Below are 202,051 nucleotides of genomic sequence, written 5' to 3'. Positions count from 1 at the left end.
CGCTGCATCCGTTCAGAGATGATTTGAATCATCTCTTGCAGCACAATTTGTTGGCTATGATGCGGAAGGACAAGTTCGGTGAGCCAGCGTAAATGCTTTTTAGACCAATTATCTTTCACGATAGTATTGATGTTGTTGCGGAGAAAGAAGCCTTTTAGTTGAAGCTTGGCATCTTTTAAATCTTTCATTGCGGTTTCATCCCGATTATCTTTTAAAAGTGCGACTTGAGTGAAGGATTTATGGGTATCTAATCCAATAAAAAGAGTGGTATCGTTATTTATGCTAGCCTCCTAATTTAGTTCTTTAGTAAACTAATTATGGCTCTGGCTTCGCTAACCCACGAAACTGGAGGCTAGCACCTTCGTGGGAGTCATTATGTCTATGTGAATAATGCTACTTCAGTTGAGGTTTGGACAGTAATGGCGTATATTTGTGCTATGCAAGCAATTAGCTTGAATGTAGAGGTAGGTTATGCAGGAGGTTCTTATGAGATCTCAAACTAGTCAAAAAAGGAAAACTCGTGAAATTCCTTTTACTTACGACCTAAAACAAATGGAAAAAGCTGTTCACAGCAAGCGCACAAAAGTACCAAAAATGAAATCATTTGAGGACTTTGAGAAGTGGTTGGAGAGCTAGGGTATTAATGTCTGAAAATATTTTAGAAACGTCAGAAGTACTCAAGGACAAAGTCAAAAAGCTAGGTAAGTACGAAAAAGGGAAAGTGTTTGAGTTTTTTCAGACTTTCCAACAAGGTGGTTTTGCTGCAATTGATAACTATTTTGTTCAGGGTCACAGAGTCCGTAACAAAGCTTCAGATGATGTTGACACAGATGACCCTGATTTTATCGCAAAGGTTAAGTTTGCTCAGCAACATTCCCTCTGGCATTTTCATGTTGGCTTCTATGACTTTGGTTATGATATTAAAGGTTATGAAGTGTCTAAAAATGGTGAGCTGACCTCCCAATGGGTAATTCATTACCAAAAGTTTGCAGATAATCATATTAACGTAGCAGACCTCACGCCTCACCCCCCTTTTGAACTTCCCCCAAAAGAAGCCTTAAAATAAATGCACATAACAAGCATTTAAGAGTGATTCGCAACGCTTGGCGTTTTCGCTTCGCTCAAGTATAGCCAAGCGCCGCTCACACCTTAATGCGGCGTTAGGGCTACTCGGGGAATGAGGACAAAATGATACTTTATCAAAACTATGCCAAAGAGATTATGAGTAAACTAGGTCGCTTAAATGAACTAGTAAAACATGCTCCGTCCGTTGGAACATATCATGAGAATTTGATAACAAACTACTTATCAAATTTTCTTTCCAAGCGCTTTTCGGTGAAAACTGGTTTTGTCTACAATCCCAAAACTCAGGAAGTTAGCCCACAAATAGATATCTTGATCATTGATGAAAATGTACCTTCAGCTTATCTGTTTCAAGATGGGAACTTTGCCGTTGTCGTGCCAAACGCTGTAGTAAGCGCTATCGAAGTTAAAACGGTGCTGAATAAATCATCATTTGATGACATCGTTAAAAAATCAATTCAGTATCGAAAATCAAATCCCCAAGGTTTTAACCTATTTGCTCTTTGTTTTCGTAGCAGCACAAAAAATATGGATACAGTTGCTGGTTGGTGTAAATCTTACGAAATGAATGATAATTTTTTAAACTATCCTCATAAAATATTGGCGCTTGATAGTTTTATCCTTGATTTACTGCTCGAGCCTGTAGCCAAACCATTCGGGCTTTATGTTACAACGTGTAATGACTGCGTTGAATCTAAGGAAGAAGCAATACTCACTCAATTCCTATTTTGTATTATGAAACAGTGTGAGCTGAAAGCCGGTATACATACTGCCGATACGATCAATACCATATTCGCAGGCGATTTCGACAAGCTTTATTTCTTACATCACCAAGCCTTTAAGTTGGGTGTCGGAAAAGTTCCAATGCTGGAACTTAATCATGTTAATGGCAAAAACATCTTTAGGAGATCAGAGGTAACGTAGCCCATACAAGCAATTTAAGTGGAACTAAAACAGTTGTCTAAGTTTCGCTTCGCTGCACATTTTAGACAACTGTTTTAGTCCACTTAATGTGGGCGTTAACTGTTACTGGAGTTCTGAAAATGGAAATTATCAAAGCATCAATTGAAGATGCTGAACAAATCTTACAGCTTCAGCTTGTTGCATATGAATCTGAAGCAATGTTAAATAATGATTTTAAAATACCACCTTTAACTCAAAGTCTAGATGGGCTCAAAGCTGATTTTGAGCATAAAACTATTCTTAAGATTGTCGAAGACGGTAAATTACTTGCAAGTGGACAGGCTCATTATAATTCTGGAACTTGTCATATTGGTAGAATGGCAGTTTGGCCTGAGTTACAGGGTAAAGGCATAGGTTCAAAACTATTATCCGCCTTAGAATCTATCTTTCCAGACACTTCACACGTAGAATTGTTTACAGGCGCTAATAGTATTAGCAATTTAGCTATGTATAAACGTCGTGGCTATATTGAATATAATCGGGAAAAATTAGGTAATACGGAAGTAGTCTACTTAAGGCGCGTCGTTAAAATCAGCTAACAAGGCCATGCAATCCGACTCCGTTTATTGCTGTTTTTTAGCTATTCGTTTCGCGAATTCTAGCCTAAAACCCATCAACAAACTCTACGGTTGATGGCAGGCGTTGGTATGACTCCCACTGTCAAGTAGAGCGCAAAAATTCTACCCATTTATTTTGGGCATTCTTTATTTAAAAAAGAGATAGTGTTAACGCATTGCTCAAGCAAGCACTTTCGTCGGTTATCATGCTGTGTAATCGAAAGTAATGAGGCTTTTATGGCGAATAAATATCGAGGTTCATGCCTTTGTGGTAGTGTGAAGTATGAGCTTTTAGGTGAGTTCCAGTCTTTCTTTTTATGTCATTGTACTCGTTGTCAAAAGGGTACAGGCTCGGCTCATGGTGCCAATTTGTTTGCTAAAGCTGGCACCTTAACTTGGTTAAATGGTGAAAGCGATGTCAGAACGTATAAGCATCCAAATTCATTCCATGCAAAAAGCTTTTGTTCAAAATGCGGGTCTGCACTCCCAACGTTTGCAGACAGTATTAACAGCGTAATGGTTCCGGCAGGCAGCCTTGATAGTCCAGTGCCAATTTTGCCTACTGCTAACATCTTTGTTGGTAGTAGCGCTAAATGGTCTATGAAATTGTGCGATGTACCTAGCTACGAAAAGCTTCCAGAATAAGCTAAGAGCTAAACACATAACAAATAAAGATAGGTGCCGCGTAGCCGACATCTTATCTGGGTGTTGAACAAGCCCGAAGCTGCTTATTGTAAATAGGTCGATATTAGTTTTCGGTAAGTATTCGATTCTTTTTTCTTGCAGCGAGTTTAACCCTGACAAAGTAAAAACCAAATATTATCAAATGGTTAACTTTAATTTCATTTCTTTCTTTGGTTAACCCTCCGTTCGTATATTGAAATTTGAATTTGATGAAAACAAAACTAGGTCAAACTTTGAAAAACATGGAATTGATTTATATTACACTTATTTAATAGCAGCCCATTCCTACAGTGTGATGAATGTGACATAACAGAGTAGGTAAGGCTCTGATTGTATGTAATACATAACAAAATACTCTTGGCTTTCAAGGTTTGGTGTTTTTTTGTTTTATAGTCGATATTTGACTACGGTTTAGCTTTAACTTTAGGTATAGATACTTGGGATATTTGGATATAGTGATTTATATAGTGACAGGATTGATTGTTGGGGCGACGCTGCTTCCTATATCCCGTCATCCACATTGGATTGTGAGAGGGATGGACTTTCCTCGGATGCAGTTCGCAATCTGTGCCGCGTTACTGATCTTGTTACAACTGAGTATTCTTAACCTTTCTGAGCCTCAAACTTGGTTTATTGTTATCCCGACAACCCTATGTTTGGTTTGGCAGCTTTGGTGGATTTTGCCTTATACCAAATTATGGCGAGTTGAAGTGCGTGCAAGCCAAGACGTCGATGAGACTCGTCAACTGAGTATCTTAACCGCCAATGTGCTGACTCCGAATCGAGATGCTCATAAACTGATTGAGTTGGTTAATCAATATCAGCCAGATGTACTAGTGACGCTTGAATCGGATCAATGGTGGGAAAACCAATTAGAATGCCTTGAAGTGGATATGCCGGAAACCATGAAGTGTCCGTTAGATAATCTTTATGGCATGCATGTGTATTCTCGACTGCCGTTGCATGAAAAAGAAATGGCTTACCTAGTTGAAGATGATATTCCATCTATGCATACACTTGTCGAGTTGCCGACTGGTGACTTGGTGCGAATGCATTTTCTACATCCTGCGCCGCCAAGCCCTACAGAAAACCCAGAATCAGCCGAACGTGATGCCGAATTAATCATCGTCGCGCGAAGTGTAGGAGAGAGCGATCAGCCAATCATCGTTACCGGTGACTTAAATGATGTCGCATGGTCTCGAACTACTCGTTTATTTCGTAAATTGAGTGGTTTACTGGATCCTAGGGTAGGTAGAGGGATGTTTAATACCTTCCATGTAGACTATCCGTTACTTCGCTGGCCGCTAGATCACCTTTTTCACAGTGAGCACTTTACCGTCCAGAGTATCCAACGATTACCATCCATTGGTTCAGATCACTTTCCACTACTTTCTCGTTTGGCCTTCACACCCATAAAAGGAAAAGGGCAAGATGGCTTGGTTCCCGATCAAGATGATAAAGCGTTCGCGACTTCTGTTACTCGCTCTCAGAATGTTAGTAAAGAAGACGTGCCTACACCCAAAATGGCATTAAAGTAGGGGTGTGTACAGTTCATTTAGTGTTCAAAAACGGAAATTATTCTCTTTGAATAGTAGACTAATATTATTTCCGCATAAATGTGCGAGGTAAGCGTGAAGTACGAATTATTAGTTTTAGCTGCAATGACTCGATTGGAGTCTCCAAATACCCAAGATATCGTTGCTGCCACTGGGATTTCTGAACGAAAAGTACAATCCGTAGTTAACTCATTAGTTGAAGATTTAGGGTTAAATATTCAAAGAGAGCGCCAAGGTCGAACCTTCCGTTTTTCTATTAATAGTTGGGGTGTTTTTGAATCAGGGAAAGCGATTCAATCTCAACTTAATGACATTGATTTAGTTATGCCAAGTAATTCAAAGCTTTCTTCTTACGAAGACAAACATGCCTATTTCGAGCAAGTTAAAATGGATAACTTTAAAGAAAGTATGCGTTTAGAGGGGCATGATGTTGCTAGTGATTTCGATTTATCACTCGACAGAGAGCAACAACGTCAAATTTTGTTAAATAAATACTCAAACGCTAATTCATAGAGGCGCTCAGTGGCTGATAAATATGGCACAACACAAGATCCTTATACTTACGAAAATAGCACGGTTTTTGTTAATAAGCTCAATATCAGAAATGAAGCTGTATTAGAGGCTGCTGAACGTGATTTAACAACGTTGGCAGCAATGTATGTGGAATTTCAATTACCTCCTTACAATGAAAGAGCTATTTTCTGTTTGTGTCACTAAAGCTGAAAAGCGCAGTTAATCATCGTATTAACACGATTTTCCACATTGGGTTGTGAGAGTTCTTCACGCTAAACCCTTTTCTTTGTACTAAACTGCTTTCTTTGTGCTAAATAGCAAGGTGGGTAGAACCGTTAGGCTGTAAACCAGCAAGAAGCATCCAAATCTTTAGGCAATAAAAAACGCTGACATCAGTCAGCGTTATTTTTATTCATTTACTTATACTGGGATGCTTGGCTCTAGCGGCGATTAAGCTTGCTCTGCAAAGATTTCCATAAAGTCTTTTTTCAAAATAGGGTCACGGCGTGCTTTTTTAAGTTGCTTAACCATATCTTTTACGCAGTTTTGTAGCACTTTGTCTAGTAGGCTTGCGCGGTATTCTTGTTGTTCTTCTTCACTCATATCATCACGCATTTTTAATGTTTCGAACTCCTGCATGAAATCGATAGCGGCAAAAGTTTGCCCTACTGAGATCAAAGCATGGAATTGTTCGAAGTTATCTAAAATATTCTGCGCACTGCCTGGTAGATCATCCCACACATCACGAACCGCTTCTTCTGAAACGTCATGAATTGAAGTAACCATAGGTACCGCTTGCTCTGGTACTTGTTCGAACTCGATAAGGTGACGAAGTTCTGGCGAATAAGTGCTTAGATCAATGGCTTCCACTGACTCTTCTGTAACATTTACTTCTTGTTGTTCTGACATAAGGAAACCTCATTTAATTCTGCCTAAGGTCGGCATTATGGATAAGCTTGCTATGAAGAGCAACTGATCTCAAGTTCATGTGCCCAAGAAGGCGGCAGATTTGAATATTGATCATACTCTGGCTGCTCATCATAAGGGTTTTGTAGCAAGGTAAATAATGTTTCTACTTCAGAGTAGTCTCCATCTTCTGCTTTATCGATAGCGATTTGAGCAAGATGATTACGTAGAATGTATTTAGGGTTGTGAGATCTCATTGCTTCGCAGCGTTCAGCATCGCTTTGTGTTTCGAAAGTGAGTCGTTGTTGATATTGTTCTAACCAGATTTTCGCCGCTTCACGATCTAAGATTAAATCGATCACTGGCTGAATGCCTTGGCTATCGAGCATTGAAAGCTGACGGAAAAAGCGAGTGTAGTCGACTTTATTTTTGGCTAGTAGAGCAAACATCTCACCAAATAACTCAGGATCTTGCTCTTGCTTGGTTTGCAATCCAACTTTCTGACGCATCAAACGACTGAATTCACGATTGAGTTCAGGTTCGTAGAGTGCGAGGGCGTCATCTAAATCACTGCGCTCAATTAAAGGTGACAGAGAGTGAGCGAGGGCGGTTAAGTTCCATAAGCCAATATTCGGTTGATTGGCGAAGGAGTAACGGCCTTGGTAATCAGAATGGTTGCAGATAAAACTTGGATCGTAGTTATCTAAAAAGCCAAATGGCCCGAAATCGAAGGTTTGTCCTAGTATCGACATGTTATCAGTATTGAGAACTCCGTGAGCAAAACCAAAGGCGTTCCATTTGGCAAATAATTGAGCGGTAGAAATGACCACTTGCTGTAGCATGGCTGCGTAAGGTTTTTCTTGTTGTTGGCACTCAGGGAAGTGATTGCTTAAGGTATGTTCAACAAGTTCTTTAAGTTGTTCGTGTTGACCTGTATAAAAGCAGTGCTCGAAATGGCCAAAGCGGATATGACTTTCCGCTAGTCGAATACAAATTGCACCAGTTTCGGTTTTTTCACGATAAACGGGAGTTTCGCTATTAATTAACCCTAATGCACGGGTAGTAGGAATGCCTAAGTGGTGTAAGGCTTCAGAACATAGATATTCACGGATACTAGAACGTAATACAGCACGTCCATCGCCTTGGCGAGAAAAGGGGGTTAAACCTGCACCTTTGACATGAATATCATAACGTCGTCCATCGTTTGCTTTGATTTCTGCCATCAATAAGCCACGACCGTCACCTAAATCGGGATTGTAATAACCAAACTGGTGACCAGCGTATTTCATGGCGATAGGTTTAAATTCTTCAGGAAGAGTCATTCCGGAAAAAGCGTGGAGTATTTCTGTATTATGTTCTTTAGGGAGTTGGAGCGATTCAGCAAATTCATGGTTCCAATGAACCCAATGAGGGTGGCTTAGTGGTGACGGTGTCACACCTTGATAGAAGGATTCAGATAATCCATGAAAATGATAGCTAAATTTTGCGTTAGACCAAGATGACATAACGGAATCCCCTTTATTTTGTCTAGATAAATTAGCATACTAAAACAACTTAAAGTACCTAGAGAAATTAAGGTTAAAAAGTACTTTCCACTTCATTACCCATTTTTATTGAAATGGGAGTCATTAATTTATTATAAGGGTTGTCTGTGACGTCAGTTTTATCGGCATGGTTCGTTGGTTGTATAGTCTATTTTGCCGTGATTTTATCCGCTATAGCTGATGAGGAAATCCAATCTCGATCACGAAAGAACTTCGCAACCGCTGTGGTGTTAACCGATAGCGATGCGATTCAATTTGGTATACAAGATTTTAACCCTAACTCGATTGCACCATTTGATAACGATGATTTAGGTGATGACAATTCATTAGATTTAAGAAATAGAGTTTCGGTTACTTCTGTTCCTTATTCATGGGAACTCAATAGTCCCAGCCCTCAAATTAAGCATGAAATAACGATACGTGCTGCTTATGTTCATTTTCAAAATACTATCTCTTTAGATAGCCGAACTGATTTACCCGCAGATACTGATAGTAATGAAGTTTATGATGCTTTTTTTGAATATCGCCTTATCTACCATATTAGTGATTCTTGGAATATTAAGTACGGGCTAGGCAACCATCTGATGTATTTCAAAAATAAGCATTCTTATAACAGCCGAGAAAGTGAGCAGTTAAAACCCTATTTGGATAACTATGCTTATAATACATCGAGCCGTTCTTATATTGTTGAGCCTAACATTGAACTGAATTATGAACTGAAACGTAATTGGGGATATTGGAAGTACACATCATCCTTTAACTATTTTTATGGAAAAGTTTGGGATAAAAAGCGTGAGTATGATTTTGGTAATCTGAAAGGTTGGTACATGGTTAACGGCTTAAAGGCCAATTACAACTTAACCAATTGGGATGGATACATACCATCGGCTTATACCAGCTTTAAGCGTATCGATTTAAAAGGAGATCCTGAGGCTTCGTTTGGTACGGATAACTATTATGAATTTTCGGTTGGATTACTGCTTACGCCGCCAATTTTTAAAGACTACATCGATAATGTCGGAATAGGCATTAATATGAATTATGGTAGTGCGCTGAAAGGCGGGAGCTTAGTTATATTCTTTAATGAGTAAGAAACGTATACCAAGTAAGTTTGAATTATACCATCTAATCGCTTAGCGTGACGGTAGTAAGAATGTTAAAACTAATATACCCAAAGGAATTGAAGTTGCAGTGAGGCGACAAGTGAATGAAGCCTAATGAGCATAGTTTGCTTATATGATTGAGGTGAATGAGCGCAGTCAACAATGCGTAGCTTCAAGTACGAAGAGTATATTGGATAGAGAATTATAAAGAGGATAGAGCATTGGGATTTTTATCGAAGTTATTTGGTGGCAGCAAAACACAAGCAAAAAAAGAAGTAGAGCCAATTGAGTACAATGGCTTTCTAATTTATCCAGAACCTATCGCAGAAGGTGGTCAATTTCGAATCGCTGGACAAATAACCAAAGAGATTGATGGTGAAGTTAAGAGTCATCGTTTTATACGTTCAGATGTATTGTCTTCTGAATCAGATGCTTGTGATTTAATGATTAAGAAATCAAAGCTGTTTATTGACCAGTCATCGGATAATATTTTTTAATCTAATTGAATGTTTAATAAGCATTTTATGACGTATCACAAGAAATTTTTTTAGACAAATGTATGGCGTGCATATCAGGTATGACCTGTTATTGTGATCAATCTGTTGTTTTTTTACGTCATAAGAGTGAGAATCGTCAAACTTAGAGTTATATGTCATATAAAAATGTTTTTTTATTACATTGAACTTACGGTTACTATCTTTAACTGTTATCTCTTAGATTAAGTTGATCTTAATTAAAGGGTTATGCCCAGAGATGAGTTTAAAATAGTGGACTACAAACTTATTGTGCCAATGTTCAAGGAATAGCTATGCAGATTGGTGTACCAAAAGAAATACTCGCAGGTGAAGCGCGAGTTGCTGCCACACCTAAAACGGTAGAGCAGCTTTTAAAACTAGGCTTTACAGTCGCCGTTGAGTCAGGAGCGGGTGCTCTTGCCAGCTTTGACGATGAAGCCTTCGAAGCCGCAGGTGCTTCAATTGTTAATACTGAAGAAGTGTGGAAATCAGGCTTGATCTTGAAAGTAAACGCGCCTCGTATTAACGATGAAACAGGTGTGGATGAGTTTGAGCTTATTCAAGAAGGAGCGAGCTTAGTTAGCTTTATCTGGCCTGCTCAAAACGAAGAATTGCTTAATAAACTGGCAACCAAAAATATTAATGTTATGGCGATGGATTCTGTGCCGCGTATTTCTCGCGCGCAATCGCTAGATGCATTGAGTTCAATGGCAAACATCGCGGGTTACCGTGCGGTCGTTGAAGCTGCGCATCAGTTTGGTCGCTTCTTTACTGGCCAAATTACCGCTGCAGGTAAAGTGCCACCAGCAAAAGTATTAGTTGCAGGGGCGGGTGTTGCCGGTCTTGCTGCAATCGGTGCTGCCGGTAGCCTAGGTGCTATCGTTCGTGCATTTGATGTTCGTCCTGAAGTAAAAGAGCAAGTTCAATCAATGGGCGCAGAATTCTTAGAAGTTGATTTCAAAGAAGAATCTGGCTCTGGTGATGGTTACGCGAAAGAAATGTCTGAAGCATTCAACAAAAAAGCTGAAGAGCTTTATGCTGAACAAGCTAAAGATGTTGATATCATCATCACAACCGCATTGATCCCAGGCCGCCCAGCGCCGAAACTTATCACCAAAGAAATGGTTGATAGCATGAAAGCAGGTAGCGTGATTGTTGACCTTGCTGCTGCGAATGGCGGTAACTGTGCATATACTGAAGCCGATAAAGTGATTACGACACCAAATGGTGTAACGGTTATTGGTTATACTGACATGGTAGGTCGTTTGCCGACGCAATCTTCTCAGTTGTACGGTACAAACCTTGTAAACCTCCTTAAACTGCTTTGCAAAGAGAAAGATGGCAACATCAATATCAATTTTGATGATGTAGTACTTCGTGGCGTAACAGTAGTAAAAGAAGGCGAAGTAACATGGCCTGCGCCACCTATTAAGGTATCAGCGCAACCTCAAGCTGCAGCAAAACCTCAAGCGGCACCAGAACCTCCTAAAGTTGAAGAACCTAAATCACCCGTTAAGAAAGTGGCTGGTATGGTTGTCGCTGCCGGTGCGTTTGCTTGGATTGCAAGTGTTGCTCCAGCTGCATTCCTTTCACACTTTACTGTGTTTGTATTGGCATGTGTGGTCGGTTACTACGTAGTTTGGAATGTTTCACATTCACTGCATACTCCATTGATGTCGGTAACTAATGCGATTTCTGGCATTATCGTTGTCGGTGCATTGTTGCAAATTGGACAAGGAAATACTTTGGTATCTGTTTTGTCTTTCATCGCTGTATTAATTGCGAGCATTAACATTTTTGGTGGCTTTACCGTGACCAAACGTATGCTTGAAATGTTCCGTAAGAAATAGGAGTAACATATGTCTGCAGGATTAGTACAAGCGGCATACATTGTTGCTGCCGTTCTTTTTATCATGAGCCTTGCTGGTCTATCTAAGCAAGATTCTGCGCGTGCTGGTAACTACTACGGTATTACTGGTATGGCGATCGCGTTGATCGCAACGATCTTTGGCCCTGAAACTGGTGGTATTACTTGGATTATCCTTGCGATGCTAATTGGTGGTGCGATTGGTATTTTCTATGCTAAGAAAGTAGAAATGACCGAAATGCCTGAGTTAGTGGCGATGCTACATAGCTTTGTTGGTATGGCGGCTGTGTTAGTCGGCTACAATAGCTATCTAGACATGGGCACTATGACTTTAAACCATGCTGAACATGTGATTCACCTAGTTGAGGTATTCATAGGTGTCTTTATTGGTACAGTAACCTTTAGTGGCTCGATTGTTGCTTTTTGTAAACTACGTGGTTTGGTTTCATCTTCTGCAATGAACATTCCTCATAAGCACAAGTGGAACCTATTAGCTTTAGTGACTTCAACTTTGTTGATGATCTACTTCGTGAACAACGATGGCAGCATGTTAGCGCTAATGGTTATGACAGCGATTGCATTGGTATTTGGTTATCACCTTGTATCATCAATTGGTGGCGCGGATATGCCAGTTGTTGTGTCAATGTTGAACTCATACTCAGGTTGGGCAGCGGCAGCGGCAGGTTTCATGCTAGCAAATGATTTACTTATCGTAACCGGTGCTCTAGTAGGTTCTTCTGGTGCGATTCTATCTTACATTATGTGTAAAGCCATGAACCGTTCTTTTATCAGTGTTATTGCTGGTGGCTTCGGTGCAGCACCAACTTCTACATCAAGCGATGAAGAACAAGGTGAGCACCGTGAAACCACGGCTGAAGATGTGGCTGAAATGTTGAAAGATTCTAAGTCTGTGATCATCACTCCGGGATACGGAATGGCGGTGGCACAAGCTCAGTACCCAGTTTACGAAATCACTGAAAAGCTACGTGCACAAGGTGTTGACGTTCGCTTTGGTATTCACCCTGTAGCAGGTCGTCTACCAGGTCATATGAACGTATTACTCGCTGAAGCGAAAGTACCGTACGATATCGTATTAGAAATGGATGAGATCAACGACGATTTCTCTGAAACAGATACGGTTCTGGTTATCGGTGCTAACGATACGGTTAACCCAGCCGCTCAAGAAGATCCAAACAGCCCAATCGCCGGTATGCCGGTACTGGAAGTTTGGAATGCGAAAAACGTGATTGTCTTTAAACGTTCAATGAATACAGGTTATGCTGGTGTACAAAACCCATTGTTCTTTAAAGAAAATACGCAAATGTTGTTTGGTGATGCTAAAGCCAGCGTAGATGCGATTGCGAAAGCGCTGTAATTAACAGTATTCGTTAATTAGCAAGCTTCACAATAAAAACCAGTTGCTGAAAAAGTGACTGGTTTTTTTTATGTCTGAAACCTATTCATCAATATACATATTTACAACTTGAGCCTTAAAAAGGTAACGGGTGCAAGGCTTATCACAAAATCAGATCGTCGAATCTCTAGAACACGGTAATTGTTAATAAAAAGTGGTATTTTCGTTGTCATCTTTTGGTTGTAGTCGTGTCCTGTCTTAAATAAGGTTGGTGCCGTGATCCAGTGGAATACTCTTAATTTTCGTCGACGCTTATTAGTGATTATGACGGTATCAGGATTATTTGAGTTATTGATACTGACTGCCGCAGGTTTTAGCTATATTAAACATACTCAGCAAACTGATTTGGCCGAAAAAGCCAAAGAAGTGTCAGTTTTTCTTTCTCGTTCTCCAGAAGTAATTCAATTAATTCAGACTCGTCAAGCGGGTGAGCTACAGCAAGAAATGCGAGATCTCACAAGATTAATTGGTGCGGCTTATATTGTGGTGGGTGATAAAAACAGTATACGCCTTATCCACCCATACGATGATCGATTAGGTAAACACATGGTTGGGGGGGATAACCAAAAAGCACTCCAACAAGGTTTAAGTTATATTTCTTATGCGAAAGGATCGCTTGGTCACGCTGTACGCGGTAAATCTGCAGTGCTTGATAGTAGTGGTAATATCATTGGCATAGTCTCGGTTGGGTATTTATTAGATAACTTGCAAAACCGTATTGAGCCTTACCTTGTTTTTTTGCTTATTACGGCACTATTAGTCTTAACGTTAAATATCACACTTGCTAATTATGCATCGAGACGCTTTCAAAAAGCTATTTTGGGATTTGAGCCTGAAGAAATCTCGCGTTTATACGTTGAATTAGATGTCACGCTGAGCACAATTAAAGAAGGAGTTCTGAGTATTGATGCTCAGGGGATTTTACGCTCTATCAACCGCAGTGCTTGCGATATTCTAAAATTGAACCGAGATGAGGTTTTGGATAAGCCTTTTTCAGCGGTGATGCCCGATAGTGATTTAGGACGTTTATTGGTACAGCCAAAACCAGATCATAATATTAATTTGTTTTTGAATGGTCAGCGGATTATCGCTAACCGTAATCCAATATATATCGATGACCAAGTGGTGGGTGCGGTATCGAGTTTCCGTCGGCGTGATGAAATTGCCGATTTGACAGAGAAACTTTCGCAAACTCGAGAATATGCTGATTTACTTCGCTCTCAAACGCATGAACATCGCAATAAGCTCAATACTATTAGTGGTTTATTACAGCTTAATGAAATTGAAAAAGTGCAAAATATGATTGGTAGAGAAACTGAGCATTACCAGCAGCTTATTGAGTTTTTACGTCAAGCGATTGCCGATCCTCTGATTGCGGGGTTGTTGCTCGGTAAAACTGAACGAGCAAGAGAACTAGGGATCCGCTTACACATCGAAGAAGGCTGTCATTTAGAGGCGTTACCGGTAGAAATTAATGCTGAAGATCTTGTCACTATTCTCGGTAATTTAATTGATAACGCGTTTGATTCGGTACTTGCAGCAAAAGAAGCTAAACAATGTAGTGAGCCTGCAGTTGTCGTTTCGATAAGTGATTATGGCACCGAAGTGATTTTAGAAGTTGAAGATAACGGCCTCGGTTTACCAGATAAATATCGACCAGAAGAGTTATTTGAAAAGGGGGTTTCAAGTAAAGCGAAAAACAATCGCGGTGTTGGATTGTATTTAGTGAATACCATTACCAAAACCTATCATGGCCAGTTCGATATTATTAATGGGTTGCAAGGCGGCGCACGTGTGACGATTTATTTGCCCAAAGATCAGCATCTTTATCGTAATGGTATGAACTCAGGCAAGATTTAATAGGAAGAAAAAATGACTCAAGAAAGCATTCGAGTGTTGATCATTGAAGATGACATTGCTATTGCTGAAGTGAACCATAAATACTTGAGCCAAATCGATGGTTTTGAAGTAGTAGGTATTGCGACTAGCCAACATGAAGCGGAGATTCAAGTCGATATTCTTAAACCACAACTGGTATTGCTTGATGTGTATTTACCTGACGGTAACGGATTAGATATTTTGCGTTATTTACGTCAACAACAACACCAATGTGATGTGATTTTGATTACCGCTGCTCGTGATGTTGATACTTTACAACAAGCAATGCGTGGTGGTGTAGTCGACTATTTATTGAAGCCGGTGATTTTTTCTCGTTTGGAGTCAGCTTTAAATAAATATAAACATAGGTTAACGGGTTTTGAGCAAGCGTCTAGCCTAGATCAAGGACTAGTAGATAAGATGTTTCAGACGTCTTCATCTGATAGCGAAGGAAATCAACATACATTACGTCTACCTAAAGGTATTGATGGAGTGACGTTAGATAAAATCCGTTGTTTATTTAAGCAAGAAACTGGTCAATTAACTGCAGATGAAGCTGGAGAAAAAATTGGCGCGAGCCGAACCACTGCACGCCGTTATTTAGAGTATCTGATCACAACAGGTGAACTTGTGGCTGATTTACGCTATGGAACGGTAGGTCGACCAGAGAGAAGCTATAAAAAAGTAATTCGTTGATATAAGAACCCAATAAATTGAATAATATAAAGCCACCAGTGACGGTGGCTTTGTTTTATCTATCAACTCGTTTCGTTATATCCGTTGATTATTGAGGCGCTTCACTAGACGATGCACCCAGTTTACGGCTTTTAAAGTATTTCCATGTCATTGTTAATATTGGCGCAAAAAGAACCAGTGCAGCGATGGAAGTAAAGACTAGGGTAATCGGGCGCTCCCATAGGAAATTCAATTGCCCGTCACTGATCATTAACGCTCGTCGCAAGTTTTCTTCCATCATTCCCCCGAGTATAAACCCGAGTAGTAGTGGGGCGAGCGGGAAGTTAGCTAAACGTAGTGCAATGGCGACCATCGCAATCATGATCATGATGTACACATCCATGGTATTAAACGAAACCAGATATACACCTGTGATTGAGAAGAACAAAATCATTGGCAACAATACTGTTCGTGGCACCATTAGAAGCTTGGAAATATACGGGATCAATGGCAAGTTCAAAATTACTAACACGATATTACCGAAGTACATCGAAATGATCACAGACCAAAAGATATCTGGGTTGTCGACAAATAAACGTGGACCAGGTTGAATGCCATAAGAAATTAACGCACCAAGCATGATTGCAGTTGTGCCAGAGCCGGGAATACCAAGTGTTAATAACGGTACAAAGGAACCACTTGATGCCGCATTATTGGCAGATTCTGGTGCAACTAAACCACGAATACTGCCATTACCAAATTCTTCTTTTTTATCTTTTGGGGCGAGATTACGCTCCATACCATAACTTAAAAATGCTGCAATGGTTGCGCCTGCTCCAGGTAATACACCAGTAAAGAAACCAAGAATAGAAGAACGAATCGAAACCGGAGCCGCTTCTTTAAATTCTTCTTTAGAGATCTTCATACTACCTAGTTCATGCATTTTTTGGCTTTCTTGTTGGCTCGTGTCTTTTGAAGGTTTCAAGATCCCCATTAAGGTTTCACCTAGTGCAAAAGTTGCCATCGCTAATAATAAGAAGCTAAAACCGTCGATTAAGTCAGTTGAGCCGAAAGTAAAGCGCTCGACACCAATACCTTTGTCGATACCTACGGTAGACAACATTAAACCGAAGATAGTCATCATCCACGCTTTTATGACTTGTCCTTTACCAGCAAAGGCCGCGACCGCCGATAAACCTAGTAACATTAATGCGAAATAATCGGATGATTGGAAACTAAGTGACACAGACGCTAACGCTGGAGCGGCAACCAATAACATGATGGCTGATAAAGTACCGCCAGTAAAAGAAGAGTAGGCGGCCAGCGCTAGAGCTTTACCTGCTTGGCCTTTTTTCGCCATTGGGTAGCCATCAAAAGCGGTTACAACCGTAGAAGAACAACCCGGTGCATTAATTAATATTGAAGAGGTCGATCCGCCAAACACCGCGCCATAATAAACCCCTGCCATTAAAATTAGGCCTGAGGAAGGATCTAATCCATAACTGATTGGGATCATCAAGGCAATCGCTGAAATTGGACCAAGGCCAGGTAGCATGCCGATAAAGGTACCGACAAAACAGCCCACGATAACCATGAAGATATTCATTGGCATAACGGCCGTGGATAAACCGATCAAAATTCCATCTAACATGATTTCTATCCTAGAAAAGGTTGAAGATGTACCCAGATTCTAGATAAATATCTAAACCTTGAGTAAGTAATAAATAAAACGCAAAAGCGAATGGGAACGATGCACCAAATAAAATTGACTTTTTACGTTCACCGAGTAGGTAAAAACCGCCAAATAAGAAACCACCAGTGGCAATAACAAAACCTAACCAAGTTAAGCCAAACCCATAAAGTGCCATTAAAATTAAAAATGAAATGAGCAACTTCCAATCAAAGTGACTAGCAAGCCCGCTTTTTTCATCAGGTTGAGCTGTTACGAGTAATAATAAAGATAAAATTGAACCGATTATTGCTAATGCAAAAGGTAGGGTTCTCGCAGTAAAGGGTTCATATTCATCACCTGGGAAAAGCATAATTTCGGTTGTTTGATAGCCATATCCTAGGCAAAACAAGAGAAATAATAGGGCGCTAATTCGATCGGTCGAGATAAATTTGGAGAACATAACTCTGCTCCAATAGTGAAAGGAAATAAGAAAGCCGCATTCAACAAGTTAACTACCTACGTTAGTAGCGATGCATAATAGTCATCTGTTAGTTAACCAAAGTGTACAAAGGAGAACGTTTTAAAAAATCAAATGCGGCAAATTATGATTGTGCTGTTATAGCGACAATATTATTTTAAAAAGCCTAACTCGCGCATAAGATCTCCGATCTGTTGTTCTTGCTGTTCAAGAAAGGCGGTAAATTCAGGACCAGCTTTGTACTCATCAATCCAACCGTTACGGTCACGAATTTCTTGCCATTCTTTAGTTGAGTACATCTTGGTTAAGGCGGCGTTCCATTGTTCTACTTTTTCTTTACTAATACCTGGAGAAGCAAAGAAACCGCGCCAGTTAGCAAATACGGTAGGGTTCCCCATTTCTTTGAGTGTAGGAATATCCGGTGCGGTATCTAGGCGTTTAGGTGCAGTGATTGCAACGATACGAACTTGACCACTTTTAGATAACTCAAGCACTTCACCTAAGCCGGTCGAAAGCATTTGAGTCTCACCAGAAAGTAGTGCAGCCATAGCTTTGCCACCGGCATCATAAGCAATGTAACGAACTTTACGAGGGTCTTGGTTTTCCCCTTTAAAGGCAGCGGCTGCAACAAGGTGATCCATACTACCTCGTGCAGATCCTCCTGCGATTTTTAATGAACGTGGATCTTTCTTAAACATCTCTACTGCCTGTTCCCACGTTTGGATGTCAGAATCAGAGGCAACCACGAAAGCCGCATAATCGGCAATAGTTTCAGCGACAGGAGTCAGATCTCGGAAAGATTGAGGGAAAATGCCGGATAAAGAGCGCACCACAATAGGAGTTGAGTTAACCATTAATGTGTCTTGTTGGCGATCTGCAGTTTCAATCATATAAGCAATGGCTTTACCACCACCGCCACCAGATAGGTTTTGGTATGAAACATTTTCAATAATACCTGACTTTCTCAGTGCATCGCCAGTACTGCGGGCGGTCATATCCCAACCGCCGCCTGCGCCACCAGGAACGACAAAATGAATTTCTTTTATATCATTGGCAAACGCAGATGTTGCAAATGCAGCGGATAGTAATGTCACTGTAATTGAAGTGGTGAATTTTTTCATGTTTCACATCCTTATGTTCTTATAGTTATCTATTTTTATAATTGATTACCCAGTAGTGTCGGGTTATTGGATCACATGAATGAATTTAGAATGTAGAAGCGCATTTTCCTATAATGAAGACTTAAAAAGGATATTGTTACTTGTGTCCATTTTGTTCATAAAAATCACAGCATCGCCTTTTGACTAAGCAGGCTCTGCTTAGCTGTGAGGTAACATTTAATCAAAGGTTACATAAACGTTAATAATGACTTAAAAATGACATGGCGGGTGGTTAGAACTGATTTTTTGTGTAGTATGATACGCCCAGATATTTGTCAGATAGGATAATTACCCTTTGAAATTAACGCGATTTTTAATCTTGTCGATAACGGTGATAGCGGGAACAGCAAATGCTAATACGCTACCTGATCGTATCGAGCAATTTAAAACATCGTTTGATAATGACAAAGCGGCTGCTGTTTATGATTTACGAGTGATTCAAACAGACTATCCCACTAGTCTATTATCACCAGACTCGCTGATTCCACAGACTGCAAAATATCCTCTGAAAGATATGCAACGTTTATACAAGTTGGCGACGACATGTAAGGGAAAGTACCCATTAAGCCCCTTAGTGACCGAACCTTTAGTTTTTTCTCGAGCCTTGTGTAATGGTACTAACCTACCAATTAAATGGTTTGTACGTTCTGGAATGATCCACCCAGGTGGGGGGACTTATGCAGCACGCTATGCGGAAGCTCATCCTGAGAGATATAAACAGCTATTACCTTTTATGCATATCAAAGAAAGGCCACTAACAGATGAGAATACTTTATTAGGTCGTTTACAAAGAATGCCTTATGATTCTATTTCTGCATTGATTTCAGGATCGGAAACCATTATCTCGGGAAATGAATTTTGGTTACGAAAAGGCATGCAATATTATGTATTCGATCAACAGACGTTAGATACTAGGTTACAAGAAGCAGAATTAATCGCGACTCCGATAAGCCAAAGTGAACATTGTTACGTAAAAAGTGGCAATGTGTGTTGGGATATAAAAAATAACTCAGATACCTTATTTTACAGTATCTTAGCTTTAGGTATCGTCAATGTTATTCTAATCTGTGGTTGGGGTTACTCTCGTTGGCTCAATAAACGTAAAGAATTACGTAGCCGGATGTTAGTGCTACAAATTTTAACACATGAGCTTAGAACGCCCATTGCAAGTTTGTCGCTTACAGTGGAAGGGTTTCGGCGTGAGTTCGAGCATTTACCGGATACCGTATACGATGAGTTTCGCCGCTTGTGCGAAGATACTCGCCGATTAAGACAATTAGCTGAAGCGAGCAAAGATTATTTGCAATCAGACACACAACCATTAGCAACCGAATGGATACCATCGGTAGAGGAGTGGCTGGAATATCGATATAGACAAGGTGAGTTTGATATCGCGATTGAACTGAATCAGGACCAAGCCGTCAAAGCTAATATCTATTGGCTAGGAACCTGTGTTGATAACTTAGTAAGAAATGCATGTAAGTATGGTGTTGACCCTGTGGTATTAAAGGCTACAACATATTCAAATAAATTGGTTCTTGAGATAATTGACCAAGGACAGTTGACTAAAAAGGACTGGGCAAAATTACGTAAACCATTCGTGAGCAAAAGCGGACTAGGCTTAGGATTAACTATCGTTGAATCGATGGTTGCACGAATGGGAGGCTCTTTGAGCTTAAGTGGCCCGCCGACAACATTTAAATTGGAGATTCCCTGTGAAACAGACACTGCTACTCGTTGAAGATGATCGCAATCTTGCTGATGGCCTATTGGTTAGTTTAGAGCAAGCTGGTTATGAGTGTTTGCATGTTGAGCGTGCAGCCGATGTTGCATCCGTATGGGGTAAAGCAGACTTAGTGATTTTAGACCGTCAATTACCCGACGGTGATTCTGTTACTTTCCTAAATGATTGGAAGGATATTAAATCTGTACCCGTTATTTTATTAACGGCGTTAGTTTCGGTTAAAGATAAAGTATCAGGACTTGATGCTGGTGCAAATGACTACCTGACAAAGCCATTTGCTGAAGCGGAACTATTTGCGCGAATTCGTGCGCAATTGCGTTCACCCGATACAGAAGAAGATGGTAACACGATTACGGTAGGTGACATCTTTATTGATAAAACGACTCGCGATGTTAAATTTGGCGAAGAAATGATAGTGATGACTCGCACAGAGTTTGATCTGCTTGTTTTTCTTGCAAGTAATTTAGGTCGTGTGTTTACACGAGACGAATTATTAGATCATGTTTGGGGCTATAACCATTTCCCAACAACTCGTACCGTGGATACACATATTTTACAGCTACGTCAGAAGATACCTAGTATAAAAATAGAAACCCTGCGTGGTGTTGGCTACAAGATGAAATCTTAACAGTTTACTGAAGAATCATTTTGAAGTTAAAATACTCATTAATTACACTGTCACTTTTTGCCGCTCCAATTTGGGCGGCGAATGACTGGTTTCTAGAACAAACTTCGTTAACCAATGCTCATAAGTTTTTATTGGAAGGCCATCTTGAAGAAAGTTTTGATGCTATGATTCAGGCTTGGCAAAAAGAACCACAAGAGAACATTGAGAATCACCTCGATCAACTGTTATTAAAAGCACTTGATAAAGACTGTGGCCGTTCTTTTGATAATTCAAAACTGCCAACATGGTTGAATAAACTTGCTATCCAACGGCAAGTGAAACAAAGCCCTGGACGTTTAAGCTATCGGTTAGAAATTGATGCTCAAACGGATAGAGAGCTCGATCAAATCCTTTTTGTTAAATGGCCCGAACAGGTATTGATGTCTAACGTTGATACACCCGAAAAAATTGATGATGAATATTGGCAATATCATCAACAGGCGGATTTAAATGCACAATTAGATACCGGACTTTATAAAGTCAAAATTAAAACTAGCTTAGGGGAAGAGTGGGAAAGTTGGATTTTACTCACTCATCCTAATAATAAACAAACAGTGAGATGGAATTCTAAGGAATCTTGGGTTGTCGATAAAACCGCCTTGTTGAATCGATATTGTCCATTACCGGTTATGGATGTTGCGCTTTATGGCGATGTAGATGGTGACTATACTCAGGTTTGGAATAAACAATATGAATCTGATTATCCTAGCCAAGTTCCTAAAACTAAGCTGCCGATTGACAGGTATTTGCTTGGAGTCTCGATTACCCACAAACGTTGGCAAGGTGCGATAGTCATTGAAGATAAACAAGTTATCAATAAAGCCTATGATATTTCTGAATAAAGCAAAATCTAACTTACTCTAAAAGAGAACTAATATGTTTGATGATTTACCAACGCTTAGCCATGCAGAGCAACAAGCTGCAGTAGAAGATATACAAAAGTTGATGGAGCAAGGGATAAGTACCGCTGAAGCAATTAAGATTGTTGCCCAGCGAATCCGTAGTGAAAAGAAAGCAGAATCTGAGTAATATCGACTCACTCTAATGCACTATAACTAAATAAGTTGGGAAAATATAAGAGGGCATAATTGCCCTCGATTTCATTACAAATTAGTACAAACGGTCTTCTAAATCCTCAGATCGTGGGTGATGCTTATCTCTATGAGATTTTCGCTTTGATTTACTTTTTTCAATCAACTCACCGTCATAATCATCGAAATCTCGTCTATTTTTCTTACCAGATAAACGAGAATTATCATTTTTTAACCACTTATCCCAGTTGCTCATGTTCCTATCCAACTATCTAATGTCTTAAAGTATTTTCAGACAACTTTAGAGATTATGTAATAACAATATGACAGTAAAACGAAGTTTTTTTGATGTCAGCATGAAAGTTATTAATCGTCGGAAGGTGTTCTTAGTTCGAATGGAACTTTAGCTAATTGATTAATTAAATTCACTTTTTCATTATCTTCATTCCAGCATAAATACAAAGACTGCTCCATAACTGGAGAATCTTCCACGATAAATAATTTTCCAGTATCAATATGCTTAGATACGACCGGTTCTGGTAAATAAGCCATACCTGTATTGGCGCTTAAAAACTTAACAATGACGTTACTAGAGGCAGCATGTAACAATGGCGTTCTTTGTAACTCAGCAATTCTCGCATGCTCAATTGAAAAACGAGTACTCCAATCTAAATAAGCTAATGGAATGGAAGGCAGTTGATTGAAGTTTACATCTGGTTGCGTTGACACTAACTTAAATTCGAAGTTAGCAACTTGTTTCAGTTTAAAGCCTTCTACTTTAGGTGGATCGCCTAATAGTGCCATATCGATACTTTTTTCTAATAAAGCTCGTACGATATCTTGACGACTGACAGACTCCATCCTGAATGCGATTTCTGGCAAAGCCTGGTGAGATTCGTTAATCCAATCTGAAATACCACCAAGCTCCCAAACACTTGAAGAAGCGCCTAAGGAGATCTGTTCCATGTAGTTATCACTCAGAGAAACATCCTGTCTGGCACGTCCCCAAGTTTGTAAAATAGATTCAGCGTAGGGTAATAACCTTTCTCCAGCAGGAGTGAGGTGAACATTACCTCGTTGACGTGAAAAGAGCGGGCTGCCAAGTTGTGACTCTAGTTGACGGATGCGAAAGCTCACCGCTGATTGAGTTAGATACAAACTCTCTGCTGCACGACCAAAGTGACGCGTCTTTCCTACTTCTAAAAATGTCCTTAATAGTTCTGTATCCAAAGTTCACCTCAAAGGATTTGAAAAAAGTTTGATTCTTTGACTAATATAAAGACAAGAATATCGCAAAATGATAAAAAAATTTTATTAAATTGAACAAAATCTTTTGTTGTACAGTTAGACAATAAACACCTATTTTCGCTGAAATACAAGTAACACAGTAAAAGAGTTGAAATATGAGAAATCTAGGAAAGTTTTTTGATAATAAACACTTTGCACGCGGCTTTAGTCGCTCTGGTGAATTTACTATTAATGAAGCACAAATCCTCGAAAATTACGGTCGAACAATGCAGGGACTATTTGAAGGTAACTTAATTCCTGAAGATGATGATGAGAAAGCGTTTATCACCGCTTTTCAACAAGAAGGAGGTGAGGGGATGGTTAATAAATATGTTCAGTGCTGGAAGAAGTATTTAAGTAAAACCCAGCGTAAACGAACATATACACTCTGCAGCACGGTAAAAGGTAGTGCCTCATCCTATGACGATGATGATAGTGATTCGGACGATCTATTGCTAGATGATTAAAGTCGACAAAAACTAAATTGAATTTTCCGATGAGCCCACCAAATGGTGGGCTTTTTTTGTACTATTTATATGCATCAGAATGCAACACCGTAACAAACTAGACAATTGTAACCTATTTCCAAGTTGTTAATTTAAAAGAATATTAATTACTATTATTTGTTGGTAAGTCCAGTCACGAAACGTTAATAACACCTTATCCACAATATGAAAGCAAACAACATAAGTAAAGGTCGAGAAATTTTGGTGTGTTATTTTATTACAAGCAAGGGGAGTGTGTTTATGAAGAGAATGATAGGAGAATTAATTAGTTACCCTGTAGCGTATACTTCAGGGTTGTTGTGAATTATAATTACAGTGTAACTTTTGTGGTGTGAAAAAATAGCGAATCTGTTAAATTCGCTATATCAAACTAGATGATTTGGATGGCACTTTATTTAGATAAGGTTTTTATTGCATTCGTTAATGATGCAACATCAGCACCATTGATCACGTAGATATTATCAGAGGTCGCGCCATCAGTTGGCATTACAATTAAAGCTGGTGTGCCTTTAAAGCCAAGTTGAGAAAATAATTGTAAGTTCTTTTGATAGCTTTCCGTTGGTTTAAACTTATCTAATGAGACCCCTGCATTTTTAGCTTGAGTCTCCACAACTGCTTTTGTTAATTTACCTTCGTTTAAACCACTGGCATAAATTCCATTATGGTATTGCTCATATGCTTTAGAGCCTTTTTGAGAGAAAACTTCTAATCCCATTTGTGCCGCGTATTTTGATGGTTCCCAACGGTTACCAAAGATAGGCGTTTCTTTAAAGATGAAACGCACATCCGGATATTGTTTCTGCAAAGATTCAATTGTTGAAGAAATTCTATAACAATAGACACACTGATAATCAAAGAATTCGATAACATTCACTTTTGCATCTTTAGGACCAGTAAAAGGGGTTGTATTGTCATTAATTAAAATATTCTTATTTGCTATCACAGCCGATTTTTGAGCACTTGCTTGTTCTTCTAATTGTTTCTGTTGTAGTTTTTGGCTGGCTTTAATTAAAAACTCTGGGTGCTCGGAAAGGTATTGTGCGGCTATTTCACCAATTCTTGCTTCTTGCTCTGGCGTGAATGTTGCCGTGTTAGCTGCTGTAGCGCTATTTGTCACTGCGGCGATTACAAGAGGTAAAATAAGCTTTTTCATAAAATTTCCAATTTAAAAATAAGTGTTAATCTTTTTAGAGCCTTGATTTAAGAACAAGTTCCATAATATGAAGGTTTCTCGCAATTACTTTTGTGAAATGAAATCGTTTCTTAAATATGAGGTTAGCATAACTAACTATTCAAGTAGACTTGATGAGGTTATTGAAACAGTGAAAACTTTGATTTTGTTAATCAATCAAGGTGTTAGTCGGATGAAATTACTGGTTATATTATTTTGTATACTTATCATTAGCCCATCAGTCTTTAGTTATGATGATAGCCAACGATATAAAGTTGCGAAATTTTACAAGAAGAAAGCACAGAGAGCGGTAGATGGTTCAGCCAAGATCTTAAAAGGTGAATGTAGGCTCATGTTATCAATGAATCATCTAGATCAAAAGTATGCCAAATTAAAACGCGTGAGAACTAATGGGAACAGCCAAGTATGCAAGCTTGCAAAGAAAGAGTTGAAGAAATATCGAAACAAAAAAATAACCTATGATACGCCTGAAAAGTTATTGCGTTTGACCATCACCACAACAGGTCATAACTGATGCCTGAAAGGCTTAATAGGAATTCTGCTGATAAGGGAATTCAAAAAAGTCACTTACTTACAATATCTTACATATCTTATAATGGGTGCTTATGAAGCTTGTTAACTAAGTAACTCAAGTGCGCATTACGTATATTATGTTAAATAACATGTGCATATACGTAGAATTTGTTTTGGTTGTTCAATGAAATGCCCTGTTTTGTATTTTTTAGAAGCCATCGATAAGTGGCTTCTTTTGTATCTTATTACTCATCCATCTTGAAGCTTCCGTTTATTGCCTGTGTTCTTTCACTACAATGACAATGCATTAGCAACTTAAATCAATTCTGAGTGTTTAACGTTATCCAGTGCATATTTCCAGTTGGTGTTGAAATCAACCAACGCGAGTTATCTATGTTTGATACTGTTTTTATGTTGATCGGTGGTTCTAGTTGATGGTTTTTACTATCAAGTATGGCTGAAGAAATTAAAGTCAGTTCCCGTAATTTGATTTTATTTTTACGATCAAGCGGTTGGGCCAAAATCGTAAGCGAATTATCGGTTTCCCTTTCAAAGAGTATTGAAAGCTCTATATCATCGACTTTTATTGTACAATTTTGATTTATTTGGCACACGGTATCAGTGTTTTGTTGTGGTTGGTGTTGAAATGTTCTCCACGTAAATGCTGTGACTAATATGCTGAATATGATGAGTATTTGTACAAGTCTTGCTTTGGTGAGTTTCTCTGCTGCCATTACACTTTTATCCTATGCAACTTACTTCAAATTTTTACTAATTAACCTATATAACCTGTTCGCATGTCAGGTATAGTAGGCAACGAAAATGTTACTTTTATTGAAAACCATTGTTATCGACTTATTTTTAATCAGTTGATTATGTGTGTTTGGGTGACATTACAACACTATTTTTGTGTTGATGCTATGTAGTTAATTATAATATTGGAAGCATTCAAGATGAGCCAAGAACATCAGCTTGAGCATAATTATAACTACACAGTCGTACGTCAATTCACCCTGGTTACCATACTTTGGGGTATTGTTGGTATGAGTGTGGGTGTATTAATTGCCGCTCAATTAGTTTGGCCACAGCTTAACTTTGATACGCCGTGGTTGACGTACAGCCGTTTACGTCCATTACATACAAATGCGGTAATATTTGCGTTTGGCACAAGTGCCCTATTCGCTTCATCATATTACGTTGTTCAGAGAACCTGTAAGACCCGCTTATTTGGTGGTTTATTAGTTCCGTTTACATTTTGGGGTTGGCAAGCCATAATTTTGGCTGCAATAATCTCACTACCTTTGGGCTATACAACCAGTAAAGAATATGCGGAGCTAGAGTGGCCTATTGATATCGCGATTGCGATCGTTTGGGTTGCTTATGCGATTGTTTTCTTTGGTACTTTAGTCAAAAGAAAGACATCTCATATTTATGTTGCTAACTGGTTCTTTGGTGGTTTTATACTAACTGTTGCGGTATTACATATCGTAAATAGTATGGCTATCCCAGTTTCATTAGGTAAGTCTTATTCGATTTATTCTGGTGCTGTCGATGCCATGGTTCAATGGTGGTATGGACATAATGCGGTTGGTTTCTTATTAACTGCAGGCTTCTTAGGTATGATGTATTACTTTGTACCAAAACAAGCTGAACGCCCTGTTTATTCTTACCGTTTATCGATTGTGCACTTTTGGGGGCTAATTTCTCTTTACATTTGGGCTGGTCCACACCACCTTCACTACACTGCTTTACCTGACTGGACCCAGTCATTAGGCATGGTGATGTCTTTGATCTTATTCGTTCCTTCTTGGGGGGGGATGATCAACGGTATTATGACGCTATCTGGTGCTTGGCATAAACTTCGCTACGATCCGATTCTACGTTTTTTGATTGTTTCTCTATCTTTCTACGGTATGTCTACCTTTGAAGGTCCAATGATGGCAATTAAGACGGTTAATGCACTATCTCATTACACTGACTGGACAATTGGTCATGTGCATTCTGGTGCATTAGGTTGGGTTGCAATGGTTACCATTGGTTCTCTATACCACTTGATTCCTAAGTTATTTGGTCAAGAGCGTATGTACTCTATTAAATTGATCAATGTTCACTTCTGGCTTGCGACTATCGGCACCGTGCTGTATATCGTTGCTATGTGGATTTCAGGCGTTATGCAGGGTTTGATGTGGCGTGCAGTTAACGCTGATGGCACATTAACTTATAGCTTTGTCGAGACGGTCGAAGCTTCTCACCCATTCTATCTAATTCGCTTTATTGGTGGTGTGATTATCGTGTCTGGTATGTTGTTGATGGCTTATAACACATATAAAACTATTTCTGCGCCAAAGGAAAGCTTGAAAGCTATTCCTCAACCGGCTTTATAGGAGGCTATGAATATGAGTTCGAATAAGAATCGCCATTCAATAGTCGAGAAGAACGTCGGTCTATTGGCAATTTTGATGGTTTTTGCTATTAGCTTAGGGGCATTAGTGGAGATCACTCCTCTAATTTTCCAAAAGCAAACGACTGAACCTGTCGAAGATTTAAAACCTTATACTGCTCTCGAAATGGAAGGCAGAGACATTTATGTTAAAGAAGGTTGTCATGTATGCCACAGCCAAATGATTCGTCCATTTCGTTCGGAAACAGAGCGTTATGGTCACTACTCTGTTTCTGGTGAATCAGTATGGGAACATCCTTTCTTATGGGGTTCTAAGCGTACTGGCCCTGACCTTGCTCGTGTAGGTGGACGTTATTCTGATGAATGGCATCGTGTTCATTTACTCGATCCTCGTGAAGTCGTGCCAGAATCTATTATGCCTGGCTATCCGTGGTTGGCGGAAAACACACTAACAGGCGAATACACTCAACAAAAACTTGAGTTATTCCGTGATGATTTCGGCGTGCCGTACACTGATGAGCAAATTGCTAATGCGAAAAAAGATGTTGAAGGCAAAACTGAGCTAGATGCTTTAGTTGCTTATCTTCAATCGCTTGGCCACTCAATGAAATAAGGAGAGAGATATGGATATTGTAACCGTTCATAGTATCTGGACCCTTGTTTTATTCATCGGTTTTTGTGGTGTTGTATGGTGGGCTTATGGAAGCAAAAGTCGCCAGTCTCGTTTTGATGAAGCTGCGAATCTTATCTTTGATGATGAACCAGCTAAATCAGATAAAAAACAGGGAGGAATGCAGTAATGACTACATTCTGGAGTGTTTGGATTACCGTAATTACATTAGGTACAATTTTTGGTATTGCGGCCATTTTAATCTGGTGTCTTAAAGACAAAATGGGCGTAGAAGAAGGTTCAGATATGGGGCATGAATATGATGGTATTCGTGAACTTAATAACCCACTTCCTAAATGGTGGACCTACTTATTCTTCTCCACATTTTTATTTTCAGCTATTTATCTTGCACTATATCCTGGTTTAGGTAACTTTCCAGGTCTATTAAATTGGACAAGTTCTCCTCAACAAGTTAAGTCTGTAGAGGAAATGAATGCTGCAATTAAAAATGCTCAAGAAAATAAACAATTGGACGAATATTCAAAAGAGTTAGATGATGCCGATAAGTTTTATGGTGAGTCGTTTAAGCAGTTAGCTTATAACTCGGAAGGTACTGCATATCGTACATTACCTGAAATTGCTGCAGATCCAGATGCCTTACACGTAGGACAAAATTTATTTTTGCAAAACTGTTCTCAATGTCATGGCTCTGATGCTCGTGGTTTTAAAGGTTTTCCGAACTTAACTGACGATGCTTGGTTATACGGTGGTGAACCTGAAGCTATCTTGACGACTATTCGTCATGGTCGTGTAGGTGCGATGCCTGCATGGGGGGAAACATTTGGCGATGATGGTGTTCGTGAAGTGGTAAGTTATGTCTTGAGTTTATCTGGACGTAAAGTTAACTCACGTGAAGCCGCTGCTGGTAAAGTGCGCTTTGCAGCATGTGCGGCCTGTCATGGTACTGATGGTAAAGGTAACCCTGCATTTGGAGCACCAGATCTTACCGATAATGATTGGTTATTTGGCGATTCTCGCGCTGATGTGACTGAATCTGTTCAGTATGGTCGTCAAGGCGTTATGCCTACTTGGATCAATATCTTAGGTGATGATAAGGTTCATCTTGTTGGTGCTTATGTCTGGAGTTTGAGTAACCAGCCTCAACCAGAACCTGCCCAATAATATATTAAGTGGTTTAACAGCCCCATAATGGGGCTGTTTTTTCTTGTATCTATTTTGTTTTATTTGTGAGAATACTATGCAACAGCCCTGGTACAAACAATTCTGGCCTTGGTTTTTAATTTTTCTCCCTATGTGCGCAGTCACCGGTAGTTTCGTTACGCTTGGTCTATTTACGAAAAATAGTGTCGATTTGGTTTCTGAAAATTACTATAAAGAAGGTAAAGGCATTAATGTTGATCTAACTAGAATACATGTTGCAAAAGGCTTCAAACTTAATGCTAGTGTTATTTCAACTCCTAGAGGCGTGAGTTTTAAGTTAGACAAAGGTAAACTCGATCTTTACCCTGCTTTAAAAGTCTCATTTACTCACCGAACTCTCCCTGATCGTGATTTCGAACGTACTCTTAGTTCTGATGCTCATGGTAATTATCGACTTAACTTATCTACACCATTACAAGGCCCTTGGTTCATTAAACTAGAACCACATAACAAAGAATGGATTATCCAAGGGAAAATTGAATTTCCTACCAAAACATCAACCGTTTTACTGGATTAAGGCGTAAAAATGTCTGCTCGTTCGACGCATAAAGTGTGTTATCACTGTCATGATGATGTACCTGCTAATACTAATTTTAACGTTGAAATACTTGGGCAGATTCGCCCTATGTGTTGCCCGGGATGTCAATCAGTTGCACAAACTATCGTAGAGAGTGGTTTAGTTTCTTATTATCAATATCGCACCACTTCTGCTGAGAAAGTAGAGATGGTCCCTGAGCAACTGAAAAAGCTCATCCATTATGATAATGAAGATGTTCAGAAAGAGTTTGTTCGAAACACTGAAAACATATCTGAGGTTACCCTGTCACTAGACGGTGTGTCTTGTGCTGCTTGTGCCTGGCTTATCGAAAAGCAGTTAATGTCTGACTCTAGCGTTGTTTTAATTCGAGTTAATATCACCACTAACCGAGCCATATTACGTTGGGATAATTCTAAAATTCATTTAAGTGAGTTATTAAAAAATATTCATCAATTGGGATATAAAGCTGCACCGTTTGAGCCTAATCATCATGAAGAAAGCTACCACCAAATGATGAAACAGTATCTTTATCGCTTGGGTGTTGCAGGTTTAGCAACAATGCAAGTTATGATGCTCGCTATTGCACTTTATTTTGAAGTATTCTCTGATCTTGATGGTGAGTTTAAACAGTTTTTAAGAGTTGTCAGTTTGATCTTCGCAACACCTGTACTGCTCTATTCAGCTCAGCCTTTCTATATTAATGCTTGGCGTAGTTTAAAGGCCAAGACGCTAGGCATGGATGTTCCCGTATCTATTGCACTTATCTTTGCTTATGTTTCAAGTTTATGGGCTACCGTGGCGGGCAAAGGTGAGGTATTTTTTGAATCGATCTCCATGTTTACCTTCTTTTTATTGGTAGGTCGTTTTTTAGAAATGCGCGCACGTCGTAAAGCAGCCACCGCCAGCGCAAATTTATTGAAACTAGTGCCAGCGATGGCAAGGAAGTTAGACGGAAGTCAGATCCCGGTTCGAAGTTTAACCATTGGTGATGTTATTCGAGTATTACCAGGGGAACATATTCCTGCCGATGGGCAGATTGTCGTCGGTACCACACAAATTGATGAATCCATGCTTACGGGAGAATCTATTCCCGTGTTAAAGCAACACCATGATTTTGTTTATGCTGGTACCATGAATGTTGGCGAATCTTTTGAGTTGGAAGTGACTTGTCACAAAGCTGATTCTGTCATTTCCAATATTGTAAGACTGCAAGATGAGGCTCAGTTATCAAAGCCTAAAATTGCAGAAATTGCCGATCATATTGCTAAGTATTTTGTTGCGGTCATTTTGGTGCTCGCTGGCGCAACTTGGCTTTATTGGCATCAACATCAACCAGATGAAGCATTTTGGATTATGTTGTCGGTACTCGTGGCAACTTGTCCATGTGCTTTATCTCTTGCTACCCCTACAGCAGTGACTTGCTCAACCTCAAAGCTGGGAAGCCTAGGTATTTTATTGCGTAAAGGTCATGTGTTTGAAACCCTATGCCAAGTAAATCATATCGTATTGGATAAAACCGGCACCCTGACGGAAGGTAATATTGAGATTAGTGATACCGAACTTTTAGACTCTCAGTATACTAATTCTCAAGTGCTAGCGATTGCTGCTGCGTTAGAGCAGCATGCTAACCACCCAATCTCAAAGGCGTTCCAGAAATATTCATCCGAAAAAGTCACGATAGAAAATGTTTCTAACGTTATTGGTTCTGGTGTCTCTGGACTGTATTTAAATGATGTTTGGCATATTGGAACCTTATCTTTTGCCTTAAATATAGATGGACGAGAGTTAGAACAGTCACAAGCATCTTCGGTTTATTTATCTTGTAATCACCGTTTGGTTGCACGTTTTGAGTATACTGACCCTATACGTAAAGAAAGCCTAAGTTTTATTAAGCAATTACAAAATGCCAATATTGATATTACTCTATTGACGGGAGACTCAAAGCTAAATACTCAAAAAGTCGCTTCAGCATTGGGTATCACTCAATATCAATGCTCAGCTAAACCTGAAGACAAATTAGCTTATCTACAGTCTCTTCATAAGCATAGTGTTACCTTAATGATTGGTGATGGTATTAATGATGCGCCCACCCTAGCAGGTGCTCACCTTTCTGTCGCCATGGGTAGTGGTTCAGATGTGGCAAAATCATCAGCAGATATGGTTCTACTCGGCGATAGGTTGGATAAAGTACTTGAAGCTAGAGAGCTAGCCATTCAAACTCGTGGTATTATCCGACAAAATTTAGCTTGGGCACTAGGTTATAATGCCTTAATTCTTCCATTGGCTATTATGGGGTTCATTGCTCCTTATTTTGCCGTTATTGGTATGTCTGCAAGTTCCATTATTGTAGTGACCAACTCACTTAGATTGTTGAAGTAATAAGGTTCTTGAAATGGCCAGTTTGTACTTGTTAATTCCAATTGCCATCATATTTGTTTGTATCGCAGTGGCTTTGTTTGTATGGGCAGTAAAAACGGATCAATTTGATGATCTCGATCGTCAAGGGCATAGTATCTTATTTGATGATAACGATGACCTTGATGATAAAATCGTAAAGCCTACTGAAAAGAAAGAGAAAGTAAAATGAGTTCGGATTGGTTAGCGGCTTTTCTAATCGGTTTATTAGGCGCTGGTCATTGCATGGGGATGTGTGGTGGTATCGCTTCTTTAATGAACTTAGGGCAAGTTTCAACAAAGAGGCAGTGGCTGAACCCCCTTTTTTATAATATTGGACGTTTATCTAGTTATGCTTTAATAGGAGCGATAATTGGAGGCTCTATTTCAACCATTTCGTCTTACTCTGGAATCAACGCTCCTCTCAATTGGTTACGTCTTTTATCTGCCGTGTTCATGTTACTACTGGCTTTATATATTGGGCAATGGTGGAATGGTCTGATATGGGTAGAAAAAGTAGGTCAAAGACTTTGGAAGTATATTGCACCATTCGGTCAAAAGCTACTTCCTATTAAACACCCTATTTATGCACTTCCCTTTGGTTTCATTTGGGGATGGCTTCCATGTGGCTTAGTCTATTCTATGTTGACTTGGTCTGCTGCAGCTGGGAATTCAATAAATGGTGCTTTGATCATGCTGGCATTCGGTTTGGGAACACTACCATTGATGCTTGCGGTTGGTGTGAGTGCGACTCAGTTCAATCAGCTAATAAAATCCTTACTATTTAGACGCCTTGGGGCCACGGTTTTATTGGCTTACGCCTTATTTCAGTTGTATCAAGGAGTTATCCGTCTACTGTAATATCTGATGATTTTATGCTGTCCTTTAGTAGTATGAGATGCTAAAATATTGATGTATATCAATTAAAACTGCTCGGTATTTTATGATTTCAGATAACGCAAAAACGAAACGGGTCCAATCTGGTGGTTGTGCTATTCATTGCCAGGACTGCAGTATCAGCCAATTATGTATTCCATATTCATTAAATGATGATGAACTGGATCAACTTGATGAAATTATCGAGCGAAAAAAGCCGGTCCAAAAAGGACAAGAAATTTTTAAAGCAGGTGATGAACTAAAATCACTTTATGCAATTCGTTCTGGCACGATAAAAAGTTACACTATCACGGAACAAGGTGATGAACAAATCACGGCTTTCCACCTTGCTGGTGATTTAGTTGGCTTTGATGCGATTAATAATAATGCTCATCCAAGTTTTGCTCAAGCATTAGAGACCTCAATGGTTTGTGAAATCCCCTATGAAACGTTAGATGAACTTTCAGGTCAAATGCCAAAGTTGCGCCAACAAATTATGCGTTTAATGAGTAATGAAATTAAAGGCGATCAAGATATGATCTTGCTATTGTCTAAGAAGAATGCTGAAGAACGTTTAGCGGCATTCTTATATAATTTATCAACTCGATTCTCGCAACGTGGTTTCTCTCCTCGTGAATTCCGATTAACCATGACTCGTGGTGATATTGGTAACTACCTAGGATTAACCGTTGAAACGATTAGTCGCTTACTCGGCCGTTTCCAAAAGAGCGATATTTTAAGTGTTAAAGGTAAGTATATTACGATTATCAATCATGACGTACTGCAAAAACTTGCTGGTTTTGCTGAAGAATAAAAATTAGATATTTAATTTATGATTAAGCCGCTAAGTTTCATATTTAGCGGCTTTTTTCTTTCTAAAATCAAGCTTATGTCACTAATAATTATCTGCAAATTCAGCTAAAGTTAAACTAATACCAATGGATTTCTTTTGCTGAAAGAATCAAAATCTAGGCATGTTGTACCCTTGGTATACTTTGATCTATCGTTAGATCAAATGAGTTAAGGAAGGGAGAGCTTATTATGAATTCATACAAAAACATTTTGGTGGTCGCTGATGTTAATAATGTTGAACAATCAGCATTAGCGCGTGCATTTCAAATTGTTCGAGATTTACCGAACCCCGCTCCAATCACATTTTTTCTATCTATTTATGATTTTTCATATGACATGACATCTATGCTCTCTTCTGAAGAGCGTGATGCAATGAGACGCGGTGTTATTCAACAACGTGAAGGTTGGATGAAAGAAGTTGCGCAACCTTATTTGAAAGCTGGTGTTGAACTTAATATTAAAGTGGTTTGGCATCACCGCCCATATGAAGCCATTATTGGTGAAGTGTTCTCTGGTGGTTATGATATTGTTTTGAAAACCACACGTCAGCACGATGTTCTTGAATCGGTATTCTTTACACCAACAGATTGGCATTTATTACGTAAGTGTCCATGCCCTGTACTACTCGTTAAAAATCATGATTGGCCAGTCAATGGCAACATTATTGCATCAGTTCATGTCGGTTCGGAAAACACTACCCATACCGTACTTAATGAAAGCATGGTAGAGCAAGGTTTCAAATTTTCGAAGCAACTGAATGCCGAACTATTCCTTGTTAACTCATACCCTGTGACACCAGCAAATATTACAGTGGAGTTACCTGAGTTTGATCCGACATCTTATACTGACGCAGTGCGTGGTTTTCATTTAACGGCAATGAAAGCGTTGCGCCAAAAGTATGGTATTGATGAAGAGCATACTAGGGTGAATGAAGGCTTGCCAGAAGATGTTATTCCAAAAGCGGCCAAAGAGCTTGATGTTGGTTTGGTTATTTTAGGAACCACAGGTAGAACCGGTCTATCCGCTGTGTTTATTGGTAATACAGCAGAGAACGTCATTGATAAGATAAACTGTGATGTGTTGGCACTGAAACCAGAAGGCTTTATTAGTCCACTCGATCCCAATTAAGAGTCAATAATACACCATTAAATTGGATATCAGACGGCAAGAGCAACCCTTTCGAGTGTTGCTCTTTTGTCATTTGTGAGTATGATACGGCCTTTATTTATGCAGCACCTATCAGCTTTAAAAACTCTATGCTTTTTAAAAGCGCCATGATTTTTTAAAATAATAGGTACTTGGCAACACCATCAAGCAACGCTTGAGACCAGTAAAGGCAAAGCACCATGAATTCAGATCAAAATACTGTTGAAGAACTTGAGAAAACAGCGAAAAAGAAAGCTGAGCAGTATAATTTTAATAAGTTACAGAAGCGTATTCGTCGTAATACAGGTCAAGCTATTGCTGACTTTAATATGATTGAAGATGGCGATCGTATCATGGTGTGCCTCTCTGGCGGTAAAGATAGTTTCACTATGTTAGATATTTTGATGAGCCTACAAAAAAGTGCGCCCGTTAATTTTGAGCTTGTAGCGGTGAACCTAGATCAAAAGCAACCTGGATTTCCTGATCATATTTTACCAGCATATCTTAAATCTCTAGGTATCGAATACAAGATAGTTGAAGAAGATACTTATTCAATCGTTCAAGATAAGATCCCTGAAGGTAAAACGACCTGCTCACTTTGTTCTCGTCTACGTCGTGGTATTTTATATCGTACCGCTAATGAAATTGGTGCGACTAAAATTGCACTAGGTCATCACCGTGACGATATCTTGGAAACGTTATTTTTAAACATGTTCCATGGCGGAAAAATGAAAGCAATGCCACCTAAATTGGTATCGGATAATGGTGAACATGTGGTGATCCGCCCTCTTGCTTACTGCCGTGAAAAAGACATCATTAAGTTTTCAGCGATGCGTGACTACCCAATTATTCCTTGTAATTTATGTGGCTCACAACCTAACTTGCAGCGCCAAAATATTAAGCAAATGCTTAACGAATGGGATAAGCGTTTCCCTGGCCGTATCGAGACAATGTTCAAAGCGGTGCAAAATGTGGTACCTAGCCACTTAGCCGATCACAATTTGTTTGATTTTAAATCGATTGACCGTGATTCAGGTGTAATCAATGGTGGTGATATTGGGTTTGATAAAGAAGCATTACCTGAAAACTCAGTATCGTCAGAAGATGCTATTGAGTTTGATCCTAGCTTACAGCTTGATGTCACGAATATTTAATCTCGACCATACTTAGCCTAAGCTACCGGTAACTAAAAAAAGAGCCAAACAATTCGATATTGTTTAGCTCTTTTTTTATCTTATAAACTACTCTACTGGTTACTTTTCGAGTAAAGGTAATGCCCTAAAAGTAGCTTGTGGCAGTAATAACGATTCATCTTCAGATAGTTTAGCTAAACTTACTTTCGCTTTTCCGTCATCGATTGGGAATGTATTGCCTTTAGAGGTTTGAATGACGCCTTGTTTTAGCCCACCAAACTCTAATGTTAATCCAATCACTTTTGGTGCAAACCAACTTGAAAACATTCCACCTAGATCATCGAGCATCTTGCTCATTTGTGGCAATAGTTGCTCAATATCTTGATAAGAAACTTCACCGGAAAGTGGCTGTTTAGTCATCACTACCATAGAGAAGTCACAGGTCTTGCCTTGCTCTGCATTGACATAGATTAAAGGACCAACCTGTCGCAAGTTGTTATCAAGTGGCACGATAAGCTCTTGAGATGGTGGAATAACAAACTCTTCATAATGTTTGTCTTTTTCCATCCAAGCTTTATCAATGTTACATAAACGAGAAGTTTGATGTTCTTGAAAAAAGAACGCGACTTTTACATCGGGATGCCCTTCTTCAAGGTTATTCTTCATTTGTGTATAGAGCTTAGAATAATTAAAACGATACTGCTCAGCATGCACAGGTAACGCTAAAATGGAAGCGTATAAAGCGACAACTATTCCAATATGACGAATGTTAATCATTATTTATCCGTCCAAAACTCAGAATTATGTTTAATCATAGATTGCAGGTCATCAACATAATCTGGTCCACGCTCAGAGTAATTCAACAAGCCATTCGTTAACTCTAATGCTGTTGCTTGAGATTTTAAATCTTGTTCATCACTGGCTAATTTCGCTCTGATATCACGAAGTTCTTTATATGCGTTATTACGGTTCACATTCATAAAGTACGCGTGGATAGATTGTTGTGGAGAATCGAATTTAGCTACCTCATGAGTCGCTCCTTCAACACGATGTAAAGGCACTAATCCACAACCTTTAACATAGCACCATTGCCCAAAAAAGTTGTTGCCTTCTTTAGCAAATCTTGAGGTTCCCCATGCAGATTCATTCGCTGCTTGAGTTAATACTAGTGACTGCGGTAAAACATTAACGCGATTAAGCATTGTGTCCAACCAAGTTTCATCAATACCCGCTTCAGGGATAGCTAATTCATAATCTCCAGCCAATTGTTTTGCTTTTGATGGTACTGACGTGAAATCGCCATCTTCAAATTGTTTTTTAATATCCAATAGAGCATGACGTTCTTCCATAATACGAGCATTTTCTTTTGCAATCCCAGGACGAAGCTCGTCAAAGAATTTTTTCTTTTTAAGGTGAGTATCGTCGACCGGCATTGGCGCTTTGGGTTTAGTCGCGCTCTCAGTTGCCTGCTCCCTGTTGGTATCAGGTTGTTGATTATAATGATTTTGAAAAAAGTAAACCGCCCAAAACGACAGGATCGCTAAGGTCATAATGATTTTTTTCTTCATGCGTCAAATACCTGTGATTGTTTATTATTGCTAGGAGGCGTGCCGTTGCCCCCTGAGTTGATTATTTTCATTTTAATTCCAAACATATCGCGATAGATGATGCCTTTAACATGAAAGAAAAATGGTAGAACAAGGATAAAGCCGATCCCATAGAATAGTGCTGCGGCAAAAAACATAATGAGAATCAAAGCATACACTGCCGAAACAGTCAGAATTTTCTTATTAACGGCTCGGAAAGACAACAATAACGACCGAATAGGTGTCATTCTTTTTTCACACACCAGAAAAACAGAGTTACTAAAAGTCATTGAAATGTATAAAGATAAGAAAGGTAAAACCGCCCCTGCTAAACCTTGAAGAATTAACCCCATCAGCGTGACAAGCATCACCGGGATAGTAAAGTGTAATCCTTTAAAGATATGGTTTGTTTTGGTTTTAAAGCCCGTAGCATGACTCATCGCCATTAAACACACGCCGGCATACAATGGCGCACTGATAATTTCATAGCTAAAATTGGCGATGATGACAGATTGAATGATGTTTTCGATTTGGGTCGAGTCTGCACTACCATCAAGTAAAGTAAAGAGGATGCTGGTATCCCCTAACTGTAATTTTAAAGCAATCATAAAAATCGCTATTTGCAAAATAATTAAAACCACAATTGTTGGTGAAAATGACAAGAAGTTCTTTATTGTCAGTTGCCAGGCTTCTTTAATAATATTGGTTGCTTTTAGTTCATATTGTCCTGATAGCGCGGTCTCTATATTGCCACCGATATTAAACACTTTGTCTACTTTATCATTCATAAAATGGGGATCCAGGATCTCTTACTAGCATAATTGTGGCTCATTATACTCAAGACATCTTAATATGCGAGTTTGTGTCTATTTCATTTTGTAAAAGCATAAATTAATCAACTACTATTACCTTGTCGTGATTCTTTTTTGTATATCAGATATGAATAGATGATAATTAATAACGCTATGGCAAAAAATGCTATGAATTACACTTAATGGCGACTATGATTCGCCCTCAAATTTTTGTGTCTAACATCGCTGTTCTTTCTTGGGAGAAATACAGAAATTGAAAGTTGAATCTACTCAAACTCCTACCGTTATCCAACTGACTGGTATCAGCAAAAGTTTTGATGGTAAATCCATCATTGAAAATTTAGATCTTAATGTTAATCATGGTGAGTTCTTAACTATTTTAGGTCCTTCTGGTTGTGGTAAAACAACGGTATTAAGAATGATTGCAGGTTTTGAAATGGTTGATTCCGGCAAGATTCTACTGGCAAATGAAAATGTGACCGAACAGCCACCAGAACAAAGACACGTTAATACTGTATTCCAAAGTTACGCACTTTTTCCTCACATGACCGTTTTTGAAAATGTTGCTTTTGGTTTGCGTATGCAAAAAGTAGCACAAACGGAAATTGATTCTCGAGTTGAAGAAGCCCTCAAAATGGTTCGATTAGAATCCATGGCGCAACGCAAACCTCACCAACTTTCTGGTGGTCAACAGCAGCGCATTGCGATTGCGCGTGCAGTGGTGAATAAGCCTAAAGTACTGCTGCTCGATGAATCATTATCTGCTTTAGATTACAAACTTCGTAAGCAAATGCAGTTAGAACTAAAACAACTGCAGCGTCAGCTTGGTATTACCTTTATTTTTGTTACTCACGATCAAGAAGAAGCGCTCTCAATGTCTGATCGTATTATTGTTATGCGTGATGGTGTGATTGAACAAGATGGCTCACCACGTGAAATTTATGAAGAGCCAAAAAACCTATTTGTCGCAAGCTTTATTGGTGAGATTAATACCTTTGAAGCCAAAGTAGTGAAGCGCAATGATGAGAAGACAATAACTGCTTTAATCGAAGGTATTGAATGCTCGGTACACTACAACCACCCTGTCCAACCTGGTCAAAATCTGAATGTTCTTCTTCGTCCCGAAGATATACGCATTGAAGAGATAAAAGAATCTGAAGATATTGGTATTGTTGGGCATGTAAAAGAACGTACTTATAAAGGGATGACTTTAGATTCCGTGGTTGAACTTGAATCAGGAATGCGTGTGATGGTCAGTGAATTTTTTAACGAAGATGATCCTGATGTGGATCACTCGATTGGCCAGAAAGTGTCGATTACTTGGGTAGAAAGTTGGGAAGTTGTTTTACCACAAGATGGCGATTCTCATACTAACCATGAAGAAACAGAGTAATGCAAATGAAGAAATTAAATCTTCAAAACAGTATAGTACTTGTTATTGTTTCATGGCTGATGCTGTTTGTTTTCATTCCAAATTTGATGATTATCATTACCAGTTTTTTAACGCGTGATGAAGCTAATTTAATCGAGTTAACCTTTACGTTAAGTAACTATACCCGTTTGCTTGATCCGCTTTATGCCAAAGTCATGTTGCATTCATTGTACATGGCAGTTGTCGCAACGGGTTTGTGTTTACTGATTGGTTACCCTTTTGCTTATATTGTCGCAAAAATGCCGGTCAAAATTCGTCCATTTATGTTGTTTATGGTCATAGTACCATTTTGGACCAATTCACTCATTCGTACTTACGGCTTAAAAATTGTGCTAGGTACTCAAGGTATTGTGAATAAAAGCTTAATAGCGATAGGTTTGATTGAGCATCCAATACGTATTATGTATACCGAAACAGCAGTAATGATAGGTCTAGTCTACATCCTACTTCCTTTCATGATTTTGCCTTTGTATTCAGCGATTGAAAAACTAGATCACACTTACATTGAAGCGGCAAGAGATCTCGGAGCTAATAAGGTACAAACTCTATTAAAGGTCGTCTTACCCCTTACTATGCCTGGTATTATTGGAGGTTGTTTATTAGTACTACTTCCTGCTTTAGGTATGTTCTACGTTTCGGACCTACTAGGTGGTGCGAAAAACTTATTGATTGGTAATGTAATTAAGAGTCAAGTGCTCAATGCTCGTGATTGGCCATTTGGTGCTGCCACGAGTATCGCATTAACCCTAGTGATGGCATTGATGCTTTATGCCTATTATCGTGCGGGTAAACTATTGAATAAAAAAGTGGAGTTAGACTGATGAAAAAGTCTGTTGGTGGAACGGTTGCCAAGTCTAGCTTTATGAGTTTGGTCTACCTGTTTTTATATCTACCTATTATTGTTTTGATTGTAAATTCATTTAATGCCAGTAAATTTGGTATTAAATGGGGCGGCTTTACGACTAAGTGGTATAGCGATTTAATGAATAATGACAGCTTAATTCAAGCGGCTGGTCATTCAATCACGGTGGCAGTATTTTCTGCGACAGCGGCAACCATTATTGGTAGCTTAACGGCTGTCGCGCTGTTTCGATATCAATTTAAAGGGAAAGGTGCGGTTAACGGCCTACTGTTTGTGGTCATGATGTCGCCAGATATTGTAATGGCGATTTCACTGCTTGCTTTGTTCTTGGTAGTAGGTTTCCAACTGGGGTTAATTACCCTGCTTATTTCACACATTACCTTTTGTTTACCATTTGTTGTGGTGACAGTTTATAGTCGATTAAAAGGTTTTGATGTGAAGATGCTCGAAGCAGCAAAAGACTTAGGTGCCAGTGAATGGATTATTCTAAAACGTATCATTTTGCCTTTGGCTAAACCTGCGGTTGCTGCTGGTTGGTTGTTGAGTTTTACTTTATCGCTTGATGACGTGATTATCAGCTCTTTTGTGACGGGACCAAGCTATGAAATTCTACCATTGAAAATTTACTCTATGGTTAAAGTCGGTATTTCTCCAGAAGTTAATGCTCTTGCAACCGTGATGCTAGTCGTCTCTTTAATGTTAGTTATGTGCTCACAGGCTTTAGCTCGAGATAAAGTAAAGTAAAACTAACAGATGTGATCAAATAAATAGCCTGCTTAGTTGCAGGCTTTTTTTAATGAGTAAGTAGTGAATAATACTTTAAAAAACAATTTATATGACTATACTCACACTATTTTGAAGCTAATGACGATTCTGTAAAAGATGAGCATCAGCTAACGTGTTAAATCAATAAAAATTCCATACTGGGGGAATCAATGAAGACATGGTCTAAGTTTTTTGTCGGTGCAGCACTAGCAGCTACATTTACCACAGGTTATGCACATGCTGAAGATAAAGAGCTTTATTTTTATAACTGGTCTGAGTATATCCCAAATGAAGTTTTACAAGACTTCACCAAAGAAACTGGAATTAAAGTCATTTACTCTACTTATGAATCCAATGAGTCAATGTACGCCAAGTTAAAAACACAAGGTAAAGGTTATGATTTGGTCGTGCCTTCCACTTACTTTGTATCTAAAATGCGTAAAGAAGGCATGTTGATGACAATTGACCACGCCAAGCTTTCTCACTTTTCTGACTTAGATCCTAACTATCTAAACAAACCTTTTGATCCAGGTAACGACTACTCTATCCCTTACGTTTGGGGGGCGACAGGTATCGGTATCAACACTGATATGTTAGATAAATCATCAATCAAAAAATGGGGTGATTTATGGGATCCGAAATGGGTTGGTCAATTAATGATGATGGATGACCCTCGTGAGCTATTCCAAATTGCCTTAACTAAATTAGGCTACTCTGGCAATACCACCGATCCAGAACAGATTAAGCAAGCTTACCTTGAGTTGAAAAAGCTAATGCCAAATGTATTAGTATTTAACTCAGACTTCCCCGCTAACCCTTATTTAGCAGGTGAAACATCACTAGGTATGTTGTGGAATGGTTCGGCTTACATGGCTCGTCAAGAAGGTGCGCCAATTCATATTATTTGGCCAGAAAAAGGAACTATCTTTTGGATGGATAGTTTAGCTATTCCTTCTGGTGCGAAAAATATTGAAGCGGCTTACAAAATGATTAACTTCTTACTGCGTCCAGAAAATGCTGCAAAAATCTCGATGGAAATTGGCTACCCTACACCGGTTAAAACAGCTTACCCATTATTGCCGAAAGAATTTGCTAATGATGAGAATGTCTTCCCACCACAGAAAGTCTTAGATTCTGGCGAATGGCAAGATGATGTTGGTGATGCTAACGTGCTATATGAAGAGTATTTCCAAAAGCTTAAAGTAGAAATGAATTAAGTTTCTTTCACTAAAGACTATAAGTGATAAATGCAAACCGCTGAGATTGAATAGTCTCAGCGGTTTTTTACATTAACTGAAACAGAAATAACATGCGCTGGATTAGAGTTTTAGTAGCTCATCAACAAGCTTTGGTACTTCAATACTTGCTTTACCGTAGCGTTTCTCTGCAAATTCGCTTTCTACCGCACTCGGTTCTAGGTTAATTTCGATAGTATGTGCACCATGCATTTTAGCATCGTGAACAAAACCTGCTGCAGGATAGACGACACCAGACGTACCAATAGAGATAAATAAATCGGCCTCTTCAATGGCGGCATAGATTTCCGCCATTTGTAGCGGCATTTCTCCAAACCATACGATGTGTGGTCTGAGTGGATTTGGAATTTGGCAGCAGTGACATAAATCATGTGTACCGAGATCATTAAAACATTCAATTACTTGGTTGGACTCCGGACAGCGAACTTTAAATAGCTCACCATGCATATGTATAATATTGTTACTTCCCCCTCTTTCGTGCAGGTTGTCGATATTTTGAGTCACAATTGTTACTTTACCATCGAGTTTGCTCTCAAGATCAGCTAAGGCTATATGAGCGAGATTCGGCTCGATATGGTTATCTTGCAACCCTTTACGGCGTTGATTATAAAAATTTTGTACTAATTCAGGGTTATAGTTATAACCTTCTGGAGTCGCGACATCTTCAATTCTATGATTTTCCCATAATCCATCTTGAGATCGGAAAGTTTGAATGCCAGATTCTGCTGATATTCCAGCCCCTGTCAGGATAACAATGTTTTTATATGGGAAGTTCATATGAATCCTTTTGAGGTAATGGTTTGTTGATTTGTATTTAACCTTTATACCCAAGTAACTGCAAGGTGCGAGTTTCAGCAAGAATAAACAAGCTTTAGGCAAGACAAATTGAATATGAGCATAGTCATTCTATCTCTGTTTAATTTAATGCAGCATAAAGCTTGTTTTAACTTGCCCTTCGGGAGCTTCATTCAAACCTCTTCTTTTTATAAGAGATAGGCCGCGTCAGATTGGTTTGAAAGGTGTCTACATTCCTTCGCCAATCTTCCTTGCCTAAAGGTTTGGATGATAGCTCTGAATTCTGCATCTTAAAGCCACTTGGGTATATAGGGATAATTTATCTTGTCTATTCATGTAATAGCAACGCCAAGATAAAAGTTTTGTGCTAGATCCCTATTTAATAATAATTATATCCAAGTGAATGATATAAAATATCGCTATTTCTTTGCCGAAGAACAAGCACTTAATGACAATAACTCATAGAATAAGTTATGATTTGTGCCGCTATTGTTCTATCTTTAGTAAGATATACCTAAGTCACTTTAAGATGCGAATTTCAGTGCTTTGAAGTCGCTTGGGTGTATGACCTATCAACTATTTATAAGTGATATCTATGGGTAAAATTTACCAATTCTGTTTAGCCCTCTTGTTTTTTTTCTCATTAAATGCACATGCAGAATGGGAACCAATACAACAATCACAAGTCGCAAAAATTACGCCACAAGCACAAAGTATATCGGATAAAGTTTCTAAACTACCTGATCCTTTATTTATGACGGATGCCGATCATGCAATAGTCGATGAACTACTTTCTACTACCCTTTATCAAATCGACAACACAACCAAAGACTTTAATGCGTCATTAAAAGAATACCGAAGCCAAGGTGGTCAAAAAGCATGGCTTTCAGCACAAGAAGATTATTTATCACTTCATAGTTTTAATCGTTCAAAGCAAGATTTACTCAAATTGGTCAATAACCGAGTTTATAATAACTTAACTGGTTTTGGCCCTTTTGGGGTAACTCAATTTAAAAATGAAATACATATTACCCAGCTTAATGCACAATATTTGATTTTCTTTCAAATTCAGAGTTTTAAGCAATTTATCAAAGACCTAGCAATCTCCCCAGTCCCGGTTATTGTCACTGTTATTAAAATACTCCTTGTTTATCTAATTTTGAATTGGTGGCTTCGCAATAGCCCTGATATGATCAAGCAATTCCGAAAAGCGAAATTAGATTCGTCGACAAGTTCTCCATCAATATGGGTTCGTTTATTGTGGTATATCAGCAAAGCCAATAAGCCAATTGCATGGTTAATTGCCATTACGATTTCCTTAGATGTCCTTTCAGGCTTACAAAGCCTAAAACACGTCAAATTTTTAGATATTTTCACTTGGTGGATTTTGGGTGGCTCTATCGCGGTCAAATTCATCTTAGAATTTGTCTATCGCAATAGTCGTAGTACTTCAAAAGATATCATTGCAATTCGATTATCCACCATTCGTTATTATGTTTGGAGTGTGATTGGTGCAGGAGTTTTATTACAAATCACGAAGACGACTGTCGGCGAAGGCACCATTTATCATTGGATGTCTAGTTTGATGTTTCTATGGTTTATTTTAACCACCATTGTGGTACTAAGAAAATGGAAGCCATATGTATTTAGTGACAATCACGTTGATTTAGACCACCCCATTTGGGCGCAATGGGCGATTAATCATAAGGATAGTTTTACGCTAGCAACCATTGCTACCGCGATAATGACATTTTGGATTTTTACTCGTCATTTAAAGCAATTCGTTATTTCAAACTTATCGCAATATGCCTTTTTCAGCCAAGCACTTGCTTACTTGTTCCGTATTGAAGTAGCTAAACAAAGTGATAATGATGGTCAAAATAACAACCTACATCCTCTTTCTGGTGATGAAGTTTTCCAATATGTTTTACCAGGACGAGAAGATAGTGAATTAATTAGCTATGCTTCTGATGAAATTAAGCAACTCTCACGTTATGTATTAACCAATAGCCCTGCAATGTGTGTTGTTACAGGTGAACGCGGTATAGGCACCACCACATTCCTAAAACAGATTTTGTACCGTGTTAATAATGCTGAACCTATTTATTTGAATTGTCCTAATGCAGGTTATTCAGAATTAGTGGCTAATTTAGCGGAACAAATCGGGTTAAGCCGAGAATCGACTGATATTCAACTGTTAGCTCATTTACGTAAAAGTGACACTTGCTATTTATTGGCTGTCGATAATGCTCAAAGACTCGTTAAACCTATGGTTGGTGGTCTATCTGGGCTTATGAAATTTGCGAATTTAATGCGCCGTTCTAAGAAAAATCACCGCGTATTATTAGCGATTGAAAAATCAAGCTGGCGCTTTGTCGACCGCGCAAGAGGCGAACGTTTATTATTCGATTTAGTAACATTTATGCCTCGTTGGTCTGAATCACAAATCACTAATTTGCTCGACTCTCGCTTAAATCAAGAATTAGAAAACCCTGTATCATTTGACGATTTAAATCTACCTAAACAGTGGGATCAGGATGATATTTCGGAAGAAGAACGTGTGCGTCAAGGTTTCTACCGTATCTTGTGGCATTATGCAGATGGTAACCCTACCGTCGCTCTGCGTTTCTTTCGTTTATCGTTACGTAAAGAACAAACCACAGAAAAAATCGTAGTGCGCCTCTTCCAAGCACCACAATCTGAAGAGTTGGAAAAAATGCCGAAACCTATGCTGGCTATTTTGCGCTCAATTGTGCAGCTTGAAATATCGACCCCAGAAGAGCTTTCAGAATGTACTCAACTCACTATTCCTGAAGTTATTGGCACATTACGCTACTTTGAAAGCCGCAATTATATTGAATGGTCAGATGATAAAGCGAAGATTTCCGATCATTGGTATCGATACATTACCAACGCTTTGCACCGTCAACATTTATTGGTGAAGTAATATGAAAAAGTTTCTTAGTTTAATCGTTTTATTGATGATGAGTTTACCTGTCTTCGCTACAGATGAAACAACTGAACATTTAGACAATATAGTGCAATTTACTAGCTTAATTCGTTGGGGAGGAGTATTTTTCTCTTTCTTTGTTATTTTGGCATCTTGGATATTATTACGATTTACCAATAGCTTAGTGGAAACCTTTAGTACCCAATTCGTACAATATCGAATGGTGCTACAAAAATTACAGTCTTTCTTCCAGTTTTTCGTTTATATGACAGCAGGTTTAGTTGTCTTTATGATTAGCTTTCGGATAAATGACCAAATCCTTACTTTGATTGGTGGTACGTTAGCGGTTTCCATTGGTTTTGCATTGAAAGATCTGGCTGCATCCTTCATTGCCGGTTTAACCGTTATGATTGATAGACCTTTCCAAGTTGGTGACCGAGTGACATTTGAAGGTAACTATGGTGATATCATCACGATTGGTTTACGTTCAGTACGTATGCGAACATTGACCGATGACATCATCACCATACCAAATAACAAGTTTTTAAGTGAAGTCACCATGAGTGGTAACTACGGCGCATTAGATATGCAATGTGTGATACCTTTTTATATTGGAATGGACCAAGATATCAATTTAGCCCGTGACTTGATTCAAGAAGCAGCGTCATCGAGCCGCTATATTCACTTACCTAAGCCGGTTGTCGTATTAGTTAACCAAGAAATTGCTGATAACTACATGGCAATAAAACTTACCTGTAAGGCGTATGTGGTTGATATTGTGTATGAAAAGTTATTCGAAACCGATATTACGTTACGTGTGATGAAAGAGTTTAAGCACCATAATATTCAACCGCCAATGATTGCGGTCCGCTCAACGGTACAGTAGTCATTGATTTAATGCCCCACCTCCCTATACGGTGAGTTGGGGTATATACTTGAAGTCACTTAGGTATATAATCCACATAATTAATTTTGAGCAGTAATTTCGGTTACTGCTTTTTCATTTAAGGCGTTTTATGTCTCGTACAATTTTATACACATACAAAAATGAAGAAAAAACCTTAGCATTTAGCTACCGTGATTTTCACTCGATCCATGAAGCGGTTGCTAATCATGAAGAGATTGATATTCGTGAGTATCTAAAAATGGAGCAATCGATTGAAGCGGTGTCGGATACTAAGACTGTTCGTAATTATCGCGATGCACATTTTAAAAAGCTTGGTTTTGGTAAAATCACCTTAATGCCGAAAGAAAATATAGGTATTGGGCAGAAAAAGAAAGAGAAGTAACCTCTCACTCTACTGCTGACTATTCCTCATATAAGAAAGGCTCGATGAAACACCATCGAGCCTTTTTGTTTTAGTTGATTTCGGGGGCTATTGAATATTTAAAAATGCAGCACCACGTACACCACCTGAATCACCATGTTTGGCTTTTAAGATATGAGGCACTTTACCGATAGAAAGTAAGTGAGGCTGGATACGCTTTGGCATTTCTTCGTAAATGGCTTCAAAGTTTGATAAGCCACCACCGAGTACCACGACATCTGGATCAAAAGCAGTGAAAATATTGCCTAAACAAATAGCTAGTAATTCCATAAAGCGCTCAACATGTTCAACCGCTTTTGCCTCTTTTTGCTGATACTGTTTGATGATATCGATAGCCTTCACTTGTTCATCATAGTAGTGATGGTAAAGTTGCTCAAAACCACGGCCAGATAAGTAGTTATCGATACAGCCTTTTTTATCACAGCCACAACCAAATAATGGTGCATCTTTGTCTTTAGCACTATCGTTCAAGTAGAACCAAGCATCTATTGGCATGCGGGTATGACCTATCTCACCAGCAACATGACTACCGCCAGAAACCACATGGCCGTTAACGACGATTCCTCCGCCAAAACCAGTCCCCAGTATTAAACCTAAAACGCTTTCTTTGCCTTGATGCTCTTCATCCCAAGCTTCTGATAGTGCAAAGCAGTTTGCATCATTTGCTACTTTTACTGGGCGATCTACCAAAGCTTCAAGATCTTTACGTAAGAATTTACCTTTCGCGGCCGGGACATTTGAAGTTAGCACAGCGCCATCTTCGACACTTTCCATTCCCGGAATTCCGATACCAATTGAACCTTTTAGGTCAAACTGCTCATCATATTTAGCCACTAAACTGGTAAGCGTCTCTAATAATGCTTGATAGTCTTCTCCAGGTGTTGGCACTCTTTCCGATGCGACTCTTTCTAACTTATCGTTAAAAGCACCAAATTCAATTTTTGTGCCACCGACATCAAAACCGTAATACATTAATTCTCTCCATAAATTAAAATATAAAATTAAAAACAAATAAAATTAGGTTTATTATCCATAAACTTGTTGTACAAACTGTGATGGTTACGCAAGTTAGGCTTCTACTGAATTTAAGTGCGCATTTTTCCGACATGTTTTGTCAATACTGTTACCTATTAATTGGCGTGCATTTACTCATTACCCGTTATCCGATAGCATCGTATTAATCCACAAATTTTAAGCGTGTAGAAATGAAGAAAGCACTGACTATTTCATTGTTGAGTATCCTATTGTTGTCTGGCTGTGCTTCGAGCACACCACCAGTCCCACCTCTGCCTTCTACCCCTGTAGAGAAAATTGAGTTCCAACACTTATACAAATCATGGTCAGGTGTTCCTTATCAATTCGGCGGTAGTACCAAACGAGGGATAGATTGTTCCGCTTTTATGCAAGTCACCATGTCGACAATTTATCAACTGCACCTTCCGCGTACCACTGAATTACAAAGCCAACAAGGCGACTTTATTCCAGAAAATGAAGCGGCTTTTGGTGATCTTGTTTTCTTTAAAACCGGTTGGAACCAACGTCATGTTGGGATGTACATTGGTAACAATCAATTTATGCATGCTTCAACCTCCAAAGGAGTGATTATTTCACGTTTGGATAATCCTTATTGGGCAAGTAAGTTTTGGCAGTTTAGGCGATTTAGTCCCAATTAAATGCGTTGTTTTCCTAAGTCATTTGGGTATAAACAACATCTCGAATAACGTCAGTAAATTAAACAAATTTTTGCGAATCAGCTCTCTAATTTAAATGTTCAACTAAGCTAATGTCATAGATTGATAACTTTCAGGTTCTGGAGGCAACTATGTGGCATGGTATTGCACAACAGCTATCACAAGTACTGGCGTTTGAATTTACCATTCAAGAGCGAGAAAGGCTGCAAGGGGGTGACTGTAATCAGTGTTATATGATATCTGACGGTCAACAACGTTACTTTGTTAAAATTAATGATCGGGAATACCTACCTAAATTTGAATCTGAAATAGATAACCTATCAAGCCTTCTTCGTACTGGCACACTATCGGTTCCTCAACCGGTTACTTGTGGCGTAGTCAAAGAACATGCCTTTTTAATCTTAAACTACCTACCAACCAAACCTCTCACCGCACCAACGGACCAATATCATTTAGGGCAACAACTAGCTCAACTCCATTTGTGGGGAGAACAAAAAGAATATGGGTATGATGCAGATACCTATGTTGGCTTAAACTTACAACCGAATGCTTGGCATAAAAAATGGGGAACCTTTTTCTCTGAATGTCGTATTGGCTGGCAATTACAGTTATTAAAAGAAAAAGGGATTAAATTTGGTGATATTGAAGAAATCGTAGCGTTAGTGAAACAAAAAATAGGGTCTCATAACCCGAAACCTTCCCTTTTACATGGCAATTTAAGTGATAGTAACTACGCGTTATCCGTCAATGGCACAATCTGTTACGACCCTTCCAGTTATTGGGGAGATTCAGAGTGTGATCTGGCGATCATTGAAGAATTTAGTTTGCTCGGTCCTGAGTTTTTTGCCGGTTATGAAGATATTTTATCGATCGACGATGGTTACTATAAGCGACGTGAACTCTACCAATTCTATTATCTTCTTTGTCGATGTAATCAATATGGCGGTGAATATCTCGATCAATGTGTATCAAAGATTCAACTTATATCCAGGTAACTTATTGTTAATTCAGTAACTTAATTAACAAATAACAAAAGAGAGATATGCGTCGTAATAAAATGTCACTCATAGACTAGACTTACAATTATCTTCGACATAGTCGATTTTCTGCCATATGGTAGATTTTAAAAATACAATTGCACGATGAATATAAGGATAAATCAGACTGTTTTCGTTCATTACTTTGCACTAATTCAATCTTTTCGCTTTTTTTCAATCATGAACTAACTTAAAGCGCTAATATTGAATTAAACCAAATTAACCACTTGATTTATTTGTAGTTCATTCAGCTTAGCACAAAGACGTAGTAGTGAGGAAAGCAATGATAAAATACACAGAAAAAAGAGTACCCTGCCCACATTGCGGACATCAAATCGGTATAACTGTAGATTCATCGAGAGGTGATCAAGATTTTTATGATGACTGTCCTTCATGTAATCATGCTATTCACCTAGAACTTAAAGTTGATAATGCCAAAGTTCATCTCACTGTAGGGGTTGAAGACCATTCGATCTTCTAATATTTACAATAGGTTATAAGTATACCCAAGTAATTTGGGTATATCACTATTCCGATAATTAGTCCCAAATTGTTCTGGATTTTTTTATTGCCTTTTTGTTAATTTTTTATCGCTAATTGTATACAACTAGATATAATTCTTTTCCGCCTTTTCACGCAGTTAGGAATATATATGCACCGTTATCGTAAAGAAGGGTCGATCCTTGTTAAATTAGCAACACCCGTGCTATTGGCTTCTGTTGCCCAAACTGGTATGGGATTTATTGATACTGTAATGGCAGGTGGCGTAAGTGCAACTGATATGGCTGCAGTTGCGGTTGCTTCTAGCATCTGGCTCCCTTCTATACTATTCGGTATTGGCCTGTTATTAGCCTTAGTTCCAGTTGTCGCTCAACTTAATGGCTCTGGCCGACAAATAAGAATTGCCCATGAAATTCAACAAGGTTTCTATTTGTCGTTTTTGGTCGCGATTCCTATTATTTTCGTCTTATCGCAAACCAAGCATATTCTTGACATCATGCATATTGAACCTGTGATGGCACAGAAAACCAATGGTTATATGTTTGCCATGATTTTTGCGGTTCCTGCTTTTTTACTCTTCCAAACATTGCGTAGCCTGTCTGATGGTTTATCGCTAACTAAACCAGCGATGATTCTCGGCTTCTTAGGTCTTGCTATAAATATCCCATTAAACTGGATTTTTGTTTATGGAAAGTTTGGTATGCCAGCACTCGGTGCAGTAGGTTGTGGCGTGGCTACCGCCATTGTTTACTGGATTATGTTTTTGTTGATGCTTACTTATGTACTGGTGGCACAACGCTTTAAGAACATTCATATTTTCAGCGAATTTCATAAGCCGAATCTGCACTCTTTAAAACGCTTATTCCGCTTAGGGTTCCCTATCGCGGCTTCACTATTTTTTGAAGTCACCCTATTTGCAGTGATTGCTTTACTTATTGCTCCACTTGGTCCTATTGTGGTTGCTGCACACCAAGTTGCGATTAACTTTTCAACGTTAATATTTATGTTACCGATGAGTATTAGTGCTGCTGTTAGTATTCGTGTTGGTCACCAACTAGGTGAAAAAAGTGTCGAAGGCGCTAAAATCTCAACGCATGTCGGGTTGTTATTTGGATTTTTGACAGCGCTTATAACCGCTTTATTAACGGTAGTATTTCGCCATCAAATAATTGATTTATATACAGACAACCCAGAAGTAACCATTATCGCATTACACCTTTTGATCATGGCAGCGATTTATCAATGTAGTGATGCTATTCAAGTTGTTGCCGCCGGTGCACTACGTGGTTATAAAGATACCAGTTCCATCTTTAGCCGCACTCTCATTTCTTATTGGGGAATCGGCATGCCGGTTGGTTATATTTTAGGAATGACCGATTGGATAACCTCAGAACCAATGGGGGTAACTGGCTTTTGGGTTGGTATCATTATTGGGTTAACTACCGCGGCCATTTTATTATCACTTCGCTTATTATGGTTACATAAACAAGAAGATGATGTGCAGTTAGAGTTTGCTGGTCGTTAGATTTAATAAAGGCTCGATTACTGTCGAGCCTTTATCCTCAAGTCACTTGGGTATATATGCCCTATTACGCGCCTTCATTTCTCACATAAACAAAGCGTGCAAAGCGTGGTAATCCGTTTTGTGTGTAACCATTAAATCGAAAAGTAATTTTAGCTCCTAAAGCCGGTGGGTTTTCTCTTAATTCATCAGTCAGTCCGCTACCAACATAGAAACGCTTCCCATCTTTCCATTCAACGTACAAGGAGCCCGTTTTTAATGCATGTCGTCCTTTTCCAGGTTTATAACCAATCACAACCGCTTCATCATCTTGGTAGGATTTAAGCTTTAAAAGATCTTCACTACGACCATGTTGATAAAGACTGCTGAATTTCCTTAGCATTAAGCCTTCACCATTTTGCCTTTCAATTTGTTCTAGTTTCTCAAATAACGCGTCACGGGATAGAATAGCTTCATACTCTACTCGGTCTAAATATGGTGACTTAGCCTTATAAACGGCATGAGTTAGCCATTCGCTTCTAGAGGTAAATGGAGCTTCCTCGTCAATCATATCAAATGCTACATAGCGAATATGCATCCAACCTTCATCATTAGGAATATCATCAAGAACGGTTCGTTGAACTTTAGAAAATTCCCCTCTACCCGCCCATAATTCACCATCTAATTTGGTGTTTGGGAAATTTTTAGTAAACCATTTCGGTGCATGAATGGGGTGTCCATTTCGTGTATAGAATTGCTCACCATCCCAAAATGCTCGTATGCCGTCCAACTTTTCACTCATGTAGTAATCTTGAAGATTAATATCATCGTCATACTCATTAGCGAGCATTAGTTGCACCTTGTCATTCTCTTTCGTATTAACCTCCGCATTGGTTACAAATGCCGTTGGTAAGCACGAGATTGTCAGCATAAAAGATAGTGGTGTGAAATATTGATTATTAGCCATAAGTCCTCCTCAATTCAGTGTAAACAGAGTGCTGGATTCAAGGCTTTTTAAAACGAAAAAATGCGATTGGCAGGAAACAAAAAAATAAGTGAGCATCATATAAGTTACAAATAATAATGATAAACTCATGCACTACATTTAATAGATGAGAATTTGCAATGATTAAAGCAGCTGTGTTTGATATGGATGGTCTTATGATCGACTCGGAACCTTTTTGGCGACAAGCCCAATTGGAAGTGTTTCCAACCCTTGGGGTAAAGATCAGCTTACAAGATACCATTGATACTACTGGTATTCGTATTGACCAAATTGTTGAGCAATATTTTCGTCAACAGCCATGGGAAACTCACAGCTGTGATGATGTCTGCACTATGATTTTAAATCGCGTAATTGCGTTAGTGGAAGAACACAAACCATTGATGCCAGGGTTATTTCATGCGCTTGAAACATGTCAACAACTAGACTTAAAAATTGCACTTGCTTCATCTTCACCTATGGTTCTGATTCAAGCGACATTACATGCGTTAGAGCTAGATGATGTGTTTGAAGTGGTATTATCTGCAGAACGCCTACCTTATGGTAAGCCTCACCCTGAAGTATATTTGAATTCCGCTAACGAATTAGGCGTGTCGCCATTAGAATGTGTTGCGTTAGAAGATTCTTTTACCGGTTTATTAGCAGCTAAAGCCGCACAAATGAAAACAATTGTGATTCCAGACGACCAGCATGCAAATCAACCAGAATTTGTGATTGCTGATTATAAACTCAGCTCACTTGAAGAAATTACACCAGAGTTACTAGAAGCTTTGTAATAAATCATTAAATAAAATTTTCAATATTCGATAATAACAAAGCAGCTAAAAACTAGCTGCTTTGATTACTAAGACTGGAAATGGTTAGACTTTGGGGTCTTCCACTTTGCCTTGAGCTTTCATTTCTTCATACCACAAATCATGATGCTCTTTAGCCCACGTCTCATCTACTTTACCTTTCACCATGCCTTCTAGAGCGCCTTCCATACCGAATAAACCGATATAAATATGGAAGATAAAGCCACAGATCAGGATCAAGGCTGAGATCATGTGCGCTAAGTTAGATAGTTCCATATCTCTACGTCCTTGACCAAACATCGGGAAATCTAAGATAAATCCGGTGATTGCTGCCACAACCCCCATGAAGATTAGCATCCAGAAGATCAGTTTTTCTCCCGCATTGGAAAATTCAGCCGATGGATGAGATCCCTTATGTTTACCAACCATACCACCTAACTTCAAACACCAATCAAGATCGATTTTCTTAAAGGTACTTTTACGCCACCACTTAATTAGTACCGTAATCAGTAAAATAAAGAAAATAGGACCGATGTAGTTATGGTATTGCTTGGCAAAGTAGATGATATCTCCCCATGCTGCAGTTGAAATAAAAGGCTTGAGGATGTGTTTTCCCCATACCAATGTCATTCCTGAAAACGCGAGGCTAAGGAAAGTAAATGCCATTGACCAGTGCAGCGCACGATCAAAGCGTGACCAACGTTTAATGGTACGTCCTGTTCTTGGTTTACTTAGTTTTAGTGGGCCGACGATAAAGTACGCCAGTGTTACTATCGTCAAACTACCTAGTACTGCAATCGCACCTAATGGTGACATCCACTTTTCTTTTAATTTATACCATGCCTCATTTGCGGTGCTGACTAAAATGCCATGCTCCATCGATTGAGAAGTGGTATAGCCTTCCTGCCCATCTTTCACTTTCTGAAAAAACTCATCACCCGCTAGGCGAGTCATTTCTTTTTCAGCCGTCGTAGCAGGTGCAACACCGGTTTGTTTATTGTCGTTGTCGTTAGCCAAAGTGCTCAAACTCAGGCACAACATCATCACTGCCACCAAAGAAACAGCAAAAGTTTTGAATGATTTCATAAACATGCCTAGCTCCTTATTTGTGACTACTTGATTGTGATGCATCATGTGTAAGAGAGTCATCATAAATAACCCCGGTAACTTTGCTGCGATCGTCTATACCTCCACGATCATGTACTCGTTTTGCCATAATTTGAGCGATTTTATCTGCAGGACCAGCCATTAATGCCTTAGTCGAGCAAAGAGACGCACACATTGGCAGCTTGCCTTCCGCGATACGGTTAGCGCCATACTTTTCACGTTCTTCTTGTGAGCCCGCTTCTGTTTCAGGACCACCGGCACAGAAAGTACATTTATCCATTTTGCCACGTTCCGCAAAGGCACCATGTTGAATAAATTGTGGTGCGCCAAATGGACAGGCAAATAAGCAGTAACCACAACCAATACATAAGTCTTTATTGTGTAGAACAATATTGTCTTCTGTACGGTGGAAGCAGTCAGCAGGACACACCGCCATACAAGGCGCATCGTCACAATGCATACAAGCCACCGAGATAGACGCTTCGCCGACTTCACCATCCTTAATGGTTACAACACGGCGACGTTGAATACCCCATTCGAGAGCATCATCGTTTTCGTTTTTACAGGCAGTGACACAACCATTACATTCAATGCAGCGTTCCGAGTCACATAAAAACTTCATTTTTGATTTTTTATCTTTCGTAGACATAACCTACCCCTTACGCGTTTGAAGTGCTGGTGGCTTTGCTAATTTTACAAAGCGTCACTTTGGTTTCTTGCATTTGAGTCACAGGGTCATAACCATAAGTCGTTGCCGTGTTTGCTGACTCGCCAATAACGTAAGGATCAGTACCTTCTGGATACTTCTCGGTTAAATCCTTGCCTTGGAACTTACCGCCAAAGTGGAATGGGATAAATGCCAGTCCAGGTAGAACACGATTCGTCACCATGGCTTTCACCTTAATGCGACCTTGTTCTGCACCTTCCACCCAAACATCATCACCATCGTTGATGCCATTGGCTTGTGCTTCTTGTGGGTTAATTTCCACAAACATTTCTTGTTGAAGCTCAGCCAACCAAGGGTTAGAACGGGTTTCTTCACCACCACCTTCGTACTCAACCAAACGGCCAGAGGTCAGAATAATTGGGTACTCTTTCGAATGGTCTTGATCTTGTATTGATTTATACAAAGTCGGTAGACGATAAATTGCATCGTTATCTTCCCACGTTGGATAGTCGGCAATCAGATCACGACGTGGTGTATACAGTGGTTCACGGTGCAATGGCACGCGATCGGGGAACTGCCATACGATAGTACGCGCTTTACCGTTACCAAATGGAATACAACCATGCTTAATTGCAATACGTTGAATGCCGCCCGATAGATCCGTCTTCCAGTTTTTACCTTCAGCCGCGGCTTTTTCTTCAGCGGTTAACTCATCCCACCAACCAAGTTGCTTGAGTAGCTTGTCTGTAAATTCAGGGAAACCATCTTCAATTTCACAATCTTTTGAGAAACTACCATCCGCCAACAGGCTCTTGCCTTCAAATTCGACACCAAAACGCGTACGGAAGTTACCACCACCGTTCACAACGCTTTTCGATGTATCATAAAGAATGTGAGTCCCCGGATGTTTCAGCTCAGGCGTTCCCCAGCATGGCCAAGGTAGACCATAGGTTTCACCTTTGATTTCACCGGATTCCGCTTCAAGATTTTCGTGACTGAACAAGTGCCAGTTTTGTTGATGGAACTTCAATCGCTCTGGGCTTTGGCCTGTGTAACCAATTGTCCACATGCCGCGGTTAAATTCACGGGTGATGTCTTCAATAACTGGCTGATTATTCTTGATTTCTACATTTCTAAATAACTCATCGGCAATGCCAAGCTTTTTAGAGAGTAGATACATGATTTCATGATCAGGCTTTGATTCGAATAAAGGATCAATTATTTGATCACGCCATTGAACCGAACGGTTTGAAGCCGTCACCGAACCATAGGTTTCAAACTGAGTCGTTGCCGGTAGTAGGTAAACACCGTCAGTACGATCATTAATCACCGCTGCAACGGTTGGATATGGATCGACAATCACCATCATATCCAGCTTTTGCATCGCTTTTGGCATTTCATGTCCACGGGTTTGCGAGTTCACCGCATGGCCCCAGTAGAACATGGCACGAATATTATCGTTTTGCTCAATGCGAGACTTATCTTCTAGAACACCATCTACCCAACGAGAAACAGGAATACCCATATTATTCATTGGTAGCTTGCCGTTGTATTTGCGTTGATCAAAACGGCCTTGTAGCCAGTTGTAATCAATGCCCCATACTTTTGACCAATGCTGCCATGCGCCTTCAGATAAACCGTAGTAGCCCGGTAAATCGTGAGATAATACGCCAAAGTCGGTTGCACCTTGTACGTTATCGTGACCACGGAAGATATTTGCACCGCCGCCAGACTTACCCATGTTGCCAAGCGCCAGTTCAAACACACAGTAAGCACGAGTATTGTTATTACCCGTCGTATGTTGAGTACCGCCCATACACCAAACCACACAACCTGGTTTATGATGAGATAAAGTCTTCGCCGCTTGGTAAACTTCCGCTTCAGGAATGCCCGTTACACGCTCAACTTCAGACGGGCTCCACTTCGTGACTTCTTCACGAATTTCATCCATACCGAATACGCGTTGGTGGATAAATTTTTTGTCTTCCCAACCATTATTAAAGACATGCCACAACATACCCCAAATAAAGGCAACGTCAGTACCTGGTCGCAAAGGAACGTGCTGATCGGCTTTTGCTACCGTGCGGGTTTTACGAGGATCGGCAACGACGATCTTGCAACCACGTTCTTTAGCGATAAGAATGTGCTGCATCGCAACCGGATGCGCTTCCGCAGGGTTTGAACCAATAAATAGAATCGACTTACAGTTATGCATGTCGTTAAATGAGTTGGTCATTGCGCCGTAGCCCCAAGTGTTAGCAACACCGGCTACTGTGGTCGAGTGACAAATACGCGCTTGGTGATCAACGTTATTGGTGCCCCACATCGAGGCCATTTTACGGAAGGTATAAGCTTGTTCGTTGCTATGCTTAGCGGAACCTAAAAAATACACCGAATCAGGGCCAGATTCTTGACGAATTTTTAATGCTTGGTTACCGATTTCTTCAATCGCGGTATCCCATGAAATCCGTTTCCATTTGCCGCCCTCTAACTTCATTGGATATTTTAAGCGACGTTCGCCATGACCGTGTTCACGTAAGGCTGCACCTTTGGCACAATGGCCACCGGCATTAAATGGGTGATCAAAAGCAGGCTCTTGACCTGTCCACACGCCATTTTGCACTTCTGCATAAATGCCACAACCTACCGAACAGTGAGAACAAATGGTTCTTTTCACTTCAGTTGGTGCGGATCGGTCCACTTCTTGAGCTTTGGCTTTTTTCATAATGCTAGGGGCAAACATAGATGCGCCCACAACTGCACCACCGGCAACGATACCGGTATTTTTCATGAAATTACGACGACTTAAACCTAGTTGGCTCTCGCTTTTCGAGACGCTATCAGAGCGCTTTGTCAGTTTCATTATCGCTACTCCTATAGAGAATCGAAATAATCACGAATGTGTTGTGTTTCGTGATAGCCCTTTTTTAATTTTGGCTGCTCATTATTTTGAGGCTTTTCTGCAGCAGATACTTGCGTTGAAATACCGGTTGCCACTACACCACCTACAACCGCGGCAGTCGTGATTCCCTTGAGTAAATCTCGTCGACTTTTGTTGACGCTCTCTTTATCTAGAGATGTTGTCGTTTTCATACATTGCTCCTTACAATACCAACCGCATGAATTCGCTGATCATTCTTGCTTGCTAAAACTCTCGATAACTGCGTTATAAATTTTGATTGTAGGGAAACTACTTATCGAAAATTGATGCCTTGTTCTCAAGATTTTTTCTACGCAATTTCTGCTCATCTAACTCATTTGATTGGTATAACCGTGTATCCGGTTATCGGAAACCATTGTTAAATAAGCAATTTGATGAATAGATTCACCGAATCGCTTATGGCGCAGATTTAAATTGCTTGCAATAGCAATTAAGGTCCATGGTTGAACCTGAAAACTCCCCCAAGCCTTTCTTCTTGAGGGAACTTTATTCTTATTGCAGATGAGTTATTTCGCTTGACGATGATTTTTCGCTATATCGTACCTGTTCAATTAAGCCAAAGTGGCGTAGTACCCGTGAAACCGGTAAGTAAAACTGAGCCGATTTAGCCTTCTCAATTTCATTACAAAATGAAATAAACCACGGGCGAATATGAGCATTAAAAAACTGTTGCTGAGAATCGAATTCCTCAAACTGCATCATAGACATCACTTCTAACAGCGCCGAAATACTGTCTTCTGGCTCGCGAATATCTTCTTGTCTTTCAAAGCCAAAACGTTTGAGATCTTGGCGAATCGCAACCAATGGTTTTTCCATTAAGGTGCCCGCAATGTGCCATGAACTAAATGGCACTACTTCACCGCAGCCAATACCAATAAATAAGTCTTGGTACTCCTCAGCAACCTGTTGTGTTGTCGTTACCATGGCGGTTTCTTTTAACTTAAACCAAGCGTTAGTCATTGCGTGCTGTTCACAAGGTTCAACTTCTAGTTCACTTAACCATTGCAGAACTTCTGATGATGGCGCTTCACGGAATAAGCACGCCAGTAAGCCATAAATTTCCGCCGTCACCTGTTCTTGTTCATCAATAAGGTCTTGCTGAGCAATATTTTTATTCGACTGTGACATAGTTAAATATCCAATTGTTTTACAGGGTTAGCGGTAAGATCTGAGAACAAATCACGCACGCGGCAATCTTCACACATCGCAATACGGCGCAGTTTCTCTTCACTAGCAAAATGAGAGTGACCGCGTAACTTATCTTGCAGCATTTCGATCATTGAAGCGGGAGCAAATGGTTTACCACAACTTAAACAATGCGCCGCTGGCTCTTGATGCAGTGTCATATCTTGTGTGCGCTGCTGCTTATTCCAGTTAAATCTAGGCTCTAAGCTAATGACTTTTTCTGGGCAGGCGCTTTCACATAATCCACATTGAACACAGTTTTGCTCGGTAAATAACAACGCCGGACTATCACCTTTGGCATGTAAGGCTCGCGTTGGACAAACCGACACACAGCTCATACATAAAGTGCAGTTATCAGAATCACAACTCACGCTACCAAAAGGCGCACCATTCGGTACTGGCGCAATATTATTGGTCACAAGGTTGGTATCTGGAGTGTAGTGTTCGGCGAGTAAATCTAAAGCATTGAACAAACGATCACGCTTCATGCCTGATTGAATATTGCTTGTGGTAATTGCCAGCGGTTGCTGAATTAATGTCGAGGCGCTGTGGCGTAAATCTTCCATGTAAAGAATATCGATACGTTGCTTTTCTAGCCCTAGTTGAACCAGTAAGGTTTGCGCAATTTCAACCTCGGTTTCTAATACACGAATAATGGTCGCGGGCATGTGTCTACTCGCCGCAAACATCACCTGACAGGCACCATGAACCAGCGCACTAAACCAAGTATCAATTCCGACACTTGGCAACTCATCTAAAGTAATCGGAATGACGTTGTCAGGTAGCGTACCTAGCATCATTAGGTTGTATTTCTCATGACGTTCACTGCAAAACATCACGATTGGCGTTTCCCCACCTTCTGCAAAGTACTTGGCTAGCACGCGCTCAATAAAGGTTTGAGTTTCTGTCGGCTCCGGCAGTGCGTAACTGATGGCTTCAGTGGGGCAAGATGTCGCACAAGTACCAACGCCTTGACACAAATAAGGATTAATTTCGATTTTATGGCCAGTTTGTTCGCTACCTTGGCTGGTTAATGCTCCAGCTGGACAAGCATCAATACAACGAGTACACCCTTTCACACCTCGTGAACTATGAGCGCATAATTCAGTGTTCAAACGAAAAAATTTCGGCTTATCAAAGGTGCCGATAAGATCTGGAATGGTTTCTAGCGATTCATCAAGTGTTGGGTAACCACGACCGCTTGGGTAGTAACCCGGAACCGGCACTTCTTCCGTCATGATGCCATCAGAGGTGAGATCTAAAACCACATCGAAATGATCTTCACCAGTCACAACCCGCGCTAAATTATGCGACGAACCAGAGCGAGTAATACGAACGTCAAAGTGACCAAGAAAACCAGAAATCGTCACTTGTTGAGAATAGAAACACTGAGTAGAAGGAATGACTGTTGAGGTTTGAGTTTCAGCACCAACCATTAAAGCCGTCACCGAGTTCATCGCATCAAAATGACCAAATACCGCTTCCACTTCTTGCAGTTTTCCAACAATCAGTAGATTGCCACGAGACTCGTAGCTCACGGTGGGTGGGATCAAGTTTTTTAGCTCGATTGTATTTAACAACGCGAATGAACGAGCTTTACCGTTAGCGCTCGATTGTTGCCCTAAAAATGATGTTAACATTGCTCTTCTTCTTATTTTGAAGTTCTAATTTTTTGTAGTATTTCAAATCGATTTAATCATCGAGCGCTAGTGTCACTGATAATAACCTTTTTAAAGATATGGTTAAGTTATAATGTGATGAAAACGCTAAATTTTTGAATTAGAGCCCTTTTTAATGACTGGAAGGAGAATCGATATTAATATGGGAGCACAAATATTAACTAAATAAAGACTTATTCCAGTGTGGGTATTATAAGTCTTATCATCCTGACTTTTGATTACCCTCATCTATCGCCACTTTAGCTCGCACGCTTTCTTCTGTTTCAAAAGAATCTTGATCATCTTGTTTTAATTCTGGTTTTTCAGCTTCAACGTGAGTGACTTCTAATTCTTCATCTTCTTCGAACACTTCTTCGACACGCTTGTGCCAACTGCGCAAAGTATCTGCGACATCTTTAGGTAGGCTTTTTACTTTGGTGTAATCCATGTTGTAGCTATCAAGCGGATCGATGCCGGAAAACTCATCAGAATGAAATAGCGCGCGAAGTTTCTGCTGTTTTTCTTGTTTTGAAAAACCATCAGCAAAGACATGACCGATAGTCGTCAGTGGTAACTCTTGAGTAGCTTGTTCTTCACTTTCAGCATTTTTAGAAGCCAGCTCTTTTGGCTGCTGATTAGTGGCGTTCAAATTTGCATCGGTCGAATTTAGTGCATCATCTGACTGCGCTGTGAGTGGCGCGTCTAGCTGCTGTCTTTCTTCCAAGGTTTCTTCTAAGCTTTCATTCTTTTTGGTTAACCAACGCTGAAATCGATTAGTTGCCATTTGAACGCCCCGCGCCTTGACGCTTTTTCTTACGAACTTCTAATAACTCACCGTGTCTACCGATAAAGGCTTCCATCCAAGCTTGAATCGGTAATGGCATATCAATGGATAACACCAAGTAATCGGTATCCATGTAACAAGCAATTGCCGCCTGTGAGGCGGTTAAGTGTGAAATTTTAGGTGCAGAATTGGTGTCTAAAAATGCTAATGCAAGAAACAGTTTCGGTTGCTTTGAGCTAAGGTTAAAACGGTAATCAGTACGCTCATCTTTATACAATTCGAGTAGTTGTAAGTACGGATGAGGCTCAGTAGTATCAGGCGTTAGATCGATGCCTTGCCATTGCCAAGATTCCGTTTCCCAGCGACCAACATGTTTGATTTGCTTTTCTAATAGACAGAGAACTGGCCAGCTGTGAGTTGTTTTTTTCATCAAAATTGAAACCCTTTTTCTACGTGCACGGATTTTGTTCTACGATAACGTAACAATGTTTGACATAAATCATTAAACTTACTAATAATAGGGTAATTCACCCATTTATGGGTAGTCGCTAAGCGAATTAATTGGTTTATTATTGATTTTAAGCGTATTTTTTGCTGCCAGAATTCCCCCATTCCAGTAAGAAGAGCCTCAAACTCTCAAGGAGCTCATGTGTCTGAATACCCAAGTATCATCAAAAGCGGTTCTACACCTGTTCAAACGGAAACCGTAGAAGTATTCGATGAGTATGGCGAAAGACTCACTAAAGAAATCGCCTGTGAGCGTCCTCTTACTGTGTTATTAAATTGGAAAGAAATCGTCACCTTGATGACATTAGGTTCTCGTCCTGAATCCTTGGTACTCGGGTATTTAAAAAACCAAGGTTTCCTGCATGATCCAAAAGCAATTGAATCCGTTATTATCGATTGGGAAACGCAAAGTGCTGCGATTGTCACCAATGAAAATACCGACCATTTAGATAAAGCATTAGAGAAAAAGACCGTTACGTCTGGCTGCGGTCAAGGCACCATGTATGGCAACGTAATGGCGCAACTAGAAAACTATCAAGTCCCACAAGTTGTCCTTAAACAATCTGATATTTACACCACACTTGAAGCGTTAACTCATTTTAATGAAACCTACAAAAAAGCCGGAGCCGTTCATGGTTGTGCGGTATGTCGTGGCAGCGAAATCTTATCCTTTGTGGAAGATGTTGGTCGCCATAATGCGGTGGATACTTTGGCCGGCGAAATGTGGCTAAAACAAGAAGCAGGTGACGATAAGATCTTCTACACCACGGGTCGCTTAACCTCTGAAATGGTGATTAAAGTCGCGCAAATGGGCATTCCTACATTGTTGTCTCGCTCTGGTGTGACTCAAATGGGGCTCGACCTTGCTAAACAATTTGGTATTACCACAATTGCTCGCGCTAAAGGGTTACGCTTTCAAGTGTTTTCTGGAGCAGACAAAATTGAATTTGATGTCAAAGGAAACCAGTCGGACTAATTAATCTACTCAGCTTTCCTTTGGTTCAAACAAATGGCCTTTTATTGGGCCGTCATTAATAAAATTGGTCTAACCATTAACAATAAGATGGAATTTCTATGAAAATGCGCTTTTGGGCAACTGCCCTGCTTTGCTTAGCTACTCTCGTTCCAACCGCTAATGCACAAGATGCAAAAACGATTCGTCTGGCAACGACAACCAGTACCTACCATTCAGGTCTTTTAGACTACCTACTGCCTAAATTTAAAAGTGAAACTGGTTACACCATTGATGTGATTGCAGTGGGTACAGGTAAAGCTTTAAAAATGGGCGAAAATGGTGACGTTGATTTGGTAATGACTCACGCGCCGGGCGCAGAAGCAGAATTCATCAATAAAGGTTTTGGTGTCGAACCTCATCACTTAATGTATAACGACTTTATGATTGTTGGTCCTAAAAACGATCCTGCGGGCATCAAAGATGAAAAGTCAGCCGCTAAAGCATTAAAAACGCTAGCTGACAAAAACATTACTTTTGTTTCTCGTGGTGATGATTCAGGTACCGATAAAAAAGAAAAAGCAATCTGGAAACAAGATAACATTCAACCTAGCTTCTCTGCTTACCGTTCCGTCGGTCAAGGTATGGGCCCAACATTGAACATGGCATCTGAGCTTCAAGGTTATACGCTAACTGACCGTGGAACTTGGATTGCTTATGAAAGTAAACTTGATCTAGAAATCATGGTAGAAGATGATAAAGCGCTATTCAACCCATATCAAGTTATCTTGGTGAATCCTGATCGCTATAACGGATTAAACACTAAAGGTGCGCGTGATTTCAGTAACTGGTTAATCTCTAAACATGGTCAACAACTGATTAATAATTACCAGTTACAAGGTCAGAAATTATTTACCGCAAGTTACGACGGTAAATAAGCCAGTTAAATTGTTGAGAGAAAAGAATGCAGATCTGGCAAACGACACTTGATGCACTTCAGTTATTAGTCAGCTTTGATGCCGACTTATGGAAAGTCGTGTCTGTGTCTTTTTCGGTTTCAATTAGTGCCATCCTATTGGTTTTAATACCAGCATTACTATGCGCGTTTATTTTGGCCTATTGTGAATTCCCCGGGCGCTGGATGCTGCTTTCTTTTGTTCATACATTACAAGCCGTTCCAACGGTTGTGATCGGCTTACTTTTGTATATGACGTTATCGCGCGCAGGCCCATTAGGGGATTGGCAAATGCTATTTACCCAAAAGGCGATGATCTTAGGGCAGATATTGATTAGCTTCCCTATCCTAGTTTCGTTGATGTATGGCGCATTTCAAAACAGCGATAAACGCTCAATTGAAACCTCTTATACGCTAGGAGTTAGTCGTGTACGTATTTTAATGACTTTGCTGTGGGAAACACGCTTTCCTTTATTTGCTGCGGTTGTGGCGGGTTTTTCTCGGATCATCACCGAAGTCGGTTGTTCTATGATGGTGGGTGGTAATATTCTCAATTCAACTCGCAACATTCCGACGGCAATTGCGCTAGAGAGCCAGAAAGGCGCGTTTGCTCAAGGGGTCGCACTAGGCATGGTTCTTTTGTTACTTGCCTTAGTGATGAACTTTATTTTAACGTCTGCCAAGGGTCAGGGGCATTTACGGGTTTAGTTTTCTAAACTTTTCCTCGTAAGCACTATACACAATGGAATAAGCCATGCTGTCACTACACGTGTCTAATCTATCAATGCAATTTAAGGATAAGGTTCTATTCCATATCCCTAAGCTGCAACTTGCTCCCAATGAAGCAGTGTATTTATGTGGCGATAATGGCGTAGGCAAAACCACATTATTAAAAATATTATCCGGTCTTATCGAACCCACTTCCGGCAATTTAAGTCATTCCCAGTCTTGGTTATCACGTTGGTTTAACCCGAATAAACACGGCATTGTGTATTTACATCAGTCTCCTTACCTATTTGATGATACTGTTTATCAGAATGTTTTATATGCCATCAAATTTGCCAAACTGTCTCGCCAAGAAAAACGAACTCAAGTGATCACTGCATTACGAAAAGTGGGTCTTGAAACCCTTGCCAATGAACATGTATCGGTATTATCTGGCGGAGAAAAACAACGCATAGCCATGGCTCGAGCCTGGATCACTAAACCGGCTATTCTTTTAATGGATGAACCCAGTTCTAGTCTTGATCTTGAATCTATTTCACGCCTAACCTTGTTAGCCAAAGAGCTATTAGAAATTGGTTCAAGTTTAGTTATTACTAGCCATCAACAAAATGAACTGACTCAACTATGTTCAAAGCAATGGTGGATAAAAAATCATACTTTGGTTGAATCGCCGTTATTACAAATAATTCAAGATTCAGCCAAACCTGAACAACGACATCAAACCACGGTGCGATAGAAAATGATGCTAAAACCTCAACAAATCGATTGGGTGATCCTCGCTGGAGGCCAAGGCTCTCGCATGGGAGGCATGGACAAAGGGTTAGTTGAACTCAATGGTAAGCCACTGATTGAATATGTGATTGAAGCATTGCAACCCCAAATGTCGAGTATCACGATTAACGCTAATCGTAGTCATGATATTTATCAGCAATACGCTCCTGTAATCGCTGATCGCTTCACTGACTTCCCTGGCCCACTAGGTGGTATTCATGCTGGGCTTAGTCGCCTAGGTGAAAATCAACAAGGTGAAAACCTATGGGTCGGTTTTGTGCCTTGCGATAGTCCGAATATTCCTAACAATCTCGCGCAAACTTTTTGTGATGCGTGGCATGAAGATGCAGATATTTTAGTGGCTCATGATGGCGAATTTTATCAACCGGTATTTACCCTATTTCACCGTCGCGTCGTTGAAAAACTGCATGCTTTTTTAGAACGTGGTGAACGTAAAATCATTCTATTTTATGATGAGTGCAATACGGTCAAGGTTGATTTTTCGAATGCAAAAGACACATTCATCAACTTAAATACGCCAGAACAGCTCAAGACGTTTTCTCAACGCTAATTTATACCCAAGTGAATTCTGCATCTTGAAGTTACTTGGGTATATCTCATCAAATCAAATATAACGAGAAGGTTTTTCTATGACTTCATTTCCGATTCCAGTGCTTGGCTTTGCGGCATACAGCGGCACAGGCAAAACTACCCTACTTGAAGCCTTGCTACCTAAGCTCACTGCAAAAGGTTTACGAATTGGTGTATTCAAACATGCTCACCATGATTTTGATATTGACCAACCGGGAAAAGACAGCCATAGATTAAGAAAAGCTGGCGCAACACAAATGTTGATTGCTTCACGTAACCGCCATGCCTTAATGACAGAGACACCAGAAAAAGAAGCCAATTTTTTCAAATTACTTGAACAGTTTGATCTCGAAAGTCTCGATTTTATCCTAGTCGAAGGCTGTAAAAATCTATCTTTCCCTAAAATAGAGCTACACCGGGAAGTCGTCGGTAAACCTTGGCTACATCCTCATGATGACAACATTTTTGCTATCGCTTCCGATAGTGTTGAGATTCAAACTTCCCTACCACATGTTGATATCAACGATCTCGATGCGATTTGTGAATTAGTAGAAAACTTTGTACTCGATAACAACCTAACCAAACCTTCAACTGCCGCTTCTTGCGATACATTATCCCCTGCTTTTTTGTCGGTTGAACAAGGTTTAGATAAGATTTTAAGTATCCTAAAGCAACCTAAAACCACAGAACAACAGTCTCTATTCAAAGCTCGTTTAAATGTAATAGGCGAAGATATAATTTCACCAATTAATGTCCCGGCTTATTGCAACTCGGCGATGGATGGTTACGCGCTACGTGGACAGGATATTCTCGATGGCATGACTTCTTTTGACGTTGTTACTGAGATTTTAGCTGGAAGTGGCTACGCCAATAAAATTCAAACTGGCCAAGCCGCCAAGATCATGACAGGTGCACCAATGCCACAAGGTGCTGATACAGTGATCATGCGTGAGCAAAGTCAGTTAAGCGAAAACAGTACACCAAAAATTGTAAAATTTACCGTCGATAATAATGAATTTAAAGTCGGTCAAAATGTACGTCAAGCCGGTGAAGATCTTGCTCAAAATAGCGTTGTCTTTAACCAAGGCACACGTATTACTTCTCCAGAACTTGGCATGTTAGCGTCTTTAGGGATTAATCATATTCCTGTCTACCCTCAACTAAAAGTCGCGGTATTTTCAACTGGCGATGAAGTGCAAGCGCCGGGAGAGACATTAAACGATCACTGCATTTATGATTCGAACCGCTTTACCGTTATAGCGCAACTTGAACGACTAGGTTGTGATGTGATTGATTTAGGCATCATTGAAGATAACGAATCTGCGCTAGAATCCACCTTACTCGAAGCCTCTATACAAGCCGATGCGATCATTTCATCCGGTGGGGTTTCAGTTGGGGATGCCGACTTTATCAAAACCGTACTCGATAAAATCGGTCAGATTAATTTCTGGCGAATCAATATGCGCCCAGGCCGCCCTTTAGCTTTTGGTCAGATAAATGAGACGCCATTTTTTGGCCTACCGGGCAATCCGGTTGCGGTTATGGTGTCATTTTTAGCCTTTGTTGAGCCAGCTCTTCGCCTTATGCAAGGTGAGCAAAATTGGCAGCCTATGAAGTTAAAAGCAGAGACCGAAAGCAAAGTATTTTCACGCTTAGGTAGAACCGAATTTACCCGTGGAATTTACCATTTAGATGACTTCGGGCAACTAAAAGTGCGCACCACCGGTAAACAAGGCTCTGGCATTTTACGTTCAATGAGTGAAGCTAATTGCATCATTGAAATCCCACCACATGTAGAGTTTGCTAAAGAAGGTGAAATGGTCACTATTTTGCCTTTAGAGGGACGTTTATAAGCTCAATATAGACCTAATAATTCCTCAAGAGTCAGAACTCTATTACTGTCTCTTGAGGTTATCTTTAATACGATATGACTAAAAAAACGACACTCAGCCCATAAAGTCGTCAAACAGTCACAAAGCATTGATTTTCTGCTTGCAACCACCACATTGCATGGTTAATATCTCCTGCGTTCAAGACTGAATCAAACATGATTCCAGTAAGAATATTTTGAAATGTGCGTCCGTAGCTCAGTTGGTTAGAGTACCGCCTTGACATGGCGGGGGTCGGTGATTCGAGTTCACTCGGACGCACCATCTCAAAGTGTTTTCACACTGATATATTTGGGTCCGTAGCTCAGTTGGTTAGAGTACTACCTTGACATGGTAGGGGTCGGCGATTCGAGTTCGCCCGGACCCACCAAATATAAACAAAGCCTGCTTATAATGAGCAGGCTTTGTTGTTTCTAGCATAACTACATCCCTTACTATCCACTCTATTTCTACCTTTTGTTCATTCTTCATTATGAGCGCGAATAATTTCATCACTTACCCACTGTAATAGTTGCTTAATCGCTTTCGACAAAACCTGATTCTGACGTACTACATACCCTAAACTAGTGGTTGGGAAATCAGGCAGCGGTGTCACGATAGATTTAAGATTCGTTTTTGATGACACAGAAAACGCTGGCACAATCGCCACTCCAAAACCCGCTTCTGCCCAATCAATTTGAGCATCAACACTCCCTACTTCCATTATTCGGTAATTTGAAAGCTTTAATGTAGGTAGAGCTTCGTCAATCAAATCTCGTGTTCGGGTATCATGGCCTAAAAGAATGAGGGTCGGCTCATTATCAACTACATTTGACGATTCTGCTTTAGATAATTGAGCCTTCTGCTGCCACTGTTGAAGGTTATGCCCTAGTGCACACCATTCTATCTGCTGCAATTCAGTAAAATGTAATGGTTGACTTTGCTTTTGAGCAATCACAAACCCAAGATCTGCTTCGGCATTCTTAACCAATTCTGAAGCTTGTGATGAAGTGGTGTTTAACAAAGTAAAATCAATTCCTGGATATTCTGTTTTAAACAATTGAAATGGCTCAATCAACAATAATCGCGAAATAATATCACTGGCAGCAATGGTCAAGGTTCCGCGATGTAAATCATTAATCGCATTTAGATCCGCTTGACAGATTTGTAACTCTAATAAGGTACGTTGACTACTGTCGAGTAACCGTTGCCCTGCTTGGGTTAAATGAAATGGGTTGCGATCGATTAGCTTAACATTTGTGGCTTGTTCTAATTGCTTTAAATGCAAACTGACATTCGGTTGAGTCATATGCAATGCTGTTGCAGCCTTACCAAAGTGCTTATATTCTGCCAAAGTAACAAAAGTTTTTAACCAATTAATGTCTAACATAATCTCATCCCGTTTTTGCCACTTCAGCCAATACTATATGAATTTCTTATCAAGACAATAATTATAATTAATTTCTCTTATTTGGTCGGTGGGCATAGCATGATGCCTTAACCAATTAGGAGAACATTATTATGCCGTCTATTGTTGTTGTGGGTGCAAACTGGGGTGATGAAGGTAAAGGCCGCATCGTTGATTTTTTAGCAGATGAAGCCGCTGCCAGCATTCGTTTTCAAGGTGGAAATAATGCCGGTCATACCGTGGTAAACGATCATGGCACCTTTAAGTTACACCAGCTACCAAGCGGTATATTTAATCCTAGTTGTATTGCGGTATTAGGTCCTGGCATGGTGATTAGTCCTGCTGCGCTAAGTGAAGAAATTTCTGAAGTTAAAGCAGCAGGCGTAGAAGTGAAACTGTGTATTTCAGATCGTGCGACCTTATGTTTACCTTTACACGCATTGGAAGACACCTTAGAAGAACAGCGCTTAGGTGATGCGGCTTATGGTTCCACTCGCCAAGGTATTGCGCCAGCTTATGGCGACCGCGTAATGAAAAAAGGCATTCTAGTAGGATGGTTGAATCAACCTGAAGTTTTGCAAGAGCGCATTCAATTCATGTTGGATTGGAAAATGCCACAACTTAAAGCGCTTTATCCTAGTTGTGACTTTTCTCAAACCGCCAGTGAAATGACTGAATGGTTACTTGAGGTTACTGCGTCATGGCGTCCATTTATTTGCAACGTCACCGAACCGCTTAAAGCGCTACAAGCTAAAGATGCCAACCTATTGTTTGAAGCACAACTTGGTGCAGGCCGTGATTTAGTTTATGGCGAATACCCATACACGACTTCATCAAATGTTACCGCAGCTTATGCTGGTATTGGTAGTGGCTTGCCTGCACTGCGTCCTGAGCGTGTTATTGCAGTGGCTAAATCATTCAGCTCATCGGTAGGTACTGGTACTCTGGTAACGGCAATGGAAGAGCAAGATAATTTCCGCGAAAGTGCCAATGAATATGGCGCAGTCACCGGTCGTCCACGTGATATGGGTTACTTTGATGCCGTCGCCACACGCAACGGTGTTGAACTGCAAGCGGCGACTGAGATAGCCCTAACCAAGATTGATTGTCTATCAGGCATGCAGGATCTTAAAATCTGTGTCGCCTACGCCGGTGACTACTCTGAAAATCCGATCTGGCCGCAAACGGCTGCATTAAGCCCTGTGTATGAAAATATGCAAGGTTGGAATGAGGACATCACAGGTTGTCGCAGCTTTGCTGACTTACCAAAAGCCGCACAAGATTATGTTATTCGAATTGAAGAACTGATGGGTGTACCAGTGAGTATGGTTTCCGTTGGTCCAGAGCGAAATCAAATGATAATCCGTGGTTAACCTACAAATTCACCTTCTAACGCAAACGCCAAGAACTTGGCGTTTGCGTCATTTTCATAAATAATTATTTTATCTCTAAGTTTCATCCACAAATAAATAATTGCTTTTTCCTGAATGCTTAACTTTGTACATAGCTTGATCGGCCTGTATAACCAGTTCTTTCGAATCATGGCTACTATCTGGATACAGAGAAATACCGATACTTGCCGTAACCGTTAATAAATTGTTATTCACATCCACTGGCTCAGCTATTGTATCAATCATTCTTTGAGCAACCATTGAAATAACTTCCTGATTAACCGCATCTCTAATTAAGATTAAAAATTCATCCCCTCCAATTCTCGATACTATGTCTTTATCTCGTACGCAGTCACTTAAACGAGTTGATATTACCTTTAATAGTTCATCTCCAGCATCATGACCAAAAGAATCATTAACCGCCTTAAACCCATCAAGATCGATAAATAACACCGCAACTATACCACCGCTTTGTTTAGAATATTTGATGGCATCATTCAAGCATTCCATAACCTTGGTTCGGGTTGGTAGCCCGGTCAGAGCATCGTGATTGGCTATATAATGGATACGTTGTTTCGCTTTTTTAATATCAGTAATATCTTCCTTAACAGCAACATAATGAGTCACGTTGCCGGTTGCTTTTACCATTGGAGCAATTGAAACCAGCTCCCAGAATTGCTCACCATTTTTCTTTTTACTGTATAACTGTCCACGCCAGGTTTGCCCACCTTCTAAACATTGTAAAACTTCAGGAATATCAGAGACCCAAACCTCTTTAGAATGTAGAAGATCAATACTCTCGCCGACAAGCTCTTCTTTGTTATAGCCGGTTTTTTTTAGTAATTCAGGGTTAACATATTCAATAATCCATTCACTATTAACAATCATTATCGAAGAAGCCGACTTCTCGACTGCTAATAAGTAAGATTGAAGTCTAGATTCCAAGATAAAATACGTTTGCAAAACCAGAGTAATAGCAAGGCCACTAATAATAAAAATACTACTCAGATACAATAATGTTTCCGCTGTACCCCCTTCTAGTGGCGCTTTACCATTAGGCGCGAGCATTTCCATTACGCCACGCATAATATGAAAAAATGCAAACAATCCGAAGAGAATGGCAATTGGGTAGCTAGATTTTCTTCTGATCTTGTTCTGATCAGTTAATAATGTAATTACAATAGCAACTGAAATCATTCCAACAAAAAAGGAATATAATATAGTTCGAATTGTTAAGTTCGGGTCAATATAAAAGAAGTAATAAAATAAAGATGCCGTTAAACATGTGATAGCAACATCATAAAATATAAAGGATTTTCTCTCAGTAAAAATACGTAATCCATGAAAAATTAGCTGCATACCTAACACAATAATCGTATTAACCACGACCACTGAAAAAAAAATGTCAATATATCCACGTAAAACTGATGATATACACCCGACGCCAATCAACAGTATACCCAAAGCCCAATGTCCAACTCCGGTGGATTTAGGTCTTAGCCACCATAAAATCGTTAACACAATAGCAGCGCCAATTGTGATCAAACTGACAGCAACAAGTAGGGTTCTATTATCTAAAAGTGTCATAGTGATCCCATATACAAGAAGGTTAAGCTGGATATTTTAAGGGCGCTATCTTACCTGCTTTCAATCATTTCAAAAACAAATTAATTTCAACTCACCCATTAGAATGAATAATGTGTCCTTTGTGAAACCTACAACGTAACACTCTGAAAAATAAAACTTTAATCATCCCATTATAATAGAGGGAGTATATTATTTTTTACATCTTCCGTAATAATCCTCCACTTATTTCTCATATATCTAAATATATTTAGTTATAAAACCTCTCAATCAATCAGTAAAAACCTTTTAATTTAAAATAGTTTAACGCTATATAATATCCATATATAAGTTGTAAAGGCTGCAATGAAAGCTAGTAATAGTATTAATTATTAAAATATCGTCTTTTATTAGAATATTGAACAGCTAGCATATTTACTTTACATATACAAAAACAACACTAAGTGTGATCATTGTCACGCAACAAGATCGTTTTTTGTTACATTTTAGGAGGATCTTTACAAAGTTCTGCTAATCTCCGATTCACTTTGCAAGTTGTACAAAGTATTCATATGGAGATCAGTTCATGACGAACGACAACAACAAAACAAAACGCTCACTTACGAGCAAAATTCTATTCGGCATGTTTGCCGGTATTCTATGTGGATTTTTAATTCGCACATTCCTATCTGGCAATGAATTCATTGATGCATATATCGTCAATGGTCTATTCGATGTCGGTGGGAAAATCTTTATTGCTAGCTTAAAAATGCTAGTTATTCCTCTTGTCTTTGTTTCTCTAGTTTGTGGTACGAGTTCATTAAAAGACATCACTACTCTAGGTCGCCTAGGTGGTAAGACTCTTGCTTTTTATATTACGACAACCGCAGTGGCAATTACGCTAGCATTAATAATGGGTATCTTCTTCCAACCAGGCTCTGGTGCTGATCTAACCTCAGCGGCATCATTTAGTACTGCAGAAGCACCATCATTAGGTCAAGTGATTGTTAACATGTTCCCGAGTAACCCAATGGCGGCAATGTCTCAAGGTAATACTCTACAAGTTATCGTATTTGCTGTGTTATTCGGTATTGCGATTAGCCTTGCTGGTGAAGCCGGCCAACGCGTAAGTAACTTCTTCAACGACGTTAATGCCGTCATCATGAAGCTAGTCACTATTTTGATGGAAGTTGCCCCTTACGGTATTTTCTTCTTAATGGGAAAACTGTTTACAGGACTTGGTTTAGAAGCGATAGGTAACCTAGCCGCTTACTTCTTAGTTCTAGTTGGTGCTTTACTTATTCACGCATTTGTTACTTATAGCGTGCTGCTGAAAGTGCTTTCTGGTCTAAACCCAGTTGTATTTTGGAAGAAGATGAAAGATGCAATTATGTTTGCATTCTCAACCGCCTCTTCTAATGCAACGATTCCAGTGACCATGGAAACGGCAACACATCGTTTAGGCGTAAGCAATAAAATCGCTTCGTTCACGGTCCCTCTTGGTGCGACCATCAATATGGATGGTACTGCGATCATGCAAGGTGTAGCGACCGCCTTTATTGCACAAGCATTTAATGTGGATTTAACCCTTGGTGATTATGTCACTGTTATCTTAACGGCAACGTTAGCTTCAGTGGGTACAGCAGGTGTTCCGGGTGTTGGTCTGATCATGCTAGCAATGGTTCTAAATCAAGTTGGTTTACCACTAGAAGGTATTGCACTTATCATGGGTGTTGACCGCTTACTTGACATGATCCGTACTGCAGTTAACATTACTGGTGATAGTGTTGTAACTTGTATCGTTGCTAAATCTGAAAATGAAATGAACGTTGATACGTTCAACGATCCTAAAGCTGGTGAAATTGAACTAGGTTTACGAACTAAAGCTTAATCTTTCATCTGATTAATAACCCTTAACCGTTATCATGTAGATAAACTCGGTTAAGGGTTTTTTCATTTTAAAGTTCCACATTACCAACAGATTCGCGTATCGAGTGATGCTAATCTGATCACTTGCCCTCTATCACGGTATGTTCTTAATGACTCAAGAATCAAAAGCAACCATCATTTTAATTTTGACCACCATATTTGCCGGACTCGGTTGGATCTTTTCCAAGCAAGCGATTATGGGTCTTCCTCCCTTTGCTTTCATTGGAACTCGATTTGTCTGTGCCTCTATATTTTTACTGCCTTTTTGTTATAAGCAACTTATCGCTTTAACACGAGCACAATTAATCAATGCTACCAGTGTCGGAATATTAATGTCCTGCGCATTGCTTACGTGGGTAACCGCTATTTCTGTTACTGATACCTTGGCAGAAGGTGCCTTCATTTCAAGCCTTGCCATGTTATTTGCACCACTTGTGGGCTGGGCTCTTTTTAAACAAAAACCCATCCGCATGTTTTGGATTTCTTTGCCATTCGCGGTGTTAGGATTAGGCTTTTTATCTTTGTCTAACGGTTATCAACATTCCCCTAGCCAAATTTGGTTTTTAATATCTGCTGTCTTATTGGCCTTTCACTTCAATTTTAATGCTAAATACGCCCAAAGCGTTCCAAGTTTGGCGTTAGCTTGTATTCAACTTTTTGTAGTCGGCACAGTGGGAACCATCGCTTCACTTTTACTAGAGCAATGGCCAGATCAAATCACCAATGAAACATGGATGTGGGTAGTATTAAGTACCGTTCTCGCCACCAGCTTACGTTATGTAATGCAAACCATGGGACAAAAACTCACCACATCAGGCAATGCAGCCATCATTATGATTTTAGAACCAGTATGGGCGAGTTCATTAAGTGTGGTGTTTTATGGCGATGATATGCCAGTAGGAAAAGTGATTGGTTGCGCGCTGATTCTATGGTCGCTATTCGTTTACCGCGGTGGCGCTAAATTATTAGAAAGACGACAACAAACGCTGCCGCCTGAATCCAATAAAGAATAGTGACTGTATCTAGGGTCTGTTGACCTTTCGTGGCTAAATTTTGTTCGAGATAAAAGCGTTTTAGGCGAGGCAAGTCGATTGTAACCTAGTCTTTAATTATTTAATCGCTTGGGCATAAAAATGGTGGACGGGACCTGCTCCTTTCCCCACATTAAGCTCATCTGCATGAGTCAATGCATTCGATAAATACTGCTTCGCATGCCCAATCGCTTCTGTTAGGTCAAAGCCTTGCGCTAAATAGGAAGCAATCGCAGAAGAAAGTGTACACCCTGTTCCGTGAGTATTTTTTGTCGCAATGCGCTGATGCGTGTAGACCGCGGTTTGATTTCGTTGAATAAGCCAATCTCGGCTTTCCTCACCTTTCAAGTGCCCACCTTTTAATAAAATATCGACCTTATGCAATTCTGAGTGAGCTTTTAACTTCTCTATAAAACCTTCAATTTCACTCTCTGATTTTGGTTCAGGCTCCCCAATCAATAACCCAGCTTCAGGCAAATTTGGGGTGATTAAGTCTACTAACGGAATGAGCTTTTTTTTCAGTGTTTGAATTGCAACTGGTTGGATTAATGGGTCTCCACTAGTGGCTACCATGACGGGATCTAACACTACATTCTTTAAGTTATAGTGCGTTAGTTTTTCAGCGATTACTTCAATCACATCACTATCATTAAGCATACCGATCTTTACCGCAGAGACATTAATATCTGAAAAAATAGAATCTAATTGCTGACCAATAAATTCAGCTGAAACCGGAAAGATGGCATCTACGCCTTGAGTATTTTGCGCAGTGAGTGCAGTAATAACGGAACAAGCAAAACACCCTGTTGCAGAAATCGCTTTAATATCAGCTTGAATACCGGCTCCACCACCAGAGTCAGATCCTGCGATAGTCAATACATTAGAAATACACGAAGTGTTTGGCGATGGGAAAGTTGATTGAGGCATATATTACTTCCTTTTAGCGCACAGAAGTAATACACATGTAGAGATGAAATTAGAATGCTCGACACGTTGGTATTAGTTCCCTACGCTGATGTTAATCAGATCAGGTTCAACGGGTCTCACTTAAGTGATCTCAGCCTACTGGCTCCCCGACTAATATGCTTAGAGCATGGCGGTTTATCGTTTAAACTATCCATACACTAAAGATTGGCTTCAATGTAGAGTTAACTCATCAAATTGTAAAGCTATTCACTCAAAACTAGTGATCTTGTTCTTATATGAAATTTTACTTACATAGATACTGTCTAATGATACATAGCTAACATATTAATCACTGTAACCCCACGAGACCAAACCATGTCGGAACTATTGATGTCACAACAATCACTGATTCGTATTAGCGTATTTACTCTAGTGTTGGTGACCATGGCGGTTTGGGAAATCAAACGGCCGAAAAAATACCTCAGCCAACCTAAGCTCTACCGTTGGGCCAATAACTTAGGTTTGGTGTTTTTTAATAGCTTTCTACTACCTTTCACTCTGCCATTTCTCGCAGTCGGTTTTGCCTACCTAATGCAGAACAACCACGTAGGCTTGTTTCATTGGCTCAATATTCCTGCATGGTTAAACCTAGTATGCGGGTTGCTCTTGTTAGATATGGTGATTTATTGGCAGCATCGTCTATTTCATAAGATCCCGCTGCTTTGGCGTTTACATCGTGTCCATCATGCCGATCAAGATATCGATGTCACTACCGGCTCACGCTTTCATTTCATCGAGATTTGGCTTTCAATGCTGATTAAACTCGCGACGATTGCCGCACTTGGGATTTCGCCTCTAGCTGTATTTATATTCGAAGTACTACTGAACGCCAGTGCGATGTTCAACCACAGCAATATCGCCTTATCTCATCGCATTGATGATCGATTAAGAAAGTGGATTGTCACACCAGATATGCACCGTGTTCACCATTCTATTCATCGCAATGAAACCGATAGCAACTACGGGTTTTGTTTATCCGTTTGGGATCGTTGGTTTGATAGTTATATTATCCAACCGAAAGATGGCCATGAAAAAATGACAATTGGGATTAACCTATTCCGCTCAGCTAAGGAGCAGTCACTACTCAAAATGTTGTCACAACCGTTTAGAAATAAATAACGCAGGCGACTGAACCTGCGTTAATGACTCGCTGAAGGTTTGGAAACTAAAAGAACTTCAGCCAGCGCAACAAGATAAATTCCAATACAAACGTCACACCTAGCCCTGCGCAAAAAATAAAGAATGACAATGGATTATCAACACCGGGGATCCCACCAACATTGATGCCTAATAAACCGGTTAAGAAACTGACCGGTAGAAATATCGCAGCAATCACAGTAAACAAGTAGGTATTACGGTTCATCTTCTCGGCTTGTTCTTGCTCGATGTCCGCTTTGATCAACTGAATCTGTTCAATATAAAAATCAATCGATTCATTAATTCGAATCACGGTATCCAATGCGTTACGCATTTTCAGTTCGACCTCTTCCATTTCTGGGTGGCCAACTTCTAAGAAATCATCGTGGGCGTAACGTTGAGGTTTCATAAAGCGACGAAGCTTTAATAGACGTTTATGAATAACATGTAGGTCACTGTTTGTACCGTCACCTTCTTCAATTTCAAATAACTGCTCTTCTACCTCATTCAAGAAGCCGGCGATGTTTTGATTTAAACCTTCGATAATCGATAATAATAAACGAGCGGTACTTTTCGGCCCTTTTTGTTCACCTAGTGCATTGCGAATACTGGTAATAGCTTTAGAAGATATTTTACGGGTTGAGATTAACGTGCCTTTATGCCAAAGAATGCGCACACTCAGCATGTCATCTGGCATTGCGCCTTCATTTAAATTCACACCACGCATGATAAGTAGAAACGATTGATCGTCGAAAAGCTCAAAGCGTGGGCGCGTGTCATCAGCAAGCAGGCTATCTACCACACCCGATTCAAACTCATTGTCTAGCAACCATTCACGTAATGCTCCGGCTTCACGCTGACAATGATACCAATGGTTCTCTTGCAGCATATCTATCGGCTCTTTAGGTTCAACCAATTGCGCTGGCTGGGTAGAAAAATCCCACTGTTCAATCAAAAAGCTATGTGACATATTGCCTGCTCTCACTTTTCTATTTATTTCATGTTATTAACGCAGAGGTTACATTAGGCTGCAAGAACTAGATATGCTTAATGCTGGTTAGGTGTGAAATTATCACAACCCATAGAGTAAACGTGTAAGAGATTTATTAATGAAGAAACTGATTATTCGCAAAATAAAAATAGGCATGTTGTTTGTGATCCCTTTAGTGATCGCCAGCTGGGTCGTTAACGCAGTGGTTCGCTTTATGGATAAAACTGCTGGCTACTTTTTACCAGAACAACTGCATGAAAAGTTAAGTGACATTTGGGGATTTGGACTGTTTGCTGCTTTAATTTTGATGTTTATTTTCGGCATTATTTTTGATGGTAATTTACAGCAGCGTTTTTACACTTGGTTATCAGAAAAAACTATTAACCGTATTCCTGGCTTCGGCATCATTCATAACTCTACCAAGCAAATTATGGAAGCGTTAACCTCAGAAGAATCGCCTTTCAAAAAGCCTGCGTTCAGCCGCTCTTGGTCTGGTCCCAATTCAAAAGAAATCGTATTTGATCTTGGTCCAACCTGGATGATCCCAAATCAAAGTGGTGAGATGTTTTTAGGCCCAGATGGCAAATTCTACCCAGTGCCAGAAGAAGGGTACCGTGTGGTATTCGTACCTCAAGCGATTAACTTGTCGAATGGTTATGTGCGGTTTGAAAAAGAAGAAGATTTGATTTACGTACCTCACCTTGCCGTTGAGCAATTAACCGCAACATTGGTTTCATGTGGCTTAACCTTGCCGAAAAAGCCCGATAATGCACTAGGGAAAGTTTTAAAAAATGAACAAGAAATGCAACAAGCATTAAAGGAATGGAAAGAGAAGCAAGCTCAGAGTCCAGTGAAGTGAGTTAATCATAAAAGCAATAGTGCACGCCTTTAACTTAGACGTGCACTATTTAATCAATAAACTGCTTATTGAAATGCAGGACGCTCCGATACCTTACTGTACCAAGCTTTAATATTCGGATAGCTATCAAGCACTTTGATCTCCAACGCTTTCTCGCACACAAAACCAACGAAAAGAAACCCTGTGATATCCACAATGCTAAAACGCTCACCCGCAATATATGGATTCTTAGATAACTGCATATCTAATTTAGGTAGAAACTCTTCTACGCGTAACTTTGCCTCATTACCCCAGGCTTCAATGCAACGTTCACGGTCACCATAAACACCAGATAAATTACGGAAGGCTTGAAAGCCCATATGTAAGCCATCAAGTTCTACAATACGCTGCCACATTTCCACCAAGCCCTTTTCAGCCGGAGTGGTGCCAAACAATGAAGTATCATTTTGATGTTCAGCAAAAAAACGACAAATTGCGATGGTTTCACTGATACAAGTACCGTCATCAAGCTCCAACATTGGCACTTTGCCATTGACACTTTTTTCTTGATATTCCGGCGTTAAATTCTCTCCTTCACGAACATTAAGTTGAACACGGTCAACCTCTACTCCTAATTCCTTCAAGAAGATCCCAACACGGCGTGAGCTTGGATTGGCAGCAAATTCATATATTTTCATTATTAACTTCCTTTTCTGAACGTTCGTTTAGTTATAACTTAGCGAATAACTAAACGAACAGTCAACAATTTCTTTAACGTCGTTTAGATTCTTGCTACATTCGTAACTATCTTAGGCATTAAATAAGCGAGTCGCTTCGTGGCAAGAAGAAGTAATTTTGATAAAAACGAGAAATTGATAGAGGCTATGCAACTATTTTGGCAGCAAGGTTACGCCAATACCTCTATATCGGATCTTGTCGAACACCTAGCCATCAATCGTTTTAGTCTCTATAACACTTTTGGTGATAAGCACGCTTTATATATCAATGCCCTTAACTACTACTTTGAAAACATTTCAAAGCCGGCAGCTAAACCACTTTTTGACTCTAATGCTAACTTAGAAACCTTAACGGATTTTTTACTGAAATTTTCCAATCTTCAAAAAAGCCAACAATTCGGGTGCTTCATTCAAAATGCCCTGCTTGAGCACGCTAATCGAGATCAAGATGTTCAACTGACAGGAAGGTGTTTATTTACTCATTTAAGTGACGGGGTCACAAGCTGCTTGAACCATGCTAAAGCACAAGGACAATTGAGTGAAAGTATGGATATATCGAGTTTGACCGATTTAATCCTCACTCAAATACAAGGCATGCGGGTATTAGGAAAAGCCAAGCAATATGATCGCTTAGATAATGCAACCAAGATGCTGATTCGTATTCTAAACGCAAACAAAAAAGGCAGATAAAACAGAGCGATTATTGCTCTATCTCATCTACCTTTTATTTCATCATTTGGTTAGATTTTATAGTGAATTACCACATCAAATCATCAGGAACGACGAAGTCTGCGTATGGATCATCTTCATCTTGCTCTTCTTGAGTCAGGACATTATTCAATACAATGCTTTCTTCATCACGTTGGAAGATTTTGTCTGCCACACTTGCCGGAATAATCGCGTAACCCTCTAGGTAACGAGCAATCGCTAAACGACCTTTGGTTAATTGATCTTGTGTTGGCTTATCAACATAAAGCTTTTTCACTAATGAGCCGTCGGTAAAGTTATAACCGATATCACCGTCGGATATTTCAATACGGTTCATTTCTATCAATTGCTTCACTTGTGCTTTCAATTCTTTGGTTAATTGCTGTTTTTTCTGCTCAGCATTTAACGCTTTGTCACGCTCAAGTTGTGCTTTTTTATTCGCTTCAACCGCTTCTCTAGCTTCACGAGCCTGAACGCGAGATTTTTTCGATGACTTCTTCGCTTTCTCTAATTTTTTATTACTTACCAAGCCTGCTTTAAGCATTTGCTCTTGTAGTGTCAATTTTGCCATGATGCTCTCTTTACGACGTAATCTTTGCGGTGATTATACCTTTAAAAAGATCCAATTTGCGAGACAGTTATATGTTAGAATCCGCCCTCATTTCTAATCTTATACCAATCAAAATAAGTAAATGGTCTGAATTAGCTTTTTAACAAGCTAACGTGAACAGTTGCTTATTACGATTGGTATGCTAATAACTGGTGTGAAAATTCCAATGTCAGCTCCCTCTTCGTCTCTTCCTAGCCATCAAGAAATTAAATCACAAGTTGAACAATGGTTACTTGATGTGGTGATCGGTTTGAACTTATGCCCTTTTGCAGCCAAGCCGCAACGCAATAAGCAAATTAAGATCATAGTTTCGAAAGCCGAAGTTGAAGAAGCATTATTGGAAGATGTTTTTCAAGAATTCACCACGCTCGTTAATACGCCAGTTTCCGAGCTAGAAACCACATTAGTTGTCATTCCTCACATGCTACAAGATTTTGACGACTATAATTTCTTCCTAGATTGGATCGACGCACTGATTAAGCAAGAACAATGGGAAGGCACATTCCAGGTGGCCACCTTCCACCCTGATTATTGTTTCGCGGGTGCCGTTCCTGATGATGCTGAAAACTTAACTAACCGCGCTCCCTATCCTGTACTTCACCTTATTCGTGAAGAAAGCATGGAAAAAGCGGTAAAACATTATCCAAACCCAGAAGCGATTCCAGATACCAATATCGCTCGGGTAGAAGGATTAACGAAAGAAGAAAGGCAGCAGCTTTTCCCTTATCTGTTTAAAGCCAAGTAGCCTTTTTGGTTACAAGTAGCATTTTCGGTTATATAAGCCGATAACGACACAAATTTAATAACAGTATAAAAAGATAATCACTATGAAACGAGTAGTCTTATATGTGGGTGACAAATGCCCACACTGTAAAGCCGCTAAAATGTATTTAGATTCAAAAGGCATTAAGTACCGTTTGTGTAATGCCAAGATGCAACGCGGACGTAAAGAACTTGAAGCGATGGGCGCACGTGGCGTACCCGTTTTGAAGATCGGCGACCGCATGATGGCAGGATGGAACGCCGCCAACTTCGACAAAATTTATAACAGCTAAACCCTATCCCTCGAAAACTGAAGCCGTCACTTCAACGACCATTGCTTCATATACTAGGGTAAACAATTTTATAGAGTAAGCCGAAGATGCGCTTGCTCTTCCTTTAAGGAAACCATTTTGACTACAGATTCTCCTACAAACAAAGCACCTGCAAATACTGCTTTTTCTAGCCTTGCATTAGATCCTGCACTCATCGAAAACTTAACCTCACTAGGTTATGAATCCATGACGCCGATTCAAGCCGATAGCCTACCATTGATGATTGCCGGCAAAGATGTGATTGGCCAAGGTAAAACAGGCTCAGGTAAAACTGCGGCATTTGGCTTAGGCTTATTAGCCAACTTGAACGTGAAGCGTTTTCGTGTGCAATCTTTAGTGCTTTGCCCAACTCGTGAACTGGCAGACCAAGTGGCAAAAGAAATCCGCAAACTGGCTCGCAGCATTCACAACATTAAAGTACTCACACTTTGTGGCGGCATGCCATTTGGCCCGCAGATTGGTTCATTAGAACACGGCGCGCACATTTTAGTGGGTACGCCGGGTCGTATTCTTGATCACCTAGATAAAGGCCGTATTGATTTATCAGAACTGAATACCCTAGTACTTGATGAAGCCGACCGCATGCTAGACATGGGCTTTCAAGACGCATTAGATGCCATCATTGAACAAGCGCCAAGCGAGCGTCAAACTTTGCTATTTAGCGCCACTTTCCCACCGGAAATTAAAAAGATCGCGAACCGCATTATGCGTCACCCTGAGCTTGTAAAGGTAGAAAGCCAACACACCAACTCAAGCATTTCTCAGTTCTTTTATAAAACCAATTCATTTGAAGACCGTTTGAAAGCGACTCAGATTTTATTGTTACAACACAAACCTGAGTCATCCGTGATCTTCTGTAACACTAAGCGTGAAACGCAAGAAGTGGCCGATGAACTGCATTACAAAGGTTTTGATGTTATTGCCCTACACGGTGATTTAGAACAACGCGATCGTGACCAAGCCCTACTACGTTTTGCGAACAAGAGTGCGTCTATTCTGGTTGCGACCGATGTAGCTGCGCGTGGTCTTGATGTTGAAAACCTAGATGCGGTCATCAACTTCCAATTAGCACGTGATGCTGAAGTTCACGTACACCGTATTGGTCGTACTGGTCGCGCCGGTAGTAAAGGCATGGCGTTTAGCTTATTTGCTGAAAAAGAAATGTTTAAAGTCGCTCAAATTGATGAGTACATGGACATTGAGATTTCACCATCGACCCTACCTTCAGACAGCGTGCTAACTGACACTCCGTTTGAATCTAAAATGGCGACCATTCAAATTGATGGCGGCAAAAAACAGAAAGTCCGTGCTGGTGACATTCTAGGCGCACTCACTGGCGGCGATAACGGCGTAGACGGCAAACGCGTTGGTAAGATCCACTTATTCGATATGCGCGCTTATGTTGCGGTTGAAAAAGGCATCGCTAAACAAGCCTTGAAAAAGATTTCAAACGGCAAAATGAAAGGAAAAACTTTCCGCGCTCGTATTATCTAGTAGCTGTTAGCTCTAAAATGATAAAGCCTTGCCCTGGAGAGATTTGGGGCAAGGTTTTTTGTTGGGGTTGATAAACTTAAGTCTGCGGTATGTGTAAGTGATTCGAAGTAACGCTAACCGACTATCTTACTAACCTACCAACTTACGAACCCACCAATGAATCACGCTTAGAGGCTTGGGCTTTACCACATGTAACTACACACTTTAGGAGATCCTGAACTGCGTTCCTACGTCGCTTTTCAGGATGACTGGATCGTTTGTTGGGGTTCGAGTTTTCTAATTTGAATCACTATTCTGCTCTACAAAAATCAATTCACTCACATCAAAGCCTTTCTGTTGGCTCATTTGAATGAATTGTTGTTTAACGGAATCATCGATGGTTGGGGTTCGGGATAGTAGCCAAAGGTAATCGTGATCAGGGCCGGAAATAAAGGCGTATTGGCCAGCGGGATCGAGGTAGAAGATCACGTATGAGCCGTAGAAAGGGCCAAAGAACGAGACTTTTAAGTAGCCTTCATTGGGCGCATTAACAAAATACGCTTTGCCTTCCGCTTGTTGCCACTCGCCCTCTGCGGCTGAGTAACCACGGTTAATCACTTTAACGCCGCCGTCTTCTTTTAATGAGTACTCAGCGGTAACTTGTGTTAAACCGCGTTCAAAGGAGTGATCGAGACGAGCGATTTCATACCATGTGCCTAGATATTGGTTTAGATCAAACTCTTGAATGGGAGTCACGGATTTCGGCATGCCTAAGCAGCCAGTCAGGAGTAGCGCAGTGAAAAACGGGAGTACTCTAGAAATGCATTTGGATAATGTCATACAACATCCTTGTTTTAGATTCATCCATGACTCTACGAAGTTGGCTTAGGAAAAGATCAAATTAATGCCCACCAACTTTAGAAAAAACATTAATTACCAGTACACCTAATAATATAAGCCCCATACCAAGCATAGCGGCTAGATCGAGTTTCTGACCATAAATAATCCAACCAACGGCAGCGATTAGTACAATCCCAAGTCCAGCCCATATCGCGTAAGCAATACCAACTGGTATCGTTTTTAGTGTTAACGATAGAAAATAAAAAGCCGCGACATAACCGACTGCCACAATAAGAGAAGGAATTAATCGAGTGAAACCTTCACTGGATTTCATCGCCGAAGTAGCAATCACTTCAGAGACAATTGCGACACCTAAAAACAACCATTGCTTCATAAAATAGCCCTTAGCCAATGCTTGATTCAATAACAATCTAAATCATTAAATAAAAAAGAATTTTAACTCATAAACATCAGCAACTACAATCAGAAGCCTCTTGGGGCTAGTGAACTTTATAGATGAATTTTGTTCCAGATAAAAATACCTATAAAAACAGTGCCCACCCAAGCGATTAACCCAAGTTCACTTTTAGTTTCTTATTCTTGCATAAAAATCAGATCTAAATCTCACTTTAACACCTTGTAATATTAAATAATTTTTATGCTACAAATTCATAACATTTACAAAATAAAAAACTGGAAGTTTGAAAACTTCAAAGCACCATTCTCCTAATTTTGCAATAAACTTGGATTTATTCATTGTTGTTTTTACTTAAGGAAGATCATGAAAGTAGCAATTTTAGGTGGTGGTGTACTTGGTGTCACAACAGCTTGGTATTTGGCGAAATCCGGCCATGAAGTGACGGTAATTGATAGACAAAACCATGTTGCAGAAGAAACGAGCCACGGTAATGCTGGTATGATATCTCCAGGTTACAGTTCCCCGTGGGCAGCGCCGGGTGTACCTTTCAAAGCGATTGGTTGGATGATGCAAGATCTATCACCATTTATGATTAACATGAAAGAGCTTGATGGTTACACCCTTTCATGGATGTGTAAAATGCTGGCTAACTGCAACACTAAAAGCTACCAAACCAACAAAGCTCGCATGCTACGTGTCGCTGAATATAGTCGCGATTGCTTTGTTGATCTTCGTAAAGAGCTCAACCTTAACTACGATGGACGCCAAAAAGGCACATTACAATTGTTCCGTAAGCAAAAACAAGTTGATGCGCTGCAAAAAGATATCGCGGTTCTTGAGCAATTGGGGATTCCTCATCAAGCTTTAGATATACAAGGTTGCATCGAACATGAACCTGCTCTTGCGAATGTAAAAGATAAGTTTGTCGGTGGCCTACGTCTACCTGGTGATGAAACCGGCGATTGTTATAAGTTTACCACCGAGCTTGCTAAACAATGTGAAGCGATTGGTGTGACGTTTATGCTCAATACCAATATTGAACACTTAGTAGAATCGAACGGTAAAATCGTTAGTGTCAAAACCGATAAAGGTGTCGTTAAGGCCGATACGTTTGTCTGTGCACTAGGGAGTTACTCGCCTAAATTAATGAAGCCGTTGGGTATCGATTTACCTATTTATCCAATCAAAGGTTATTCACTTACCTTACCGATAGAAGATGAATCACGCGCGCCTCAATCGACCATTATGGATGAGACGTATAAAGTGGCGGTCACACGTTTTGAAGATCGCATTCGAGTAGGCGGAACCGCAGAAATTGCATCGTTTAACTTAGAGCGCCCATTGAAGCGCCGAGCCAGTATAGATTTTGTGATTCAAGATATGTTCCCTGGTGCAGCAGATGTCGCCAAAGCGGAATTTTGGTGTGGTTTACGTCCAATGACACCTGACAGCACCCCCATACTCGGTGGCACTAAGTACTCCAATTTATATATGAACACTGGCCACGGTACTTTAGGTTGGACAATGTCACTCGGCTCTGCCAAATTCGTTGCAGATATTATCAACAACAAACAGCCGGATATTGATCCTGAAGGCTTATCTATCGAGCGCTACTATGACTAGACCAACCAAAGCAAGTATTGATCTTGCTGCATTTCAACATAACTACCGCGTGGCAAAAGCGCAATCGCCTAACTCACAAGCCGTGGCGATCATTAAAGCCGATGCTTATGGTCATGGCGCTGTGAAATTGGCCCACGCTCTACAAGAAGCCGATGCCTTTGGTGTTGCCTGTATTGAAGAAGCAATAGAGTTACGAGAATCGGGCATCAAACAACCTATTCTTTTGTTAGAAGGTTTTTTTGAAGAATCTGAACTTGAGCTTATCCAACAATATAACTTCTGGACAGCGGTGCATAACCAAGCACAAATTGAAGCGATTGAACGCCAACCTCAATCTTCTCAATTTACGATTTGGCTAAAATTCGATAGCGGCATGCATCGTTTAGGATTCTCATCACAAGACTACCCTGCGGCTTTTGAGGAATTAAACGCGTTACCGCAAGTCGAAAGTATCGTTCACATGACTCACTTTGCTTGTGCCGATGAACTCGATAAATCGATGACACAAAGCCAGTTAGAGCTTTGTATATCAACTCTAGAAAAATTAGATTCTAAAACGAGCAGTTTTGCCAATAGCGCGGCGACGTTAGCTCACCCTTCAACTCATAGCGAGCAATTTAAGGGTTACACGCGTCCGGGTATTTTATTGTATGGTGCAGACCCACTTTCACACCCAAATTCCGCTTCAGAACAACTGATTCCAGTGATGACGCTAACCTCAAAAGTCATCGCAATACGTGAAGTTAAAATGAACGAATCCGTTGGTTATGGTGAAAGGTATCGATGTGAACGTAATATGAAGATAGGTACTGTAGCTATTGGTTATGCTGATGGTTATCCAAGGCATGCGAAAGATGGTACGCCAGTGATGGTCAATGGCGTTCGTACACAAGTTGTAGGACGTGTTTCAATGGATATGTTGACGGTAGACTTAACGGATATTCCAAATGCTGAAATCGGCTCTACCGTCGAGTTATGGGGGAAGAACGTAAAGGCTGCTGACGTTGCAAATTATTGCGATACGATTCCCTACACCTTGTTTACCGGTATTACTCGTCGAGTACATAAAGAATATATCGACTAGACTGATACCCATCGTACTTGAAGCTGCAGCTTTGTTGACGGCGTTCATTCGCTTGTCGCCTCACTGCAACTCCAACTACTTCGGGTATTATATACCGATTACTTTTCTCGGCCTATCGCGGCGGGTAAAGCTTGCTTGGTGAATTCCATAAAGGCTTTATCCGCTACAGATAAATATCCTGTTTTACGCCAAGCCATGCCTATTTTAAGTATGATTGGTTGATCAAATGGAATACCTACCACACCTCTCTCTTGTTCAGTCACTAGTTTCAATAATGCCCCAACCGCAAAATCTTTCTGTACCACTTTTAAAATCATCGGGATCAAATTGGTTTCAATAGAAATGTTGGGTTCAAACCCATGTTCAATACACAATTTGTCGACCATTTCTCGATGAAAATACCCTTTCTTAAACATGATTAATTCTTGAGAAAAGAATTCGATTATTGAAATCGAACGCTTAGTGGCAAACTCATGTTCAGGACTCACTACCATTAACATTTCATCTTCTACTAATGGTTCAATGGCTAGAGAATCCGGTACATTTTCATTAAGAATCACACCGAGATCCAGCTCTCCATCGAGCAGCATTTTCCGAATCGATTGTGTGCCTGCATCAATGATAGTCATTTTTAAATCTGGATATTGTTGTTTAAATGCCATCAAAATATCAGGAAAGAAATAAGATCCCATCATGCTAGGTACACCGAGTCTCACTTCGCCTTTAACTAACCCTTTTAGCTCTTGCATTTCAAGCGCTGCATCATCAAGTTTCTGAAGAATTTCTTTCGCATGTTTATATAAACGCAAACCTTCATCAGTTAATTGCACACCCTTTTCATGTCGATGTAATACTGTTAAACCTATTGATAATTCGAGTTTTTTAATTGAAACACTTAAGGCCGACTGCGCAACATGCAAAACCTCAGAAGCTCGGCTAAAACTTTTCATTTCTACGATGGTGACAAAGTACTTTAATGCTTTGGTATTCATAAATTTCGTATGCATTGCTTTCCTGATTCTATAATGACGTTGATGAACGTAACACTTAAACAAGTTAGATCAAAAACAGATAGAGACTATTAATTTAATATATTTTATATATATCATGGCTATTGATAAAATTCTGTTATTACGTTCAATTGAGTACCGTTAATGTCGACGACTTCCCTCCAACAGCATACAGACTTATCAAAGAATGATTCGAGGCAGCACGAGCCACTAGATAATGACAACCCAAAGGATCTAAAAAAAGTGACCTTTGGGCTCTTCATTGGCTCTTTTATTTCGTTCTGCAATTTGTATTTATTTCAACCTTTATTACCTTTGATTGCTGAACATTATCAAGTCACTGCAGCGCATGTTAACTGGGTTTTAGCCGCCGCAACATTAACATTAGCTTTGTCACTATTACCTTGGGCAATTTATTCTGAGAAGATTGGACGACGTAAAATCATGTTGTTCAGTTTGTATGCCTCACCTGTTGTTGGTTTATGTATTTTATTTTCCGATCAACTCGGGCTACTGATTGCTTCACGGGCTTTAATGGGAGTTGCCTTGGCGGGTTATATTTCTGTTGCCGTGGCCTACATGGCAGAAGAGTTTAGCCCTAAAGTATTTTTGCTCGCGGTAGGTTCGTATATTGGTGCCAATTCATTAGGCGGAATCACTGGCAGAATTTATGGCGGCGTCGTTGGTGAATGGTTAGGTTGGCAAACTGCGGTAATTGGCATGGCGTTGTTTAGTCTTGCCATCGCAATATTGGTGACGCTTTGGGTGCCCGCGCAGAAAAACTTTGTCGCCAAACAAACATCATTGTCTAGTCATTTAAAAGATGCTATCCATCACTTACAAACCCCTAGACTATGGTTTGCGATGTTAATTGGCGGGTTAAACTTTGCCTTGTTTGTTAACCTTTATACCGTAATGGGCTTTCGCTTGGTCGGTGAACCTTTCTCACTTCCTGTGAGCTTGGTATCGCTTATCTTTCTTTGTTATTTAACTGGCACCTTAACCTCCAAACTTAGTGGCCAATGGAGCCTACGCTTTAATTCCACCAGCGGCATTGTAATAGGCACGGTAGTCAGTTTAATCGGGATGCTCATAGCACTGATTCCAAATTTATATGCGATGTTTATTGCGCTTATCTTAATTAGTAGTGGCGCTTTCTTTACTCACTCATTGGCGTATGGTTGGGTTAGCTCGAAAGCACAACAAGCAAAAGCCAGTGCGACGGCTTTATATCTTGTTCACTATTATGTTGGTGGTAGCCTCGGTGGGTTTTATTTAATCTATTGCTGGCAACACGGTGGCTGGAACATAGTCGCATTAGGCGGCAGTGTGTTATATATCGCCATTCTCGTGCTTACCTACAAGCTTAACCGCGCGGAAAAATTGAATTGATCATGACCGAAATAGGCATTGTTTGTTATCATCTGCCGCAACTTTTATTCAAGAGGCAATGACATGCAATTTATCCTACTTTCAACGGAACTTTACCAACACTTATATCGTGATATTACGGAATTCCGTTCAACTTTTGATCTCCCTGTCGCAGACCTAGCCTCTCTCGATGACAAAGCCGATACTTTGCACACTTCTCTTGCGATTGAAGAACTAACTGAACTTGCCGAAGCGGATTGTAAAACCGAACAAGCTGATGCAATTGTTGATACGGTTTACGTTCTTATGGGGCGTTTAGTTCATCGTGGTGACGAGCAAGTAGACAGTAATGTCGGTATTAGCTACATCATCGAATTATTACTGCATGTGGCGAAAAACCGTGGCATTGAATTCCTACCCTGTTGGGATGAAGTGCATTCAAGCAATATGAGTAAAGTATGCCGCAACGAACAAGAATTCACGGAAACTCAAGCTTTCTACGCTAAACAAGGTGTTGAACTTGAAGGCGTGCAAAAAGGCGAATACATCATTGCCAAATGCGCTAAAGATGTAGAGATGCAAGGCAAAACGGTTCGTAAAGGAAAAGTATTGAAATCGGTTTACTACCGCCCTGCGGATTTAGAAAAACTGACTAACTAGTCCTGAGTTTCAACGGTTTGTTTCAAAGATAGATTTCACAGATAAAAAAAAGCCTGTCTCAGATGAGGCAGGCATGTGTGTTAAATGCATGACTTTTAGTAAAAAGCTATCTCTGTTAACACAAGGTAGGACGAGAATGTATCCCTTTCACTAATGCCATTTATGTGCCAACTTTTCATCACTTCCCAATAAAACTCTAACCTATTGTTTTATTGATATATTTACGTTCAGTTTTGTTTTTATCACTTTCTATATTTTATATAATACTTTGTGGGTAGATTCTATTGCACAGATTTGGCGTGCTTTGCTCTATAAACGATCATGTGACCGTAAGTCGCTTTATCAATATCGAACCACTAGCCTGTTTTAACTCACATGGGATCTGACACATCAATGATTAACCTTAGCCAAATCGTATAGTTGGCCCGCGGATATAATGGCTCACGATTGACTTAAATGAATAGCTCCGGCCTTGTCATCCCGCACATGAGCCTAAGCGAAGAAGATGCGGGATCTCGCTTTCACGTAAGTTTCATTTAGACAAAGCCGAGTCACTGGCTTTGCTAAATTAGCATTTAACGGATTAGTTGATATATGGGAAAGTAACGCCGCATTAAGTGGTGAGCAACGCAGACCACAGAGCTAAAAGTATTGTGCCGTAAACACTTAACTGGAAGCAAACCGAAAATGCCGAGCATTGTGAATCCGTCTTAAATGCTTTGTTATGTAACATATTAATGCTGTAGCATAGAGGTAAAAATTAAAACACATATCGAAGGTGAGTAATGATAGATGATTTTGAGATCCCAGAATTACCTGAAGAAAAAAGTTGGCCAACAGCAGAAGAATATTGGCAGCAGAACCCTAATAAGCCTACAGCTTGGATCAATTATGCAGAGAACTTAGCAAACCGCGGCGACATAGAAAAAGCACACTCAATTTTCCTTAAAGCATTCGCTTCCAATGCCTTTGATAGAAAGGTTAAATTGTCCGAGCACTATGCACTATTTGTATCGGAACATCTTGATTATTCTGAAGGCGTGGCAATTTTTGAGCAACTAATATCGGTAAAACATACTTCAAAAATGGTCAATCACCGTATTAAAGACTGCTACATTAATTTCCTAATTAAAAATGAACAATTAGATGAAGCTAAACGGTTGCTCATTAGCCAAGCTGAAGAAGTCGGTACAACAAAGACCATGTTTAAGCTGGCAGATATTTATGAAGCTCAAGGAGACTTCAACAAGTCGATACCGATATATGAAGAATTAGTAAAGCGCAGCAAAACGAATTCTGAAGCGTGGCGGAAACTACGCTACGCAGAAAAAGCGATACAAGCTAATGAACAGAAAGATCGGATAGTTAAATCTATTTCTTTTGCTCCAGAACACCATGTAGCAGGCCTATCTATACTTCAAAACTTCGGAAACGTCCTTAGTAAAAAATACCCCAATGGAGGGGTAGCATTTTCGATACAACAGATCGGAACAAAAATCGTCATGACGATCGAACACCCTGAAGGAGACAAAGAAATTGTCGAGGAGTATTTGACTAATTATGGTTTAGTTGTTTTCGAGAAAATCACACCGGAACAATATACCCATGACCCAGTAGAAATAATGGATCTCAAACGTCAAATAATACAATACAAAGGCGAACTTGAATGGGCAAACGAAAAGAAAATGATGATTGAAGGTATTGTTGCTAGGCAGGATTCTATTATCGTAAAACAAGAGCAGGATCTAGCTTATTTCAAGGAGAAATTTAGCGAGATACTTCATACAAACAATCAATTAACCATACAAAACAAAGACTACTTTACTGAACTTACGAGTATGCTAAAAGATCAGGATAGCAATATACAAACTCTTATCAGTCACTTAGTTTCATCTGCAGAAAATAAAAATACCGAGAAAGTCGAAGAATTTACAAATAAGATTCTAGATGAAAAACCAAGTGTAATATCAAAGCTAAAGGAATTTGTCTTTGTCACAGCAGCTTCCGCAAGTGGAAACGCACCAGCATGGGTTGAATTTCTATTTAAAACACTGCCATAAATTCTCCTCCCCCCTTCATTACCACAAACTTCAGGGGGGAATATGTTACATAACAGTATATTAGCAAGAAACACGGATAAACCCGCAGATTATTTCAACACGTTCACTGCTAACCAATTCATTTATTGCCATAAGATACTCTAATGAGCGCTTTATTAAAGCATTTAGCCGATTTTATGCGATGGAGAAAGCGAGAATTGGGTTTAGCGAGATAGTTGTGACAGGGATGCATTTTCAATTTTTACATATTATTTTTAATTAACAATACCTTACAATTAATCCTGATAGCTAACATATAGGTATAAGTTCTCGCTTTCACACAAAACCGTTTAAGACCCCAAAAATTAAATTATAACTGTATAAACACACAGAACGTGAAAGGGAGCGAGTAATTTTTAAACACTTATTGTTTAGTTAAACGCATCTAAAGAAAGCACACTCAAACTTCTAATATACGCTTGTGGTAAATAGATTCCTGCTCTCGCCTAGGCTCGGCTGGAATGACAACTTTAAAGCTCCCGAAGTTGTATGATTAAGTTAGAATAGACATCAATACCAGACCATTAATCAAACAATAAGTGCGCTTGTCCATCATGCTCAATTCGCGTGACTTGGGTATTAAATATCTCTGTCAGTAATTGACTAGTTAATAGCGACTTTGTTTCGCCTACTGCTTTTAATACACCTTCTTTAAGAATCAACACTTTATCCGAATGTCTCAAGGTTCGATTCAAATCATGATTTGCCATCACTACGGTTAAGCCTTTGCTCGCCATCACTTCTATCATTTGGTACAGCAAGCTTTCTTGACCAACATCTAAAGGGGCTGCGGGTTCATCGAGCAGCAATACTTTCGCATCTGGGTTTAATGTTGGCCACACTTGCAGGCATACTCCGGCAAGTCGTACTCTTTGCCATTCACCACCGGATAAATGATGAATGCTTTTGCCTAGCTTGTCGGTAATGCAAAGCTGCGTGATAATTTCACTCACCGCTTTTTCTACTACATCATGGTGGATGTCTTTGTTGATAGAGAGCGATAAATATTGAAAGACCGACATATTAAACGCTGGTCGATCTGACTGACATAAATAGGCGCGGATCGTTGCCAGTTCTTTCAAATCATATTGAGCGATTGATTCACCACTAAAAGTGACGGTTCCTTGATGCGCAAGTAAGCCAGATAACACTTCAAGCAAGGTACTTTTGCCACTCCCATTTGGACCAATTACATGTAGGATTTCCCCAGGGTTGACTTGAAAGCTCATTGGCATCAAACGATTTGATACGCTGAGATCTTTTATATCGAGCATAGGCGTTATTTTATTCATAATTAATTCTGATCATGCCCACGTAGTAACATCCAAATGAACACTGGCGCACCAATTGTCGTTGTCATTACACCTAAAGGCAGTTCTGCGCTGGTCAGTGATACTCTGGCAAGTAAGTCAGCCAGTACCAATAAACTTGCGCCACACAGTGCAGACATCGGTAACAGGTAACGGTTTTCACTGCCAAAAATCAAACGAATGAGATGCGGAACCACTAAACCTATAAAACTGATCACTCCGCCAATCGCCACTGAACAGCCGACCAATATCGACACATAAATAATCAACTTCCAACGTAGAGCAAACACATCCAACCCAAGTTGTTTGGCATGTTGTTCACCTGCCATCAATAAATCTAAATCTCGACCTTTGAAACACAACCAAACGATACAGGGTAACATTATGATCCCTAGTGCCACTTGAGCCCAAGACACTCCGCTAATACTCCCCATTAGCCAATACATTAGAATTCTGAGGTTAAAGTCATCACTGAAATAAAATGCCCACGTCACAACGGCGCTAGATAAAATCCCTAACGCTACCCCAATCAGTAACAAGCGGCCTGTGGTTAAACGCATCGCTTTGGCAAGTGACACAATTAAAAGCGTAAAAACTAACGAACCCAATATCGCGACGACCATTGAACCTAGTGGCGACATTAAGACAGGAAAAAAGAACAAGGCGATCACCATCGCTAGACTTGCCCCGCCTGAAATACCAATAATACCGGGCTCTGCCAGCGGATTGCCTAATAAGACCTGTAAAGTTGCACCAGCCACCGCAAGTGAAGCGCCTAATAATATGGCAGCAAGCAACCTAGGTAGTCGAAGGTTGACGATCACTTGTTGCTGTAAATCAGACATAGGATGGAAAAAAGACAGGGATAAATCACCAACTGATAAATAGATAGCACTCACGCTGACTAAAAAGATCGTGATTAAAATGAATGGCAGTTTCCAGCTCTGGTGTTTGGTGTGAATTAACTGATTGAATTGCATATGATCATAGTCACTTATGTATACTCAAAATCATTGGAGTTGCAGTGAGGCGACAAGTGAATGAAGCCCCATGAGCATAGCTCGTCTATGTGATTGGGGTGAATGAACGCCGTCAACAAAGCTGCAGCTTCAAGTACGAAGAGTATAAGCTTGCGGTGTTTTCGATACCATACCAATTACGCATCAATTGAAAAGTAAACTCATAATATATTTATCTTTAGCGAATTCTTTCGACCAATAATGCCGCTCTCTGACCGATATCCACCTTATCATTAGCAAACACTAAAGCGTAACCACCAGATTCACAGATCATCGGAACGCCGCCTTGTATTCCGTATTCTTGATTTAAGTACAGTGGCTCAAAATTGATTAGTGCTTGTTGTGCTGTAAAGGCTAAATCTGGATGTTGCTTACGGATCTCATCAACCACATCATAAACTGCAATATCTTGATTCATGCAATTCACATCATCTAACTTTCCATTTCGATTGAGCAATAAATGCATACCCGATAAAAACGATGTAAACACGGAAAGATCATTTTCACCTAATGATCTAAGTTGCCCAAGTTCGATGGTTAAACTCTTCGCTTGGAAATACTCACCGGTATACCAACTAAACGCATAACTAGGATGATGACATAACAAAACAGCCTGAACATCTGCGTGCTGAGCAAAGTATTTTAATTCTTGGTCGGTGATGTCAGATTGATGTCTGGTAGCCGGACGGATAGCAAAAACAGGATATTGAGAAGGGCGAGAGGAACAATGAAGATCAAGGTGCCAGCGTTTCTTTCCAGAAGAACGTTCAAAAAACAATTCGACGACATCTTTTATTTTAGCGGCAATTTCACTTTCAATTCCTCGTACTTTCCTATTGGATATTTCAAAAAGTTGATTGAGGTTTTGTTCTATAAAACGCTGTTTCTTTATGGTGGCATCGGGATGAGCAAAAATAAACAAACACGGATGGCTGATGGTCACCTCACCAGATAGTACTTGCGAAACCAATTTATCGACCAGCTCGATCGGCCCAGTTTCATCACCATGAATTCCAGCCGATATTACCGTAGCACTGTCCCCTTTGTAGTGAGCAGGCGTTATGCCTAACATGCCGCGGTGATAAAACCTTAGCACTAGGCCGCTATCTACCGTTAAGGTTTGTTGCGGCCACGATAAGTGATACAAAGTGGTATAAATAAACCCTTTGGTCACGAGATCGTTAACTAAAGGGTTATCTTTTTGATGATGTTGGTGATCCATAATCACCTCCACGAAGCCTACTCTTTAAAGTTTAGACTAAGTTGATGGTTTATTCAGCAATTCTAATTAACTTGTCATTGCCCATCAAGAGCTTCATCTCTGAAGCAATTGGATCATTAGCCGTGAAAACACAGACTCTTAATTTATCCGCTTTAGCTTTCTCGATTAACCCGGCTAAATGGTGTGTATCTTGGTATTCTTCTCTGTCTGCATCACGACGGCATAAATCCACAAATTCAAATGGACAATTCGTTGGATACAAAACCAATTCAGATTCTTGCATTAAACGTAGTGCTTTAATCGAAAGGTTTTCGACATCATGATTAAACTGAATCCAATGCAAAACTGACGTCACTTCCACTTTATCTTGTAAGGTATCGAGATATAGAGATTCCAATTGTTCACGCTTGGTAATGGTTGGAATTTTTGCTGAAGAAAAGAAACGCTCCCAAAACTTACGTCTTTCATCTACCGTGGCTAATGATTCTTTAATGCTATTACGTTTAGATGCGCCAAAATCTGCCAATAGTGATAAGTTCTGTGGCAACATAGATTCTAACTTTTCACGTAAATAACGAATTAATACTGGTGACGCCCCACCACTGGATACCGCTATTTGAATACGACCACGGTTGATCATAGACGGTGTAATAAAGTCACAATAAGGTTTGTCATCAACAACATTAACCATAATGTTTTTTTGCTTAGCATCATGGTGAACTTGATGATTCAACTGGGAGTTATCGGTCGTAGCCCAGACCTGAATATAGTCTTGCAACATCTCAGATTGGTAAAACGCCTTCACCCAAAGCAGTGATTGTTGCTCTGCTAGAGAAAGTAAATAAGGATGAATATTCGGTGAGACTACCGTTACATTTGCCCCTGCTCTAATAAGCATATCTACTTTACGGCAAGCCACTTCACCACCGCCGACAACCAGAACTGCTTTCTTGTTTAGATCTAAAAAAACTGGGAAATAACGCATTTAATTCCTTTTTGTGATGTGTCACTCATACTTGATACTACCAAATTTGTGCACAGAGGAAACATAAGATCTTTATCACAAACAATTTTACTTTGAATTTACCCCCCTCACTTATTGATTAATCCATTAGTAACTACTTTATTGATAATTATATAACGCCCTTACTCAACTATTCAGAATAAAAGGTTAGATGTGACATCGTGGTGCATCATTGCACTATTTACATTGCTATGACATTTATACATCCTAAATTTAATGAAAGATTTGTGATGCAACTCAATCACATAATGGATGTAGTGATTTGTGTATTTCAAATTCTTTCCTACTCTTTAAGAGTAAAACAGGTACGAAACCTCACTTAAATATGAAGGTGTACCGAACAAATATTCTAATTAAAACAACATTAGTTTAATCAATCACAGACAAATTCGTTTTCAGTTCAACCTGATTTCAATGGACGTATACAGGAAGGATACACATGCAAAAATCAATTAAACTTCTCGCTTCAGCAGTCGCAGTTTCTGCTGCAATGATGGCTAATACAGCGTTTGCCGGCACACTGCAAGATGTACAAAAAGCGAATGAACTAAAATGTGGTGTAAGTACTGGCCTTGCTGGCTTTTCAAACCCCAACTCAAAAGGCCAATGGGAAGGCCTTGATGTTGAATATTGTCAAGCGGTTGCTGCTGCAGTATTAGGTGATAAATCTAAAGTAAAATACGTTCCACTAAACGCAAAAGAACGTTTTACTGCCTTACAATCTGGTGAGGTAGATGTTCTATCTCGTAACACAACTTGGACACTTCAACGTGATGGTTCACTAGGTCTTAACTTTGTTGGAACGACTTACTACGATGGTCAAGGTTTCATGGTTAAGAAAGACCTTGGCGTTAAAAGCGCAACTGAGCTTGATGGCGCATCTGTTTGCGTTCAATCAGGTACTACGACTGAACTTAACCTTGCAGACTACTTCCGATTAAAAGGTATGGAATACAAACCAGTTGTCTTTGACACAATGGACCAAACCTCTAAAGGTTTCGATTCCGGCCGATGTGATGTTTTGACTTCAGACCAATCTCAACTTTACGGACTACGTTTGAACTTAAAAGATCCAAGTTCTGCAACCGTTTTACCTGAAATCATTTCTAAAGAACCATTAGGCCCTGTCGTACGTCAAGGTGATGACCAATGGTTTAACGTTGCTAAGTGGACATTATTTGCCATGATCAATGCCGAAGAATATGGCATAACTCAAGCAAATGTCGATGAGATGAAAAAATCTAATGATCCAAACGTGAAACGTATTTTAGGTCTTGATGGTCCAAAAGGCGAAGGTCTAGGACTAAAAGATGACTGGGCTTACCAAATCGTTAAGCAAGTGGGTAACTACGGTGAAATGTTTGAACGTACTGTCGGTCAAGGTTCACCACTTAAAGTGGACCGTGGTGTAAATAAACTTTGGAACGCAGGTGGCTTCCAATACGCGCCACCAATTCGTTAATACACATAACTTCATAATACTCTGGACTAGGGCGGTTTCTGCCGCCCTTTTTTTTCAATGATTTTGAGGTTACGCAGTATGAAACCTAATGAATCTGAGAAAGCAGTCAATCAGTCAGCATCTGGTAGCTCCCTTTCTCACCTTATTTATAACCCAAGATTCCGCTCGATTGCTTTTCAGCTTATAACCGTGCTAGTTCTTGGTTACTTTTTCTATATCATCATCAATAATACTATCGATAACTTGAATAACCGTGGTATTTCCACAGGTTTTAGTTTCCTCGATCGTGAGGCTGGCTTTGGTATCAGCCTAGCGTTAATTGAATATGATGAAACCTATACCTTTGGTCGCACCTTTATCGTCGGCCTACTCAATACTGTTTTAGTATCTTTTCTCGGTATCATCCTAGCAACTATTCTTGGTTTTACTGTCGGTATAGCGCGTTTGTCGTCCAACTGGATGGTCAATCGTCTTGCTGCGGTATACATAGAAATTGTTCGTAATGTCCCCCCTCTACTGCAGATACTATTCTGGTATTTTGCGGTTCTACAAGCCCTACCTTCCGCAAGACAAAGTCTCAGCTTAGGCGAAGCTATATTTCTCAACATACGTGGTTTGTATGTACCAAAACCGATCTTTGAATCTGGTAGTTGGCTAATCGGCGCTGCGGTTATTCTTGCGGTTGTGCTCAGCATTGGTGTGTATATCTGGGCTAAAAACAGACAGAAAGTGACAGGGTTACAAACGCCAGTTACTAGAATTGTTTTAAGCTTATGTATCGGCTTACCACTTGTCGCTTATTTCATTATGGGAATGCCAATTTCGGCAGATTACCCTGAATTAAAAGGCTTCAATTTCAAAGGTGGCATTACCGTATTGCCTGAATTGTTCGCTTTATGGCTTGCTCTAGGCATATTCACTTCAGCCTTTATCGCTGAAATTGTTCGCTCAGGCATTGAAGCTGTCAGTCATGGTCAAACAGAAGCCGCAACCGCTTTAGGCTTATCGCAATCAAAAACACTAAAATTAGTTGTTATTCCACAAGCGATGCGAATCATCGTTCCTCCCCTTACTAGTGAGTATTTGAATTTAACCAAAAACTCCTCATTAGCAATGGCAATTGGCTACCCCGATCTTGTCTCGGTTTTTGCTGGCACAACGCTCAACCAAACCGGCCAGGCTATTGAGATCATCTTTATGACGATGGGAGTTTACTTAGGATTAAGTTTATTAACGTCATGGCTCATGAACATCTATAACCGCAAAGTTGCGTTAGTAGAAAGATAACAAGCGGAGAATTTAGATGAAACAGCACCAATTTTTACCTGACCTCCCGCCACCGGCTAATACTGTCGGGCTTATCGGTTGGTTACGCAAAAACTTGTTTAGTACACCTCTTAATAGTCTTTTGACCCTAGTGATGGCTTATATTGCCGTGACAACAATTTGGTCAATTGTAGATTGGGGAATCATCAACGCAGATTGGATAGGCACAACTCGAGATGCATGTAGTAGTACCGGTGCATGTTGGGTGTTTATCAGCGTCCGCTGGGATCAGTTCATGTTCGGCTTTTATCCAGCAGCAGAACTGTGGAGACCTAAGCTATTTTACTGGACACTTGCCATTCTTGTTGTCTTGATGGCTTACGAAAAAACGCCGAAACGGACTTGGATCTTTATCTTTTTTGGTAGTGCCTACCCTATTTTAATGGCGGGTCTACTTGAAGGTTCGATGTTTGGTTTGCCAGTGGTTGATACTCACCAATGGGGTGGCCTACTGGTTACGTTAATCCTTTCAACCATAGGTATCGTTCTTTCGTTACCGATTGGTGTGGTTCTAGCATTAGGACGACGTTCTAAAATGCCAATTATCAGTAAGCTGAGTATTGCTTATATTGAAGTTTGGCGTGGCGTTCCACTGATTACTGTTTTATTTATGGCTTCAGTCATGTTGCCACTCTTTTTCGCTGATGGTGTTCAAACCGATAAACTCATTCGAGCCTTAATCGGGGTGGTGATGTTCTATTCAGCGTATATGGCAGAAGTTGTACGAGGTGGTTTACAAGCGATCCCTAAAGGCCAGTACGAAGCAGCCGATTCACTTGGGCTGTCATATTGGCAAAAAATGGGATTAATTGTGTTACCACAAGCATTAAAAATCACCATTCCATCTATTGTAAATAACTTCTTATCACTACTGAAAGATACCAGTCTTGTTCTCATCATTGGTATGTATGACGTACTAGGTATCGGCCAGGCTGCGAATAACGACCCGGACTGGTTAGGTTATTCAACTGAGAGTTATGTGTTTGTTGGGTTAGTGTTCTGGGTATTTTGTTTCGGGATTTCCCGCTACTCCATTTATTTAGAAAACAAACTCCATACTGGCCATAAGAGATAATTAATGTAATTGGTATTAATACAATTGGTATAGATCTCTTGGAAGATAGAAGCATTCAAGGAAGTAATTATGACTCAACAACAAGACTACATGATCCAAATTGATGATATGAATAAATGGTATGGTGAATTCCACGTACTGAAAAATATCAATTTGAAAGTAACAAAAGGCGAAAAAATCGTTATCTGTGGCCCTTCAGGTTCTGGCAAATCAACCATGATTCGCTGTATTAACCATTTGGAAGAGCATCAAAAAGGAAGCATTAATGTAGGTGGTACCGAGCTAACTGACGATCTGAAGAATATTGAAGCCATCCGTAAACAAGTTGGGATGTGTTTTCAGCACTTTAACTTATTCCCACATTTAACGGTGTTAGAAAACTGCACCCTAGCGCCTATTTGGGTAAAGAAAATGCCAAAAGCGGAAGCAGAGAAAGTTGCCATGAAATATTTAGAACGGGTAAAAATCCCAGACCAAGCCGATAAATACCCTGGGCAACTTTCTGGTGGTCAGCAACAACGTGTGGCGATTGCTCGTTCATTATGTATGAATCCACAAATAATGTTATTTGATGAGCCTACTTCTGCGCTCGATCCTGAAATGGTACGTGAAGTACTTGACGTAATGGTTGAATTGGCGGGCGAAGGCATGACGATGCTATGTGTAACCCATGAAATGGGCTTTGCTAAAGAAGTTGCAGACCGTGTCATATTCATGGATGCTGGAGAAATTATTGAAGAAAACAACCCGAAAGAGTTTTTCGAAAACCCTCAATCAGACCGTACCATTAATTTCTTAAGCCAAATACTGCATCATTAATCTCATCGTTTAAACGCTACTATATTTGAAACAAAGCCTTAGCAATTCACACTGCTAAGGCTTTTTAGTTTATCTATCTCTTAACTCATTATTCTAATCAACTAGAGGCATTGAATTTCATCCCAAAACCAATTTGATTGTATTGGTGATTCCCAAACTCCCGGGCCATTTTTGGCAATAAAACACTTATCTTGATAACTCACTTTTTCACCGTTAGCTATTTGAGTCACACCTGGTTGCCAAACAATATAATCCTCAATCGGAGTCGGATCTGGTATTGGCTCAGGATCAGGGGTTGGTTCAGGATTAGGTTCGACATCCCCACCGTCATTCACCTCACCATTCATTAATGACCAAGGCCCGCCACTGGTTGGTGTATCTCCTTGCGTCCACCATGCTGCTTGATATATCGCCCCCTGATAGCTCACTTGGTCGCCGCCAGTATAAACCTTACTCGCGTCCCATGAATCTACACCATCAACTGGGGGGTCAACCGGATCGGGTGAGACTGGCTCAAGCTCATCAACGACTCTTACTTCTGGCCAACCTGCATGAGAGCCATAGAAGTTAGTGACACATTTTTCATAATCTCCCGGAACCAGTGCCGAATAAGCAGTTTGGAAACCAACCAACTCACATTCAAATGAATAACCGCCTGGACGATCAGAATAGTATTTCCAATTACCATCCCAGTTTGTGTACAGCACATCCGTCGTACCATTTAAATTCAAGCTTCCATAAGGCGTCTGTTGCCAACAAGTATTGGTTTCATCACTTTCAATAGGAATTTGAAAATGTGCCACCAAGCCTTCCCAATAACGGATACGATTTACTGGCTGACCTTTCTCTTTATTTTGCTCACCACATTCAATCCCACCATTAATAATGTTAATAGTAGTACCAAAACCATATCCAATACCCGCATCGAGTTCTCGCTGAGATGGCTTCCAAGTTCGATCAATAACATGCAACATCGCAGGCTTTGGCGCTTGTGGCGTTAAGAAAAACCAAATAGCAGAAGCAAGGTTAAGCCATGAATCCGCAACTAGTCCCGGGTTATTCAGTAATACCGTCGCATCCCCGTCGAACATTACTTCAGAAAAAGCGCCATAATTAAAATGATAAGAAAGTTGCTTGGCACCTCGACCAAAATAGCCTTCACCGGCTGCACATGGCCAACGCTTATTTTGCCAATCATCTTGCCCACAACCTGTGGTATACCCTGCTTGACCTTCAGACCAGCCCATTTCTCTAACATGCACCAGTGCTTGCTGCCACTCTTCTAGCGCAAGTGGATTATCGGAAATATTATCTTTGGAAATATGACCGCCAGTTTCTTGTGAAAAGTGAGCAAATGCCGTAATAATCGACTTCTTACAAATTGCGTCAGAGTCACGCCCATCGGTGTACTCGCCACAAAATGCAGGGAACTTGCCTATCGCCCGCAAAAAACGCGTGTAGGTATATTCTGGCGCTGCCATTTGAGTTAAGAAATCCCAGTCAGATTGAGGGAAAACACGCTCAACTCTCTTAACATTTTCTGGGTTAGAACTCGCACCCGGTTCAATAGCCTCAACAATAGCATTATCTCTGGTTTCTAACGCCTTAGACCAAATAGCATACATAGGATCTGACGTTTTTTGTTGCTCCATTGCTTGTATTTCAGTGCGATCGACTATATAGCCTGTCGGATTTTCAGGATCCGGTTGAATATTCATACTGGCGTAACTTGGCAAGGTATATAACGCGCCAAGCACTATGATAAATGATTTCCGTTTTAACATAGATGCATTCCTTATTTGTTGATAATCATCTAGAGGTTAGTTCTGAAACATGAAACAAAAACAGCATTAAAAATATGGATACATTCCTTTTGCGACGCAACTAAAAAATCAGATGTCGAGTATTGAATATGAAAAGAAGTAATTGTGATATACCCAATCAGACTCAAGTGGGGGTAAGCAACCGATGTAATTGATAAATTAGATATTTCAAACTGCGTCTCAAAAAAGTACCAAGATGTCATAGGTGTATAGCCGTCACATTTTAGGCTGATTAAAATGCAAATCACTTTACCGATAGAGATAGGCCTAAAGCAGTATGAGTTTACAGACCCAACGCGCCAAATTACTTTTAAACGTCACATCTATTAAACACGATGGTTTTATTCAATATTTACTATCCTCAAAGTGCTATGACTTAGAAACAGGTTTCTTCTCTGTCACTTGCGACATAGCTAACCTACCGAGTCACTGGTATGAGGACATTGATACAAATATTGAGTGGTTAATACCAAAGGGTATGAAGAAGTATGGACTCGCGCTGTTAAACGACAAAGAATCTCGTCATATTACCGCGCAAGATTTTATTTTTTGCTCACCAGAGTTGAAGTTAGAAGATAATATTGTCGCGATTTTGCAGTCTATTCCAGCCGCTTTAGATGAATCACTATTATTTGAATACCTAGGAATAAACACTGCTACGCCACACTATCAAGCTTCATTTTGGCAATCGACTCTAGGCGCACTAGTCGATGGCTCGAAAGGAAAATATGAAGTTGAGCTATATGGGTTGCCCCTCAACAAGCAATCTAAAATAGCCTCTCGCTTTAATAGTGCATCATGGCTAAAAGCAAGTATAGAAACATTATCTGAGCGAAAAGAAAGCCAACTATGCTATGCCGTTTCTCGTAATCAAAATGACAAAACTCAATATCTCGCTTTTGATACCGACGAAACCAACAAACTGATTAATTTGCAGTGGAAAGAGTGCATCAGTAAAGCATTTTTATTTGCCAAGATCCCACATTCCCAAGTGCAAGAAGTGACCTCTGCCTACCAAGATGAACAACAAGTTAATAAGGTATTAAGAGAATACTGCCATTGTCAATCTCAATTAGCGGCTCTAGAAGATATGCTACCTTTCTTACAAAGCATGGACGATTCTATCAAATTAGACTGGGTAACATTAAAAGAGGCGTAAACAGCACTTTTATTTTCATATCATGTTACAACTTCACCTGACAGATATAAGGAAATTCCCGTAGAATAAATACAAAGGTTATTAAATAAAAACCTTGAAAAAGTGAACTTTAAGCACCATTAATGTACTTAAAGATACTTAGTCTATTTTTAAGTAATCCGATAGCAGTAACCCTGCAATCAAATAATGGTTATGCTATCGGTATCAAGTGTATTAACGAGGGAAACTATGAACAGTCCACTAACATCACGCACCGCAAGAAGCGAAAGCGTTGTACAAACCAACCGAGTGTTACGTAACACTTACTTTTTATTGTCTATGACACTACTTTGGTCTGCAGTGGTAGCGGGTGTATCTATGGCGCTAAACTTACCTCGCCCAGGTATCATTCTAATGTTAGTTGGTTTCTATGGTTTGCTTTTCTTAACAGAGAAAAACCGTAACTCTAGCTTAGGTCTTGTATTTGCTTTCCTATTTACAGGTTTCTTAGGTTATAGCCTTGGTCCAATTCTGAATATGTACGTTGGCGCTGGAATGGGCGATATTATTGTTACTGCTCTTGGTGGTACGGCTTTATCTTTCATGGCGGCATCCGCTTATGCATTAACCACTAAACGTGATTTATCAGTATTAAATGGCGTTATGATGGCAGGTGCCATTGTATTAATCGTGGGTATGGTTGCAAGCTTCTTCATCCAAATCCCAATGTTCCACCTAGCATTAAGCGCAATGTTTGTTTTATTCTCAACAGGTGCAATATTGCTCACAACGCAAAGTATTGTACGTGGTGGCGAGACAAACTATATCTCAGCGACCATTACTCTTTACGTATCTATTTACAATATTTTCATCAGCTTACTAAGCATCTTAGGTATTACTAGCCGCGATTAATTTGCCAATAAACTGATACTAAAACCATTCAAAAGCCTGAAGGGAAACTTTCAGGCTTTTTTGTCCCTATACCCAAGTAACGTCAAGGTGCAGAATTCAGAGCTATCATCCAAACCTTTAGGCAAAGAAGATTGGCGAAGGAATGTAGGTACCTTTCAAACTAATCTGACACTGCCTATCTCTTATAAAAAAGAAGAGGTTTGGATAAAGCTCCCGAGGGGCAAGTTAAAACAAGATTTATGTTGCGTTAAATTGAACAGAGATTGAATAACTATGATCATGTTCTATTTGCCTTGCCTAAAACTTGTTTTCCTCTTGCTGAAACTCGCACCTTGAAGTTACTTGGGTATATTTAAAGCAGCTAGAAGCCTGAATCGTAATATCATTAGATTCAGAGTTTGATTGCTATTATGATTAGAAATATATTCAAGTAGTGCACGCGGCAGGACGGTTGAAATGTATCAATATAATGACAAGACGATAGAAACAGACAAAGAAGGCTACCTTTTAAATCACACAGATTGGCAAGAAGACCTCGTCCCTATGATCGCGGAGCAAGAGGGGATTGAACTTACTGATGCACATTGGGAAGTCATTCTATTTGTGCGCAATTTTTATCTCGAATTCAACACTTCTCCAGCTGTTCGGATGCTAGTTAAAGCAATGGCAAAAGAGCATGGTCCAGAAAAAGGTAATAGTAAATATCTGTTTACTCTATTTCGAAAAGGCCCAGCGAAACAAGCAACAAAATTAGCTGGTTTACCCAAGCCTGCAAAGTGCTTATAAAGAATATTCCGTAACTTCAATAGAGAGGGATTACGCTCAATCACTACAAAATAGCAAAATCCCTTTCAGTAATAAGCGTCGTTTCGACTTCTTTTACAGATTCAACATAAGCTGTCCTTGGACCTTGCTTTAGCCACTCATAAAACTCAACCACCTTTTGCTCATTGCCACAAGCTAAAACTTCGACATCACCATTATTCAGATTTTTAGCATACCCCGTTAACCCGAGAGTTAAACCATGATGGGCGGTCTGATAACGAAAGCCAACACCTTGTACCCTACCCGATACTATAAACATTCGATTAGATTCGGCCATAATCCACTCCTTTACTATTAATCATTCAGTTATCAGTTTAGTGATAATGGCGCTAATACGAAACATTTGCCTGTATTCATTTGCTTTCCGCCTCACATTCCATGAAAATAGAACATTCATTTTTTTCAGGCAATTTCTAACTATGTCATCAGCTATCTATCTCGTAAAAGGCAGAGAGAAATCTCTACTTCGTCGCCATCCTTGGGTTTTTTCTCGTGGTATTCAAAAAATCGATGGAAAACCACAATTAGGGGAAACGGTAGATATCTATTCCAACCAAGGCCAATGGTTAGCAAAAGCTGCATTTTCTCCTCAATCACAAATACGTGCTCGCGTTTGGAGTTTTGAAAAAGAAGAAATTAATACTGATTTCTTTATTAAACGCTTAACGGATGCGCAAAGCATGCGTAATGCGATTATCGAACGTGGGGGGTTAACGGGTTATCGACTCATTGCTGGTGAATCTGATGGTCTGCCAGGGATCACGATTGATCGTTACCAAGATTTCTTAGTTTGCCAATTACTCAGCGCAGGCGCAGAAGCGAAGCGTGAAGAGCTTATTGCAGCATTAAAAGTAGTCTACCCTACTTGCAGCATCTACGAGCGATCTGATGTATCGGTTCGTAAGAAAGAAGGTTTAAAAGAGCGCCAAGGCGTATTGCATGGCGATACACCACCGGATGTCGTTGTCATTGAAGAAAACGGCGTAAAAATCCAGGTAGATATTAAATCAGGCCATAAAACAGGCTTCTACCTAGATCAGCGTGATAGCCGCCAGCTTTCCATGAAATATGTCGATGGAAAAACCGTACTCAACTGTTTTTCTTACACTGGTGGCTTTGGGCTTTATGCATTAAAAGGTAACGCGACACACGTTGTAAATGCTGATGTGTCACAACCTGCGCTTGATAACGCAAAAGCCAACGCAGAGCTCAATGGCTTTGATATATCGAAAGCTGAATTTTTAAATGCTGATGTTTTCAAACTATTACGTGAATACCGTGAAAATGGCACTAAATTTGATGTCGTGATCATGGATCCACCCAAATTTGCCGAATCAAAAGCACAATTAAATGGGGCTTGCCGCGGCTATAAAGATATCAACATGCTTGCTATGCAGATTCTAAAACCGGGCGGCACATTGCTGACCTATTCATGCTCGGGGCTTATGGAGCAAAACCTGTTCCAGAAAATTTTAGCGGACGCAGCTTTGGATGCTGGTCGTAAAATGCAATTTATTGAACGTTTTGGACAAGCCGCCGATCACCCAGTAGACAGCGCCTACCCTGAAGGTTTTTACCTTAAAGGATTTGCTTGTCAGGTAATTTAATGGCTATTGTGTACTCATACACAACGTTAGTTACAATATACCTAGCTCATTAATCAATTTATCAAACTCACAGTAGAGAGTAATAACATGTCAAAATTAACATCGGACATTCAAGCTAATCTTGATCTTTTCGTACAAGAAACTCAAGAAACGAAATTGGTTTGGGGACTTAAAAACGAAGATGGCTGGTTAGCTTGTGATTCATCAGAGTTTGAGAATAGTGAAGTTATGCCATTTTGGTCATCAAAAGAAGATGCTCAAATGCACAATGTTGAAGAATGGTCTGATTTTGAAGTACTAGAAATCCCGTTAGACATTTTTGTTGAAGACTGGTTAATCACTCTTTCAGAAGATGGTGTTCTAATTGGTACTAACTGGAATGCACAACTTGAAGGTAAAGAAGTTGAGCCTAGTGATCTAGCCAAACTATACCTTTAAATCAAATAGATAACTATATTAAACAAAGCCCTTCATATTGAAGGGCTTTTTTACAGCAAGATTATTTAGTCTTAGGTAACGTAAAGTTATTAGGATTGCTTCGCGATTAAAGCCGCCATCACAGCATCTCGATTTTCGATGTAATCGATTAAACCTGCCTTTCGAAGACCACACGCTGGGCAATCACCACAGCCATCACCAATCATGCCGTTATAACAAGTGAGTGTCTCATTTCTTACGAGATCTAACGCATCAAATTGATCTGCTAATGCCCAGGTTTCTGCTTTGTTAAGCCACATTAATGGAGTATCAATCGTAAATTGACGATCCATACCTAACACTAAAGATTGATTAATCGACTTCACAAACTCGTCACGACAATCAGGGTAGCCAGAAAAATCCGTTTCACATACGCCAGTAATCACATTTTGAGCACCGATTTGATAAGCGTAAATGCCCGCAAGGGTTAAAAATAAGATATTCCGACCCGGTACAAAAGAATTCGGCAAACCGTTATCTTGTAGTTCATGCGAAACTGGAATGTCATCACGAGTTAACGAGCTGATCGCAAGTTCATTTAATAAACTCACATCCATCACTTTGTGGGCCGCAACGCCTAACTTTTTCGCTAAGGATTGGGCAACTTCAATTTCAAGTTTGTGTCTTTGCCCATAATCAAACGTAATGGCGTGCACCTCATCAAATTCTTTGAGGGCTTTAACTAAGCAAGTGGTTGAATCTTGTCCACCACTAAAAACGACGACGGCTTTTGATGTCATAAGGATTTCTCTATTGTTTGGTTATTGCCGATACAACTAATTTTAAGGATCATGTAGGTTAAAACAAACCAAAGACCACACTGGGCAAAATAACCACTAATTGAACTTTGTACCAACTGTGGAAACCAGAGCGATTGAGCGCATAAAATCCCCCCCCCAATTAACCAACATATAATTAACTTTATGATTAAATAAGGCGTATGAAGGCGTTGTACTTTTAACAAGCTTGGTAATGAAAGTAATAACGCAAAAGTGACAGCAGCAATATTCGCCAGCTGTATTGAATGAAATTGATAAGCTAAAACACTTAAACCGATAAATGATACCCACCATAGCGCCGGATTCTGCATCACAAGTTTCATTGTGATCGATGGTTTACTTTCTAAACGAATATAATGCCACAATGTAAATAATCCTATTACATAACCAAATAAAACATCCGAGGCAAATTGTTCACCAAGAATAACACTTGATATTCCTTGTACTAAGGTCAGTACAATAACGCCAAATAAGTAACCCCAAATGGAATCATAATCGTAGACTTTTCGCCATACATGGAACAGATAACCAATTAACACCACACTGAGTGCAGCACGTATACTAGGCGTACTAAAACCAAGTGGATCACTAAATTGTAATGAAGGTTGATAAATAAATGGTCGAGGGTACTTTAAACCAAGCTGAATAAGTAATGTTATTGACACCGTCACAATACCAATAAACGTCATATGTAGAATCGATTTACCGCCAAAGTAATAAATTAAGATTGGCAGCAAGAATAAGATCCCCAAAATACTCGATGACAAATTGATTATTTTAAGGCTACTTATCAATACATTCGATATTGCCTCTGGTAACTGAATAATACTAGATTGAATAGCTTGAATAATCGATAATTCAAACTGATGAACTGGGGGCGCAGCACTGATAGCAGAATCAATATATTGAATTGGTGCATTAGGAACATCATGATTTAACACTTGTTGTTCATACTGCTCAGGGTAGCGATATTGTTGTGGAACGATACTATCGGTATAGGCCAATAACACTTTATTCACTTCAATACGAAAATCTGGGGCAAACCAAGCTGGTAAAGTATGAAATCCTTGTTCATCTCTTGCTGTAAAAGCAATCACCCCCGAATCTGGCGTACAGTGATAAACAACTGCCGTTTCAGTCTCGGTTAATACTTCTTTAGCCGTAACAACAAGCCCCGTTTCTTCCCATGTTTCCCTTTCTGCAGTCTTATTAGGGGCTTCATTTACCGCAATGGTTCCTCCTGGAAGTGATAGCTTCTTAGTGAAAACCTCATCGACAAACACCACTTGATCATCGGCTTTGATATAACATAAAGCCCCTTTAATATGAGGAGACACTGTTTCTATCTTCGTTTCTTCTGATGCGGACACAATAAATGAAGACACAAAAAACAAGATCAGAATTAAATATTTACTCACTCGCTTACCTAATTTGAATACCATTAAATTACCGACTTCCTAAGCCAATGTATATGTGAAGCAAAGCCTAACTTATTATATAAAGATCGCGCAGCTTGATTAAACGCCCACACCTCAACAAAAATTTGCTGAACACCGTAATCAACTAAGGTTTGTTCTATCTTAGCCAACAGTTGTGCCGCTACCCCTAAGTTTCTATATTCAGGTATGACAAATAACTCATCAATATTACCCATAGGTATCGCTTTACTTACCGTCGAAACGAGTTCGCAAAAATGCCCGGTAACAAAACCAACAACTGAATCTGAAGCATCTATCGCGACATACACTAAGCATTCAGGAGAATCTAAATAGCGGCCAATACTTTTTTCTTGCTCAATTTCTTCTGAGGTTTTAAAAAATTCGGGGCATGACTCATGATGGTGCTGGTGAAGTTGAAACATTAGCTCATCCAGTTGAGGTAAATCTTTTTGTGAAGCGGCGCGTATGTGAATAGTCATATCCAAATTAGTGGTTACTTAAAGTAGCGATAAGACTCGCTATTCTACTGCATTAAGTTAATTTTGTACTTAATATGTTACTGATTTTCTTTAATTCATTATGGTTAGATCAATAACTCAACACTTTCTTATTTTTACGAATTCTATTAAAGTAAAAAATTGCCTTTCAAATGGACTCGGTTATGCTCGATTACGCACTCTTATCCGCATTTATTCCTACCTTTTTCTTTGTGTCCATTACACCAGGAATGTGCATGACACTAGCCTTAACATTGGGTATGAGTGTTGGAATTAAACGCACGCTTTGGATGATGGTTGGAGAACTTGCAGGCGTGGCCTTAGTGGCATCATTAGCGGTGATTGGCGTTGCGGCAATAATGTTAAATTACCCTAGTTTATTTTTAACATTAAAATGGATTGGTGGTGCCTACCTTATTTGGGTTGGTATCAATATGTGGCTCAATAAAGGCAAAATGTCCCTGAATATTGGCCAATCCACTCAACCTACCGACCGCCTAAAGTTAATGAGCCAAGGTTTTATTACTGCGATTGCCAATCCAAAAGGTTGGGCATTTATGATTTCACTCTTGCCGCCATTTATTAATGTCGACAAATCGGTTCCCCACCAGATGGTTGTCTTGATTAGTATTATTTTAATGACCGAATTCATTTCAATGATGGCCTATGCAACTGGCGGCAAAAGCCTACGCTTGTTTTTAACCCGCGGAGATAACGTTAAGTTTCTCAACCGTATTGCTGGTACATTGATGATTGGTGTTGGGATCTGGTTAGCCTTGATTGATTGACATAGCACCCAACCATGCATTCCTTCGCTAATCTTCCTTGTCTAAAGGCTTGGATGATAGTTCTGAGTTCTGCATTTTGAAGTCACTTGTACATAGTTGTTACTGATAGTTTTCTTTTTTATATAACAAAACGTCATAACACATACTTTAATTGGCTTTGCAATTGTGAAGCCAAGCTGTAAATTTACAAATAATTGGAAACATTCCTCCCCTTTTGTAAACAAACCAGTTTAAGGATTCAATTATGTCACTTGCGGTTATCGCTAACTTAGCGGTATTTGTGTGCATTCTTTTCTTTTTATTTCAACAACAAAGAAAATCTAGCACTCTATCTCGCCTTGTTTTATTAGGACTTGTGCTTGGAAGCGCTTACGGTTTACTTATCCATATATTTTATGGCGAAGGTAATCCGGTTATCAAAAACACCCTCGATTGGGTGAATGTTGTCGGCAGTGGCTATGTCGGTTTACTCAAAATGGTGATCATGCCATTAGTATTGATTTCGATGATTTCAGCAGTTGTCAAACTCGACAACTCTGGTTCACTTGGAAAAATTAGTGGCTTAACCATTTCGGTACTGCTCTTCACTACGGCTATTTCTGCATTAATTGGTATTACCGTTGCTCACCTATTTGGTTTATCTGCGGAAGGTTTATCAGCAGGCGTACGTGAAACGGCTCGTATGAGCGTATTAGAAAATCGCATGGGTAGCGTTGCTGACTTAACGATTCCGCAAATGCTAGTGAGCTTTATTCCGACCAACCCATTTGCAGATTTAACTGGTTCACGTTCAACATCAATCATTGCTGTCGTCATCTTCGGGATTTTAGTGGGTATTGCTTCTCGTCTTGTAATGAAGGAAAAACAAGATCTTGAATCACCAATTCGTACCTTTGTTGAAGCCGTTCAGTCAATCGTTATGCGTCTAGTTAAAATGATCATTGCATTAACGCCATACGGTATTGCTGCGCTAATGAGCAAGGTGGTTGCCACTTCTAGCCTCAATGACATTTTAAGTTTAATTGGTTTTATCGTGGCTTCTTATGTGGCGATCTTATTGATGTTTTTTGTGCATGGCTTATTAGTTTCTTTGGTTGGCGTGAGTCCTAAAGAATACTTTAAACGAATCTGGCCAGTCCTAACATTTGCTTTTACTTCTCGCAGTTCTGCCGCGACGATTCCACTGAACGTAGAAGCGCAAATAACCAAATTAAAAGTGCCACCAGCGATTGCTAACTTATCAGCGACCTTTGGTGCCACTATTGGTCAAAATGGTTGTGCTGGTATCTACCCTGCAATGCTGGCAGTAATGGTTGCGCCAACAGTTGGTATTAACCCACTGGATGTGAACTTTATTCTGTCTTTAGTGGCGATCATTACCATCAGCTCATTTGGTATTGCTGGTGTCGGTGGTGGTGCAACATTTGCAGCATTAATCGTACTACCAGCAATGGGGCTACCTGTAGCAATTGCCGCTTTACTTATCTCGATTGAACCATTAATTGATATGGCACGTACCGCCCTTAATGTGAGTGGATCGATGACGGCAGGTACTATCACTTCTCGTTTACTAGGTAATAAGAAAGACATCAATAAAGAGTTTGATGAAGTTAACGCTTAGTACTCGTTCCAACAAGCAATTGCTCACAATATAAAATAAACAAAGCCCGCTAGTTCAATATTAACTAGCGGGCTTTTTGTCACTTAAATCTATGATTCAATAATATTAATCAGCGCAAAGATGTTAAGAGATCAGGTTATAAAATTACCAGAGCTAATTTTGCTAAATTATACGCATCCACATAACCTGAATGCTGTCGCCCTTCCCATTCTATATTCAAGTTTTCTTGCGCCGCTTTATGACCGATTCTTTTGTCTTTGAGTCGATATTTCATGCGGTATAACGTCGCGAGATTCAAAAACTCTTTAAAAGGGAACTCTAAACCTTTTTCTGAACACTCTTTTCGCAGAATCTCATCATCATGTCCCCAAGCTGCATAGATCTTATTAGGGCCACCAAAGTTTTTGATCATAGATTTCAAAACATCTTCTAACGGGCGGCCTTGTTTTTGTACTTTACGTGGCGTAATACCCGTTAGCTCAAAGCAAAATGCAGAAATTTCATCATGTTCAGGTCGCACGTAATATTGAGCACGCTTAACGATCTCGCCTTTAATAAGGTCAATCTCTGCTAAACCTACTTCAATAATTTCACCGGTCGTGCCCACACCATCGACATTCCAGCAACACATTTCCAAATCGAAACAGACGACTCTGTTGTAATTCATACACTATCTTTTCCATCAAAACCTTAAAAAGGATTCTAACGAAGAATCTCTGCTTTCTCGACCTAAATTCAATATAAACAGGGAGATTTACCTAAATCAGCCATTTTACTTCTACTACAAGTTTGTCAGCGGTTAAAAAAAAGCCAAACACCTTTGCTCTACTTCCTTAAATGCTTAATCTATACTGGAATTCACGCAGCTTATGGTAAAATGCGTCCCATTAAAAATACTGGGCTTTCGCTTGCATATTCTGATATTGCCCTAATATGATCACTTAGAATCAAATTTAACCAAGAGATAAAATAATCATGACTTTCGACTTATCGGCAATCCCAACCACTATCGATTTATTCCATGTCATTTTGGCTGCCACAACCGTATTGTTTCTATTACTCAGTCTACGTACAAAAACCGTAGAAAAAATCGTCGAGACACCAGTCGAAAAAATTGTTGAAGTTGAAAAGCCTGTTGAGAAGATCGTTGAAGTTGAAAAAGTTGTAGAAGTAGAAAAAGTGGTTGAGAAAATTGTTGAGGTTGAGTCTAAGTTAAAAAGCGCGCCAACTGACTCCGCACTTCAGTTAATGTCTATTTTCCAGCAAGAAGCACGTTTAATTGATTTCTTATCCGAAGACCTAACAGGCTTTAGTGATGAAGAAGTCGGCGCAGCGGCTCGTGTGATTCATATTGGTGGACAAAAAGTATTAGCGGATCACTTCAAATTAAGCCAAATTCGCGCAGAAGACGAAGAAACTCGCATTACTATTGAAGAAGGCTTTAACGCACAAGAAGTTCGTTTAACCGGTAATGTATCTGGCCAAGCACCATTCACTGGCACCCTTATTCATAAAGGTTGGAAAGCCGATACCATCACCCTACCTAAGCTATCTGAAAATTACGATGCCAAGGTATTAGCACCAGCAGAGGTTGAGCTGTAATGTCTACTAGTCAATATTTTATCGGTATCGACTTAGGTACTACCCATTGTGTTTTGTCGTATTGCCCAATCGATTCAGATGAACCACAAGTCAATGTTTTCGCAGTGCCACAATTAATTGCGCAAGGCCAAGTCGATTCATTAAATCAACTGCCTTCATTTTTATATCAAGCGCATGACAGTGAAATGGCTTCAGGTACGAATGCCCTACCTTGGACAAGTTCAACGACCAATACGCTCGTCGGTAGTATAGCTCGCAACATGGGCAATAAAACGCCAATGCGTTTAGTGGCGAGTGCCAAAAGTTGGTTATGTCATGGTGGCATTGACCGTCGTAACGCTTTCTTACCGCAAGGCAGTGATGACGAAGTACAAAAAGTATCACCATTGAAAGCCACACAGCTTTATCTAGAACATTTAATGGCAGCTTGGGATCATCAACATCAAGATGCTCCGTTACGTGAACAGCAAGTAACCATTACTATTCCAGCATCCTTTGATCCTGCTGCAAAAGAATTAACTGCAGAAGCAGCACGTAATGCGGGCTTTCAACATGTCACCTTACTGGAAGAACCTCAAGCGGCACTTTACAGTTGGATTGACAGCAATAGCGCAGCTTGGCGTGAACAAGTAGAACTTGGTGATCTGGTTTTAGTTGTTGATATCGGCGGTGGTACCACAGATTTATCGTTAGTTTCTGTCACTGAACAAAACGGCAACCTTGCCTTAGAACGTATTGCCGTTGGTGAGCATATCTTGCTTGGCGGTGACAATATGGACTTAGCGCTCGCCTACCGCTTAAAAATGACTCTTGCTCAGCAAGGCAAACAGTTACAACCTTGGCAAGTACAAGCCATGGCGCACCTATGCCGTGACGCAAAAGAGGCATTGCTAAACGATCGCACATTAGCTTCCGTACCTATCGTCGTCCCTAGTCGCGGTTCGAAACTATTAGGGAGTACACTTAAAACCGAACTTACTCAGCAAGATGTCGAGCAAACTCTGCTTGAAGGCTTCTTCCCGAAAGTGGCTGTCAACGAACATCCTGTACAATCGGCTCGCAGTGCGTTAACCCAACTTGGCCTACCTTATGCGCAAGATGCGGGTATTACTCGTCATATCGCCGCGTTCTTATCTCGTCAAAGTCAGCAAGATGGTTCGAGCTTTATTAAGCCGACTAAAGTGTTATTTAATGGTGGCGTATTAAAATCTGATCTTATTTCAGAGCGCCTGCTTGGTATTATCAATGCTTGGTTAACCCAAGATAATAATGAGCCAACACAAGCGCTAACAGGTGTCGACCTTGATTTAGCCGTGGCTCGTGGTGCGAGTTACTACGGTTTTGTTCGACATAATATGGAAAACAATAACAGTGGTGTCCGTATTCGCGGCGGTATCGCAAGCAGCTACTATGTGGGTATAGAAAGTGCGATGCCAGCCATTCCGGGCATGGCACCACCAATGGAAGCGATCTGCGTTGCGCCATTTGGTATGGAAGAAGGCAGCCACGTTGAGCTCTCTAGCCAAGAATTTGGTTTAGTGATTGGTCAACCCGTTCAATTCCAGTTCTATGGCTCGACAACTCGTCGCGAAGATGAAGTCGGCACTCATTTGGATTATTGGGCACCAGAAGAACTCGAAGAGCTCCCTGAAATTCAAGTCACACTCGATGCCAAAGAAGGTCGAAATGTTGGTGACGTGGTCGTGGTTAACTTAGCAGCGACCATTACTGAAATTGGTACCTTAGAACTTGAAGCCATCGCCAAAGATAATGACCAAAAATGGCTGGTTGAGTTTAGCGTTCGTCAACAATAACGAATCACTACACTCTCTACTCACACTAACTAGGGGCATTGGATTGAGTATACCCAAATAACTTCAAGATGCGAGTTTCAGCATCTTGAAGTCACTTGGGTATATAATAACTCTTTCATTCAGTGCCCTTTTGTTTTTACTTTTCTTTAGGAAAACATCATGAATTCTCCCATCAAATCAAATGCCCGTTACCTAATTGGAATTGATTTAGGCACCACCAACAGTGTGCTTGCCTACTGTGAAATTCAGGATGATTTAACCAAAAGCAAAGTCAATATTTTCGATATCGACCAGCTCGTTGGCCCGGGTGAAGTTGTACGTAAACCACTACTTCCCTCTTTTCGTTTTCATCCTACTCAAGGGCAATTTCAATCATCGGATATGTCACTACCTTGGGATCTACAACCGGTTGAAGGTGAATTAGAACAAGTCATTATTGGTGAGTGGGCCCGTGAATTAGGTGCGCAAATTGAAGGCCGCCAAGTATCCAGCGCCAAAAGTTGGTTATCTCATGATGCGGTGGATCGAGAGTCTGAAATCCTACCTTGGTCTGGCTCAGATAACGTCGAAAAAGTATCTCCACTGCTTGCCAGTGCCAGTTACTTAAATCATATCCGTCAAAGCTGGGATCATCATAATCCGAACCACAAGCTAACAGAGCAAGAAGTGGTCGTAACCATCCCAGCCTCCTTTGATGAAACCGCTCGTAACCTTACCTTAAAAGCGGCTCAATTAGCCGGTCTACAACATATTCATTTATTGGAAGAGCCACAGGCAGTTTGCTATGACTGGTATAGCCGTCATATCGACACTGCTTCAGCACAACTACAAGATATCCCTTCGATACTCGTTTGTGATGTTGGTGGTGGTACGACCGACTTGAGCTTAATTGAAGCCCAATATCAAGAACAGCAACTCACACTGAACCGTATTGGGGTCGGTGATCATCTTATGCTGGGTGGCGACAATATCGATTTAGCCCTCGCGCATCTGGCTGAACAGCGTTTAAATCAAAATAAAAAACTAAACGCTGCTTCGTTGATGAAACTGATCCAACAAACACGTAAAGTGAAAGAAGATTTATTGCGTCCTGATGCGGCAGAAGAAGCCAAGATTTCCATACTCGGCAGTGGCTCTCGCTTGATTGGTGGAACAAAAAGCGCGCCAATTACTAAGCAAGAGATCCATCAAATTGTTATCGATGGTTTCTTTCCTTTAACTCAGCCAGACGAAATGCCGCAGCAACGAAAAACCGCTGTCGTTGAATTTGGTCTACCTTATGCTGCGGATGCTGCGATCAGCCGCCATTTAGCAGCATTTATCCAAAACCATTCTCCCGACGGTAAAACACCTACTGGGCTATTACTAAATGGTGGCGTGTTTAATAGTGAATTAGTCGAAAACCGCATGGTTGAGTTACTCAGCCAATGGCATGGCGCTCCGATTACTTTGCTGGATAACCCGAGTCCTGATTTATCGGTCGCTTTTGGTGCAGTCGCTTATGCCAAAGCTCGCCATGGTGCGCAACTTAAAATTGGTGGCGGTTCGGCTCGATCATACTTCTTACACCTAAAACAAAAGAATGTTTCAGCGTCAAAAGCCTTATGTGTTTTATCCAAAGGTACCGATACAGGCCAAGAAATTCGCCTTAATGGTCGCCAGTTTTTATTAACTCTTGGCGAACCGATTCAAATTGATTTGTTAACCTCAACCCAAGAGCAATTTATTGATGCCAGCGGATCTTTAACGCCTCCTCAAAATAGTTTGTTGCTCAACGTACAAACCAACTTAGAGCGCGCTGCATTCAAGCCTCTACCGCCTTATATTGCAACATTAGAAGGCAGCCAAGCGCGTGAGAACTTGCAAGCTAACCAGAAAGATCGTGTTGAAGTCATGCTCGCTTGCCAACTTACCGAAGTCGGTACTTTAAAAATTGAATGTGTCAGCACCACAAATGACAATCAACGTTGGCTACTCGAATTCGATACCCGCAAACATGAAGAATTTGAGCAAGTCCAAGCTCACCCTCGCCTAGAACAAGCGAAAGCACTGATTTCAGCCGCCTACTCTGCTAATAAAAAATCGGACAACGCCAAATTAATTAAAACTCTTAGCAAAGATCTCGAAAAACAACTCGGCAAACGCGAACAGTGGGATTTTGCCACCCTACGCCAGTTATTTGATACGTTTGCTTTAGGAAAAAAACGTCGTCGTCGTTCGGAAGCTCATGAAAAGCAATGGTTGCGTCTAGCCGGTTTTGCTCTACGCCCGGGCTTTGGTGATCCAACCGATGAATGGCGCTGCGAACAAACATGGGCGTTATATCAGCAAGGTATTCAATTTCCTTCGCACCAAACTTGGTCGGATTGGTGGATTTTCTGGCGTCGGATTGCCGGCGGATTAAATCAGGAGCAGCAAGAAACCATTTTGGCCGATATTGCGAAGTACCTACACCCCGGCGCACATCGCGGAAAAGGAACGGGCAAAGAAGCAACTGAACATGGATATGAAGCCATGGTTCGTCTATCCGCCTCGCTAGAACATTTAGACAGTGAAGATAAAATCTTACTCTCTAATTGGTATCTAAGCCGTGCGCAAAAGTCTTCCGAATATGTACAGGCACACTGGTGGGCATTAGGCCGCTTAGCCTCACGCACCCAAATGTATGGCAGCCAGCACAATATTGTCCCTGTTGCACAAGTAAACCAATGGCTATTAAAAATGCTTGATTTAGACTGGAAGCAAGAGCCAATGATTGGCTTTGCCGCGGTGATGATGAGCCGAAAGACTGGCGACCGCAGTATCGATACTAATGAAGATATACGTGAGAAAATCATCGACAAACTGACCACGAGTCGTGCAACACCAACTTGGATAACACTCGTCAAAGAAGTAACAACATTAAACGAAGATGAATCGAAAAAAGTCTTTGGTGATTCTATTCCGGCAGGACTTCAAATGGTCAATTAACCAAATGCATTGTTCATCACTCATTTAGAAACCAACCAAATAAAAAGCCTAAGTTCATTCCACTTAGGCTTTATCATAACGTTCCTTATGTTATAGAAAACTACATAAACCAACTCCACCAAATAAAGGCAGCTAGGAAACCAAATAGATAAACAAAACCGACCCAAGACAAGACTTTCAATTTACCCGTAAATTTAAGTTGTTCTGGTAAATTAGTTTTCGTCACTAATTTATAATTCAAAACGGCAAAGATCGGTGTTGTCATAAAGGCTAAGATCATCGCAAAATGCATCATCGCCATTAATGATGAAGTAAAGAATAGAATAATCGCAAAGGCCAACAGGCTCACAATCACCATCCAAATATTTAAAACACGTTTTGCTTCAATTGGATAGCTTTCTTCTGATTTTTTGCTTAATAATAAAGTACTTTCGGTTAACACTCGAGAATAACCATCGATGCAAGTAATAGTACTACCGAAAATACAAAAGAAAGCAATCACCGCAATAAGGTAGCGAGACCACTCACCAATAGATGCCGTGTACATACTGACTAATTGGTGTGAAAAACCAATACCAGAAGTTTTAAGTGTTTCTCCACTACCATTTAACACTAGTGCGCCAAGGGATAGGAATACTATCGCGAGAATAGCGGTACCGATATAGCCCACATTGAAATCAAATAATGCAGAGCGTGCCGTCACTTTTTGTTCTTTGCTTTGTGACTTTAGCCACAACGAGTTAAAACAAGAAATTTCGATTGGTGCAGGCATCCAGCCCATCATGATCACAATAAATCCAAAGGCTGCCATCGTCCAAGCTGATGGGCTTTGATACTCGGCAGGTGCAACGGCGCCATTACTTGCTGCAATCATCACTGCCAGTACGGTGGTCACCACTAACACACCCATGATCACTTTAGATAAAGAACTCAGTGCTTTAAAATGCCCTGCGACCAAAATAGCTAAGCAGACGACCAAAATACCACCAGCAATCACTGAGATAGATAATGAGATTGGAAGGAAATAACCCATCAAACTCGAACTAAACATCAACAAAGCAGCAATATTGACAAACGCAGATACAAAGTTGAGAACGTTAAATAACCACAGATAGCCAACTCCCATTTGGTGATAACCTTGAACTAAACTCTGACCGGTTCCTACTGTGTATTGCACACCTGCTCTAAAAAATGGGTATTTAAAAACGTTTACTAACAGAATAAGCGCTGCAAGTTGCCACCCATAAATGGCACCAGCTTGCGTGGATGATACTAAATGCGATCCACCTACAGCCGCAGAAGCCATCATGACACCAGGGCCTAGGGCTTTTATTAGAGAAACTTTATCACTGATATCTCCTACATGAGGAGTTGAAACTGTGGCAGTATTGTCCATATCTTGTCCTTAATGAAGCAAGTGAATTGGTTTACTATTCAATTCCAAGCTTTTTATTGTTATTGCCTTCCATTGCCATTAGTAATCTTGAGAACTTATTTGGCTATTTTGGGAGAGACTCACAACGTTTCAATCCTAATTTATATATTTGGGTATAAAAAGACTTAACGTTATTTTGCAGAACATTCTGCTAGCTTTATGACAAAGAAACAAGGGTTGGAATAATAACAACAGAACTATTGACTAACAAATCCATTAACTTTAGTAATTTACTTTGATACTATAGTCACAACAGAATCACTGACTTGTTTTTAGTAACAAAAATAACATAAAAAAAAGCTGACCATCTGGCCAGCTTCTTTAGTTATGCTTTGTCGAACTCAGTTTTAATTAATATAAACCAAGATCTTTCTGCAAATGTGGAGATAATGATAAAGAATCATAAGCCGAAGTAACTGGCTTTTTGGTTTCTCCAAATAATACGTCCACAATATGCATCATCAATCCTTTGATGTTAACCGAGTAGGTTTTTTTATCCATAGATGGTGCTGCAACTGTTTCTAAAATTGCTTGTGTCATCTTTGTACTCACTCTAATTTAACTATCAATTTGAGCGTATAGTAAAAGTACAAAAGACAAGTTAACAATGAAAAATAACCAGCGTTCACATTAGTTTTTCTAATTTACAAATAATTAACACCCTACAGTTGTTAGAAAAAATAAACACATTAAAAACCAACAATTTAGGGTAAAAATGAAGCTAACCATTATAACAAAAACAAATGAATTAACATTTTTTTAACGATTATTTATTGTTGGATGAGTGAGAAATTTTAATTCGCTATCCATTGAGTCTCAATCAATAGTTGATCGTATTGCTTTATTCTTGCAGTAAAGATATCACCTTCATGTACTACACCAACGCCGCTTGGTGTCCCTGTCATGATCACATCCCCGTTATTTAAGGTGGTATAAGATTTCACTTCATTCAAAATATCATCAGGGCTATACATCATATGCATTACCCCACCCGCTTGTACTCGTAGTCCGTTGATCAGAAGTTCTAGCGTCAACCCTTGCCAATTCCCGCCCTTTAACGAGACAAACTTACTTAACACAGCAGATCCATCGAATGCTTTCGCTCGCTCCCAAGGTAACTGCTTTGCTTTCAACTGAGATTGTAATTCGCGCTTAGTGAGATCAAGACCAAAACCAACCGCATGTATTTCACCATTTTTAATGCTAAAGCAAATCTCACCTTCGTAGTGCAATGGCTCTTGATGAAAGGAGTTTAACTGGTTAGTAATCGAAGTACTCGGCTTATTAAATACCACCATTTGGTCTGGCATTGCATTATTTAGCTCTTTGACGTGCTCGGCATAATTTCGGCCTACACACACTACCTTTGAGGGCTTCTGCTTTTTATTATCTACCAGTATTGTTGTCATTGTTGTCCCTTTTGATGTATTAGTCCGATCAAGCAGAAACACGGAAAGAAGAGTCTAATTCACTCATCCCAAGTCCGTTGCGTTTATGCACTTTAATTTGTACTGGAATACGCTCTTTCATGGCATCTATATGGCTGATCACACCAATCATTTTACCGGATGCATTTAAGTTATCTAATGCGTTTAAAGCCATATCGAGTGTATCGGCATCCAATGTACCAAAACCTTCATCCAAGAATAAAGAATCAATACTGGTTTTGTGACTAACCAAATCCGACAATGCGAGCGCTAACGCTAGGCTCACTAAAAAGCTTTCACCACCAGACAAAGTCTTCGTATCTCGAACCGTATCGCCTTGCCAAGTGTCTATCACTGATAACGCCAATCCGTCCGTTGATACACTAGCAGTAGATACATCAGCATTCTGATCCATTGAAACGCCTGAGCGCTGTAATAAGTAGCGACCATGTAGCCGTTCCAACTGTTTATTGGCTAAATACACTAGGTTATCTAAAGTAAGTCCTTGAGCAAATTTTCGGAACTTATCACCGCTTTTAGAGCCAATTAAGGCATGCAGGTATTGCCAGTCATCATAATGGGATTGCTGTGATTCTATCTGTTTAAATAGCTCAACTTGCCCTTCTCGCCTACGCTTATCACTTAATAATTCGTGTTCAATTTGCCCGATACGGTAGGTTTGGCTATCTAAGATTTCACTTACTTCTTGAAGGCTTTTCAACACCGTTTCGCAATCCGTCTTCATCCACTGAGACGCCTTCTCATGCTGTTGAATACTATCCCACTGCTTATTGGCATTTTCCACTAACGCCACCGCTCGTTCAGCTTGATTATTTATCTTCTGCTGCAACGTGATGAGTTTCTCTCTTTCATTGTCATCTAATAACGCCGCTTCAAACATGGCTTGGTTTTCAAACGGACTTTGGTCAAGCGCTTGTTGCCAATCTTGCTGTGCTTTTTTATGAGTTTGAGTTTGTTGTTCAAACTGATTTTGGGTGCTGGCAATCTCACCGGATAATTTTTCTAACTGAACTTGCAGACTATGCCATTGTTGTTGAGCGACTTGATAGGCTTGTTCCGTTTGATCTAATGCCTTTTGACTCGCTTGTTTTTCTTCTGCAATGTTTCGTTTACCAAATAATGCCAACCGTTCCTGTTTTTTCTGTGCGAGCAATTCAACTTGAGCCGTAAGAGCCTTGTTCACTTGATCTGCAAGGTTCTGTTTTTCTTGCAGTGATTGATTCAAACGAACTTCATCTTGCTGCACTTGCGCCAGTTTGTGCGTCAGCTCGGTAGATTGCTGATTATATTGCTGCCATTGTTGCGATGCTTGACGCTTTTGCTCTAACCAATCATTTAATGGCGAAACATCCGTTGGACTCCCCTCTAGCAGTGAATAGTCGGGCAAGCTATAGCCTAAAGCCTGCCATTGCTCACTCAAGGTTTGATAGATTGTCGCTCTATCTTCTTGCAGGCTTTGTAATGATTGGAGCTTAGCATCATCTTGTTTAAATAATGCCCGTTCTTGTTGCTTAAGCCCTTCAAGTGAGGCTTTAACTTTTTCTTGTTGAAAATGGCTTAATTGCAGCCCTTCTTTGCAAGTATTCAATTGCTTTTCAGCCTGTTGAAGCTGAGATAACTTCGCTTTAATGGCTTCGATTTGCCTAGGAACGTCAACCTCATACAGCTGCAGTTGCTTTGAATCTTCAATCGCAAACAATGGTAATGTTTGATTGTTAAAGCTTTGCTGCCACTGATGTTCAATGTCGCTCAACTCAGCGTTATCTTGCTGCTGTTTTTGCGTTAATTCGGTTATATAGCGAGCCGTAGAATCTAGTTGCGAACGAGCTTGCATGCCTTGTGCTTCAATCGTCTTTATCTCTGTTTCGGCGCGTTCTTTATCAAGACTGATTTGCGAGCGGTTCAGTGTCGTTGAATGCTCTAAAGCCGGATGTTCCAATGAACCGCACAAAGGACACGCTTCACCCGTTTGTAATTTGGCACGATAATCGGCAAATTGCGTGTCTTGATCGATAAGCGTTATATAACTCTGTATCTCAGCGTCTTTGGCTTTATAAGCCTGACGTAATGATGCGCAATTATCGGTGAGTTGTTGATGTTGTTTCTGTTGTTCAATCAGAACTTGAGCTTCACGTAGAATGGTTTGCGATAGCTTTGACCATGCATCATGCTTCATTCGTAGTTGATAAATAAATTGGCGATGTTGATCTTTTTCTTCTAACTCTAGAGCCAATTGATCCGCATTTTTTTGTTCATCAGTATTGAGATCTAACCAGGTTTGATTGGCGGCTTGAAATAGGGCTTCTTTACCATGAACATCCGCCTGGCATTGCTGAAAGTGCTTTTCTTCCACAGCAATAGTATTAGCAAGATTAACCTTTTCTTGTTGCTCGGCTTGAATAGTCTTATTGAGATCGACTATTTCACGCCCCTTTTGCGCCATTTGTTCAACTTGCAACTGCCATGAATTTAGGTGTTGAGAGATCACCTCATCATTCGCGTGCTTATCTAAATACTCTCGACAAGTCGCCTGCTGTTGTTGGGCTTGTTCTAAAGCAGACTTAACCTGGCTAAGTTCTTGTTGTACGGCATTAAGCTGCTTATTTTCATTTTGATATTGGTTAGTTAAATCAGCAACTTTGCTCTCTTTTTGTTGTATGTCTTGATCCAGCGGTAGGACTTGTTCATCAATTAATTTGAATAGATCTCGCTGGGATTTTTTCTGTTGTTCCAATGCAATAGCAGCCTGATCATGACTTTGTTGTTTCGATTGCTTCTGCTTTTCAAACTCTGAAAATTGCTGCTGTTTGTCATTGAATTGAGTGGTAACCGCATCAAGTTGTTGCTTCGCCTGTTGCCATTGCAGGAAAGGCTGTCTCAATTTTTCAGCCGGTTCGCTTTTCGCGAGTTTATCCAACTGCGGCTGTTCATCTATTTTTTGCTGATTAACTTTCTCTTGTAGTTGATGCGCTTCTTGCACAGCTTGCTGGGCAGTTTGGTACTGTTGCCACCAGTGGTGATGCTCATTCCAGGCTTGTTGTGTTTGCTTGTTTTTCTGTTGCTGTTGTTTAACGTCTTCAAGTTCATTATTCAGTGCTGAAACTTGCTCTAAAGAGAGAAGTTGAACGCCTTTTGCTTGCGATTCCAGCTCCGCTAACTTTTGTTTGGCATTCGTAAAGTACTCATGCACTTTCTCTGAAATTTGACCGTAGATCTCCGTGCCCGTTAATTCTTCAAGTAGCTCGGCTCGCTCGGATTCTTTCGCATTTAAAAAAGCGGCAAATTGGCCCTGAGATAACATCATGGATTTAGTAAAACGAGAAAAATCCAACCCAGTGATTTCCTTTAATAAGGAATCTTTTCGTTTCGTTTGACTCGCAAGAACCTTACCACTTACCACTTCAGCCAACTCCACAACCGCTGATTGCAAATTGCCATCTATTTTACCTCTAGAACGACGCATGCTCCAAAATGCTCGAAACGCTTTTCCTTTCACCTCAAATTCAACTTCCGCTAAACACTCAGCCGTACCTCGCGTCATAATTTCATTGTTCGAAGTGGTAATTAGCCCAAGACGTGGTGTTTGGTGATACAGAGCAAGGCACATGGCATCAAGTAATGTAGTTTTACCTGCGCCAGTTGGCCCAGTGATGGCGAACAAACCATTTTCTACAAAAGGCGATTGAGTGAAGTCGATCTTCCACTCCCCCTTTAATGAATTTAAATTTTGAAAGCGAACCGTTAAGATTTTCATTACTTCACTTCCTTATCGCTATTACCAGTTTGTTGCTCTAACACATCGGAGACAACTTGCTCAAACTGCTGCATAATTCGTTGTTGCCTAGCCTCTGCCTCTTCTCCTTCAAAGGATTCAAGGCTCATTCGTTTGTGGAAAACATCTTGCGGGGTAAGCTCTGCCAGAGTTTCATTTTTCACTTGAGTCAGTGATTGAACTTGTTGCGAGCGACTACGACGCAGTTGCAAGACTTCAACATTAAGGTTTTCTGTCATAGCTTGGATTCTTGACTGTAAATCTGATAAGTAATCATCCACTTCCACATGAATACACAACCAGACCGTTTGCTCAATATCAACAAATTGCTGCAATTGCGACTCTATACTTTCAAGTGAGCCTTTCAGTGTCATCATAGATTGAAAAAGCGGAATAGAAAGTGGTTCGATCCGCTTACCATTTTCGTTGAATTCAACTAACACTATTTGTTTATTCGATAACTTTGATTGGCTTTTTTCTGGGCTTTCAGTTTCAATAGTTTTGGTTTTAATCTCATCAAAACTTAACGGAATAGGCGATCCGCAATAGCGAATAGATTCAGATTTAGCAACAATTTGTGGTCTGTGTATGTGGCCAAGCGCAATATAATCAACGGTCGGAAAGGCTTTAGCATCAAAGGCTTCAAGTGAGCCGATATAAATATCGCGCACCGATTCAGAAGTAGCCACACCTAATGCTGTTAAGTGACCCGTTGCGATTATTGGTAGTTTACGTTTGAGTTTCTGTTCTTGCTCACTTTGTATTTCTAACGCCTTATCGTACAAGTTCTGATAGTGCTGTTGAATAGCCTCTCCCAACGCTTGTTTTTTTTGGGTACTTGTTTCTCCTGCGACACTTTGCAACACATCTCTTGGTCGGATAAAAGGAACCGCACACAAAATAGCACCAGCTTTCTTATTACGATCTTCTAACAAAATCACTTGTTCATTAAGGTTTTCAGTCGTATTCGCAATAACATGGGTATTTAAGCAAGCAAGCAGATCTTTAGATTCATTCAGCATTGAAACTGAATCATGATTACCACCCAAAACGATTAATGTGGTATCTAGTTGACTCAATTTCACAACAAACTGATTGTACATTTCTCGGGCGTAACTTGGTGGCGTACCAGTATCGAAAACATCTCCCGCTATAATAACCGCATCGACTTGTTGTGCTTTAACCAACTCTAGTAGCCAATGAATAAAAGCTTGATGTTCATTCTTGCGACTTTTTGTGAAAAAATTTTGACCAAGATGCCAATCTGAAGTGTGGATAATTTTCATAAAGTAACGAACAAGCCAATTGAAAAAGATAAAGGAATTGTGCCATAACTGGTTGAAGAAGAAAGCGGAACCTGCATTTAATTGACCTATAAAACGAAGAATCCCAAGCATAAAAAAAGCTCAGGAAATTTAACCTGAGCTTGTTACAAAAACCATCACAAAAGTAACGGCCAGCTATGCGTAACCACCAATGTGTGTTCTAGTGTTTAGCTGATCGGCGGCCAAACCAAAAGCTAAACGAACACCTGGTATGCGACTAATTTCGTCGCTTTACCAATACACTGCCTGTTAATAGTAGACAATCCATTAAGATTGCTTTCTATACAACAAACAACATGTATTCAGTAAAAAGAATTAAACAGCTTATTTATCTATAGGTTATCGAGTTTTCCTTAGCTTTGATAAAAATCCCTATCAAGAATTTACAATCATTTCATGAAAAACTTGTGATGTAAAAACAAGCATTAATTAAAAAATCAATCTCTGTATTTTAAACAGACCGCAATTCTAGCGTTTCTATTGAAGTATGTCATTAAAAGTGTGAATGACATCGCTAAATCGGAAATATTGCGGCCCCCTACATTATTAGTATCCTTCTTGAACTTGCTTATATGACGAATAAACAAGCCGCTCACGTATAGGTTTAGCACCGATAACCAAAGAAAGTGAGTGCTATAAAGGTAAAAGAACCATCCAAGTTGGTCGTTCTCAAGTCAGAACCGTACTCTATTTGGCAATAGTCAGCGATGTAATTCGATTTTTAAAGCTCATTACCTATACCTTTTAGATGCTGGATAACCGACAAAAGTCGCTATTATTGCGTATGTTCGTAAGATGGATGTATCTTAAATTCGATACTAATAGATCGCGTCATGTGGGATGAAAATAGAGCTTGGCAGACATTAAAAAAGCCCATCAAATCTAAACAAAATACTGTTTAGAAAATTAGGGCTAAATTAGGTTTTTTAAGGCTGTATTGGGCTTTATTTTCCACACTATTGTTTTTATCAACAGTGTCGTGCTTTTGAAAATATCCTCTTTGGATATCCTAAAACTACTTAGTCCAATCTAAGATAACTTTCCCCGAAAGCCCGCCACGCATCGTGTCGAAGCCCTCTTGAAAATCATCAACACTGAAATGGTGCGTGATAATTGGTGTTAGATCTAAACCTGATTGAATCAAGCTTGCCATCTTGTACCAAGTTTCGAACATTTCACGGCCGTAGATACCTTTGATCACTAAACCTTTGAAGATAACTTTAGTCCAGTCAATTGCCATATCGGATGGTGGGATACCAAGAAGCGCTACACGGCCACCGTGATTCATGGATTCAAGCATTGAGTTGAATGCCATTGGAACACCAGACATTTCTAGACCAACATCAAAGCCTTCTGTCATGCCTAACTCAGCCATCACGTCTTCAAGTTTTTCTTCCGCAACGTTAACTGCACGAGTTACGCCCATTTTACGTGCTAATTCTAAGCGGTATTCGTTTACATCAGTAATCACAACGTGACGCGCACCAACGTGTTTAGCAACTGCCGCCGCCATGATACCAATTGGACCAGCACCTGTGATTAGAACATCTTCACCCACTAAATCAAACGATAGCGCGGTGTGCACTGCGTTACCAAATGGGTCAAAGATGGATGCCAAATCATCAGAAATTTCATCTGGGATTTTAAATGCATTAAAGGCTGGAATCACTAAGTATTCAGAAAACGCACCGGTACGGTTTACGCCCACACCTGTTGTATTACGGCATAAGTGAGTACGACCACCACGGCAGTTACGACAGTGACCACAGGTAATATGGCCTTCACCTGAAACACGGTCGCCAAGTTCGAAACCTTTGACTTCTTGGCCGATGCCAACGACTTCACCTACGTATTCGTGACCAACAACCATTGGATAAGGAATAGTATTTTGTGACCATTCATCCCAGTTATAGATATGAACATCAGTACCACAAATAGCAGTTTTACGAATTTTGATTAAGATGTCGTTATGACCCATCTCAGGCATATCAACGTCTGTCATCCAAATGCCCTCTTCAGGCTTTAGCTTAGAGAGTGCTTTAATTTTACCCATATTTTTAATGTCGCCAATAGATTGAACTGTCATTTAGATGATCTCCATTTCTTTACCAACCGCGATGAATGCATCAATTGCGCGATCAAGTTGTTCACGGCTATGAGCGGCTGACATTTGAGTACGAATACGCGCTTGGCCTTTTGGTACGACGGGGAATGAGAAGCCCACAACGTAAATGCCTTTTTCAAGTGCACGTTCTGCAAATTCAGCGGCGACTTTCGCATCACCTAACATAATAGGAATAATCGCGTGATCAGCACCCGCCATAGTAAAGCCTGCTTCAGTCATGCGAGTTCGGAAATGATCAGCATTTTCCCAAAGCTTAGTACGAAGATCATTGCTTTCAGCCAGTAGGTCAATAACACGAATTGAGGCCGAAACAATCGCAGGAGCTACTGAGTTTGAGAACAAGTAAGGACGAGAACGTTGACGTAACCAGTCAATCACTTCTTTTTTACCCGCAGTGTAACCGCCTGAAGCGCCACCCATTGCTTTGCCTAATGTGCCCGTGATCAAATCAATACGGCCCATTACATTATTGTATTCGTGAGTACCACGGCCATTTTCGCCCATAAAGCCAACGGCGTGAGAATCATCCACCATCACTAACGCATTGTATTTATCCGCTAAATCACAGATAGCGGTTAAGTTTGCAACCACACCATCCATTGAGAATACACCGTCTGTCACAATCAGTTTATGACGTGCGCCAGCTTCATCTGCGGCGATCAATTGTTGCTCTAGTTCAGCCATATTATTGTTGGCATAGCGGAAGCGTTTCGCTTTACATAAACGAACACCATCAATGATAGAGGCGTGGTTTAGAGCATCAGAAATAATCGCATCTTCTGCTCCAAGGATAGTCTCAAATAAACCTGTGTTTGCATCAAAGCAAGAGGTGTAAAGAATGGTATCTTCCATACCTAAGAAATCAGATAACTTACGCTCAAGCTCTTTATGCGAATCTTGTGTACCACAAATAAAACGAACAGAAGCCATACCAAAACCGTGCTCATCCATCCCTTGTTTCGCTGCTTCAATAAGCGCAGGGTGATTAGCCAGACCTAAGTAGTTATTGGCACAAAAGTTTAATACTTCTTCACCTGTTGAGATTGAAACAGCAGCAGCTTGAGCTGACGTGATCACGCGTTCAGATTTGTATAAACCTTCAGTTTTGACATCATCAATCTGTTGGTTGATTTGTTGGTAGAATGCAGAAGACATGGAATATCCTTTTTATTATTGGGATTTTTAGCGTTTAAAAGCTGAAGACTATTTTAGTTCATGGTGAAAGAGACTATTATCCCTCCACATGGAAAAACATTAATGAATTAAATTCACAAATGGGCTATTTAGATGTTGAATTCTCGACTTATCGCATTGTTACCGGATCTCGCCACCTTCATTTTAGTGGTCAATAAAGGCAGCTTTACCGCGGCCGCAAAAGAGTTAGGGGTCACACCTTCCGCTTTAAGTAAATTGATCACCCGTTTAGAAGCCTCGCTCTCGGTTAAGCTGTTTGAGCGTACTACGCGAACATTACAGATCACACAATCAGGTCAAAAGATTTACCAACAATCGGTCGCTATGGTGAATGCGGCTCAACAGGCGGTGGATATCTCCAATGCTGAACACGAAGAGCCGGTGGGTACTGTCACCGTCGCCGCACCAAAAGCCTTTTTGAGTATAGTCTTACAACCAATCGTGACACCTTTTTTACAGCGTTATCCGAATATTGAATTGAAGTTGAAAGTCTCTGATGGCGATATCGATATGGTAGAACAAGGTATCGATATTATGTTTCGCTTAACCGATAAGCCGTATGAAAATCTAATTTCTCGAGAACTTGGCAAGGTCAATTTATCACTTTGTGCTAGTCCAGAATATTTAGATCATAAAGGTCATCCGCAACATCCTACTGAATTAATACAGCATGATTGCTTATACCTTGGAGAAGCTCGTAATGATCATATTTGGAATTTTGTTCAAGGTAATGAAACTCATACAATTCCTGTATCAGGGCGATATGCCGTTAACCATTCACAAATGCGTCTTAATGGGGTCAAAGATGGGCTTGGTATTGGTATCTTCCCTGATTTTGTAATCCGAGAAGCATTGAGTAATGGAGAAGTCATTCAAGTATTAGACGATTGGACGATCAAAGGAAACTATCACGGAGTAATTGCCATGCAATACGCGTCTAGCAAATACATGCCGACGCGTCTAAAAGTGTTTATCGATTATGCCGTAAAACATTTACCTATTTAATAGATCATCTTAGTGAAGCATCGAGATTACCCCCTAAGGTTACAACCTCTCAAATTCAGAAATTGCTTGGCGACCACGTTTAGCTAAGAATTCTAAAAACTGTTTCGGTGTGTGCGTAATCACTTGCTCTGCGGGCATTGCAATACGATCAAGCAATTCACTCACCTTTTCGAATTTACCCAGATCATGAGCAAAATGAGCATCGGAGCCTGTCGTGATATAACCACCCGATTCTTTTACCGCTAAAGCAATCGCTTCACAACGCTGTTCACTGCCCGCACGACTGCCGCCTTTTAATGAAGAGTTATTCAATTCAATCGCCACATTGTGTTGTTTGGCACACTCAGCTACCGCTTTAAAATCGAAATCGTATCTCGGGTTTCCTAGGTGACCGAGCGCATCAACGCGGCCACTTTTAATCACATTGATTAACGTTGTGGTATGAACCTCTTTGGTAGAAGGTGTAAATACCGGCTCATGGAAACTCGCAATGACCCAATCTAAATGCTCATCGGAACTAGGATGAATATCAACCTCACCAGATTCATTCATAATGTTGCTTTCCATACCGCGCAAAATGGCCACATCACTTAAAAATCGGGGTAAAATACGTTGGTTATTGAAAAACCAATAATGTGGAGCGCCCGGCATAGTTGAAGCGTGGTCTGTAGTGCAAAACATTTTCATACCATGCTTATGAGCGCATTCAGCATTCTCAATTAACGTACTATAAGCATGACCGCTTGCATAAGTGTGAGTATGGGTATCAACCTGTATCTGCATCATATTTCTCCTTCTACTGGGTTATATACCATATCATTTTCATGTTGCGGCTGTATTAAAAATACAATCTAAGTTTCTAAAGAATGTTTAGTGAATCAAAACTCACCATTATCTTATCCCAACCACACCCATTAGATGAGCAGATAATTAGTACGATTGGTATTAGGTAAGTTTAGTGTCAATTTTATTCTGTAAACTCAAATAATGAATACAAAGAAGCATAAACAGGTGTAATTTATATATATCCAAACTTTCAAATCGAAAAGGATATTCTTATGCTTAAGCTCAAACCTGCATCTTTAATCATTATCGCCATTTTTGGTTTATCACAGCTTACCTTTGTACCAACCGTCTTAGCAAAAGAAAATCTAAGGCAACAAACATCTGCAATTCAAGCCACTCGTTATCAACAAGATGTCGAGATTATTAAGCATACGTTCGAGAGCCAACTTTACACGCTGAATGCCAACACTGCTGGGCATTACGGGTTAAGGATGTACCGCCAAACGTTAGATCCGAAATACTCTGCAGCAGTTTGGTCAGATATGGCAAGAGTCGCTAGCACACTTAATGAAATTGCCGCTGAAATACACACGCGTAAGCAAGCCAAAGCTTACGGGCAGAAGAAATTACAGTACTATAAAACAAAGAAGACTGTTCGCACCCAATTGCGCTACGAAGTGACCAAAGATAAGCCTGAATATCTATTCTTAGGTATCGACCTTCTTGGCGCTATGGCTCGAGCAGATGAATATGGTTTAAAGCATAAAGGCGATAAGCATCTACATAACTTAATTCGTCAATTCGACTTTAAACCCTATGCAACTGACCCTGAAATGATCAAAGCATGGGCGGCTCAATTAGCAAATCAAGTCTATTGGTTGCGCCAGTTAGATGAACAAGATGTGGTTGATGATTTTATTCTTGCTTTCCAAAAAACCTATCCAGATAACCAAGATAAACAACTTACCGACCAACAATATACAAATAAAATTTATGGTTTAACTCATATTATTTTTGCCGCTTCGGAGTACTATCAACGCCCTATCGACAATAAAGAATTCTCATGGATTTATGATTATTTCGATAAAAACATTGAACAAATATTAGCCCGAACTAAAGAGGATGTGGTGGCCGAGGTAGGTATCAGCTATCTACTTGCAGGAAAGTTAGATTCTCCAACTCTTGCCGATACACAAGCTACCATTTCTCATGCAATTGACATGAAAAGAGGCATGATTCCATCCACTGATGGTGATTTTGAATTAGGAAAAGGTGAACATAGAAATGTATTGGCGATCATGCTATTAGGATGGCAAGGAACCAATGCGGCGCCAACCATTTCAAAGCAACCAAATGTATTTAACAATTTACCATATGGTTTGGTTAAAAAGTAGCATCGACCAAAGCACTCTCCCACTCAATGTATTGATGAGTGGGGATCCCCCTGCGTAAAATCATTTATCTCTGTTATTGGAAGCGGCCATTGCATCTTTACTACTAGTAAATTTAATCAGCCGAGTTCAATTTAGCTGTATTATGATCTGTTAATACTACTGATTTATATAGAAAATATATTTTTCACTAGGAAGAACACCATCATACTAATTAAAGTCGTGGCAATCACATTCTTCGTTTTCCAAGCGATAAACGCCGCCAGAATAGCCGCAATCAAGTATGGATTATGATAAGAAACCGACAAACGATCATCATGGATAAACACAATCGGAGCCCAAATAGCGGTTAATACTGCCGGACTAGAATAACTAAGCAAACGCTGCGTATTGCCATTTAACTTTAGTGGTAGCTTAGGAGAAATAAACAAATAGCGACTAAAAAATACTACCGCTGTCATTGCCAAAATTGAAAGTAGAATCATGCTTCCCCTTCACTATTTTGATGAGAAATTGCTTCATCTTTAACATTACCTTCAACTAAGTAACCCGCCACCATCGCGAGTAAACTGGCAATAATAAGACTACCTTCAATTTTCCAATAACTCAGTAAAACGGATACTACCAAGGCAACAATAACCGATGTTAAAACAGACCAAGTTTTAATTGTTGGAATGACAATCGCAATAAACGTCGCAGCAACTGCAAAGTCAAGCCCCCACTGGTCTAAATTCGGAATTTGTTTTCCTGCGACAATCCCTATAAAACTAGCAATATTCCAAACTAAGTAGAAGCTAAAACCTGCACCTAATGCGTACCAGCGGTTAAACACTCTTTGAGTTTGATGGCCACAAACCGCAAACAATTCATCGGTCAGTAAAAAGCCTAATCCTAAACGCCATTTAAGCGGTAAAGGACTCAACTTTTCGCGCATCGACATACTGTAAAGAAAGTGACGAGAAGTAATAAACAAGGTCGTCAACAACATTGTCCATAAGCCTACTTGAGCATCAAACATGCCCGTGGCCACGAGTTGTGCAGCTCCGGCAAATAAAATCGCCGATAAGGCTTGCGCTTCAAATGGCGTTAAACCGATATCAATCGCATACGAACCAGCTAACAACCCCCAAGGAATGACGGCTAAACTGAGAGGGAAAATAGCTAAAGTTCCCCGCCATATCTGTGATACGCGGGAAACATTTGAAGAAGCGTTATTCATAAATATTAAGAATGCTCATTGATATCAATTAAGGTTTCGAAACGAGGGTTACCTCTTAACATTTCAAAATCAGGCTCATCAGAGGCCAGCTCTCGAAGTGATGCACTTGATTCAATAGCTAAGACAAGATCATTAATCGCTTGCTCTTCGGCACCGAGTCGAGAATAGGCACAAGCACGTTGGTATAGAGCATGACCGTTATTATCATCCACTTCGAGTACTCGATTACAAATACTCAAGGCCCAATGGTATTCATTAATTTCCATCGCTGAATCAGCTTTATGAGTTAATGCTTCGAGATCACCTGGGCGAATTTTTAAAATTTCATCATAGGTTTCAATTTTTTGCTCTGGAGTCTGAGCACTCTGTGCACGAAGCCATAAGTTATGTACTTCATTAATAATTTCAATTTCGCGGTTGTTCTCTGTAATGATTCGTGTCTTACGTTTTAAATCACGCTCTAAGGCACTAAACTTTTTCTCATAAGACATGGTGATTTCATTAAGACGCTTATCAGCCATTTCTTTGGTGTTGTGCTTAATCTCTTTCAAAGACTGCCAACCGACTAGTGCTACCAAAGAAGCAACACCAGCGATGATATAGAAAAAGTAAGTCACGGTAATATTGGAATAGTTGAGAGATTTATCTGCGACAGCCAATTCACGGTCGGTAATTTGTACCGTCAAACGACGCTCTAAATCTTGTTGTTCTGTCCGCAATGATTTTAATTCATCGAGAATATAACGCTCCATTAAGGGACGATCGAGCATTTCCGTTTCTGAGTATTTTTTCGCTTCATTTGCTAGCGTCTGAAATGACAATAACGATATTAGTACAATCCATAACCATTTCATAATTTTGCCTTATTATATTATTGTTTTTCACCAACAAACCTTAACATAATTACAGCGAAGTTATATACCCAAGTAACTTTATCCCACACTAAAACAAGGGATAGAGCTAAAATTCTAATGATCAGTACTTTTTAAACACCGGTCGGCAATCAACTGCAAGAGAAAGGTTTCTCGGTCAATCGACATCCCTTTTTTATCACTTAGTTCAATGGTTTTTAAGTTGTGCTCTATCGCTTGTTGAATGTTAATCCAAACAGGCTTCATACCATTATTAATTTCATGCGATTCAAAACATGTATCCCCTAACCTATCATCAACTTCACAGGTATAACAATAAGACAGCATGTGCATCACATTGGCATCACCTTTATACCATGGACGAAACTCTTCATAACAACCGAACGCTTCAATATTACGAATATTCTGTGCACCCGTTTCTTCTTGTAGCTCGCGGATCATGCCCTCTACTTTGTCTTCACCAGAATCTAATCCTCCACCAGGCAGGCTGTAGTCGTGGTAGCGTTCAGTATAAAGTAGAAGAATACTCTCACCTTTCATGGCAATCGCACGTGTAGCTAAGCGTTGAATAATCGATTTAGATTCTAACTTTTTCACATCTGGATGTACGGTACTTCGTAGTAATTTCATTAACTTTTTTCTCTTTAAAAGAGTTCAGATCATTTAATATTAAAATCGGCCACAGACTCAATACACATTGCATCATGGCGCCAAAATTCAAACTCACAATCAAGCAACATTCCATCTTGGTTATAACGTATTTTTTCTACAAGCGTTGCAGGACTCCCCGAAGTGGCACGTAAAGCCTGAGCAATGTCCCCCATTAAAGAAGAAGCGGTAATGCGATATCGAATTGCTTGGTACTCTTGATGGTAGTGCTGACGATATATTTCAATAAGTGAAGTGCTTAAGTCATGCTCAAGCAGGTTAGGAAATAAATTCGGATGAGCATAAGTCGTCACAAAAGCTACCGGACGATCATCCAACAAACGTACCCGATCAATACAATAAACATTGCTAAAAGGTTTCAGATTTAATTGTTTCGAAGCTTGCTTATTAGCCAACATGGATTTAGCGGTAATCAACTTTGTTTCCGGTTTAAACTTCTGAGCGAATGCCATTTCAGTAAAGCCTACCACTTGATTAGGGTTATAAATCAACGGCTCTGGTGAAATAAACCAACCACGTCGGTCTTCTCGATACACTTTACCTTCTGCTTCCAATAAAGATAATGCCTCTCTTAAAGTCACCCTAGTTGTATCAAAAGATTCGGCTAATTGGCGCTCTGATGGTAATTTCTGCTTAGGTAGTAAAAAACCTGACTCTATTTGCTCAACAATAGCATCTTTAATTTTTACATATTGCACTGGCTAGCCTATCACCCTATATGTCAAATAATGTTCTTAGTATTTATACAAGTCTTGTATATAAGATAGTAACTTATTTATTTTATACAGGACAGTTTCAAATTTTTACTCAAACCAAGGCAACCAAGGCTCCATAACGATAAGAAACTAAAAACATTCTGTTCAATAGAGTTGATTCCACAAGTTCTGTAAGTGACTCAATATGCGTAGAAAGCTTTAAATCCGTTGATACAAATGTTGATTGTCACCTAACTCTATTAGTGTCGTTGTATACAAATAACACCTTCCTTATAGTGCCTTAAAAAATAACAATAGGGGCTGAAAAACAGCCCCCATATAATGCACCATGAAGAAATATAACAGGATAGTATTATTAAAAATGGATAGATTAATGTCCTGCCACAATCTTAAAATAATAAATCATTGCGATTGCAATAAGGTACACGGACCAATGATCTTCTTTAAAACGTCCCGTAATTAATTTCAAAAATGCGTATACAACTAATGCAGCAGCGATACCATTACCAGAATTAAAACTAAAAATCGTCATAGCAATGCAGACAAAAGCAGGTAAATACTCCGTAATATCTTCATAATTAATTTTACGCAATGACATCATCATTGAAAAACCTATATATACAAGAACCGGAGCAGTGGCAACCGTCGGAATCATTGTAGCGAGTGGTGATAAAAATAGCGTTAGTAAAAATAATGCTGCTGTCACTATACCAGTAAAGCCCGTTTTCCCTCCAGCTTCAACACCCGCAGAGCTTTCTAAATATGTAGTTAATACTGGACATGAAAATAATGCCCCAAAAGTCGTCGCGGTCGAGTCCACATGAAAGTTTTTTTCGATACCAGGCAAATTACCTTTATCATCTAAATAACCAGCTTGTGCGCCTACTCCTAATAATGTTCCCAAGGTAGAGAAGAAATCTGGAATAAAAAACGCTAATAAAAATGGAATGTATTTAACATCTAATGCGCCCAAAATATCCAATTGAAAAGCCATATCACCAATATTTTGTGGCATAGCTATAACTGATTTTGGAAGCTGTGTAATGCCTAGAGGGATGCTAATTACTGTTGTAATTAAAATAGCTAATATAATTCCACCACGAATTTGACGGGTAGTAAAAAAGAGCACAAGAAAAAAACCTATAAAACCAACAATGGCGGGCGTTGAAGTTAAATCACCAAAATTCAATACATTTTTACTCGCATTAGCAACAATAATGCCTGCTTGTTTCAGCCCAAGAAGCGCAATGAATAAGCCTATACCGACACCTACGGATATTTTAATTCCATGTGGAATCACTCGAACAATAAAGTCCCTCACCCCTAAAAAAGAAACCAACATAAAAAGTACACCGCTGATAAAGACAATACCTGATGCAATCTCTAAAGGAACCCCGCCACCAACGAGAGTAAATGAGAATATAGCCACACTCCCCAAACCTGGTCCTAAGACAAAAGGTCTATTTGTATATAGTGCCATAGCTACGGTCGTAATAACGGTCATCAAGACAGTTACTGTCATTGCTTCTGCAAATGGCAAGCCAGCTTTACTTAGCATTCCAGGTACAACCGCAACTATATAGGCCATCGTAGCAAAGATTGTAAATCCCGCTATTATTTCCGTTTTAAAGTTTGTTTTATATTTTTCAAATTCAAAAAACGCTTTTATCTTTTCCATTGAATTATATTCCTATTCCATCAAGAATTATTAGTTTCTATATTTAATTTGTTGTGCTTCCGGTCTAGAGTGGCAAAAGCTCAATTGTTTATAATATTCATCAAACTGCAGCCCCCACTTATCTATCCATTCCTCTTTTTGTTTTTTAGGTAACCAACTAGATTTCAAACTATTGATAATAAAAGTTTTCAAACTCATGACATCGAAACCTAAATCTTCCACCATGGTACGATAACAATTAACACTGTTAGTATTATGCATATGCCAATCGTCAGTACATGGCACGATATTTAAACCAGCCTGAGCCATGGCTCGGATAGGATGGTTGTTTTTCCATTCGTTAAAATCTGGCCATTTATTTAAAAAATAAGTGTTTGATGGTACAACTGTAAATGGAATTTGAGATTGAGCGTACTGGCGTGTTAGTTCTTTATTTTCAATAATGCTATAGCCATGATCGACTCGGTCAATACCAATCAATTCAATACCTGATTCAACATTTCTCCAATGTAAACCAAACTCCGAACAGTGAGCCGTTAATTTATAACCATGTTGTTTTGCTAAACGATATGCTTTCCAAAATTGCTCAACGGGGGCGTCATGTTCTTTATAATCAATACCGATACCAATTACATAAGGGTGTGGGTGAAGCAGCATAGTTTCGACCATTTCAACTGCAACTTCTGGGGTTTTCTCTCGATTAATTGATGGTATCAAACGAATGACAATACCCCATTTTTCATAAGCATCATCAATCGCTTGTACTAAGGAGTTATTCACACATTGATATTGAAGCGACGTATCACTAGGGTTCCAAAATGTTTCAATATACAAAACACCACATGTGTGGGCATCTTCTGCAACTTCCAATAAAACACGATAATAATCTTCAGGCTGCTTCATTAATTGATACAAATACGTCAATGCTGCAATTCCACCTTTCGTAGACCCCGTTTCACTTTGGTATTCACGGTAATAAGTCTTTGCCTCATTTTCAGTCAAAGGTTGGTGATATTTTTGAGCTAAATCCAACATAGTTGCCATTCTTACACCACCAAGGAGGTGATAATGAAGATCAGCTTTAGGGATATGATGTATAAATTCGGTTAATGTGAGTTTCTTCATTACATTTGCACCAATAAAAGCAATCGATTGCTTAAGTGTGCAATGTATACGAACTTATGAGAAATGCCTTTATTGATATGGCAATGCCATTTCGGCATTATTTAATAAACTTAGTGCCTAAACAGTATGAGGAAAATGATCTATTTAACTTAAAGACCAACCTTCTTGAACTTGTTTTGTTAGTTGTTTCCAAAATGTTTCCCCCTGATCGCTGAGTCGACTTTGATTTCGATAAACTCTCATTTGGTACGGCACACACCACTTCTCAGTATTAAAAGAGAATAATTGACCATTTTTAAGCTCATCAATAATCAAATTACTAGGCAACCAAGCGAGTCCTTTCCCTCTCATCGCCATATCCTTGTGCAATTGACACATCGATGATTCAAAACAGGTTTTAAAAGAGAATCCAAAATCAATACCTACATGGCTCTCAATCAAACGAGCACTATAGCTCTCTGATGAGTAACGTAATAATGGTAACGTACTTTCTAAAAATGGATTGAATATAGGGTGTCCTGCTTTATCAACAGCTGACACTAATAGAAAGTGTCCTTTCCCAACTGGGATATTTTGAAATGGGGGTTGTAAGAGCTCCATAACATCAAATGCAAATAAAATATCGCTTTGTCCATCTATCAAAGATTGACTTGCTTGATCAACTCTAAGTACATCAACACTATATGGTAACTCATAACCAACATGGACTTGTTCTACTAAGTTCATTAATGATGGAGAAGCTAAAGAGTGTGGTGTGGCAACTTTTAATGGCGTAAAAAGTTGTTGTTCCATACCTTTTAACTGGGTTAGACCATGCTCAAGTTGTTGGACTAAATTTCTCGCAGTAGTCCTAAATTGCTTACCGGCAGGAGTTAAACTTATAGGGTGTGTTGTTCTATCAATAAGCTGTAATCCAACAGCTTCCTCCAGTGCTTTAATATGTCGCCCAAAAGCGGGTTGAGTGATAAACCTAGCTTCAGCAGCTCTCGAAAAATTTTTCATTTCACTAAGAACTATAAAGTCTTCTAGCCATTTAGTATCAATACTCATTAACTCTTCCATAAATAAAAAACGCCCAGCACATAAAGCACTAGGCGTAGTATATACACCCAAGTCATTTCAAGGTGCGAGTTTCAGCAAGAGCAAAACAAGCTTTCATACCGAGTCTGATCGATTTGAAAGCTGCTTACATCCCTTCGTCAATCATCCTTGCCTAAAGCCTTGGGTGATAACTCTGAATTCTGCATCTTGAAATCACTTGAGTATAGTATCATCTGTTCTTCTTTACTGTTATTTAGTCACAAGCCATAAAGCATGAATCATCGCTGGGAAGAAGAACAAGAAACACAATATTACGTTAATCAGTAGATCTTTACCTACACCACACTTCAAAAATACAGCCACAGGTGGAAGTAATACCGCTAAAATAATTGCAACTAATTTATTATCCATGTTCCATCTCCAAAATATCAATAATTATTTATTATCAGATAGTTAAGTAAAGTCATCTAGTAAAATCAACTAAATTAGAAAACTTTTATTGTTTCCAAACCAAGCTCTTAAATAATTGACCAACTATGTGTCATCGTAACACTCGCCCCAAGCATTAAACAAACCGAACAATATTTCTCTAGTGATTCCGACACGGCTTTTTCTATTAGTGCTTCATCTAATTGTTCACCAGTTAATTCAAAGTGAATGTTAATCTCGGTAAATACTTTTGGTGCAGTTTCTCGACGCTCACCAGTCAGCTTAGCAACACAAGTTTTAATTTTTTGTCCTGCACTTTTTAGACTATCAACCACATCAACTGAGCTGCAACCCCCCGCCGCCATTAATACCATCTCCATTGGACTTGGTGCTGTTTTTCCGCTATTACCATCCATCACAACAGAATGACCAGACTGTGACTCACCGATAAACTGAAAACCATCAACCCATTTTACTTGTACTTGCATATTGTTTCCTTTTAATAACTTTAGTATTTCTTAACGATCGTTTGGCCAATTGGTGCCAATGAAATAACCGCTAATTTAATGTGTTGAATGCCAAAAGGAATACCGATAATTGTCACAAAACAAGCTAATGCTGATGCTAAATGCCCTAGTGCCAACCAAATACCAGCAAAAACAAACCACACAACATTACCAAGCATTCCTAAAAAGCCGGTACCAATATCTTCTTTAAAGGTTAGTTCATTTCGCTTAATGGCTTCTTTGCCAAACGGAAAAAAGGTAAAAGTTCCAATAATAAAGCACGATTTAGCCCAAGGAATGCAGATAATCGTTAAAATACAAATCAGACCCGCTAACCACCAAAACAACCCCATGAATACGCCACCCAATAGAAACCATAAAATATTACCAATCGTGCGCATGTAAACCTCGTTATTTATACGTTGAAGCGAGAATTCTATCGGCTCGCTTAACACATCATTTTAAATTAATACCAAACCCTATAAGAAAGTGATCTAAATATTAAATTCATTAACCAGTCAGAACGTTATCTTCTGGGTATTTCAATAAAGTTGGCTTTGGTTTTGCTAACATATACGCCAAAGTCAAAGGGCCGATACGGCCAATAATCATGATCACTACCATGATATATTTGCCAGACTCTGATAACTCTGCGGTTAATCCGGCCGAAACCCCTACTGTTGCAAATGCTGAAATAGTTTCAAACATCACTTTATCAAAACTGGCTTTTTCAGTAAGCATCAATAGAAACATAGATCCCGTTAATATAATACCGCTGACTACAATAATCGCTAATGCACGAGTCACTTTAGGCCAACTGACCGTTCTACGGAATAAAACCGCATGTTGATTTTGCTTTAAAAATGCCCAAGTTGCGACAATGGCAACCACGAACGTAGACACTTTAATGCCACCACCCGTTGATGCAGAACCAGCACCAATTAGCATTAAAATAATCATAATAAGCAAAGCTGGCTCAGTTAATTGTGAAATATCAATACTATTAAAGCCAGCAGTACGTGCAGTTGCTGATTGAAAAAAAGCGGCGAGCCATTGTCCACCTTCAGTTAAATTTCCCATTGTTGCAGGGTTATTGTGCTCCAACAACCAAAACATAATGGTGCCAAATAGTAATAAAATAGGCGTCGCCGTTAACATGATTTTGGTATGTAGATTAAAACCACGAAATCCACGACGCCAATTAGCACTGACATCAGTAATAACGGTAAAACCAATACCACCAATGATAAATAAACCGGCAAGAGGAAAGGTAATCGCTGGATCTGCTACATACCCCATAATACTGTCAGAAAATAGAGAGAAACCCGCATTATTAAACGCTGAAACCGAATGGAACAAGGAATAATACAGCCCTTTATTCCAACCCATCTCAGGTACCCAAGTAAAGGATAGAATCACCATACCAATGAGTTCTGCCATACAAGCGAAGATAATAATCTTCATGACCAATTTCTTCAGATTAACATGCTTACTTTGACCTAAAGCTTCTTTCGCTACCGCTTGCTGTTTTAAGCTCAAACGGACACCAAAGATGTAAAGAAGAACTGCCGATAACGTCATTTGACCGAGACCACCGATTTGCATCAGTAGCAGCAATAATATTTGCCCCTCGATAGTAAAGTGTTGCCCGGTATCAACCACACCTAAACCAGTCACACTAATCGCAGACGTTGCAGTAAAGAGCGCATCAGTAAATGACAAACCAGACACAGAAAAAACAGGGAGAGTCAGTAATACTGCCGCAGGCATTAAGATAGAAAGAAAGCTACCTAGTATAATTTTAGGTTCAGACCAGCCTTTTTTCTCACCATCTTGTTTAATGGTAAAGACTGAACCTTTCACTTCTAATAACTTCATAGATAGCCTATTACATCGATTTCATTTTATGAGTCATGATATCTTGCGGCCCGACAATGAATAAAATATCGCCCATTTCAAGGTTTGTATCATATTCTGGTGAATCAATAATTTCAGGCCCACGTTTAATCGCAAGCACCTTCATATCAGGATCTTTACACAAGGATAAATCTCTCAATTTTTTCCCCATATTTTTAAGTGCAATAACGATTTCAGTGATAGCCAAGCCACTACCGATATCATGGAAATCAAATACTCGACGATCTAGCATTTGACGAGCAACTCGAATCCCCATGTCTCTCTCAGGTAAAATTACATGATCAGCACCAATTTTCTGTACGATTTTAGCGTGGAATTTATCGTTAGCCTTAACCCAAACATTTTTTGCTCCTAACTCTTTAACTACTAGAGTCGTTAAAATACTGGCATTCACATCTGAACCAATCGCCACCATTACCATGTCATATTCTTCAAGCTTTAACTCTTGCGCTGTTTCTTCATTGGTACAATTTGCCACGATCGCATTGGTAGTAATAGAAGAGACACTTTTCACTTTTTCTTCATTGATGTCGATTGCAAGTACCTCTGCGCCTGCATCACATAACTCTTCACATACTGAACGCCCAAAACGTCCTAATCCAATAACTGCAAACTGTTTAATTGAAGATTTCATATTTTGATATAGCCTTTCAAATTAATGAACATTAAGAAATAATGAAAAAAGATCGATAAACCATATCAACTATTTCTTTTAACGCCAACTCGTTATTAATCAAAAATGTAAACCTCGCTTAAGCTAGCTTCATTTTTAACACTCATGGCTAAATGTTTGTATTTTCTATCATAAAAAATCGAACCAATACGTAATCTGCCCTAAGAAAAAGAATTATTGATCTAGTTAATGATAAGAGTAGGAATAAACTAAGATATTTGTTAGCTTAACGCCCAATTAATCATCGTTTCACAGGTAATCACTTTGAAAGCATTTTTTGATAATATTTATAATTTTCTCACAGAATACTCTTATAATTGGGCGACTGATTTAATTGCTATCGGTATTCTCAGTTTCATCATTTGGTTAATATGGCGCTTTGTTTGTTCTCGCCTAATCAGTATTACTGACCATACTGCTTTACAGTGGGATGATGTTATCATTCATTCCTTACAAGCGCCTATTAGCACATTGATCTGGTGCTGGCCGATGCTGATAGGTATTGGCGTTTTACTCGAAGATTTATTAGATCGTTCGATAACTTGGATCTACACAGTTCAAATCCTAATGGGAATTGCTTTGGTTGTCTGGACTTTATTTAGACTCGTCAGCAATGTTGAATTAGTGGTTTTACGAAATAACAAACGAGATGAAACGACCGTTCAGGCTTTATCGAAAGTAGTCAGATTGATTATCTTTGTGATCGGTACAATGACGGTAATGCAAACTTTAGGGTTAAGTCTTTCTGGTTTGCTGACCTTTGGCGGCGTCGGTGGTTTAGTTGTTGGTTTGGCAGCCAAAGATCTCCTTTCAAACTTCTTTGGTGGAATGATGGTCTACCTTGATCGCCCTTTTAAAGTCGGAGATTGGGTCCGCTCACCAGATAGAAACATAGAAGGTACTGTCGAAAAAATCGGTTGGCGCATGACGATTATCAGAACGTTTGATAAGCGTCCATTATATGTACCCAATGCAATTTTTAGTAATATCGTAGTCGAAAATCCATCACGAATGCACAATCGACAAATCAACGAAATTATTGGCTTACGCTACCAAGATGCCCATAAAGTCGACGCGATCATTAAAGACGTCCGCGAAATGGTCACCAATCACCCTGATATTGACTCTCGCCAAACCATTATTGTTAACTTCAATACCTTTAGTCAATCGTCATTGAATTTCTTTATCTACGCGTTCACTAAAACCGTCGCCTGGGTACGCTTTCATGAAGTCAAACAGGATGTTTTATTGCAAGTATTAACCATTGTGCATAAACACGGTGCTGATGTAGCATTTCCAACCCAAACACTGCATATACATTCAGTTTCGCCAGAACCAGATGAAATACAGAACAAAGAAAAATCAACTCATGAGAAAGCTAAGTTTTCCATCAAAATGAAATAGTATCAGATACACAAAAAAGCATTTCTGTCCCTTCTCTCTTTTATAAGCGAAGATGTAGGAAGAAATGCTTTTTACGTTAACTCTAGTGTTTACTCAACTTTTACACTTACTTAATACAGAAACGATTAGCACCAACGCTTCTGCTTAATCAGATTATCCATCACCTGATTGACCGCTTGCTCTGTTATATCTACGATCTGGTCAATATCACTTTTGGTTGCTATTAAAGGTGGCGCAAATCCTAAAATATCTCCATGTGGCATGGCACGAGCAATTAAGCCTCGTTCTAAGCACGCTGCCGCCACTTGTGGCCCGACTTTTAAGCTAGGATCAAATTGAGTTCGATGGTCTTTATCTGACGAAAACTCAAGCCCATGTAACAAGCCTACTCCACGGGTATCACCAACCATGGGATGATCGACAAATTTCGCATGCATTTGCTGTTGTAAATATTCCCCGACGACTCGGCTATTCTCCACCAGTCCTTCACGTTCAATAATATCAAGATTACATAACGCCGCCGCAGCGCCCATCGGATGTCCTGAGTAGGTATAACCATGACCAATTGCACCCCATTGATCAGTACCATCTTCCAAAACCGACCACACTTTATCGCCAATAATCACGCCTGATAGAGGCAAATACGCAGAAGTTAACCCTTTTGCGACCGTCATAAGATCTGGTTTCATTTGATACAAATCTGAACCAAAGTTCACCCCTAATCGACCAAAGCCGCACACCACTTCATCAGCAATCAGTAATATGTCGTATTTATCGAGCACCTTACGAATTGCCGGCCAATATCCACTTGGAGGTGGCACAATGCCACCCGTTCCGAGTACTGGTTCTGCAATCATTGCTGCGACGGTATCGGGATCTTCTTTTAAAATTTGTGCTTCCAGATGGTCAGCACAGAGTTGAGAGAATTCTTCTTCACTCATTTTATCCACTTCACGGCGATAATAATAAGGCGACATTGTGTGCTTAATCCGTTCAAGTGGTAGATCAAAATGCGCATGGAAAATCGGTAAGCCCGTCATGGAGCCAGATGCAATACTAGAACCATGATAGCCACGCTCACGCGAGATGATTTTTTTCTTCTCTGGCTTTCCTCGAGCATTGTTGTAATACCACACCAGTTTGAGCTGAGTTTCATTGGCATCACTGCCAGATAGACCGTAGTAGACTTTGCTCATGCCATCTGGAGCCCACTTTAAAATTCGATCAGAAAGCTCAATTAATGCCTCATTAGTATGGCCCACATAAGTATGGTAGTAGGCCAGTTTCTTTGCTTGTTCATAAATAGCATCGGCCATTTCTTCGCGCCCATAACCAATGTTGACGCAATATAATCCGGCAAAACCATCAAGGAGTTCAATGCCTTCCGAATCGGTAATTTTCAACCCTTTCGCACCAGTAATAATACGACCTGATAACTCACCTGCGGCGTACTGCTTCAAATGAGTCGAAGAGTGAAAAATGCTCTCACGATCAGTTTTTAAAAGTTGCTCTGTTGATTTAGTCATAACTTTTCTCCTTTTAATTCACTCATCAATTACTTTGGATATATACCCAAAGTAATTGGAGTTATGTGAGGCGACAAGTGAATGAGACCCCATGAGCATAGCTAGCCTATGGCTTTCTTAATAAAAGATAGCGGGGCGAATGAACGCCGTTAACCAAGCTTCAGCTTCAAGTACGACGGGTATATTAAGATCCACTCGCCGTTGGTAGTTGCCCTAAGCAGCAGTATTTAATCTCACTGAATTCATCAAAGCCGTGGCAGCTTCCTTCTCGCCCGAGCCCCGATTGTTTAACGCCGCCAAATGGTATTGGCCCACCGGTCATCTTGACGGAATTGACACTCACCATGCCAAATTCTAACCCTCGCATGCAGCGCCAAATATCATGAATATCGTGGCCATAGACATAAGCCGCTAAGCCATATTCGGTATCGTTGCTCATTTCAATCACTTGCTCTACATCGTCATAAGGGATCACACCTGCAACAGGACAAAAGTTCTCTTCGCGATACACCGCCATATCCGGAGTCACATCCGCAAGCAAGGTAGGCGGGAAAAAGTTCACTCCTGATAAATGGCCTTGATACTGGGAAACTAAACGCGCCCCTTTATCGATGGCATCACTGACTAAACGTGCCGCATTGTTGGCAGCATTCGCCGAAATAAGCGGCCCAAGTGTGACTTTTGGATCAAGCCCATTACCGACCACAATGCTATTCATTGCCTCAGAAAATTTAGTTAAGAAGCTTTCATAATGACGACATGGCACAAAGATACGATTGGCCGCTAAACAATCTTGTCCTGAGGTTTGAAACTTAGCATCGATAGCAGCATGAACCGCCTGCTCAATATCCATATCATCCAACACAATAAATGGCGCATTACCGCCCAATTCCATACTGCATTTTTTTACTGTATCTGCTGCTTGCTTTAGCAATAATTTGCCTACTGGTGTTGAACCAGTAAACGACAACGCTTTAATCACAGGAGACGCACACAAGGTTTTTGAAATCATCGCCGCCTCACCTGTCACGACATTAAAGACGCCAGCAGGAAAGCCACAACGATCGGCCAGTTCCGCTAAAGCAAGCGCTGAAAATGGCGTATCACTAGCAGGCTTAATCACCACAGTGCAACCAATGGCTAATGCCGCGGCCGCTTTGCGTGTGATCATCGCATTAGGGAAATTCCAAGGGGTAATTAAAGCCGCCACGCCAATCGGCTCACGCAGCGTAGAAAGTTGCGCATTGTTGATGTGACTGGGAATAGTATGCCCGTAACTACGACGCGCTTCTTCAGCAAACCAACGAATAAAGGACGCGCCATATTCCACTTCACCTACTGCTTCAGCAAGCGTTTTACCCTGTTCAACCACCATTAAATACGCCAAATCTTGCTTGGCTTCTAAAATGGCGTAATACCAATTCATTAGAAAATCCGCTCGCTGATCGGCACTTAATTTTCGCCATGGTTGAAAAGCTTCATCTGCAGCTTCAATTGCTTGTTCTATTTGTAGCTCGCTCAACATACTGATATAGCCAATAGTTTGGTTATTGGCAGGATTTTCAACCGCATGAAAACTATCACCACATTGCCATTTTCCACTAATGTAAGCGTGATTTCTGACTAGACGAACATCATCCAGTAACGTCATCATTTCATGCGAAGCTTTATGCTCATTGTTATTAACATAATGAACAGACTGGTGGTTATTTGGCTCATTGGTGGAATAAATATCTCGATCAGAAAATCCCATAATGCCCTCCCGTCCTATCAAAGTATGAGTATAAGAATTAGCTCATAGTTAAAAGATAAGGAAAACCGAGTAATTATGTTTTTGAAGAAAAGAGATTAAGGTATGTTTTTTTCTGTTGAGTCACCAGAATTCAGGGATTTTTTCTGGTGACGTTAACTGACTATCATTATTTCAATAATGGCTTTCAAACGGGGAGAACATCCAATGTAAGTTCGCAACTTGTTATTGAATGGCATATTCTTCTTTTGGCCTGCTAAAGCGACTTATAGCCAATTTTATAAATGCTCACCAATATGCGCTATAGCAATTTTCGGATTTTCAGGGTCTATTTTGTTAAAAAAACCAAAATAAATACGGTTGAAATAGTAAGTACCTTTGCCGTTAGCTCCATCAATTCGCTCTAACTTATAGTGATACTCACAATTAACATTCTTATATTCGACATTATTAATTAAAAAGTCTCTTTTTAAGGCCGCTATTGTTCGCTTGTTTTTCCCCGTGCCTTCAGGGGTAACTGGGAAGTCTAAACTTGCATTGAGATTATTTAGGTTATTCTGAGAATCATGAGGAATTATTTCATACTGATCCATAAAAGTAAGACAATCTGTAATACCTTTAATAAAGGATTGATAGCCTCCCTCTGTTTTTCGAATACTATCAAAAGTCGTATTTTCTTGGTGTCCTGGGTAATCCAGAAAGATTAGATTTCGATATAACTGAACAAAACTCTTCGCATACTCACCGTGAGTTCTTGGATTATTTACAAGCACATCCGAACAGAATTCAACCAAACTGCTGCCATCTACGATGTTACGGTGCAATGGAGTAGTTAAAGTATTATTTGAATCCGATGAATATAAAGACATCCATGCGCCATTATATTCTGGTTTAGCAGCATTTACCAAAGCAACCACTGACTTAGAATCTAGATCAGCGATAGTACCAGCTTTTCCCATATTTGCATCATAGAGCAACCCCATTATAGTACCAGCATCTAAATGTTGTGGTTGTTGAAACAGCTCAATTGCAGCCATGTCATAAAAATCATTTGATTTAGAAAACAAAATAAATCCATCATCTTTAAGGTATTTTTCGACTAGTTCTGAAGAAGCTTTGATTGATAACGCTACTGACTTTTGATCTTTTGAAAAATCGAAACTTTCTGGAACAAAACAAATGTTAGCTTTCAAGATTAAGCTCCTTTAGTTGGGAGCTGCGATTGTCCAGTCATAATCATGAACATATCTTGAGCTTGTTGGTCAAAGAATCCATCAGGCCAATTAGATAATTTACCATCTTTAGCGATAGTTATTTTTTCTACATTACTTTGCTGCTCACCTTGTGAAATGTAGTAAAGCGTAAACAGCTCTGGAGCAAAGTCCTCTTTCAATCTCGTAATTACACGAATACCGTTTAGTAAGTGATCACTATGTGTTTCTACTATAACTTGAACACCAGCTTGTGCTGTTAGAGCAATAAGTCGTCCCAAATAACTCTGACCTCGGGGGTGAAGGTGTGCTTCTGGGTTTTCAATGATAACTAACCCGTCTTTTCGAGTGTTAAGCAGTGCCGTTACAATACCCAGTACGTAACTAACGCCAAAACCAACGTTATGTGGCTTAAGTGACTTATTCCCATTTTGCTCAAAGATATTAACTGCGGTAGAGGCTTGCTCGAACAACTGAGAAGTTACTGATATTCCAGGGCTGATTTCTTTCATCCATGCATCTATTTGCCTCCCCAAAGCAGCTTGTCCTTCAGACGGATGCAGTCTAGGGTCAAAGGCTGCACTTTCCGAGTCGATGGCACCACCAACGAACAAACGGCGAGATGTATTGGATGTAGATAGAAATTCAGATGTAAACTCTCCTCTAGTTCCCAACCAGTCTTTATGGAACCCATCTGAATTTGCAAGTTCATAGTTGGATTTTGGTCCAAGTCGCTCAGCTTGCAAACACTGCATGTTTTCAATTAAATACCTTAATTCTGTGTTGAGGTCTACAGGTGGAACCAATACTGTAAGGTGCTTGTTTGACTTATTTTCCTGCTCACCTATATCATGATAACCCCAAGATATAGTTTTCGAAGCTATTTCCAGTTCAAGATTTAATGATGAGTCCTCAGCATGTTGATGATGGATATCATCGAGTGTTCCAAGCGTTACAAGATCACCATTCAAAGCTGCACGTGAATCAAAGTACGATTGAAGAGGAACAGATATCGCCTGTATAGCGGTACTCTTACCCACTGAGTTATTCCCACAAAACACCGTAAGCTTTGTAAAGTGAAACTCTTCATCTTTATAAGATTTAAAGTTGTGCAATTTTAATCTATCTATTTTTATCATTACTTTCACCTAGCACTGGGACTATATTAGCTTCTACACCTGTAGAATGTTTTAGAATATTTTTAAAAGCTTCAAATCTATATAGTATCGTCGGTCTCTTACCCGTTGATGATGATATTGAGTAGGTAAAGCCTCGTTTTGCACTTTCATACTTGTCGGACTCCCAATTAGCATATTCTTGCGAATCTGATTCGATCGCATTATATAAACCATTAATTAGTTCATCTGAGTGCCATTTAACTTGTTCACATTGCTCTTGAGACAAGCTAGAAAAAGTTGTAACAACAACTTCAAACAACGGCTTACTTATAGGTGCCGATTTTCCTACATCCAATTGCTTTTTAAACGCCAGTCCATCAAAGACTTGATGCGCAAGGCTCAATCCTTGTTTAAATTTATTCTCTAGAATGAAAAATAAGGGGTCGCTATTCTTTGATAGGTGAGATAAACCTTCATCAATTAATGCTGAATTCCCTATCTCTAACTTATATTTATTTATTTTATCCATCACCAATGATAAGAAACCATTGTACGTTTTATAGTTGAAATCCTTGTAACCTAAAACTATGTAAGATAGAGCAGAAAGGCATAATTCCATATCTTTTTGCCTTTGAGGACTAACCTTACCGTTAGTCGACTCTATGAAATCAAAACAAGAAGATAGGTAACGTAAAAACGTTACGCTAGAACCTTGATACATAGCAGAACGTATTTCTTGATCACTCAGTTTTACGCCATAAGTATTTATTCGATGGAAAAGTTCTACGATTAGATTTTCTTTATCAGATTCAGAGTCAATAACATGTGCTGTGATTTGATACTCTCTTATCTTTCTCTTATCGAGTCGTGAAAGCTCACTAAAGAGTTTTCCGTTGTAGTTGTCATCTAAGCTTTCCAATTTATCCAAGCGGAAATCATCTTTCATAAAATCAAAGACTGTAGTGATACGTTGTAAGCCATCTACGACGATCCAATCGCCATCTTTCTTTTCTGCAAAATAAAATGCAGGGAGTGGCAGCCCCATTAATATTGATTCGATAAGTTTTGACCTTTTCTCCGCAGACCAAATGCGGTCCTTACGTTGAAAGTCTGGCTGTAACTCGATTTCGTCGAAACTCAATCGTTCATAAATTAGGGTCAGAACTGGCGTTATATGACGGATCCTCAAGCCACTTTTGCTACTATCATCTTGGGCTGTATCAGAATCACTGGAATCATCATTAACATCGGGCTCACTTTCATTTTCAACACCAGTGAACGTTTCATCTTCAATAAATTCTTCAACTGACCTCACTTCTGTTCGTCTCACATCACTGGTCGATTGACCAAGCATGACTTGGAGTTCGTTCTTAAGTGTCACGATCGAATCATCCACGTCACTTTGCAAGCTCATCAGTTTTTTTATAGCTAGATCTAACTCACCACTGATAGAAGCATGAGAGGCTCCATCTTCTACTCGCCGCTGGACAGTTTCGAGGCTTTTTAATATTTCACTATTACGAAGAAATACTTTTTGATTACTAAGCTCAAAATAATTATCAATTTTCGACAGAACAGTACTGAGCTCATCACCGGTTAACTCAGATAGAGTCCCTAACTCATGGACAGGGTTTGCACGTAAAAAGATGTGCTTTTTCCCCTTGAATCGAAAGTGCTGAATGTAAGGAAGGTGAGCTAGTATTGTTTCTGGCTGATTTCGGCTACTGCCACTACCATATAAAGCTTGGTCTACACTACTAAAGCCTTTGTATAGCAAATCATTCCATATAGCTTCTAACTCCCAAAAAAAGCGAGCACTTCCAAGATCACCCGCTTCTGAGGATACGAAATACTTTTTTTCTTCCCAGACGATCTTAGTTATATATATTGGGGCGGTTTTTGGGTTCAGGGATAGAAGTTGTTTACCGACAAGTTGTTCTATATCAGATAAAATACCTTTGAAGTTCATGAATTAGACCTAGTTGAATATTATTTATCTGTTCTAAGTCTAACACGCTTAAATCTTATTGTAACAGCTCTGTTCATAACGTTGTGAAATGTATAAAAAAGGAGGCTTCCATTGCATAGATAAAAACTTAGTACTTGAGCGACGAAGGGAACGAACATTTTCCAGATTCCCAGAACTGTTAAGCCGAGACCTCAAAGGTATGCTAAAAATAAAAATGCCGTTCACTCTAAGTGAACAGCATTACAGTTAAGCCCCCTTTTCTTTAAAGGGTCTTGAGGTATGTACGAATGGTTTTAGCTACCCCTTCTGCAGCTAAATACGGGACACCGTTGCCAATAGTTTTAAACATATCGGATAGAGTCATTGTTGAAGGGAGTTGAAACTCTTTTGGTAATGATTGAATAGCTAAGGCTTCTGCCGCACTAATTCTACGAGATTTATATGGGTGCAAATGTACTTCATTATTGCCATATGCAGCAGTTGGAGAGTAACGATTACGATGTAACCTTTTAAACGACTTTTTACTAACATCTCCCTCTAAAACTGTCTTAAATCTTTCCGAGTACGGTTGAAAGTGGTGTTTAGCATTAAGGTGTTTGGTGACTTTATTTTTCTTAAACCAATATTCAACCGTAAGTTCGTTAACTTCTTCTAAATGCTTAGGAAGCTTACGGACAGAGTTTTCTTTATAATCCGAAAACTCTGGCCAGATAGATTTATCTAAAACCTTAGCTTTATCAAATTTAACTTCCCGTTCCCAATGAAAATCAGTAGTTAGCTGCTCGCTCGTAAACTCTTCACTTACATGTTTACGATGAATACCAAACACTAAAATACGATCGCGGTCTTGCGGTACACCATATTCAATACTGTTCGTTAACCTGTCCGTTAGAACATAACCTGCACCTTGGAGCTTAATCTTCATATCATCATAGAAAGCTCTGTGTTTCACCGTTCGCCAAAGACCTTTCACATTTTCAAACAAAAAGAAATCAGGTTGGTTTTGGATTATTGAATCTACATAAACACGAGTTAGAACGCCATTATCGCCTTCAGAACCTTTATTTTTCCCTGCGACTGAAAAGTCAGGACAAGGAGGACCGCCAATAAAGCCTGTTAACGCTTCAGATTTTGCTCCTTGCACTAAATCATGAAGTAATAGCTTCTTCTCTCCAGTAACAAAATCATCAATGCTTCCTAGATGATGACCATACTTAGGTTCAGGTAAGTTCATATGTTTTCTTGAATACTTATAAGCATCCAAAAAAGGCTGATGAAATTCATTTACGAAGCGGACATCGAATCCAGAGAGCTCGAAACCAAGATCTAAGAAACCACTGCCTGAGAAGAAAGAAAAAATGATAGGTTTAGTTACTGAAGACAACTCTGTAGCCTTTAATTGTTAACAATAGTAAATAACGACCGACTATATTAGCGTATCAACGATGAAGTAGCACTCAATATTACATAAGATTAGATATCATAGTTCAGACCTGATCTGACTATCACCGATTGAAAAACGGGTAACTGTCAAATCTGGTCTGGGTTAGTACATTTTGTTTAAGGGTTTTTGTTACGATGTAGGTAAAATAACGATCAATTCCAAGGTCGGAATCAAGCCATAAATCCATTAAACGTTGGTATTGATCAATATCTTGTGCCTGTACCTTGATAATGTAATCAACCCCACCACCAGTGGCATAGCAATCCGTAACTTCTGGAGTTTCACACATTAACGATTCAAACCGTTTAAACGCTCTCGAATGATGTTCTTTTAGAGAAACCTCTACCAAAACCGACGTGCGCTTTAAAATTTGATTGATGTTTACTCTAGCACCATAACCTTCAATAATTCCGGCTTTTTCAAGCTTTTTAACTCGCTCCCAACATGGGCTAACAGATAAATGAATTTCATCCGCTAATTGCGATTTAGTAATACGTCCATTTTCCTGCAAAATTTGCAGTATTTTCATATCATATTGATCAAGCTGCATCATACCTCCAGCCTATTAAATCCTGTCATCCTTAGTGATTGAAAACTCTAATGCTTAATAAACAAGTGGCGTGGATAATCACACAAAGCTTGAGCGCCAAGTGATGTAATCACAATACTTTCGGTTGTTTCCAATCCCCAACTATCAAACCAAAGACCAGGCATCAAATGGAACGTCATGCCTTCTTGCAATACCGTGTCATCACTACTGCGTAAGCTCATGGTTCTCTCCCCCCAATCCGGCGGATAACTCAAACCAATCGGATAACCACAACGAGCCCCAGCTCTATCAAAACCAGCTTTATCTAAAATGGTTTGCAATACATTAGCTACATCAGCGCAAGTATTCCCGGGCTTCGCGATATCCATCGCGGCCTCTAAGGCAATGGTTAACGCTTCATCGGCGCGTTTAAATTCATCGTCTGGCTCACCTAAAAATATCGTTCTAGATAATGGGCAATGATAACGACGATGTACTCCCGCCATTTCAATAAAGGTACCTTCACCCTTATTAAAGGGCTGATCATCCCATGTTAGGTGTGGCGCTGAAGCATCTGCACCAGAAGGTAGCATCGGTACAATCGAAGCATAGTCGCCAAAGTACCCTTCATAACCTAATACAGCCTGACGATTAATCTCCGCAACCAAGTGATGCTTTGGTAATCCTGGCTCAATCATGTCAAAGGCGACTCTGTGCATGTTTTCAACGATTCTCGCAGCGTGATACATATACAATAGTTCTTGCTCCGATTTCACCGCCCTACACCAATTGACTAAACCAGTTGCATCTAATAACTGTGCATTCGGTAAACTATCTCTCAACCACTCGAATGCCGTAGCACTAAAATAGTAATTATCCTTTTCAACGCCAATACGCCCACGGTCCCATAATTTAGGTGTAAGAACAGCTTTAACCAAATATTCCATCGGGTGTAAATGAGGATTCATTACATAGTAGTCGGGATAATAAAAGACGTTCTCAGCTGCCATATAGACAGTTCTAAATGCTCCATTAGCATCTAAATAGCGACCAAACCAAATTGGCTCACCGTTAGTCGATACCACAACACATTGAGGGACATAGAAAGACCAACCATCATATCCAGTTAACCATGCCATATTGGAAGGATCATGAATGATTAATAAGTCCAGTTCATTTTCTTCCATTGATTGACGGACTTTAAGTAAGCGTTGCTGATATTCTTCCAACGAAAACTTAAATACAACTCGTTGCATATCCATTCCTCTTTGATAAATGCAGCGTCTAATTTGCAATTAAAAAAACCGCAATCCCATCATTTAACATCAGAGATCGATTACATTAATACCAATCCAAATAAGTCGTTATTCGAAGCTTACATAGTGAGAGTTAAGCAACTATCGAGCCATTTTTGAAACGGATATTAAAAGCGATTATTGATGGCTAATAGCTTAACTTTAGGTTTTGGAATTAAGCCTGATGACAACTTATTTCGATTGGCCTATCCCTGCCTGATGCAGGTTAAAAAAGGTTGAATAATAAAACCGTCATAATTTCAGTATGGTTCAGAGAATGGGATTTGCCTAAAAAATGTATTTCAAAAAAAAACAGACACGCGATGTATCTGTTTTTAGGTAAGTTTCTATCAATTTTTATAATGCTGAAATTTGAAAATTAGTACTTAACCTGATAACTCAGCATATAAGTTCGGCCTTGACCTTTGTAATCAAATACCGATGCTGGTGCCGAATTACCGTAATATATTTGAGCACGTTGTCCCCAAACCGTGGTGTAATCTTCATTGAGTAAGTTCTGAATGCCAAACCCTAAGCTGCCTACTGGTAATTTAACCGACGTGGTTAAATCAACTGTCGTGTAACCATCCAGTTCATTATCAGAACCATCACTTAAATCAAACATAGTGTTACTTTGTAAACGTAAAGCGTAAATATCATCATACCAACCGACCCAAGCTCCCATTTTTGATGCACTTGATGTCGTGACCGCAGATTTTACCCAATCACCATTAGCATCTTTTTCTTCACTACGGACAACATGACCTAGACCACCTATTTGTAGATTAGAAGTTAACCAATAATTAAGCTCTGCTTCTAAGCCATATACACGTTTATCGAAATCAGAAACTAATACCGCAAGAGTACTTTTATCGTAAGAGGTCACTTTGTCTGATAATGATATATAAGCAGCGGTCTGAATACTTAATTCACCCACTTGGTTTCGCATACCTACTTCGAAACTGTTGGTTTTCATTCCCTCTAACTTACTTTCAGACACATTAACACTATCGATTAGGTTCATGTGGCCATTTGCATCAGTTTGATAATTACCATTCCCGTAATATTTAGCAGGATCGGCTAAGTCAAAACCTTGCGAGAAGTTAGCCCATACTTGATTACGGTTATTAATGTGGTAAAGAGTACCTAAATTAAATAATCCCACCGCGTAGTCTGTGCTACCACCCTCAATAGTATCTGCAGAAATTGCACCACCTAAAGCAATCGTAGATTGAGCGTTGGCGCTAACAAAGTCATCAATTTTATTATTAATATATTGATAACGATAGCCGCCCTGCACTGTCCAATCATCGGTAATATTGTACTCGCCTTGTATAAAGCCTGCGACAGAGGCAACTTCAGTCCCTGGGTATCTGCCAATGGTGGCGTAGGTTTTATTAACTAAACCACCTGTTGCATAACTTGTTGCTTGGTCAAACATATCTTGACTACTATCTAAAGTATCGATGTAGCCATCAAGGCCATAGGAAAGGTTAAAGCGACCAAAGTCTTTTAATAATGCCATACGCAGACTAACTACTTCTGTATCCTGCTCTGACGCAGCCATATATGTACCGTAAATAAAAGGAATAAATGACAAACTTTCTTTACGGTAGGAAGCTTGAATCATTAGTTGTTGGTTTAAAAAGTCTGAATTTAAGTAATTCACATTCACCATATAACGTTCTGTGCCACCTTGGCGATCCGATTCATAACCTTTACTACGAACATTCAGTTGGCTTTCATCTCTTAAGCCAGCAAAGTATGTTCCAAAGTCGATACCATAAGGGCTATCTTGTTGACTATCATAATATTGTGCGAGAATGGATAAGCTTTGGCTATCAGTTAAATTCAATTCACCAGTTGCCATCAAATCTAAAACGGTATTGTATTGTAAAGAGCCTTGCGTAATATCTGGTACAATGATGTTGCCATTGGCATCGTATTTAGCACCTGTTTCATGATAAACAGCAGAAAGTCGACCACGAGCCTTCTCATTACCTCCACTGATCGATTGGGCAATTTTTCCATCATAATCTTCACCGTTATTAAAACTGCTACCACCACCAACATAAGTTTCAGCGTGTAAGCCTTCATCGCGCGCTTTTTTAGTAACAATATTAATTACTCCGCCAGTTGCCCCTGCACCATAAACAGAAGTTGCACCTGAAAGCACTTCAATTCGTTCAATATTAAATGGGTCGATAGAATCAAATTGGCGACTAATCGAACGAGATGAATTTAGCGATACACCATCAATCATTACCAAGGCAGAGCGGCCACGTAAGTTTTGTGAAGTATTCGTTCTTCCTTGGCTACCAATATCTAATGAGGGGATAGTTGCAGCTAAAATGTCCCCTAAACTTTTACCACTACGCGCTTCTTCCTCGATGCGCTCTTGATCTACATACCAAACCGTACCTGGAATATCACTAATACTTTTAGGTGCAGTACTTGCCACCACTACTACGGTATCTAATGATGTACTTTTTTCTTCGGCCTGAACGGAAAAGCTTGAAACACCTGCAACCGCTAATGCCAAGCTAACTGGTGCTAATTTTTTTGGTGGCAAGTTGAGTCCTTTTAACATGTTGATTTCCATTTAACTTCATCTCTCTATACTGTTTTTATTAAAAAATGCCCATTCATTCTTCTTAGCGATTAACGCTATTGATAATCCACTATCGTAATAGAAACCCACTACTGATAATCGAAATACCAATGATAATTATTACTATATCTGATAATAATTATCCCGTTATATTGGCTCTATGACCAACTTCATACAATGTTGTAGCTATCGATTATTCAAGCTACAAATTTAGGTTGAATTTAAATGCTCAACCTTATTATTCCTACTATTTAACTTTACTTTCTTAACAAATAGATAAAGTAGCCACCACCAATCAGTGATGCCAGCAGCCCTGCAGGTACTTGCCAAGGAAACCAAATATTGCGACCTAACCAGTCCGCTAATAACATGATGTTACTGCCTATCGCGCAGGACAAGAGCATTTGATGTCGTGCGCTATATTGTCCCATTGATTTAGCCATATGCGGTGCCAATAAACCGACAAAACTCAGCGGCCCCACCACAATCACAGCCAACACAGTAAGCATCGATGCAAACAACATTAAACATTGTCGAACTCGATAGGTATTCAGCCCTAAAGCACTCGCGGTAATATTGCCTAGCGCCATCAAATCTAGCCAGCGGTGACAAGTAAATAATCCAGCCGCTAACAATACCGTGCCAACGATCAAAAGTAAGGAATCTGACCACGCCACTAAATAAGTTGAACCGGATAACCAAGCTAATAAGGCTTTCACTTGCTCGTTACCAGAGGCTAATGAAATTCGAATCAATGAATCTAATAAGGCGCTTAATGCCACACCTGTCAATAACATTTTCACTGGCGAAAGTTGGCTCTTACGGCTAAACCACCACACCATAAACATGATGAATAAGGCTCCACCAGTGCCAAGCAGTAACTGCTCAAAACGCGTCACCGAACCAAACAACAACACGCCCAGCACTAAAGCAAAAGCAGCACCAGAACTGATACCAATCACTTCCGGGCTCGACATTGGGTTGCCCGTAATTCGTTGAATAATGCTACCCGCTAATGCCAATGCAGAACCGGCAAAAATCGCCACCAGTACTCTTGGCATTCTTAAATCTAAAACGCTATGTGCAAAGCTCAGTTGCCAGCCGAATTGGCTTTGTCCTAAAAACAAAGACATCAAAGTAAACGCCACTAACACCAATACTGAAATCACAAATACTGGTAGGAAGGTTTGTTCAGAAAATTGTGGATCAGAGCCTGGCTGAAACTTTTGCGAACTCGACCAGGTTTGTTTATTCAATAGCCACAGTAAACACGGCGCGCCAATCAAAGCCGTGACTGAACCTGTTGGTAATAACTCCCCTGCCACTCCCGCAAAAGGCATGACTAATAGATCAGTTAAAAGCAACAAAACCGCGCCCATTAACGTACTGAGCAATAATTGAGAAATCAGTCGTCTGGCCCCTAATAATTTGGCAAGACTTGGGGCAACCAAACCAATAAAACTGATAATACCCACTTCACTGACAATACTTGAGGTGACAAACACCGCAATCACCAAAGCAGCGATCCGCAATAACCCCACTTTGACGCCAATCGATGAGGCAACATCTTCACCGAGCTGCAAAATAGACAATGGACGCTGAATCACTAGCAGGAGCAATAATGCAATCGCAATTTGTGGCAATAAATGCGCGACACCACTCCAATCATTTTGATCTAATGCTCCGGCTCCCCAAATAAACAAGCCAGTTAATTGCTGTTCATTAAATAGGATCAACACCATGTTGAGTGAGCCTAAGAATAATGTCACCACCATGCCTGCTAACACCATTTGTAGTGGTGCAAAGCCTTTGTGGGCGGTCAGTAAAAACACTAAACCTGTCGCCATTAATCCACCGATAAAAGCGAGCGTTTTCGGTGTCAGCCAAAACAAACCACTCAGCTCGGAATGCCAAGCCGATAAAGGAAGTAATAATGCAATCGCAACCCCTAACTGAGCACCCGAAGCCACACCTAGCGTGGTTGGTGAAGCCAATGGATTCCTTAATACGGTTTGCATTACGGAGCCAGCAAGCGCCAATCCTGCGCCACACAACAACGCCATCATCAAACGTGGAAAATAACTGTAATGCAAGATAACTTGCTGATAGCTTTCTTGATCAGGAGAGAATAAAGCTTGAACCAACTGATCAATAGGTAATGAATACGGCATACTAGCTTTAATCAATAGGTTTAATAACCCAATGATCAGCGCAACGAAGACACCATATTTCATCACACCAAATTTAAAAGGAGTCGGGAGCGCAGCGTCCATCTACTTTGCCTTAACCTGTGATTCTATAGTGTTAGTTTGCGTTAAGGCTCGAGTAACTTCATCACTGAACTTTTGCGCAGCTAACAGTCCGCCAAACGTCCATACCGGTGGTAACTCATGGGCACGCTGCTCACGTACAAACTTCATGACTTTCCAAATAGGATTACTATTGAGCAGTTTTCTTTCATCACCGGTTAATGGTCCATAATAGAAAACTTCAGAGTCTTGAAATGGCGCTAATTGTTGAACGGTAGCTGAGCTAAACCCCCAGCTATTGCCTTGCTGTTGCCAAGCATTGGTTAATCCCATCAACTGAATCGTTTCTCCAGATAAAGAAGCATTACCATGGATGCGGATATGTTGCTCACCGATAAAACGGATCAATAACAAGGGAGAAATAGTTGTTTGAGAATCTTTTTCGAACTGTTCAATACGCTGTTTGTTAGCTTGGATCTTTTCATCAAAATCAGCAATCACTTGCTCTGCTTGCTCACTACGATGTAACACTTTACCGAGATTACGAACTTGAGATTTGGCATTTTCTATCGGTTGATGTGAATCAGTATAAATACTTAACACCATGGTTGGCGCAATGGCATTCAACTTTTGATAAGCTGGACTCATCGCATCACTCATCAAAATAAGATCTGGCTTCATTTGTGCGAGTAGCTCTAGGTTTGGCTCTCTTCTTGAACCAACACTGACAACACTTTCCGGTAATTGTGGTGAGACAACCCAAGCTTGGTAACCCTTAACATCCGCAATACCTACTGGAGTCACACCGAGCGCTAACAAATGTTCCGTCAACACCCAATCCAATGCCACAACTTTTTGTGGGATGGAATTAAATGTAACTACCCCCATCTCATGCTTAAAACTTTCAGCGTGAGAACTAAACGATGCCCACAGCATTAAGAATGAGACTAACCAGCTTTTCATACAAACTTCCTTTTAAATACATCTATATATGATGAGTACCAATTAACGGATATAGCTGATCGCATGACCAGATTCAGGATGAACAAATAAATCGAGTGGGATGCCGTAAATTTGATGCAGAACATCTTGCTGCATTAACTCATCAGGCGCGCCACTGGCTAACACTTTTCCTGAATGTAACGCCACCATATGATCACTGAATCTTGCCGCCATATTGATGTCATGCAGCACCATGATCACGGTTAACCCTAATTCCTGGTTTAACTCTCTCACCAAGGCTAATAATTCATATTGGTGAGCAACATCTAATGCCGAAGTAGGTTCATCTAATAAAATACATTCGCTTTTTTGTGCCAGTAACATCGCCATCCAAGCACGCTGTCTTTCGCCACCAGAAAGCGTCGCCACAAAACGGTCTTGCATATGGGTGAGCTCCACTTGCTCAATGGCCTGATCGATATATTCTTCATCTTGGGAGGTGTAGCGGCCGAACAACCCTTTCCACGGATAACGACCAAAGCGTACTAACTCGCGAACTTTGACCCCATCAGTCAACGGGGGATGTTGCGGTAAATAAGCAACTTTAAGTGCAAATTCCTTGGCCGATAATTCAGATAATGGTTCTTCATCTAATAAAATACAGCCTTGGCTGGCTTGCTGTTGCCTTGCTAACATCTTAATCAACGTGGATTTCCCACTACCATTATGACCAAGCAAACTGGTGACCTTGCCCTTTTCAAAGCTTAAAGACATCGGACTTAAAATGGTTTTATTTTGAGTCTCAAACGTAACATCCTGTAATCGAAACATATCCTTAAGCTCACTAAGCAAATCAAACTCCACAAATAGTAATGATTATCATAACCAGTATCAATAACGTTTTAAATTTATATACAATTCAATGGCACTTTTTTTGATATTTTCTGAATCAGAATTTATCCTTTTCTGTAGTCTAAATAACTAGATAAGTAGCGGGTTGGCGATAGGATCGGCTAATTCTGGTAATGGCCTTTCACTGCTATCTCCTAATCCAATTTTAAAACGTACTTTATTAAGACAAATCTTATCTATATGGGTAGTCAATAGATCTAAAGCTTTAAAACGTTCGCTCAATTCCGGATGTTGAGCTTGGTAGTCCTGCAAAGTACTTTTTAGTAATCGGTAAAATTCCGGCTCACTCACTCCACCAGCTTCAAGCATTGGAGAAACAAAACGCAGCACCGTCACAAAATGTCCAGTAAGTAAATCATGGATAAGATAATGAGCCGGCAAACGAACAAGGTTGGCTTGAATATCATGATCAAGTGTTGAAAGCTCAGGATAATCTTGCTCGATTAATCGCAAGTCACCGTGAAAATCTTTAATCAAACAGCCAACTGGGAAGTGGTTTTGTAAAATCAAAGTGACGTTTTGTCCATGCGCTACGATTCCCACACCATATTTAGCCATTAAATGATAAATAGGCACCACAACATGAGTAAACATCGCTTTCAACCAATCTTGAGGAGTTCGATTTGATAAGTGAATTAACGCTTCAATGCACGGCTCACCACTTAAATCTTTTTGCATTAGGGTTGCCATTGAAAGAGGTCTTTGGTGTTCACTCAGTAAGCTTTCTGCACGTTCTCGCCAAATACAACCCAGCATTTCTTGATAACGATATGGCCCGTCGATTTTAGATTGATAAGGATGAGGGCAATACACCCCACCAATTTCTTGTTGAACTCGCAGGCCAAGCTCATTTAAAACCACATCTTGTTTTGCAATATCCGCCAACCAAGTTGAGATACGTGCACCATGCGCAATATATTTGCCAGGAATCCCTCGATAGCAAGAGGTATTTAAGATCGTTAATGCGGTTTTGATGTCTACATCCACACTCGGTATTTCTGCCGTTAATGTTCTAATCGATTGCTGGGCCAACCACTTCACTGTCGTTGTACCGAGATCGATCAATTTATTTTCAACGAAATACTGTAAAAATTGGCTTTGAAGATAACGCTGCAACTGCCATGGATGTACAAGAATAATATCAAACTGATCTAACCCATCTGACGGCAATTTATCGAGTAGCAAATGCCATTCCTGCTCGGTGACAAAAGAAGCAAATAAATCCTGAATATCTAAGCCAACTTTAAACCCAGACACAGAAATCGATTTATCCACCGCCAAGAAATGTAGTGCAAATGCTTGACCTGATTCAGGAGAATAACGCTCAAGATCGTGCTCCCCCCACCCTAAACGGCCTTTATTGGCGATTAATTTAGGATGAGCATTTAAATATTTTTGTCTCGTGATTTCATCACACTGAACAATATCAAAAGCGGTAAGCCCTTGTTGGACTTCCAAGCTACGCAACTCACTTCTTAGCGTCTGCTGAACCTCTTCAAAAAAGCCAGCTAAATTCATATCAGAAATATTGAGTACAGGTTGTAAATCGATCAATAAATCATTTAATAAAGGGACTTCACCATGACTCGATTGAATGGAAGCATTATCAATGTTGAGCATGCCCCATACCGTTTCTTGTGCTTCAAATCTCCATTGATGATCCCCGAAATCGAGTACATAACTTTCCTTGCTCGATGTTTGAGTATTAGGTGCTTGAGCGCTCAATGGTGCACATTCAATTAACTGCTCAAAATGAATTTCACTTAATGTTTTACCAATCAAATTACGGTTTGCTTGTTCCCAAAATTTATATGACATGCAGCCTCCTACCACCCAATAACCACAAATAAGTCATTGATATTTATTCGTATGACAAACTTATGTAGCACGAAATAATCACCAAAAATCCCCCTTAATGTATTGACATCCACACCAAAGATCAACAATCATAATGATAATTATTTGCATTATCATTTAGGTTTGTGTTTTATGTGGTTATTTGGATCACTATTTACTTTAGGAATTAATCAGACATTACTGATCGCACTCCTACCACAAATAGCCGTGCTTTTTAACGTCGATGCACAAAGCCATCAATTAGGACTGATCGCAATAGCGATTAATGTCAATTTAATTAGTTATTGGGTGGGTTCAGGGATATGGGGAAAGTATCTTAATCGTATAAGTTTGACACAAGCCTATTGGATCGCAGGGATTGGATATATAACATGTCATATTCTTTTCATTGCCGCCCTGTTTCACTTATCAAGTCCGCAACTTTGGTTAGCCGCATTAAGTCGATTTGGACTTGGTTTATTCAGCAGTGCATTTATGCCAATAGGACAAACCTATCTCACTCACAAGCGACCTGCCGAATTAAATAACATATCAAAACTCAGTGGTATCGCCACGCTTGGTCGATTACTCGGCCCGACTTTGGTTTTTTTACCTTTAGGGTTATCCAATATTCTGTTACTCACACTACTCCCTATCGGCGTGAGTTTATTGTTCATAAAATGGTTAGCTAAAAACGATTTAAACCTGACTTTCATCCCCAATCATACCAAAGCGGTTTCTTCAATAAAGCTAGCTCAGGCATATAAATTGACCTTTTTGACTGCATGTTTAACTACCATGCTGGTCGCTATATACCAATTAATGCTAGTGCCTTATTTAAGTAAGTTAGGATTAAACTCCCAGCAAATATCCAACTACCTTGCGGGTATGATGTTGGCAATTAGCAGTTTAATGACCATCAATCAAATGTGGCTCACCCCTAAATTATTAGCTCGACCAACATTGATTTGGCACTTCATCAGTTGGCCTCTTGCTTTTTGTGGCTACATTCTCGCCACTTTTGAACATAGTTTGATAACGTTAATTATATTTAGCACAGCATTGACCATTGCGTTATCAAATCTACCAGCCTGGTATTCCAAGCAACTTTTATTTGTTAATCGAGACACTCCCCATACCAGTCAACTCAGCGGCCTCTTAGCGCAATCTCATTCTAGCGGGCACCTGATTGGCACTGCACTGGCATCTTTAGCAGTCTACTTAAATATCAACGCTGAATATCTGCTGATCATGTTTATTTCAATATTAGTGCTTAGTGCGGTGTTGCTTAAACGTCAACACCTCACCCAAGCCTCAATCGTAAATTAACCTGTCCAATTTATGGACCGTCACTGCTTCATATAAAGGAAAACATATGTCTATCTACCCATTAGCTATTCCAGATAGCACAGTACAACACACCTCAAGTTTAGGATTACAAAGCTTTTTCAATAGTTTTTTGATGGAAACAACAGGTTGTCGAGTCGTTCAGCAACACCTTTATATTTCACTTGGTGAACAACAATTAGCCTTACCATTAAGCTATGTATCGGCACTAGGGCGTCATCGTTATCAAGGCGATATTTATTTAATTAACTTTGCAGAAACTAACGACAAGTACCAAGTAGATTCAAATATAAATAATGCTAATAAAATCGATTTTTCACGTGCCGTATCGTTATTAGTCTCTTACTACTACCCTCATATAGATTCTAAAACGCATGATCGTTTCTTTAACCGAGTCGGAGAGTCAACACGCTATATTAATCGTGCAATGTTAGCACTAGAGCAACGCTCTCAGCTCGATCTTTCGGCAGATTGTTTCATTCAATCAGAACAATCTTTAGTTGGTGGACATAGCATGCACCCAGCACCGAAAAGCAGCGAACCTTTAACGGAAGAACAGCAATATGCGTACCTTCCGGAATACGCTCAAAGTTTTGCCATTGAATGGTTCGCCATCCACCCTAATTACATCGCCTCACAAACAGAAGCATCGCAGCTTCTCCATACCTTTAAAGCGCTATTACAAAGCAATTTATCTTTAGATGGAAAAACAACCCATCATATACCTTCGCTAATTCAACAAGGTTGGCTTGCACTACCTATGCATCCATTACAAGCCAAAGAGTGGCGAGAAAACATTAAAAAGCACGGCCTATCTGAATATGTTGTTGATTGTCAACTCTGCACGCATGGCTGGACTGCTACTTCATCCACTAGAGCGATTTATCACCCTCAATTGGCTTGGATGCTCAAAGTCTCTCTGCCGGTTAAGTTAACCAATTCTTTACGCCTACTTAGTGAAAAAGAAGCCAAACGAGGTGTTCAGTTTAGTCAGATATTACAGACTGCTGTGGGTCAAGAGATGCAACAAAGAATGCCTAACACTGAATTTATCCAAGAGCCAATTTGGGCTTCAGTAAAAGACTCAAATGGTCAGTGTCTAGACTTACCTTTAGTTTGCTTAAGAGAAAATGTCTTTTACCACTTTCAAGATTCCCTCACCACTCAACCCAATACTCATCTTCTGGCCACTGCGAATCAAAATATCAATGGTGAAAGTCAAATAGGACAATGGGTCAAAAGCTACGCACAAGAAAATCAACTGCCATTATCGGTAGCAGCGCGTCAATGGCTAAATCAATTTATGAACAACGTTATTCACCCATTATGTATTGCTCGTAGTGATTACGGCATCATTTTTTTAGCACACCAACAAAACATCCTGTTAGATATTGATAATAACCTACCAATCGGTATGAAATATCGAGACTGCCAAGGGATTGGATTAACGGATGTTGCCCTTCAAAAATTTTCCGAGCTTTTCGATAACCAAGAGCCCGAGTATTTTGTGTCACAAGATAAAGTTGATCCCTACCTTTCTTATTATTTGGTTGGCAATACATTACTCAATACCATTGCAACCATCTGTGCAGATACGCAAATAAAGGAGCATGAACTATGGTCTAGTTGCCAACACACATTTTCTCAATGGCGTCAAGCTCGACCGATAGACTCCGGTTTCTATGATTACTTACTCAAATCACCAACACTAAGATGGAAGCGTAATTTTTTCTGTTTCTTATCTAACTTTAACGAATCAACTTTACTGGACCCTAGTCAGATTTATTGCGAAATTGAAAATCCATTTTATGACGCTCAACCAAAAGAGAGACTATATAAACCTTTACCTTCCAATTCCCATCAACCACGTAGTATTTGTATTGAGTCATTACAAATTCTGACTGAACAAGATCATTCACATCAACGGTTCGCAATATATGAGTTGGGAGTATTACAAGGCGAATTCGATTTAATCTTGTCTCAAGGTGAGATCTATATCGATACCAAATTAACCGAGCCGATGTTGTGGTGGAGCGCAACAGAGCACGCGTTTTATACTAGTCATAAAGCCGAGCTACATTGTGGACATTGGCCTGACTTTGTTCTCCCTCACCTAACAGATGAAAAGCTATTACATAAAACCTTTCTACAAATAGCTCCAATATGGCACCAACCAGCACAAATCACAGAGTCAAAACAAAGACAAACAGCGCCCAACGGCATTTCACATCCTATCCGTCCGCCTAAACCCGTGGGTACTGTCTATCAACGCTATTGTTACCACCTAAAGCGTACAGTGTCGTTTCGAATGATCGAAATTCACCGCGATTTAGACATTTTCCACCGTTGGCATAATCACCCATTAACGTCGCCAATTTGGGAACTAGAAGGTAGCTTAGGGATGCATTCACAATACTTGCAAAAATTAGAACAAGACCCACATCAATTTGCCGTTATTGGAGAATTCGATGGGGTCGCTTTTGGATATTTTGAAGTGTACTGGGCAGCCGAAGATCGTCTAGGGCCTTATTACGAATTTCAAGACTATGACCGAGGTGTACACATCTTAGTTGGTAATTTTGACTACCGAGGGGGCACCTACTTTGATGCGTGGGGCAAGTCGATTCTACATTATTGCTTCTTAGTTGAACCGCAAACCATGAGCACAGTAGGTGAGCCAAACGCGAAAAACTATCGAGTCGTCAAAATCACGGAACGAATTGGCATGAAAAAACAGTTCGAATTTGATTTTCCACATAAGCGTGCTGCATTGCTGCAATGTCAACGTCAAGATTTTTTTGAAAACGTCATTTTTTAATTTCGCCACTGTCAGTGATGCTAAACACATCATCACTGACATTGCTTATACCAATCAAATTAATTAGATGATCAGAGATTACGTAGGAAAAAGCCTTGAGAACAAGGCATAAATTTTCGATAAGTAGTTACTCTACAATCAAAATTTATAACGCAGTTATCGAGGCTTTTCACAAGTAAGAATGATTAGATGATTAATGAGATTGGTATTAATACCTGTAGGGAACACATCATGAATAATCCACAAGATTTTGATTGCCTTGGAATTGGACTTGGCCCATTTAATTTAAGCATTGCAGCATTAATTGAAGAGTCAAAAACACAACTGCGAACGCGATTCTTAGAAAGAAAGCCTTTATTCAGTTGGCACCCAGGCTTATTACTCAGCGATGCAAAAATGCAGACTTCGTTTTTAAAAGACCTAGTCAGTGCCGTCGACCCCACAAGCCCATACAGCTTTTTAAATTACTTGGTAAAACAGCATAAATTCTATCCATTTTGTGCCTCTGGTCAGTCAGTCATTTCACGATTAGAGTTCTCGGACTACCTTGCTTGGACTGCCCATCAATTACCCAACACCCAGTTTGACTGTAACATTCAACACGTCGATTACGTCGACAATCAGTTTATTGTTCATTCAGAAACAGAGCGTTACACCAGCAAAGATTTAATCATAGGAACCGGCATGCAACCGCATATACCTGAATGTATCCGTGAGTTGGTATCCGATCACTGTTTTCATGCAAGTGAATTGGCTTTACGCGCGCCGGACTTAACAGGAAAACGAGTTGCAATCATAGGAGGAGGACAAACTGGCGCAGATATATTTCAGCACACCTTTGATCAACAATTCGGTAGACCTGAGAATATTGATTGGATTTCTCGACGCCCGAATATCGAACAATTAGACGAAGGTTGCTTTACTGATCAATATTTCATGCCCGATTACGTCAATCAGTTTTACCACCTAGACCAAAAGAATAAACATCGTGAAGTTTCCCACCAGAAACTAGCAAGTGACGGTGTCACGTCAAGTTGTTTAAATGGATTATATCAACGTCTCTATCACGACAAATATGTATTACGAAACCCTAAATGGTGGTCAATCAAACCTCATCAGAGCTTAATATCAGGTCAATATAGAAATGGAGAATATCAATTAGACATTCAGCATGGTCTGACCCAGAAAATCCAAACGGTAAAAGCAGATATTGTCATTCTCTGTACTGGTTTTACCCATGACCTCCCGGCATGTTTAGATCATTTAAAACCACTGATGATCACCGACCCACGCAACCGACTCATACTCAGTAGCGACTACTGTTTGCAATGGAAAGGAATGCAGAACAATCGTATTTACATTGTAAATTCTGGTACCGATAACCACGGCATTGCCGAGCCTCAACTTAGCTTAGCTGCATGGCGAGCTGCTAAAATCGTCAATAGCCTATGCCAAAATAACATTTATGAACTTGATGAAGAGCAAAATATTCTCGATTGGGGTTTGGATATTGAACCACAGCATAACTTTGCCAATGTAATCTCTATGTGACTGAAATAAAGATCTAGTCTAATCTAGATCTTTATTTTTGAATCATTAGTTTAATCAAAACCATTAACTTCCCCCCTTCATTTAGCTGAATTAAATCTTGCTAATACTCAAGTCACTTCAAGATGGAGTTTCAGCAATAATATAATGTTCATAAATCAACCTATTTCAGAGGCTTTTTATGATTACCGCCACACTTTATAGATCCAGAATGTGACGGTGCTAGCAACTCCTCTCCACAATAAAAAACCACCATTTGTCTTACAATATACTAAAAATGGTGAATCAAGGAGAGAGTCTATGTTAAATGCAGAATCTATTGTTAAAGATGCAATAGACGTCGTAACCCCATCTATTGAAAAGCTTTTTGAAAGAACAAATCGAAAAGAGCTTCATATCGTAGTAATGAATCCTGAGTTAAAGCCTTGGGAAAGTTCATTTGAAAATGCCATTTTGTATGAGAAATCATTAGGCAAACCAGAAACTTGGACGATTCCTTTTGAGCAACTTGCTCGCCAAAAAGCCAAACAAGCATGGCGAAACTCTGTGGCAAATATTAATGCTCAAACTCAACACCCCGCTTCAATTAGAGAAGGCGACATTTTGTTCTATGGCTCATTTGTTTACGGCAATATTGTTGTGGCATGTAGTGGCGTAGAGCAATGGTATGACATGCTAATTAGTGGTTGGATTGCAGTGGCAATTGAACAGATAACTATGAGTGAATATCAAAACAATAAAATTTCTAACCCTACACAACCTGTAAGATAAGGAAAAGACTGCCATGAATAATTTATTAAAAAAATTGCTTGTTACAGCTGGAATTCTTTTGTCAACCACCGCGGTTGCCGCAGACTATCCAACCAAAAACATTCGCCTTATTGTTCCATTTGGTGCCGGTGGTGGCACGGATGCAGTTGGTCGAACACTGGCTAACTCTGCGAAAGATGTTTTAGGGCAAAACATTACTGTAATGAATCGTACTGGTGGTGCGGGTGCAGTTGGTATGAGTTTTGGTGCACAACAACGCCCAGACGGCTATACCCTAACCGTAGTCACTCGTGAAATTTCCTCTTTACCTCAAATGGGGTTGATGCAACACGATGCGAGTGATTTTAAATTAATCCGTATGGTAAACCTTGATCCTGCAGTCGTGCTTGTGTCAAAAGATAGCCCATACAACACCATTAATGACCTTATTGCAGAAGCAAAGAAAGAACCAGGTTCACTAAAACTTGCATCAACAGCAGCTCCCAACTTTTACTTAATGGCGCTTGAGAAAAAAGAAGGCATCAAACTGAATGCGATTCCATACAACGGTGCTTCAGAAGCGATTCCTGCGGTACTAGGTAAGCACACTGATGTGACTATGGTAACGCCAGGAGAAGCGATTGCTCAATTGCGTTCAGGCCAACTAAAAGCATTGGGCGTAATGTCTGCAGAGCGCATTGATTACCTTCCTGAAGTACCTACTTTAAAAGAGCAAGGTGTCGATGTAGTAACAGGTACATGGCGTGGTATTGGTGCACCGAAAGGCACACCTGATGAAGTAATTGAAACTCTAGGTAAAGCGTTTGACCAAGCAATGGCGAGCGATGAGTTCAAAGGATTCATGACAAAAGGGGCGATGACTATTCATAACCTCAATGCTGAAGAGTTCACTCAGTTTGTTGCTGAAGATACTAAAGCATTAGGCGCACTCATTAACGACAAATAGTAACAACAAAAAATGGGGCCTACAGGCTCCATTTTTGCTCAATTAACTAATTAAGTTGTAGAGTTTATTATGAAAGATCGAAACCTTACCTTCCCCTTTTTAATGATCTTGATGAGTATTGGCGCATTAATTGTGATCAGCCAATTTGATAAGCCCATGTTCCAGGATGCTAGCGTTGACGCAAAATTCTTTCCTCGAGTGATTGCGTTCGGCATTATTATTCTATCTTGTGTATTGATGCTTCAAAGTATTATACAAAGAACAAAACAGACACTACCTCCAATTTTCTCCAAACTGTCTTTATTTGGAGTTGGATTTCTCATTCTGTATGCCTCATTAATTTATTTCATTGGCTATTTAGCCGCTTCACTTATTGCCTTTACTAGTTATTTAATCTTCCTAAAAATCAAAAAACCTATGTATTACGTTTTTTCGACGATTTTTGTCTTCTTTGTTTATTACTTATTCAGCGAAGTCTTTTTTATTTCTTTGCCACAAGGCGTATTTTTCTAAGAGGCGGTTATGTTAGAGCATTTATTGAACGGCTTAGCCGTCACATTCAGTTTTGAAGTTCTGCCTGTCCTGATTTTTGGAGTATTGGGCGGCATTATCTTAGGTGCACTACCCGGCTTAACCGCCACTATGGGGGTTGCAATTCTTTTACCTTTTACTTTTGGTATGGAGCCTACCGCCGCGTTAGTGATGCTCATTGGTGTCTATATCGGTGGCATTTATGGCGGTTCCATTGCGGCTATTTTGCTTAAAACACCTGGCACTCCCGCATCTGCTGCCAGTGTACTGGATGGATATACCATGTCTTCCAATGGACAAGCCGCACGTGCATTAAGTATTTCTGCCATTGCTTCTTTTGTTGGTGGATTGATCAGTACCATAGTGCTGATTGCCATCTCCCCTCTTTTGGCGAAGTTTGCTTTAAAATTTAACGCTCCTGAGTATTTTGCTTTAGCGTTATTTGGTTTAACGATTATTGCCAGTGTGTCTTCACAAAACATTCTCAAAGGCTTATTAGCAGGCGGAATTGGCTTATTGATTTCCACTGTCGGTTTAGATCCAATCAGTAGTGTTCCACGATTTACCTTTGGCGTGATGGATTTATACAGCGGTGTGAATGTAATTCCAGTGCTAATTGGTTTATTTGCTCTATCTGAAGCGCTAAATCAAATCGAAAAAATCTTGTCTGAAAAACAAATCAAACCACCTAAGTTTGATCGTAAATTACTCAGTAAGAAAGATTTAAAAGAAATGATGCCGACGGCAGTGAAAAGCGGATTAATGGGAACAACCATAGGTTCAGTACCAGGTGCCGGTGCTGATATTTCTGCCTTTGTTTGTTACAACGAAGCAAAACGATCTTCAAAGAATCCTGATGAGTTTGGTAAAGGATCGGTGAAAGGCTTAGCGGCGGCTGAAGCCGGTAACAATGGTGTAACTGGCGGTTCATTAGTGCCACTGCTTACTTTAGGTGTTCCTGGCGATGCGGTAGCGGCAGTACTTCTTGGGGCATTAATCATTCAAGGTTTAACCCCTGGACCATTACTATTTGCTCAAAGCCCGGAAGTGGTTTACGGCGTGTTCAGTTCAATGCTGGTGGCTAACATAGTGATGTTGATTGTCGGCCTACTTGGCATTCGCTTTTTCTGTCGCATTATTGAAGTACCTAAGATTTTAATGATCCCGATTATTATCTTCTTATCAATTGTCGGCGCGTATGCCATCAACAACTCAATGTTTGATATTGGTATCGCAATTGGCTTCGGTGCTTTAGGCTTTATTCTCGGTAAATTAGATATTCCATCTTCACCGATTTTACTGGCTATCATCTTGGGACCAATGGCGGAAACCAACTTGCGCAAGTCATTGTTAATGTATGATAACTCTTGGTCTTTCCTATACGATAGACCGATTGCCTTAGCCTTTATTGTATTGGCTGTTTTATCGGTTTACTCTACAATGAAAATGAAAAAGCGCGCGAATAAAGACGCTTAATTTTCTCAATTTCAATCATAAATAAAAAGTGCCGACATCTTAATCAAAGTGTCGGCACTTTTATCAATATCCCTATGAGCAATTGGTTAACAAATATTTTCTTCGTGAACCCACACTGCCATTTCAACACGTGAACGTAAATTCAATTTTTTTAGCAAACTTTTGACATGGACCTTCACCGTTCCTTCTGCAATATCAAGTTTACGAGCTATCATCTTATTCGTCATACCTGTCGCAACTAACTTTAACGTTTGGAATTCCCGCTTAGTTAAACTATCAATCCCGCGTTGTACTTTCTTATTACGTAATCCTTCCATTAAAATAGGTGCCATTTCAGGGCTTAATACCATCTGACCATGACAAGCTTGCTCAATCGCTTTTAATAACTCTTCCGGTTCCATATCTTTGAGTAAATATCCATCAGCACCAAGTTTAATCGCATTAGTCAAATCCCCTTTATAATTCGATACCGTAAACACTATAACTCGGCTTGATAAATGACAATTACGCAATTCTCGCAACGTTTCAAGACCATTCATCTCTGGCATATTAAGATCCAAAAGAATAAGATCTGGATCGTATTTTTCAGCTAGCTCAATACCATCTACACCACTATGAGCCATTGCTACCACTTGCATATGACTACTCATTTCAATTAAATGCTTGACCCCACCACAAAGCATTGGATGATCATCGATTAATAATATGGTTGATTTATCAGTGTGTTGTATTTCCATAGCAATACCTTTTTTATTGAGGCGAGAATTCAATATTAATACGAGTTCCCATTCCTAGTTCTGATTCAATATTAAACTTACCAGGTAACGACTTTGCTCTATCTCTCATAATAGTAATGCCATAATGATTTTTAGGTTCGGTGATTCTGCTCATACCACAACCATTATCAATCACGGATATAGATACTTTTTGATTCGTAGGATCGTATTTAGCATCGATATCAACGGAGCTGGCATGGGCATGTTTATAAATATTGGATAAAGCTTCTCGAATAATATGAACAATATGCACAGCTTGATGAGCAGAAATACTATTGGCAGGTGCATCAAAATTTAGCTGAATGATTAAACCAAGTTTCTCATTAAATTCTTCAATGGTATTTTCAAGGGCTGGCAATAACCCAGGTTCCGTCACTTTTAATCTGAACGTAGTGAGTAAATGCCTAAGTTGACTATAGGCGGTGTCCACTTCTTGGCGCATTTCTGCGACTAAGGTTTTTTGATCATCCGAAAATTGTGCATTTTGCATTTGCAAACAACTTAAGCGTATTTTCATACAAGACAGAGATTGTGCGATAGAATCATGTAGCTCACGAGCAATGGTTGCCCTTTCATTTGCGAGCAACACTTCACTATTGAGATGTTCTTGATATTTAGAGGCTAACGAACGCGTGATTTGCTTGCTTAAAGTATCAATCAATTGCAATTCATCATCCGAAGCTTGTTGCTCTACGAAGAAATCAATTTTAAGGCGACCGTAACTGCGTAATCCATCTTCTAATTCCCACGCCTTCACTGAACCTACAACATCGGACACATCAGACATCGTATAAAAACAAGTATCACAGTGATTGTCTAAACAGCTTTCTGGTCGCTGATATTGTGCAGTGGTGACAACTTGTTGATTCGCCGATTTATGATAATCAGCAATTTCTAAGGTAATATTTTTGTAGCCTGTAATCTCTTTCAACTCAAAAATAATAGGAGAAAATAATGCACAGTAGCGTTCATTTTTATCTAGAATCAAAGCACCACTGGAACGATTTAGAAAATCGAGTAACCGATTCTTATACGTCAAACTCTGGGTTTTGATTGTCACTAAAGATTCTAAGTTGGCATACATGCCTTCAAGTTTATCCGCCATGCTGTTAAACATGGTTCCCAATTGATGTAGTTCATCTTTTTTATTGGTCGCAGGAAAACGAGATTGTAAGTGACCATTTTTCAAATGAAATGACATAGTTAATAGCTGACGCCAAGGATGAAAAATACGACGCCGTAAATGAACAATATTCACCAGTAACAGGATTATAAGAAGAAAAATAAAAAGGGTTTGTAAGGATTTTAAAATCCATAGACGGTGTTCTGTTTCTTTATCAATCAAATGCACTAATTGATCTAATTGAGAGACATATTGAGTGATCTCACCTCTTGCTTCATCAGGAATCTTCGCAGTTAATAGGCTTGGCTTTACCACTTCAAGCCAATAGACATGCACATTTTTATACTCGTCTGAAAAACCGCGCTCTTGTAAATAATCTTCCAAAAATTGGGAATGACGACTTTTATCAATTGCGGTTAAAACGTCATCTTTTTTTTGATTAAGAGGGAGTAATGAAAGCAATTCAAAACTTTGCATCCGCATATAGCCAATTCGGTTTATGGCATGAGCGTTTCCTTGAATACTATTTGCAAACCAGGCTGACACCGACATTCCGACAATGGCACATAGCGAAATCACCAACATAGAGACAGAAATTTTACTGACTAAAGAAAAAGGATTCCAAAAGAAAGTCATTGGGCTTCGTTTTAATTTTGATTTCTGCAAATTAACTTGTGTCATAACAGTCATTTTGAAAAGAATGAGTCGATATTTTATGCTTTTCCCCATAGAACCATATAACCATTTGTGGGTATCACTTAATATCCACGTATCAATATTATCGATGACACAATCAAGAGAAGAATCATAAGCAATTGATATTAAGATAAATAAAAGCAAATCGATAACTACCTATATTGTCCATGCAACCTCTTTTCAATACTAAAAAATGCACATCCACTTGATATGTGTCAAAAAGCCCTCTCAAAAATAGGTCAAAGCTAATCGAAGTTTTCTCCCAACTAAGGACTTTGAAATGGAATCGACCATTCATAATAATAAAAATATCAGCAAGGTTTTAACCCATTGGGTTCCTGAAGATCCAATATTTTGGCAGCAAGAAGGACAACATATTGCTCGGAAGAACTTATGGATTTCCATTCCTTGTTTGTTATTGTCGTTTTGCGTTTGGATGATATTTAGTACGGTTTCGATCAATCTAAATAAAGTGGGGTTTAGTTTCACCACAGATCAATTGTTTTTATTGACTGCATTACCTTCGGCATCTGGTGCGATCATGCGCATCCCCTATTCATTTATGGTTCCGATTGTGGGAGGACGTCGTTGGACAGCTTTCACTACGGCCTTTCTTGCAATACCTTGTATTTGGTTGGCCCTTGCCGTCCAAAATCCCAATACTCCTTATTCCGTATTTGTTTTAATTTCCCTGCTGTGTGGCTTTGCTGGTGGTAATTTTGCTTCAAGCATGTCCAACATTAGCTTTTTCTTCCCTAAACATAAGCAAGGTGGGGCGCTTGGCCTGAATGGTGGCTTGGGTAATCTTGGTGTCAGTGTGTTGCAATTATTAGCCCCACTTGCCGTATCTATGGGGATCTTTAGCTTCTTTATTTCTGGTTCTCAACAGCCAGACGGAAGCATGTTGTGGCTCGCGAATGCGCCATTGATTTGGGTCCCTTTTATTATTATTGCGACGTTGGCAGCTTGGTTTGGGATGAATGATCTCGCGACAGCCAAAGCATCAATATCGGATCAATTACCGGTATTAAAACGCCCTCACATGTGGATATTAAGTTTCTTATATTTATCCACTTTTGGCTCGTTTATTGGATTTTCAGCCGGCTTTGCAATGTTAACCAATACACAATTCCCAACGGTAGATATCATTCATATCGCCTTTATTGGCCCTTTATTAGGCGCATTAATGAGACCAGTTGGTGGCGCGCTATCGGATAAATTTGGCGGGATCAGAGTTACCACCATTAACTTTATTTTAATGGCAATCTTTACCGCTTCGATATTCTATTTCTTACCTGGAGAAATCTCAGAAAACGGTAATTTCGAATTATTCTTTATCGGGTTTATGATGTTATTCGCAACCGCAGGTCTGGGCAGTGGCTCAACATTCCAAATGATTGCTGTGGTATTCCGACAATTAACGGTAGAAAGAATGCTGCGTGAAAATGGTGGTGATGAAGAAAAAGCACAAGCACGGGCCATCAAAGACTCCGCTGCCGCTCTGGGATTTATCTCAGCAATAGGCGCCATTGGTGGCTTCTTTATCCCAAAAGCTTTTGGAACGTCTTTAGCATTAACTGGCTCGCCACTGGGTGCTATGAAGGTTTTCTTAGGCTTTTACATCGTATGCATCATTTTGACATGGGCGGTATACGGACGTTATGAAAAGAAATAATTAAGATCGAATCGATTAATAGGTTTTAAAAAATACCAGCTGTAAAGGCTACTAATAATTATCTAAAGATATAAATAAATGTCAGGGGTTAATAAATGATTATAATTATATCTAATTAATATGTCTGAGATTGGAGGCAATACTTTGTCTTATTTCGACACTCATCAACTAGACGTTAAAAATTGGCATTGCTCTCTTAATCTGTGCTCAGATTTCCAGAGCAATCGTATTCAAGGATTGTTTAAAAGTAAGAGTGAATATGTTGCCATTTGGTATAGCTATAAACTTACTATCTAAGCAATCAATTCTTTTGTAGACGTTAAATTTGTTGAATTAACAAATCCTACCTATAAAAAATGAGAAAGAATATAAAAGTTTTTTAATCGTCAAGCTTCCTATAAATTACTTGCATAAAATTCCGTAATTTTCGCTATTGACCCTGAAGAAAATAGCAACCACAGTGGCACATTTAAATGTGCTCTATGCAAAGATCAGGTCTTTCAACTGGTACGAAAATCGAAATTCGGCGGGCCACATTTCTTCGCTGATTGACCGCATCGAGACTCTTTGTAAAGAAGGTATACAAATCCCCCCAAAATTGGGAGGGTTAGATTGAACAAATTAGTAACAATTAGGAGAGCATCTGCGCACGATGCTGAGACATTAGGTGTGATTGGTCCCGCTGCTTATGCCACGACATACCATTACCTATCGAGTGACAGTATTACTCTGATCCATCAACTTGATACTTTTAGTAAATCCGTATTTTTAGTACTGTTACAGCGAGATGACTCAAGGGTATGGGCTGCCGAAAAATCGAGGAAAATTATTGGTTTTCTAACAATGTTAATAAGTTCGTAAAATCCCACTACGTATGATACTAACGGTGCAGAAATTTCGAGGATTTACCTACTTCCAGGTAGCAAAAAATGGAAATTGAGTAAATGCTGCACAAGAATATGCGAGTAAACTTAAGCTGACGAGGTGGCTTGATGTAATGGAGTCAGCAACAGTAGCAAGGAATGCGTATTATAAATGGGGTTTTCAGAGATAGGGCTTAAGACTTTCCTCCTCAAGTCAAAGCAGATTTATCAAAAATGCTTTTCCTGAGCATAAAACTCAATCCTAAAGGTAACAGAGCATTTCTGTGTATTAGGTAATTATGGAACTACGAAGATTCGTATATGGCGATAAAATTGCGTTGACCCATTGACTTGCGGCTAGTTGATATTATTCAGTACAAAAAACGGCCATAATGTACAATGATTTTCAATATCCAAACCGCCAAATTATTAAGTAACAATATGATAGTAAAAAATTTATAATCACAAGTGACGTTTCCAGAGATTTGTACATTAAAATTAATACAGGGTAATGAGCCAATGAATATTAACAACGAACTTGTTTATGAGCTTATATCTGCCCAGTTTCCGCAGTGGTCTAATTTACCCATCCGTCCCGTAGAAATGAGTGGATGGGATAATCGTACTTTTCATTTAGGTGGCGATATGCTCGTGCGCTTACCAAGTGCTGCGCATTACGCCTGTCAAGTCGAGAAAGAACAGGAATGGCTGCCAAAACTCGCGCCGTTCCTATCCCAAAAGATACCCACCCCGTTAGGCCTGGGGAAACCGACTGAACGTTATCCTTGGAAATGGTCTGTTTACCGTTGGATAAAAGGGAAAACTGTCGTTGCTTCTACTGAAATCGACCTTACTGTACTCGCTGAAGATTTAGCTAATTTTCTTATCAATTTTCAGGCTATAGACCTAAAAGGTGGGCCAGCTCCGGGGGCTCAAAACTTTTATCGTGGTGGTTCTATTGCTGTATACGATTCAGAAACCCGGCAGGCAATCAGTGCATTAAATGGAAAAATCGATTCGAATCTGGTTACTGAAATATGGAAGTCCGGCAGCTCTCAAACCTGGCAGAAAGAACCGGTTTGGGTTCATGGAGATATCAGTGCGGGTAACCTGTTAATCAATAATGGTAGACTGGATGCTGTTATTGATTTTGGCCAGTTATGCATAGGTGACCCAGCATGTGATTTCGTCATTGCTTGGACATTATTTGATGCTGATAGCAGGCAGGTATTCCATGATATCCTTTTGCCTGATGCGCAGACCTGGGCAAGGGCGCGCGCCTGGGCGTTATGGAAGTCTTTGATAGTCATGCTTAACACAAACCAAACTAATGCGGTCGAGGCAAAGCAGGCACATCGAACATTCGAGAATATTCTTGCGGAGTATAGTTTAAACCACTAACAGTTAAAATAAGGCATGCGCCTAAAAGGATTATTTAATGAACAATCAAAAAGAAATAATGACATATTATATTGCCGAGTCTAAAGATAATTATTTTGTGCATGGCAGCCCTCCGATAGAGACGATTGAAGTTGTGGATTATGATATTTATCAAAAAATTTTCCAATCCCTTGGTTATTTAGATAGCGAAGACGCATAGCGTCTCCATAGATAATCCAGCCGTACACCTCTCTACCCCTCAATAGTCTACTTATCTCCACACTGATAACAACACTGGCAACAATAAAAATAAACCATATTAAAACAACAGCTTAAATAAAAAAACCAGTACCTAGTTGGAGGTATTTGTCTTTTTACCCTTGCGTAAGGACAAAGTGCTTCTTGATCAAAATCAATATTCCTATTCTTTATCCTACCTATTCTGCTCGTGATAACCAATGTCAATATAAATACATATAACTACAGGTGAAAAACCTGATGAGGAGATCTCCGGATGAGCAAATTTCTTGACCGGTTTCGTTACTTTAAGCAGCTCGGTGAAACCTTTTCAAATGATCATGGCCAAACATTAAAGACCAATCGCGATTGGGAAAATGGCTATCGTAGTCGTTGGCAACATGACAAAATTGTTCGATCCACTCACGGCGTTAACTGTACCGGCTCTTGTAGCTGGAAAATTTATGTCAAAAATGGCCTAGTAACTTGGGAAACTCAACAAACCGATTATCCAAGAACTCGTCCAGATCTTCCAAACCACGAACCTCGTGGCTGTCCTCGTGGCGCAAGCTACTCTTGGTACCTTTACAGTGCCAACCGTGTTAAATACCCAATGATCCGTAAGCGTTTGTTGAAACTATGGCAAGAAGCCAAACAACAACATAGCGATCCGGTTGATGCATGGAAATCCATCAGTTCTGATCCTGCTAAAATGCAGCAATACAAAAAAGCGCGTGGTCGTGGTGGATTTGTTCGCGCAAACTGGGCAGAAGTGAATGAGTTAATTGCTGCGGCAAACGTTCACACAGCCAAAGAACATGGTCCAGACCGTATCGCTGGTTTCTCACCAATCCCAGCGATGTCTATGGTGTCATATGCTTCTGGTGCTCGTTACTTATCACTTATCGGTGGTACATGCTTAAGCTTCTACGATTGGTATTGTGATTTACCACCTGCCTCTCCAATGACTTGGGGTGAACAAACAGATGTGCCTGAATCTGCGGATTGGTACAACTCTTCCTACATCATTGCTTGGGGTTCAAACGTGCCACAAACACGTACGCCTGATGCCCACTTCTTCACCGAAGTTCGCTATAAAGGGACAAAAACCGTTGCGGTAACCCCTGATTACGCTGAAGTAGCCAAATTATGTGACCATTGGTTAAATCCAAAACAAGGCACTGACAGCGCGATGGCATTGGCGATGGGACATGTTTTATTAACTGAATTCCACACGAAACGCCAAGTTGAATACTTCAAGAACTACACTCAACAATATACAGATATGCCAATGTTGGTTGAGTTAGAAAAACGCGAAGACGGTACTTTTGTTCCTGGACGCCAATTACGCGCATCTGATTTGGTTGATAACCTTGGTCAAGATAACAATCCTGAATGGAAAACCATTGCCATTGATGACGCAACGGGCGAACTGATTGCACCACAAGGCTCAATTGGTTACCGCTGGGGTGAAGATGGCAAATGGAACCTTGAGCAAAAAGATGGCAAAACCGATCAAGAAAGAAACCTACGTTTAAGCTTGGTGGATTCTTGTGATGAAGTGGTTAGTGTTGGCTTCCCTTACTTTGGTGGCCTACCAAGTGAGTACTTCCAGAATGTTGAACTTAACGATGTTATCCAACATAAACTGCCTGCTAAGCGCCTAACTAATGCGCAAGGCAATGACATTTTAGTCACCAGTGTTTACGACCTCACCATGGCAAACTATGGTGTCGATCGTGGCTTAAATGATGAAAATTGTGCGATAACCTACAGCGAAGTAAAAGCCTATTCTCCGGCTTGGGCAGAGCAAGTTACTGGCGTTAAACAAGAAGAAATCATCAAAATTGCACGTGAGTTTGGTGAAAATGCTGAAAAAACTCGTGGCCGTTCTATGGTCATCGTCGGTGCGGGTCTGAACCACTGGTTCCACATGGATATGTCTTACCGTGGCATCATTAATATGTTGATCTTCTGTGGTTGTGTAGGTCAAAGCGGTGGCGGTTGGTCACATTATGTCGGCCAGGAAAAACTGCGTCCACAAACTGGCTGGCAACCTCTTGCCTTTGGTCTAGATTGGCAAAAACCGCCTCGTCATATGAATGGTACGTCTTTCTTCTACAACCATTCAAGTCAATGGCGTTATGAGACAGTGAACTCAAATGATCTTCTTTCTCCATTAGCAGATAAATCTCGCTACAGCGAAAGTTTGCTTGATATGAATGTAAAAGCAGAACGTTTAGGCTGGTTACCGTCTTCTCCACAATTCGACATTAACCCTCTGACCGTGGCGAAAAAAGCAGAAGCAGAAGGCTTAAGTGCTGAAGATTACATGGTGAAAAACTTAAAAGATGGCAGTATCAAGTTCGCCTCTGAGCAGCCTGAAGATCACTACCCTCGTAACTTATTTATCTGGCGTTCCAACCTATTAGGTTCTTCCGGTAAAGGCCATGAATACATGCTGAAGTACTTATTAGGTACTGAGAATGGCGTTCAAGGTAAAGATCTTGGTGAGCAAGGCAAAGTAAAACCAGAAGAAATTGAATGGAAAGATACCGGCACTGAAGGCAAGTTAGATCTTGTTGTAACGCTTGATTTCCGTATGTCGAGCACGTGCTTATTCTCTGACATCGTTCTGCCTACTGCGACTTGGTATGAAAAAGATGACATGAATACATCAGACATGCATCCATTCATTCACCCTCTTTCAGCCGCTGTTGATCCGGCTTGGGAAGCAAAAAGTGACTGGGAAATCTACAAAGGCATTGCGAAGAAATTCTCAGAAGTCTGTGTGGGCCATCTCGGTGTTGAAACCGATCTTGTTTCATTGCCAATCCAACATGATTCAAATGCTGAAATTGCTCAGCCATTTGATGTGCGAGATTGGAAAAAAGGCGAATGTGACCTTATCCCAGGTAAAACAGCGCCACACCTAAAAACCGTGGTTCGTGATTATCCAAATACTTATGAACGCTTCACCTCCCTTGGTCCAATTTTGGATGAGCAAGGTAATGGCGGTAAAGGTATTAATTGGGAAACTCAAGTTGAAGTCGATTTCCTAAAAGAGCTGAACTACACCAAAACAAAAGGGGCAGCTGAAGGACGTCCATTAATTGAAAGCGCGATTGATGCCGCTGAAGTTATCTTATCTCTCGCACCTGAAACGAATGGTCAAGTGGCGGTGAAAGCTTGGAGCGCATTAAGTGAGAAAACCGGTATTGACCACACTCACCTTGCAACCAATAAAGAAGACGAAAAAATTCGCTTCCGTGATATTCAAGCACAACCACGTAAGATCATTTCAAGCCCGACTTGGTCTGGTTTAGAGGATGAACATGTATCTTATAACGCATGTTATACCAACGTACATGAGCTGATCCCATGGCGTACGCTATCAGGCCGTCAACAGTTGTATCAAGATCACCAATGGATGCGTGATTTCGGTGAAAGCTTAGTCGCTTATCGCCCGCCAGTTGATACTCGTTCAGTACAAAGCGAAATCAATAGAAAGAGTAATGGCAACCCTGAAAAAGCGTTGAATTTCATTACTCCACACCAAAAATGGGGCATTCACTCAACGTACAGTGAAAACCTACTGATGTTGACGCTTTCTCGCGGTGGTCCGATTGTTTGGATGAGTGAAGATGATGCGAAACAGCTTGGTATTGAAGATAACGATTGGATCGAAGCCTTTAATAGCAATGGCGCATTGACTGCTCGTGCTGTTGTCAGCCAACGTGTTCCAGAAGGTATGGTGATGATGTATCACGCCCAAGAACGTTTAGTGAATATTCCTGGTTCGGAAATCACACAACAACGTGGCGGTATCCATAACTCCGTGACTCGTATTACGCCAAAACCGACTCATATGATTGGTGGTTACGCTCAGCAATCTTACGGATTTAACTATTACGGAACGGTAGGTTCTAACCGTGATGAGTTCGTTGTGGTTCGTAAGATGAAAGACGTGAAATGGCTAGATGATGAAAATAACGACTATGGCCAAGAAAAAGCCATTGCTCAAGATTCAACAAAAACTGGACAGGAGAAATAAGCATGAAAATCCGTTCTCAAGTCGGCATGGTGCTTAACCTAGACAAATGTATTGGCTGTCACACCTGTTCAGTCACTTGTAAAAATGTATGGACCAGCCGTGAAGGTATGGAATACGCCTGGTTCAACAACGTCGAGAGTAAACCTGGTGTGGGTTACCCGGCAAACTGGGAAGACCAAGACCAATGGAAAGGTGGCTGGATCCGTAAAATCAATGGAAAGTTAGAACCAAGAATGGGCAGCAAGGTTGGCGTATTGTCAAAACTATTCAATAACCCAGATATGCCATCGATTGATGATTATTACGAACCGTTTACTTTCGATTATGAGCATCTACAAAATGCCAAAGAAAGCAAACATCAGCCTATTGCTCGCCCACGTTCGTTGATCACTGGCCAACGTATGGACAAAATTGAAAATGGTCCAAACTGGGAAGAAATTCTTGGTGGTGAGTATTCAAAACGTTCCAAAGATTACAACTTAAACGCATTTGGTTTCGAGCAAAAACAAAAAGAAATGGTCGGTGAATTCGAAAACACCTTCATGATGTATTTGCCTCGTCTGTGCGAGCACTGTTTAAACCCAGCCTGTGTGGCAACTTGTCCTAGTGGCTCAATCTACAAGCGTGAAGAAGACGGCATTGTCTTGATCGACCAAGATAAATGTCGTGGCTGGCGGATGTGTTTAACTGGTTGTCCATATAAGAAAATCTACTTCAACTGGAAATCAGGAAAATCTGAAAAATGTCTTTTCTGTTACCCACGAATTGAAGCTGGTCAACCAACGGTATGTTCCGAAACTTGTGTTGGTCGTATCCGTTATTTGGGTGTGATGCTTTATGACGCCGACAAAATTGAACAAGCAGCATCAACCGAAAACGTCACCGATCTTTACCAAGAACAGTTGAATGTTTTTCTCGATCCTAATGACCCTGAAGTGATTAAAGAGGCACAGGCTCAAGGGATCCCGATGAGCACAATAGAAGCAGCGCAAAAATCACCAGTCTATAAAATGGCAGTTGATTGGAAATTGGCACTACCGCTTCACCCAGAATATCGCACCCTTCCTATGGTGTGGTATGTGCCACCACTATCACCAATTCAATCAGTAACGGATGCAGGCGTACTGGATGGTGATGGCGTGTTGCCTGAAATTGAACGTTTACGTATTCCCGTAAAATACTTAGCAAATTTATTAACGGCAGGTGACGAAAAGCCGGTACTGAACGCGTTAAAACGTATGCTTGCAATGCGTCATTATAAACGCTCAGAAACCGTTGATGGTGTGATTGATACATCTGCACTAGAAGAAACAGGCCTCACTGAAGCACAAGCGAAAGAAATGTATCGCTACCTAGCCATTGCCAACTACGAAGATCGCTTTGTGATCCCAGCAAGTCACCGTGAAATGGCAAAAGAGTCTTTCCCTGATTCTTTTGATAACCAAGGTGCTTTTGCTGAGAAAAGTGGTTGTGGCTTTAGCTTTGGTGACGGATGTCATGGTGGCGGAAGCGACAATAAATTTAACCTATTTGATAGTAAACGTATTGATGCCATTAACATCGAGCCTCAAACATCAAACAAAAATGGAGTGGAATAATGGAAAATCTAAAAATTATTTCATTATTACTTGAATATCCAGATCATGAGATCTGGTTACACAGAGACGAGTTGATGAAAGACATTTCAGAAATGCTGTTTCTTAGCCCTGCTCAAATGAGTCGTTTATATACCTTCATTGAAGAACTAACAGAGCAAGATTTATTAGATGCTCAATCTAACTATATCGAATTATTCGACCGAGGCCGTTCACTATCATTGTTATTGTTTGAACACGTACATGGTGAATCAAGAGATCGTGGTCAAGCCATGATCGACTTGATGGAACAATACAAAACGGTAGGCTTACAAATCGAAAGCATCGAATTACCTGATTATTTACCGGTTTATCTTGAGTATTTATCGACACAAACTCGTGAAGAAGCCACCCAAGGATTGGCCGATATTGCCCCCATCTTGGCCCTACTTGGTGCTCGTTTAAAAAAACGTGGCAGTAAATACCAACATTTATTTACGTTACTACTTGAATTATCAGGTACAAAAGTACGCCCGAAACATTTAAATAATAATGTAGAAAAAGAAGATCGTGATGATACACCAGAAGCTTTAGATGCGGTTTGGGAAGAGGAACAAATCAAATTCTTAGGTGAAGAAGGCTGTGCTTCTGCTGAGCAAAACATGCATCAAAAGCGTTTTTCCGACAGTGTACAACCCCAATATATCAGCTTAGATTCATTGCCATTAAGCTCTAACTCAGCCACTGGAGGACAATTATGAGTTTTCTAAATACCTTCTTTTTTGACGTGTATCCTTATATTGCCAGTGCTGTATTTTTCATTGGTAGTTGGATCCGTTATGACTATGCGCAATACACATGGCGTGCAGGTTCAAGCCAAATGCTCACTAGCCGTGATGATAAACGTTATATGCGTATTGCTTCCAATTTATTCCACGTAGGCATCTTGGGAATTTTTGCTGGTCACTTTGTCGGTATGCTAACCCCGCATTGGATGTATGCGCCATTTATCACCATTGCCGCGAAACAAAAACTGGCTATGATTGCTGGTGGGGCTTGTGGTTTGATGACGGTGACCGGTGGCGCGATGCTACTTAAACGTCGCTTGACTAACTCACGCGTTCGCGCAACATCTAGCTTTGCTGATATCGGCATTCTAACGCTATTAGTGATCCAAGCAACCCTCGGTGTTCTAACTATTCCATTCTCTGCACAACATATGGATGGCAGTGAAATGATGAAATTAGTTGGCTGGGCACAATCAGTAATGACATTTGGTGCCGATTCTTCTGCTCACTTAGATGGGGTTGCTATAATATTTCGAGTTCATATAGTGTTAGGTATGACTATGTTCTTGTTATTCCCATTCTGTCGTTTAGTCCATATTTGGAGTGTACCGGTAGAATACCTCACCCGTAAATATCAGCTTGTTCGTCAACGCCGATAATCAGTAAAAAGTGCCGAAATCTTAATCAAGGTTTCGGCACTTTTCTTTGAATAACGATCAGCAGCCTTTTGGCTCTACTTGCCCATCACCTTTTTATGTACAAGCCCAGCGATTAAACCCCAAAGTGTCGCTCCGATACCGAACAAGGTAATCCCCGACAAAGTCACTAAAAACGTATATAGCGATGACTCACGTAAACCTTCATCTGAAAACGCACTTTGCATGCACATTAATAGCGTTCCAAGTAACGCAAGGCCAGCCAGAATATTTGAAACCTCCTTTGGTAGAGCAAGGAAAATAGTTACCACTGCGGTCGCCCATAAACCAGCAATGACATAAAACACGCCCGCCCACATGGCTGAACGGTAACGCTGCGTTCTATCTTCATCTACCTCTTCATTCATACAAATCGCGGCTGAAATCGCGGCAAGGTTTAAACTAAAACCACCAAACGGAGCAAGAAGCATATTAAAAATGCCAGTGCCAATAAACACAGGCTTGCCAGGTACTTGATATTGATAACTGCGCATCATGGCAAAGCCGGGTAAGTTCTGCGACAGCATGGTAATAATGTAAAGCGGTACGCTTAGGTTAAGCATCGCCATCAAATCAAAATCAGGCGTGACCCATACGGGTTTCGCGATATCTAACGAAATACTCTGCCCATCAAATGCACCAGAAAAAATGGCAATCGCCACACCAACAATAAGCAGCAACATCATGGCATAACGAGGTAGATAACGTTTCGCGACAAAAAAGGTCACCACCATTAACCCAAATGTCGCAGGACTAGTCATCACAGGCGTAAACGCTTTAAGGCAAAATGGTATCAAAATAGCTGCCAACATAGCGGTTGCGAGTTGAGATGGGATCTTTTCAATCAAGCGACTAAGGGGAGATATTAAACCTGTAAGCACAATCAAAAAGCCTGAAATGATAAAAGCACCAATCACTTCAGGTAGAGCGTATTGCCCTACTACCGCCACCAACATTGCCGCACCGGGGGTTGACCACGACATCAATACCGGCATCTTATAATACCAAGAATAAGCAATCGAGCTTACCCCTACCATTAACCCTAAAACCAATAACCAACTGGCAATTTCTAAAGGGTTTGCTCCGGCTGCGGTAGCAGCTTGTATGATAATAACAATTGAGCTGGTATAACCGATTAACACTGCAGTAAAACCTGCAGAAATATGGCTAATATTCCCCCACGACTTTAAGTGATCTAACTTTACATCATCCATCATTTGCGCCGACTCTTCCTTGTATCCGTGACTCAATTCAAGCCATCATATCCAAATCTATCTAATCAAGTCACTCTATCTAGCCACTCTACCTAACCAGCAAACAAAGCATTAAAGCTGAATACATTTAAGCTGAGCAATTAACTCTTGGGTAGCCTTACCCTGTGGATGTTGAGTTGACCAAATAAGATCGATTCCTTGCTTCCATGGCTGAGACTCGAAAGACAACTCTAGTCGCTTTAATTGATTCGAAGAAACAAAATCGTTGACTACTTGAGCCGGTAATGAAGCCCAACCTAGCCCTTGTTGTAACATAGGTATAGTCGAATGTGCACTTTCTGTACGCCATACTTGATCAGACACGCGCCATCTTGGCGTATCTTGATTGTATCGACCAGTGATTAAAAACTGACGGTAGTTCTCTAGCATTTGCCATGTCAGTTTTTCTTCCTTGGCCAGAGGGTGATCGACACCAGTTACACACCAAAACTCCAAAGAGCCCAACCCATAGACTTCAATTTCTCCGGGATACATCAATTCTAACTGCTGTAAAACGGCCAGTTGCGCTCGACCATCGCGAATGAATTCTAACACCTCGCTCTCATTCACATGCAAAATTTCTATTTCGACTAATGGATATTGTTGCTCAAAATGACACAGCGCTTCAGCCACCGCTTGTGTCATCGCCATTGATTCCACCACCAGCGTGATCTTTTCTTCAACGCCCATTTGATAAGCATCAGCTGCCGATAAAAACACCCCACATTCGTTCAATATTCGCTTAGCGCGTAGTAATAATGCTTCTCCGTGTGACGTCAATTTTGGCGAGCGAGTGGAGCGATCAAACAAACTTAAATTTAAGTCATCTTCAAGGTTAGCAATTGCGGTACTGACTACTGATTGCGCTTTGCCTAAATGCCGTGCGGCAGCTGAAAATGATCCTTGTTCCGCAGCGACAACAAATGCTTGTAATTGGTCTATTGAAAATCGCATCTTTTATTCCTGCCCAATTTATTTAGATCTTGACCTATCTAAAAAAACGATAGTTATTAACTAGAATATATCTTATTTAGTATTAATAATAGCAACTGTTTTATGGTTAGATTAGCAATTTAGTTGAGGAAAAAATGCGTACAACCTTTGATAGACTAAGACACACTATCTGCTTTGAATTAATTGGTCTGGTGATTTTGACCTTAGGTGTGGCAAAACTGATTAATATGGATATGACTAAGATAGGTATTTTGGCGGTTGCGTTTTCAATCATCGCTACTGTATGGAATTACTTCTACAACATATTATTTGATAAAGCGATGTTAAAGCGTACCGGACAACTGAATAAAACTGTTACGATACGAGTATTTCACGCTTGTTTATTCGAATTAGGATTACTAGTGATCACACTACCTATTATGGCATGGTGGTTAGAAATAGGCTTGGTAGAAGCCTTCATTTTAGATTTAGGAATGGCGTTATTTTATCTGATCTATGCTTTCATCTATAACTTGGCTTACGACCGAATTTTTCCGATTCCACAAGCCAAGCAAACTCTAACGCTTAAGCAGTAAAAAAGCTCCAAATAAGATTTAATGCAATAAAGGTTAATGCAAATTTCAGCACAACATGGAAGTGCTGATTTGATACTTTATCCAGTACCTTCTTACCTACAAACGTACCGAAAAAACCGACTAGGATCATCAACCCGATCACGCCAATCCATTGCTGATAGGCAAAACCCAACATACCAAAAATAACCGCCTTAATAATATGTTGAATCGACATAAAACAAGACATCGTTGCGCCGAGTTCACGACGATCGGGCAGAATATTCTTAATCGTTGCAATCAGAAATGGCCCCGTTGCGCCAACAAACATGGTCAAGAAAGCGGTAAACGCTCCGATACCAAGCAGCCCTTTTTTCCCTTGTAAACTCAACTTGATAGGCACCCAACTGCTGATCAAAATGAACACGGCCAAAATAAGTTCTAAGTACTTGGTAGGCAAGTTTAAAGCAAGATTCCCCCCAATCACTGCCCCGACAACACTACCAACAAAAAACCATCCTAAATATTGCTTTTGAATATAGCGTCGCATCAGCACCGCACGCCCCGCATTCGAACCGAGTTGCACAATGGCGTGAACCGGAATCACCGCCGCCGCTGGCATCATAGTGATCATAAATGCAATTAACGTCGCCCCACCGCCTACTCCAATAATAACATTGAACATAGACGTCATACCGCTTAAACCGATTAAGGAAAAAAACTGTACCGTGCTAAGGTCATCGGGTTTTAAATGAAGAATTAAATCAGTAAAGACTTGCATAAAATGAATTCAGGAAAAAGAACAAACTCCAATTATATACCTAAGTCATCGTCAAATGCGATTTGGATGTGGGTGTTAATTTTTCAGTTTTGTAAAATAAACAACAGCTGAAGCAGCTTGCAGCATTTGTAGCAAGTTACTACAATAAGCCTATATATAAACCAAATAAGGAAACACCACATGGCGACTACAAGCGTACGTATTGACCAAGAACTTGTCGATAAAGCGGCTATCATGGCTAAAGCACTAAACCGCACTACACCAAAACAAATTGAACATTGGGCTAAAATTGGTGAAATGATGGAAGATAACCCTGACTTACCTTACGAATTTGTAAAACAAGCCATTATCGCAAAAGCAGAGAAAGAAGCGGGTAAGTTAGAGGCTTATACTTTTGACTAAAATCACCAACATTCTTCAAACTCCAGCGTTTAAAAAAGCGGTCAAAAAGCTACATAAAAACCAAAAAGTGGACTTAGATAATGCCATTCGTGAGCTTCTTAAAGATCCCTATTTAGGCGAACAGAAAAAAGGTGACCTATCATTTCTGCGAGTATATAAATTCAAGATGGTTAAACAATTAACTTTACTCGGTTATAACTATGAAGATGGCACGGTAACTCTTGAACTCATGGCACTAGGGGCTCATGAAAACTTTTATCGCGATGTCAAAAAGGGTTATTAATTCGAGGATGTAATGAGATAAACGACAACCTCACCTAGTCTGTACTAACTCATCCCCACATAGCCTTCCATACTCTCGATAGCATCAATCCAACGCTCGATATTTGGGTAACTGGTTAACTCGAAACCACCTTCATGGGCGACATGGGTGTAGGCATACAACGCAATATCAGCGATCGAGATGCTATTCCCAACCAAGAAAGCAGATTGCGATAATTGTTGCTCCATAATTTTCAGGGCTTTGTGACCACCAGATTGCAATGATTGATACTCTTCAAGCCGGTGCTCTGGTATGCCCTGGTACTTTTGAATAAACCGTGCAACAGCGATATAAGGTTCATGCGAATATTGCTCAAAGAAAAGCCACTCATAAACTTTGGCTTTCTGGTATCTATCGGTTGGTAAGTACCGTGTCCCTTCAGCAAAGTAGCTTAATATGGCGTTAGATTCACACAACACCTGACCATTATCAAAAACGATGGTTGGAATTTTTCCATTTGGGTTGAGTGACAAAAACTCGCTTGTTTGAGTTTCTTTATTGAGGATATCAACATACTGCCAATCGTGTTGAATATTTAAAAATGACAATAATAGTTTTACTTTCAAGCAGTTTCCCGACTGCAAATCGCCATATACGAGCATTCCATTCTCCGTATTTATTAAAAATTTAAATCAAGGCTTTCTCCATATAGAAAAACCGATCATCCTCTTCTACCACAACAAAACCACTACGCTGATATAAATGAAACGCAGGACTCACCTTAAACACTTTCAATTTCACTTTTTGAACATCAGATTGCAGTGTTAATCGTTCTACTTCTTTCAAAACCGCTGAACCTACCCCTTTTTTTTGGTAGGAAGAACTGACTTGTAGATCTCTTAAATAACAACTGTCAGCTTCAAAAGCTAAGCGAAATGTTCCAATAATTTGACCTTCTTCGACTATGTCCCAATTATCTAAACTTTTAACTTGCTCGACTATCTGCGATTGCTGCCATTCAACACCGTACTTCTCGTAATACAGCGCCATATTTTGATAAGTGATCTCGGCTGAGAAGGCTAAGTCGTCCGTTGGTCGGAATAAAATATTCATCATAAACCCTACCCTAGTTACCACATCGATCGCTTCAAGCTACTCAATTCCAATAAACGTGTCGAGATTTCTTCGACCGATAAAGTAGTGGTATTAAGATAAGGGATCGCTTCACGACGAAATAAAGATTCCACCCGATTTAGCTCTTTTTCACATTGCTGTTGACTGGCGTAGTCACTATTTGCGTAACGTTCGTGGCGAATTGCCATTAAACGTTCGGTATCAATCGTTAGCCCAAAAGTTTTGAAGCGATAAGGTTCAATTTCTTTGGGGAGTTTTAACGCAGACATATCATCTTCGATAAACGGATAATTTACCGCACGAATGCCAAATTGCATCGCAAGGTACAAGCTAGTCGGGGTTTTTCCACAACGAGAAACACCAAGCAAAATGATATCTGCTTGATCCAGGTTATTAAGAGACAGCCCATCATCATGCGCCAATGTGTATTCTACGGCAGCAATGCGATTTTGATAACTGGCAGCATCTTTTTCAATGCTGTGAGAGCGGTGTAATTGTGGGCTAGGCTCTAAACCCAAATCTTGCTTTAACGGTTCGACTAAAGCATTTAACACATCATAAAAATATGCATTCGCTTGCTCAATAATCGCTTTCACTTCTGGAATAACAATAGAGAAAAACACCAAAGGCTTTTGCCCCGTTGCTTGATGCTTTTCTTCAATCAAGCCTTTTACATATTCGGCCCGGTCAATAGTCTCCACAAAAGGTAAGGTAGTTTGTGAAATTTTCAATGGGAACTGCCCTAATACTGCATGCCCTAAAGTTTCGGATGTGATCGCAGTCCCATCTGAAACATAAAAAACATATCTGAAATCTGCCTCATTATTCATAACCAACTGATTCCTAAGTTTAAATTATTAAGTTAATTGTAATATTAATTTTTTGTGAATTTTTACAACTACAATTACACAAAATATTTTTATAAGGTATAGCAAAGCAAGGTTCATTGTGAAGTGGTCTCTCCATTTATACTTAACTTAAGTTCAAAACTGAGAGATGAGTAATCATTCATAGTGACATGCGCAATATACTGAATGATAAAAATAACAGACATAAGAGTAACTTTTTCCAGTCAAGGTAAGTTACCAACATAGCTTACTGAGACTGTTTTATAACAATCCAAAACAAACAGTCTAGGAGATACGCCGTGGGTCAAAACGTGCTTTGGTACGATGCTTTATCAATGAATGATGTTGATAAAGTCGGGGGTAAAAATGCATCTCTAGGTGAGATGGTAGCCAACTTGTCTAATGCTGGGGTAAAAGTGCCGAATGGATTTGCCACTACCTCTTTTGCTTTTAATCAATTTCTAGAAACCAATCGACTCAATGAGCGAATCTATCAACTATTAGATACTCTCGATGTTGAAGATGTTAATGCTTTGAAATCGGCTGGTGAAACCATTCGCAACTGGGTACTTGAAGCCCCACTCCCCCCTCAACTTGAAAACGATATTCGTGATTACTACCAAGAACTCAGCAACGGCGATGACAAGCTTTCGGTTGCGGTACGTTCTTCGGCCACTGCAGAAGATTTACCCGATGCTTCTTTCGCAGGCCAGCAAGAAACCTTCTTAAATGTGCGTGGTATTGATGCGATTATCGAGGCTACCAAACATGTCTTTGCTTCTCTATTTAATGATCGAGCTATCTCCTACCGAGTTCATCAGGGATTTGACCATAAAGGTGTTGCACTATCGGCTGGTATTCAACGTATGGTGCGCTCAGATAAAGCGGCCTCTGGCGTCATGTTTACCCTAGATACAGAATCTGGCTTTGATCAAGTCGTCTTCATTACCTCTTCTTGGGGTTTAGGTGAAATGGTCGTACAAGGTGCGGTTAATCCTGATGAGTTCTACGTTCACAAACCAATGTTACAAGCAGGTAACCCAGCCGTTGTACGTCGCACGATTGGTTCAAAACTGATTAAGATGATTTACGCCGAAGGTAAAGAACTCGGCACACAAGTTGAAATCATTGATACCGATGCATCTGAACGCAGCCAATATTCATTAACCGATGACGAAATTCAAGAGCTAGCTAAACAAGCCTTAATCATTGAAAAACACTACGGTCGACCGATGGATATCGAGTGGGCAAAAGATGGCATTACCGGTGAGTTATTAATCGTTCAAGCGCGTCCTGAGACCGTTCGTTCTCGTGATAATCAACAAGTGATGGAGCGTTTTCAATTAAACGAAAATAGCCAAAACTTGATTGAAGGTCGTGCAATTGGTCAGCGTATAGGCGCCGGTGTCGTACGCGTCGTGCAAAATCTAGATCAAATGGATCAAGTACAAACTGGCGATATATTAGTAGCCGATATGACCGACCCTGATTGGGAACCGGTGATGAAGAAAGCTTCTGCTATTGTTACTAACCGTGGCGGTCGAACTTGTCATGCAGCGATCATTGCACGTGAACTCGGCATTCCTGCGGTGGTCGGTTGTGGGGAGGCCACCAGCAAACTAAAAGATGGACAGACAGTAACCGTTTCATGTGCCCAAGGTGAAACCGGTTATGTGTTTGAAGGTGAACTCGATTACGAAATCAAACGCTCTTCGGTCAGTGACCTACCCGACTTACCACTCAAAGTAATGATGAATGTTGGTAACCCAGATCGTGCCTTCGATTTTGCGTGTATTCCAAACGAAGGGGTTGGCCTTGCTCGACTCGAGTTCATCATTAATAAAATGATAGGTATTCACCCGAAAGCGCTGCTGAATTACGAAGAGCAATCGGCGGAACTTAAAGCTGAAATAGACCAACGTATTATTGGTTACGCCAACCCTGTTGAGTTTTACATTGAGAAGCTCACCGAAGGTATTTCGACCCTAGCGGCGGCATTCTGGCCTAAGCGCGTGATTGTGCGGATGTCCGATTTCAAATCCAATGAATATCGTAATCTGGTTGGTGGCATTAACTTTGAACCGACCGAAGAAAACCCAATGCTTGGTTTCCGTGGCGCATCTCGTTATATCTCACCAAAATTCCAAGACTGCTTTGCTTTGGAATGTGAGGCGATTAAACGAGTCCGCAATAAAATGGGCCTCAAAAACGTCGAAATCATGATCCCATTTGTGCGCACGACTAACGAAGCGGCATCGGTCATTGATTTACTGGCTAAGTTCGATCTACGTCGTGGTGAAGATGGCTTAAAAGTCATCATGATGTGTGAGCTTCCATCCAATGCAATTTTAGCGGAAGACTTCCTAAAATACTTTGATGGATTTTCCATTGGCTCGAACGACATGACCCAACTAACACTAGGCTTAGACCGGGATTCTGGTGAAATCGCTCACATGTTTGATGAACGAAATGCCGCGGTAAAAGCCATGTTATCAATGGCGATTAAAGCGGCGAACAAAGCTGGGAAATATGTAGGAATTTGCGGCCAAGGTCCATCAGATCACGATGACCTCGCTCAGTGGTTAATGGAACAAGGCATCGATTCGGTATCTTTAAACCCTGACACGGTTTTAGAAACCTGGGTACATTTAGGAACCAAAGTGCCAAATAATTAATCTAGCTGATCATTTCATGCTATAAATCAAAAAACGAGGTCATCATGATCTCGTTTTTTCTATCAAAATACACTATCTATCAATATTAATTAGACAAAATTTAGATAAAAAAAACCGAGCATATTTCCTGGCCGGGAAATGTTGCTCGGATAGGTAGGATTAATACAACTCTTTCCCTTATTACAAGGAGTGAAAGAAGGAGCATTAGTGCACCAAACGGTGCGACCTATACAATGAACTGTTACTAAGCCGTCTTACCAATCTCAGTAATTAGTACGACGTGCTTGAGTTAATTTTGCTTCCAGTTGCAAGATATCGTCTCTTGCAAACATGTCTTCTAATGTAGACACCAATTTTCGTCTCCAGTTCGGATATTCATCCATTGTTCCTGGAATATTTACTGGTGTATCCATTTCTAACCAATCTTCCAGCTGTAAACTAAGTAAAGCACTGCTTCCAGTTGCCATATGCACTTGCATTGCTTCACTTAACGCTTGGTTAATCTCCACCTCATCGTCATGATTTCGCACTAGTTCAGGAAGGTGATTATGTTGTTCTAATGTTTCAATAATATGTCGTCTACGTGATTTTCTATCTTCGAACAACACATTTAATTGCTCTTCATCTGGATACAAACCAATCTCACGACCTAGAGTTAAATCTGCACTATTCCAAAAGCCTCGTAATGTCGGCATATCATGGGTACATAATGCAGTCATCGATTGCTGTTTGTACTGTTCTGGTGCAATATATTGCCCATCTTGCTCAGTTTCAAAAAAGAACACTTTGTAAGAATGGATACCTGCATCATTGAGCTTTTCAACAATCTCTTCAGGAACGGTCCCTAAATCTTCACCAATCACTGCGCATTGATGACGATGACTTTCCAGTGCCAATATCGACATTAAATCATCAACCGGGTAGTAAATATACGCGCCATCTTTGGCAGTTTTACCTTTTGGGATCCACCACAACCGCAATAAACCTAAAACGTGATCGATTCGTAGTGCGCCGCAATTACGCATATTAGCTCGTAGCAAATCGATAAACGGTTGATAAGCTAATGCTTTAAGCTGGTACGGGTTTAACGGTGGCAAGCCCCAGTTCTGCCCTAGTGGCCCGAAGATATCAGGTGGTGCACCAATACTTACATCTTGGCAAAGGGCACCATGGTCTGCCCAAGTCTCCGCTCCCGAGTCGCACACGCCGACGGCCAAATCACGATACAACCCTAGCGCCATGTCCTTTTCTTCTGCTAACTGTTGTACTTGAGTCAGTTGCTCATCGGCAAGCCATTGCAAGTACATAAACAACTGCACTTTTGACTGATTATCTTTAATGTAATTTTGCACTTCTGGTTTGTCGAAATGCTGAAGGCTTTCATCAAAAACTGGCCAGCCCCAAACACAATCATCTTGTGCTTTTAAATCTGCGTGCAATGCATCAAAAGCGGCTTGATGAAGCAAACTCTCGCCACCTAATTCAACAAACTTGACAAAATCTTGGGCGCGTTTTGTTTCCTTATTAACTTCCTTGT

General features: G+C 40.0%; 182 protein-coding genes, 2 tRNA genes, 2 pseudogenes and 1 riboswitch (1 of these 187 running past the window's edge). Of the genes and pseudogenes, 100 read left to right on the top strand and 86 right to left on the bottom strand.

Translation table 11 applies throughout. The features are described 5' to 3' along the window. Positions 1-197 (bottom strand): annotated as a pseudogene (locus ACE3G9_RS02585) (IS110 family transposase); the annotation flags it as partial. A gap of 446 nt (positions 198-643) precedes the next feature. On the opposite strand from ACE3G9_RS02585, the gene ACE3G9_RS02580 reads away from it, so the two are divergent. The 7 genes from ACE3G9_RS02580 (at position 644) to ACE3G9_RS02550 (ending at position 5,560) form a co-directional block, all read left to right on the top strand. Beyond that, complete coding sequence (locus ACE3G9_RS02580; RefSeq protein ID WP_053312139.1) at positions 644-1,066, top strand: hypothetical protein; 423 nt, start codon at positions 644-646, stop codon at positions 1,064-1,066. 122 nt (positions 1,067-1,188) lie between these two features. Beyond that, positions 1,189-2,007 carry a DUF6602 domain-containing protein gene (locus tag ACE3G9_RS02575; RefSeq protein WP_449218398.1) on the top strand — a complete coding sequence of 273 codons (819 nt, stop codon included), beginning with the start codon at positions 1,189-1,191 and terminating at the stop codon, positions 2,005-2,007. A gap of 119 nt (positions 2,008-2,126) precedes the next feature. Then, positions 2,127-2,585 carry a GNAT family N-acetyltransferase gene (locus tag ACE3G9_RS02570; protein WP_449218397.1) on the top strand — a complete coding sequence of 153 codons (459 nt, stop codon included), beginning with the start codon at positions 2,127-2,129 and terminating at the stop codon, positions 2,583-2,585. 255 nt (positions 2,586-2,840) lie between these two features. Next, positions 2,841-3,248 (top strand): GFA family protein, encoded by a 408-nt coding sequence (locus ACE3G9_RS02565; protein WP_449218396.1) that lies wholly within the window; start codon positions 2,841-2,843, stop codon positions 3,246-3,248. Between the two features lie 590 nt (positions 3,249-3,838). Further along, the gene (locus tag ACE3G9_RS02560; protein WP_449218395.1) at positions 3,839-4,825 is read left to right on the top strand and encodes an endonuclease/exonuclease/phosphatase family protein; all 987 of its coding nucleotides are present in this window, start codon (positions 3,839-3,841) and stop codon (positions 4,823-4,825) included. 93 nt (positions 4,826-4,918) lie between these two features. Next, positions 4,919-5,356 (top strand): YhfG family protein, encoded by a 438-nt coding sequence (locus ACE3G9_RS02555; protein ID WP_449218394.1) that lies wholly within the window; start codon positions 4,919-4,921, stop codon positions 5,354-5,356. A gap of 9 nt (positions 5,357-5,365) precedes the next feature. Beyond that, complete coding sequence (locus tag ACE3G9_RS02550) at positions 5,366-5,560, top strand: hypothetical protein (RefSeq protein WP_449218393.1); 195 nt, start codon at positions 5,366-5,368, stop codon at positions 5,558-5,560. Between the two features lie 246 nt (positions 5,561-5,806). Here the strand turns inward: ACE3G9_RS02550 and ACE3G9_RS02545 are convergent, their stop codons facing one another. Further along, on the bottom strand, positions 5,807-6,265 hold the full coding sequence (locus tag ACE3G9_RS02545; RefSeq protein ID WP_417881449.1) for a DUF3069 domain-containing protein: 459 nt from the start codon (positions 6,263-6,265) through the stop codon (positions 5,807-5,809). 50 nt (positions 6,266-6,315) lie between these two features. Beyond that, on the bottom strand, positions 6,316-7,767 hold the full coding sequence (locus ACE3G9_RS02540; RefSeq protein WP_417881450.1) for a protein adenylyltransferase SelO: 1,452 nt from the start codon (positions 7,765-7,767) through the stop codon (positions 6,316-6,318). A 146-nt stretch (positions 7,768-7,913) separates the two neighbouring features. Here ACE3G9_RS02540 and ACE3G9_RS02535 point away from each other — a divergent pair, with 146 nt between their 5' ends. From ACE3G9_RS02535 to ACE3G9_RS02510, 6 genes are all read left to right on the top strand, one after another. Continuing rightward, the gene (locus ACE3G9_RS02535) at positions 7,914-8,897 is read left to right on the top strand and encodes a Solitary outer membrane autotransporter beta-barrel domain (protein WP_417881451.1); all 984 of its coding nucleotides are present in this window, start codon (positions 7,914-7,916) and stop codon (positions 8,895-8,897) included. A 233-nt stretch (positions 8,898-9,130) separates the two neighbouring features. Next, a complete protein-coding gene (locus ACE3G9_RS02530) occupies positions 9,131-9,406 on the top strand; it encodes an HlyU family transcriptional regulator (RefSeq protein ID WP_417881452.1) in 276 nt (91 codons plus the stop codon). Between the two features lie 311 nt (positions 9,407-9,717). Beyond that, complete coding sequence (gene pntA, locus ACE3G9_RS02525; RefSeq protein WP_417881453.1) at positions 9,718-11,274, top strand: Re/Si-specific NAD(P)(+) transhydrogenase subunit alpha; 1,557 nt, start codon at positions 9,718-9,720, stop codon at positions 11,272-11,274. A 9-nt stretch (positions 11,275-11,283) separates the two neighbouring features. Further along, on the top strand, positions 11,284-12,666 hold the full coding sequence (pntB, locus tag ACE3G9_RS02520) for a Re/Si-specific NAD(P)(+) transhydrogenase subunit beta (protein WP_449218392.1): 1,383 nt from the start codon (positions 11,284-11,286) through the stop codon (positions 12,664-12,666). A gap of 258 nt (positions 12,667-12,924) precedes the next feature. Further along, the gene (locus ACE3G9_RS02515) at positions 12,925-14,565 is read left to right on the top strand and encodes an ATP-binding protein (RefSeq protein WP_449218418.1); all 1,641 of its coding nucleotides are present in this window, start codon (positions 12,925-12,927) and stop codon (positions 14,563-14,565) included. Between the two features lie 12 nt (positions 14,566-14,577). Continuing rightward, positions 14,578-15,279, top strand: a complete 702-nt coding sequence (locus ACE3G9_RS02510; RefSeq protein WP_417881455.1) for a response regulator — start codon at positions 14,578-14,580, stop codon at positions 15,277-15,279. An 88-nt stretch (positions 15,280-15,367) separates the two neighbouring features. Here ACE3G9_RS02510 and ACE3G9_RS02505 read toward each other — a convergent pair whose 3' ends face one another. The 3 genes from ACE3G9_RS02505 to ACE3G9_RS02495 form a co-directional block, all read right to left on the bottom strand. Further along, positions 15,368-16,909: a tripartite tricarboxylate transporter permease gene (locus ACE3G9_RS02505; RefSeq protein ID WP_449218391.1), complete on the bottom strand. Its 1,542-nt coding sequence runs from the start codon at positions 16,907-16,909 to the stop codon at positions 15,368-15,370. A 10-nt stretch (positions 16,910-16,919) separates the two neighbouring features. Further along, positions 16,920-17,390: a tripartite tricarboxylate transporter TctB family protein gene (locus tag ACE3G9_RS02500; protein ID WP_449218390.1), complete on the bottom strand. Its 471-nt coding sequence runs from the start codon at positions 17,388-17,390 to the stop codon at positions 16,920-16,922. Between the two features lie 170 nt (positions 17,391-17,560). Next, positions 17,561-18,529, bottom strand: a complete 969-nt coding sequence (locus ACE3G9_RS02495; RefSeq protein ID WP_417881458.1) for a tripartite tricarboxylate transporter substrate binding protein — start codon at positions 18,527-18,529, stop codon at positions 17,561-17,563. A gap of 334 nt (positions 18,530-18,863) precedes the next feature. On the opposite strand from ACE3G9_RS02495, the gene vxrA reads away from it, so the two are divergent. Genes vxrA through ACE3G9_RS02475 form a run of 4 tightly spaced genes read left to right on the top strand, consistent with a single transcriptional unit; the run spans position 18,864 to position 22,008 of the window. Then, positions 18,864-20,309 (top strand): sensor histidine kinase VxrA, encoded by a 1,446-nt coding sequence (gene vxrA, locus ACE3G9_RS02490; protein ID WP_449218389.1) that lies wholly within the window; start codon positions 18,864-18,866, stop codon positions 20,307-20,309. Beyond that, a complete protein-coding gene (vxrB, locus tag ACE3G9_RS02485) occupies positions 20,284-20,940 on the top strand; it encodes a response regulator transcription factor VxrB (RefSeq protein WP_449218388.1) in 657 nt (218 codons plus the stop codon). The genes vxrA and vxrB overlap by 26 nt, the downstream gene beginning before the upstream one ends. A 20-nt stretch (positions 20,941-20,960) precedes the next feature. Beyond that, the gene (locus ACE3G9_RS02480; protein ID WP_449218387.1) at positions 20,961-21,821 is read left to right on the top strand and encodes a DUF2861 family protein; all 861 of its coding nucleotides are present in this window, start codon (positions 20,961-20,963) and stop codon (positions 21,819-21,821) included. Between the two features lie 34 nt (positions 21,822-21,855). After that, a complete protein-coding gene (locus ACE3G9_RS02475) occupies positions 21,856-22,008 on the top strand; it encodes a YoaH family protein (protein ID WP_417881462.1) in 153 nt (50 codons plus the stop codon). A gap of 81 nt (positions 22,009-22,089) precedes the next feature. Here the strand turns inward: ACE3G9_RS02475 and ACE3G9_RS02470 are convergent, their stop codons facing one another. Continuing rightward, positions 22,090-22,266: a hypothetical protein gene (locus ACE3G9_RS02470; protein ID WP_417881463.1), complete on the bottom strand. Its 177-nt coding sequence runs from the start codon at positions 22,264-22,266 to the stop codon at positions 22,090-22,092. A 110-nt stretch (positions 22,267-22,376) separates the two neighbouring features. Next, positions 22,377-23,240 carry an HTH-type transcriptional regulator HdfR gene (gene hdfR, locus ACE3G9_RS02465; RefSeq protein ID WP_417881464.1) on the bottom strand — a complete coding sequence of 288 codons (864 nt, stop codon included), beginning with the start codon at positions 23,238-23,240 and terminating at the stop codon, positions 22,377-22,379. Between the two features lie 173 nt (positions 23,241-23,413). Here hdfR and maoP point away from each other — a divergent pair, with 173 nt between their 5' ends. Further along, positions 23,414-23,764, top strand: coding sequence for a DUF413 domain-containing protein (gene maoP / locus ACE3G9_RS02460; RefSeq protein WP_417881465.1), 351 nt, complete (start codon positions 23,414-23,416; stop codon positions 23,762-23,764). A gap of 430 nt (positions 23,765-24,194) precedes the next feature. Here maoP and ACE3G9_RS02455 read toward each other — a convergent pair whose 3' ends face one another. Further along, entirely contained in the window at positions 24,195-24,956 is a 762-nt protein-coding gene (locus tag ACE3G9_RS02455) for a DsbA family protein (protein ID WP_417881466.1), read from the bottom strand. A 211-nt stretch (positions 24,957-25,167) separates the two neighbouring features. On the opposite strand from ACE3G9_RS02455, the gene ACE3G9_RS02450 reads away from it, so the two are divergent. Then, positions 25,168-25,509, top strand: a complete 342-nt coding sequence (locus ACE3G9_RS02450) for a hypothetical protein (RefSeq protein WP_449218386.1) — start codon at positions 25,168-25,170, stop codon at positions 25,507-25,509. Positions 25,510-25,828: 319 nt separating this feature from the next. On the opposite strand, the gene ACE3G9_RS02445 is transcribed toward ACE3G9_RS02450, so the two are convergent. Then, the gene (locus tag ACE3G9_RS02445; protein WP_449218385.1) at positions 25,829-26,242 is read right to left on the bottom strand and encodes a hypothetical protein; all 414 of its coding nucleotides are present in this window, start codon (positions 26,240-26,242) and stop codon (positions 25,829-25,831) included. A gap of 219 nt (positions 26,243-26,461) precedes the next feature. Here ACE3G9_RS02445 and ccoN point away from each other — a divergent pair, with 219 nt between their 5' ends. The 11 genes from ccoN to ttcA all read left to right on the top strand — a co-directional run bounded on the left by ccoN (position 26,462) and on the right by ttcA (position 36,700). Further along, positions 26,462-27,892, top strand: coding sequence for a cytochrome-c oxidase, cbb3-type subunit I (ccoN, locus tag ACE3G9_RS02440; RefSeq protein WP_417881469.1), 1,431 nt, complete (start codon positions 26,462-26,464; stop codon positions 27,890-27,892). Positions 27,893-27,904: 12 nt separating this feature from the next. Beyond that, complete coding sequence (gene ccoO / locus ACE3G9_RS02435; protein ID WP_417881173.1) at positions 27,905-28,522, top strand: cytochrome-c oxidase, cbb3-type subunit II; 618 nt, start codon at positions 27,905-27,907, stop codon at positions 28,520-28,522. Between the two features lie 10 nt (positions 28,523-28,532). Then, the gene (locus tag ACE3G9_RS02430) at positions 28,533-28,709 is read left to right on the top strand and encodes a cbb3-type cytochrome oxidase subunit 3 (RefSeq protein ID WP_417881174.1); all 177 of its coding nucleotides are present in this window, start codon (positions 28,533-28,535) and stop codon (positions 28,707-28,709) included. Next, positions 28,709-29,701, top strand: a complete 993-nt coding sequence (ccoP, locus tag ACE3G9_RS02425) for a cytochrome-c oxidase, cbb3-type subunit III (RefSeq protein ID WP_442293834.1) — start codon at positions 28,709-28,711, stop codon at positions 29,699-29,701. The genes ACE3G9_RS02430 and ccoP overlap by 1 nt, the downstream gene beginning before the upstream one ends. 76 nt (positions 29,702-29,777) lie before the next feature. Further along, positions 29,778-30,257, top strand: a complete 480-nt coding sequence (locus tag ACE3G9_RS02420; protein ID WP_417881176.1) for a FixH family protein — start codon at positions 29,778-29,780, stop codon at positions 30,255-30,257. 9 nt (positions 30,258-30,266) lie between these two features. Beyond that, a complete protein-coding gene (locus ACE3G9_RS02415; RefSeq protein WP_449218384.1) occupies positions 30,267-32,657 on the top strand; it encodes a heavy metal translocating P-type ATPase in 2,391 nt (796 codons plus the stop codon). A gap of 13 nt (positions 32,658-32,670) precedes the next feature. Next, positions 32,671-32,865 (top strand): cbb3-type cytochrome oxidase assembly protein CcoS, encoded by a 195-nt coding sequence (gene ccoS, locus ACE3G9_RS02410; RefSeq protein ID WP_417881178.1) that lies wholly within the window; start codon positions 32,671-32,673, stop codon positions 32,863-32,865. After that, positions 32,862-33,533, top strand: coding sequence for a sulfite exporter TauE/SafE family protein (locus ACE3G9_RS02405; RefSeq protein WP_449218383.1), 672 nt, complete (start codon positions 32,862-32,864; stop codon positions 33,531-33,533). Before ccoS ends, ACE3G9_RS02405 begins: the two co-directional genes overlap by 4 nt. Positions 33,534-33,615: 82 nt before the next feature. Beyond that, positions 33,616-34,362, top strand: coding sequence for an FNR family transcription factor (locus ACE3G9_RS02400; RefSeq protein ID WP_417881180.1), 747 nt, complete (start codon positions 33,616-33,618; stop codon positions 34,360-34,362). 227 nt (positions 34,363-34,589) lie between these two features. Beyond that, complete coding sequence (gene uspE / locus ACE3G9_RS02395; protein WP_449218382.1) at positions 34,590-35,528, top strand: universal stress protein UspE; 939 nt, start codon at positions 34,590-34,592, stop codon at positions 35,526-35,528. A 218-nt stretch (positions 35,529-35,746) separates the two neighbouring features. Further along, the gene (gene ttcA, locus ACE3G9_RS02390; RefSeq protein ID WP_417881182.1) at positions 35,747-36,700 is read left to right on the top strand and encodes a tRNA 2-thiocytidine(32) synthetase TtcA; all 954 of its coding nucleotides are present in this window, start codon (positions 35,747-35,749) and stop codon (positions 36,698-36,700) included. A gap of 99 nt (positions 36,701-36,799) precedes the next feature. On the opposite strand, the gene ACE3G9_RS02385 is transcribed toward ttcA, so the two are convergent. Genes ACE3G9_RS02385 through ACE3G9_RS02375 form a run of 3 tightly spaced genes read right to left on the bottom strand, consistent with a single transcriptional unit; the run spans position 36,800 to position 39,053 of the window. After that, positions 36,800-37,456 (bottom strand): DUF2987 domain-containing protein, encoded by a 657-nt coding sequence (locus ACE3G9_RS02385; RefSeq protein WP_449218381.1) that lies wholly within the window; start codon positions 37,454-37,456, stop codon positions 36,800-36,802. Further along, entirely contained in the window at positions 37,456-38,247 is a 792-nt protein-coding gene (locus ACE3G9_RS02380; protein WP_449218380.1) for a glucosaminidase domain-containing protein, read from the bottom strand. The genes ACE3G9_RS02385 and ACE3G9_RS02380 overlap by 1 nt, the downstream gene beginning before the upstream one ends. After that, entirely contained in the window at positions 38,244-39,053 is an 810-nt protein-coding gene (locus ACE3G9_RS02375) for a hypothetical protein (RefSeq protein WP_417881185.1), read from the bottom strand. The genes ACE3G9_RS02380 and ACE3G9_RS02375 overlap by 4 nt, the downstream gene beginning before the upstream one ends. Before the next feature lie 259 nt (positions 39,054-39,312). Between ACE3G9_RS02375 and potA the strand changes: the two genes are divergently transcribed. The 4 genes from potA to ACE3G9_RS02355 all read left to right on the top strand — a co-directional run bounded on the left by potA (position 39,313) and on the right by ACE3G9_RS02355 (position 43,353). Then, positions 39,313-40,470, top strand: coding sequence for a spermidine/putrescine ABC transporter ATP-binding protein PotA (gene potA / locus ACE3G9_RS02370; RefSeq protein ID WP_449218379.1), 1,158 nt, complete (start codon positions 39,313-39,315; stop codon positions 40,468-40,470). Then, on the top strand, positions 40,470-41,330 hold the full coding sequence (potB, locus tag ACE3G9_RS02365; RefSeq protein ID WP_417881187.1) for a spermidine/putrescine ABC transporter permease PotB: 861 nt from the start codon (positions 40,470-40,472) through the stop codon (positions 41,328-41,330). Before potA ends, potB begins: the two co-directional genes overlap by 1 nt. Continuing rightward, complete coding sequence (gene potC, locus ACE3G9_RS02360) at positions 41,330-42,115, top strand: spermidine/putrescine ABC transporter permease PotC (protein WP_237294198.1); 786 nt, start codon at positions 41,330-41,332, stop codon at positions 42,113-42,115. The genes potB and potC overlap by 1 nt, the downstream gene beginning before the upstream one ends. Positions 42,116-42,306: 191 nt before the next feature. Beyond that, a complete protein-coding gene (locus tag ACE3G9_RS02355) occupies positions 42,307-43,353 on the top strand; it encodes an extracellular solute-binding protein (RefSeq protein ID WP_417881188.1) in 1,047 nt (348 codons plus the stop codon). A 102-nt stretch (positions 43,354-43,455) separates the two neighbouring features. Here the strand turns inward: ACE3G9_RS02355 and cobB are convergent, their stop codons facing one another. Continuing rightward, entirely contained in the window at positions 43,456-44,169 is a 714-nt protein-coding gene (gene cobB, locus ACE3G9_RS02350; protein WP_417881189.1) for a Sir2 family NAD+-dependent deacetylase, read from the bottom strand. A gap of 613 nt (positions 44,170-44,782) precedes the next feature. Between cobB and ACE3G9_RS02345 the strand changes: the two genes are divergently transcribed. From ACE3G9_RS02345 to ACE3G9_RS02335, 3 genes are all read left to right on the top strand, one after another. Continuing rightward, complete coding sequence (locus tag ACE3G9_RS02345; protein WP_449218378.1) at positions 44,783-47,134, top strand: ATP-binding protein; 2,352 nt, start codon at positions 44,783-44,785, stop codon at positions 47,132-47,134. Position 47,135: 1 nt separating this feature from the next. Then, positions 47,136-48,023, top strand: coding sequence for a mechanosensitive ion channel family protein (locus ACE3G9_RS02340; protein WP_417881191.1), 888 nt, complete (start codon positions 47,136-47,138; stop codon positions 48,021-48,023). A 130-nt stretch (positions 48,024-48,153) separates the two neighbouring features. Beyond that, the gene (locus ACE3G9_RS02335; RefSeq protein ID WP_417881192.1) at positions 48,154-48,426 is read left to right on the top strand and encodes a DUF2960 family protein; all 273 of its coding nucleotides are present in this window, start codon (positions 48,154-48,156) and stop codon (positions 48,424-48,426) included. An 87-nt stretch (positions 48,427-48,513) separates the two neighbouring features. Here ACE3G9_RS02335 and nagK read toward each other — a convergent pair whose 3' ends face one another. Continuing rightward, entirely contained in the window at positions 48,514-49,437 is a 924-nt protein-coding gene (nagK, locus tag ACE3G9_RS02330) for an N-acetylglucosamine kinase (protein ID WP_449218377.1), read from the bottom strand. 233 nt (positions 49,438-49,670) lie between these two features. Between nagK and ACE3G9_RS02325 the strand changes: the two genes are divergently transcribed. The 4 genes from ACE3G9_RS02325 (at position 49,671) to ACE3G9_RS02310 (ending at position 53,219) form a co-directional block, all read left to right on the top strand. After that, positions 49,671-50,138 (top strand): NlpC/P60 family protein, encoded by a 468-nt coding sequence (locus tag ACE3G9_RS02325; RefSeq protein ID WP_449218376.1) that lies wholly within the window; start codon positions 49,671-49,673, stop codon positions 50,136-50,138. Positions 50,139-50,287: 149 nt separating this feature from the next. Continuing rightward, complete coding sequence (locus tag ACE3G9_RS02320) at positions 50,288-51,151, top strand: fructosamine kinase family protein (protein WP_449218375.1); 864 nt, start codon at positions 50,288-50,290, stop codon at positions 51,149-51,151. 325 nt (positions 51,152-51,476) lie between these two features. Beyond that, the gene (locus tag ACE3G9_RS02315) at positions 51,477-51,674 is read left to right on the top strand and encodes a CPXCG motif-containing cysteine-rich protein (RefSeq protein ID WP_449218374.1); all 198 of its coding nucleotides are present in this window, start codon (positions 51,477-51,479) and stop codon (positions 51,672-51,674) included. A gap of 171 nt (positions 51,675-51,845) precedes the next feature. Continuing rightward, a complete protein-coding gene (locus tag ACE3G9_RS02310; RefSeq protein ID WP_449218373.1) occupies positions 51,846-53,219 on the top strand; it encodes an MATE family efflux transporter in 1,374 nt (457 codons plus the stop codon). 64 nt (positions 53,220-53,283) lie between these two features. Here the strand turns inward: ACE3G9_RS02310 and ACE3G9_RS02305 are convergent, their stop codons facing one another. Continuing rightward, the gene (locus ACE3G9_RS02305; protein ID WP_449218372.1) at positions 53,284-54,162 is read right to left on the bottom strand and encodes a DNA ligase; all 879 of its coding nucleotides are present in this window, start codon (positions 54,160-54,162) and stop codon (positions 53,284-53,286) included. A gap of 158 nt (positions 54,163-54,320) precedes the next feature. Here ACE3G9_RS02305 and hxpB point away from each other — a divergent pair, with 158 nt between their 5' ends. Then, the gene (hxpB, locus tag ACE3G9_RS02300; protein WP_449218371.1) at positions 54,321-54,974 is read left to right on the top strand and encodes a hexitol phosphatase HxpB; all 654 of its coding nucleotides are present in this window, start codon (positions 54,321-54,323) and stop codon (positions 54,972-54,974) included. Between the two features lie 84 nt (positions 54,975-55,058). Here the strand turns inward: hxpB and ACE3G9_RS02295 are convergent, their stop codons facing one another. From ACE3G9_RS02295 to ACE3G9_RS02260, 8 genes are all read right to left on the bottom strand, one after another. Then, positions 55,059-56,084 carry a formate dehydrogenase subunit gamma gene (locus ACE3G9_RS02295; RefSeq protein ID WP_417881202.1) on the bottom strand — a complete coding sequence of 342 codons (1,026 nt, stop codon included), beginning with the start codon at positions 56,082-56,084 and terminating at the stop codon, positions 55,059-55,061. A gap of 10 nt (positions 56,085-56,094) precedes the next feature. Beyond that, entirely contained in the window at positions 56,095-56,748 is a 654-nt protein-coding gene (fdh3B, locus tag ACE3G9_RS02290) for a formate dehydrogenase FDH3 subunit beta (RefSeq protein ID WP_449218370.1), read from the bottom strand. 10 nt (positions 56,749-56,758) lie between these two features. Beyond that, positions 56,759-59,629: a formate dehydrogenase subunit alpha gene (locus ACE3G9_RS02285; protein ID WP_449218369.1), complete on the bottom strand. Its 2,871-nt coding sequence runs from the start codon at positions 59,627-59,629 to the stop codon at positions 56,759-56,761. 11 nt (positions 59,630-59,640) lie between these two features. Continuing rightward, on the bottom strand, positions 59,641-59,859 hold the full coding sequence (locus ACE3G9_RS02280) for a twin-arginine translocation signal domain-containing protein (RefSeq protein ID WP_449218368.1): 219 nt from the start codon (positions 59,857-59,859) through the stop codon (positions 59,641-59,643). A gap of 340 nt (positions 59,860-60,199) precedes the next feature. Next, complete coding sequence (locus ACE3G9_RS02275; protein ID WP_449218367.1) at positions 60,200-60,835, bottom strand: TorD/DmsD family molecular chaperone; 636 nt, start codon at positions 60,833-60,835, stop codon at positions 60,200-60,202. A gap of 2 nt (positions 60,836-60,837) precedes the next feature. Then, positions 60,838-62,532: a 4Fe-4S dicluster domain-containing protein gene (locus ACE3G9_RS02270; protein ID WP_449218366.1), complete on the bottom strand. Its 1,695-nt coding sequence runs from the start codon at positions 62,530-62,532 to the stop codon at positions 60,838-60,840. Positions 62,533-62,773: 241 nt separating this feature from the next. Continuing rightward, positions 62,774-63,334: a DUF3306 domain-containing protein gene (locus tag ACE3G9_RS02265; RefSeq protein WP_449218365.1), complete on the bottom strand. Its 561-nt coding sequence runs from the start codon at positions 63,332-63,334 to the stop codon at positions 62,774-62,776. Further along, positions 63,324-63,764, bottom strand: coding sequence for a DUF3305 domain-containing protein (locus ACE3G9_RS02260; RefSeq protein ID WP_417881209.1), 441 nt, complete (start codon positions 63,762-63,764; stop codon positions 63,324-63,326). Before ACE3G9_RS02260 ends, ACE3G9_RS02265 begins: the two co-directional genes overlap by 11 nt. Before the next feature lie 219 nt (positions 63,765-63,983). On the opposite strand from ACE3G9_RS02260, the gene ACE3G9_RS02255 reads away from it, so the two are divergent. The 8 genes from ACE3G9_RS02255 to ACE3G9_RS02220 all read left to right on the top strand — a co-directional run bounded on the left by ACE3G9_RS02255 (position 63,984) and on the right by ACE3G9_RS02220 (position 70,095). Next, on the top strand, positions 63,984-64,817 hold the full coding sequence (locus tag ACE3G9_RS02255; protein WP_449218364.1) for a formate dehydrogenase accessory sulfurtransferase FdhD: 834 nt from the start codon (positions 63,984-63,986) through the stop codon (positions 64,815-64,817). A gap of 98 nt (positions 64,818-64,915) precedes the next feature. Continuing rightward, positions 64,916-65,731, top strand: a complete 816-nt coding sequence (locus ACE3G9_RS02250; protein ID WP_449218363.1) for a substrate-binding domain-containing protein — start codon at positions 64,916-64,918, stop codon at positions 65,729-65,731. Positions 65,732-65,757: 26 nt separating this feature from the next. Next, positions 65,758-66,456: an ABC transporter permease gene (locus ACE3G9_RS02245; protein ID WP_417881212.1), complete on the top strand. Its 699-nt coding sequence runs from the start codon at positions 65,758-65,760 to the stop codon at positions 66,454-66,456. Positions 66,457-66,502: 46 nt separating this feature from the next. Beyond that, the gene (locus ACE3G9_RS02240) at positions 66,503-67,210 is read left to right on the top strand and encodes an energy-coupling factor ABC transporter ATP-binding protein (RefSeq protein ID WP_449218362.1); all 708 of its coding nucleotides are present in this window, start codon (positions 66,503-66,505) and stop codon (positions 67,208-67,210) included. A gap of 6 nt (positions 67,211-67,216) precedes the next feature. Further along, positions 67,217-67,816, top strand: coding sequence for a molybdenum cofactor guanylyltransferase MobA (mobA, locus tag ACE3G9_RS02235; protein WP_417881235.1), 600 nt, complete (start codon positions 67,217-67,219; stop codon positions 67,814-67,816). Positions 67,817-67,895: 79 nt separating this feature from the next. Next, positions 67,896-69,689 (top strand): bifunctional molybdopterin-guanine dinucleotide biosynthesis adaptor protein MobB/molybdopterin molybdotransferase MoeA, encoded by a 1,794-nt coding sequence (locus tag ACE3G9_RS02230; RefSeq protein ID WP_449218361.1) that lies wholly within the window; start codon positions 67,896-67,898, stop codon positions 69,687-69,689. A gap of 223 nt (positions 69,690-69,912) precedes the next feature. Continuing rightward, positions 69,913-69,989, top strand: a tRNA-Val gene (locus ACE3G9_RS02225). A 29-nt stretch (positions 69,990-70,018) separates the two neighbouring features. Continuing rightward, positions 70,019-70,095 (top strand) — tRNA-Val (locus ACE3G9_RS02220). A 90-nt stretch (positions 70,096-70,185) separates the two neighbouring features. On the opposite strand, the gene ACE3G9_RS02215 is transcribed toward ACE3G9_RS02220, so the two are convergent. Next, positions 70,186-71,094: a LysR family transcriptional regulator gene (locus tag ACE3G9_RS02215; protein WP_449218360.1), complete on the bottom strand. Its 909-nt coding sequence runs from the start codon at positions 71,092-71,094 to the stop codon at positions 70,186-70,188. Between the two features lie 131 nt (positions 71,095-71,225). Between ACE3G9_RS02215 and ACE3G9_RS02210 the strand changes: the two genes are divergently transcribed. After that, a complete protein-coding gene (locus tag ACE3G9_RS02210; RefSeq protein WP_417881217.1) occupies positions 71,226-72,485 on the top strand; it encodes an adenylosuccinate synthase in 1,260 nt (419 codons plus the stop codon). A 75-nt stretch (positions 72,486-72,560) separates the two neighbouring features. On the opposite strand, the gene ACE3G9_RS02205 is transcribed toward ACE3G9_RS02210, so the two are convergent. Then, positions 72,561-74,090, bottom strand: a complete 1,530-nt coding sequence (locus ACE3G9_RS02205; protein ID WP_417881218.1) for a diguanylate cyclase domain-containing protein — start codon at positions 74,088-74,090, stop codon at positions 72,561-72,563. A gap of 562 nt (positions 74,091-74,652) precedes the next feature. On the opposite strand from ACE3G9_RS02205, the gene ACE3G9_RS02200 reads away from it, so the two are divergent. After that, a complete protein-coding gene (locus ACE3G9_RS02200) occupies positions 74,653-75,957 on the top strand; it encodes a dicarboxylate/amino acid:cation symporter (RefSeq protein ID WP_417881219.1) in 1,305 nt (434 codons plus the stop codon). A 148-nt stretch (positions 75,958-76,105) separates the two neighbouring features. Further along, positions 76,106-77,008, top strand: coding sequence for a DMT family transporter (locus tag ACE3G9_RS02195; protein ID WP_417881220.1), 903 nt, complete (start codon positions 76,106-76,108; stop codon positions 77,006-77,008). Between the two features lie 96 nt (positions 77,009-77,104). On the opposite strand, the gene thiD is transcribed toward ACE3G9_RS02195, so the two are convergent. After that, positions 77,105-77,953 carry a bifunctional hydroxymethylpyrimidine kinase/phosphomethylpyrimidine kinase gene (gene thiD, locus ACE3G9_RS02190; protein WP_449218359.1) on the bottom strand — a complete coding sequence of 283 codons (849 nt, stop codon included), beginning with the start codon at positions 77,951-77,953 and terminating at the stop codon, positions 77,105-77,107. Between the two features lie 60 nt (positions 77,954-78,013). Further along, a riboswitch (TPP riboswitch) is annotated at positions 78,014-78,112 on the bottom strand. A 210-nt stretch (positions 78,113-78,322) separates the two neighbouring features. Between thiD and ACE3G9_RS02185 the strand changes: the two genes are divergently transcribed. Next, on the top strand, positions 78,323-79,111 hold the full coding sequence (locus ACE3G9_RS02185; RefSeq protein WP_417881236.1) for a sterol desaturase family protein: 789 nt from the start codon (positions 78,323-78,325) through the stop codon (positions 79,109-79,111). Positions 79,112-79,157: 46 nt separating this feature from the next. On the opposite strand, the gene ACE3G9_RS02180 is transcribed toward ACE3G9_RS02185, so the two are convergent. Beyond that, positions 79,158-80,099: a zinc transporter ZntB gene (locus tag ACE3G9_RS02180; protein ID WP_417881222.1), complete on the bottom strand. Its 942-nt coding sequence runs from the start codon at positions 80,097-80,099 to the stop codon at positions 79,158-79,160. Between the two features lie 139 nt (positions 80,100-80,238). Between ACE3G9_RS02180 and ACE3G9_RS02175 the strand changes: the two genes are divergently transcribed. Beyond that, a complete protein-coding gene (locus tag ACE3G9_RS02175; RefSeq protein ID WP_417881223.1) occupies positions 80,239-80,979 on the top strand; it encodes a DUF502 domain-containing protein in 741 nt (246 codons plus the stop codon). A 65-nt stretch (positions 80,980-81,044) separates the two neighbouring features. Here ACE3G9_RS02175 and ACE3G9_RS02170 read toward each other — a convergent pair whose 3' ends face one another. After that, complete coding sequence (locus tag ACE3G9_RS02170) at positions 81,045-81,656, bottom strand: glutathione S-transferase family protein (protein WP_449218358.1); 612 nt, start codon at positions 81,654-81,656, stop codon at positions 81,045-81,047. Positions 81,657-81,794: 138 nt separating this feature from the next. On the opposite strand from ACE3G9_RS02170, the gene ACE3G9_RS02165 reads away from it, so the two are divergent. After that, positions 81,795-82,385, top strand: coding sequence for a TetR/AcrR family transcriptional regulator (locus ACE3G9_RS02165; RefSeq protein ID WP_449218357.1), 591 nt, complete (start codon positions 81,795-81,797; stop codon positions 82,383-82,385). Between the two features lie 67 nt (positions 82,386-82,452). Here the strand turns inward: ACE3G9_RS02165 and ACE3G9_RS02160 are convergent, their stop codons facing one another. Next, entirely contained in the window at positions 82,453-82,974 is a 522-nt protein-coding gene (locus ACE3G9_RS02160; RefSeq protein WP_237294165.1) for a DUF2058 domain-containing protein, read from the bottom strand. A 205-nt stretch (positions 82,975-83,179) separates the two neighbouring features. Between ACE3G9_RS02160 and ACE3G9_RS02155 the strand changes: the two genes are divergently transcribed. The 3 genes from ACE3G9_RS02155 (at position 83,180) to dbpA (ending at position 85,601) form a co-directional block, all read left to right on the top strand. After that, a complete protein-coding gene (locus ACE3G9_RS02155; RefSeq protein ID WP_449218356.1) occupies positions 83,180-83,758 on the top strand; it encodes a DUF1415 domain-containing protein in 579 nt (192 codons plus the stop codon). 82 nt (positions 83,759-83,840) lie between these two features. Then, positions 83,841-84,068 (top strand): glutaredoxin family protein, encoded by a 228-nt coding sequence (locus ACE3G9_RS02150; protein ID WP_027695450.1) that lies wholly within the window; start codon positions 83,841-83,843, stop codon positions 84,066-84,068. A gap of 117 nt (positions 84,069-84,185) precedes the next feature. Further along, on the top strand, positions 84,186-85,601 hold the full coding sequence (gene dbpA / locus ACE3G9_RS02145) for an ATP-dependent RNA helicase DbpA (protein ID WP_449218355.1): 1,416 nt from the start codon (positions 84,186-84,188) through the stop codon (positions 85,599-85,601). A 276-nt stretch (positions 85,602-85,877) separates the two neighbouring features. Here the strand turns inward: dbpA and ACE3G9_RS02140 are convergent, their stop codons facing one another. Next, positions 85,878-86,402, bottom strand: coding sequence for a lipocalin family protein (locus ACE3G9_RS02140; protein ID WP_449218417.1), 525 nt, complete (start codon positions 86,400-86,402; stop codon positions 85,878-85,880). Positions 86,403-86,481: 79 nt separating this feature from the next. Next, entirely contained in the window at positions 86,482-86,814 is a 333-nt protein-coding gene (locus tag ACE3G9_RS02135) for an SMR family transporter (protein ID WP_417881228.1), read from the bottom strand. Positions 86,815-87,201: 387 nt separating this feature from the next. Between ACE3G9_RS02135 and ACE3G9_RS02130 the strand changes: the two genes are divergently transcribed. Together ACE3G9_RS02130 and alr are read left to right on the top strand one after the other, a co-directional pair. Beyond that, positions 87,202-88,461 carry a D-amino acid dehydrogenase gene (locus ACE3G9_RS02130; protein ID WP_449218354.1) on the top strand — a complete coding sequence of 420 codons (1,260 nt, stop codon included), beginning with the start codon at positions 87,202-87,204 and terminating at the stop codon, positions 88,459-88,461. Next, positions 88,454-89,545 (top strand): alanine racemase, encoded by a 1,092-nt coding sequence (gene alr / locus ACE3G9_RS02125; RefSeq protein ID WP_417881230.1) that lies wholly within the window; start codon positions 88,454-88,456, stop codon positions 89,543-89,545. Before ACE3G9_RS02130 ends, alr begins: the two co-directional genes overlap by 8 nt. Before the next feature lie 98 nt (positions 89,546-89,643). On the opposite strand, the gene ACE3G9_RS02120 is transcribed toward alr, so the two are convergent. Further along, the gene (locus tag ACE3G9_RS02120) at positions 89,644-90,537 is read right to left on the bottom strand and encodes a LysR family transcriptional regulator (protein ID WP_417881238.1); all 894 of its coding nucleotides are present in this window, start codon (positions 90,535-90,537) and stop codon (positions 89,644-89,646) included. A 261-nt stretch (positions 90,538-90,798) separates the two neighbouring features. Here ACE3G9_RS02120 and ACE3G9_RS02115 point away from each other — a divergent pair, with 261 nt between their 5' ends. From ACE3G9_RS02115 to ACE3G9_RS02105, 3 genes are all read left to right on the top strand, one after another. Beyond that, positions 90,799-91,947: an MFS transporter gene (locus ACE3G9_RS02115; protein ID WP_449218353.1), complete on the top strand. Its 1,149-nt coding sequence runs from the start codon at positions 90,799-90,801 to the stop codon at positions 91,945-91,947. 63 nt (positions 91,948-92,010) lie between these two features. After that, positions 92,011-92,586 (top strand): nucleoside triphosphate pyrophosphohydrolase family protein, encoded by a 576-nt coding sequence (locus tag ACE3G9_RS02110; RefSeq protein WP_449218352.1) that lies wholly within the window; start codon positions 92,011-92,013, stop codon positions 92,584-92,586. 785 nt (positions 92,587-93,371) lie between these two features. Next, positions 93,372-94,646: a tetratricopeptide repeat protein gene (locus ACE3G9_RS02105; RefSeq protein ID WP_449218351.1), complete on the top strand. Its 1,275-nt coding sequence runs from the start codon at positions 93,372-93,374 to the stop codon at positions 94,644-94,646. 563 nt (positions 94,647-95,209) lie between these two features. Here ACE3G9_RS02105 and btuD read toward each other — a convergent pair. From btuD to ACE3G9_RS02085, 4 genes are all read right to left on the bottom strand, one after another. Next, positions 95,210-95,959: a vitamin B12 ABC transporter ATP-binding protein BtuD gene (btuD, locus tag ACE3G9_RS02100; protein ID WP_449218416.1), complete on the bottom strand. Its 750-nt coding sequence runs from the start codon at positions 95,957-95,959 to the stop codon at positions 95,210-95,212. A 20-nt stretch (positions 95,960-95,979) separates the two neighbouring features. Continuing rightward, positions 95,980-96,975 (bottom strand): vitamin B12 ABC transporter permease BtuC, encoded by a 996-nt coding sequence (btuC, locus tag ACE3G9_RS02095; protein WP_449218350.1) that lies wholly within the window; start codon positions 96,973-96,975, stop codon positions 95,980-95,982. A 217-nt stretch (positions 96,976-97,192) separates the two neighbouring features. After that, positions 97,193-98,236 carry a succinylglutamate desuccinylase gene (locus ACE3G9_RS02090; protein WP_449218349.1) on the bottom strand — a complete coding sequence of 348 codons (1,044 nt, stop codon included), beginning with the start codon at positions 98,234-98,236 and terminating at the stop codon, positions 97,193-97,195. 49 nt (positions 98,237-98,285) lie between these two features. Further along, positions 98,286-99,221, bottom strand: a complete 936-nt coding sequence (locus ACE3G9_RS02085; protein ID WP_449218348.1) for a precorrin-2 dehydrogenase/sirohydrochlorin ferrochelatase family protein — start codon at positions 99,219-99,221, stop codon at positions 98,286-98,288. 478 nt (positions 99,222-99,699) lie between these two features. Between ACE3G9_RS02085 and ACE3G9_RS02080 the strand changes: the two genes are divergently transcribed. The 4 genes from ACE3G9_RS02080 (at position 99,700) to ACE3G9_RS02065 (ending at position 103,942) form a co-directional block, all read left to right on the top strand. Beyond that, positions 99,700-100,722, top strand: coding sequence for an amino acid ABC transporter substrate-binding protein (locus ACE3G9_RS02080; protein WP_417880584.1), 1,023 nt, complete (start codon positions 99,700-99,702; stop codon positions 100,720-100,722). Between the two features lie 78 nt (positions 100,723-100,800). Further along, positions 100,801-102,009 carry an amino acid ABC transporter permease gene (locus ACE3G9_RS02075; RefSeq protein ID WP_417880585.1) on the top strand — a complete coding sequence of 403 codons (1,209 nt, stop codon included), beginning with the start codon at positions 100,801-100,803 and terminating at the stop codon, positions 102,007-102,009. A 16-nt stretch (positions 102,010-102,025) separates the two neighbouring features. After that, positions 102,026-103,123: an amino acid ABC transporter permease gene (locus tag ACE3G9_RS02070; RefSeq protein WP_417880586.1), complete on the top strand. Its 1,098-nt coding sequence runs from the start codon at positions 102,026-102,028 to the stop codon at positions 103,121-103,123. Between the two features lie 69 nt (positions 103,124-103,192). Then, positions 103,193-103,942, top strand: a complete 750-nt coding sequence (locus ACE3G9_RS02065) for an amino acid ABC transporter ATP-binding protein (RefSeq protein WP_417880587.1) — start codon at positions 103,193-103,195, stop codon at positions 103,940-103,942. 101 nt (positions 103,943-104,043) lie between these two features. On the opposite strand, the gene ACE3G9_RS02060 is transcribed toward ACE3G9_RS02065, so the two are convergent. After that, positions 104,044-105,726, bottom strand: a complete 1,683-nt coding sequence (locus ACE3G9_RS02060; protein WP_449218347.1) for a glycoside hydrolase family 19 protein — start codon at positions 105,724-105,726, stop codon at positions 104,044-104,046. Between the two features lie 316 nt (positions 105,727-106,042). Here ACE3G9_RS02060 and ACE3G9_RS02055 point away from each other — a divergent pair, with 316 nt between their 5' ends. The 3 genes from ACE3G9_RS02055 (at position 106,043) to ACE3G9_RS02045 (ending at position 108,601) form a co-directional block, all read left to right on the top strand. Beyond that, a complete protein-coding gene (locus ACE3G9_RS02055; RefSeq protein WP_417880589.1) occupies positions 106,043-106,924 on the top strand; it encodes a hypothetical protein in 882 nt (293 codons plus the stop codon). Positions 106,925-107,152: 228 nt separating this feature from the next. Further along, a complete protein-coding gene (locus ACE3G9_RS02050; protein ID WP_417880590.1) occupies positions 107,153-107,815 on the top strand; it encodes a Bax inhibitor-1/YccA family protein in 663 nt (220 codons plus the stop codon). Positions 107,816-108,271: 456 nt separating this feature from the next. Then, positions 108,272-108,601: a TusE/DsrC/DsvC family sulfur relay protein gene (locus ACE3G9_RS02045; RefSeq protein WP_449218346.1), complete on the top strand. Its 330-nt coding sequence runs from the start codon at positions 108,272-108,274 to the stop codon at positions 108,599-108,601. 43 nt (positions 108,602-108,644) lie between these two features. On the opposite strand, the gene yccX is transcribed toward ACE3G9_RS02045, so the two are convergent. Then, positions 108,645-108,917: an acylphosphatase gene (yccX, locus tag ACE3G9_RS02040; RefSeq protein WP_417880592.1), complete on the bottom strand. Its 273-nt coding sequence runs from the start codon at positions 108,915-108,917 to the stop codon at positions 108,645-108,647. A 142-nt stretch (positions 108,918-109,059) separates the two neighbouring features. Between yccX and ACE3G9_RS02035 the strand changes: the two genes are divergently transcribed. Together ACE3G9_RS02035 and ACE3G9_RS02030 are read left to right on the top strand one after the other, a co-directional pair. After that, positions 109,060-110,247 (top strand): class I SAM-dependent methyltransferase, encoded by a 1,188-nt coding sequence (locus ACE3G9_RS02035; protein ID WP_449218345.1) that lies wholly within the window; start codon positions 109,060-109,062, stop codon positions 110,245-110,247. An 87-nt stretch (positions 110,248-110,334) separates the two neighbouring features. Continuing rightward, entirely contained in the window at positions 110,335-110,685 is a 351-nt protein-coding gene (locus ACE3G9_RS02030) for a DUF2750 domain-containing protein (protein WP_027696508.1), read from the top strand. Positions 110,686-110,774: 89 nt separating this feature from the next. On the opposite strand, the gene queC is transcribed toward ACE3G9_RS02030, so the two are convergent. From queC to ACE3G9_RS02015, 3 genes are read right to left on the bottom strand one after another with little or no spacing between them, the layout of a single operon-like run. Then, a complete protein-coding gene (gene queC / locus ACE3G9_RS02025) occupies positions 110,775-111,464 on the bottom strand; it encodes a 7-cyano-7-deazaguanine synthase QueC (RefSeq protein ID WP_417880594.1) in 690 nt (229 codons plus the stop codon). Continuing rightward, positions 111,461-112,921 (bottom strand): bifunctional NUDIX hydrolase/phosphatase PAP2 family protein, encoded by a 1,461-nt coding sequence (locus ACE3G9_RS02020; protein WP_449218344.1) that lies wholly within the window; start codon positions 112,919-112,921, stop codon positions 111,461-111,463. Before ACE3G9_RS02020 ends, queC begins: the two co-directional genes overlap by 4 nt. A 23-nt stretch (positions 112,922-112,944) precedes the next feature. Next, positions 112,945-113,421: a GNAT family N-acetyltransferase gene (locus ACE3G9_RS02015; RefSeq protein WP_417880596.1), complete on the bottom strand. Its 477-nt coding sequence runs from the start codon at positions 113,419-113,421 to the stop codon at positions 112,945-112,947. Between the two features lie 182 nt (positions 113,422-113,603). Between ACE3G9_RS02015 and ACE3G9_RS02010 the strand changes: the two genes are divergently transcribed. Both ACE3G9_RS02010 and ACE3G9_RS02005 read left to right on the top strand, forming a co-directional pair. Continuing rightward, positions 113,604-114,227, top strand: coding sequence for a LysE family translocator (locus ACE3G9_RS02010; RefSeq protein ID WP_449218343.1), 624 nt, complete (start codon positions 113,604-113,606; stop codon positions 114,225-114,227). 244 nt (positions 114,228-114,471) lie between these two features. Then, a complete protein-coding gene (locus ACE3G9_RS02005; protein ID WP_449218342.1) occupies positions 114,472-115,848 on the top strand; it encodes an L-cystine transporter in 1,377 nt (458 codons plus the stop codon). Positions 115,849-115,984: 136 nt separating this feature from the next. Here the strand turns inward: ACE3G9_RS02005 and ACE3G9_RS02000 are convergent, their stop codons facing one another. Further along, positions 115,985-116,515 carry an exonuclease domain-containing protein gene (locus tag ACE3G9_RS02000; RefSeq protein ID WP_449218341.1) on the bottom strand — a complete coding sequence of 177 codons (531 nt, stop codon included), beginning with the start codon at positions 116,513-116,515 and terminating at the stop codon, positions 115,985-115,987. A gap of 308 nt (positions 116,516-116,823) precedes the next feature. On the opposite strand from ACE3G9_RS02000, the gene ACE3G9_RS01995 reads away from it, so the two are divergent. The 3 genes from ACE3G9_RS01995 to ACE3G9_RS01985 all read left to right on the top strand — a co-directional run bounded on the left by ACE3G9_RS01995 (position 116,824) and on the right by ACE3G9_RS01985 (position 122,234). Beyond that, the gene (locus ACE3G9_RS01995; protein WP_449218340.1) at positions 116,824-117,450 is read left to right on the top strand and encodes a DUF2760 domain-containing protein; all 627 of its coding nucleotides are present in this window, start codon (positions 116,824-116,826) and stop codon (positions 117,448-117,450) included. Further along, positions 117,450-119,264 (top strand): Hsp70 family protein, encoded by a 1,815-nt coding sequence (locus tag ACE3G9_RS01990; protein WP_449218339.1) that lies wholly within the window; start codon positions 117,450-117,452, stop codon positions 119,262-119,264. The genes ACE3G9_RS01995 and ACE3G9_RS01990 overlap by 1 nt, the downstream gene beginning before the upstream one ends. A 159-nt stretch (positions 119,265-119,423) precedes the next feature. After that, entirely contained in the window at positions 119,424-122,234 is a 2,811-nt protein-coding gene (locus ACE3G9_RS01985) for an Hsp70 family protein (protein WP_449218338.1), read from the top strand. 100 nt (positions 122,235-122,334) lie between these two features. On the opposite strand, the gene ACE3G9_RS01980 is transcribed toward ACE3G9_RS01985, so the two are convergent. From ACE3G9_RS01980 to sbcD, 5 genes are all read right to left on the bottom strand, one after another. Further along, positions 122,335-123,630 carry an NRAMP family divalent metal transporter gene (locus tag ACE3G9_RS01980; protein ID WP_449218337.1) on the bottom strand — a complete coding sequence of 432 codons (1,296 nt, stop codon included), beginning with the start codon at positions 123,628-123,630 and terminating at the stop codon, positions 122,335-122,337. 390 nt (positions 123,631-124,020) lie between these two features. After that, positions 124,021-124,209, bottom strand: coding sequence for a hypothetical protein (locus ACE3G9_RS01975; RefSeq protein WP_417880604.1), 189 nt, complete (start codon positions 124,207-124,209; stop codon positions 124,021-124,023). 254 nt (positions 124,210-124,463) lie between these two features. After that, entirely contained in the window at positions 124,464-125,078 is a 615-nt protein-coding gene (locus ACE3G9_RS01970) for a fumarylacetoacetate hydrolase family protein (protein WP_449218336.1), read from the bottom strand. 28 nt (positions 125,079-125,106) lie between these two features. Beyond that, positions 125,107-128,871, bottom strand: a complete 3,765-nt coding sequence (locus ACE3G9_RS01965; protein WP_449218335.1) for an AAA family ATPase — start codon at positions 128,869-128,871, stop codon at positions 125,107-125,109. After that, positions 128,871-130,175, bottom strand: a complete 1,305-nt coding sequence (gene sbcD / locus ACE3G9_RS01960; protein WP_449218415.1) for an exonuclease subunit SbcD — start codon at positions 130,173-130,175, stop codon at positions 128,871-128,873. The genes ACE3G9_RS01965 and sbcD overlap by 1 nt, the downstream gene beginning before the upstream one ends. Positions 130,176-130,732: 557 nt before the next feature. On the opposite strand from sbcD, the pseudogene ACE3G9_RS01955 reads away from it, so the two are divergent. Continuing rightward, positions 130,733-131,116: pseudogene (locus tag ACE3G9_RS01955) on the top strand (transposase); the annotation flags it as partial. A 113-nt stretch (positions 131,117-131,229) separates the two neighbouring features. Here the strand turns inward: ACE3G9_RS01955 and tdh are convergent. Together tdh and ACE3G9_RS01945 are read right to left on the bottom strand one after the other, a co-directional pair. Further along, a complete protein-coding gene (gene tdh, locus ACE3G9_RS01950) occupies positions 131,230-132,267 on the bottom strand; it encodes an L-threonine 3-dehydrogenase (protein WP_449218414.1) in 1,038 nt (345 codons plus the stop codon). A gap of 33 nt (positions 132,268-132,300) precedes the next feature. After that, positions 132,301-133,494: a glycine C-acetyltransferase gene (locus ACE3G9_RS01945; protein ID WP_417880607.1), complete on the bottom strand. Its 1,194-nt coding sequence runs from the start codon at positions 133,492-133,494 to the stop codon at positions 132,301-132,303. A gap of 132 nt (positions 133,495-133,626) precedes the next feature. Between ACE3G9_RS01945 and ACE3G9_RS01940 the strand changes: the two genes are divergently transcribed. Further along, the gene (locus ACE3G9_RS01940; protein ID WP_417880608.1) at positions 133,627-134,538 is read left to right on the top strand and encodes a LysR family transcriptional regulator; all 912 of its coding nucleotides are present in this window, start codon (positions 133,627-133,629) and stop codon (positions 134,536-134,538) included. A 39-nt stretch (positions 134,539-134,577) separates the two neighbouring features. On the opposite strand, the gene ACE3G9_RS01935 is transcribed toward ACE3G9_RS01940, so the two are convergent. Next, positions 134,578-135,321: a phosphatase gene (locus tag ACE3G9_RS01935; protein ID WP_417880694.1), complete on the bottom strand. Its 744-nt coding sequence runs from the start codon at positions 135,319-135,321 to the stop codon at positions 134,578-134,580. 275 nt (positions 135,322-135,596) lie between these two features. Here ACE3G9_RS01935 and ACE3G9_RS01930 point away from each other — a divergent pair, with 275 nt between their 5' ends. Then, entirely contained in the window at positions 135,597-136,718 is a 1,122-nt protein-coding gene (locus tag ACE3G9_RS01930; protein WP_449218334.1) for a DUF3541 domain-containing protein, read from the top strand. Positions 136,719-136,882: 164 nt separating this feature from the next. Here the strand turns inward: ACE3G9_RS01930 and ACE3G9_RS01925 are convergent, their stop codons facing one another. The 13 genes from ACE3G9_RS01925 to ACE3G9_RS01865 all read right to left on the bottom strand — a co-directional run bounded on the left by ACE3G9_RS01925 (position 136,883) and on the right by ACE3G9_RS01865 (position 147,521). Further along, complete coding sequence (locus ACE3G9_RS01925) at positions 136,883-137,200, bottom strand: AzlD domain-containing protein (protein ID WP_449218333.1); 318 nt, start codon at positions 137,198-137,200, stop codon at positions 136,883-136,885. Beyond that, positions 137,197-137,934: an AzlC family ABC transporter permease gene (locus ACE3G9_RS01920; protein WP_449218332.1), complete on the bottom strand. Its 738-nt coding sequence runs from the start codon at positions 137,932-137,934 to the stop codon at positions 137,197-137,199. Before ACE3G9_RS01920 ends, ACE3G9_RS01925 begins: the two co-directional genes overlap by 4 nt. A gap of 5 nt (positions 137,935-137,939) precedes the next feature. After that, a complete protein-coding gene (locus ACE3G9_RS01915) occupies positions 137,940-138,788 on the bottom strand; it encodes a tetratricopeptide repeat protein (RefSeq protein ID WP_417880612.1) in 849 nt (282 codons plus the stop codon). Between the two features lie 114 nt (positions 138,789-138,902). Next, positions 138,903-139,436, bottom strand: coding sequence for an NUDIX hydrolase (locus ACE3G9_RS01910; protein WP_449218331.1), 534 nt, complete (start codon positions 139,434-139,436; stop codon positions 138,903-138,905). Between the two features lie 29 nt (positions 139,437-139,465). Beyond that, entirely contained in the window at positions 139,466-140,173 is a 708-nt protein-coding gene (phnR, locus tag ACE3G9_RS01905; protein ID WP_449218330.1) for a phosphonate utilization transcriptional regulator PhnR, read from the bottom strand. 388 nt (positions 140,174-140,561) lie between these two features. Further along, positions 140,562-141,869 carry an NCS2 family permease gene (locus ACE3G9_RS01900; protein WP_449218329.1) on the bottom strand — a complete coding sequence of 436 codons (1,308 nt, stop codon included), beginning with the start codon at positions 141,867-141,869 and terminating at the stop codon, positions 140,562-140,564. Positions 141,870-141,899: 30 nt separating this feature from the next. Beyond that, positions 141,900-142,994, bottom strand: coding sequence for an adenosine deaminase family protein (locus ACE3G9_RS01895; RefSeq protein ID WP_417880616.1), 1,095 nt, complete (start codon positions 142,992-142,994; stop codon positions 141,900-141,902). A gap of 144 nt (positions 142,995-143,138) precedes the next feature. Continuing rightward, positions 143,139-144,044, bottom strand: a complete 906-nt coding sequence (locus ACE3G9_RS01890) for a LysR family transcriptional regulator (protein ID WP_449218328.1) — start codon at positions 144,042-144,044, stop codon at positions 143,139-143,141. A gap of 240 nt (positions 144,045-144,284) precedes the next feature. Beyond that, positions 144,285-144,446: a YqaE/Pmp3 family membrane protein gene (locus ACE3G9_RS01885; RefSeq protein ID WP_417880618.1), complete on the bottom strand. Its 162-nt coding sequence runs from the start codon at positions 144,444-144,446 to the stop codon at positions 144,285-144,287. A gap of 107 nt (positions 144,447-144,553) precedes the next feature. Then, a complete protein-coding gene (locus ACE3G9_RS01880; protein WP_449218327.1) occupies positions 144,554-144,952 on the bottom strand; it encodes an OsmC family protein in 399 nt (132 codons plus the stop codon). Positions 144,953-144,972: 20 nt separating this feature from the next. Beyond that, a complete protein-coding gene (locus ACE3G9_RS01875) occupies positions 144,973-145,371 on the bottom strand; it encodes a YccF domain-containing protein (RefSeq protein ID WP_417880620.1) in 399 nt (132 codons plus the stop codon). Between the two features lie 109 nt (positions 145,372-145,480). Then, positions 145,481-146,848 carry a TrkH family potassium uptake protein gene (locus ACE3G9_RS01870; RefSeq protein WP_449218326.1) on the bottom strand — a complete coding sequence of 456 codons (1,368 nt, stop codon included), beginning with the start codon at positions 146,846-146,848 and terminating at the stop codon, positions 145,481-145,483. Between the two features lie 10 nt (positions 146,849-146,858). Continuing rightward, entirely contained in the window at positions 146,859-147,521 is a 663-nt protein-coding gene (locus tag ACE3G9_RS01865) for a potassium channel family protein (RefSeq protein WP_417880622.1), read from the bottom strand. 303 nt (positions 147,522-147,824) lie between these two features. Here ACE3G9_RS01865 and ACE3G9_RS01860 point away from each other — a divergent pair, with 303 nt between their 5' ends. Further along, positions 147,825-148,964, top strand: coding sequence for a mechanosensitive ion channel family protein (locus tag ACE3G9_RS01860; protein ID WP_417880623.1), 1,140 nt, complete (start codon positions 147,825-147,827; stop codon positions 148,962-148,964). 125 nt (positions 148,965-149,089) lie between these two features. On the opposite strand, the gene ACE3G9_RS01855 is transcribed toward ACE3G9_RS01860, so the two are convergent. The 13 genes from ACE3G9_RS01855 to ACE3G9_RS01795 all read right to left on the bottom strand — a co-directional run bounded on the left by ACE3G9_RS01855 (position 149,090) and on the right by ACE3G9_RS01795 (position 168,338). Then, the gene (locus ACE3G9_RS01855; RefSeq protein WP_449218325.1) at positions 149,090-150,490 is read right to left on the bottom strand and encodes an aminotransferase; all 1,401 of its coding nucleotides are present in this window, start codon (positions 150,488-150,490) and stop codon (positions 149,090-149,092) included. 184 nt (positions 150,491-150,674) lie between these two features. Next, the gene (locus ACE3G9_RS01850) at positions 150,675-152,144 is read right to left on the bottom strand and encodes an NAD-dependent succinate-semialdehyde dehydrogenase (protein ID WP_449218413.1); all 1,470 of its coding nucleotides are present in this window, start codon (positions 152,142-152,144) and stop codon (positions 150,675-150,677) included. A gap of 374 nt (positions 152,145-152,518) precedes the next feature. Then, positions 152,519-153,433: a hypothetical protein gene (locus ACE3G9_RS01845; protein WP_449218324.1), complete on the bottom strand. Its 915-nt coding sequence runs from the start codon at positions 153,431-153,433 to the stop codon at positions 152,519-152,521. Positions 153,434-153,435: 2 nt separating this feature from the next. Then, positions 153,436-154,590: a DUF3696 domain-containing protein gene (locus ACE3G9_RS01840; RefSeq protein WP_262639850.1), complete on the bottom strand. Its 1,155-nt coding sequence runs from the start codon at positions 154,588-154,590 to the stop codon at positions 153,436-153,438. Next, positions 154,574-156,538, bottom strand: coding sequence for a DUF262 domain-containing protein (locus tag ACE3G9_RS01835; protein ID WP_449218323.1), 1,965 nt, complete (start codon positions 156,536-156,538; stop codon positions 154,574-154,576). The genes ACE3G9_RS01840 and ACE3G9_RS01835 overlap by 17 nt, the downstream gene beginning before the upstream one ends. Positions 156,539-156,800: 262 nt before the next feature. Further along, entirely contained in the window at positions 156,801-157,922 is a 1,122-nt protein-coding gene (locus ACE3G9_RS01830; RefSeq protein ID WP_449218322.1) for a DNA cytosine methyltransferase, read from the bottom strand. Positions 157,923-158,043: 121 nt separating this feature from the next. Continuing rightward, the gene (locus tag ACE3G9_RS01825; protein ID WP_449218321.1) at positions 158,044-158,532 is read right to left on the bottom strand and encodes an Lrp/AsnC family transcriptional regulator; all 489 of its coding nucleotides are present in this window, start codon (positions 158,530-158,532) and stop codon (positions 158,044-158,046) included. Positions 158,533-158,579: 47 nt separating this feature from the next. Continuing rightward, positions 158,580-159,767: a M24 family metallopeptidase gene (locus tag ACE3G9_RS01820; protein WP_449218320.1), complete on the bottom strand. Its 1,188-nt coding sequence runs from the start codon at positions 159,765-159,767 to the stop codon at positions 158,580-158,582. Positions 159,768-160,185: 418 nt separating this feature from the next. After that, positions 160,186-162,396 carry a TonB-dependent receptor gene (locus ACE3G9_RS01815; protein WP_449218319.1) on the bottom strand — a complete coding sequence of 737 codons (2,211 nt, stop codon included), beginning with the start codon at positions 162,394-162,396 and terminating at the stop codon, positions 160,186-160,188. A 278-nt stretch (positions 162,397-162,674) separates the two neighbouring features. After that, the gene (gene fhuB, locus ACE3G9_RS01810) at positions 162,675-164,690 is read right to left on the bottom strand and encodes a Fe(3+)-hydroxamate ABC transporter permease FhuB (RefSeq protein WP_449218318.1); all 2,016 of its coding nucleotides are present in this window, start codon (positions 164,688-164,690) and stop codon (positions 162,675-162,677) included. Beyond that, positions 164,691-165,629, bottom strand: a complete 939-nt coding sequence (locus tag ACE3G9_RS01805) for an ABC transporter substrate-binding protein (protein WP_449218317.1) — start codon at positions 165,627-165,629, stop codon at positions 164,691-164,693. Between the two features lie 42 nt (positions 165,630-165,671). Beyond that, positions 165,672-166,439, bottom strand: a complete 768-nt coding sequence (locus ACE3G9_RS01800; protein WP_449218316.1) for an ABC transporter ATP-binding protein — start codon at positions 166,437-166,439, stop codon at positions 165,672-165,674. A 150-nt stretch (positions 166,440-166,589) separates the two neighbouring features. Next, on the bottom strand, positions 166,590-168,338 hold the full coding sequence (locus tag ACE3G9_RS01795) for an IucA/IucC family protein (protein WP_417880631.1): 1,749 nt from the start codon (positions 168,336-168,338) through the stop codon (positions 166,590-166,592). 171 nt (positions 168,339-168,509) lie between these two features. On the opposite strand from ACE3G9_RS01795, the gene ACE3G9_RS01790 reads away from it, so the two are divergent. The 7 genes from ACE3G9_RS01790 (at position 168,510) to ACE3G9_RS01760 (ending at position 177,793) form a co-directional block, all read left to right on the top strand. Continuing rightward, positions 168,510-169,685: an MFS transporter gene (locus tag ACE3G9_RS01790; RefSeq protein ID WP_417880632.1), complete on the top strand. Its 1,176-nt coding sequence runs from the start codon at positions 168,510-168,512 to the stop codon at positions 169,683-169,685. Between the two features lie 46 nt (positions 169,686-169,731). After that, a complete protein-coding gene (locus ACE3G9_RS01785) occupies positions 169,732-172,521 on the top strand; it encodes a GNAT family N-acetyltransferase (RefSeq protein ID WP_449218315.1) in 2,790 nt (929 codons plus the stop codon). Positions 172,522-172,752: 231 nt separating this feature from the next. Then, positions 172,753-174,072 (top strand): lysine N(6)-hydroxylase/L-ornithine N(5)-oxygenase family protein, encoded by a 1,320-nt coding sequence (locus tag ACE3G9_RS01780; RefSeq protein WP_449218314.1) that lies wholly within the window; start codon positions 172,753-172,755, stop codon positions 174,070-174,072. A gap of 297 nt (positions 174,073-174,369) precedes the next feature. After that, complete coding sequence (locus ACE3G9_RS01775; RefSeq protein WP_417880635.1) at positions 174,370-174,840, top strand: hypothetical protein; 471 nt, start codon at positions 174,370-174,372, stop codon at positions 174,838-174,840. Between the two features lie 13 nt (positions 174,841-174,853). Beyond that, positions 174,854-175,786, top strand: coding sequence for a tripartite tricarboxylate transporter substrate binding protein (locus ACE3G9_RS01770; RefSeq protein ID WP_449218313.1), 933 nt, complete (start codon positions 174,854-174,856; stop codon positions 175,784-175,786). Between the two features lie 69 nt (positions 175,787-175,855). Continuing rightward, a complete protein-coding gene (locus ACE3G9_RS01765) occupies positions 175,856-176,299 on the top strand; it encodes a tripartite tricarboxylate transporter TctB family protein (RefSeq protein ID WP_417880637.1) in 444 nt (147 codons plus the stop codon). A 9-nt stretch (positions 176,300-176,308) separates the two neighbouring features. Then, positions 176,309-177,793: a tripartite tricarboxylate transporter permease gene (locus ACE3G9_RS01760; protein ID WP_449218312.1), complete on the top strand. Its 1,485-nt coding sequence runs from the start codon at positions 176,309-176,311 to the stop codon at positions 177,791-177,793. A gap of 86 nt (positions 177,794-177,879) precedes the next feature. On the opposite strand, the gene narL is transcribed toward ACE3G9_RS01760, so the two are convergent. Further along, on the bottom strand, positions 177,880-178,530 hold the full coding sequence (narL, locus tag ACE3G9_RS01755; RefSeq protein ID WP_417880639.1) for a two-component system response regulator NarL: 651 nt from the start codon (positions 178,528-178,530) through the stop codon (positions 177,880-177,882). Between the two features lie 13 nt (positions 178,531-178,543). Beyond that, the gene (narX, locus tag ACE3G9_RS01750; protein ID WP_449218311.1) at positions 178,544-180,328 is read right to left on the bottom strand and encodes a nitrate/nitrite two-component system sensor histidine kinase NarX; all 1,785 of its coding nucleotides are present in this window, start codon (positions 180,326-180,328) and stop codon (positions 178,544-178,546) included. A 340-nt stretch (positions 180,329-180,668) separates the two neighbouring features. On the opposite strand from narX, the gene ACE3G9_RS01745 reads away from it, so the two are divergent. The 7 genes from ACE3G9_RS01745 to narI all read left to right on the top strand — a co-directional run bounded on the left by ACE3G9_RS01745 (position 180,669) and on the right by narI (position 191,618). Beyond that, the gene (locus ACE3G9_RS01745; RefSeq protein WP_449218310.1) at positions 180,669-182,063 is read left to right on the top strand and encodes a NarK family nitrate/nitrite MFS transporter; all 1,395 of its coding nucleotides are present in this window, start codon (positions 180,669-180,671) and stop codon (positions 182,061-182,063) included. Between the two features lie 1,382 nt (positions 182,064-183,445). After that, on the top strand, positions 183,446-184,327 hold the full coding sequence (locus ACE3G9_RS01740) for an aminoglycoside phosphotransferase family protein (protein ID WP_417880642.1): 882 nt from the start codon (positions 183,446-183,448) through the stop codon (positions 184,325-184,327). Between the two features lie 37 nt (positions 184,328-184,364). Then, on the top strand, positions 184,365-184,526 hold the full coding sequence (locus ACE3G9_RS01735; RefSeq protein ID WP_449218309.1) for a hypothetical protein: 162 nt from the start codon (positions 184,365-184,367) through the stop codon (positions 184,524-184,526). Positions 184,527-184,820: 294 nt separating this feature from the next. Next, complete coding sequence (locus ACE3G9_RS01730; protein WP_449218308.1) at positions 184,821-188,597, top strand: nitrate reductase subunit alpha; 3,777 nt, start codon at positions 184,821-184,823, stop codon at positions 188,595-188,597. Between the two features lie 2 nt (positions 188,598-188,599). Continuing rightward, positions 188,600-190,195, top strand: a complete 1,596-nt coding sequence (narH, locus tag ACE3G9_RS01725; protein ID WP_449218307.1) for a nitrate reductase subunit beta — start codon at positions 188,600-188,602, stop codon at positions 190,193-190,195. Then, positions 190,195-190,932 carry a nitrate reductase molybdenum cofactor assembly chaperone gene (gene narJ / locus ACE3G9_RS01720; protein ID WP_417880646.1) on the top strand — a complete coding sequence of 246 codons (738 nt, stop codon included), beginning with the start codon at positions 190,195-190,197 and terminating at the stop codon, positions 190,930-190,932. Before narH ends, narJ begins: the two co-directional genes overlap by 1 nt. Further along, positions 190,929-191,618: a respiratory nitrate reductase subunit gamma gene (gene narI, locus ACE3G9_RS01715; RefSeq protein WP_449218306.1), complete on the top strand. Its 690-nt coding sequence runs from the start codon at positions 190,929-190,931 to the stop codon at positions 191,616-191,618. The genes narJ and narI overlap by 4 nt, the downstream gene beginning before the upstream one ends. 74 nt (positions 191,619-191,692) lie before the next feature. On the opposite strand, the gene ACE3G9_RS01710 is transcribed toward narI, so the two are convergent. Both ACE3G9_RS01710 and ACE3G9_RS01705 read right to left on the bottom strand, forming a co-directional pair. Beyond that, positions 191,693-192,868 (bottom strand): benzoate/H(+) symporter BenE family transporter, encoded by a 1,176-nt coding sequence (locus ACE3G9_RS01710; protein ID WP_449218412.1) that lies wholly within the window; start codon positions 192,866-192,868, stop codon positions 191,693-191,695. Positions 192,869-192,979: 111 nt separating this feature from the next. Further along, positions 192,980-193,861 carry a LysR family transcriptional regulator gene (locus ACE3G9_RS01705; RefSeq protein ID WP_449218305.1) on the bottom strand — a complete coding sequence of 294 codons (882 nt, stop codon included), beginning with the start codon at positions 193,859-193,861 and terminating at the stop codon, positions 192,980-192,982. Positions 193,862-193,995: 134 nt separating this feature from the next. Between ACE3G9_RS01705 and ACE3G9_RS01700 the strand changes: the two genes are divergently transcribed. Continuing rightward, positions 193,996-194,436: a PACE efflux transporter gene (locus ACE3G9_RS01700; RefSeq protein ID WP_449218304.1), complete on the top strand. Its 441-nt coding sequence runs from the start codon at positions 193,996-193,998 to the stop codon at positions 194,434-194,436. Here the strand turns inward: ACE3G9_RS01700 and ACE3G9_RS01695 are convergent. Then, positions 194,426-195,193, bottom strand: coding sequence for a sulfite exporter TauE/SafE family protein (locus ACE3G9_RS01695; protein WP_417880650.1), 768 nt, complete (start codon positions 195,191-195,193; stop codon positions 194,426-194,428). The genes ACE3G9_RS01700 and ACE3G9_RS01695 overlap by 11 nt on opposite strands. 180 nt (positions 195,194-195,373) lie before the next feature. Here ACE3G9_RS01695 and ACE3G9_RS01690 point away from each other — a divergent pair, with 180 nt between their 5' ends. After that, complete coding sequence (locus ACE3G9_RS01690) at positions 195,374-195,595, top strand: TA system antitoxin ParD family protein (protein ID WP_417880651.1); 222 nt, start codon at positions 195,374-195,376, stop codon at positions 195,593-195,595. Next, positions 195,588-195,878 (top strand): type II toxin-antitoxin system RelE/ParE family toxin, encoded by a 291-nt coding sequence (locus tag ACE3G9_RS01685; RefSeq protein WP_417880652.1) that lies wholly within the window; start codon positions 195,588-195,590, stop codon positions 195,876-195,878. The genes ACE3G9_RS01690 and ACE3G9_RS01685 overlap by 8 nt, the downstream gene beginning before the upstream one ends. A 44-nt stretch (positions 195,879-195,922) precedes the next feature. Here ACE3G9_RS01685 and ACE3G9_RS01680 read toward each other — a convergent pair whose 3' ends face one another. From ACE3G9_RS01680 to ppsR, 3 genes are read right to left on the bottom strand one after another with little or no spacing between them, the layout of a single operon-like run. Further along, entirely contained in the window at positions 195,923-196,519 is a 597-nt protein-coding gene (locus ACE3G9_RS01680; RefSeq protein ID WP_449218303.1) for a glutathione S-transferase family protein, read from the bottom strand. A gap of 25 nt (positions 196,520-196,544) precedes the next feature. Continuing rightward, on the bottom strand, positions 196,545-196,973 hold the full coding sequence (locus ACE3G9_RS01675) for a GNAT family N-acetyltransferase (RefSeq protein ID WP_449218302.1): 429 nt from the start codon (positions 196,971-196,973) through the stop codon (positions 196,545-196,547). A 14-nt stretch (positions 196,974-196,987) separates the two neighbouring features. Further along, positions 196,988-197,821 carry a posphoenolpyruvate synthetase regulatory kinase/phosphorylase PpsR gene (gene ppsR / locus ACE3G9_RS01670; RefSeq protein WP_417880655.1) on the bottom strand — a complete coding sequence of 278 codons (834 nt, stop codon included), beginning with the start codon at positions 197,819-197,821 and terminating at the stop codon, positions 196,988-196,990. A gap of 317 nt (positions 197,822-198,138) precedes the next feature. On the opposite strand from ppsR, the gene ppsA reads away from it, so the two are divergent. After that, positions 198,139-200,514, top strand: coding sequence for a phosphoenolpyruvate synthase (gene ppsA, locus ACE3G9_RS01665; protein WP_417880656.1), 2,376 nt, complete (start codon positions 198,139-198,141; stop codon positions 200,512-200,514). Positions 200,515-200,777: 263 nt separating this feature from the next. On the opposite strand, the gene malQ is transcribed toward ppsA, so the two are convergent. Beyond that, positions 200,778-202,051 carry the 3' portion of a 4-alpha-glucanotransferase gene (gene malQ / locus ACE3G9_RS01660; RefSeq protein ID WP_449218301.1) on the bottom strand. Its footprint extends 919 nt past the window's final position, so only the last 1,274 of its 2,193 coding nucleotides appear in the window; its start codon lies off the right edge, out of view; its stop codon occupies positions 200,778-200,780.

The sequence above is a fragment of the Vibrio sp. E150_018 genome (assembly GCF_053544035.1).
Note: the sequence above shows the minus strand (reverse complement) of the source record. Positions and strands in the feature narration are given on the sequence as shown.

Excerpts from the sequence above, each read along its gene's own strand:
- ACE3G9_RS02580 (WP_053312139.1), top strand. The coding sequence starts at position 644 with ATGTCTGAAAATATTTTAGAAACGTCAGAAGTACTCAAGGACAAAGTC.
- ACE3G9_RS02575 (WP_449218398.1), top strand. The coding sequence starts at position 1,189 with ATGATACTTTATCAAAACTATGCCAAAGAGATTATGAGTAAACTAGGT.
- ACE3G9_RS02570 (WP_449218397.1), top strand. The coding sequence starts at position 2,127 with ATGGAAATTATCAAAGCATCAATTGAAGATGCTGAACAAATCTTACAG.
- ACE3G9_RS02565 (WP_449218396.1), top strand. The coding sequence starts at position 2,841 with ATGGCGAATAAATATCGAGGTTCATGCCTTTGTGGTAGTGTGAAGTAT.
- ACE3G9_RS02560 (WP_449218395.1), top strand. The coding sequence starts at position 3,839 with ATGCAGTTCGCAATCTGTGCCGCGTTACTGATCTTGTTACAACTGAGT.
- ACE3G9_RS02545 (WP_417881449.1), bottom strand. The coding sequence starts at position 6,265 with ATGTCAGAACAACAAGAAGTAAATGTTACAGAAGAGTCAGTGGAAGCC.
- ACE3G9_RS02540 (WP_417881450.1), bottom strand. The coding sequence starts at position 7,767 with ATGTCATCTTGGTCTAACGCAAAATTTAGCTATCATTTTCATGGATTA.
- pntA (WP_417881453.1), top strand. The coding sequence starts at position 9,718 with ATGCAGATTGGTGTACCAAAAGAAATACTCGCAGGTGAAGCGCGAGTT.
- pntB (WP_449218392.1), top strand. The coding sequence starts at position 11,284 with ATGTCTGCAGGATTAGTACAAGCGGCATACATTGTTGCTGCCGTTCTT.
- ACE3G9_RS02510 (WP_417881455.1), top strand. The coding sequence starts at position 14,578 with ATGACTCAAGAAAGCATTCGAGTGTTGATCATTGAAGATGACATTGCT.
- ACE3G9_RS02505 (WP_449218391.1), bottom strand. The coding sequence starts at position 16,909 with ATGTTAGATGGAATTTTGATCGGTTTATCCACGGCCGTTATGCCAATG.
- ACE3G9_RS02500 (WP_449218390.1), bottom strand. The coding sequence starts at position 17,390 with ATGTTCTCCAAATTTATCTCGACCGATCGAATTAGCGCCCTATTATTT.
- ACE3G9_RS02495 (WP_417881458.1), bottom strand. The coding sequence starts at position 18,529 with ATGAAAAAATTCACCACTTCAATTACAGTGACATTACTATCCGCTGCA.
- ACE3G9_RS02475 (WP_417881462.1), top strand. The coding sequence starts at position 21,856 with ATGTTTGATGATTTACCAACGCTTAGCCATGCAGAGCAACAAGCTGCA.
- ACE3G9_RS02470 (WP_417881463.1), bottom strand. The coding sequence starts at position 22,266 with ATGAGCAACTGGGATAAGTGGTTAAAAAATGATAATTCTCGTTTATCT.
- maoP (WP_417881465.1), top strand. The coding sequence starts at position 23,414 with ATGAGAAATCTAGGAAAGTTTTTTGATAATAAACACTTTGCACGCGGC.
- ACE3G9_RS02455 (WP_417881466.1), bottom strand. The coding sequence starts at position 24,956 with ATGAAAAAGCTTATTTTACCTCTTGTAATCGCCGCAGTGACAAATAGC.
- ACE3G9_RS02450 (WP_449218386.1), top strand. The coding sequence starts at position 25,168 with ATGAAATTACTGGTTATATTATTTTGTATACTTATCATTAGCCCATCA.
- ACE3G9_RS02445 (WP_449218385.1), bottom strand. The coding sequence starts at position 26,242 with ATGGCAGCAGAGAAACTCACCAAAGCAAGACTTGTACAAATACTCATC.
- ccoN (WP_417881469.1), top strand. The coding sequence starts at position 26,462 with ATGAGCCAAGAACATCAGCTTGAGCATAATTATAACTACACAGTCGTA.
- ccoO (WP_417881173.1), top strand. The coding sequence starts at position 27,905 with ATGAGTTCGAATAAGAATCGCCATTCAATAGTCGAGAAGAACGTCGGT.
- ACE3G9_RS02430 (WP_417881174.1), top strand. The coding sequence starts at position 28,533 with ATGGATATTGTAACCGTTCATAGTATCTGGACCCTTGTTTTATTCATC.
- ccoP (WP_442293834.1), top strand. The coding sequence starts at position 28,709 with ATGACTACATTCTGGAGTGTTTGGATTACCGTAATTACATTAGGTACA.
- ACE3G9_RS02420 (WP_417881176.1), top strand. The coding sequence starts at position 29,778 with ATGCAACAGCCCTGGTACAAACAATTCTGGCCTTGGTTTTTAATTTTT.
- ACE3G9_RS02415 (WP_449218384.1), top strand. The coding sequence starts at position 30,267 with ATGTCTGCTCGTTCGACGCATAAAGTGTGTTATCACTGTCATGATGAT.
- ccoS (WP_417881178.1), top strand. The coding sequence starts at position 32,671 with ATGGCCAGTTTGTACTTGTTAATTCCAATTGCCATCATATTTGTTTGT.
- ACE3G9_RS02405 (WP_449218383.1), top strand. The coding sequence starts at position 32,862 with ATGAGTTCGGATTGGTTAGCGGCTTTTCTAATCGGTTTATTAGGCGCT.
- ACE3G9_RS02400 (WP_417881180.1), top strand. The coding sequence starts at position 33,616 with ATGATTTCAGATAACGCAAAAACGAAACGGGTCCAATCTGGTGGTTGT.
- uspE (WP_449218382.1), top strand. The coding sequence starts at position 34,590 with ATGAATTCATACAAAAACATTTTGGTGGTCGCTGATGTTAATAATGTT.
- ttcA (WP_417881182.1), top strand. The coding sequence starts at position 35,747 with ATGAATTCAGATCAAAATACTGTTGAAGAACTTGAGAAAACAGCGAAA.
- ACE3G9_RS02385 (WP_449218381.1), bottom strand. The coding sequence starts at position 37,456 with ATGATTAACATTCGTCATATTGGAATAGTTGTCGCTTTATACGCTTCC.
- ACE3G9_RS02380 (WP_449218380.1), bottom strand. The coding sequence starts at position 38,247 with ATGAAGAAAAAAATCATTATGACCTTAGCGATCCTGTCGTTTTGGGCG.
- ACE3G9_RS02375 (WP_417881185.1), bottom strand. The coding sequence starts at position 39,053 with ATGAATGATAAAGTAGACAAAGTGTTTAATATCGGTGGCAATATAGAG.
- potB (WP_417881187.1), top strand. The coding sequence starts at position 40,470 with ATGCAAATGAAGAAATTAAATCTTCAAAACAGTATAGTACTTGTTATT.
- potC (WP_237294198.1), top strand. The coding sequence starts at position 41,330 with ATGAAAAAGTCTGTTGGTGGAACGGTTGCCAAGTCTAGCTTTATGAGT.
- ACE3G9_RS02355 (WP_417881188.1), top strand. The coding sequence starts at position 42,307 with ATGAAGACATGGTCTAAGTTTTTTGTCGGTGCAGCACTAGCAGCTACA.
- cobB (WP_417881189.1), bottom strand. The coding sequence starts at position 44,169 with ATGAACTTCCCATATAAAAACATTGTTATCCTGACAGGGGCTGGAATA.
- ACE3G9_RS02345 (WP_449218378.1), top strand. The coding sequence starts at position 44,783 with ATGGGTAAAATTTACCAATTCTGTTTAGCCCTCTTGTTTTTTTTCTCA.
- ACE3G9_RS02340 (WP_417881191.1), top strand. The coding sequence starts at position 47,136 with ATGAAAAAGTTTCTTAGTTTAATCGTTTTATTGATGATGAGTTTACCT.
- ACE3G9_RS02335 (WP_417881192.1), top strand. The coding sequence starts at position 48,154 with ATGTCTCGTACAATTTTATACACATACAAAAATGAAGAAAAAACCTTA.
- nagK (WP_449218377.1), bottom strand. The coding sequence starts at position 49,437 with ATGTATTACGGTTTTGATGTCGGTGGCACAAAAATTGAATTTGGTGCT.
- ACE3G9_RS02325 (WP_449218376.1), top strand. The coding sequence starts at position 49,671 with ATGAAGAAAGCACTGACTATTTCATTGTTGAGTATCCTATTGTTGTCT.
- ACE3G9_RS02320 (WP_449218375.1), top strand. The coding sequence starts at position 50,288 with ATGTGGCATGGTATTGCACAACAGCTATCACAAGTACTGGCGTTTGAA.
- ACE3G9_RS02315 (WP_449218374.1), top strand. The coding sequence starts at position 51,477 with ATGATAAAATACACAGAAAAAAGAGTACCCTGCCCACATTGCGGACAT.
- ACE3G9_RS02310 (WP_449218373.1), top strand. The coding sequence starts at position 51,846 with ATGCACCGTTATCGTAAAGAAGGGTCGATCCTTGTTAAATTAGCAACA.
- ACE3G9_RS02305 (WP_449218372.1), bottom strand. The coding sequence starts at position 54,162 with ATGGCTAATAATCAATATTTCACACCACTATCTTTTATGCTGACAATC.
- hxpB (WP_449218371.1), top strand. The coding sequence starts at position 54,321 with ATGATTAAAGCAGCTGTGTTTGATATGGATGGTCTTATGATCGACTCG.
- ACE3G9_RS02295 (WP_417881202.1), bottom strand. The coding sequence starts at position 56,084 with ATGTTTATGAAATCATTCAAAACTTTTGCTGTTTCTTTGGTGGCAGTG.
- fdh3B (WP_449218370.1), bottom strand. The coding sequence starts at position 56,748 with ATGTCTACGAAAGATAAAAAATCAAAAATGAAGTTTTTATGTGACTCG.
- ACE3G9_RS02285 (WP_449218369.1), bottom strand. The coding sequence starts at position 59,629 with ATGAAACTGACAAAGCGCTCTGATAGCGTCTCGAAAAGCGAGAGCCAA.
- ACE3G9_RS02280 (WP_449218368.1), bottom strand. The coding sequence starts at position 59,859 with ATGAAAACGACAACATCTCTAGATAAAGAGAGCGTCAACAAAAGTCGA.
- ACE3G9_RS02275 (WP_449218367.1), bottom strand. The coding sequence starts at position 60,835 with ATGTCACAGTCGAATAAAAATATTGCTCAGCAAGACCTTATTGATGAA.
- ACE3G9_RS02270 (WP_449218366.1), bottom strand. The coding sequence starts at position 62,532 with ATGTTAACATCATTTTTAGGGCAACAATCGAGCGCTAACGGTAAAGCT.
- ACE3G9_RS02265 (WP_449218365.1), bottom strand. The coding sequence starts at position 63,334 with ATGGCAACTAATCGATTTCAGCGTTGGTTAACCAAAAAGAATGAAAGC.
- ACE3G9_RS02260 (WP_417881209.1), bottom strand. The coding sequence starts at position 63,764 with ATGAAAAAAACAACTCACAGCTGGCCAGTTCTCTGTCTATTAGAAAAG.
- ACE3G9_RS02250 (WP_449218363.1), top strand. The coding sequence starts at position 64,916 with ATGAAAATGCGCTTTTGGGCAACTGCCCTGCTTTGCTTAGCTACTCTC.
- ACE3G9_RS02245 (WP_417881212.1), top strand. The coding sequence starts at position 65,758 with ATGCAGATCTGGCAAACGACACTTGATGCACTTCAGTTATTAGTCAGC.
- ACE3G9_RS02240 (WP_449218362.1), top strand. The coding sequence starts at position 66,503 with ATGCTGTCACTACACGTGTCTAATCTATCAATGCAATTTAAGGATAAG.
- mobA (WP_417881235.1), top strand. The coding sequence starts at position 67,217 with ATGCTAAAACCTCAACAAATCGATTGGGTGATCCTCGCTGGAGGCCAA.
- ACE3G9_RS02230 (WP_449218361.1), top strand. The coding sequence starts at position 67,896 with ATGACTTCATTTCCGATTCCAGTGCTTGGCTTTGCGGCATACAGCGGC.
- ACE3G9_RS02215 (WP_449218360.1), bottom strand. The coding sequence starts at position 71,094 with ATGTTAGACATTAATTGGTTAAAAACTTTTGTTACTTTGGCAGAATAT.
- ACE3G9_RS02210 (WP_417881217.1), top strand. The coding sequence starts at position 71,226 with ATGCCGTCTATTGTTGTTGTGGGTGCAAACTGGGGTGATGAAGGTAAA.
- ACE3G9_RS02205 (WP_417881218.1), bottom strand. The coding sequence starts at position 74,090 with ATGACACTTTTAGATAATAGAACCCTACTTGTTGCTGTCAGTTTGATC.
- ACE3G9_RS02200 (WP_417881219.1), top strand. The coding sequence starts at position 74,653 with ATGACGAACGACAACAACAAAACAAAACGCTCACTTACGAGCAAAATT.
- ACE3G9_RS02195 (WP_417881220.1), top strand. The coding sequence starts at position 76,106 with ATGACTCAAGAATCAAAAGCAACCATCATTTTAATTTTGACCACCATA.
- thiD (WP_449218359.1), bottom strand. The coding sequence starts at position 77,953 with ATGCCTCAATCAACTTTCCCATCGCCAAACACTTCGTGTATTTCTAAT.
- ACE3G9_RS02185 (WP_417881236.1), top strand. The coding sequence starts at position 78,323 with ATGTCACAACAATCACTGATTCGTATTAGCGTATTTACTCTAGTGTTG.
- ACE3G9_RS02180 (WP_417881222.1), bottom strand. The coding sequence starts at position 80,099 with ATGTCACATAGCTTTTTGATTGAACAGTGGGATTTTTCTACCCAGCCA.
- ACE3G9_RS02175 (WP_417881223.1), top strand. The coding sequence starts at position 80,239 with ATGAAGAAACTGATTATTCGCAAAATAAAAATAGGCATGTTGTTTGTG.
- ACE3G9_RS02170 (WP_449218358.1), bottom strand. The coding sequence starts at position 81,656 with ATGAAAATATATGAATTTGCTGCCAATCCAAGCTCACGCCGTGTTGGG.
- ACE3G9_RS02160 (WP_237294165.1), bottom strand. The coding sequence starts at position 82,974 with ATGGCAAAATTGACACTACAAGAGCAAATGCTTAAAGCAGGCTTGGTA.
- ACE3G9_RS02155 (WP_449218356.1), top strand. The coding sequence starts at position 83,180 with ATGTCAGCTCCCTCTTCGTCTCTTCCTAGCCATCAAGAAATTAAATCA.
- ACE3G9_RS02150 (WP_027695450.1), top strand. The coding sequence starts at position 83,841 with ATGAAACGAGTAGTCTTATATGTGGGTGACAAATGCCCACACTGTAAA.
- ACE3G9_RS02135 (WP_417881228.1), bottom strand. The coding sequence starts at position 86,814 with ATGAAGCAATGGTTGTTTTTAGGTGTCGCAATTGTCTCTGAAGTGATT.
- ACE3G9_RS02130 (WP_449218354.1), top strand. The coding sequence starts at position 87,202 with ATGAAAGTAGCAATTTTAGGTGGTGGTGTACTTGGTGTCACAACAGCT.
- alr (WP_417881230.1), top strand. The coding sequence starts at position 88,454 with ATGACTAGACCAACCAAAGCAAGTATTGATCTTGCTGCATTTCAACAT.
- ACE3G9_RS02120 (WP_417881238.1), bottom strand. The coding sequence starts at position 90,537 with ATGAATACCAAAGCATTAAAGTACTTTGTCACCATCGTAGAAATGAAA.
- ACE3G9_RS02110 (WP_449218352.1), top strand. The coding sequence starts at position 92,011 with ATGCAATTTATCCTACTTTCAACGGAACTTTACCAACACTTATATCGT.
- ACE3G9_RS02105 (WP_449218351.1), top strand. The coding sequence starts at position 93,372 with ATGATAGATGATTTTGAGATCCCAGAATTACCTGAAGAAAAAAGTTGG.
- btuD (WP_449218416.1), bottom strand. The coding sequence starts at position 95,959 with ATGCTCGATATAAAAGATCTCAGCGTATCAAATCGTTTGATGCCAATG.
- btuC (WP_449218350.1), bottom strand. The coding sequence starts at position 96,975 with ATGCAATTCAATCAGTTAATTCACACCAAACACCAGAGCTGGAAACTG.
- ACE3G9_RS02090 (WP_449218349.1), bottom strand. The coding sequence starts at position 98,236 with ATGGATCACCAACATCATCAAAAAGATAACCCTTTAGTTAACGATCTC.
- ACE3G9_RS02085 (WP_449218348.1), bottom strand. The coding sequence starts at position 99,221 with ATGCGTTATTTCCCAGTTTTTTTAGATCTAAACAAGAAAGCAGTTCTG.
- ACE3G9_RS02080 (WP_417880584.1), top strand. The coding sequence starts at position 99,700 with ATGCAAAAATCAATTAAACTTCTCGCTTCAGCAGTCGCAGTTTCTGCT.
- ACE3G9_RS02075 (WP_417880585.1), top strand. The coding sequence starts at position 100,801 with ATGAAACCTAATGAATCTGAGAAAGCAGTCAATCAGTCAGCATCTGGT.
- ACE3G9_RS02070 (WP_417880586.1), top strand. The coding sequence starts at position 102,026 with ATGAAACAGCACCAATTTTTACCTGACCTCCCGCCACCGGCTAATACT.
- ACE3G9_RS02065 (WP_417880587.1), top strand. The coding sequence starts at position 103,193 with ATGACTCAACAACAAGACTACATGATCCAAATTGATGATATGAATAAA.
- ACE3G9_RS02060 (WP_449218347.1), bottom strand. The coding sequence starts at position 105,726 with ATGTTAAAACGGAAATCATTTATCATAGTGCTTGGCGCGTTATATACC.
- ACE3G9_RS02055 (WP_417880589.1), top strand. The coding sequence starts at position 106,043 with ATGAGTTTACAGACCCAACGCGCCAAATTACTTTTAAACGTCACATCT.
- ACE3G9_RS02050 (WP_417880590.1), top strand. The coding sequence starts at position 107,153 with ATGAACAGTCCACTAACATCACGCACCGCAAGAAGCGAAAGCGTTGTA.
- ACE3G9_RS02045 (WP_449218346.1), top strand. The coding sequence starts at position 108,272 with ATGTATCAATATAATGACAAGACGATAGAAACAGACAAAGAAGGCTAC.
- yccX (WP_417880592.1), bottom strand. The coding sequence starts at position 108,917 with ATGGCCGAATCTAATCGAATGTTTATAGTATCGGGTAGGGTACAAGGT.
- ACE3G9_RS02035 (WP_449218345.1), top strand. The coding sequence starts at position 109,060 with ATGTCATCAGCTATCTATCTCGTAAAAGGCAGAGAGAAATCTCTACTT.
- ACE3G9_RS02030 (WP_027696508.1), top strand. The coding sequence starts at position 110,335 with ATGTCAAAATTAACATCGGACATTCAAGCTAATCTTGATCTTTTCGTA.
- queC (WP_417880594.1), bottom strand. The coding sequence starts at position 111,464 with ATGACATCAAAAGCCGTCGTCGTTTTTAGTGGTGGACAAGATTCAACC.
- ACE3G9_RS02015 (WP_417880596.1), bottom strand. The coding sequence starts at position 113,421 with ATGACTATTCACATACGCGCCGCTTCACAAAAAGATTTACCTCAACTG.
- ACE3G9_RS02010 (WP_449218343.1), top strand. The coding sequence starts at position 113,604 with ATGCTCGATTACGCACTCTTATCCGCATTTATTCCTACCTTTTTCTTT.
- ACE3G9_RS02005 (WP_449218342.1), top strand. The coding sequence starts at position 114,472 with ATGTCACTTGCGGTTATCGCTAACTTAGCGGTATTTGTGTGCATTCTT.
- ACE3G9_RS02000 (WP_449218341.1), bottom strand. The coding sequence starts at position 116,515 with ATGAATTACAACAGAGTCGTCTGTTTCGATTTGGAAATGTGTTGCTGG.
- ACE3G9_RS01995 (WP_449218340.1), top strand. The coding sequence starts at position 116,824 with ATGACTTTCGACTTATCGGCAATCCCAACCACTATCGATTTATTCCAT.
- ACE3G9_RS01990 (WP_449218339.1), top strand. The coding sequence starts at position 117,450 with ATGTCTACTAGTCAATATTTTATCGGTATCGACTTAGGTACTACCCAT.
- ACE3G9_RS01985 (WP_449218338.1), top strand. The coding sequence starts at position 119,424 with ATGAATTCTCCCATCAAATCAAATGCCCGTTACCTAATTGGAATTGAT.
- ACE3G9_RS01980 (WP_449218337.1), bottom strand. The coding sequence starts at position 123,630 with ATGGACAATACTGCCACAGTTTCAACTCCTCATGTAGGAGATATCAGT.
- ACE3G9_RS01975 (WP_417880604.1), bottom strand. The coding sequence starts at position 124,209 with ATGACACAAGCAATTTTAGAAACAGTTGCAGCACCATCTATGGATAAA.
- ACE3G9_RS01970 (WP_449218336.1), bottom strand. The coding sequence starts at position 125,078 with ATGACAACAATACTGGTAGATAATAAAAAGCAGAAGCCCTCAAAGGTA.
- ACE3G9_RS01965 (WP_449218335.1), bottom strand. The coding sequence starts at position 128,871 with ATGAAAATCTTAACGGTTCGCTTTCAAAATTTAAATTCATTAAAGGGG.
- sbcD (WP_449218415.1), bottom strand. The coding sequence starts at position 130,175 with ATGAAAATTATCCACACTTCAGATTGGCATCTTGGTCAAAATTTTTTC.
- tdh (WP_449218414.1), bottom strand. The coding sequence starts at position 132,267 with ATGGGTAAAATTAAAGCACTCTCTAAGCTAAAGCCTGAAGAGGGCATT.
- ACE3G9_RS01945 (WP_417880607.1), bottom strand. The coding sequence starts at position 133,494 with ATGTCTTCTGCATTCTACCAACAAATCAACCAACAGATTGATGATGTC.
- ACE3G9_RS01940 (WP_417880608.1), top strand. The coding sequence starts at position 133,627 with ATGTTGAATTCTCGACTTATCGCATTGTTACCGGATCTCGCCACCTTC.
- ACE3G9_RS01935 (WP_417880694.1), bottom strand. The coding sequence starts at position 135,321 with ATGCAGATACAGGTTGATACCCATACTCACACTTATGCAAGCGGTCAT.
- ACE3G9_RS01930 (WP_449218334.1), top strand. The coding sequence starts at position 135,597 with ATGCTTAAGCTCAAACCTGCATCTTTAATCATTATCGCCATTTTTGGT.
- ACE3G9_RS01925 (WP_449218333.1), bottom strand. The coding sequence starts at position 137,200 with ATGATTCTACTTTCAATTTTGGCAATGACAGCGGTAGTATTTTTTAGT.
- ACE3G9_RS01920 (WP_449218332.1), bottom strand. The coding sequence starts at position 137,934 with ATGAATAACGCTTCTTCAAATGTTTCCCGCGTATCACAGATATGGCGG.
- ACE3G9_RS01915 (WP_417880612.1), bottom strand. The coding sequence starts at position 138,788 with ATGAAATGGTTATGGATTGTACTAATATCGTTATTGTCATTTCAGACG.
- ACE3G9_RS01910 (WP_449218331.1), bottom strand. The coding sequence starts at position 139,436 with ATGAAATTACTACGAAGTACCGTACATCCAGATGTGAAAAAGTTAGAA.
- ACE3G9_RS01900 (WP_449218329.1), bottom strand. The coding sequence starts at position 141,869 with ATGGAAAAGATAAAAGCGTTTTTTGAATTTGAAAAATATAAAACAAAC.
- ACE3G9_RS01895 (WP_417880616.1), bottom strand. The coding sequence starts at position 142,994 with ATGAAGAAACTCACATTAACCGAATTTATACATCATATCCCTAAAGCT.
- ACE3G9_RS01890 (WP_449218328.1), bottom strand. The coding sequence starts at position 144,044 with ATGAGTATTGATACTAAATGGCTAGAAGACTTTATAGTTCTTAGTGAA.
- ACE3G9_RS01885 (WP_417880618.1), bottom strand. The coding sequence starts at position 144,446 with ATGGATAATAAATTAGTTGCAATTATTTTAGCGGTATTACTTCCACCT.
- ACE3G9_RS01880 (WP_449218327.1), bottom strand. The coding sequence starts at position 144,952 with ATGCAAGTACAAGTAAAATGGGTTGATGGTTTTCAGTTTATCGGTGAG.
- ACE3G9_RS01875 (WP_417880620.1), bottom strand. The coding sequence starts at position 145,371 with ATGCGCACGATTGGTAATATTTTATGGTTTCTATTGGGTGGCGTATTC.
- ACE3G9_RS01870 (WP_449218326.1), bottom strand. The coding sequence starts at position 146,848 with ATGAAGTTATTAGAAGTGAAAGGTTCAGTCTTTACCATTAAACAAGAT.
- ACE3G9_RS01865 (WP_417880622.1), bottom strand. The coding sequence starts at position 147,521 with ATGAAATCTTCAATTAAACAGTTTGCAGTTATTGGATTAGGACGTTTT.
- ACE3G9_RS01855 (WP_449218325.1), bottom strand. The coding sequence starts at position 150,490 with ATGACTAAATCAACAGAGCAACTTTTAAAAACTGATCGTGAGAGCATT.
- ACE3G9_RS01850 (WP_449218413.1), bottom strand. The coding sequence starts at position 152,144 with ATGATGACGTTACTGGATGATGTTCGTCTAGTCAGAAATCACGCTTAC.
- ACE3G9_RS01840 (WP_262639850.1), bottom strand. The coding sequence starts at position 154,590 with ATGATAAAAATAGATAGATTAAAATTGCACAACTTTAAATCTTATAAA.
- ACE3G9_RS01835 (WP_449218323.1), bottom strand. The coding sequence starts at position 156,538 with ATGAACTTCAAAGGTATTTTATCTGATATAGAACAACTTGTCGGTAAA.
- ACE3G9_RS01825 (WP_449218321.1), bottom strand. The coding sequence starts at position 158,532 with ATGCAGCTTGATCAATATGATATGAAAATACTGCAAATTTTGCAGGAA.
- ACE3G9_RS01820 (WP_449218320.1), bottom strand. The coding sequence starts at position 159,767 with ATGCAACGAGTTGTATTTAAGTTTTCGTTGGAAGAATATCAGCAACGC.
- ACE3G9_RS01815 (WP_449218319.1), bottom strand. The coding sequence starts at position 162,396 with ATGTTAAAAGGACTCAACTTGCCACCAAAAAAATTAGCACCAGTTAGC.
- fhuB (WP_449218318.1), bottom strand. The coding sequence starts at position 164,690 with ATGGACGCTGCGCTCCCGACTCCTTTTAAATTTGGTGTGATGAAATAT.
- ACE3G9_RS01805 (WP_449218317.1), bottom strand. The coding sequence starts at position 165,629 with ATGAAAAGCTGGTTAGTCTCATTCTTAATGCTGTGGGCATCGTTTAGT.
- ACE3G9_RS01800 (WP_449218316.1), bottom strand. The coding sequence starts at position 166,439 with ATGTTTCGATTACAGGATGTTACGTTTGAGACTCAAAATAAAACCATT.
- ACE3G9_RS01795 (WP_417880631.1), bottom strand. The coding sequence starts at position 168,338 with ATGTCATATAAATTTTGGGAACAAGCAAACCGTAATTTGATTGGTAAA.
- ACE3G9_RS01790 (WP_417880632.1), top strand. The coding sequence starts at position 168,510 with ATGTGGTTATTTGGATCACTATTTACTTTAGGAATTAATCAGACATTA.
- ACE3G9_RS01785 (WP_449218315.1), top strand. The coding sequence starts at position 169,732 with ATGTCTATCTACCCATTAGCTATTCCAGATAGCACAGTACAACACACC.
- ACE3G9_RS01780 (WP_449218314.1), top strand. The coding sequence starts at position 172,753 with ATGAATAATCCACAAGATTTTGATTGCCTTGGAATTGGACTTGGCCCA.
- ACE3G9_RS01775 (WP_417880635.1), top strand. The coding sequence starts at position 174,370 with ATGTTAAATGCAGAATCTATTGTTAAAGATGCAATAGACGTCGTAACC.
- ACE3G9_RS01770 (WP_449218313.1), top strand. The coding sequence starts at position 174,854 with ATGAATAATTTATTAAAAAAATTGCTTGTTACAGCTGGAATTCTTTTG.
- ACE3G9_RS01765 (WP_417880637.1), top strand. The coding sequence starts at position 175,856 with ATGAAAGATCGAAACCTTACCTTCCCCTTTTTAATGATCTTGATGAGT.
- ACE3G9_RS01760 (WP_449218312.1), top strand. The coding sequence starts at position 176,309 with ATGTTAGAGCATTTATTGAACGGCTTAGCCGTCACATTCAGTTTTGAA.
- narL (WP_417880639.1), bottom strand. The coding sequence starts at position 178,530 with ATGGAAATACAACACACTGATAAATCAACCATATTATTAATCGATGAT.
- narX (WP_449218311.1), bottom strand. The coding sequence starts at position 180,328 with ATGACTTTCTTTTGGAATCCTTTTTCTTTAGTCAGTAAAATTTCTGTC.
- ACE3G9_RS01745 (WP_449218310.1), top strand. The coding sequence starts at position 180,669 with ATGGAATCGACCATTCATAATAATAAAAATATCAGCAAGGTTTTAACC.
- ACE3G9_RS01740 (WP_417880642.1), top strand. The coding sequence starts at position 183,446 with ATGAATATTAACAACGAACTTGTTTATGAGCTTATATCTGCCCAGTTT.
- ACE3G9_RS01735 (WP_449218309.1), top strand. The coding sequence starts at position 184,365 with ATGAACAATCAAAAAGAAATAATGACATATTATATTGCCGAGTCTAAA.
- ACE3G9_RS01730 (WP_449218308.1), top strand. The coding sequence starts at position 184,821 with ATGAGCAAATTTCTTGACCGGTTTCGTTACTTTAAGCAGCTCGGTGAA.
- narH (WP_449218307.1), top strand. The coding sequence starts at position 188,600 with ATGAAAATCCGTTCTCAAGTCGGCATGGTGCTTAACCTAGACAAATGT.
- narJ (WP_417880646.1), top strand. The coding sequence starts at position 190,195 with ATGGAAAATCTAAAAATTATTTCATTATTACTTGAATATCCAGATCAT.
- narI (WP_449218306.1), top strand. The coding sequence starts at position 190,929 with ATGAGTTTTCTAAATACCTTCTTTTTTGACGTGTATCCTTATATTGCC.
- ACE3G9_RS01710 (WP_449218412.1), bottom strand. The coding sequence starts at position 192,868 with ATGGATGATGTAAAGTTAGATCACTTAAAGTCGTGGGGGAATATTAGC.
- ACE3G9_RS01705 (WP_449218305.1), bottom strand. The coding sequence starts at position 193,861 with ATGCGATTTTCAATAGACCAATTACAAGCATTTGTTGTCGCTGCGGAA.
- ACE3G9_RS01700 (WP_449218304.1), top strand. The coding sequence starts at position 193,996 with ATGCGTACAACCTTTGATAGACTAAGACACACTATCTGCTTTGAATTA.
- ACE3G9_RS01695 (WP_417880650.1), bottom strand. The coding sequence starts at position 195,193 with ATGCAAGTCTTTACTGATTTAATTCTTCATTTAAAACCCGATGACCTT.
- ACE3G9_RS01690 (WP_417880651.1), top strand. The coding sequence starts at position 195,374 with ATGGCGACTACAAGCGTACGTATTGACCAAGAACTTGTCGATAAAGCG.
- ACE3G9_RS01680 (WP_449218303.1), bottom strand. The coding sequence starts at position 196,519 with ATGCTCGTATATGGCGATTTGCAGTCGGGAAACTGCTTGAAAGTAAAA.
- ACE3G9_RS01675 (WP_449218302.1), bottom strand. The coding sequence starts at position 196,973 with ATGATGAATATTTTATTCCGACCAACGGACGACTTAGCCTTCTCAGCC.
- ppsR (WP_417880655.1), bottom strand. The coding sequence starts at position 197,821 with ATGAATAATGAGGCAGATTTCAGATATGTTTTTTATGTTTCAGATGGG.